The organism is Flavonifractor porci, from assembly GCF_037572415.1.
Lineage (GTDB): Bacteria > Bacillota > Clostridia > Oscillospirales > Oscillospiraceae > Flavonifractor > Flavonifractor porci.
On record NZ_JBBHLB010000002.1, the window covers coordinates 1 to 230,686 of the forward strand.

Sequence of the window (230,686 nt, forward strand, 5' to 3'; positions counted from 1 at the left end):
CACAAGCGGGTCATGAAGGACAACTGCGTCATCATCTGCTCCTCCATCTGCAACGGCTACTTCCACGACGAGCGCTGGCCCTACCTGCGGGAGCTGTATGAGATGTTCCAGCACGACTACATGAACATCCTGCCCGATATGGACCGCTACGGCGAGTACTTTGCCACCAACGAGGAGTATATCCGCAAGTACCGCTTCTGCAACGCCTTCCACCCCTTCCACGGCTTCTCCATGATGAGCTGCGGCCACATCGCCGAGATGAACACCAGCGCCATCTATATCGTGGGCGCTCAGGAGCCCGGCATTGCCCGCGGCATGGGCCTCAAGACCCGGGCCACCTTCGAGGAGGCTCTGGAGGACGCCAAGAAGAAGTTCGTGGGCGAGAATCCCAACATCCTGGCTCTGCCCCAGACCTTCAAGCTGGGCGCCGTCCATCTGTGCATGAAGGACGACGATCTGAGCAACGTATAAGGAGGGCATTGTCATGCTGAAAGGAAATATGCTCATCGCCCACGGCGGCGGCCCCACCCCGGTGATCAACAGCTCCCTGCTGGGCGCTGTCCGGGAGGCCAAGCTCCACGGCGAGATCGAGACCATCTACGGCGCCCGCTTCGGCGCTGAGGGCATTCTGGCCGGGGACCTGATCGACCTGGGCAAGTTTGCCGACGAGGATCTGGCCCTGCTGGCCAAGACCCCCGCTTCCGCCCTGGGCTCCTGCCGCCGCAAGCTCACCGACGCCGACTATCCCGCCGTGCTGGAGTGCTTCAAGAAGTTCAACATCCGTTACTTCTTCTACAACGGCGGCAACGACTCCATGGACACCTGCAACAAGATCTACAACCTGTCTGTGGAGACCGGCTATGAGCTGCGTGTCATCGGTATCCCCAAGACCATCGACAACGATCTGGACGTGACCGATCACTGCCCCGGTTTTGGCTCCGCTGCCAAGTACGCCGCTGTCTCCGCTCTGGAGCTGGCTCAGGACGTGTCCGCCCTGCCCATCCACGTGGTGGTGATGGAGATGATGGGCCGCAACGCCGGCTGGATCACCGCCGCTTCCGCCCTGTACGCCGACCTGATGCCCTGTGAGCATCTGGTGTACCTGCCCGAGGTGGCCTTCGACAAGGAGAAGTTCCTCTCCGCCGTCAAGGAGAAGTGGGCCAAGGGCCGCGGCCTGCTGGTGACCATCTCCGAGGGCATCCACTATGCCGACGGCTCCCCCGTGGCCGACTCCGGCCTGGTGGACGGCTTCGGCCACAAGGTGCCCGGCGGCGCCGCTCAGGCCCTCAGCGACATGATCATGCAGGAGACCGGCCTGAAGTCCCGGTCCGAGAAGCCCGGCCTGCTGGGCCGGGTGAGCGTGGGCCTCATGTCCGAGATCGACCAGAAGGAGGCCGAGGAGGCCGGCGCCTGCGCCGTCCGCTCCGCTGTGGAGGGCAAGACCGGCTTTATGGTGGGCTTTGAGACCACCCGGAACCCCTACTCCTCCAAGACCTGCCTGATCCCCCTGGAGCAGGTGGCCAACGCCGAGAAGAAGTTCCCCCTGGAGTGGATCGGCGAGGACGGCGCCAGCATCAAGCCCGAGTTCAAGGCCTACTGCGAGCCCCTGCTGGGCGCTTACGACAGCCGGTTCATCTCTCTGCGGTAAGCGGGCATGCAGACCCTGTTTAACTTCCTGGTAGCCATTCTGGCTACTACCATCGGAGGGATCAGCGGCGTGGGCGGCGGCGTCATCATCAAACCGGTGATGGACGCCGTGTCCGGCCTGCCGGTGGCCACCATCAGTTTCCTGTCCGGCTGTACCGTGCTGGCTATGACCATCACCTCCATGCTCCGCAGCATCGGGGGCGAGGTGAAGGTGGAGCCCCGCCGGGGCACCCTGCTGGCCATCGGCGCCGCCGTGGGCGGTATCGTGGGCAAGCAGCTCTTCGACATCGTGAAGGACGCCGGCGGCTCCGCCGTGTCGGTGGCCCAGCAGGTGCTGATGATCCTGCTCACCCTGGGCGTGCTGGCCTACACCCTGAACCGTCCCCGCATCCGCACCCTGGATGTACGAAACGGTGCGGCCTGTGTGCTCATCGGCCTGGCCCTGGGCGTGCTGTCCTCCTTCCTGGGCATCGGCGGCGGTCCCATCAACCTGGCGGTGCTCTACTACTTCTTTTCCATGGATTCCAAGACGGCGGCCCTCAACTCCCTGTACGTCATCCTGTTCTCTCAGGGAGCCAGCTTCCTCAACACCGTGATCGGTCAGAACGTGCCCGTCTTTGAGTGGCCCGTCCTCATCGCCATGGTGGTGGGCGGCGTGGTGGGCGGCACCATGGGCCGCAGCTTCAGCCGCCGTATGGATAACAAGGCTGTGGACAAGCTGTTCTTCTGGCTGCTGCTGGTCATTACCGGCATCAGTGTTTACAACCTGATCCGCTGCTTTGTGTGATTTCGCGTTCTTCTCCTCTTTTCCACGGGACCCGTTCCGGCAGTTATGCTGGGACGGGTCCTCTTTTTATGCCCTGAATGAATGGCAATATTTGGCCTGCCCCGATTCCTTGACACTGGAGCACGACATGGTATAATACCAAACCAGTATGGAATTTTTGCAGAGCAAATGCGCCATATTTTATCAATAATCGTAACTTGGAGGAATTTACCCATGCAAGCAAAGAAACCGCTGGCCCTGTTGCTGTCCCTGTCCATGGGGCTGTCCATGGGCAGCCCCGCCCTGGCTGCCGCCAGGGAGACTAGTCTGCCCGACGTGGGCCAGAGCTGGGCGGCTGACTCCATTCACCGCTGGCTGGAGGCCGGTCTGGTGGAGGGAGACGACCAGGGCCTGTTTCGGCCCGCCGCCAACCTGACCCGCGGCGAGCTGGCCACCATTTTTGTGCGGCTGCTGGGCCTGAGCGAGAAGGCGCCCAACCACTACGCCGACCTGAAGGGCGACGAGTGGTACGCCGACGCCATTCTGAAGTGCACTGCCGCAGGCATCCTGGAGGGAGACGGGGCCAACTGCAATGCCACCCACACCATCACCCGGCAGGAGACCATGGTGATGTTTGCCCGTGCCATGGGTATTCGTGAGGAGAAGGAGCCCAATCTGGGCCAGTTTGTGGACGGCGGCACCGCCGCCGGCTGGGCGGCCGGGTATCTGGCTCCTCTGGCCGAACTTGGCATCCTGTCCGGCGTGGAGGACGGCTCCCACCTGGCTCCCATGGCCAACATTGACCGGGCATCTATCATGGCGCTGATGGATAAGGCCGTCAGCGATTACATTACCGGTTCCGCCCAGGTGGAGGCGGAGGACGAGGGCCGCTTTGTGGTGGTCAACGCCGGTCAGTCCGCCGCCCGCAGCGGCGCCCAGGTGGAGGTGTCCGGTCAGGCCGCCGGTCTGGTGGTGGCTCCCGGCAGTGCCGGAGCCAAGATCACCGCTCAGGATCTGACCGCCGCCACCGTGAAGGTGGATGCTCCCGTGGAGCTGACCCTCTCCGGCAGCACCTCCGCCGGCTACATGAGCGTCAACGCCGAGGCTCAGCTGGCGGTGGAGAAGGAGGCCTCCGTAAAGGAGTTGGCCCTCAACGCCGCTGCCCAGGTGGATAACCAGGGCTCCATCGACAAGGCCTCCGTCAACGCCGACGGCGTGGTGCTGGACGGCAGGCTGCCCGGAAGCCTGGAGGTGACCGACGGCGTGGATCAGCCCACCGACAGCGAAGGTAACCAGGTGGGCGGCGACAATAACAACGGAGGCTCCGGCGGCGGTAACGGCGGTGGTTCCGGCGGCGGCAATGGCGGCGGTTCCGGCGGCGGTAACGGCGGTGGTTCCGACGGCGACGGCGACGGCGGCGACGGTGGCCAGGAGCCCGCTGATCCGGCTCCCTCCATCGCTCAGGTGAGCGAAGAGGAGGGCAAGGTGACTATCCGCTTCTCTGAGGCGCTGTACACCAAGGAGGACGGGGTGCTGACCAAGATCGGCAGCTCCTCCACCCCCGAGGGCGACGTGGTGAGCAACGAGGCTCTCCAGTCCGCGGGCTACGTCATCTCCGGCGACGTGCAGATCACCAACCTGTATGTGGACAACGAGACCGAGTTTGTCTGGACCTTTGACTTCAACAGCGCCAAGCTGGGTGATGGTATGCGCTACGGCAAGGAACTCTTTGACGAGGCGGGCAACTCTGCCGGCTACCTCACCGCCCGCCGTCATGTGGCCCTGAAGGACGACGAGGGCCGTACCCCCTACTACGTCTGGACCGTGGCCTTTGAGCAGGAGGCCGAGGCCGACGTCACCGCTCCCGTGCTGGAGAAGGAGAGCGTTACCCTGCTGGGCGACGACGACACCCTGACCCTCACCGTGCCTGTGTCCGACGATGGTGAGCTGGCTTACCTGGAGATCGACCACAGCCTGGAGGCCAGCTTCCCCGAGTTCACCGTGGAGGCCAAGAGCTATGAGTTCCTGGACGAGGAGAGCGGACTGGGTTACACCAGCGCGTACACGGACACCCAGGGCGAGCAGAAGTGGGAGATCACCCTGAACCCCGTGGCCACCGCCCTGCTGCGTCAGGCCGCCGACGGCAGTCCCATGACCTTCTACTTCTCTGTGAAGGACAAGGCGGGCAACCAGTTTGGTTCCATGTACTTTGTGGATGAGGAGATGACCGTCTCCGACGTGTCCGTGCCCCTGGACACCACCGCTCCCACCGTGGTGAGCTTTGCCATTGACGACCAGGTGGTGGAGGACGGCGCCACCGTCAACTTTGACGAGGGCCAGGAGTTCACCAGCCTCACTGTCACCCTCAGCGAGGCGGTGGTTGCCGGGGATCAGACCCAGCACATCACCATCGACGGCCACGAGTTTGGCACCTTTGTCATCGACGAGGCCGATCCCACCAAGCTCCACATCACCGTCACCAACCACAACGGCAATAAGTATGTGGAGGGTACCTTCAAGTTCGATCTGGCCGCCGGCGCCCTGAAGGACGCCTCGGACAATGAGAACGAGGAGCAGTCCTACACCATCCACTTTACCAAGAATCCCGGCGTGTAAGCGTCACAAAGCCCCCCTCTCACCGATAAACTGGTGAGAGGGGGGCTTTTGATGCAAGAGCAGGTATTACAGGAACAGATCAGGACAGCGGACCGATCCCTGTTTTTTCTCAGTATCCTGCTGGGGTCTATCTGTCTGTCCTGGCTGGCCCTGGACAAACAGCGGCGGGGATTATACTGTACGGGGAAGGCTCCCGATGTGACGGGTCTGCGGCAGGTCAGCTCTGTGTTGGTGGTGCTGGCTTTGGGGTACTTCTTCTGCCTGGGAGTGAAGGGCAGGGGAGAGCAGGGAGGACAGGTTAATTTCTGGGCCTCTCTGCTGGTGCTGCTGGCCGCCCTGCTGCGGCTGGGGGAACTGGTGGAGCAGTAAAAAGCGGGCGGCCTTCAGGGCCGCCCGTTTTTTGCCGCTCAGACAGGGTCCACCGCTTCCAATAGAAAGCTGACCGGACGGATGCCGTCGGTGCAGCACACCACTGAGGTGCCCTCTTCCTGCTGCCAGGGGGTGTAGGTGGCCCCGCAGGATAAGGCGGAGACCGAGCGGTAAATGTCGATCCAGGCCCAGGGGCAGAAGCCAGCCGGCATTTCCGCTCCGCCGGTGTAGAGGAAGGCGTCGCCTTCCTCAAAGAAACCGCAGACACAGTCCTCCGGCGGCTCGGTCAGATAGCAGAGGACAAGATCGGGATAGAGCTGCTTGCGTAAAACGGTGATTTTGACCTGTTTTATAGGGCTCCGCCTCCTTAAATAAGATAGGTTCATTATAAATAAAACAAATGTACGAGTCAAGCGGCGCGCAGGAGAGGAAAGCAAAATTTTTAAAAAAGGGGATTGACAATGGAGGTTAGTTGATGTAAACTCATACACGTTAGAGGAGGTTAGCTATAGCTAACCAAAGTTGGATTAAGATCTATTATCACGGGCGGCTTTGCCGCCGTTGGGAGGGAGGAACTATGATGCCGCTGACACTGGCGAAACAGGGAGAGCCGGTCACCATCCGGAAAATCACGGGAAAGGATGAACTGCGCCAGCACCTGGCCGAGCTGGGCTTTGTGATGGACGCCACAGTCACTGTGGTCAGCGAGATGGGCGGGAACCTGATCGTACAGGTAAAAGACAGCCGCATCGCCTTGGACCGGAACATGGCCGGACGAATCATGATTTGAGAGGAGTGGAGCAATGAGAACGCTGAAGGACGCCAAGGTGGGGGACACCGTCACGGTGGTGCGCCTCCACGGCGAGGGCGCGGTGAAGCGCCGCATTATGGATATGGGTATTACCAAAGGTGTGGCCATCCAGATCAGAAAGGTGGCTCCCCTGGGGGATCCCATGGAGCTGAACGTGCGGGGCTATGAACTGAGCGTACGTAAAGCCGACGCCGAGATGATTGAGATTGCGTAGAAATTCTATGGCGTCGGCGCTCGCCGCAGGTGCGGCGTCAAGCGTTTTGCCGGAGGCAAAACCTTGAAATCAGCCGGATTGATTTCGGCTGATTTGAGTCAAATGGGATCCCACAAAACAGTCTGTTTTGTGGGCCGACGCCGAGATGATTGAGATTGCGTAAGGGTTCTTTGGCAGCCCGTAGGGGCGCACAGTGTGCGCCCGCCTTCCCCTGGGGGAAGGCTATTTTTCAGAAGGATGGTTAGCTAATGCTAATCAAGAAGGGAGTAAGAAGATGGAGTTGAAGATCGCGCTGGCGGGCAACCCGAACTGCGGCAAAACCACCCTGTTCAATGCCCTGACCGGCTCCAGCCAATACGTGGGCAACTGGCCCGGCGTGACGGTGGAAAAGAAGGAGGGCAAGCTGAAGGGCCACAAGGATGTGATCATCCAGGACCTGCCGGGTATCTATTCCCTGTCCCCCTACACCCTGGAAGAGGTGGTGGCCCGGAACTATCTGGTGAACAAGAAGCCGGACGCCATTCTGAATATTGTGGACGGTACCAATATCGAGCGCAACCTGTACCTCACCACCCAGCTCATTGAGCTGGGCATCCCGGTGGTGGTGGCGGTGAACATGATCGACCTGGTCCGCAGGAACGGGGACGTGATCGATCTCCAGAAGCTGGGCGACGCCCTGGGCTGCCAGGTGGTGGAGATGAGCGCTCTGAAGGGCGAGGGCGGCAAAGAGGCCGCCCAGCGGGCGGTGGAGCTGGCCAAGACCAGGAAGGCCGGCGAGCTGCCCCATGTGTTCACCGGCAGCGTGGAGCACGCCATCGCCCATATCGAGGAGTCCATTGCCGGCCTGGTGGATGGGCGGTATCTTCGCTGGTACGCCATCAAGGTCTTTGAGCGGGACGAAAAGGTGCTGGAGGCGCTCAATCTCACCGGGGAGCTGAAGGAGCACCTGGAGACCCACATTGCCGACTGCGAGCGGGAGCTGGACGACGACGCCGAGAGCATCATCACCAACCAGCGCTATGCCTACATCAGCTCGGTGGTGGGCAAGGCCGTGAAAAAGAAGAAGGCCGCCCACTCCATGAGCACCTCCGACAAGATCGACCGCGTTGTCACCAACCGCATCCTGGCTCTGCCCATCTTTGTGGCGGTGATGATCCTGGTGTATGCCATCGCCATGGGCGGCAGTTCCTTCGCCATTGGCGCCCGGGCCACCGACTGGGCCAACGACGGCCTGTTCGGCGACGGCTGGTTCGTGCCATTTACCGCCGACACCGAGGCCTGGGAGGAGGACTCCGGCGCCTGGGAGGAGGCCTCCGCCATGATCGAGGGCTATGAGGCCGGCGAGAGTGAGGTCTACTTCTACGACGACGAGACCGGCGAGACCACCGTGGTGCCCGTCACCGAGGAGGCCTATCAGGAAGCCCTCAAGGTCTCTGAGCCCAATCCTGACGACTACGGCGTCTGGGTACCCGGCATCCCTGTGCTGGTGGAGAATGCCCTTACCAGCTGGAACACCCACCCCGTGGTCCAGTCCCTGGTGCTGGACGGCATCATCGGCGGCGTGGGCGCGGTACTGGGCTTTGTGCCCCAGATGCTGGTGCTTTTCCTGCTGCTGGCCCTGCTGGAGGACTGCGGCTACATGGCCCGCATCGCTTTCATTATGGACCGGATCTTCCGCCGCTTCGGCCTGTCCGGCAAGAGCTTCATCCCCATGCTGGTGGCCACCGGCTGCGGCGTACCCGGCATCATGGCCTCCCGCACCATTGAGCAGGAGCGGGACCGGCGCATGACCATCATGACCACCGGCTTCATTCCCTGCGGCGCCAAGATGCCCATCATCGCCCTGTTCGCCGGAGCCCTGTTCGGCGGCTCCGCCTGGGTGGCTACCTCCGCCTACTTCATCGGCGTGGCGGCGGTGGTGATCTCCGGCATCATTCTGAAAAAGACCCAGGGCTTTGCTGGCGATCCCGCTCCCTTCGTCATGGAGCTGCCCGCCTATCATGCCCCCGCCGCCGGCAACGTGCTGCGGGCCATGTGGGAGCGTGGCTGGTCCTTCATCAAGCGGGCCGGCACCGTCATCCTGCTTTCTTCCATCATTCTGTGGTTCCTCCAGGGCTTCGGTTTCGTGGACGGCGTGTTCCAGATGGTGGAGGACAACAACGACTCCCTGCTGGCCGCTGTGGGCCACGCCGTATCCTTTATCTTTGCGCCCCTGGGCTTCGGCTTCTGGGAGGCTACCGTGGCTGTGGTCACCGGCCTCATCGCCAAGGAGGAGGTTGTCTCCACCTTCGGCGTGCTCTACCCCGGTAACCTGACCGTGGATATGGCTGCCGCCTTCACCGCCATCTCCGCCTACTCCTTCCTGATCTTCAACCTGCTGTGCGCCCCCTGCTTTGCCGCCATGGGCGCCATCAAGCGGGAGATGAACAGCCCCAAGTGGACTCTGGCCGCCATCGGCTATATGTGCGGCTTTGCCTACGTGATCTCCCTCATCGTCTACCAGATCGGCGGCCTGATTTTGGGCCAGGTGGCCTTCGGCGCGGGCACCGTGGCCGCCCTGATCTGCCTGGCGGGGCTCATCTACCTGCTGGTGCGGAAAAACAAGTATGAGGAGTCCGGCACGAATCTGCGGGCGGTGGCCGCCGTCAAGTAAGACGCCCCGCCCATCTTATTAAGGAAAGGAGCATCTCTATGCTACCCACTATTCTCATCAGTCTGGCCATTGCGGCCCTCTGCGCGGCCATTGTGGCCCGGGGCATCCACAACCGGCGTCACGGCAAGAGCAGCTGCTCTTGCGGCGGTTCCTGCGGGAGCTGCGGATGCTCCGGTATGTGTCACCCCGGCCGGGAAGAACCCGCCAAACGCTAGGAAGGAGCATACCATGGAACTGACCAACACCAACATCCGCTATCTGCTGACCATTTACGATCTCTCCCAGGTCCGGCTGGAGGTCTCCTCCAAGGACATTGCCGCGTCGCTGGCGGTCTCCCGGGCGTCGGTCACCAGTATGATGTCCATCCTCATTGACAAAAACCTGGTGGACAAGGAGCGCTACGGCAAGATCCACCTGACCGGCCTGGGCCGGGCACTGGCCCGGGAGCTGGCCGGTCAGGCCGGACGGCTGGCCATGGATCTCCAGACCCGGATGGACCTGTCCGGGGAGGAGGCTTGGAAGGCTGCCTGTGCCGCTGTATCCGAGCTGCCCCGGCGCTGTTTCCAGCAGCCCCTGGCGGCGGTGCCCCTGCCCGCCTGAGTTGCCCCCTCTCTTTACTATTCCGTCATACCGCCCCGCCCGCCGGAGATTCCGGCGGGCGGGGCCTTTTTGTGCAAAAAGGCGGAGGCGGCAGGCTTGAAATGCCTGCGGCGGGTATGATATAGTATCAGAGTATGTATTTCAGCGGGAGACGCTTTTTCTTGTTTGACGGACTGTTATTTGATCTGGACGGCACTCTGTGGGATTCGGTGGATGCCATCTGTCTGTCCTGGAACCGGGTGTTGGAGCGCCTCGCGCCCCAGTATGCCGGGCAGATCACCCGGCCCCGGCTCATCGGCTGTATGGGGATGCTGCTGCCCGATATTGTGAAAAAGCTGCTGCCCGATCTGGATTGGAAGGAGATCCAGCCCCTGCTGGACGGGCTGCTGGAGGAGGAGAACGCCCATGTGGCCCGCCACGGCGGCATCCTCTATCCCAAGGTGCCCGAGACCCTGGAGATCCTGGCCCAGGAATACCCCCTGTTCATCGTCAGCAACTGCCAGGACGGCTACATCGAGGCCTTTTTCCAGGCCAATGGCCTGGGGAAGTATTTCACCGACTATGAAAACCCCGGCCGTACCGGCAAACCCAAGGGGGACAATATCGCCCTGGTGGTAACCCGAAACGGCCTGAAAAAGCCCCTGTACATCGGGGATACCCAGGGGGACTGCAACGCCGCCGCCCAGGCGGGGGTGCCCTTCCTTCACGCCGCCTACGGCTTTGGGCACATCGACCATGAGGTGCCCCGGGTGGACGCCTTCGCGGATATCCCGGCGGCGGTGGAGCGGCTCAGTCCGCCGTAAATACCGTCCATACGTTGTTTTTTGATATTATTACAAGGAGGAACCATACCTTGTCTCAATACGAATCTGAAATCAAGCGCCGGCGCACCTTTGCCATCATGCTCCCATAAAGCCCCTGCGGGGCCTTATGGGGTCCCAAATGATTTCACATCCTCGGGCGGAATGAATCCGCCCTGCGGCAAGGTTTTCGCCAAGGCGAAAACGCTTGGACGCGCCAAAAGGCGCGAGGGCTGATGATGGCTCCGCGCCCTGAAATCTGGAGGTTACTCAATATGTCACAATATGAATCTGAAATCAAACGGCGCAGAACCTTTGCCATCATCAGCCACCCCGACGCCGGTAAGACCACCCTGACGGAAAAGTTCCTGCTCTACGGCGGAGCCATTGCCCAGGCCGGACAGGTCAAGGGCAAGAAGAACACCCGTGCCGCCACCTCCGACTGGATGGAGATCGAGAAGCAGCGCGGTATCTCGGTCACCTCTTCCGTCATGCAGTTCCAGTACGATGGCTACTGCATCAACATTCTGGACACCCCCGGCCACCAGGACTTCTCCGAGGACACCTACCGCACCCTGATGGCGGCCGACTCCGCCGTCATGGTCATCGACGCCGCCAAGGGCGTGGAGGCCCAGACCCGGAAGCTGTTCAAGGTGTGCGCCATGCGGGACATCCCCATCTTCACCTTCATCAACAAGATGGACCGTGAGGCCCGGGACTCCTTTGAACTGCTGGAGGAGCTGGAGAAGGAGCTGGGCATCGAGACCTACCCTGTCAACTGGCCCATTGGCTGCGGCAAGGATTTCAAGGGCGTGTACGACCGGGGCAGCCGGAAGATCATCCACTTTACCTCCAACGGCGGCGCCAAAGCCGCCACCGCCACCGAGGTGGAGCTGGGCGACCCCAATCTGGACGGCCTGATCACCGAGCGGCTCCATCAGCAGCTCACCGACGAGATCGAGCTGCTGGACGGCGCTGCCGCCGAGTTTGACCTGGACCGGGTGCGCCACGGCAAGCTGTCCCCCGTGTTCTTCGGCTCCGCCCTCACCAACTTCGGCGTGGAGCCCTTCCTGGAGCACTTTCTCCAGATGACCACCGCTCCTCTGCCCCGGAAGGCGGGGGAGGAGATCATCGACTCCATGGACGACAGCTTCTCCGCCTTTGTGTTCAAGATCCAGGCCAACATGAACAAGGCTCACCGGGACCGGATCGCTTTCATGCGTATCGTTTCCGGCAAGTTCGAGGCGGACAAGGAGGTCTACCACGTTCAGGGCGGCAAGAAGATCCGCCTGTCCCGGCCCCAGCAGCTGATGGCCGCCGAGCGGGAGATCATCGAGGAGGCCTACGCCGGCGACATCATCGGTGTGTTTGATCCCGGCATCTTCTCCATTGGCGATACCCTGTGTACCGCCGCCAAGAAGTTTACCTTTGACCCCATTCCCACCTTCGCTCCCGAGCACTTCAAGCGGGTGCGCTCCCTGGACACCATGAAGCGCAAGCAGTTCCTGAAGGGCATGGAGCAGATTGCCCAGGAGGGCGCCATCCAGATTTTCAAGACCCCCTACTCCGGCATGGAGGAGGTCATTGTGGGCGTGGTGGGTACCCTGCAATTTGATGTGCTGGAGTACCGGCTGAAGAACGAGTACAACGTGGACCTCTATATGGAGGGCCTGCCCTACGAGTACCTGCGGTGGATCGAGACCGAGGATGGCCAGCCGGTGAAGGAGGAGGACCTGAACCTGGGTACCGACACCAAGCTGGTGGAGGACTACAAGGGCAACCAGCTGCTCCTCTTCGGGTCCCAGTGGGCCATTAACTGGACGGAGGAGCGCAACAAGAACCTCACCTTCCACGAGTTTGGAGGTACCAAGTTTTAACAAAAAATGCGGCCCGGAACAGGAATTGTTCCGGGCCGCATTTTTTGTTGTGTTTATTAGGCTCACCTTCCCAGGGAGGCGCTCTCCCGGTACTGGATGGCCTCGGCCAGATGCTCCACCCCGATGCGCTCGGCCCCGTCCAGGTCGGCGATGGTGCGGGCTACCCGCAGGATGCGGTCGTAGCTGCGGGCGGTCAGGCCCATCCGGTCGAAGGCCCCTTTCATAAGGGCGGTGCCTGCCTCGTCCAGCTGGCAGAACCGGGCCAGCTCCGTTTGGCCCATGTGAGAATTGCAGTCGGGCCCCTCTGGCCCGAAGCGGGCGGTCTGGATGGCCCGGGCGGCGTTCACTCTGGCCTTGATAACGGCGGATGGCTCCGCGTCGGACCGCCGGGACAGCTGGTCGAAGTCCAGAGCGGGCACCTCCACATACAGGTCGATCCGGTCCAGCAGGGGTCCCGACAGCCTGCTCAGGTACTTATCCACCGCCTGAGGGGAGCAGCGGCAACGGTCGGTACCGTACCAGCCGCATTTGCAGGGGTTCATGGCGCACACCAGCATGAACCGGGCGGGAAAGACCGCCGTGCCCGCCACCCGGCTGATCTGCACTACCCCGTCCTCCAGAGGCTGGCGCAAGGTTTCCAGTACCTCCTTGTGGAACTCGGGCAGCTCGTCCAGGAAGAGCACCCCGTTGTGGGCCAGGGAAATCTCTCCCGGCCGGGGAGTAGAGCCTCCGCCTGCCATGCCCATGGCGGAGACGGTATGGTGAGGGGCCCGGAAGGGCCGCTGGGTAAGGAGGGGACGGGTCTCGCTGGTCAGCCCCATGACCGAGTGGACCTCGGTGCACTCCAGAGCCTCCCGGCGGGTCATGTCGGGGAGGATGGAGGGCAGGCGGCGGGCCAGCATGGATTTGCCCGAGCCCGGCGGGCCCACCATCAAAAGGTTATGGCCTCCCGCGGCGGCGATCTCCAGAGCCCGCTTGCCGTTCTCCTGACCCTTCACGTCGGCAAAGTCCAGTTCCGCCTCCGGATCGGCCCCCGGTGTCCAGGGGTCGGCGGGGAGGATGGGGGTCTCCCCCCGCAGGTGGGCTACCAGCTGGGAGACGCTCTCCACCGGGTAAACATTCACACCAACCGCCAGAGTGGCCTCAGCGGCGGAGGAGGCGGGGACGTACAGATCCTTGATACCAGCCCGCCGGGCGGCCAGAGCCATGGGCAGCATTCCGGGGATGGGCCGCAGCTGCCCGGACAGGGACAGCTCTCCCACGAAGGCGCAGGGGCCGGCGGGCAGGCGGAGCTGCTCTCCAGCCGCCAGGATGCCCACCAGAATGGGCAGGTCGTACACCGTGCCCCCCTTTTTGCGGTCGGCGGGGGCCAGATTGACGGTGATGCGGGAGACAGGGAAGGAGAAGCCGCAGTTTTTGATGGCGGAGCGCACCCGGTCCCGAGCCTCCTTCACCGCCGCGTCGGGCAGGCCTACGATCTCAAAGGCGGGCAGCCCGCCGGACAGGTCGCATTCCGCCCGCACCTCATAGCCTGAGATGCCGGTGAGGCCCAGGGAACGCACTTCACACAGCATGGCCTGACACCTTCTTTCTGCTCCGAATCCGGGGGTTCGGAGGCTGATATGGATACATTATGCTTATTATAACACACAAGCCGGCCCGCCGCCAGAGCGCTGTTCCAACAGCATTGAGCGCTGTGTTGGAAAGCCAGTGTTCCAGAATGTGCGGTCTAGTACCGGCGGTTCAGCAGTAAAAAGACAGTTCTGAATTTTTTTCAAAGAAAAGAGGAAAAACCGGGTGTATTCCTAGGGATATGCGAATATGAAGAAAATTTTCATAGATAAGTAAGATTTGATTTACAAACGGTTTGGATGGTGTTACAATGAAGGCGCTCCGGGAAAGTTTCTTTCCGGTAAGCGGGGAAAAAGCCAGGGTAATGGGAATCCGGCCCGGTCTCCAGAGAGAGGCGGGGACCGATTCCCATTGCCCTGGAACAACGAACAAGGAGGAATCGTTTCAATGGCTAGAAAGCTGAAATCCATGGACGGTAACACCGCAGCTGCCCACGTGTCTTACGCCTTCACCGAAGTGGCGGGCATCTACCCCATCACTCCGTCCAGCCCCATGGCCGACAATGTGGACCAGTGGGCCGCTCAGGGCCGGAAGAACATTTTCGGCACTACCGTCAACGTGGTGGAGATGCAGTCTGAGGCCGGTGCCGCCGGTACCGTCCACGGCTCCCTGGCCGCCGGCGCCCTGACCACTACTTATACCGCTTCTCAGGGCCTGCTGCTCATGATCCCCAATATGTACAAGCTGGCCGGTGAGCTGATGCCCACCGTGTTCCATGTGTCCGCCCGTACCGTGGCCACCCACGCTCTGAACATCTTCGGCGATCACTCCGACGTTATGGCCTGCCGCCAGACCGGCTTTGCCATGCTGTGTGAGTCCAATCCCCAGGAAGTCATGGACCTGGGCGCCGTTGCCCACCTGGCCGCCATCAAGGGCCGCGTTCCCTTCATCAACTTCTTCGACGGTTTCCGTACCTCCCACGAGATCCAGAAGATCGCTATCTGGGACAACGAGGATCTGGCCGAGATGGTGGATATGGACGCCGTGGAGGCCTTCCGCAAGCGCGCTCTGAACCCCGAGCGTCCCGTGATGCGCGGCTCTCACGAGAACGGCGACATCTTCTTCCAGCACCGCGAGGCCGCCAACAAGTACTATGACGCCGTTCCCGGCATCGTGGAAGAGTACATGGGCAAGGTCAACGCCAAGCTGGGCACCAACTATCAGCTGTTCAACTACTATGGCGCTCCCGACGCTGACCGCGTCATCATCGCCATGGGTTCCATCTGCGACGTGGCTGAGGAAGTCATCGACTACCTGAACGCTCACGGCGAGAAGGTGGGCCTGGTGAAGGTCCGCCTGTACCGGCCCTTCCGCGCTGACAAGCTGCTGGAGGCCATTCCCGCCACCGCCACCAAGATCGCCGTCCTGGACCGCACCAAGGAGCCCGGCGCTCTGGGCGATCCTCTGTACCTGGACGTTGTCACCGCCTTTGCCAACGCCGGCCGTCAGGCCACCATCATCGGCGGCCGCTACGGCCTGGGTTCCAAGGACACTCCCCCCAGCAACGTGTTTGCCGTGTATGAGGAGCTGACCCACGAGAATCCCAAGCGCCAGTTCACCGTGGGCATCGTGGACGACGTGACCTTTACCTCCCTGGAGGAGAAGCCCGCTCCCAACACCGCTGCCCCCGGCACCATCGAGTGCAAGTTCTGGGGTCTGGGCGGCGACGGCACCGTGGGCGCCAACAAGAACTCCATCAAGATCATCGGCGACCACACCGACAAGTACGTTCAGGCTTACTTCCAGTACGACTCCAAGAAGACCGGCGGCGTGACCATCAGCCACCTGCGCTTCGGCGATCAGCCCATCCGCGCCCCCTACTACATCAACAAGGCCGACTTCGTGGCCTGCCACGTGCCCGCTTACATCGTTAAGGGCTTCCCCATGGTCCGCGACGTGAAGGACGGCGGCGTGTTCCTGATCAACTGCCAGTGGACCGATGAGGAGCTGGATCAGCATATGCCCGCTGTGGCCAAGCGCTACATCGCCGAGCACAACATCCAGGTCTACACCATCAACGCCATCGACCTGGCCATTGAGATCGGCATGGGCAAGCGTACCAACACCATCCTGCAGTCCGCTTTCTTTAAGCTGGCTAAAGTGATGCCCGAGGCCGAGGCCATCCAGTACATGAAGGACGCCGCCACCCACTCCTACCTGAAGAAGGGCCAGGACGTGGTTGACATGAACCACAAGGCCATCGACGCCGGCGCCACCGCCTTCCACAAGTTCGAGGTGCCCGCTTCCTGGGCTACCGCCGAGGATAAGCCCGTTGAGGAGCACCTGGAGGGCAATGCCGACACCGTGAAGATGGTGAAGGACATCATGGAGCCCGTGGGCCGCATGGACGGCGACAGCCTGCCTGTTTCCGCCTTTGTCAACGGCCACGAGGACGGCACCTTCTTCCAGGGCGCCGCTGCCTACGAGAAGCGCGGCGTGGCCGTGTCCGTGCCCGAGTGGGATGCCTCCAAGTGTATCCAGTGTAACCAGTGCTCCTACGTCTGCCCCCACGCCACCATCCGTCCCTTCGCTCTGTCCGAGGAGGAGGCCGCTGCTGCTCCCGCTCAGGCCAAGATCGTGGACATCAAGGCCGGCAAGGGCAAGGGCGTGTACAAGTTCGCCCTGGCGGTCAGCCCCCTGGACTGCATGGGCTGCACCGTCTGCGTGAGCACCTGCCCCGTGAAGGCTCTGACCATGAAGCCCCAGGAGTCCCAGGCTGCCGAGCAGGAAGTCTTCGACTACATGGTGGCCAAGGTTGCCCCCAAGGCCGACGTGGAGGATATCGCCACTGTCAAGGGCAGCCAGTTCAAGCAGCCTCTGCTTGAGTTCTCCGGCTCCTGCGCCGGCTGCGCCGAGACCGCCTATGCCCGCCTGATCACTCAGGTGTGCGGCGACCGGATGTACGTCTCCAACGCCACCGGTTGTTCCTCCATCTGGGGCGGCCCCGCTGCTACCTCTCCCTACACCGTCAACAAGGAAGGCAAGGGTCCCACCTGGGCCAACTCCCTGTTCGAGGATAACGCCGAGCACGGCCTGGGCCTGTACCTGGGTCAGAAGGCCATCCGTGACCGTCTGGCTGACCAGACCCGCAAGCTGATCGCCCTGGACTACACCGACGAGGGCATCGTGGCTGCCGGTCAGAAGTGGCTGGACACCATGGAGGACGGCGCTGCCAACGGCGAGGCCACCAAGGCTTACGTCGCTGCCATGGAGGCCGTCATCGGCCAGCGCGAGGGCTGCAACTGCGAGGCCTGCACCCTGGTCCGTGAGATCCTGAAGGAGAAGGAGTACCTGAACAAGAAGTCCGTGTGGATCTTCGGCGGCGACGGCTGGGCCTACGACATCGGTTACGGCGGCCTGGATCACGTCATCGCTTCCGGTGAGGACGTCAACATCTTCGTGTTCGACACCGAGGTGTACTCCAACACCGGCGGACAGGCTTCCAAGTCCTCCAACATCGGCCAGGTGGCTCAGTTCGCCGCTGCCGGTAAGACCCAGCCCAAGAAGAGCCTGGCCGAGATCGCCATGCAGTACGGCTACGTCTACGTGGCCCAGATCGCCATGGGCGCCAATCCCAACCAGACCCTGAAGGCCATCACCGAGGCTGAGGCCTATCATGGTCCTTCCCTGGTCATCGGCTACGCTCCCTGTGAGATGCACTCCATCAAGGGCGGCATGGCCAACTGCCAGCAGGAGATGAAGAAGGCTGTGGACTGCGGCTACTGGAACCTGTTCCGGTACAACCCCGCTCTCAAGGCCGAGGGCAAGAACCCCTTCACCCTGGACTCCAAGGCCCCCGCTGGCGGCTATCAGGAGTTCCTGATGAACGAGGCTCGTTACTCCTCCCTGACCCGTGCCTTCCCCGAGCGCGCCAAGGAGCTCTTCGCTCAGAACGAAGAAGCCGCCAAGGAGCGTTGGGAGCACCTGACCCGTCTGGTGGAGCTGTACAAGTAATTAGAACCACCAAGACCCCCGGGCAACTGCCCGGGGGTCTTTCTGTCGTCGGCATCTTCGTGGGGCCCCATCCAAGATGGGGCGGCGCATTGCGCCGTGCAAGCGTTTTGGGTCTGGCCGCCAAGGAGCGTTGGGAGCGCCTGTTGGGACCCCATGGGCAGTTGACTGTTCATGGGAGAGGAGGCACGGCAAAAGGAGAGAGCTTTGCCGTATGCGGCGAAGCGAGGGATGTGGCGCTTGTGCCGACGAGGTGGAGCTGTACAAGTAATTAGAACCACCAAGACCCCCTGATGTAGTCTATTTTCCTACATCAGGGGGTCTTTTGTCACTGTCCGTTTTTACTGGATCAGTTCAGTCACAGTAAATGCACTCTGTTTTGAGAATGGAAAAGAAATGTTCCGCCATGGCATTCTGATATGGATTACCTTTCCCTGACATGGAGGGCGTAATGCCGCATATCTGCTTTTGTGTTTATCAGCTCTGATAGATCTCCTTGGCGTATCGGACGGTGGCCATGGCGTCCTTGGCGTAGCAGTCCGCCCCGATCTGATCGGCGTAAGCGGGGGTGAGCACCGCGCCGCCCACCACGATCTTCACCTGGGGGCAGGTCTCCCGCAGCTGGCGGATGGTCTCCTCCATGCTCACCACCGTGGTGGTCATCAGGGCGCTGAGGCCCACCAGGCGCACGCCGGGCTGTCCGGCGGCCTCCACGATGCGCTCCGGGGCCACGTCACGGCCCAGGTCCATGACGGTAAAGCTGTAGTTTTCCAGCAGTACCTTGACGATGTTCTTGCCGATGTCGTGGATGTCCCCCTGGACGGTGGCCAGCACCACGGCTCCCTGGCTGGGCCGGTCCTCGCCGGACATGGCGTTCTGTACCACCTCAAAGGCGGCCTTGGCGGCCTCGGCGCTCATGAGCAGCTGGGGCAGGAAGAGGGTGCCCTTCTCAAAGCCCTGACCCACCTGATCCAGGGCGGGGATGAGCACGCTGTCTACGATGTCCAGGGGGGCCTTGCCGCCGTCCAGGGCGGCCTTGGCGGCCTGGGCCGCCCCCTCCTTGCTGCCCCGCAGGACGCAGTCGGTGAGGGAGGGGCCGTCGGTGGAAGAAACCGGGGCAGCAGGGGCTTCCTGCCCGCCGTAGGCGGCGATGTAGCGGCCGCACTGAGGGTCCAGACCCAGGAGAGCCTGATAGCTCCGCCAGGCCCCCATCATGGCGGCGTTGTTGGGGTTGAGAATGGCGCAGTCCAGCCCCTGCTGGAGGGCCATGGTGAAGAAGGCGGTGTTCACCAGCTCCCGCTTGGGGAGACCGAAGGACACATTGGACACGCCCAGAATGGTGGACACCCCCAGCTCCTTCTTGATGCGGCCTACCGCCTCCAGGGTAATTTTGGCGGCCTCCGGCTCGGAGGAGATGGTGAGGGTCAGGGGATCGATGACGATCTCCTTTTTGGAAATACCGTACTGGGCGGCGGTATCGCAAATCTTTTTGGCGATGGCCAGCCGGCCCTCCGCTGTGGCGGGGATGCCGTTCTCGTCCAGGGCAAGGCCCACCACCACGCCGCCGTACTTCTTCACCAGGGGGAAGAGGGCGGCCATGCTCTCGGCCTTGCCGGACACCGAGTTAAGCATGGGTTTGCCGTTGTAGCGGCGCATGGCCCGCTCCATGGCCTCCGGGTCGGAGGTGTCCAGCTGGAGGGGGAGGGGAAGGACGGCCTGGAGGGACTCCATCACCTCCACCAGCAGGGCGGGCTCGTCGATTTCGGGCAGGCCCACGTTCACGTCCAGCACCTGGGCCCCGGCCTCCTCCTGGGCAAAGGCTTCATTGAGGAGGTACTCAATGTTGTGGTCCCGCAGGGCCTGCTGGAACTTCTTCTTTCCGGTGGGGTTGATGCGCTCGCCGATGACCACGGGGGCGGGGCCGATCTCCACCGCCTGGGCGTAGGAGGACACCAGGGTGCGGCCGCGGTCTACGGCGGGGGTGAAGGGCTTGTCCCGGCACACCTCCACCGCGGCCTTGATGTGGTCGGGGGAGGTGCCGCAGCAGCCGCCCAGGATCTGTACCCCCAGGTCGGCAATGGCCCCCATGTGGACGGCGAACTCCGCCGGGCCCACGTCAAAGACGGTGCAGCCGTCGCAGGCGTGGGGCAGACCGGCGTTGGGGTTGACGATCAGAGGCACTGAGGCATACTCCAGCAGCTGCTTCACGATGGGCAGCATCTGAGCGGGGCCCAGGCCGCAGTTGACGCCCAGGGCGTCCACGCCCAGGCCCTCCAGCAGGGCCACGGTGGAGGCGGGGGTGCCGCCGGTGAGCAGCTTGCCGTTCTCGCCGTAGACCGTGGTGACTACTACCGGCAGGTCGCAGTTCTCCTTGGCGGCCAGCACGGCGGCCTTGGCCTCGTAGGAGTCGCTCATAGTCTCGATGAGTACCAGGTCGGCCCCGGCGGCGGCGCCCGCCCGTACCACCTGGGCATACAGGGCCACCGCGGCCTCAAAGTCCAGGTCGCCCATGGGCTTCAGGAGCTTGCCGGTGGGACCCATATCCAGAGCCACAAACACGTCGGGCCGGGGGTCGGCGTCCCTGGCCTCGCAGGCCAGACGCACACCGGCGGTCACCAGCTCCTCCAGATCAAACTCCCCTCCGGCGGGGAACTTCAGGGCGTTGGCCCCGAAGGTGTTGGTGCACAGGATGTTGCTCCCCGCCTTCAGATAGGCCTGGTGGAGGGCGGAAATGCGGTCCGGATGGAGCAGGTTCCAGGTCTCGGGCAGCTCGCCGCCCTTCAGGCCCTGGGCCTGAAGCAGGGTGCCGGTGCCGCCGTCAAAAAACAGGCGCTGGCTGTGCAGCGCGTCGATGAATTTCATGTGGTATCTCTCCTAAAGGCGCAGTTGGTTTTGGAACAGGTGGCGCAGCCTCCGGCATGGCATTTGCCGAGGGTATCGGCCACACCGATTACCGCCGTCACCGACTTGATGGGGGCCAGCAGGCAGGTGTCGGTGGCGGTGAGGCCGATCTTCCGGGGGCCGTCCAGCCGCCGCAGCAGCTCGGGCTGGGCGGTGAGAGGGAAATCTCCGTAGCCGGGGCTGAACCGGGGGCGCAGGTATTTGCCGGGGTAGCGTTCCGCCAGTTGGTCGCAGGCATCGTCACACACCGCCTCAATGAGGGCGGCTGCCACTGCCTGGTCCACGGCGGCACGGGCTACCTGGCCCGCCGCCGAGCGGGCAATGAGCCGGTCCACCCCCACGCCCAGGGTGGCTCCGAAGAGGAGAGCGGCGGTGCAGCCCTCCAGGTGGGCGCGCAGCTTTCCGCTGTGGATGGACCAGTCCCCCAGTTCCACCCCGCCGGGGCGGAGGGTGAGGGGGACCTCTACAGAAGTCCACCGGGGGTCGGCGGCCCCCTCCACCGCCTGGATGCGCTCTTTCAGCAGGGCGGCGGTGGCCCCGTCAGGCTCTGTTCCCCGGCAGCCCAGATAGCGCAGGGCCTCGGCGCGGGGGGTATGGATCATTTCAGGACCTCCGACAGGCTGGACTGGATGGAGGATGCGATCTCCGGCTTGTTCATGGAGTAGATGTGGATGTGTTCCACGCCGTTGGCGATGAGGTCGATGATCTGCTCGGCGGCGTAGGCCACGCCGGCCTGACGCATGGCGGCGGGGTTGTCCCCGAACCTGTCCACAATGGCCTTGAACCGCTCAGGCAGATAGGTGCCCGACAGCTTGCAGATGCGGGCGATCTGCTTGCCGTTGGTCACCGGCATGATACCCGCCACCACCGGCACGGTAATCCCCTTCTCCCGGATGCGGTAGAGGAAGTTGTAGAGGATGTTGTTATCAAAGAACATCTGGGTGGTGAGGAACTGGCAGCCTGCCTCCACCTTGGCTTTCAGATGGTCGATGTCGGCGTTCTTGGTGGGGGACTCGGGGTGTCCCTCGGGGTAGCAGGCCCCGCCGATGCAGAAGTCGCCGTGGGCCTTGATGTCCTTGACCAGCTGGGCGGCGTACTGATAGTCGTGGGCGGGAGCGCCCCCCTCTGGAATGTCTCCCCGGAGGGCCAGCACGTTCTGGATGCCCTTCTCCTTCAGATGCTCCAGTACCTGGGCCACGTGCTCCCGGGTGGAGGAGGCGCAGGTCAGGTGGGCCAGCACATCCACGCCGTACTGCTGCTGGATGCCGGCGGCAATGCCCACGGTGTAGTCGCTGGTGCCGCCGCCGGCGCCGTAGGTGACGCTCATAAAGTCAGGCCGCAGGGCCGCGATGTCCTGGGTGGCCTTGGCCACGGAATCATAGGTGTCGCTGGTCTTGGGGGGGAACACCTCAAAGGACAGCGTAGGGCGGTCCTGGTTTAAAATGTCAATAATTTTCATGGAAGCAACTCCTTCGCTTGGGGAATTGGGAAACATTATATCACAGATGGAGGAAAAATCCTATCGCTTATCAAAAAGAAAGGGGCGGCTGCCCAGGGTCCATTATCTGGCGGGCTTCTTCTCCCCATTGCAGACGGGGCGGCACTGTGTGTGGTCAAAGCGCTTTGGACTTGTTGATAGGGCCCCGTACAAGCCCGACGTAGTGGGTTGTGTAGGGAGAGAAAGAGCGAGGGGTATATGCAGTTTTCACTGTCAGGCGGAAACGGAGCAAAATGGACTTTGTGACGACGAGGTGGAGCTGTACCAGTAAGAGATGGCACCAAGATCCCCAGACAGCTGTCCGGGGATATTTCTATCTTCGTTGGGGCCTGCGCACAAAAAACCCGCCCGTGAGCCGCTTTAGGGCTCAGGGGCGGGTTTTCTTGCATTCATTAGACGTTGAACCGGAACAGGACGATATCGCCGTCTTTCATGACATACTCTTTACCTTCAGAACGTACAAGGCCTTTTTCCTTGGCCGCGTTCATGGAGCCGCAGGCCATCAGGTCGGTAAAGTTGACCACCTCGGCCCGAATGAAGCCCCGCTCAAAGTCGGTGTGGATCTTACCGGCAGCCTGGGGAGCCTTGGTGCCCTTCTTGATGGTCCAGGCACGGCACTCATCCTCGCCGGAGGTGAGGAAGGAGATCAGACCCAGCAGGGCGTAGCTGGCCTTGATGAGCCGGTCCAGGCCGGACTCGGCGATGCCCAGGTCGTCCAGGAACATCTTCTTCTCGTCGGCGTCCAGCTCGGCGATCTCGGCCTCCAGCTTGGCGCACACGGGGATGACCTGAGCGCCCTCCTTGGCGGCCAGATCCTCCACGATCTTGTAGTAAGCGTTGCTGTGGCAGTCGGCAAAGCCGTCCTCGTCCAGGTTGGCGGCGTAGATGATGGGCTTCAGGGAGAGCAGCTCGGCGGTGGCGATGATGGCGGCGTCGTCCTCGTCGCACTCGAAGGAGCGGGCGGAGTTGCCGTCGTTGAGCCAATCCTTCAGGGCGGTGAACACCTCCACCTCCCGCAGGTACTTCTTGTCGCCCTTGGCGGCCTTCTGGGCCTTGTCGATGCGGCGCTCCACCATCTCCACATCGGCCATGATGAGCTCAATATCAATGACGCCGATATCCCCGGCGGGGTCCACAGGCACATTGGTGCTGGTGTCGGCCACCACGTGCATGATGTTCTCGTCGTCAAAGCAGCGCACCACATGGACGATGGCGTCGCACTCCCGGATGTTGGCCAGGAACTTGTTGCCCAGACCCTGACCCTGGCTGGCGCCCTTCACCAGACCGGCGATGTCCACGAACTCCACCACGGCGGGAGTGGTCTTTTTGGGGTGGTACATCTCGGTCAGCGCGTCCAGACGGGCGTCGGGTACTGCCACCACGCCCACGTTGGGGTCAATGGTGCAGAAGGGATAGTTGGCGCTCTCGGCGCCGGCATTGGTGATGGCGTTGAAAAGGGTCGATTTGCCCACGTTGGGCAGGCCCACGATACCTAATTTCATCGGTTCAATACCCTCTTTCGGCATATTAGCCCAAGTATTATATCGTATCCCCGGCCAAATTACAAGTGCTGCGGCAGGAACTCCCGCCCTGGTTGTCTTTCCGGCCGGTTTGTGCTACCATACAGGAGAAGGAGACAGGGAAACCTGCCGGTATATTTTCGGCTTTGTATCACGGTTTACATTCTTTTTTTCTTTACCCTGTCATACTGAAGACAAGCAATGAAACTGCAAGGAGGCCATCCTGATGAAGGAATATCCTGTTCAGCGTGCCGCAGTGGGCAAGCCCAAGCCCGATCCCTCCACGCTGGTGTTCGGCAGAACCTTTACCGACCATATGTTTTTGATGGACTACACCGCCGGCCAGGGCTGGCACGACGGGCGCATCGTTCCCTACGGCCCCATCGCGCTGGACCCCTCCGCCATGGTGTTCCACTATGCGCAGGAGGTCTTTGAGGGCCTGAAGGCCTACCGCTCTCCCGACGGTACTATTCAGCTCTTCCGTCCCACCGAGAACGTCAAGCGCATCAACTCCTCCTGTGAGCGGATGTGCATCCCGCCCCTGGATGAGGAGGACGCTCTGGCTGCCATCGAGCAGCTGGTGCGGCTGGAGGCGGACTGGGTGCCCGATCAGCCCGGTACCTCCCTGTATATCCGTCCCTTCATCATTGCCACCACCCCCACCCTGGGGGTCCACGCCGCCCACGACTATATCTTTGCCATCATCACCTGCCCCGTAGGCGCCTACTACGCCGAGGGTATCAATCCGGTGAAGATCTACGTGGAGAGCGAGGATGTCCGGGCCGTCAAGGGCGGCACCGGCTACACCAAGTGCGGCGGCAACTACGCCGCCTCCATCCGGGCCGGTGAGCGGGCCGAGCAGAACGGCTACGCCCAGGTGCTGTGGCTGGACGGCGTCCACCGCAAGTACATTGAAGAAGTGGGCTCCATGAACGTCATGTTCCAGATCGAGGATACGGTGGTCACCCCCATGCTCACCGGCTCCGTGCTGCCCGGTATCACCCGCAAGTCCTGTATTGAACTGCTCAAGAGCTGGGGCCTGAAGGTGGAGGAGCGGCTCATCACCGCGGAGGAGCTCTTCGAGGCGGGGCAGAGCGGCACCCTGAAGGAGGCCTGGGGCACCGGTACCGCCGCTGTCATCTCTCCCATCGGCGAGATGGGCTGGGAGGACAAGCATGTTGTGGTCAACGGCGGCAAGATCGGCCCTCTGGCCCAGAAGCTGTATGACACCCTCACCGGCATCCAGTGGGGGACCCAGCCCGATCCCCACGGCTGGGTGGTCAAGCTGTAACTTTGCTATCTTCTATGCCTTCCTATACCTTCCCAGACAGAAGGACGGGACCATATGGTCCCGTCCTTTTGTCCAGCGTGTCGAGAAACCTCGACACGCCTCTCAAAAATGCTTGCATTTTTGAGAGGGGATGCAGCCCGCTGCGTCGCGCGTGCAAAGCGCGCACGCTTGTGGGCTGAGAAGTGTTTTTCCAAGGCTCATGTCCTTGGAAAAAACAGATGCTTACTCTATTTTGCCGCCTGCGGGCGGCAAAACTCTTCCGAGGGCTTTTCCACGGTGCAAGAACTGAGCTCTCTCTGGCATCACTTCTGCCTTTTTCGACAGTCTGAGAAGGACGGGACCATCTGATCCCGTCCTTCTGCCGTTTCTATGGAACATCTGACGTTTTCCTGTAGATTTGTTTAGCTTTCTTCCGCTGCCCGGGCTGCTGTGGTACAATCGCCCCACTACGCCGGCTCTGCCGGCGCTGACGAAAACGAGGTGTTTACCATGAGACGACCCAATCCTGTTTTGCTTTTCCTGCCCCTGCTGTTCCTGTCCGCCTGTACCAGACCGGCGGCGGACACCGCTGGTCCCAACGTCCCGGCCGAGGCGGCCCGGCTGGCCACCATTCAGCTGGGCCAGCTGGCGGACAGGCTGACCCAGATGGAGAAGGATCAGGTCCAAAACCTGCTGGAGGAACTGGTCCCCCTGCGGCAGGCCCGGGCCCAGGAGGGCCGGTGGGAGCTGTCCTCCCAGGAGGAGGAACTGGTGGACCAGCTCAACCAGCTGTATGAGGACTTCACCCAGCGCTACCTGGAGGAACCGGAGAAGGCGGAGGGGCAGGAGGAGCCTCCTGCCCTGGCCCGATATGAGATCGGGGCGGACGGCACCCTCATCCCCGACAAATCGGACAAGGCGGAGTACCGGGCCCTGTGGGACAAGGTCAATGCCCTGCTGCCTGAGGGAAGCCTGAAGCCCTTCACCCGCTTCACCATTTTCAGCGACGGGAAAGACGACATCCTGGCCTATGTGGTCCCGGCGGACGACAACGGAGTCCAGTGGGAACTGGCGGTGGACCCGGAGGACGCAGGCGATCCTGTGGAGTTCACCGAGACGGTGTATCATGAGTATGCCCACTATCTGACCCTGAATGATCGTCAGGTGACCTACGGCGCGCCCAAGCGCTACGACTGCTACGGGGAGACCGATCTGGTGAGCAACCCGGACTCCTATCTCAATGCCTTCTACCAGCGCTTTTGGAAGGACTACCTGGACGACCGGCTGGCCGACCCGGAGAGCATCAACTTCTATCTGCGGCATAAGGATGACTTCATCACCGACTACGCCGCCACCAGCCCCTCCGAGGATATCGCCGAGTGCTTCTCCTACTTTGTGCTCTACGACAAGCCCACCGGCACGTCGGTGTGGGAGCAGAAGCAGAACTTTTTTTACGACTATCCAGAGCTGGTGGCCTTTCGGGACCAGGCCCGGGCCCAACTGGGCCTGTAAGTTTTACCGGGTCAGCTTTCGGAACCCGGCGGGGGCCTCCGCCCGGAAGATACGCTCCTCTCCGGTGAAGGGGTCGGTGAGCACCAGCTCATGGGCGTGGAGGCACAGCCGCCCCAGAGGATCGGTGGCGGCTCCGTAGTCCCGGTCCCCGGCCACCGGGCAGCCCAGCTCGCTGAGGTGGGCCCGGATCTGGTTTTTCCGGCCGGTATCCAGATCGATCTCCAGAAGGGCGTATTCCTTTCCGGCGCTGAGCATGGTATAATGAGTTATTGCTTCCTTACCGCCGGAGCGCACCGAGTACACCTTGTGGGCGGCGTTCTCCCGCAGCAGGGTGCGGATGGTATCCGAGTCCTTGGGCGGCCTGCCCTCCGCCACCGCCAGATAGCCCCGGCGGCCCACCAGCTTGTCCCAGTTATCCTGGAAGGCTCGCTTGGTCTCCTCGTCCTTGGCGAAGAGGAGCACGCCGGAGGTGGCCCGGTCCAGCCGGTGGACAATGAAGATCCGGTTCCGGGGATCGGCCTTGCGGACATAGTCGGTGGCCATGTGGTAGGCGGTGCGCACCTTCTCCTTGTCGGTGGCCATGCTCAGCAGACCGGCGGGCTTTTCGATGACCAGCAGCCTGCCGTCCTCGTAGAGGATGGGGAAGGGGGCCTTTTTGTCTCCCGCGCCCTGAGGAAGCACCACCACCGTCTGCCCCGGCAAGAGGGGATGGTCGTGGCGGGTGACGGTCTTGCCGTCCACCTGGACCTGCCCGCGGGTGAGCAGGGACTTGACGCTGTTGCGGCTTTTGCCGGTCACATGGGCCAGCAGGAAGGGGAGCAGGGTGTCCTGCCCTGCTACGGAATAGCGTTTTTCTTGCATATTTTCACATCCATTCAGGAGGTTTTGTCAATGAATGACGTTTTGCATCAGCTTCGGGACCGCAAATCGGTGCGGGCCTATCTGGAAAAGCCCATCGCCCCCGACGACAAGCGGGCCATCCTGGAGGCCGCCTGCGCCGCCCCAACGGCGGGCAACCAGCAGCTGTACACCATTCTGGACATTACCGACCAGAAGCTGAAGGATACCCTGGCGGAGACCTGCGACCACCAGCCCTTTATCGCCCAGGCGCCCCTGGTGCTGATCTTCTGCGCCGACTGCCAGAAGTGGTACGACGCCTTTGATGCCGGCGGCTGCCAGCCCCGGAAGCCGGGGGTGGGGGACTTGCTGCTGGCCTGCTCCGACGCCAACATTGCCGCCCAGAACGCCGTCACCGCCGCCTGGAGCCTGGGCATCGGCTCCTGCTACATCGGGGACGTGATGGAGCAGTGCGAGAGCCACCGGCAGCTGCTCAATCTGCCGGACTATGTGTTCCCCGCGGCCATGGTGGTGTTCGGCTATCCAACCGCCCAGCAGCAGGCCAGAGAGAAGCCCCGCCGCCGGGCGCTGCCCTACATTGTTCATGAAAACGGCTATCGCCGGATGAACGCCGGGGAGCTGGAGCGGATGCTGGCCGACAACGCCGGCCAGCGGCCCTATGCCGACTGGCTCCAGGCCTTCTGTGCCCGAAAGTATAACTCAGACTTCTCCCGGGAGATGACCCGGTCGGTGGAGGAATATCTGAAGAACTTTAAGGAGTGACTTACACCAGCTGCTCCAGCACCCGCCGCAGCAGGTCCGCCGCTCCTACCTGGTAGCCGCAGCAGGCGTAGGCCGCCCGGCCCTCCTGGTCCCGTACCACCGCCAGAGGCGGCTTGTCCGGGTCCAGACCCAGGTGGCGGGCCACCGTCTCCACCTGATAGCCCCACTCGGGGTAGAACAGCTGTACCTGGGGCCATTGGTCCAGCAGCCCCGCCAGGGTGGCCTGCTGTTCCGCGCCGGGCCGCCGCAGGAAAAAGACCACGTCCCCGTCCAGCGCCTGAAAGGCAGGCAGGGCGGCGGAGAGTTCATTTAAAATATGCTCCGTGGGTTCCGCCCCCTCCTCCAGCCAGAGGAGGAGGGCGGCTTTTTCATGGGGCCCGCCCAGCTCCTCCAGAGGCAGCTCCCGGGGGGAGATGAGATCGTCCACCGAGCAGTCCCGCAGCGCCAGCGGGATTTCCCGCTCCTGCCCCGCTTCCAGGGTGAACTCCAGTCGGTTGGCAAACTGGTCCCCCGCCGGCAGCCGCAGGGCGGTGAGCACCCGGTAGCGCCCGGCGGGCAGGGTGACATTCAGCTTGTTTTTGTGCCAGGCCCGGTCGGCCAGCCTGAGGGGTTTCCACATTTCCCCCGTCCAGAGGTCCAGCGACCAGTTCTGCCGGTAGAGAAACCGCTCCACCGGCGCCTTCCGGAAGGTGACTTTTCCACATTCCTCCGGCTCCTTTGGGACAAATTTTCCATCCTGCCACATCAGTACCGCCCCGTCCAGGGGGCGCAGCAGGGCAGGCACCCCCTGCTGCCGCAGGGCAATGACCTCCCCCACCGCGCCGGGCTGGGGGACGGACCAGTCGGTGATGGGCTCAAAGGCCACTCGGGGGCAGAGCACAAACCGCCGGAACACCTCCGCCGGGTACCGGTCCGCCCAGGGCCGGGCCCGCTCCAGATGGACCTCCAGCAGGTCTGCCGTCACATCCCGCAGGTCCTTGTCGGACAGGGAGGAGAGAAGGGCGGGGCGCAGCGGGTCGTGGTCTTTGCTGAGAAAGGCGTAGATCTCCCCAAAGTTGCCCCGAGCTTTTTGAAGTAGCTCTCGCTGCCGGGGGTAGTTTTGGGCCTTCTCCTCGTCGAAATAGCCTGCCATCCGCTCCTGCCGTTTGGCGGTCCCTGCCGCCAGTACCGCGGCCCGTTCCTGCCGCTGGGCCTGGTCCAGAGGGGCGGGGTTGACGGGGGCATCCTGGGGGGCGCGGAAGTCAAAGGCTGTCCAGTCCGTGCAGGGAGATGGGAGGGTCAATTTGGCCACGTCCTGGGTCTGGCCGTGACAGAAGGCCTCCTTCTCACCAGCGGACAGGTGGAGGTCGCTGATCCCCAGTTCCACCTGGACCCTGCCGGTTTCATCGGCGGTAAGGGCGGCAATGGGGCAGAAGCGGGACTCGTTGAGGACTTCCAGCGTGATGATCTCTCCCGGCTGGGCCCGGAAGGTGTAGGACTTGGTGTGGGCATAACGGGCCGTCTGGTTGTGGTACAGGGCCTGTCCCTGTTTGCTCAGGGGAGCGCCGTGGAGGGTCAGGTCGGCCACCGGGCCGAAGGTACGGCTGTGGACCAGCATGGCCCGGGAGGCGGCGGTGTTGAACCAGCCTCGGTCCAGCACCGGTTCCGGCTCGCAGGCCCCCAGGAAGTGCCACCTGCCCTCGCACAGCACCTCCACCCAGGCGTGGTTGTCGTCGCAGTGGGACCAGCGGGGGGCGTACACCTGCCGGGCGGCCAGACCCACCGAGCGCAGGGCGGAAACCAGGAAGGCGGACTCCTCCCCGCACCGGCCGCTGCCGCAGCGGTACACCGTCAGAGGGGAGGCGGTGCGGTCGTCCTGGGCCTGATAGCTGGCCTGCTCATGGCACCAGCGGTTGACCTCCAGGGCGGCCTCCTCCTGGGACAGGTCCTTCACCCGGTCCCACAGCTGGCTGTAAAACAGGGCCCGGTGGTCGGACAGGTCCTCGTCGTTGACCCGGGGGCAGAGGACATACTGCTCGTAGGCCTCCTGGCTGAGAGAAGCGCACCAGGGGGTGTTCTGGCGCAGCATACGGCTGTGGGCGGCGAAGGCCTCAAACAGAGACTGGGGGTAGCTGTCCCAGTCCTCCGGCAGGGCCTGCCGGATAAAAGTCAGTTCCTGATCCATATGATCCACTCCTTTGGAATGGGGCTATGATATCACATTTCTTTGTGGTATCATAGCCCCAGATGAGAAAAGAAGGTGTTGCCATGATTCTGGAAGTGTGCTGCGGCTCGGCGGAGGATGTGCTCATTGCCGCACAGGCCGGTGCCAACCGGGTGGAGCTGAATTCCGCCCTCTTTCTGGGGGGGCTGACCCCCTCCATCGGGGCCATGGAGGTGGCCCGGCAGGTGTCCATCCCCATTATGGCCATGGTGCGGCCCCGGGAGGGGGGCTTCTGCTACAGTGAGACGGAGTTTGCCGCCATGCTGGCCGACGCCCGCGCCCTGCTGGCGGCAGGGGCGGACGGCATCGTGTTTGGCTGCCTCCACCCCGACGGCAGGGTGGACAGGGCCCGGTGCGCCGCCATGCTGGAGGTCATCGGGGAGAAGGAGAGTGTGTTCAGCCGGGCCATTGACGTGGTGCCCGACTGGCGGGAGGCCCTGGACGTGCTGATGGAGCTGGGCGTGACACGAGTCCTCACCAGCGGGCAGGCCAGTTCTGCCCCGGCGGGGGCGGACACCATCCGGGCCATGGAGGCGTACGCCGCCGGACGCATTCAGATCCTGCCTGGCTGCGGAGTGAAACCGGACAACGCCGCCGCCCTGCTGGCGGCCACCGGCTGCGACCAGCTTCACGGCTCCTTCAAGACCAGCCGGACCGACGTCTCTGCCACCCACAACCCGGCGGTGTCCTTTTCCGGCGGAGTGTGTCCCCCGGAGGAACAGGTGCCGGTCACCGACGCTGCCGCCGTCCGGTTGGCAGTGAGTGCCCTGAGCAAATAAAAAAGAGGCGTGCCCCATGTCTGTGGGGCACACCTCTTTTCAACTCATACGGGAAAAATGCTCGATGGCTTTGGCGAATTCCGAGATGGTGCGGTCGGCGTCGCCGTGCTCGATGCCGTCCCGGACACAGTGGTTGAGATGACCCTCCAGCACCACCTGACCCACCTTGTGCAGGGCGCTTTTGGCGGCGTTGATCTGCATGAGCATCTCCTCACAGGGTACGTCCTCATCCACCATCCGGTCAATGGCGTTGAGCTGGCCGATGATCTTCTTCAAGCGGCGGTGCAGATTGTCGGCGTCCATACACTGTCTCATGGGCGCTCCCCCTTTCTGTGATGAAAAGGGCTGCTGCGTCCGGCAGCAGCCCTTGACTGGATTCAACTACGTTCCTCAAAGCTGGCGCCGCAGTTGCGGCAGTTGACGGTGATTTTTCCTTTGCCCCGGGGCACCCGCAGATATTGCCCGCAGTTGGGGCATTTAAAGTAGCGGTGGTCTTTGTCCCGGCGGATGGTGCGCCGCATTTTGAACCAGCGGATGAACGGCCCGAACAGGGTCAGAAACCGGGCGTTTTCCGCCCGGCGGCGGTCCATGCGGCGGGAAAACATCCGAAACAGGTCCCAAAACAGCACAGCCAGTGCCAGCCAGGAGATCCATGCCATATGGGGCAGCGCCGATATGAAAATCAGCACCACATACAGGAAAAGCAGGAAAAAGGAGAGGTGATCGCTGCCATACCGTCCGTACATCAATTTTCGGAAAAAATTCATGAGCATGAAATACGGTCGTCTCCTTTGACGTAAGAATTGGATGCACTTTTGATGTCTATATGATAGCGCCTGCGGCTTTTTTCGTCAAGGATACAACCGTAAACATTTCATGAACGATGGACCGGCAGAGAAGGCGGCACTTGCGGTTTGGAGAAAAAAACGATATACTGACGGTATCAATTTAGAAGTGACACAAAGGAGGGTCCCCATGGGCCGCATTGACAAGGAAAATTACTATCTGGATATTGCCCAGACCGTGGCCGAGCGGGCCACCTGTCTGCGCCGCTGCTACGGCGCGATTCTGGTGAAAAGCGACGAGATCATCGCCACCGGCTACAACGGGGCTCCCCGGGGCCGGAAAAACTGCGTGGATCTGAACTACTGCACCCGGGAGGCCCTGAATATCCCCTCCGGGGAGCGGTATGAGCTGTGCCGCTCGGTCCATGCCGAGGCCAACGCCATCATCTCTGCCGCCCGCAGCGAGACCATCGGCGCCACCCTGTACATGGTCTGTGTGGACCCTGCCACCGGGGATCTGATCCCCAACTCCACCTCCTGTTCCATGTGCAGGCGGCTCATCATCAACGCCGGCATCCAGCGGGTGGTCATCCGCAATACCAAGACCGACTATTCGGTGGTCCATGTGGAGGACTGGGTCCGGGAGGACGACTCCCTGCCCCAGACCTGAACCGGAAGATTATACAGACAGGCAAAGGGCCTGCTGCAATGCTGCAGCAGGCCCTTTTTCGATGAAGCAGACGGTCAGCTCTCTTCCTCCGGCGGCTTCACAGTGATGTAGAAATAGGAACTGCTGTAGTCGGTGTACTCCTCCTGGCTTTCCGTATAATACCCGATGGACAGGCCCTCTTCTTCATAGTAGGACCGGCAGTTCTCATAGTAGGAATTCTCCTGGAAGAGGGCGATAAAGTCCTCTTTGAGGGTGTGCTCCTCCCCCAGGTTGGGAGACAGGAAGGGAACATCCGCGGAACGAAGGGCCTGGTTCAGACGGGCCAGATCTGCCTTTGCATGGGCAATGTTGTCCTCCTTGGAGGAATTGACGTCGATCCCCAGGGAGTAGGTCACCGCTTCCACCACGCCGTTGTTGTTGACCGTCACGGCCAGATAGGACCGGGTGTCGTTATTCTCATCTTTCAGACGGCCTGTTACCCCATAGCCGTAGTCCTTGTAACGCTCCGTGGGGTCGTCGGCAGATACGCTGTCACAGGAGTCCTCGAAAACCTGCTCCAGCTTCTCCACCACCGCCGCCGCCTGAGCGGCGGATTCATGATGCTGCTGGATGCCATCCAAATAGGAGGGGATCGTTATAGCCACCAGCAGCGCGGCAGGGACCAGAAGAATGGCCAGTACCCGAGTCTTGGCGGCGGGGAGCTTGATCCCCAGCAGCTCTGCTATGTGCTTAGCGCTTTTCCGAACTTCAAACAGTATCCCCACAATGGCGTGCATCCCCACCACGCCGCCCACAGCGGTGCTGATGTCCCCGGCGGTTTTAATCGTATCGTTGTCCGACCGGGACATCAGCCGCCCCGCCGCCACCGCAGTGTTGGCCGCCAGCAGCTGGGTGGTGCGGTCGGTGTAGGAGACGCTGGTCCTGGCCTTCTCCGCAATGGCGGCCCACTTTTTCCTCCTGACGCCCCACATGACGCTGATGGCCTGGATCAGAAACAGAGCCATACAGAGCAGCAGGAGTACAAGCGATCCGTAAAGTGCCGGACCTGTGGAGCCTTTCAGATCGAAGGCAACGCTCCCGATCATTTCCAGCAGAATCCCAAACACCATAGCCAGCAGACCGGAGCCAAACCAGGCCAGCGCGGTCACCGGTCTGGTGTAGTACCGCCGAATGGTTTTGATTTCTCGTTCCGTCATAGGGCCTCATCCTCCCATTGCCTCCTGCCTCACCCGGCAGGCGTTTTTTCCGGTTTGATCGAGCGGACGGTAAGGACCTCTCCGTCCACGGTAAACCCTACCTCCAGCCCGGCAAACGCCATGCCGTACACCCGGTGGGGGTCGTGCTGGTAGGAGGGCCGGGGGTCCCGGGACAGCACCCCCATCAGGGCCTCCCGCTTGCCCTCCGGTACCTGCTCCAATAGTTCCGTCGGGAAGGATACCTCCAGTACCTTGCCTCCCACGTTGCCGGTAAAGCCCCCCAATGCCTCCGGGTGGGCATCGGCATAGGGAAGATAGGGCTTGATGTCCAGGATGGGGGTGCCGTCCATCAGATCGGCTCCCGACACCACCAGCACGGTACCCAGCCTGGGGTCCTTCTCAATGGACTCCAGTTTCACGCAGGACAGACCGATGGCGTTGGGCCGGAAGGGAGAGCGGGTGGCGAATACCCCCATGCGGGTGTTGCCCCCCAGGCGGGGGGGCCGCACCGTGGGGGACCACTTGTCCCGCACTGCCTCAGAAAACTGCCAGATGAGCCAGATGTGGGAGAACTCCTCCAGCCCCCGCAGGGCGTCCGGATTGCGGTACTCGGGCTCAAAGACGATGGTGGCTTTCAGCTCCTCCACCAGCCCGCTCTGCCGGGGGATGCCGAACTTGGTGGGGAAGTCGCTGCGGATACGGGCGATGATGTGCATGGGGATCATTTGCTTCCCTCCTGTGCCTTTTTCAGGGCGGCGGCCACCGGCCGGGACGGGGTGGACCGGTTATTTTTCGCCAGAATGGCGGCGATCTGACCGGAAGCCTGCTCCACTTCCGCTTTAAAGGTGGTGGCGGACAGCCGCAGGGCGCCGTGGCCCAGAATGATGAGCTGTTCCGCTCCGTCGGAGGTGGCCACCCGCACCCGGTGGTGCCTGCTGATCTCGTAGGTGGCCCGCTCGATATAAGTGTCCGCCGTTTCCGCCTCTTTGGTATACACAACGTAAATATTGTGGTATTTGAATACATCCTGTACATTACGGGGCACCTTGTAGGCGTCAAAGACCAGGATGACCACGTTCTTTTTAAAGCCCTGATAGTTGCTCAGCAGGTCCATCAGCAGCTGCCGGGCGGCGTCCAGATTGGTCTGGGCCACCGCCTTCAGTTCCTCACAGGCGAAGATGATGTTATAGCCGTCCACCAGCAGGTACTCCGGTCCCCGGTTCTGGGTCTGGACGTTGTACTTCCCCTCGTCCAGGCTGGTGCGGGCAGGCTTGGGCTGGGGCCGGAAGGAGCTGCGCTCCACCTTGCCGTAGGTGCGCTCGTAGATGGCCAGCAATTCCTTGTCCTGCTCCAGGGACAGGCCGGAATTGCTGCTCCGCCGGACGGGGGCAGCGGGGGTCTCCGGCTCCGGGGGCTTGTCCAGAGACAGGCCGCTGTCCACATGGGCCATCTCCTTCACCTGGTCCCACTTCACGTTGTACCCCGCCCCGTGGGCGCAGAACACCGAGCCGGTGGGGTTGTCCACGTCCCGCTCCGGATCGTAGCCCAAAGCCTCCACCACATTTTGCTGGTCGTGGCAGGGATAGTAGCCCTTCAAGGTGCAGCTCAGCCGCCCCATACCTCTGGTGTAGGCGGCCACCTCGCTGCCGTAGTCCCGCAGGCCCGCCACCGGGGCGGAGCCGGTGAGGACGGTCAGTTCTCCCGCCGTCTCCGGGGGATTACAGTCGCCCCCCATCCGCTGGAGGTCGCTCATGGCCCGCCCCACCTGGGCGGCGGGCACCTCCAGCCGGAAGGAGTACCAGGGCTCCAGCAGGACGCTCTCCGCCTCCATCAGGCCCTGACGCACCGCCCGGTAGGTGGCCTGCCGGAAGTCGCCTCCCTCGGTGTGTTTCAAATGGGCCCGGCCTGCCAGCAGGGTAATTTTCACGTCGGTGAGGGGAGAGCCGGTAAGCACGCCGGGGTGGGCCCGTTCAGCCACATGGGTGAGGATCAGCCGCTGCCAGTTGCCGTCCAACACATCCTCCGGACAGGCGGTGGCCAGGGTCACGCCGCTCCCCCGCTCCCCCGGCTCTATCAACAGATGGACTTCGGCGTAGTGGCGGAGCGGCTCGTAGTGGCCCACGCCGATGACGGGGGCGGCGATGGTCTCCCGGTACACGATGCCTCCCTGGCCGAAGCTGACCTCCATATTGAATCGCTCGGCAATGAGCCGCTGCAAGATCTCCAGCTGGACCTGGCCCATGAGCTGGATGTGGATCTCTTTTAGCCGCTCACTCCACACCAGATGGAGCTGGGGATCCTCCTCCTCCAGCTGGCGCAGCTTCTGCATGGCGGTGACCGGGTCCTGGCCGTCAGGCAAAATCACCTGATAGTTGAGTACCGGCTCCAGGGCAGGAGGCGTACCCTCCGCCTCAAAGCCCAGGCCCTGCCCGGCGGCGGCGGAGCCCAGACCGGTGACTGCCACCACGGACCCCGCCGGAGCCGCGTCCACCGGCTGGAATTTCACGCCGGAGTATACCCGCAGCTGGTCGGCCTTGTCGCTCCAGCCGGGGCCGTCCAGCACCGTTTTTGCCTTTAAACTGCCGCCGGTGATCTTCATCCAGGCCAGCCGGTTGTTCTGATTGTCCCGGGAGATCTTGAAGATGCGGGCGCCGAATTGATCGCCGTACACCGGCCGGGAGGCGTATTGCTCCAGGCCCCGGAGGAAGTCCTCTACCCCCTCCAGCTTTAGGGCAGAGCCGAACCAGCAGGGAAACAGCTTCCGTTGGGCGATGAGGGCGGTGAGGGCAGCGTCGGCAATGGTCCCCGTCTCCAGGTAGTCCTCCAGCAGGGACTCGTCACACAGGGCGGCCTGCTCGCAGAGGGCCTCCTGATCCCCCATGTCCACGCAGCCCTCGTCCAGCTTGCTTTTCAGCTCCCCCAGCAGAGCGGCCTTGTCTGCCCCCGCCAGGTCCATCTTGTTCACAAAGAGGAAGGTGGGCACATGATAGCGCTCCAGCAGCTTCCACAGGGTATGGGTGTGGCCCTGGACCCCGTCGGCTCCGCTGACCACCAGGATGGCGCAGTCCAGCACCGACAGGGTGCGCTCCATCTCGGCGGAGAAGTCCACGTGGCCTGGAGTGTCCAGCAGGGTGATCTCCAGCTGTTCCAGAGGGAGCAACGCCTGCTTGGAGAAGATGGTGATGCCCCGCTCCTTCTCCATGGGGTCGGTGTCCAGAAAGGCGTCCCCGTGGTCCACCCGGCCCAGCTTCTTCAATTTTCCGCAGGCGTAGAGCAGTCCCTCGCTGAGGGTGGTCTTGCCTGCATCCACATGGGCCAGAATGCCCACGACCAATTTTTCCATAGCTGCCGTCCTTTGCGGTATGATAGGATAGTATATCATGTCCGGGGGAACGGGGCAAATAAAAAGGGCCCCGAAGGGCCCTTTTGGGAAGTTGGAATCAACCTTTGGCGCCGTCGCCCATATAGGAGCTGTACAGAGGAGTGGGCAGGCCGAAGCCGCCGGCCACAGGCAGGATCTCGCCGGTGATGAAAGCGGCCCGATCGCTGGCCAGGAAGGCCACGGCGTCGGCAATGTCCTCGGGACGGCCGGGACGGTTCAGGGGGACGTTTTTCAGGAACAGGTCCAGGAAGGCCTGGGACATATTGTTCAGGGCGGCGTCAGTGGCAGTGAAGCCGGGAAGCACCGCGTTGCACCGCACCCCCTGCCGGGCGTACTGCACGGCGATGTCCTTGGTGAGAAAGTGGATGGCGGCCTTGCTGACGCCGTAGGCGGTACGGCTCAGGTCGGGATAGATGCCGCCCACCGAGCCGATGTTGATGATGGAGCCGCCGCCGCTCTTGGCCATGACGGGCACCGCCGCCTTGCTGGGCAGGTACACGCTCTTCAGGTTGGTATTGACGATGTGGAAAAAGTCGTCGGTGTCGCCGGTTACCACGTCCAGGTCGGTCTTGACATCGGTGGCGCCGAAGTTGTTCACCAGAATGTCCAGCCGGCCCTCCTTCCTGGCCACCTCTTCCACCATGCCGGAGTAACTCTCCTCGTTGGCGGCGTCAAAGTAGACCACCCCGGCCCGTCCGCCGGCGGCGATGATCTCGTCAGCGATCTGCTGTCCGGCGTCCATACGGCGCACGCCCAGATAAACAGTGGCGCCCTGGGCGGCCAGAGCCTTGGCGCAGGCCAGGCCAATGCCGCGGGTGGAGGAGGAGACCAGTGCGACCTTTTGTTCCAATTCTTTCATAATAATAATTCTCCTTTTTAAACTGCTTGGTATGATTAAGATACTGTGATAATAGCACAGTCCGCCTTTGGGTGCAAGCATTATTTTTTGGAGCGGATGCAACAAAAGTGACCCCTCAGGGATGTTAGGGGCGAAAGGGGGGAGGGCAATGGCAGAGGAAGGTGGCCTGCGGCAGGTGGTGGAGACCTATGGGAACATGGTGTATCGCCTGGCGCTGGCCCAGACCCACAGCGGCCATGACGCCGACGACGTCTTTCAGGAGGTCTTTCTCCGCTATCTCCGTTCCGCGCCGGACTTTCGGGAGGAGGAGCACCGGAAGGCCTGGCTGCTGCGGGTGACAGTGAACTGCTGTAAGAAATTCCACACCTCCTTCTGGAGGCGGCATACCACAGCCCTGTCCGAGACCATCCCCGCCCGGACGGAGGAGGAGGGGGAGCTGCTCCAGATAATGGAGGGCCTGCCGGAGAAGTACCGGGCGGTGCTCCACCTCTACTACTACGAGGGCTACGCCACAGGGGAGATCGCGGCCATCCTGGGCCGCAGTCCCAACACCGTCCGCAGTCAGCTGGCCCGAGGCAGGGCCCTGCTGCACGACGCATGGAAAGGAGCGGAAGAGCTATGACGGAAGAGAACTATCGGGCGCTGTTTGACCGGGCGTCCCCCAGCCGGGATCTGGTGGAGGATACCCTGGCGGCGGCGGAACGGCCCCGGCGGAAGGGCATCCCCGCCAAGCGGCTGGCGGCGGCCCTGGTGTGTCTGGCCCTGGTGCTGGGGGTGGGCAACTACCAGGCCCTGGCGGCGGGGGTCCAGCGGATGGTGCGCTATTTTACCGGAGTTGGAGCGGCCCCGGCCCAGGCGGATTTGCTGATCCAGGGGGAGACTCTTCAGCGGGATGACGGGGAGCGGCTCTTTCTCATCGAAGGGGCCTACCAGCGGGACGGGCTGCTTACGATACCGGTGGATGTCCTGTACCGGTCGGAGCCGGCCACCCCTGAGAGCGACGAGTACCGCTATCGTCTGACGGTATATGACGGGAACGGGGAGACGCTGCCCAGTGTGTATCGCACCGGGGGCGGAGAAGTGCAGGAGATCAGCGGCGGGGCTTATTTTTCCCCCAGCAAGCTGGAGGAGTCTCTCAGCTGGCTCAGCCAGACCTACCTGCCGCAAGGCTTTGTCAGTGCCGGAAGCAACTGCTTCCTGATGAAGTTGCCCCAGGGGGAGGAGGGCCCTTATTCCTTTGCCCTGGACGCCTACACCGTCGGCGGAGGCTGGGAGGACACCGTGTGGGAAGGGGTTCTGACATTGAACACGCCGCAGGCCACGGAGACAATCCAGGTCAGCCGGGAGATCGGCGAGGGTACCGTCACCGCGTTGGTGAGACCGGATGGGCGCAGCATAGCCTTCTATGCCCAGCTGGCTCCGAAGAAGCTGGAGGCAGGTGAATCCCTGTTCCAGTTTGTAGTATACCGGGTGTGGTTTATTGATGAGGCCGGAAACCGGCTCAAAGGTTATATGCGCCGGTACGCTCTGGCCGAGGACTATCTGCCAGAAGTGCGGCTGGTGGGAGAGCCGGAGGGAGAGATTGTGGCGATCCAGGTAGATCAGGTAAAGTATAACATCATACGAACGGATCAGCCTATGAGCAGCGAGAAGCAGCAATACTTCCGCACATACAGGGACCTGAACTGGGTCATTGATCTAACATAAACCAAACGGGCCTGCTGCGGTTGCAGCAGGCCCGTTTCAGATTTTATGGGGTCCCCGGCCGGTAGGGGGTGAGCAGCCAGCCGGTCATAGGAGGCAGCGCCACCTGCCCGGCAGGCAGCTCCATGCCGGTCATCCAGTCTTTGGCAGCCCAGGGCAGAGTGATGAGCTCGGGAGCTTTGCCGATGTTGACGGCGGTGAGCACCGGCTGGCCCTCCCCCTCCCGCAGGAAGGAGAGCAGCTTGCCTTCCGCCTTCCACCAGCGGATGCTCCCCCGGCGCAGGGCAGGCAGCTCCCTCCGGGCCTTGCCCAAACTGGCATACCAGCGGCGGAGCACGTCGTCGGCCATTTCCCAGCGGTAGGTCCGGCGGTTAAAGGGGTCCTCAAAGCCCTCGATGCCCGCCTCGTCCCCGTAGTAGATCATGGGGGAGCCGGGGAAGGAAAAGAGCACCAGGGCCCCCAGCATCAGCTTGGACCGGCCCAGCAGGTACTGCTCCGGGGTGAGGAAGTAGGAGGAGCGCCAGTCCTTGTCGTGGTCCTGGCCGTCCCCGCCATAGCCCAGCAGGGTGAGGATGCGGGGGGTGTCGTGGGTGCCCAGGAAGTTCATGGCGGAGTGGAAGGCAGAGGGAGGATAATTCTCCCGGATGGCCTCCATGGTGTTCTTGAAGTGGACGGCGTCGCCCCCCATCAGGTAGCCCAGCAGACTGTTGCGGAAGGGGTAGTTCATCAGACCGTCGCAGTGGCCCCCCAGGATGTGCTTGCGGCGGACGCCGTAGGCGATCTTGGTGGAGCCGTCCTCCCACACCTCGCCGATGACCACCGCTTCAGGGTTGGTTTCCCGGGCGGCCTGGTGGATGCCGTGGACAAAGTCGTCGGGCAGCTCGTCGGCCACGTCCAGCCGCCATGCGTCCGCCCCCGCCCGCAGCCAGCGGCGGACGATGCTGTTTTCATCCCCGAAGATATAGTCCCGGTAGGAGGGCTCGGCCTCGTTGACGGCGGGCAGGGAGTAGATCCCCCACCAGGAGTCATATTGGTCCGGCCAGTGGGAGAAATTGTACCACTTGTAGTAGGGACTGTCCTGGGACTGGCAGGCCCCGTTTTCCGGGTAGGAGCCGTCCCCGTTGAAGTAGCGGCTCACATAGCCCTGGTGGTTGAACACACCGTCCAGCATGATGCGTATGCCCAGCTTGTGGGCGGCGTCGCACAGGGCACGGAAATCCTCTTCATCTCCCAGCATGGGGTCGATCTTCTCATAGTCGCCGGTGCCGTAGCGGTGGTTCTCCGGCGCCTCAAACACGGGGCAGAAGTAGATGGTCTCCACTCCCAGGTCGTGGAGGTAGGGCAGCTTTTCCATAACGCCCTTCAGATCGCCGCCGAAGAAGTCCCGGTTGCGGACTTCACCATTGGCGTCGGGCCGGTACTCCGGCTCCTCCCGCCAGCTGGTGTGGACGGTGCGGCCCCCGGGCATCCCGGTGGGGTCGGGCACCCGGGTGCGGCGGAAGCGGTCGGGGAAGATCTGGTAGGTGACACCCTCCCCAAACCAGCCGGGAACCTGGTCGGTGCCGTCGTACACCGTCAGCTGATAGGGACCCAGCTCCTCCTGGCGGCCATCCAGCCCCTCCAGACGGAAGGAGTACCAGATCAGCCCCACATGGTCCCCGGTGTCCAGGGTGACCTTGAGTACGTCCCGGTCGCCGTCAATACCATCCCAGACCATGGGCAGCTCCAGCCGCCGCTCCTGGGAGGACTCAAAGTAGGCGATAAGCACCGCCTGGGAGAAGCCCTCCGTCCGGAGGGGCCGGAGGGTGAGGGAGACCTGCGTGCCCGCGGGCACCGCGCCATAGGGCTGTTTATACCGGCTGTCCCGGCTGTCAAAGGTCATTGCGTCCAGCAAAGAAAAGACTCCCTTCAGCGAATCAAGGTATTTTCCGTCCCGATGGATTCCATGGTATGCTCGCTGCCGAAGTAATAATTGACGATCTCACCGGCGGCGCTGGCCAGGTTACCGCCGGAGGCGCCTCCCTCCACCACCATGGAGATGACGATCTCCGGATCGTCATAGGGGGCGAAGAGGACGAATACGGCGTTGGCGTTTTGGTCGGCGGACACCTGGGCGGAACCGGTCTTGGCGCCCACTTCCACCGCCAGATTGCTCAGGTACTGGTCCACGGTGCTCTTCTCATCGTTGGCCACCTCCCACATACCCTTCTTTACCGCCTCCACCCATTCCGGGTTGAGATCCAGCTGCTCCACCGGCTGAGCCTCATGCTCATACACGGTCTCGGAGAAGTCGCTGGATTTCACCGTTTTGAGCAGGTGAGTTTGGTAGCGGTTGCCCCCGTTGATCAGAGTGGCAATGTAGTTGGACAGCTGAAGCATGGTGATCTTGGTATTGTCCTGACCGATGGCGGCGGACAGCAGGTTGCCGCCATACCACTCCTGGCCCAGCATGGCGCTGGTTGCCGGGCCGGCCACATAGCCCTCCGCCTCGGCCAGCTCCAGGCCGGTTTTCTGGCCCAGGCCAAACATGGCGGCATACTCGTCGATCTTTTCAATGCCCAGCCGGTGGCCCATGGTATAAAAATAGATGTTGCAGGAATCCCGCAGGGCGTCGGCCATGTTCTCCCAGCCGTGAGTGCCCCGGTACTGGCGGTAGATCCAGCACTGAGGATGGTAGTCGCCGTAGGGATAGCGTTCCTCCTCGGGCAGCTGGAGAGAGCCGGTGTCCTGGATCTTCTCGGTGGGGGTGGTGAGCCCCTCCTCCAGGGCGGCGATGGCCACCAGAGGCTTAAAGGTGGAGCCGGGATAGTAGATCTCGCTGGTGGCCCGGTTGACAAAAGGCTTGCGGGGATCGTTGAGGGCCTGCTGATAGGCCTCGTTGCTGCTGTATACGGTGGACAGGTCGTAGGTGGGATAGGAGGCCATGGCCAGGATGCCGCCGTCGTTGACGCTCTGCACGATGATGGCGCCCTTCTCCTTGGTGTCGGCCAGACTCTCGATGGTGTTGGCCAGCACCTCCTCCACCTTCTCCTGGAGCCGCAGGTCCAGGGTGATCATCACGTGGTTGCCAGGCTCCGGTTCCATGGCCTGGCCGGTTTCGCCGTCCGCCATCCAGCTCTCACTGACCACCTTGCCGCTGGTGGAGATCTCCTGAAGCAGGGTGCCCGACCGGCCCCGCAGATAGTCCTCAAAGGTATATTCCAGGCCGTCGATGCCCACGGAGTCGTTCATATTGTAGCCCTTGGCTTTGTAAGTTTCCCAGTTTTCCGTCTGGATGGGGCCCACCCGGCCCAGCAGGTGGGCGGCGCTGGTAGTATTGTACTGCCGGACGGTGGTGGCGGAGATATTGACCCCGGTGAGGCCCCGCTCTTTCACGGCGGAGATCACATCAATGGTCACATCCTGGGCAAAGATATACTCCGTCTGCTTCACGTTCCGTCTGCGGAGGTTGAGCTCATACAGCACCCCGATGAGGGCCCGGGCGTCAGCGTCGGAGAGAGAGTCATCAATGAGGAAGTATTGCCGCAGACCGGCGATGACCTCCTCTGCCGTGGGGCCCGGCCCCAGGTCGGCCACACTGGCGGCGGCGGCCAGATCCTCGCTGCTCCACCGGTTGGGAAGGATGGTGCTGCCCAAAGGCAGCGCGTCCAGCAGGGCGCCCAGGTAGCTGAATTTGACCTTCCCCTCGCTGTTGGTATACACCAGGGCATTTTTGTCGGTGTAGGTAAAGGGGGCGTCCTTGGAGATGGGCAGAGTATCAGTCCACTCCAGACCATTCTCCCGGCAGACGGTGATGAGCTCCAGCAAATTGGCGTTGCGCTCCGCCTCCGCCCCCATGAGGGAGGAGTTGAGGGTAATCTCATAGGTGGCACGGTTGCTTACCAGAGAGCGACCGTATCGGTCCAGGATCTCCCCTCGGGCGGCCTCCACCGTCACCGTGTTGGCGATTTTCACCGTGGAAGCGGCCCGGTATTCATCGCCCTTGACGATTTGCAGATTGTAAAGGGTCATAGCAAAACCAGCCAGCAGTAGTGCCAGCACAATGGCGATCGTGAGGGTACGGATGTGAAATTGCTTGCCTTCCACGAGTTCAGATCTCCTTCCGGGTTCAGGGACTGGTGCGAACGGTGGTTTTGTGGTAGAAGTTGGCTGCCGCCCGGTTGACCCAGATGGCGGGGTCCTCCTTGAAATCGCCGTTGAAGAGCAGCTCATCCAGGTTGGCCGGCACGTCCAAAGGCTCCAGTACCACATCGGTGACGGTGGGGTCCTCCAGCAGAGGCAGACGGTCCGCCTGCTGCTGCCAGTAGTATTCCGCCGAGCCGTCGGCCAGAGCGGCGGCAGTCCGGCCGGCGGTGCTCATATCGTAGTAGTGATAGTACACAGTGGTGAAGGCCAGCAGGGCCAGCAGAACCGGCACAGCCGCCCAGGCCCGGTGCAGCAGCTTCTCCCCGCCTGCCAGCCGGGGCAGGACCGCCCGGCGGACCCAGCCCAGCCAGTACCACAGATTGGCGGTCACCAGCCAGAAGAAGGAATAAAACACGATGCTCCGCAGCCGCTCCGGTCCGGCCTCCCCCAGGGCATAGAAGTGGGGGGCGTTCTGGGCGGCAAACAGGAGAAAGGTAAAGACCGAAAAGACTACAGGCAGGGGGAAGGTGAATTTTACCTTGCCGGTGAGGGCCCACAGCAGGGGGATCATCAGCAGGAACACCAGCAGAATGGGCCAGCTGAACCACTCCAGCACATCGGCCCATGCCTGTTCAATGGAGCGGCACACCGCGTCCACCGCCCCGATGGGGGGCGCCACAGTGGCCTGCCGTACCTGGTTGCCGGGGGCGGCTACGCTGATGAGAAAACCAACCACCAGTACCGCCGTGGGGATCAGGGCGGGGAAGAATTTCTTTCGGTCCTTCCACAAAAACCACAGCAGGAACAGTCCGGCTATGAGGGTGCCCAGCAGCGCGGAGACATAGTTGCTCCCGCCTACCATCAGGGCGGCCAGCACGCCGGGAATCACCGCCCACAGGGTCTGCCGTTGGGTAGAAGCCAGCTTGATGGCCGCCAGCCGCTCGATCAGCAGCAAAAAGATGCCGTAGGTAAAGGTGTAGTATACCGCGCCGTTCCACCAGTAGAAGGTGTCCTTGGGGGAGTCCACAAACTGGATGGACAGCAGCAGAATGGGAACGGCCAGGAAAATGACCTGCCGCCAAGTGCCCCCCAGCGCCCGGCATACCAGGGTGTGAGCCAGCTTAAAGGTGCCGATGCACAGGGAGGCCAGCATGACCACCGGGGTGAGCCAGTAGAGGAAGGGGGAGAAGGTAAGAGGAGTGAGGGTCATCATGCCGATGGCGGAGAAGGTGCCCTGCCACCCCTTGTAGCAGTTTAATATATACTTCCAGCTGCCCACCAGGGGAAATTCTCCCTTGAGCAAAGACTCATGAGACAACAGAGCGTAGCTGTAGTCGTCGGCGGAGGGCCAGTCGTACCGGCCCAGCAGCAGAATGGGGATCAGGCTGACCACCAGCAGCGCCAGCAGCAGCCAGGGCCCGTATTTTTTCCAGGCCGAATGGATACCTTGCATCATTGTTCTCTCTTTTCCTATAGAACGGTTTTCTTGGGGACCCGGTGAAACACCCACAGGAAAAGGGCGTATACCGGAAATACAAATACCATGGACCAGGCGATCTCCCGCCCGGCCAGGGACAGCATGGCGGGCAGAGGGGCGGTGCCGGCCAGCAGCAGGGTGAGGATACGCACAGTGTCGATACACACCAGGGCCAGCAAGGAGCACAGCAGGCAGCCCACCAGGTTCTGCCGCAGCACATACTGGGCCAGCGCCCCCGCGCCGAAGCCCAGCAGGCACAGGCCCAAAGTCATGGCGCCGTCGGGGTTGAAATAGACCGCGTCGCACAGGATGCCTACGCCCAGGCCGAACCCGGCCCCGGCCACGGTACCCTCCAGCACCGCCACAGCGATGGCGGCCAGAGGGAGCAGCATGGGGGCCACCCCAAACAGGGGAAAGCGGTTGAGAATATAGATCTCACAAAACCACACCGGCAGCAGGGCCAGGGCATACACACCCCACTTGATGAAAAAATCCTGTCTGGTCACAGGGTACGTTCCTCCTTCAGGGTCTACTCCACAATGGTAAAGTCCTTGATGACAAAGACCTGCTGGAGGTTGCCCAGGTCGGTCTCGGGGACAATGACGGCATAGTCGGTCATGCCGGAGGCGTCGGTGCGTACCTCCTCCACATGGCCGGCCACCAGCCCGGAGGGATAGACGCCGCCCCGGCCCGAGGTAGTCACCAGGTCGCCGGACATGAGCTGGCTGTTCTCCGGCAGATAGGTCAGCTTCAGTTTGCCCTCGCCCATCAGAGTGAGGTCGCCCTCCAGAATGGCGGCGCCGCCGGTGCGTACCAGCTGACCGCCCATTTCGATATTGGCGTCAACCAGGATGCGGACGGTACACCAGTTCTCGCCTACCTCGGCCACGATGCCCACCAGGTTCCAGTATTCATCCACCACGCAGTCGTTCGCCGCAATGCCCTGGTTGGAGCCTTTGCTGAGGGTGAGGGTGGATTCCCAGTTGGAGGTGGAGCGGGCGGTGACCATGGCGGCCTCCTTGGTAAACTCTTTGCCCTTGGGGGTGAGCTCCAGCAGGTTGTACAGCCGCTGGTTTTCCTGGATGGCGGCCTCCGCCTCCCGGATCTTGGCTTCCAGTTCCGCATTCTCCTTCTTCAGATCCGCCAGCTCGGTTTTCATCTGCTCCAGCTCAAAGGCGTCGGAATAGCGCTCCTCCGCCCAGTTGGTAACGGCGCTGATGCCGTTGCGGACCGGGGTGGTGATAAAATTGACAAAGTTGGCCACCGGGTTGGCCTTGCCCCCCAGCAGCATGGAGACCACCGTCGTTACCAGCGCCAGCAGGATGGCGGCGATCAATATCAAAAGTCCGTTGCGCCGGAAAAAGTCCTTCACGCCTGCATCCAGCCTTTCTTACCGTGCTGCGGCCAGGGCCATACAGTCCATGCCCAGCTGTCCCAGGATCTGACCCAGACGGCACACCGGCAGACCCATCACATTATAATAATCGCCGCTGATGCCCTGGATAAACAGAGCCCCATAGCCCTGGATGCCGTAGGCGCCCGCTTTGTCCATGGGCTCCCCTGTGGCGATATAGGCCTCGATCTCTTCGGCGGTCAGAGAGCGGAAGGTGACGGCAGTCTCCTCCCACTGGCTGAACACCTGCTCTCCCCGCAGTACAGTGAGGCCGGTGTACACCTGGTGCCGGTTGCCCGACAGCAGAGAGAGCATCCGGAAGGCCTCCTCTTTGTCGGCGGGCTTGCCCAGCACTACCCCGTCTAGAGCCACTACCGTGTCGGCGGCAATGACCACCGTGTTGGGGTCGGCCTGGGTGGCCACTGCCTGCGCCTTTTCCAGGGAGATCTGCCGCACCAGCTCCGCCGGAGGCAGGTCCCGGTCCATATGCTCGTCAATGTCGGGGGTGACGATGCGGAAATCCCGCACCCCCATCTGCTCCAGCAGCGCCCGTCGCCGGGGGCTTTTGGAGGCCAGAATGATATCCATGCGATTTTCGTTCCTTTCCGTTTGAGCTTCCCCCCTTTGGGGGGAAGCTGTCGAGCCCGGCGAGACGGATGAGGGGGACCTTCTGATATGCGACCCCTCATCCGGCCCTGCGGGCCACCTTCCCCCCTGTGGGGGGAAGGCTTTTTCACTGCCCGGTGGACCCAAAGCCGCCGGTCCCCCGGTCGGTCTCATCCAGCTCTCCCACCCGCTCCAGCTCCGGCAGGACCACCGGGGTCACTACCAGCTGGGCGATCCGGTCGCCGGGGTGGATGGTATAGAGCTTGTCGGACAGGTTGGTCAGCCCCACCTGGATCTCACCCCGGTAGTCGCTGTCAATGACACCAACCCCGTTGGACAGGGAGATGCCGTGGCGTATGCCCAGCCCCGAGCGGGCGTACACCAGGGCCACATACTCCGGCCCCGGCAGGGCGATGGCGATGCCGGTGGGGATCTTCACCAGCTGCCGGGGGGCGATGATCATATCCTCCTCGATGCAGGCGGACAGATCCATGCCGGCGGAGCCGGCGGTGGCCCGGCTGGGCCAGGGCAGGTCCCGGCCGATCCTGGGGGACACCGCTTTGATTTTCAGCTTCATCTATGGTTACTCCACATCTCGATAATAAAGACCACGGGTATACTCATTGGGGCTCCAGCTGCCCTGCTCCAGATAGCGCCGGGTCACCTGGACGCACTCGTCAGGGGTTTCGGTGGTGAACAGCAGCCGCTGGGCCCATAGGCCGATGCGGCGGTAGTCGGCGGCCTTGTCCGCCAGGAAGAGCTTCTGGGAGTTGAGCAGCTCGTTGCGGCAGCCGGGGGCCTTCACCACCGGGAACCTGGCACCCTTCCGGTCGGTCAGAATGTTGGTGCCCTGGCAGCCCTGTTTACAGCCGTCGGTGCGGTTTTGAATGATGCAGTTCTCCATGATCATCAGGGGCAGCCGGCCGTAGGTAATCAGCTCGGTGTCCAGGCTCTTGGAGATATCCCGGATCTGGGGGAACTTCAGCTCAAAGGACAGGGTGAGGGAGGAGAAGCCCAGACGTTTATATTCTTTCACAGCCTGGGCGTTATAGACCTCCAGGCCAAAATCTCCCCGCAGGGTGAAGTCCAGTTCCTTGGCCGCCTGGATCATACCCAGGTTGCCCACCAAGGCGTCGGTCACCCCCAGGTCCTTCACCTTCTTCAGGTTCTCCACCATCTGGGGGAACTCCTGGTCCCAGGCGATACGGGGCAGGATCACCCCGATGGAGGTGCCCGCCGGGGCGTTGGCCTTCTCAGGATGGGCGGCCAGCTCATCAAGGGGGATGTAGACCATGGCGGGGCCCAGGTCCAGCAGCTCCGGAGTGACTTGCTCCGCCGTCCGCACCGAGATGGTGAGAGCGGGGGCCTCCTTCCGGTTCTCATACCAGGCGCCGGGATGGTATTCGCCGGTGCGGCGCTGAGGCAGCTGCTCCCGCTGCTTTGTCAGGCCGTCCAGAGCATCCCGCCGCAGGGAATTGAGGGTGGACAGGGGCAGGGACAGGCCATCCTCCACCAGCACCCGCATCCGGTCCGCCCGGTAGGGAGTGCCGCCGGTGCGGGCAAGCTGCTTCTCCACCGCGTCGGCCGTCAGGGGACGGGTGCGGGCCTCCTCGGGCACCGGACCTTCCACCGTGGATACCCGGCCCTCGGGGTCCTTCACGCCCACATGGGCGGGCTCGCCGGGGCGGAGCATGGCGTAGAAGGTGACGGGCACCCGCTGGGCCTCCCCGCTCTGGTAGGTGTTGCGGGCCATGGCAAAGAGTTCCTTGGGCTCGCGGGTCTCCTCCCGCACGCCGAACATATGGCTCCCCTGCTGATCCAGATAGTAGCCCTGAGTAAAGCCCTGGCGGGAGAAAGCGGCCTGAAGCTGCTCCATCTCCTGGGGGGTGGGTTCCCGATCCTCGTGGATGGCCCGGGAGAAGATGCCGGTGACCACCGCCACATATTCGGGCCGCTTCATCCGGCCCTCCAGCTTGACGCACGTTACCCCCATTTTTCGCAGCTGGCGCAGGTAGCCCGCCAGAGACAGGTCCTTCAGGGACAGGGGATAGGAGTCCGCCTTACCCTCCCAGCCGTACTTCAGCCGGCAGGGCTGGGCGCACAGGCCCCGGTTGCCGGAGCGGCCTCCGATGACGGAGGAGAGGAAGCACTGGCCCGAGTAGCACATACACAGCGCGCCGTGGGCAAATACCTCGATCTCAATGGGGGAGTGCTGGCAGATGTATTCGATCTGATCCCGGGACAGCTCCCGGGAGAGCACCGCCCGGGTCATGCCCAGGTCGGCCACCATCTTGACGCCGTCCAGGTTGTGGACGGTCATCTGAGTGGAGGCGTGGATGGGCAGGTCGGGGGCCACCTGGCGCACCATCCGAAGCACGCCCATGTCCTGCACCAGCACCGCGTCGGCACCCAGGCTGCTGGCCTCCACGGCAAAATCGGCGGCCTGAGGCAGCTCCCGGTCGGTGAGCAGGGTGTTCAGGGTCAGATAGACCTTGGTTCCCCGCACATGGCAATAAGAAACCGCCGCCGCAAATTCCTCCCGGGAGAAATTCTTCGCGTTGCGGCGGGCATTAAAATCTCCGTATCCCAAGTAGACGGCGTCCGCGCCGTTCTGTACAGCCGCCGCCACGGCCTCCATGGAGCCGGCGGGGGCGAGCAGTTCCAACATATCATCCCTCCCGGAGCAGGGGGGCGTCCGCCCCCCGTTTCCTTACTTCTTGTTTTGCAGCTTGAAGATCTCCCGCTTGGCCTCCGAGAGCTCCAGTTTCAGCTTGGTGGCTTCCTCCAGATATTCTTTCAGCTGGCGGCGCAGGTTCTCTGCCGCCTCCACCTCTTTAAAGTATTCGTCGGCAATATTCACCGCCGCCAGGACGGCACCGTCCACCAGAGAGACGCGGGCGCCCTCCATGACTTCCCGCACCTTTTCGTCCACGTGGGCTGCCACCTTCTCGGTATAGCCGGCGTCCTCGGTGCCAACCAGGGTGTACTCCTGCCCGGCGATGGTAACGGCGACGCGGTTTTTCATGCAAACCCCTCCTGACCATAGTAATTTATAGTATTATACCATATCCAGCCCCGGAAGAAAAACAAATTCTTCGTGAATTTTCGCGGGGACGCAAAAGGCCCGTAGGCGGAATGGATTCATTCCGCCTACGGGCTTCAACAGGAAGATTTTTATTCTGATGCCTGACGTATCTGCTTATTCATTGATGTCCGATTGTTTCTCCAGTGCCTCTCTGCGGCGGATGAGGCAGATCATTACGCCACGGAGCATCAGCACTGCGAAAGTAAACAAAAACGCCAACACTGCCAGCAGAGCCATGGCCCCGAAGGTGTGGACCTCTCTGACGGGCCGCCACACCACCCGAAGCGCAATTAGAAGGAGCACGGTAGTGATCACATTGGTTATATTTTGACCCATGCCGCGGACCGATCGGTCAAAGTCGCCGTCGGCCAGCCGTTCCGCCAGCCTGCGGGCCAGAACACGCCCAACCAGCAGATAGAGAAGTTCACCTGCGATTAATCCGCCCAGGCTGAGTAGAAAAGTGTTCATACCGCACTCCTCACTTTCTAAAAATCAAATTGAATACCTGTGATTATGGATGAATGGTCTTAATGGAGTGGAGATGGCTTCTTTTTATTTTATGCCCAGGTGGCATAAATGGTTGTTCGTGCGTCTTTTACTTCGCCGATTAAATTACCATTTGAATCTTTGCCCATAAAATATCTGCAGTCAATTTTTCGCACAAAAGGCATCTTGTCCGTAGAGTAATGAGTCTCTTTGCTGTACACATATTTTGAATCCTGCCACTCCATATTGTCTTTGACAAAGTCAATGATATCAGATGTAATTTGTGCGGCCACCCCTGTAAATAATTCCAAAGCTGCACTGACTAGTTCCATGAGTACGGCAACAGATACATTGACTACAGCATCGTGTAATTCAAGATCAATAGTTCTGGTTGTCTCATATACATTGAAGTCACTTTCAGTAAGCCAATCATATGGACAGGTTTCCTGGCGAATCCAGCCGCTGCGACGCTGGGGATCAAGTTTGGAAGATGTTTCTTTAATTATAACAGTTATGGCTAATTCTCCGTTTAAAAATACTTCATTTCCAATTTTTTGATTACATTGCCGTCAAATTCCCTGCGTATGACAACGCCAACGTTGGGACGATAGTATTCTTTGTAAATTCGCCCATCAAACTGATATGTTTGCAAAAGTGTGTCTTGCGAATCGTTTTCTTGATATGAAACGGCATAGGCGGGCATAAAAGTGCTTATAACTATGGAAAGCAACAAGATAGTGGAAACTAGTTACTTTTTCATATTATGCCTCCCTTTTGCAGTCAAAGTTGCTTGCATTCAACAACTTTTGCTATCACGAAGTGCCTTGAACCTACAAAGATATTTAACCCACGGGACTCACATCCTTCCTATACGAACGGTGGGCGGGCGGATCCGCCGTCCGCCTGCTTCTTAATAGTTCACAGAACCGGAAACACCGACCTTATAAGATGCGTTATTTCGGATGGCCAGCGTATAGGTACCGGCCTCCGTCATTTCAATTGTTTTGCTGATTTGTCCGCCGGTGACGGTGAAATAGTGGAAGGAGCCGTCTGAATAGATCAGTCCCACGTCCAGTTTTGCGGTAGAGGGGGTGTAGGTGGCGTTGATGGTGATGGTTTCTCCCGCAGACATGGAAAAGCTGCTGGAGGCCTTTGACAGTGTATTTGCAGAAATTCTAATATCATAGGTTTCAGTCGCTCTGGATTCAATAAGGCTGTCTATTTGATGCTCCAGAAGAGACTTTGCACCCACACCGTGCGTCATATCACATTGGACCGCAAAAGCCGGGCTTTGCATACTGAGACACCCCAGCAGGGCAACACAAGCCGTTACTGCTATTAACCTATTTTTACAATTCATTCCCATGGCACTAAATCAAACTCCTCTCCAACATTTACATTTTCTTCTACTACTAGATCGTCTGAAAACATTTTAGCATCCCCGCTTGTGCCGGCGACCCCAAAACCGACCCAAATCCCCAGGCCTAGGATACCCGCAGTGGCAAGAGACAAAACCACTGTCAGCAGAGCTGTCCGCCGCCTGTGGGGCTCCCGTACCGCCGGGCGCTCCGGCTGCGCCTCAGGCTCCGTCACCTCCTCCCGGGGCTTGGCTGCTTCAGGGCCGTATACCAACTCGTTCAGAGACAACCCGTACAACTGGCTCATCTGGATCAGGCTGTCCAGGGAGGGCGTCCCCACGCCGGTCTCCCACCGGGAGATGGCCTGCCGGGACACGTTCAGCCGCTCCGCCGCATCGGCCTGGGAAAGCCCTCTGGTCTTCCGTGCCTGGGCCAGTCTCTCTGTCAATTCCATCTTTCTTCACCTCAACAGCGTAGCTGATACCTGATTTTTTGTAAATATCATCTCCGTTGCACAGGAGCAATGAAGCGTTGCGTGCCCTTTATTTTACCTCTATTTGCCCGATCCCGCAACCTATGACCCCATCCGGCCTCCTCCGCACATGACAAAGCCCGGGGGCGGAATGAATTCATTCCGTCCCCGGGCTCTGGAAGGGAATAAGAATAGGGAAACGCATTTTGAAGCTGCGGACACGTCTGTGTCATCTCTATCCTCAAAATCAGCTTATCCAATGGAGCGTTTCTTGTAAACCACATATCTGTTGCAGAGGGGGCAACGCTCCGTTGCCCCGGGACTGCCAGACCTTTATCCTTTGAATTGCACCGCGGAGATTTGGATTTCCACCGTTCCGCCCTCGCCGCTGCCGGTGGAGATATCCACGCCAAAGCGGGGCTGGTGGTTGTTCCCGCCGCTCTCCAGCACTTCAAAGGTGCGGGTGACGGTGGCCCCGACGGGGATCTGGGTGGCAAGCATATCCCGCCCGTTTTCTTGCAGGTAACCGGCCTGGAACAGCAGGGGCTGGGTACCGTTGTTGGTGACGGTGACGCTGAGATAGCGGCCATTGGCGGCCACAAAGGGGATGTCCCGGCTGAAATTGCTGCCGGAACGATATTCGGTGTCCTCCAGCACATGGATGCCCAGTTCCTGCGTCACAGGCTCCACCTCGCCGAAGGGACCCACCTGCTCTCCTGCACGATCCAGCGGCAGCTTGTCCCAGTCCTGTTCCACTCCGCCCACCACGATCACCGAGCTGCTATGTTTGCCCTTGTCGCTGGTTATCAGGCCGCTGCCCCAAATCCCCAGGGCCAGGACCCCCGCGACCACAAGGGCCAGCACCGCCAGCAGGGCGGGCCGCCTCCTTTTAGGTGTTTGTGCCGGCTCCGGCTCTTTCGTCAGTACCTCCGATTCCGGAAGCTCTTCCGGGACCTCCGCTCCTCCCACACCGTATACCAGCTCATCCAGCGACACCTGGTACAGCTTGCCCATCTGGATCAGGTTATCCAGGGTGGGCATCCCCGTTCCGGTCTCCCACCGGGAGATGGCCTGCCGGGATACGTTCAGCCGCTCCGCCGCCTCGGCTTGGGAAAGCCCCCGGGCCTTCCGGGCCTGGGCCAGTCTCTCTGTCAAATCCATGTTTTTTCACCTCAACAGCGCAGCGTATGCAGGAGTTAGTACCTCTCATTCTACTGTTCTTTTCCCCATTCCGCAACCCGCCTGAATCTGGTAAGATTCGGGGCGTTACCCGTTGAACTGTACTGCGGAAATCTGAATCTCCACCGTTCCGCCCTCTCCGCTACCGGTGGAGATGTCTACGCCGAAGCGGGGCTGAATGGCTGCACCGCTCTCCAGCGCCTCAAAGGTGCGGGTGACGGTGGCTCCGGCGGGGATCTGGGTGGCGAGCATATCCCGTCCCGTGGCATATAGATGTCCTGCCTGGAACAGCAGGGGCTGGGTGCCGTTGTTGGTTACGGTGACGCTGAGATAGCGGCCGTTGGCGGCCACAAAGGGGATGTCCCGGCTGAAATTGCTGCCCGAGCGGAATTGGGTCTCCTCCAGCAGCATGATGCCGCCTTTCCGGGCGGCGGGCTGGACCTCGGCAAAGGGCCCTGCGGTCTTTCCCGCCTGATGCAGCGGAAGGGAATCCCATGCGGTCTCCCCGGTACCCGGTTCCACCGTAATGCCGCCCCCACCGTCCCGGCCCAGCACGACGGTCGTTTCGTCTCCGTCCCAGGTGATGGGTACGTCCAGCAGGTTGGCGATGGTCCGCAGGGGCAGGTAGGTGGTGCCGCCCCCCGCCTCGTCGGTGTAGACGATGCTGGAGGGGACGGACTGCCCGCTCTCGGTGTTCACGCTGTCGCCCGCCGCGAAGATGGCCTTACCATTCAGCTGGAGTCCCACGGGGCTGAACTGCACCAGGCCGGAGGCGGCCAGGGCGGTGGTGACGCAGCCCATGGTCAGGACCGTGGCCAGGACGCCGCTTAAAAACGGAATAACAGAACGGTTCTTTTTCATACAGTTCCCTCCTATGTTTTGTAATCAGCCCTTTCGGATTCTTTCACCGCCTCAACAGCGTAGCCCAGGACCTGTTGCTTGTAAACCATTTTCCCGTTGCTGCAGGGGGGCAACGCTCCGTTGCCTCTGCATTTTGCCGGGCTTTTTAAGGGAAACAGATTGTCTGCTGAGGAAATGCAAACAAAAATCCCATGAGCGGAATCCGCGGATTCCGCTCATGGGCTTGAACGTGCAATTATAACCGGGCCCCGCAATGGGGGCAAATGCCCTCCGCGCCCACGTCCCGCTCCCGCAGCCGCCCGCCGCAGCGGGGGCAGCGGCAGAAGCGCCAGGCGACGAGCAGCATCAGCAGGATCACCACGCCCAACAGGAGGAACACCGCCCAAAGGGGCAGCAGATCCTTCAGGAACAGGACCAGCAATCCTACCGCGGCCAGAATCCGCAGACAGGTCCAGCCCGCCCGGCAGAGGGGGGCTTTTTGTCCGGGGGAGGGCGGGGTCTCCACCGCCGGAGCGGCACGGAGGGCGCTCCACAGCAGACAGCCGTCCACTACGATCAGGCAGGCCAGCAGGATGGCGTTGGGGAGAAGGCCAGTCATCCCACCCGCCCACAAGGTTTTCCCAATTTGGTAAACGCTTCGCAGGGTGAGCAGCAGGCTGACGGCACACAGCAGCCAGAGGTAACTCCGCCGGGTCATGGCAAGGCCCCCTTTCCCAGGCTTGCAGGTGGATCTCTTCACGATCATTGTACCATTTTTTCTTTGGAATGCAATCGATTCCAAAGAAAAACACATCTCCGGAAATGTTTGCTGCGGGATTGTGCCCAACCCCCGGAATGTGGTATGATAACAGGTACGAGATCACGAGGGAAAGAGGGATGCCCTATGCCGCAGCTGCTGCTGCCGGGCAATATCATATCCATGGACGCCCGGGCAGTCGACCGGCTCACCGCCTGCGGCAACGGGGACGCCGCTCTGCTCTACCTGTGGCTGCTCCGCCACGGGGGGGTGCTGGACCCCGCCCAGGCCAGGAAGGAGCTCAAGTGGGACGGCCAGCGGCTGGAGGATGCCTCCGCCGCCCTGGTGAATCTGGGCCTGTCCGACGGCAAGACCCAGGCCGAGACCCCTCCCATCCCCGCCCCCCAGGGTCCGCCGGACTACACCGCCGCCGACATCACCCGGGAGATCGAGGACGCCACCTCTACTTTCCCCGGCCTGGTGAACGAGGTCCAGCGGCGGCTGGGCAAGGTGCTGTCCACCGCCGATCTGAAGAGCCTGTATACCCTGTACGACTACCTGGCCCTCCCCGCAGAGGTGATCTGCCTGCTGGTGAGCTGGTGCGTGGAGGAGTTTGAGCGGAAATACGGCGCGGGCCAGAAGCCCCGGATGTCCCAGGTGCTGAAGGAGGGCTTTGCCTGGAAGCGGCTGGGGGTGGACACCGCCCAGGCCGCCGACGCTCACCTGAAACGCAAGAGCCTCTACCGCACGCGGGAGGGGGCCATCCTCCAGCTGCTGGGTCTCAAGCCCCGGCCTCTGGTGGACAAGGAAAAGCGGAAGGTGGCGGCCTGGACCGACATGGGCTTTTCCGACGACGTGCTGCGGCTGGCCTACGAAAAGACGGTGTACAAGAAGCAGCAGATGGATTGGGATTACATGAACGGCATCCTGACGGGCTGGCACAAGAAGAACCTACATACCCTGGCGGAGATCGAGGCGGGGGACAAGCCCGCCCGAACGGCCCAGAGCGCCGTTTCCGCCGGCGGCAACAAACCCGCCATGCAGGATCACCCCGCCGCCCCTGGCGATGTGGACCGGCGTGTGCGGGAGGATCTGGAACGGATGCGGGAGTTTCTCCGGCAGGAGAAGGAACGGGACAAGGAGGGATAAGCCATGGGATACGAAGCCAGCGTGCTCTACCGGGCCACCAAGCGGCTGGAGGAGGGCCGCCGCCGACGGGAGGAGGCTCTTGCCCGCCGCAAGACGGAGATCTATGCCCAGCTGCCCCGGCTCCGGGAGATCGACAAGGAGTTGAAGGGGACGGTATACCAGATCATCGCCTCCTCTCTGCGGGAGGGGCGGGACCCCGGCCCATCCATCCAGGTCATCAAGGACCACAACCTGTCCCTTCAGGCTGAGCGCACCCATCTGCTCCTCCAGAACGGCTGGGGGGCCGACGCCCTGGACGAGCAGCCCGCCTGCCCCAAGTGCAACGATACCGGCTGGGTGGGAGCCCAGATGTGCACCTGTCTGAAAAAGCTGTGCGGCGAGGAGCAGATCAAGGAACTGTCCAAGCTGCTGGATTTGGGGGAGCAGTCCTTTGAGACCTTCTCCATGGACTACTACTCTCCCCTGCCCTGGCCGGGCGAGGCCCTCTCCCCCCGGGAGAACATGGAGTTCATCTTCGACCTGTGCTCCAACTACGCCCGGAAGTTTGGGCGGTTCAAGCTGCGCAACCTGTTTCTCTCGGGCGCGCCGGGTCTGGGCAAGACCTTCCTGTCCGCCTGCATTGCCCGCACCGTGTCGGAAAACGGCTTCTCCGTGGTGTACGATACGGCGGTCAACGTGTTTGCCCGGTTTGAGGAGCAGAAGTTTGCCCGGGACAAGCTGGACGCCGACGAGGCAAAAGACGAAACAAAGCGCTATCTGGGCTGCGACCTGCTGATTCTGGACGATCTGGGCAGCGAGCTCACCACGCCCTTCGTCCAGTCCGCCCTGTATACTCTGGTCAACTCCCGGCTTATGGCGGGGAAACAGACAGTGATTTCCTCCAACCTGACCATGACCCAGGTGCGCCAGCGCTACACCCCGCAAATTTCCTCCCGCTTGGAGGGGGAGTACCGGGTGCTGCCCTTCTACGGAGAGGACATCCGACTGCAAAAGAAACGGGATCTATAAACCATTGATAAAGGAGAACTACCATTGAACGAGATCATTCTGCTCAAGCTGGGGGAGTTGGTCCTGAAGGGCCTGAACCGCCGCACCTTTGAGGATAAGCTGATTGCCAACGCACGCCGCCGCCTGAAGCACCACGGCGATTTCAAGGTGTACTGCAAGCAGTCCACCATGTATGTGGAGCCCAAAAACGATGACTGTGATCTGGACGGGGCCTGGGAATCCATGACCAAGCTGTTCGGCGTGGTGGGCCTGAGCCGGGCCCGGGCCTGCGAGAAGGACAAGGACGCCATGCTCCAGACCGCCATTGAGTACCTGGAGGACAAGCTGGCCGCCGCCCATACCTTTAAGGTGGAGTCCAAGCGGGCCGACAAGAGCTTCCCCATGACCTCCATCCAGCTGTCCCAGTATGTGGGAGGCGAGCTGGACGAGAAGTACCCCAATCTGAAGGTGGACGTACACAATCCGGAGCTCACCGTCTATCTTGAAGTACGGGACTATGCCGCCTATGTCCACGCCGACCCGGAGCCGGGCGCAGGCGGTCTGCCGGTGGGCGTGGGAGGCCGGGCGGTGAGCCTGCTCTCCGGCGGCATTGACTCCCCGGTGGCCTCCTGGATGATCGCCAAGCGGGGCATCGCCCTGGAGATGGTTCATTTCTTCTCCTACCCCTACACCTCCGAGGAGGCCAAGCAGAAGGTGCTGGACCTGGCCAAGCTGCTCACCCCCTGGTGCGGACGGCTCACCGTCCATGTGGTGCCCTTCACTGCTATTCAGGAAGAACTGCGCCGCAAGTGCCCCGAGGAGCTGTTTACCGTCCTCATGCGCCGGTTCATGATGCGCATTGCCCAGGCGGTGGCCGCCCGGTGCGGCGCCGGGGCCATCGTCACCGGCGAGTGCCTGGGCCAGGTGGCCAGCCAGACCATGGAGGCCATGCGGGCCACCACCGCCGTGTGCGACCTGCCCATTCTGCGCCCCGTGGTGGGCATGGATAAGGAGGAGATCGTGCGGATTGCCCGCAAGATCAACACCTTTGAGACCTCCATCCTGCCCTATGAGGACTGCTGCACCGTGTTTACCCCCCGCCATCCCCGGCTGCGGCCGGTGCTGGGGGAGCTGGAGCACGCCGAGGAGGCCCTGGACGTGGAGGGCCTGGTGAAGGCCGCCGTGGAGGGCATCGAAAGAGTACAAGTATAAGGAATGCGGGCGACCACAAGGGTCGCCCCTACGACGCAAACAGTAGGGGCGGGGTTTATCCCCGCCCGTTCCACCATTCCAACGAAGGAAGTGTTTCCTCATGTCTCATACCGCGGAACTCATTGCCGTGGGTACGGAATTGCTGCTGGGCAACATCGCCAACACCGACGCCCAGATGCTGTCCCAGGGGCTGAGCGCCCTGGGCATCAACGTCTACTACCACACGGTGGTGGGGGACAATCCGGACCGGCTGAAAGCCGCCGTAGAGCTGGCCCGCACCCGGGCGGATATCATCATCACCACCGGCGGTCTGGGTCCCACCTGCGACGACCTGACCAAAAACGTGCTGGCCCAGTGTTTTGGCAGGCAGCTGGTGTTTCATGAGCCCTCCGCCAAGCGAATCGAGGCCTATTTCCAGCGGCTTCACCCCAACCGCCCAATGACGGACAACAATTACCAGCAGGCCATGCTGCCCCAGGGCTGCACCGTGCTGGACAACGACTGGGGCACCGCCCCCGGCGTGGCCTTTGAGGACGATGGCGTCCGGGTCATCATGCTCCCCGGCCCGCCCCGGGAGTGCAAGGCCATGTTTACTCACCGGGTGGTCCCCTATCTGAAGGACCTGGCCGATGGGGTCATCGTATCCCGCACCCTGAAGCTCTTCGGCATCGGGGAGTCCTCCATGGAGGCCCAACTGCGTGAGCGCATGAACGCCATGACCAATCCCACCCTGGCCCCCTACGCCAAGGAGGGAGAGTGCGAGCTTCGGATCACCGCCAAGGCTGCTGATGAGGAGAGCGCCCACGCCCTCATCGATCCGGTGGAGGCCGACCTGAAGGCCCACTTCGGCCCTCTGGTCTACGGGGTGGATGTTCCCTCTCTGGAGGCGGCGGTCTTTGCCCTTCTGAAGGAGAAGGGCCTTACCCTGGGTACTGCTGAGAGCTGCACCGGCGGCCTGGTGGCCAAGCGGATGACTGATCTGGCCGGGGTGTCCTCTGTGTTCCGGGGGGGCGTGGTGAGCTACGCCACCGAGGTAAAGCACACGGTGCTGGGGGTGGATCAGGACCTGCTGGACCAATACGGCGCCGTCAGTGAACCAGTGGCCCGGGCAATGGCCGAGGGAGCCCGGAAGGTACTGGGCTGCGATTTGGCCATCTCCACCACCGGCGTGGCGGGGCCTGACCCTGACGAGCGGGGCAATCCGGTGGGGCTGGTGTTCATCGGCCTGGCGACCCCTGACGGCACCTGGGTCCGTAAGGTGAATATGTCCATGGGCCGCCAGCGTATCCGCCACATTGCCGCCAGCCACGGCTTTGACCTGGCCCGGCGGTATCTGTCGGGCCTGGAACTGAAATAAACAAAACACGGTGTATTTTCCGGAAAGGAAAATACACCGTGTTTTGTTTCGAGGGTCACTCCTGCTCATCCTGAGGGTCGGATTCCTCCTCCTGGGCCTCCTCAACTGCCTGATAGGCGGCGGGGGGCTGGACGGCGGCGGGATCGGTGAACACCAGCTCGAAGGCGGCGGCGTCCATATTCTCATACTTCAGCAGGTAGTCGGCCACAAAGTCCAGCTCCTTCCGGCGGGCGGAGAGGATCTCCACGCAGCGGTTGTAGGCGCCGTCGATGAGGCTCTTGATCTCCTGGTCGATGAGGGCGGCCACCTCTTCCGAGTAGTTCTTGGTCTGGGCCATGGAGCGGCCGATGAACACCTCGTCGTGGCCGGAGTCAAAGACCACGTTGCCCACCTTGTCGCTCATGCCGTAGCGGGTGACCATATTGCGGGCGATAGCGCTGGCCTTCTGTAGGTCGTTGCCTGCCCCGGTGGAGATATCGCCCAGGGCCAGCTGTTCGGCGGCCCGGCCGCCCAGACAGACGGCAATGCGCTCGGTGAGCTGCTGCCTGGACTGGAAGGTCACGTCTTCCTGGGGCAGGGAGATGGTCATGCCGCCTGCCATGCCTCGGGGGATGATGGTGATCTGGTGGACCGGGTCCTGGGTCTTGAGATCGTGGATCACGATGGCGTGGCCTGCCTCATGGTAGGCGGTGAGCTTGCGCTCCCGCTCAATGACCACCCGGCTCTTCTTCTCGGGACCGGCAATGACCTTGATGACAGCCTCGTTCAGGTCCTTCATGCCGATGAAGCGATTGTGCCGGCGGGCGGCCAGCAGGGCGGCCTCGTTCATCAGATTCTCCAGGTCGGCGCCGGTAAAGCCGCCGGTGCCCTTGGCCAGCTCCGCCAGGGACACGTCGTCTCCCAGGGGCTTGTTGCGGGCGTGGACCTTCAGGATCGCCTCGCGGCCCTTGATGTCAGGGTAGCCCACATAGACCTGCCGGTCGAACCGGCCGGGCCGCAGCAGGGCGGGGTCCAGAATGTCCTGACGGTTGGTAGCCGCCATGACCACCACGCCTTCGTTGTTGCCGAAGCCGTCCATCTCCACCAGCAGCTGGTTGAGGGTCTGCTCGCGCTCGTCGTGACCGCCGCCCAGGCCCGCGCCCCTCTGGCGGCCCACGGCGTCGATCTCGTCGATAAACACAATGGCGGGGGCGTTCTTCTTGGCCTGGTCAAACAGGTCACGGACACGGCTGGCGCCTACGCCCACGTACAGCTCCACGAAGTCGGAGCCCGAGATGGACAGGAAGTGGACGCCGGCCTCTCCGGCCACCGCCTTGGCCAGCAGGGTTTTACCGGTGCCGGGAGGGCCCACCAGCAGTACGCCCTTGGGGATACGGGCGCCCAGATCCAGAAACCGGCGGGGGTCCTTGAGGAACTCCACGATCTCCTGCAGTTCTCCCTTTTCCTCCTCGGCGCCGGCCACGTCATCAAAGGTGACCTTCTTCTGTTCGTCGGTGCCGGTCCGGGTGCGGGCCCGGCCAAAGCGGGCGGTGCGGTCGGCTCCGGCGCCTCCTCCGCCCCCTCCGGTCTGACGGAGGAACATGAAATACCACAGCAGTCCAAAGACCACCAGCACCGCGATCCAGGGCAGGAAGCTGACCCAGAAGGGAGGCTCGAAGCCGGCGGGGTAGTCATAGTCCTGGATAATACCCAGCTGCATCTGCTTCACGATCAGGTCGTTGAAGTCGTTGTAGAACCACTGGGGATTGGCCACGTCATAGGTGACGGTGGCTTTGCCGCCCACCGCCTCCTTCAGCCAGAGGGTGACGGTTTTATTGTCCAGCTCCACGCGGGTGACCTGCTGCTGTTCCAGCAGGCGGCGGACCTGACCGTAGGTCATGTTGTCCCCGGTGTTCATGCCGCCCCGGAGGATAAAAATGGATACAATCAGCAAAATGGCAATGAGTACATAAAAGCCTACGTCCCGCAGGCTTCCGTTACGTTTCAAGGAACAGACACGTCCTTTCCGGGCAGATTTGAGGGGCCTTATTCCCCGCCGTACACGGAGGGCTTCAGCACGCCGATGTAGGGCAGGTTACGGTACCTCTCCGCGTAGTCCAGGCCGTAGCCCACCACGAAGTAGTCGGGGATGGAGAAGCCGGAATAGCTGACCTCCACATCCTTCACCCGGCGGGAGGGCTTATCCAGCAGGGTGCACAGCCGCACGGAGGCGGGCTTGCGGGCCTCAAGCAGCTGGAGCAGGTAGCTCAGGGTGTTGCCGCTGTCCAGAATATCCTCCACCACGATCAGGTCCTTGCCCTCGATCTGCTCAGACAGGTCCTTGATGATCTTGACCTGGCCGGAGCTGGAGGTGCCGGCGCCGTAGGAGGACACCGCCATAAAGTCCACGGTGCAGGGCAGGTGAATCTGCCGGACCAGATCGGCCATAAAGACGAAGGAGCCCCGCAGCACGCTGACCAGCAGGGGCTGCTTGCCCGCATAGTCCTTGTCGATCTGAGCGGCAATTTCCGCCACCCGGTTTTTCAGCTCCTCTTCGGTAAAGAGGATCCGTTCTACGTCTTTATCCAGGATGTGTTCCATATTTCTCTTACCTTTCCTTCCAAAATACCACTTCCCAGGCCGGTTGGCCGGGCGTTGCCGTACGCTCTCTATGGGGGCCGAGGCCGGCTGAAGCCAGCACGCCCCGTTCATCCGCCAGTACCGGGATGCGGTCCCGGTCCCGGCGAGGAATTTTCTCGTCGATCATCCATTTTTTCAGGGTCTTGGTGTCCCGGCCCGGCAGGGCCAGTTCATCCCCCGTTTGCCGGGGGCGCAGTACCAGGGGGCCCTGTGTCTCCTGAGACAGATACCAGGCGTTGGGCTTTTGCCGCTCTGTGGGGGGACAGATCACTGCCCGGCAGGTGCAGTGCCAGTCGGTGCCCTCCGGCGCGGTCTCCCCGTCGGTGTTCAGGGGACAGGGGGTCATCACCGGGTTGTCGCTCTGGGTGGTGATGAGCAGCTCCTTGTACACCCGCTGGGCCAGCCGCCCGTTGGGAAGAAAGGCCACCGCCGATGGATCGTCTCCCACTGCCAGGTCCACCACCGCTTTCAGATGGGCGGCGGAACAGTCAGTGTTGCCGTCCCCCGTCATTTCCAACAGGCGGCGGGCCGCCCGGGGGGCAATGGCGGCGGGCAGTTCGGCAATGTAGTGGGCCTCGATGACCAGGTCGTCCTCCGCCCAGCGGGCGTGGCTGCAAGCCATGGCGGCCTGGGCGTTGAGGTAGTCGTTGTCGGCTCGGAGATAACCCATCGTTTCCACAGAGCGCTCGGTCAGCCGGGGGTTTAGCTCCCGCAGCACCGGAATCACCTGGCGGCGCAGCTTGTTGCGGGCATAGCGCTCGTCGGTGTTGGTGCAGTCCTCCACATGGGTCAGGTGGTGCGCTTCCAGATAGGCCTCGATGTCCGCCCGTGGGGTAGTGAGCAGGGGACGCACCAGTTCTCCCCGGCGGGGCGGGATACCAGCCAGGCCGTGGAGCCCGGCCCCACGGGTCAGGTGGAGCAGCAGGGTCTCCAGATTGTCGTCGGCGTTGTGGGCGGTGGCGATGCGGTTGCAGCCCAGCTGTTCCGCCGTCCGGCGAAGGAATTCGTACCGCAGTTCCCGGCCGGTTTCCTCCACCCCCAGGCCACGGCGGGCGGCTTCACCGTACACGTCGCCCTTTTCCACCACGCAGGGGATGTTCCGCTCTTTGCAGAAGTGTTCCACAAAGGCGGCGTCGGCATCGGCAACTTCCCCCCGCATCCCGTGGTGGTAGTGGGCGGCGGCTACCTGGAAGCCGCCCTCAGCCGACAGGCTGTGGAGCAGGTGGAGCAGGCAGATGGAGTCGGCCCCGCCGGACACGGCGCATAGCACCTTGCCTCCGGAGGGGAGCATATCGTATTCGGTTGTAAGGGCCTTGACAGCTTCCAGCATAAAGGTGTTCTCCTGTGGTGTTCCTGTCGGGGGGATTCTAATACTCACTGTGCCTCCGGTCGATGGAGGAGAAGGTGGTGTACTCGGGCAGCCACTGCAGCTCCACCGTGCCGGTCTCGCCATGACGGTTCTTGGCGATGATGCACTCGGCCAGATTGTGGTTCTCACTGGTCTCATTATAGTAGTCGTCCCGGTAGAGGAACATGACGATGTCGGAGTCCTGCTCGATGGCGCCCGACTCACGCAGGTCGGACAGCATGGGCCGCTTGTTCTGGCGGCTCTCGGGACCACGGGACAGCTGGGACAGACAGACCACCGGCACATTGAGCTCCTTGGCCATGATCTTCAGGGCACGGGAGATGTCGGAGACGATCTGCTGGCGGTTGTCGCTGCTGCGGGTGGGACCGCCGGCGGAGGTCATGAGCTGGAGGTAGTCTATGACCACCAGACCCAGATTATCCACCCGGCGGCACTTGGCATTCATGTCGGCCACGGAGAGGGCGGGGTTGTCGTCAATGAGGATCTGGGTCTGGTTGAGGGCCGCCGAGGCAGCGGCGATTTTGGACCAGTCCTCTTCGCCCAGCTTGCCGGTGACCAGCTTCTTGTTGTCCACGAAGGCCTCGCCGGAGATCAGACGCATGGCCAGCTGCTCCCGGCTCATTTCCAGGGAGAAAAAGACCACCGTCTTGCCCGAGAACTTACCAGCGTGGAGCAGCATATTCAGGGCGAAGGAGGTCTTACCCATGCCGGGGCGGGCGGCCAGCAGGATCAGGTCGGACTTATTCAGGCCGGAGATGGCCATATCCACATCGGGCAGGCCGGTACTCAGGCCGGGGACGGCGGAATCACTGGCGGCCAGCTCATTGAGGCGCTCATACACATTGAGAATAACGCCGGAGATGTGGGTCAGACCCTGGGAGGCACGGCCCTGACGGATGGCATAGATCCGCTGCTCGGCGGCCTCCAGCACCTCCTGACCGGTGCCGGTGCCCTCCTGCACCAGGGCGGTGAGATCCCCCGCCGTCTCGGCGATGCGGCGGAGCAGGGCCTTGTCCTTGACGATGGCCACATACTCCTTCACGTTGGCCGCCGTGGGGGTGACCTCCATCAGCTGGAGAACATAGTTGCGGGAGGTATTCTCGTCGTATACCCCGTTCTGGCGCATATGATCCAGCACGGTCACCGGGTCAATGGTGAGGGAGAAGTTGAACATGGAGTAGATGGTCTCGTAGATCTCCCGGTTGGTCCGCAGATAGAAGTCCTCGGGCTTCAGCTCCTCGATCACATCGGGCACGCACCGGGCGTCGATGAGCATGGCGCCCAGCACACTCTGTTCGGCCTCCACGCTGTGGGGCATCTGCCGCAGCAGCAGTTCCTCTTCGGTTGCCATGTTCCTTCACCTCCCCTGGATAAGCTTCCCCCCTCAGGGGGGAAGCTGTCGAGCAAAGCGAGACTGATGAGGGGTACGCAGGAATCGGTCTCCCTCATCCGGCCTTTCAGGCCACCTTCCCCCCTAATGGGGGAAGGTTTGATTTACTGCTCAGCCACCACTACCTTCAGGGTACCGGTGACCTCGTAGCCCAGCTTCACCTTCAGCTCATAGGTGCCAAAGGCCTTGATGGGCTCATCCTGAACGATCTTGGTCTTCTGAACGGTAATGCCGTGCTGGGCGGAGAGGGCGTCGGCGATCTCCTTGGTGGTGACGGCGCCGAAGAGCCGGCCGCCGTTGCCCGCCTTGGCGGACACCTTGACGGAGAGTTCCTTCAGCTTGGCGGCGGTGGCCTCGGCCTCCGCCTTCTCGGCGGCCATCTGGGCGGCCTTGGCCTTCTCCTGCATCTTCATGGTGTTGATATTCTCCGCGGTGGCCAGAACCGCCAGCTTGCGGGGAAGAAGGAAGTTGCGGGCGTAGCCGTCGCTGGCCTCGATCATCTGGCCCTTCTTGCCCTGTCCCTTCACGTCCTGCTGCAAAATCACTTTCATGGTAATTCGTCCTTTCTGGGTTAACGATTCAATGTTGTTACGCTGCACGCCCTCCGCGACGGGCAGCTGCTTACCGCTCCGCGAAAAATGCCGCTCCGGGCTTTGCCCGTCGCCTGTTTTTTCGTCTGCGCGGTTCGCTGCTGCCCTGCTCCCGGGCGTCTCCGCGCTTCCCGATTATTCGTCTTCTAAATACTGGTCGATGGCCTGGAGGAGCAGCTTGGTCACCTCGTCCACCGTCTTGCCGGGGACCTGGGCGCCTGCGGTGGCGGCGTTGCCGCCGCCGCCCAGCTTCTCCAGCACCACCTGTACGTTCACATCCCCCATGCTCCGGGCGGAGAGAATGACCCGCCCCTCATTATCGGGGAAGAGGACGAAGGAGGTGTCGATGCCCGAGATGTTTAAGAGCTCATCGGCGGCCTGGGCGGCTGTAATGCGGCCCACGGTGTGGTCCACCCGGGCCACGGCAATGCCGTCCTTATACATCCGGGCGGTCTGGATGATGTCGTACCGGGCGATGGTACCCTCCAGGTCGTTCTGGAACAGCTTCTTTACGTCGCCGGTGTCGGCGCCGGAGCGGCGCAGGAAGGCCGCCGCCTCAAAGGTGCGGCTGCCGGTGCGCATGGTAAATTGCTTGGTGTCCAGCACCATGCCTGCCAACAGGGCCTCCGCCTCGATCTTCAGCAGATCCGCCGGCTCCAGCAGATACTGGGACAGCTCGGTGACCAGTTCACTGGCGGAGGAGGCGTAGGGCTCGTGGAAGTTGAGGGCGGCGTCGGCGATATAGGAGGAGGCCCGGCGGTGGTGGTCGATGACCGCCACCTTGTGGACCGCCTCCAGCAGGTCCTGGCTCACCACTTGCTCGGGTCGGTTGGTGTCCACCACCACCAGCAGGCAGTTGGAGTCGGCCAGCAGAATGGCGTCCTGGGGGGAGAGGAACACATCCTTGTACTCAGGGACCTGGCTCAGCCGGTCGCTCATCTCGCTGGCTGGGTTGACTCCCGGCTCCCGCACGATGTGGACCGGTGTGCCCTTCTTCCGGGCCATGGCGCACACGCCGGCGGCGGCGCCGATACAGTCCAGATCGGGGTACTTGTGGCCCATGACGAACACGGTGGAGGCGTCGGCCATCAGCTCGCCCAGGGCGTTGGCCATGACCCGGCTCTTCACCTTGGTGCGCTTCTCCAGCTCCTTGGTGCGTCCGCCGAAGAACTCGAAGTTGAACTTGTTCTTGACCACCACCTGGTCGCCGCCCCGGCTGAGGGCCATTTCCACCGACAGAGCGGCGTACTGGAACAAATCGCCCAGGTTGTCACCGTCCTTGCCAATGCCGATGGACAGGGTGGCCTGAATGCCCGAGGGGCTGGTCACCTGCCGCACGGTGTCCAGAATCGAGAACTTGCCCTCCTGGAACTGGGCCAGGAAGCGCTCCTCAAAGAGGAAGAGGTAGCGGTCCCGCTCATACCGGGTAAACACACCCTGGGCGGGGGCCACCCACTGGGCCAGCCGGTCGTCGATCTCGCTGCGCATGGCCGACTTGGCGCTGTCGTTGGCGCCTTTCATCAGCTCCTCATAGTTGTCCACCGTGAGGATGGCCACCACGGGGCGGGTGGCGTAGTACTCGTCCCGCACCAGAGCAAAATCGGTGACATCCACCCAGTAGGTGGTGGCCAGGTAGCCACGGGCGCCCTGGTCCTGAGTACGGACCAGATGGCCGAACACCAAAAACCGCCGGTCCCCGATGGGGACTTCGGTGGGGCACTCGGTCTTACCCTCCATCAGCCAGCGGGAGGAGAAGTCGGGCACCGCCGCCGTGATCTTGACGTCAAAGAGGTGCTCCCGCTCCCCGGTGATCTGGAGGAACCGGTCGTTGGACCAGATGACCTCGTCATTTTCCGGACGGAAGATGACCATGGGCAGGGGGGCGTTCACCATGGTGTCCTTGGTGGCCGAGTCCATGTTGCAGGTCACGTTTTCAATGTACTTTAAAATCTCTTTCTGCCGCAGTGCGTTGCTGCGGCGGAAGTAGAGGTAGAGCATGACCACCATCGCCAGCTCCCCCACCGCGACGGGAACGGAGAAAAAAGCGGTGATAATGGAAAATAACACCAGACAGAGGAAATACAGCCTCAGACTGGGCTCTACCAGATGAGTTAGCTTATTCTTACGCATAGGGACCTCCCAACTGCGATCAAATACAGGATGACACGTTATTATATCAAACAAGAGCAGCAAAAACAAGTGCGGCAGAACGGGTTTTCCTGTCTGCGCCCTCCTCTGGTTGCAAAAAAGTCCGGAGCGTGCTATCCTTGCGGGCAAGGAGGTGGGACCATGGAGGACCGTGAGATCCTGGCGGGCTGCGTACTCTTCCGGAGCCTGGAGCCGGAGAAGGTGATGCCGCTGCTGGGCGGGCGGCGGGAGGAGTATCCCGCCAACCGGGTGGTCATTCAGGAAGGGGAGCGGGTGGACAAGCTGGAGGTGCTGCTCTCCGGCGCCATGCGGGCAGTCCGGCTGGACGCCGACGGCTCGGAATTTCTCTATCAGCAGCTTTTTCCTGGCTATCTGGTGGCGGGAGAGGTGGCCTGCACCCCCAGGCGGACCAGCCCCTACTCGGTCTGCACCCTGGAGCACTGTACCACCTGGAGCGTTCCTGCGGACCGGCTGAGCGACCCCGCCCTGCCGGCAGAGCTGCGGCTGGCCCTGCTGGGCAATCTGCTCCACTTCGTATCCAACCAGAATATCCGAAAATATTATAAAATTGACGCTCTTTCGGTGAAAAGCGCCAGACAGCGCATTTTGAAGTACCTTACCGCCCAGGCCGGTCGGTCGGGGAGCACCACCTTTACCATCCCCTTCGACCGGGAGGCCATGGCCAACTACCTCTGCCTCAACCGCTCTGTCCTCTCCCATACCCTGAAGGAGCTGGAAGGGGAAGGGGTGCTCACCTTCCGCAAGAATCGGTTTACGCTTTTTCCAGAAAAGTTGTCCGGACAACATACCGGGTGAGGGGATTTTGGTATACTCGTGGCAAACCTTGGAGGTGTTTGTCATGAAGAAACTGGTATCCCTCACCCTGTCCGCCCTGCTGGCGCTGTCCATGCTGGCGGGCTGCTCCAACCCTGCCCCGGCGGGGACCACGCCGTCCGCCCCGGAGACGACCCCCGCCGCTGTGGAGACCACCCCGGCTGTTACTGATCTCAGCGGGCACACCCTGCTGGTCTTCTGCGGCGCGGGCATGAAGGACCCCTTTGCTGAGATCGCCCAGGCTTTCCAGGATCAGACCGGCTGCACGGTGGAGGTAACCTACGCCAATGCCGCCCAGATCCAGACCCAGATCAATACTGCCAAGGAGGGCGACTTCTTTATCGCCGGCTCCGAGCAGGAGGTGAAGCCGGTGGCTGAGCTGGTGGAGTCCTCCACCCCTCTGGTGCGTCATATCCCGGTGATCGCGGTGCAGAAGGGCAATCCTCTGAATATCACCGGTCCCGCCGACCTGGCCAAGGAGGGGGTCCGTGTGGTCATCGGCGACCCGGAGGCCACCCCCATCGGCAAGATCGCCGTAAAACTCTTTGAGGACTTGGGCATTACCGATACGGTAGATATCGTGTCCAATACCGCCACCGCTCCCGCCATGACCACCGCTCTGGCCGCCGATGAGTGCGACGCCATCATCGTGTGGAAGGAGAACGTCAACGCCGACCAGGGAGAGATCGTGGACAGTGCCGACATGGAGGGCTACATCAAGACCATCCCCGCCGCCCGGCTGACCTGCTCGGCGGACGCTGAGGCTTCCGACGCCTTCGCGGAATTTCTGAACAGCCAGACCGCCCAGGACATCTGGACCAGCTATGGCTATGAACTGGCGGGATAAATGCCCGTTAAAGCCCTTTGAGTGGTGTTTTCTGTTGCTGCTGCTGGCGGTGCTGCTCTATGTGGCGGCCAGCCTGTGGGGGGTGGTGGTCGGCGGCCTGCCCAATCTGGGCCGTGCCCTGGCCGACGGGGAGATCCGGTTTGCCGTGGGGCTGAGTCTGTGGACGACCACCGTATCCACACTGCTGTGCATCCTCATCGGTATCCCCTGCGCCTATCTGCTGGCTTTCACGCCCCTGCCCGGCAAGCGGTGGGCGGAGGCCCTGCTGGAGCTGCCTCTGGCCCTGCCCTATCTGGTGCTGGGCCTGTGCCTGCTCACCCTCTTTTCTTCCCCCTTCGGCAAGGCCCTGAAAGAGCTGGGCCTGCGGCTGGTGTTTGACCCCAAGGGCATTGTGGCGGTCCATCTGCTCATCAACCTGCCCTTTGTGATCCACCTGGCTGCCCAGGCCTTCCGGCAGATCGACCCGGAGCTCCCCCTGACCGCCCAGACCCTGGGGGCCACCCGGTTCCAGGCCTTTCGCCACATCACCCTCCCCCTGTGCCGCCCGGCCCTGCTGTCGGCCTTCCTGCTGGCCTGGAGCCGGGGCATGGGGGAGTTTGGCGCCACCCTGATGCTGGTGGGGGTCACCCGGCTGAAAACCGAGACCCTGCCCGCCAGCATCTACCTCAATATCTCTACCGGCGACAATGGCATGGCGCTGGCGGCGGCTCTGCTGCTGCTTCTGCTCTCCCTGGCGGTCCAGGGGGTGAGCCGTCTGGCCGGAGGAAAAGGAAGGGATCTGTAACATGGACCGGCATACCCTGTACGAGACCCTGCGCGCCGCCCTGGCCGCCGCCCTGGAGGAGCACGGCCTCACCGGCTCGGCGGTGACCATCAAAGCCCGTGGGCTGACGCCGGAGGAGGCCATCGGCCGTACCCAGCGCACCGACTACCCCATCCTCACTGGTAAGGAGGTCATGCTGATGGCCGACTTCCAGGGGGCAAAGGGCCAGGCCTTCACCGATGCCCCCGCCCAGTTTGAGGGGGCTTTGGACCAGGTGCTGGCTTTGGATCTGGAGGGGGACCCTCACAGCCGGGGCCTGTTTATCGCCACCCTGAACGCGGTGATGAAGTACCTGGGGCGGGCGGACAACACCGTCCACTGTAAGGACGGCGGGCCGGAGTTCTGCGCCCGCCACATGGTAGAGTGGGTGGCCGACAGCTACGGCACTCCGAAAATCGCCCTGGTGGGCTTCCAGCCCGCCCTCATCGCCGCCCTGTCCCGGTGGTTTCCCGTAAAAGTGCTGGACCTGAACCCGGACAACATCGGCAAGATGAAGGACGGCTGCCCGGTGCTGGACGGGGAGGCCGACCGTCAGGCTGTGGTGGGCTGGGCCGACCTGGTGCTGTGTACCGGCAGCACCCTGTGCAACGGCACCATTGTGGACTATCTGGATCTGGACAAAGAGGTGGTGTTCTTCGGCACCACCCTGGCAGGGGCCGCCCCCATTCTGGGGCTGAAGCGGGCCTGCTTTGCCGACCGGAGCCTGGAAGAGGCCTGACAGAGGGGAAAAACAAAACGGCCGCCGAAAGGCGGCCGTTTTTGGCGCTTTGGGGATCAGTTCAGGCGCTGGACCAGGTAGGGAATGGCACGCTCAAATTCCACGCCGTACCAGTTGGCGTCAGGAGATTCCAGGGTACAGCGGATGGACTCCACCGTATAGTCGGCGGCCAGGGCCAGGGCGTCCCCCAGGGACTGGCCCCGGGTGAGGGCGCCCACGCAGGTGGAGGCAAATACGTCGCCGGTGCCGTGGAAGCTGGCGGGCAGGTGCTGGGTGAAGTAGCTGCCGTACTGGCCGGTGACCTTGTCGTAATACATGACGCCCAGCTTGCCCGGCTCAAAGCTGACGCCGGTGAGGGCCACATACCGGGGACCCAGGGCGGCCAGAGCCTGGAGCATCTCCTTAATATAGCCCTCGTCATGCTCCGTGCGGTAGGGCAGGCCGGTGAGCAGGCTGGCCTCGGTGAGGTTGGGCAGGATCAGGTCGGCCTTGGCGCATACCCGGGCCATCTGGGCGGGGAAGTCGGGCCCGAAAGCGGGGTAAAGCTTGCCGTTGTCCGCCATCACCGGGTCCACCACAATGAGGCTGCCCTCCCGCCGGAAGGCGTCAAAGAAGGCGCACACATAGTCGATCTGCTCCGCGGAGGCCAGATAGCCGGTGTAAACGGCGTCAAAACCCAGGCCGCTCTCCTTCCAGTGGGCGGCGATGGGCTCAATCTGGTCGGTGAGATCCTTGCAGGTGAAGCCGGAGAACATGGTATGGGTGGACAGCACCGCCGTGGGGACGATGGAGCACTCCACACCCATGGCTGAGATGATGGGCAGGGCTACCGTCAGGGAGCATTTGCCCAGGCAGGAGATATCCTGAATGCTGACGATCCGTTTCAAGAACCGCACTTCCTTTCTGATTTCGTTGGGTGCAGTATAACAGAGAAACTGACCTCATTAAAGTGTCACATATTGCTTTTTTGGTAAGGTCAGATCTGGGAAAAACTGCGTGAAGTCCGGTTTCTGCGGTTGCACATTGATACACAGGCGTATATAATAAATAAGATCCGGCGAAAAAGCCGGATCTCAGCAAAAAACCTACTATTGTATCACCATTTCCCCCTCCAGCGTTGAGTTTTGCGCTGCTGGACGGGGAGAGGAAGGAAGGAAACAGAGGCATGAACAAGCCTGTTCTTGTGGTCATGGCGGCGGGCATGGGCAGCCGCTACGGCGGGCTCAAGCAGATCGACCCCGTGGGGAGCCACGGCCAGATGATCATTGACTATTCCATCTATGACGCCCGGAGGGCCGGGTTTGAGACGGTGGTGTTTGTCATCAAGCACCAGATCGAGGACACCTTCAAGGCGGCCATCGGCGACCGGCTCAGCCGTGTGATCGACGTGAAGTACGCCTATCAGGAGCTGGACGACCTGCCGGAGGGCTACGCCGTGCCGGCCGGCCGGGTGAAGCCCTGGGGCACCTGCCACGCGGTGCTGGCCGCCCGGAAAGTGGTGGACGGACCCTTCGCCGTCATCAACTCCGACGACTACTACGGCCCCCAGGCCTTCCGGGAGATCTATCAGTACCTGGAGAGCCACCCCGATCAGCCCGGTTGCTATGAGTACGCCATGGTGGGCTACCGCCTGGGCAACACCGTCACCGAGCACGGCCACGTGGCCCGGGGCGTGTGCGCCGAGGAGGGGGACCACTACCTGAAAGAGGTGGTGGAGCACACCCATATTGAGAAGGACGGGGCGGACGCCCGCAGCACCGAGGACGACGGCCAGACCTGGACCCACCTCAGCGGCGACACCATCGTGTCCATGAATCTGTGGGGCTTTACCCACAGCTTCCTCACCGAGGCTCAAGCCCGGTTCCCCGCCTTCCTGGACAAGGCCCTGGCGGAAAACCCGGAGAAGGGGGAGTACTTCCTGCCCAGCGTGGTGACCCAGCTGCTGGAGGAGGGCAAGGCCCGGGTGAAGGTGCTCCGCAGCGCCGACAAGTGGTACGGCGTTACCTACCGGGAGGACAAGCCGGTGGTGGTGGCCGCGGTGAAGGCCATGACCGAGGCAGGTCTCTATCCCGATGATCTGTGGGGTGCGGCAGGTTCCTTCGCCCAGAGCAAGTGATGACCCCTCAGGGAAAAGAATCTGCTGCCGCCGAAACCTTTTAAGGCGGCTTGGACCATAAAAAAATCACATCCGCCAAAACGAATGTGATTTTTTTATGGAGCGCTATCCGGGTTGGTTGACCACCCCGGCAAAGAGAGGCTGCCCCTGGCTGCTGGTGAGCAGGAAGAGGAAAGGCCGGTCCAGAGTGAAGTCCACCTCGTCCTCCGGCGGCATACTGCCCCCCCCCATGGCCATGACGGTGAAGGCGGCGGCGGTGAGGCCCTCCTCGTCCACCATCACCCGGGCGGCGTGGGTGGCCTGGGTGACAGAAATGTCCTCCACAGCTTCCGTCATGGGGGTGAAGTCGGACACCGCCGGGTCGAACACATCGGTGATCCCCATGGCCTGTAAGCCCTCGATCAGATCCAGCTGGCCGGATACGTCGAACTTGGGCATGGACAGGTTGACTCTGAGGTATTTCTGGTTTTCCCACTCCCCGTTGGAGAGCAGGAACTCCATGGCCTCCGGGTCGGCCAGCAGCTGGTCTACGCTCACCCCTTCGTCGGGCAGCACCATCCACAGGGTGCCGCCGTACAGCACGGATTTCCCCACAGAGGAGAACTGATCCCCCCAGTAGTAGGTATCGGAGGAGAAGCTGTGCATGAAGTCGCACTTTACGTCCCTGTCGGGAGCGTGAAACGTGTCGGGGGCGGTGTTGGCCGGGTTGAACTCCTGGGCCCACCGGCCCTGGTAGTAGACGGTGGTGGCCAGAGCCAGCACCGTGTTTGGATCCAGGCTTACCTGGCCCGCCGCCTCCTTCAAAAGACCGCCGGTCTGGTCGTTGAGCCAGGCTTGCAGGGCCTGATCCAGCTTCGCCGAGCCCATCTCCCCCTGGTAGGAGGAGGCGTAGTAGGTGTCCGCCAGGGTGTCTAGGGTGGACTGGACGAAGGGCACATCCTCATTGAGCCACAGGGAGGAGGCCAGTACGCTGGTCAGCATCCCGTCGTCGTTGTAGTTGGCGTTCCACAGGGCCTTGGCCTGAGTGCGCAGGGTGTCGATGCTGTCGTGACCCAGCAGGTCCAGGATCTGCTGGCGGCTGCTGCCGTCGGTGAGCTCGGCCAGCATCCCCAGGGCGAAGTAGATGTTCATGGGGGAGCAGACCTTGTTTTCCGTTCCGCCGTCCCCCAGGAACTGGCGCAGGGCGGCGGCATAGTATCCGTTCAGGCCGCTGCCATAGCCCTCAGGCTGATTCTGCTGGGCGTTGTGGTCTTCCCGCCAGGCGTCGTGGTCGGCGCTCCAGCGGTCAAAATCCAGGGTGCCGTCGGGGTTCAGATAGTCTGCCTCGTTGGGGTAGGGGGCCATTTCCGGATACTCCGCCACCGCCAGGGCGGAGGCATGGCCCATCAGGGGACCCCCTCCTGGCCACAGCACGATGCCGATGACGATGGCGGCGGCCGCCGCCACGGCGGTAAGCCCCATCCACAGGGGACGGCGGCGGGGTGTTTTTTGAGGCGGTTTATCTGCCCGGGCCACCAGCTCCGGGTCCACGTGCTCCAGGCTGTCCAGCAGTTCGTCCGCTTTCATACTGTAAATCCCTCCTTGATCAGGTGATCCCGCAGCCGCTGCCGGGTGCGGAACAGGGTGGTTTTGATCTTGCTCTGGCTGAGTCCGTACCGCCGGGAAATGTCGGCGACAGGGTCGAAGAACCAGTACCGCCTCAGGAAAAGGTTCCGGGGCTCCTCAGGCAGGGCCTTGAGGAAGGCGTTCAGGCTCTCCCCCAGGGCCAGAGCGTCCACCAGTGCCTGGGTGTGGTCCGGGCCGGGGAGGCAGTCCTCCAGCTCCCGGGTGAGGGCGGTGAGCCGGGCGATCTGCCTCCGGCGGCTGAGGGCCCGGCAGCGGTCCAGTACCGTGTGGCGCATGAGCCGGGCCAGGAAGGGAAAGAGATAGTCCCTGGGCTGGTGGGGCGGGATGCTGTCCCAGGCCAGCAGGTAGGTATCGTTTTCGCACTCCTCCACCGTCAACCGGTCGGGCAGCAGATGGAAGCCCAGCTGCCGCAGTCGGCTGCCGTACTTATCCGACGCCGCCCGTATGCCCCCTTCGTCACGGTCCAGAAATAAGGTCACGATCTGGGCGTCCTCCACGGTGCTCACTCCTCTCCTGTGGGCTGGTGAAAAGGCCTTTCACCCCTGTCAGCGAGTTGAGAAGGGAAAAGGTTACAGTCAGAACTAATTTTTATGGGAAAAAGGGGCCTGCCATCGGCAGGCCCCTTTTTTTAGATCTGGGGGAAAGGCTGGGGGATCAATTCCCCGGCACAGTAGCGGGCGGCGATGTTCCGGTCGTCTCCGTCGTAGAGAAACTGCTCCAGCCGCTCGAAGGGGGTGCGCTCCACCAGCGCGTCCAGGGCGGAGGGACGGAGCACCAGGGCGTCAAATGCGAAGCCGGGCAGGAAGGCGCCCACCTGACCGAAGAAGGAGCCAGCCCCCCGGGTGGCCAGGTAGAAGGCCTCTGTCAGGGAGAGGGGGGGATGGTCGGGGTGGTTCAGCCAGTTCAGCTTGGAGGCCTGCACTGTGGCGGCCACGCTGCGGCTCAGGTGGGCGGTGTGGCCGCCGGCCACGTCGCTGGCCACACAGCACCGCAGTCCCAGCCCCAGATCCTGCCGCAGAGGCATGATGCCGCTGGACAGGTTGGTGTTGGACAGGGCGCAGTGGGCCAGCATGACGCCTTTGTCCCTGAGCAGAGTCTTTTCTCCGTCGGACAGGTGGATGGCGTGGGCCATGATGGTCTTGTCCTGCCGCAGCAGGCCGAAGTGCTCATATACCTGGGTATAGGTGGGGATGTCCGGGTGGAGCTGGGCCACCCAGGCCACCTCGCTGGGGTTCTCCGACAGGTGGGACTGGATGGGCAGGTCATATTTCTCTCCCAGCTGACCCAGCCCGTCCATCAGCCTGGCTGTGGTGGAGGGGACGAACCGGGGCGTGAGGATGAAGCCGGTGTGTTTCAGTTCCGCCCGGCTGCGGCAGATCAGTTCCTCGGTGTCCGCCAGGGAGGCGTCGGTGTCCTCCTGAAGTTCCGGAGGAGAGTTGCGGTCCATGTTCACCTTACCCACGAGGCCCCGGAGGCCGGAGGCCTCGGACAGCTCCATAAGATGCCAGGCAGACTCCTTGTGGATGGTGGCAAAGGCGGCAAAGCGCAGGGTGCCCACCGCCCACAGGTGGTTGAGGAAAGCCTTCCATGCCCGGTCGGCAAAGGCTGGATCGGCAAAGCGGGCCTCCGCCGGGAAGGTATAGGTCTCCAGCCAGGGCAGCAGCTGCTTGTCGTAGCCGATGCCCCGGTTGATGATCTGGGGGGCGTGGATGTGCAAATCGGTAAAGGCGGGGATGATCAGGGCGTCCCCCCAGTCCTCCACCGGCTGACCGGCATACTCCGGGGGCAGGGTGTCGTACAGGCCCACAATGGTCCCGCCCTCAGAGACCAGGAAGACGTTTTGACGTACCTCCAGTTCCCCCAACGCGGGGGTGTGGAGGAAGGTTCCTTTCAGGATCATGTGGTACTCCTTTCGGGGGTGGGACGGCTCAGGGCGCCAGTTCTACGGTGTAGCCCTGCTCCTTCAAACCGCTGACGATTCCGTCCGGGATCAGTCCCACAAACCGGAGCGGTCCGTGGGGCGCGCATGGATCAAATCTGCCGGACGGACAAAGTTCGTCCGGCATCAAGGTTTTGCCAGAGGCAAAACGCTTGGGCCGCCTGACGACGAAGCATGGTGGACCCAATGGGATTGGTTCAAGGCACCAGCTCCACAGTATAGCCCAGCTCCTTCAAACCACTGACGATTCCGCCGGGGTCCACCATGTGGCCGGCGCCCACCGCCATAAAGTAGGTGTGGCTGCCCTCGGCCTCCAGATAGTTGGCGGCGGCCTTGATCATGCCGGGGTCCCGCTGGGTGAACAGCTTGGAGTTGAGTTCGTCGGTGCTGCTGATGATGGCGGCCTTGTCATAGACCTTGCAGAAGGCTTCCGGGTCCCGGCTCTTCCAGGCGGCAAACATAGCGGAGAGGAGTTCCTCCTGCGCCTGGAGAGCCTTGTCGATCTCAGGGGAGGCGGCGGTGCCGGACAGGGTGCGCTCAAAACCGGCCAGGGCGGAGTCCAGATAGGACTCCTGGTACTCGGGGGAGAGACCGTCAAAGATGCCTCCCTGGAAAGCGTAGGTCTCTACCGCGCCAATGGCCTTACCGGCATTGACGGCAGCGGAGTTCACATAGCTGTCAATAGCCATGGCGTTGGCGCCGGTAGTGTCGTTCTGCATGGACAGGGTGGAGAGGGTGGAGGCCAGCGCCCAGGGCTTATAGGCGTCCAGCCCGTTGGGGGCCATGCCCAGGGCGGCAGCCGCGGTCTGTACCCGCTGGTGGAGCTCGGGACTGATATGGTCGGCCAGAGTGGTGCCGTCCTGATAGGTCTGGAGGCTTTGGAGCAGGGCGATGCCCTCCTGGTCGTTCAGATCCAGCTCAAAGATAACCTCCTCGGAAGCCTGGATGGCGTTGCGCACCGACTTGTGGAGAGGGTAGACGTTGTCCCGGTCCAGATGGATGGTGCCCAGCAGGTACAGGGTGTTATTCCCGTTGGTGGCCTTCCACAGCAGCCCCTTGGAGCCAGCGTCCTGCTGGTCATAGATAGCCAGGATCAGCCGGTTGGCCATCACCATGGCTTCTTGATAGGTACAGGTGCGCTCCAGCGCCAGATTGCCGGCAGAGTCACCCTGAATCACGCCCAGCCCGGTCAGGAAGGCCTCCGCGCCGCCGTCCACACCAGAGAGGTCGTAGGTGGCTGCCTCCTGGTACAGAGCGTTCATCACGCCGCCACGGGTGGTGTCCACCACCAGACCCTCGGCGTCTGCCTTGCGGGGTTCCAGCTGCAGAAGGGCCAGCTTGTCGGCCACCACCTTGGTCATGGATTCCAGCTGCTCCATCGTTACCGGGCTCTGGATATAGGTGGTGTAGTTGTCATTCACCAGCCCCAGGGCATAGCTGTCGGCCAGCTGGCTCACCGCCCAGGGGGAGGGGTGCTGGGGCTCCGCCGCCAGCGTGGGCAGGGCCAGCAGAGCGGCGGAGAGCAGACCGGCCAGGGCTTTTTTCAGTAGGTTTCGTTTCATAGGGATGCTCCTTTCCTAATGTGGGGCGCTGTGTTTATGCCAGACTGAGGCTGGCAATGTACTGCTTGGCGGTGCGGGGTGTCCGGCCCGGATGTCTCATCTCCCAACGGTCGGCGCCGGTGCGAAGGGTCTGACGGTCCACAGTCACGCCGGACTGGGCAGCCATTTTTTCCACCAGGTCCAGGAATTCCGCCTTGTTCAGGGCCAGATAGGGGATACGCAGACCGAACCGCTCGGCCAGAGAGGTCTTTTCCTGGATGGTCTCGCTGGCGTCCACCTCGTCCCCCGCCCGGTCGGAGAAGGTCTGACGCACCAGATGGCGGCGGTTGGAGGTGGCGTAGATAGCCACGTTGGCGGGGCGGCGCTCCAGACCGCCTTCCAGGATGGTTTTCATGACGGAATAGGTGGTGTCGTCCTGATCAAAGGCCAGATCGTCGATGAACAGGATGAACTTGAGCCGACGTCCTCCCAGCTTGCGGATGAGCCGGGGCAGATCGGCCAGCCCCTCCTTCTGTACCTCGATGAGCCGCAGGTCCTCAAAGCCGGGCAGGGAGAGCAGGCTCTTCACCGTGGCAGACTTGCCGGTGCCGCTCTCTCCGAAGAGAAGCACGTTGTTTACCGGATGGCCCTCCAGCATGGCCTGGGTATTGGCAATGACCTGGTTCCGCTGGAGCTCGTAGCCCAGCATCTCGTGCGGGCCGGGACAGTCCGGCTCCTCCACCGGGAAGAGCTGGCCGTTCTCCCACAGAAAGGCGCGGCTGCGGGCGAAGAGGCCGGAGCCGTGGGCACGGTAGAAATCGGTGAGCTCCTCAAAGGTGAAGGGACAGCCGGCGGGCCAGCGGGGCAGACCTTCCAGCACGGGCAGCAGGGCAGGATCGGCCTGCCGGGCCATGGCGGAGAGGAGCTGTCCGCAGTCCAGCTGGCACAGCCGAGCAAAGATGGCCACATCCCGGCGGGCGGCTTCCTCCAGGGCGGGATCAGACCCGCCCTCCTCAGCCAGCCGGGCGTAGGGGGACTCGGTATAGCGCAGCTGGTCGTACAGCCAGTCCCCCAGACCGGGATACCGGTCCTCCCGCAGGGTATAGAAGAGACTGGCGTAGGCCTCCGCAGCTCCGGCAGTGTCGCCAAGAGCCAGCTTGTCCAGCAGGACACGGACCAGACCCAGCTGGCGGGTGTCCAGAATATGTCGGTAAGCGGCCACGCCCCCCAGGGCGAAGCGCAGGGTTTCCGTTGTCATGTCGGGCGCCTCCTTGCCTGTGTCCATTTTATGCGAGGACGGGCCTTCTGTCAATGCAAAGGCTTGACTTGCAAGCCGGTTTTCCGTATGCTTGAGGAAACGGGCATAGAGAAAGGAAGTCTTGTTTATGCTGTTACAGGAGCAGCGGGAGCAGGTGGTGGAGTACGGTAAAAAGCTGGTCACCACCGGCCTCACCGACGGAACCTTCGGCAACCTCAGCGTATTTGACCGGGAGAGCGGCCTCATGGCCATCAGCCCCTCCGGCATGGACTATTTTGCCACGACCCCGGAGGACGTGGTGGTGGCCGACCTGGAGGGCAAGGTGGTGGAGGGCAAACGCAAGCCCTCCAGCGAGCTGGACCTCCACCGGCTGTTCTACCAGCGGCGGCAGGACGTGAACGGGGTGGTCCACACCCACTCCACCTTTGCCACCGTACTCTCCTGCCTGCGCTGGAGCATTGAGCCGGTCCACTATCTGGTGGCCTACGCCGGACGGCAGGTGCCCTGTATCCCCTACTATCCCTTCGGCTCCCTGGAGCTGGCTGAGGCGGCCTGGGAGGGGATAAAGGAGGAGTACAACGCCTGCCTGCTGGGCAACCACGGCCTGCTGGCGGTGGGGGGCAGCCTGTCCTTTGCCTTTGACGCCGCTCAGCAGCTGGAGTTTCTGGCCAGGGTGTACTACTACACCAGGCAGGCCGGGGGCGGCGTGAACCTGACGCCGGAGGAGCTGGAGGCGGTGCTGGGCAAGTTCCAGAGCTACCGCCAGGCCTGAGCCTTGCATTTTAGCCCGGTTCAGGGTACAATCTGGACTGGAAACCAAGAGAGAAGGAAGTGAACCAATGGATCGGGAGGAAGCCTTTGAATTTCTGGACCGGACCGCCCGGGGGATCGCGGAGATGTTTGGCTCCACCTGCGAGACGCTGGTCCACGACATGGGGGACCCCAGGCACCCCATTTTATCCATTTATAACGGCCATGTATCCGGTCGGACGGTAGGCTCCACCATGGACATCCTGGGTACCGCCAAGGAGCTGGACCAGGACGCCCTGGTCACCGATTTCGTCAACCTCTACGCCACCACCCCCTCGGGCCAGCAGATCAAGAGCAGCACCTTCCACCTCATCGGGGAGGACTTCAACCTGGCCCTGGGCATCAACTTTGACTATAGCTCGCTGGTCTATGCCAACCGCATCCTGGTGGATCTGATGAGCGCCGAGGCCGACCTGCAAAGCGCCATGTGGCACGGCGGGGAGGGCCAGCTGACCCAGATCTTCGAGGAGTGTCTGGCGGCGGTGGGCAAGCCGGTGAATGTGCTGACCAAGCGGGACCGGATGAAGATCATCGCCCTGCTGGACCAGAAAAACGCCTTTTCCTTCCGCAAGTCGGTGCCCTTTGTGGCCAAGCGGCTCCAGGTGTCCCGGTATACGGTGTACAAATACCTGGGGGAGCTGACTGGCGCCGCCGGCGGAGAAGAAGAACCCAAGGAGGAATAAGTTCCATGTATCAGGATCAAATCAACGCCTATTTTGACGACCCGGCCCGCCGGCAGCAGCTGGTGGAGGCCATTTCCCGGCTGGTGCGCATCCGCAGCGTCCGGGAGGAGGCCCAGCCCGGGATGCCCTTTGGCCCCGGCCCCGCCGCCGCGCTGGCGGAAGGCCTACGCCTGGCGGAGGAGCTGGGCTTCTCTGTCAAGAACTACGACAACTATGTGGGCGCCGTGGACTTCAACGAGCGGGAGACCCAGCTCCACATCCTGTGCCACCTGGACGTGGTGGGGGAGGGCACCGGCTGGACGGTGACGGAACCCTATGAGCCCATCGAGGTGGAAGGGATGCTGTACGGCCGTGGCACCGACGACGACAAGGGCCCCGCCGTGGCCGCCCTGCTGGCCATGCAGGCCGTCCGGGACCTGGGCGTGCCCCTGAAGAAGAATGTCCGGCTGCTGCTGGGCACCGACGAGGAGAGCGGCTCTGAGGACATTGCCTATTATTATAGTAAGGAGCCTTACGCCCCCTGTACCTTCTCCCCCGACGGCGAGTTCCCCGTCATCAATCTGGAGAAGGGCAGCTACAAGCCGGTGTTCACCAAGACCTGGGCGGCAGAGAGCGCCACCCCCCGGGTGAAGGAACTCCACGGCGGTTTCCGCATCAACGTGCTGCCTCCTGAGGCGGAATGCGTGGTGGCCGGTCTGTCCGCCGAAGCGGCCCGGCCCTACTGCGACAAGGCTGCTGCTGAGACCGGAGTCACCTATGTGCTCACCCAGCGGGGGGATGACCTGCATATCCTGTGCAAGGGCAAGGGTGCCCATGCCTCCACCCCGGAGGAGGGCGTCAACGCCATCACCGGCCTGATCCATCTGCTGTGCGCTTTGCCCCTGGCCAAGGTGGGCTCCACCGCCGCTCTCCATGCCCTGAACGCCCTCTTCCCCCACGGGGATTGCGCCGGTAAGGCCCTGGGTATTGCCCAGGCCGACGAGATGTCCGGCCCTCTGACTCTGGCCTTCTCTCTGCTGGAGCTGAACGATACCGGCCTGTCAGGCCAGTTTGACAGCCGGGTGCCGGTGTGCGCCAACGAGGATAACTGCAAGGCTGCCGCCGAGGCTGTCTTTGCCAAGTTTGGCTTTACTGCCGAGGGCGGGATGCAGGCCCCCCATTATACCCCCGCCGACACCCCCTTGGTCAGCACCCTGCTCAAGTGCTACGAGCAGTACAGCGGCCGGAAGGGAGAGTGCCTGGCCATCGGCGGCGGCACCTACGTCCACGATATCCCGGGCGGCGTGGCCTTCGGCTGCGCCATGCCCGGCTTCAACGGCAATATGCACGGGGCCGACGAGCACACCTGCATTGCAGACCAACTCACTGCCGCCAAGATCTTCACCCAGGCCATCATTGACCTGTGCGGCTGACGGCAGCCCATTGACTGCGTAAAAAAGACCGAAATCTCCGAACAGGGGATTTCGGTCTTTTTTGTGGCTACCTGACGGCTACCCGCTGGCTACCGGTAGCCGGTCAAATAGGTAAAAAGTATTGGGGCACAGCGGATTTTTGAAAAACTCGCGAGATGTTCCCTCTTCGTGGTCAAATCAAATAAGGAGGAATTCCAAATGAGAAACCTCAAGAGGACTCTCAGCCTGGCTCTGGCCGGTGTCATGCTCATGGGCATGATGGTGATCGGCGCCGGCGCTGCGAGCAAGGATTTCACCGATGCTGGTGACATCAAGAATGTTGAGGCTGTCGACGTTATGGTCGCTCTGGGCGTGCTCGAGGGCGGCGATAAGGGCGACTTCCAGCCCAACTCCATCCTGACCCGTGAGCAGGCTGCCAAGATCATCTGCTACCTGCTGCTGGGCGAGGAGGCCGCTGAGAAGCTGGCCACCAGCGGCGCCGTGTTCTCCGACGTGGCTGCTGACCGCTGGTCCGCTCCCTACATCGGCTACTGTGTCAACCTGGGCATTCTGGCCGGTGACGGCAGCGGTCACTTCTTCCCCGAGGGCAAGCTGACCGGCGCTGCCTTTGCCAAGATGCTGCTGGTTGCTCTGGGCTATGATCCCAAGATCGAGAACTACACCGGCAGCGCCTGGACCATCAATGTGGCTGCTGACGCCATTGAGGCCGGCATCTCTCCCAAGGGCCTGGTGCTGACCAACGAGCTGTCCCGTCAGGACGCCGCTCAGATGGCTTATCAGACTCTGACCGCCACCATGGTCAAGTATGACAACAAGGGCATCGACATCGACTTCGGTACCGGCAGCGGTTCCGTCAGCGTGGGTGCTTCCACTGCCGAGCCTGTGAAGGCTACCAAGGCTGGTGGCTACCTGACTGTCGAGAAGGACAACGATGAGTACGTTCAGTTCTGTGAGAAGTATTTCTCCGACCTGACCCTCAACGCCAAGGGCGAAGACGCTTTCGGTCGTCCTGCCAACGTCTGGACCTATGAAAAGGACGAGGTTGGCACCTATGCTAAGGCTGCTGATGCTTCTTACACCGACGCTGTGAAGTCCGGCACCCTGTACACCGACCTGGGCCTGTCCAAGACCACTCCCGCTACCGTTGTCGCGGACGGCGGTAGTGATACTACTACTTTCTCCATCGAGAAGAGCAACAGCACCAAGACCGGCGGCAAGGGCGTTTTGACCGAGGCCTATGTTGATGCTGACAAGAACGTGACTCTGGTTCAGATCAACACCTATGTGGGTCAGGTCTCCAAGGTTGCCACTGCTGACGATGTGAAGAAGGACGAGAAGCCCTACATTGAGATCGACGGCCTGAGCAATGTTGTCTACGGTGGCAAGTTTGAGACCGCTGTGGAGTACGCTGAGGACGATATCGTTCTGTACACCTATGACAAGAGCGAGAAGAAGGTTATGTCCGTTGCTCTGGCCGAGAAGGTCGAGGATCTGGAGCTGACCTCCACCACCGGCAGCACCAAGTTCGTGGCCGGCGGCACCACCTATGAGTACAACGCTACTGCTGCTGTCTATGGCGGCAGACTGAAGGATAGCATCAATGTCTATCTGGACACCAACGGCTATGTTGTCTACGTGGAGAAGTACGAGGCTGGTTCCACCAACTATGCTTTCGTGCTGGATACCAAGCAGAACAACGATGGCTGGAACGGCAGCAAGAACACCTACGAGGCCAAGCTGCTGCTCACCGACGGCAGTGTGGTCGTGGTTGACACCGATAAGAAGAAAGCCACCGAGAACACCTTCGTCTCTTACACTGTGGACGACAATGACGTCTACACCCTGACCGCTAAGGATAAGACTTCTACGGCTGGCTCTAAGATCGAAGTGAGCAAGGGTACCTCTAAGTTCACTGCTGATGCTGCCTATTATGCCAACAGCAGCACCATCTTCCTGGTGCACGACAACGTGAACGACGAGTATGTTGTTTACACCGGTATCGCCAATATGCCCACCATGAACGGCGCTGCTACCGTGTATGTCAACACCAAGAACGGCGCTCCCAATAGTGTTGCTTCTATCGTCTACATCTCTGCTGCTGACACCGTGGTGTCCGACGCCAACAAGGGTCTGGTCTACATCATTGCTGGTAGCGAGTCCGACCTGATCAACGATGCCGACAAGGGTGAGTACTACACCTATAACGCAGTTGTTGATGGCGAGACTACCACCATCAATGTTGCCAAGGACGCCAAGCTGTCTGCTGATGTTCTGGCCAGCAAGCTGACCTACAACAGCAAGGATCTTGTCACCAACATCACTGCCTACAGCACCGAGGGCGACGACAAGGCCATCTCCGGCACTGGTACTCTGAAGACCACTGACGGCACCGTTGGCCTGCAGGGTGCTTACTACACCTACGCTGAGAACGTTGTTGTCTACAAGATCGAGGACAACGAGTTCAACAAGGTGAGCGTCACCTCCATCCGCGAGGATGCCGACGATACCTTCAACGCTGTGATCAAGGACGGCGAGGTTGTTGCCATCTTCATCACCGTTGTTGAGGCCTAATTGTAGGCTCCAAGGTTAAACGGACAGATAAGAGTGGTCCCCCTATTTTAGGGGGACCACTTTTTATAGTCCAATCACAAGATATGTGTAGGATTCTCCCAGTTCATTAAGTTGCCCTTCTGAACTGATACTGCCGGAGACAGAGCCACCGCTGGCCCAGCCGTCCACGTACCAACTCAGACCGTTCTGATTCCATTCCAGTACCAGTATACTGCCCATACCTGCTGTATCATTTGCTGCGCCATTGGTGTTAGGCCGCAAGAAGAGTGAAGTAGCTCGATAGCTGCCGCCGGTAATCATGACTACCTCGGGAAGAAAGGGAAAATCCAGATGATTTGGTGAGGTTTCGCCATATTTCCCCGTTCCCACATAATTGCCCACCATAACGCGGCAGTTACCTTTCTCCTCCAATGCCGTATCAATCTTCTTGAAATCCTCATTGAAGTCGGTCCGCAGGAAGGGGTCCGACGGTTCCCACTGGTGCAGCTGATAATGTTCCGTATACTTTGCCATAAAAATTCCTCCTTGTTTTGCAAGCGGCTCTTGCACCTCGTTCTTACCGGGACGGAGGTCTTTTGTTGCATGGAAAAAAGTAAGAACTGCTTTTGCTGAAAAATAAAGTGGTTTCTGCGGAAATGGGCCGCAGGTATCCAGCAGGTAACTAACATCAGAGAGAAACAGTAACAAAACCACCAGACCGGAGCGGTTGACGACTGAAACAATCCCTGACAAAATGCAAGATACGACTTTGTTCGACCAACATCTCGCGCATCGAGGAGGATCTGGAATGGCAAGAAAGACGATCAAGCAGAATCTGGCATACGACGATCAAAAGCAGCTTTACTACGTCTGCTTTAATTACGGTACCAGTGCCGACGGCCGCCGGGACCGAAGAGTACGCACCTTTACCGATCTGGCGGAAGCGGAACTGGCGCTGGAACAGTTCCAGAAAGGACAGGGTGGACGGGCGCTCTGCGATTCCAGCCGCCTGACCCTGGCAGAGTGGCTGGAGTATTGGCTGGAGGAGGTCATTGCACCCAATCGGGCCTACACCACCTATTACTGCTATCGCTCGCTCATCAAAAATCATATCGCTCCCGCTCTGGGCCATATCCGCCTGCGGCAGCTGGAGCCCTGGCATATCCAGAACTATTACGCTGAAAAAATGCGGGAGGGCCGCCTGGACTCCAACAGTGTCCATAAGCACCACATCCTGCTCCACACCGCCCTCCAACTGGCCTTCCGGCAGAAAATTTTGCGGGAAAACCCCGTGGAGCGGGTGGAGGCCCCCAGAGAACACCCCACCCGGCAGTTCTACTACACCCCGGAACAGCTGCGGGTCCTGTTCCGGGAGGTGGAAGGCTCCTGGCTGGAGCTGGTGGTCAAGCTGGGGGCCTACCTGGGCCTGCGGCGGGGGGAGATCTGTGGCTTGCGGTGGACGGATGTGGATTTTGAACACTATGTGATCCGCATCCGGGTCACCCGCACCACGGCGGGAGACCAGGTAGTGGAAAAGGAACCCAAGACCCGCAATTCCATCCGCACCCTGGGCATCGCCGGACTGGAGGACCTGACCCATCTGCTCCGCAGCATCCGCCAGGAACAGTTGGAACGGGCGGCGGCCCGGCCGGACTATGTGGACAGCGGCTATGTACTTACCGATGACAAAGGAGAACCCAGGCACCCAAACATGGTGACCTGGGCCTTCCGAACCTTTGTAAAGCGCCACGGCCTGCCGCCCATTACGGTCCACGGCCTGCGCCACACCTTCGCCAGCCTGGCCAACAGCGCCCGCATCCCCCTGGTGGACATCGGCAAAGCCCTGGGACACAAGGATGTGTCCATCACTGGACGGATCTACACCCATATTTTTGACCACACCCACCAGGAGGTGCTTAACACCGTGGCCGCCCGTATCGCCGCGGGATAAATCATGCTTGACAAATCTTTTGTATAAGCATATGATTAGAAAGAAGATAAAAGTTTAGGAGGTGCCCCATGACTCAGCGGGAACGGCAGATCCTCAAGTGGATCGAAGAAAACCCCCTGATCTCCCAGCAGGAGCTGGCGGAGAAGGCCGGTATTACCCGGTCGTCGGCGGCGGTGCATATCTCCAACCTGATGAAGCAGGGACATATCGCCGGAAAGGGCTACATCGTCCGTACCGCTCCTTACGCGGTGGTGGTGGGAGGCGTGAATCTGGACATCGGCGGCCGGTCTTTCGGCAAGCTGGTGCCGGCGGACTCCAATCCCGGACAGGTGCGGACCAGCCTGGGGGGCGTGGGCCGCAACATTGCTCACAATATGGCCTTGCTGGGGATGGATGTGCGGATGCTCACCGCCTTCGGTGACGATATGAACGCCCAGCGCATTGCCGCCAGCTGCGGGGAGCTGGGTATCGACATCAGCCAGTGCCTGACGGTGCCCGGCGGCGCCACCTCCACCTATCTCTTTATCGCCGACCACCGGGGGGATATGGCCCTGGCGGTGAGCGACATGGAGATCTATGAACACATGACCCCCGCTTTTCTGGCTGGCCGGAGCCGTCTGCTGCAAAACGCCCAGCTGGTGGTGGTGGATACCAACATTCCGGCTCAATCCATTGCCTGGCTGGCGGACAACCTGCATCTGCCCATCTTTGCCGATCCGGTATCTACCGCCAAGGCGGAGAAGCTGCGGCCGGTGCTGGGCAAGCTCCATACCCTCAAGCCCAACCGGATGGAGGCGGAGCTGCTCTCCGGGGTGGCCATCACCGACGAGAGCAGCCTGAACCGGGCGGCGGACACCCTGCTGGACACCGGCCTGCGGCGGGTATTCATCAGCCTGGGCGGGGAGGGCGTGCTGGCCGCCGACCACAACGGGCGGGTCCATGTGCCCTGCTGTTACGGCCAGATGGTGAATACCACCGGCTGCGGCGACGCGGGTATGGCTGCCATCGCCTGGGCCTACCTGGAGGGTACCGATCTGGCGGGCACCGCCAAAGCCGCCATGGCGGCGGGAGCCATTGCCATGGAGAGCGCCGAGACCATTAACCCGGCCATGAGCGCCCGACTGCTCAGAGACCGGATGGAAGCATAAGCATAACGACAACTGATTTCATATGGAGGTAACTGCAATGAATCTAAACAAGTTTCTGGATGTAGCCCCTGAAGTAGCCCAGGCCGTGGCCGAGGGCAAGCCTGTGGTGGCCCTGGAGTCCACCATCATCTCCCACGGTATGCCATACCCCCAGAATGTGGAGACCGCCCTGAAGGTGGAGCAGATCATCCGGGACAACGGCGCGGTGCCCGCCACCATCGCCATCCTGGGTGGCCGACTGAAGGCCGGTCTGAGCGCTGAGGAGATCGAGTACCTGGGCAAGCAGGGCCAGGCGGTGACCAAGGCCAGCCGCCGTGACCTGGCTGTGCTGGTGGCCCGCAAGGCCGACGGCGCTACCACCGTTACCACTACCATGATGATCGCCCACATGGCCGGCATCAAGATCTTTGCCACCGGCGGCATCGGAGGCGTCCACCGGGGTGCCGAGACCACCATGGATATCTCCGCCGACCTGGAGGAGCTGGCCTCTACCCCCGTGATGGTGGTGTGCGCCGGCGCCAAGTCCATCCTGGACCTGGGCCTGACCCTGGAGTACCTGGAGACCCACGGCGTGCCCGTCATCGGCTACGGCACCAAGGAGCTGCCCGCCTTCTACACCCGCAAGAGCGGCTTTGAGGTGGACTACCGCATGGACACCCCCGCGGAGATCGCCGCCGCTTTCCACGCTTCTCAGGAGCTGGGCCTGAAGGGCGGTATGCTGGTGACCAACCCCATCCCCGAGGAGTTTGCCATGGACCACGACGTGATCAACAAGGCCATCGACGAGGCCATTGCCCAGGCCAAGGAGCAGGGCATCCACGGCAAGGCCACCACCCCCTTCCTGCTGGCCAAGGTGAAGGAGCTTACCGGCGGCGACAGCCTGGATTCCAACATTCAGCTGGTGTTCAACAACGCCCGTCTGGCTGCCCGCACTGCTGCCGAGCTGTGCGCCATGGGTTGAGTTTTCCGTTTTTCAAGCAAAAGAGCGCCGCTTCATGCGGCGCTCTTTTGCTGTTTCGACACTGGAAATTGTAACAATATTTCTTTTTGTTTACATTCATCTGCCATGCGTTGAATCCGTCTCTGCCTGGACGTATAATAAAACAAAATGATCACACTTGGACCATATCACCGGTCCTGCACCGGTAACATACGCCCTGTATGGGAGAAAAGAGGCGATCTTGATGGCGCGGAAATCCATATTGTTCCGCAGGCTGGGCGCGGCGCTGCTGGCGCTGCTGCTTCTGCCGGCCGGAGCCTGGGCCGCGGAGCCTGCGGCTGTTCAGGCTGGTCCTGCCCTGGGAATCTACACCACAGGAGATATGGCGGGCCGGGTAGGGGAGACCGATCCTCTGACCGGGCAGCCGGAAGAGAACAGCTATTTGAAGGTGGCTTCCGCCATGGCAGCGGAACGCCAGACCATGGAGAGTACCCTGCTGTTGGACAGCGGCGACGCGGTGGCCAATACGCTGGTCAGCGGCAGCGCCGCCGATACGGCTTTGTCTTTGCGGACCATCGGCTATGACGGATTCATTCCCAGTGTGGAGGAATTCAGGCTGGGACAGGGGCATCGGGCCGCCTTTTTCCGGGATCTGACCCAGGAGAACGGCGAGGGTGCGCCGGTGGAGCTGATTTCCGCCGACTGGATGGAGGGGGACAGCGGCCAGACCGCTGCCCAGCCCTACCACATTTACACCAGGCAGCTGGGCGGTAAGGATATTCGCATCGCGGTGGTAGGGTTGGGTACCCTGGAGGTGCCTCAGTCATTGCCCTCCTACTATTACAGCGACAGCCGGTTCGGCCATGGGGACAATACCAGCCTGAGCTATGCCTGGGAGTGGAATCACTGGATCTGGCCCCAGCTGAAGCAGCAGAATTGTGACCTGGTGGTGGCGTGCTGTCATACAGACCAGGAGACGCTGCGGAAGTTTGCTGCTCAGACCACGGGAATTGATCTGTTGGTGGGCGGCCACGGCCAGGCGGATATGGGCACTGTGGAAAACCGGGAAGGCCAACCGGTGTCCTGGGTCAGCAGCGGTGGGACCGCACTGACCCGCACGGTGGTGACACTCTCTGCTGACGGCACGCCGGTGATCGGGGAGAGCCAGCTGCTGAGATTGAGCGGCTATGAGAATGATTGGGGATTGGCGAAGGCCACCGCCCGCGGGCAGCAGATCCAGCAGGTGAAAGCCGGCCAGAAAACGGGATCCTTGTCCGGCAGCTGGACAGAGAACGTTGCCAGCGCTGCCCAGCAGACACAGGTGGCTGATCTGGTGGCCCGGGCCATGCTGTGGACCTCGGGGGCGGATGTGGCTCTGGTCACAAATGGAAGCCTGGGCTATCTGCCTGAGCAGAGCAGCAGCGGAAGCGGAGCGCGTCCTTTGACCCTGAAGGACTGCGCTGCTCTGGCAAGGGGAACCAGCCCGGTGGTGATGGTGGAGCTGACCGGCGCCCAGCTGGAGGCGTGGCTGGAGGTCTGCGCCGGTCGATACCAGGTGGATGAGAGCGGCCGGGTAACCGGCGGTCAGGACGCGGATTTTCTCTATGGCATGGACTATGAGCTTTACGTGGGCGGTCAGCCCGGACAACGGGTGGTCAACCTGACCTGGCAGGGGCAGCCGGTGGAGCGGGCCCGAACTTATCGCGTGATTTTGGAGGAAGCCCACCTGCGTGACGAAGAGTTCCCGGCCTGTACGGTTGTGTGGTCCGCCGCCGCCGATATGCAGTATGCCGCCACCGGGGGGACCATGGCTTCGCTTTTGGCGGTGTTTACCTCCCGTATGGGGACCGTCATACCCCAGCGGCAGAGCACTTGGGCGGTATATGCTGGCTCTGTGGACAGCCCCATAACCCGGCTGGATTTTGTGGAGATGCTCTATGGTGTTGCGGGCCAGCCCAAGCCGGGTGCCAGTGTGGCCTTTGCAGATGTAACGGGCAGCGACGCGGTGGTTTGGGCCGCGGAGAAGCGCATTGTCAGCGGTGATGGCAAGGGCAAGTTCCTGCCCCGGATGGAAGTGACCCGGGAACAGGCGGCGGTCATGCTTTATAATTACGCCCGGGCAGAAAATCTGAACCTGACCGCCGATGGCTCGTCTGTCAACGCCCTGTCCGACCGGGCATCTGTCTCCGGCTGGGCTGTAACCCCGGTGGACTTTTGCCTCCGCAACGATCTGCTGGAGCCGGTGAACGGTCAGTTCCGGCCCTCTGCCACCATGACCCGGTCGGAGGTCCAGCGGACGATGGAAGTTTTGAACACATTGGATTGAACCTGTTTATGAAAGAAAACCGGACGCCCTGTGGGGCGTCCGGTTTTCTTTCACAAAACGGTAAGAGGACGTTTAGAAATTTTTAAGATGATCCTGATACACTATCTTCAGAAGCAAAGGAGGCATACAGATGGAGCAGATTCTGAAGGTAGAAGGACTGTGCCGGGATTATGGCAGAGGAACGGTTACCCGCGCGGTGGACCATGTGGATTTTACGGTGGAAAAGGGGGAATTTGTGGGCATTATGGGCCCGTCCGGCAGCGGAAAAACCACCCTGCTCAACTGCATTTCCACCATTGATACCCCTACGGCAGGCCACATCTGGGTAGAGGGGCAGGATATCACAGCGCTGAAGCAGAAGCAGCTCTCCCAGTTCCGCCGGGAGCGGCTGGGTTTTGTGTTCCAGGACTGCAACCTGCTGGATACGCTGACTGCTTTTGAAAACATTGCCCTGGCTCTCACCATCCGCAAGACTCCTCCTCAAAAGGTGGGGCGGCTGGTGCAGGAGACCGCTCAGCTGCTGGAGATCACCGATTGTCTGAACAAATATCCCTATCAGATGTCGGGCGGTCAGCAGCAGCGTGCCGCCGCGGCAAGGGCGATCATTACCCAGCCCGCCCTGATCCTGGCCGATGAGCCCACCGGCGCCCTGGACTCCAAGTCTGCCAGGCTGCTGCTGGAGCGGTTTGAGGTGATGAACGAGCTGCGCGAGGCCACCATTCTGATGGTGACCCACGACGCCTTTACCGCAAGTTATTGCCATCGTATCCTCTTTCTGCGGGACGGTGCGGTGTTTGCCCAGCTGGAGCGGGGCGCTCTGGATCGCAGAGACTTTTTCCGGCGAATCATCGACGTGGTGACTGAGCTGGGAGGTGACCAGAGCAATGTTCTATAAGCTGGCGGTCAAAAATGTAGGGCGCAGCTTCCGGGACTACGGGGTATACTTCCTGACCGTAGCCTTCGGCGTGTGTCTCTTCTATGTGTTCAACGCCCTGGAGACTCAGACTGTGATCCGCTATCTGGCCCAGCATCCCCGGGCCAACATCGTGGGAGCCATCCAGCAGCTCATCGGTATGCTGTCGGTTTTTGTGTGGGTGGTACTGGCCTTCCTCATCCTGTACGCCTCCGGCTTTCTGGTCCGCCGCCGGTCCCGGGAGCTGGGCACCTATCTGATGCTGGGCATGGAGCGCTGGCAGGTGGCCCGGCTGCTGCTGGCGGAGACCGCCGTCATTGCCCTGACGGCTCTGGCGGTTGGGCTGGCGCTGGGCGTGGTGCTCTCTCAGGCGCTGTCCCTCTTTACCGCCGGACTCTTTGCCGTGCCCATGACTTTTTTTGCGTTTTCCATCTCTCTCCCCGCGCTGGGTAAGACGGTGCTGGCTTTTGCGGCTATCTTCCTGCTGGTGATGTTCTGCCACGCATTTACCATATCCCGGCGGAAGCTGATCGACCTGCTGCGGGCCCGGCGGGTGAACCAGGAACTGAAGGTGCGCAGTCTGGGCGTCTCGGTGGTGCTCTTTCTCATCGGCTGTGCCCTGCTGGTTGTGGCCTACACCATGCTGCTGACCCGGGGCCTGCTGCGGGTGGACGAACTGTTCTGGGTGATGATCGGATTGGGCAGCCTGGGTACTCTGCTGTTTTTCCGGGCGCTGTCCGGCTTTCTGCTGCGTCTGTGCCAGAGCAGTAAAAAGCTCTACTATAAAAACTTAAATATGTTCATCCTGCGGCAGTTCAACGCCAACATCAATACCACCTACCGCTCCATGACGGTGATCTGTCTGATGCTGCTGCTGGCCATCGGTATTACTGCTACCTCTGTGGGACTGAACAACACTGTCTCTCAGATGGCGGACCAGACCGTGCCCCAGGATGTGGAACTGTCTGTCTGGCCGGAGGAGGATGGAGGGGCCATGGATCTGCCCGCCCTGCTGGCGGCAGAGGGCTTTGAACCGGACCAGCAGTGCAGCCGCTGGATCACCTTCCCCATGTATCGGGACGAGGATGGACACTCCTATCTGCTCCAGACGGACTACGACGCCTATGCGGCTGCCTGGGGAAGGGAGAAAGCCGATACTTTTGTGGAGGACTGGGGTATCCGGCTGGTGTCCGGCGAAACGGAAGGGCTGTCTGTGTCCCGCTGGTACTTCCTGGCCGACTATGCCGGGGGCGCTCAGGAGGCGGAGGACGCTTTTCTGGCGGCAGTGGACGATCTGAAGGATACCGGGGGCTACTCCTATACCACCAAACTGTCTGCCTGGATGGAGCTGATGGGTACCAAGGTGCTGGTGCTCTTCATCGGCCTCTATCTGGGGGTGGTGTTCCTGGTGGCCTCGGCGGCGGTGCTGGCCCTCCAGCAGCTCAGTCAGGCTGCCGACAGCGCCCAGCGCTACCGGGTGCTGTCCCGGCTGGGCGTGTCCGAGCGGATGCGGGGCCGGTCGGTGGATATCCAGGTGTTCCTGGCCTTCTTCCTTCCGCTGGCGCTGGCGCTGGTCCATGCCGTGGTGGGCATGACCGCCGCCAACGCCGTGATTGCCGAGGTGGGGAAGGTGGACGTGGCGGCCTCCAGCGCCGTTACCGCCCTGCTGCTGGTGGCGGTATACGGCGGCTACTTCCTGGCCACCTGCTGGGGCAGCCGGCGGCTGCTCAAGGGAGGCTGAACTCAGGAGGTGCCTCCCTGCGTGATAGAGCAAGGGCCTGCCGCAATCTGCGGCAGGCCCTTGTGGAGTTATGGATCGTCTGAATTGTCCCAGTCCTCTGAATCCTCCGGCTCCTTGGCAGGATCGGTTTCCTCAGTGGGGTAAAAGACCTGGAGCATGGCCCGAAGCAGGACCCAGAGTGCGGAGCAGACCACCGTCTCCACAGCCAGCAGGCCCGCGAAGCGGGCGGTGCTGCCGTCCAGGAAAAAGGATTCCACCACCGAGAAGAGGATCAGAAAGGCCAGCTGGGAAAAGAAAATGAGAAACTGCACCAGCAGAGGGGTCTTGTAGCGGGAGAGTTTGGGGCGGAACCGCTGACTCAGCCGGTCCCGCAGGAGCTTGAGGGGCGGAAAGAATGCCACCAGGAGGGGGGAGAGCACCATGGCAATGGCCGCAGGGTGGGACAGGAGCCGGGCCAGCTCGGCTTCGCCACTGCTGGATGATTCCATGCCGGGCGGGTCCAGATAAGCCAGGAAAATCGGATCCATAAACTGTGCCTCCTTTTCTTGGTTCTGCCTCTGGCTCCATGATAGGCCGGGGCTGGGAGGAAGTCAAGATACAGGGGAGGATCTTTGGAACTTCCCGTAAAAAATAATAAAACACTTGTAATCGTTCCTGTTTTGTGCTATTATCAATTTTACGTATGAGAGAAGGCGCGGGAGGACTGCGCCAAATAGAGTGCACATTGCCCCGCTGACGGGGCCGAAAGGACGATGTAGCGTGGATTACACCAAGCTGATTCTGAGCATTATCGATGTGGCGGCCTGCCTGTTCCTCATCGCCGTGGTGCTGCTCCAGTCCGGCAAGAGCGCCGGTCTATCCGGCGCCATCGCCGGTGTTGCCGACACCTTTATGGCCAAGAACAAGGCCAAGAGCTGGGACGCCAAGCTGGCCAAGATGACCAAGTGGGTGGCCATCGGCTTTATGATCATTACTTTTGTGATCTGCCTGCTCTGAGTATGCAAAAAAACGCCCTTCCGGTTCCGGAAGGGCGTTTTTTGTTGCGCCTGGGGCAAAACGGGGTATAATACAAACCAGAAATATCAGAATCAGAAAGGAACGATCTATGAAAGAGACAAAGGAATTGACCGGCATCTACCAGGCCAGCGGCCGAGGCTTCGGCTTTTTGATCCCGGAGGAGGGGGAGGACTGCTTCATTCCGCCCCGGGCCGATGGCGGCGCCTGGAATGGAGATAAAGTAACGGCCCGCATCCTTGAGGAGGACCCGCAGGAGGGCCGAAGGGTGGCCAAGGTAGTCCAGGTGCTGGAGCGGGCCAACAAAACCGTCACCGGCGTGCTGGAGCGTCAGGACCACGCTCTGTGGCTCCGCCCGGACAACGAACGCCTGCCCGGCCCCATCCAGGTGTTCACCAAGCGGAAGGGCGTGCGCCCCGGTGAGCGGGCGGCCGTGGCCATGACCAGCTTCGGCGGCAGCAGGACTGCCCCCATGGGCACCCTGCGGGAGCGGTTCGGCCCTGCCGACCGGCGGGAGAGCGCTGTGGAGGCCATCCTCTACACCCATGACATTGTGCGCACTTTCCCGCCTGCCGTGCTGGCAGAGACAGAGACCATCCCCCAGGCTGTGGAACCATCTGCCCTGGCGGGACGGCTGGACCTGCGGGGCAAGACCATCATCACCATCGACGGGGCCTCATCCAAGGACTTTGACGACGCCGTCAGTCTGGAGAAGGACGACCAGGGCCGCTGGGTTCTGGGGGTCCATATCGCCGATGTGAGCCATTATGTGCGCCCCGGCTCCCCTCTGGATCTGGAGGCCTGGGAGCGGGGCACCTCGGTGTATTTTGCCGACCAGGTGGTGCCCATGCTGCCGGTGGAGCTGTCCAACGGCATCTGCTCCCTCAATCCCCAGGTGGACCGGCTGGCTCTGTCCTGCATCCTGACCATGGACGTAAGCGGCGCGGTAGTGAGCCACACCATTGCCAAATCGGTGATCTGCTCCACCGAGCGGATGACCTACGAGGACTGCAATGTACTGCTGGCGGGAGAGGACCCCGCCCTGGCGGAGCGGTACGCTCACATCCTGCCCATGCTGCGGGACATGGCCGCTCTGGCCAGGCAGCTGGAGAAGCTGCGCCGGAACCGGGGGGCTCTGGACCTGGAGACCCGCGAGAGCTATGTGATCTGCGACAGTGAGGGCAAGCCGGTGGACGTAGCCCTGCGGCAGCAGGGGGAGAGCGAGAAGCTCATCGAGTCCTTTATGCTGGCGGCCAACGAGTGCGTGGCGGAGCACCTGAACCGCCTTCACAAGCCCTGCGTTTACCGGGTCCATGAGAAGCCCTCCGACGAGAAGGGGGAGGCCCTGCGTACCATGGTGGCCCCTCTGGGCTACGACCTGAAAGGGACCGACAGCCACTCCCTCCAAAAGCTGCTGGACTGGGCAAAGGGCAGGCCGGAAGAGGGGGCGGTGTCCATGATGGTGCTGCGCTCCCTGATGAAGGCCCGGTACGACGAGGATAACCTGGGCCACTTTGGTCTGGGAGCGGAGTATTACTGCCACTTCACCTCCCCCATCCGCCGCTATCCCGACCTGATGGTCCACCGGGTGCTGACCGCCCTGCTGGACGGGACGCTGGACAAGGGGGAGAAGAGGCTGACCACCGCTGTGCAGCGGGCCGCCGTCCAGTCCTCCCAGCGGGAACTGGCTGCCCAGGAAGCCGAGCGGGAGATCGAGAAGCGCTACCTGGCTGAGTTTATGACAGGCCATATCGGGGAGAGATTTGCCGGTGTGGTGACCGGCGTCACCCGGTTCGGCCTCTTTGTGTCGGTGGCCGGGGGCGTGGAGGGCCTGCTGCCGGTGGAGGCCCTGCCCGGCGGGCCCTGGGAGTATGACCAGGCCCATCTGCTTCTGGTGGAGCTGAACGGCAGCGGCCGGTATCCCTTCGGTATGCCCCTGGAGGTGGAGTGCGCCGCCGCCGACCCGGTGAGCGGCCAGGTGGACTTTATCCTCCCCGGCGGTACCCCTGTAGCCAAGCAGGAGCGGTGCCCGGAGAAGCCCAGGGAGGAAAAGCCTCGCCGGAAGAAGGGAGGCAACCGCCGGGCCATGCACCTGCCCAAACGGCGAAAAGGGGGTAGAAAACGATGATGAATCGTATTCTTTCCAGTGCATTATTGCTCGGCGTATTTAGTTTAACGGGGTGTGGCAGTTAAATGGCCAACCCGGAGCCTGCCCCCATCCCTGACCCGGTGGGGCAGGCTGACATTGATTCCCTCAATGCCCAGATTCAGGCCCTTGCCTGAACCGACCGTCCTCACAGCGGGGCCGTCTGTCCAAAAATCATGGACAGACGGCCCCCTTTTCGCTATAGTGGGGTTGAAAGGAGGCGGGAGCATGAAGGTAACGGTTATCATTGATCCGGAACGGGACGGGCCGGAGATCACGATCACGGCTCCTGCCCTCACTGACGAGGTGAAAGCCCTGGCGGCCCGGTTGGAGGGAGGGGGCATCCTCACCGGCTGGCGGGGGGACACCGCCGTGCCGCTGAAAGCGGACGCCATCCTCCGCTGCTACGGGGAGGAGAAGGGGGTGAAGGTTCAGACCACCCAGGGAGTATTTGACCTGCGGGAGCGGCTCTATGAGCTGGAAGCCAAGCTGGACCGGCATACCTTTGTGCGCATCTCTCACTCGGAGATCGTGAACCTGCGTAAGATCACCGCCATGGACCTGGGCCTCACCGGCACCATCCGCATCACCTTGGTAGAGGAGACGGTATGCTATGTCTCCCGGCGGTACGTGAAGAAAATCAAGGAGGCTTTGGGGCTGTGAAGGAGGGAAGGACCATGCTGTTTGACGATCGAAGACAGGCCCTGCGCCGGGCACTGGTCGGGGCGGCGGTGGGGGTGGCCATCCATCTGCTGCTGGGCTATCTGATGGGCTGTTTCAGCCTGTTCGGTCCCTCCGATTTCCGGGGCTTTTATTTTCCCAACTGCGGCGTTCCCTACCGGTGGGAGACGCTGGGGGTGACCCTGTCCTTTGTTCTCTTTGCCCTCTTTGGGGCGGAGGCAGGCATCTCTACCCTACCCTTTGCCGGGCATGGGCGGGCCCTGGCGGTACGGACCATCCTCCATTTCCTGCTGATGGAGGCCACCGTGGGGGTATGGGTGACCCTCAACTTTGGCCTGCGGGAGGTGCCCGCCTGTCTGGTGCCGCTGACTCTGGTATACTGCATGATCTGGCTGGTGCGTTGGACCATCTGGCACAGTGAGATGGAGGTCATCCGAAAAAAGCTGGGACTCATTCCAAAGCCCTCTCAGTGGAAGTGGAAGGAGACACTGCCCTCCATTCCGATGATCCTGCTCATTTGCCTGGGGCTGCCCTGGCTGCTCCGGCTGCTGGGGGGAGGCGGCATAGGCCTGCTCGGCGGCGCCATCTATGTAGAAGTGCTGCTGCCCATCGGCTGTATGGCCGCCGGTATGTTCCTGGGGGAGCGCCACGGCTTTTGCCCTCTCTATCCGGTGCTGTGCGCGGTGGGGGTGCTGCCTGCTGTCTTCCTGCTCTATAACGACACTATACTCATTCTCCTGTGCGCCATCGCCTTCGGTTCCGGCCTGCTGGGGGTGGCGGCGGGAGCCTGGCCCAGAAAAAAGAAGGAGAATTAAATGGAACGGTTCTATCTGCTGATATGGTGGGGCGCCCCTGTCCTGGGGGCGCTGCTGGGGACAATGGCTCTTACCCTGTTGGTGTACCGCCTGACCCGGCAGCGGCTCCGGCCCCTTCGGCTGCTGCCCCTGGTACTTCTGACCATTCCCTTGACCATCGCGCTGAATCTGTATCTGACGAACCATGGACCCTGGGTATTCTGGGAACTGGGCGTGCTGTACTCGGGCGCCGTGGGCGCTGCCATCCTCCTGGGCTGGCTGGCGGGATGGCGGCTCTGGCGGAGAAAGGAGCGCATTTAAGAGATGGAACTCTTTTTGATCTTCTGGGGCACGCTGGCAGGTACGCTGGCCCTCACTCTGCTCATCGGGAGGCTGACCAGGCAGCGGCTCCAGGTGCTGCGGCTGTTCCCTCTGGGCCTTCTGCTTATCCCTTTGACGGGAAGCGTGGTTGCATGGGTACGGGACCACTTTTTGTGGCAGCTGGAGGTGGCACTGTGGGCTATAATCGGCAGCGCCCTCTTCCTGGGCTGGCTGATTGGCTGGGCATTCTGCAGGGAAAGAAAGGGGATGCCATGAAACGGGAAGTAAAGCTGTACAATGTCCTGCTGCCTATCTGGATTCTGTATTTCTTCCCCCAGGTGTGGCTCATCACCCTGCCGGGGAATCTGATCATTGACTGCCTGGTGCTGCTCATCACATTGGTGCTTTTGAAGCACACCGAGAAGAAGGCGGTGCTGAAACAGCTGTGGTGGAAGTTTGGGCTGCTGGGTTTTCTGGCCGATTTTATCGGGGCTGTGTTTCTGTTTGGTTTCTGGTACCTCTCCCTGCTGCCGGACCCTGTGGGCAGCTGGGTGGACCAGGTGCTTTCCACCGCCTTCCTCAATCCCTTCCGCACCCTGCCTGGCTTCCTGTACACTCTGGCCGGGGTAGCCGTTGCCGGTGTGTGCATCTACTTCCTGGACAAAAGGGCCATGAGGTCCTGCGCCCTGCTGGACGGGCGGCAGCGGCATATCATTGCCCTGACCATGGCCACTGTCACTGCCCCCTGGACCTTTTTGATCCCCCTCTATTCTTAATGAAACAGAAAGCCGCGGCCCCGATACGTCGGGGTTGCGGCTTTTTCTGTGGGCCGGTATAATAGCAGTATCTGATATAAAGGCGGGATGGATATGGCAAGCCAAGAAGGCAGCAAGATCAGCTTTTTTGGGCTGGTGGCCATGGGCATCGGCTGTATGCTGGGTACCAGCTGGCTGTTGCTCACCGGTACCTGGCTGGACACAGCGGGCGGACCACTAAATCTGGCGGTGGCCTTTATTTTGTGCATCATCATTGAGCTGCCCTTTGCCTTCGCCTACATGGAGGCCATCCCCATGTTCCCCCTGCCGGGAGGCGAGGTGGTGTACTCCTACGCCGCCTTTGGGCCCAGAGGGGGCTTCGCCGTGGGCTGGGCGGGCATCCTCATGAACACCATCGTATTTTGTTGGGTGGATCTGGCCGCTATCTCCCTGCTGGACGAGCTGTTCCCTGTTCTGAAGGAGACTGCCGTTCTCTACCATGTGGGGGACTTCCCGGTGACCCTGCCCAACCTGGTCCTCCAGCTGCTGCTGGCGGGGGCCATCCTGTGGGTGCAGATCAAGGGGGCCAACGTGTGTGCTTCCCTGGCCAAGATCGCCACGGTGGTGCTGCTGGTCATGTGCGCCATTGGTCTGGCGGTGTGCTTTGCCTACTTCGACCCGGCGGTGTATGCCTCGGACGGAGGCATGGAGTTTGACTTTGCCGGTTCGGCCTCTCTGCTCTCCCTGCTGGTGTTCTCGGTGGCCGGATGGGAGACGGTGTCCAAGGCCGCCGCCGACGCCACCGGCCCCGCCGCCCGGAAGGCGGGGGCCGCCCTCATCACCTGTCTGATCCTGGTCACCGGCATTTTGTGCCTGGTGTCCACCGCTGTGGCGGGCTGTATGCCCTGGACTGATGCGGTGGGCCGCACCGCCCCCTTTGCCGATGTGCTGGTGTCCATCACCGGCCTGCCCTGGGTGCGGCTTCTCTTCCTGGTCACCGCCTTTGTGGGGGCGGTGGGGGTGATGAACTCCACCCTCTACTCCTCCGCCCAGATGCTCTACGGCCTGTCCCGCTTTGCCCTGGTGTCCCGGAAGTTTGCCGTCCTCCACCCCAAGTATGGCACGCCGGTGCGGTGCATCTGCTTTACCGCCGCCTTTGTGGTGCTTACCCCCTTTACCGGCAAGCTGTTCTTCATCCCCTTCATCAACGTGGCCTCCCTGACCACCATTGTCATGTGGGTCATGTCCTTCGCGGCGGTGCTGTGGCTGCGGAAAACCCGCTCCGGTCTTCGCCGGCCGGTGTCCATGCCCGGCGGGAAGGTGACGGCGGTGTTTGGTGTACTGGCCTCGGCCTTCCTGGCGGGCAACATCCTGCTGCCCATGAGTCCCGGCGCCCTCAGCGGCCTGGAGTACGGCCTGGCGGCGGCTCTGGCGGTGCTGGGCTGGGTGCTCTACCAGTTCCGGGACCGGTCCGTGGGCGCCGCGGAGCGGGAAAAGCTGATTTTCGGGGACCTTCTGGCGGGAGAATTGCCCGCAACCCCTTGCAAAATCGAAGAAAAATGATATACTCAGCTTGTTGAACATTTTTGTTCCACAAGCTGAGTGAACTGATGGAACCTTTGTAAAGGTTCCATCAGTTGTTGACTGGACGCGAAAGACAACCCTGACGGTTTTCTTTCACACTATCTTTCCCTCCGAGATCTGAGTCCGGAGGTTTTTCAGCAAGTTGGAGCAATCCCCCCACTGAGACCAATTTTTACGAATCGAGGGAAATGGAAATGGAACGCACCAAAATCGCACAGATTTTTGCGGACCAGGAGCAGTTCGGCGGCAAAGAGATCACCGTCTGCGGCTGGGCCCGTACCATTCGTGATATGAAGAGCTTCGGCTTTGTGGAGCTGAACGACGGCTCCTGCTTCAAGAATCTGCAGGTGGTCCTGGACGCCAATGTGCTGGACAACTATAAGGAGATCGCCGGTCAGAATGTGGGCGCCGCCCTCGTCGTTACCGGCACCGTGGTCCTGACCCCCGAGGCCAAGCAGCCCCTGGAGATCAAGGCTTCCAAGATCCTGGTGGAGGGCATCTCCACCCCCGACTACCCCCTGCAGAAGAAGCGCCACAGCGTGGAGTACCTGCGTACCATCCAGCACCTGCGGCCCCGCACCAACCTGTTCTCCGCCACCTTCCGGGTGCGCTCCGTGGCCGCCCACGCCATCCACTGCTTCTTCCAGGACCGGGGCTTTGTGTACGCCCAGACCCCGCTGATCACCGCCTCCGACTGTGAGGGTGCAGGCGAGATGTTCCAGGTCACCACTCTGGACCTGAACGACGTGCCCAAGACCGAGGATGGCCAGGTGGATTACTCCAAGGACTTCTTCGGCAAGAAGGCCAGCCTCACCGTGTCCGGCCAGCTCAACGCCGAGAACTTCGCCATGGCTTTCGGCAACGTGTACACCTTCGGTCCCACCTTCCGCGCCGAGAACTCCAACACCCAGCGCCACGCCGCTGAGTTCTGGATGATCGAGCCTGAGATGGCCTTTGCCGACCTGAACGACTATATGGACACTGCCGAGGCCATGATCAAGTATATCATCAACACCGTCATGGCCAAGTGCTCCGACGAGATGAACTTCTTCTCCTCCTTTGTGGACAAGGGCCTGAAGGAGCGGCTGGAGCACGTGGCCAACTCCGACTTCGGCCGCGTTACCTACACCGAGGCGGTGGAGCTGCTCAAGCAGAACAACGACAAGTTCGACTACAAGGTGGAGTGGGGCTGCGATCTCCAGACCGAGCACGAGCGCTACCTCACCGAGCAGATCTTCAAGCGCCCCGTGTTCGTCACCGACTACCCCAAGGACATCAAGGCCTTCTATATGCGCCTCAACGATGACGGCAAGACCGTGGCCGCTGCCGACTGCCTGGTGCCCGGCATCGGTGAGATCATCGGTGGTTCCCAGCGTGAGGAGCGTCTGGAGCTGCTGGAGAGCCGCATCAAGGAGTTGGGCATGAACCCCGAGGACTACTGGTGGTACCTGGACCTGCGGCGCTATGGCTCCTGCCGCCACGCCGGCTTCGGCCTGGGCTTCGAGCGGATGGTCATGTACCTCACCGGCGTGTCCAACATCCGCGACGTGGAGCTGCATCCCCGTACTGTGGGCAACGCTGATTTCTAATTGAAAAGGAAAGAGGGCCCCGATGTGGTACTGTTTTGTGCAGCTCCACGTCGGGGCCCCATTTTAAATGGGGCGGCGCTTGCGCCGTACAAGCGTTTTGCCCATGGGGCAAAACCTTGGCGCAGGGCGGATTCACTCCGCCCGCGCAGGATCAAAAGGGGTCCCCGGACACGCCGGCGTGTCCGGGGCGGAGCTGCATCCCCGTACTGTGGGCAACGCTGATTTCTAATTGAGAAGGAAAGAGAACCCCGATGGGGCGCTGCATTGAGCAGCGCCTCGTCGGGGCTCTTTTTATATACTGGGCGGGCGACCGCAAGGGTCGCCCCTACAATAGGAACTAAATTTGCGGATCAATCACCCCGTATCAGCTCTGGGTTCAGATAGGTAAAAATAGCTACACCCGGAAGAACCAAAAATTGGCTATAGTCCCCCAGAACAGGATGCAACAGAAAAGATAGGGCCAAAAAAAGTAGAACAGCCCCAATTCCAATTAAAACCCTAATCCACATTGGCCACTTCATCATGATAATTTACCATACTTAAATTCGTTATTGCGAAACATTATATCATAAGAAATGGATAAACTCCACTCATAAATTCTTTATTACGAATTATGGGTGGAGCTATGCAGAAAATTCGACCAGATCTGGATATCGGACACAATATTCAAATACTGCGGCGGGGAGCGGGCATGACTCAGGATCAGGTCGTGGCAAAGCTTCAGCTGATGGGTCTGAATATATCCAAAAGCACCTATGCCAAGCTGGAAACCAACCGTATGAATATCAAGGTAAGCGAACTGGTGGCGCTGAAAGAGATTTTTCAGGCGGAATACTGTGACTTTTTTGTGGGACTGGAACTTTGATATGAAGGAGCCTGGGCGTATTGCGCCGAGGCTCCTTTTATCCCTCCAGCAGGGGCAGCAGCTGATTGCGGTAGATCCATGCGTCATTGTACTGATTGCGCACAATGGTCTTGGCGTTCAGGCTCCGGTCCTCCCGCATCAGATTGACGATGGCCCGCCCATGCTCCTCATAGTAGGCCTGCTCGGAAGGGGAGTAGCTCTCGTGGGTGTCAAAGCCGAAGTTCCGGGCGTCCCACCGCATGAAGTAGGCCCCCAGACGCTCCCCCAGTTCCTTCAGGGCGGGGACGGCCTGGTTGAGCACCAGGAAATTGCCCCGGCTGGTGGCCTCCAGCACGGTGAGGCCAAAGGACTCGGAGTAGGAGGGGCAGATGAACAGGTTGGACAGCTGGAACAGCTCAAACACCCCCTGCCGGGGAAAGCCGTCAGGAAAGCCGATGTCCGAGGTGAAGAGCAGGTCCTCGTCCCGCAGACCGAACTTTTTGCCCTCGGTGCGGATCATGGCCTTGTAGACCCTGGGCGGGATATCGGCGCTGGGGAAGTCGCAGAAGATGACCTTGATGTCCTGCTCTGTGGCGGTGCGGATGGCGCCCGCCAGGGCGGCCACCTTCTCCAGCCGCTTGCCGGTGGTGAGCCGGGCCGGGTAGACTGCCAGCAGCTCCGGCCGGATCAGATCCATGTGCCGGGCCACCTCCTGTGCCGCCTCGCTCATGGAGGGAATGAGGGGCAAGGTGTTGTAGACCACGGCGCACCGCCCCTCCGGCACGTCGTACTGCCGGGCCAGGGCCGGGATGCCCGAGCGGGTGGGGTAGACAAATTTGGTCCGGGGCAGGTCGGTAAACCGGGCAGAGAAGGGATATTCCATCGTCTGAGGCCGGGCCGCCGGAAAGGAGTGGGTGAAGGCCAGAAAACGCAGGTGGGGCAGCTCCTGCTGGGCCTTGCGGATGGCGATGTTGTGGACCAGGTGCCAGCCCTGGTAGAGAATATCATGGAGGATGCACACATCCACATCTTTTAAATGGGTCACAAAATCACTGGCGATGTGGTCGGCCTCCTCAAAGAAGGTATCGTGAACCTGTCCGGTGGGGGAGGAGTAGTCGTGCCACTGGATGGCCCTCCCGTGGAGGGCATTTGTGATCTTGACCCACTCCAGCCGCTCATCCGCAAAAATACCGGTCCGATCCTGGTCGGGGCAGGTTTCACTGACCAGCATCTTCACGGACACCCCGGCCTCCAGCAGCATCCGGATCTGGTCCGCCGCCACATTCACCAGGGAGTAGGTGGGGGACAGGCCGGAAAACATGGTCAACAGAGCCACCTTCATACCAAATACCTCCTTGTCCGGATGGAAAACCGTGGCGCGGCAGAATCTTTTGCCGCGCCACGGTTGGGTTTAAGGCATATCGCTGTCACAGAGACAGTCGTCAAAGAGTTCCAGCTTCTGCTTCAGAATAAGTTCCAGACTGGAAACCGCGTCCACCATGGACTCCACAGACTGGTTGGCCTGCAGAATGGTGTCGGTTCTGAGATCCTCAAGAGACAGGATCTTCTGCAGTTTCTCCCCCTCCGCGTTGAGGATGTGGGACAGGGCGGCCTGCTGGAGGGCCACCGACTCAAACAGGTCGGTGATGGCCTGGCTCCGGGGCTGCGGGACCGCCGTGGTGGTGGAGGTGGTGCTGGTGGTGGAAGTGGTGGTCGTAGTGGTGGTCGTAGTGGTGGTCGTAGTGCTGGTCGTGGTACTGGTGGTGCTGCTTGTGGTGCTGGTGGTCGTGGTCGTACTGGTAGTGGTAGTCGTGGTCGTAGTTGTGGTCGTAGTTGTGGTTGTGGTGGAAGTGCTGCTGGAGGTGGTGGTGCTGGTGGTCAGCAGACAGCCGGTGGGCTCGGACAGCTCGCCCTCAAACAGCTCGTTGTGGCTTTCCGCGTTGCCGGCGTAGCTGTCAAAGATGATGTTGCCGTTGATCTGGCTGAAAGTGGTGGCCGCAGCGGCGAAGGGAGCCAGGACGGAGCCGTAGATGGCGGTGGTGCTGTTGGACCAGGTCAGGGCCTCGGGGAAGTTCCACAGGATCTTCCGGGCATTTTCCCTGGTAGCGGCGGTACCGTTGCGGAAGATCTGGTAACTGCCGTACAGAATGTTGGCCCCCTCCACGTTGATGAGGATGGTGGAATTGATGGGAGCGATGATGTTGATGCCGTTGAGCTGGTCGAGGGACAGACCGGAGCCGTACAGGTTGGCGCTGTCCAGCCGGAAGATGTTCAGGGTCTCATCGGTGCCGGTGAGGTTGAGCTGGCCGAATACAACGGTGCCGGTACCGTTGGCATCCAGACTGCTCCAGAACAGGGAAGCACATTTCAGATAGCGCTCCGCCTCGACAAAGTCAATGGGCGTGCCGGTGGTCAGAGCGCCGTTGGGATTGCCCATGGTGTAGTTGATCACCGTGCTGGTGGGGCTGATGACGGTGTTTCCGCTGGCGTTGGAGCCGCCGGACACGTTGACAGCGCCGCCCACCACAAAGGATGGATCGGTGCCAGCCGGAGGCAGGGGGGTGATGCCTGCGCCCACGCCGTAGTTGCTCAGCACGGCGTTGCCGCCCACGGCCACCCGGCCCTCCGCGTCGGTGTTGCTCAGGCTCAGATTGCCGAATACGAATACATTATAGTCATTGGCAAGGCCAAAATTGATCGCCATAGCAGGTCCTCCCGAGAAAGAATATGAGAGTATCTCATGTGTACTGCTATTCTATGCGGCGTGTCCCCGTTTGGTTCCAAAAAGGCGGGGCTCCATGGGGGAGCCCCGCCCGCGGTGATTTGCTTACTCCTGGGCAGCCTCTTCGGCGGGCTTGCACAGGCAGCCCTCGAAGGCAGACAGCTTGGAGTGGAGGATCATCTCCAGCCGGGACACAGCGTTGACCATGGACTCCACCGACTTGTTGGTGGCAAGCAGCACCTCGGGGGTAACGTCCTCCAGGGCGACCATCTTCTGGATCTTCTCACCCTCGGCATTGAGGATGTGGGACAGAGCGGTCTCCTGAAGAGCCACAGACTCGATGATATCGGTGATGGCCTGGGTGCGGGTGGTGTTGCTGGAGGTGATAACGGGCATTCCCATAATAGCGTATGCTCCTTCAAGTGTATTGAGCGTCTGCTCGCAGTATGCTATGCCCGCCGGAGAGAAAGGGTGACAAAAAGAGCGCCCTGCATCATGCAGAGCGCTCTCTGAAAAATCAAATCTTCTGTTCAATGGACTTGGAGTCCACCTCGTCCTTCAGCTTCTCCACAAAAGCGTCGAAGGCCATGACGGTCTGCTCGCCCTTGCGGTTGCGGACGGCCACCTCGCCGCTCTCCACTTCCTTGTCGCCGATGACCAGCATATAGGGAACCTTCTCCAGCTGGGCCTCCCGGATCTTCTTGCCGATCTTCTCGTTGCGCTCGTCCACCTCCACGCGGTAGCCCTGAGCGGACAGCTTGTTCTTCAGCTCATAGCTGTACTCGGCAGCGCGGTCGGTGATGGGCAGGATACGGATCTGCTCGGGGGACATCCAGGTGGGCAGGGCGCCGGCGTACTCCTCCAGCAGGTAGGCCAGGGTGCGCTCGTAGCAGCCCAGGGAGGTGCGGTGGATGATATAGGGGGTCTTTTTCTGACCGTCGGCGTCCACATACTCCATGCCGAACTGCTTGGCCAGCAGCATATCGATCTGGATGGTGACCAGAGTGTCCTCCTTGCCGAACACGTTCTTATACTGAATGTCCAGCTTGGGGCCGTAGAAGGCGGCCTCGTCGATGCCGATGGTGTACTCCACACCCAGGTCGTCCAGGATCTGGCCCATGACCTTCTGAGCGGTCTCCCACTGCTCGGCGGTACCCTCGTACTTGTTGTTGGGGTTGGCGGGGTCCCACTGGGAGAAGCGGAAGGTACACTTGTCCAGCAGGCCCACGGTGCCCAGGCAGTACTTGGCCAGGTCCAGACAGCCCTTGAACTCCTGCTCCAGCTGCTCAGGACGGAGGATCAGGTGGCCCTCGGAGATGGTGAACTGGCGGACACGGATCAGGCCGTGCATCTCGCCGGAGTCCTCGTTGCGGAAGAGGGTAGAGGTTTCGCCCAGGCGCATGGGCAGGTCCCGGTAGCTGCGGCCCCGGTTCAGGAACACCTGGTACTGGAAGGGGCAGGTCATGGGACGGAGAGCAAAGCACTCCTTCTCCTCATCCTGGGGATCGCCCAGCACGAACATACCGTCCAGATAGTGATCCCAGTGGCCGGAGATCTTGTACAGCTCCCGTTTGGCCATGTAGGGGGTCTTGGTCAGCAGATAGCCCCGCTTCTGCTCCTCGTCCTCCACCCAGCGCTGCAGGGTCTGGATGGTGCGGGCGCCCTTGGGCAGGATGATGGGCAGGCCCTGGCCGATCACGTCCACGGTGGTGAAGTAGCCCAGCTCCCGACCCAGCTTGTTGTGGTCACGCTTAAGGGCGTCCTCACGCTGCTTCAGCCAGGCGTCCAGTTCGTCCTTCTTGGGGAAGGCGATGCCGTAGATGCGCTGGAGGGTCTCCCGGTTGGAGTCGCCCCGCCAGTAGGCGGAGTTGCAGGCGGTGAGCTTGATGGCGTTGCCCTTGATGCGGCCGGTGGAGTCCAGGTGGGGGCCGGCGCACAGGTCGGTGAACTCGCCCTGCTTGTAGAAGGAGATCACCGCCTCCTCGGGCAGGTCGCGGATGAGCTCCACCTTAAAGGGCTCACCCTTCTCCTCCATCAGCTTGAGGGCCTCGGCACGGGGCAGCTCAAACCGCTCCAGCTTCAGCTTCTCCTTGCAGATCTTTCGCATCTCGCCCTCGATCTGCTCCAGATGCTCGGGGGTAAAGGAGAAGGGGGCGTCCATATCGTAGTAGAAGCCCTCCTCAATAGCGGGGCCGATGGCCAGCTTCACCTCGGGCCACAGGCGCTTGACGGCCTGAGCCATCACATGGGAGCAGGTGTGCCAGTAGGTCTGGCGGTATTCAGGGTTTTCAAAGGTAAATTCGTTCTTGACTTCTTCGGACATAAATAAGACCTCCTTGTAAATTGGGGCGGAGGGTAAAGAAAACGCCTCACCCCTGATTGGTCAGGGGTGAGGCGCAAAAACGTCCCACGGTTCCACCCTGCTTGCAAGTAGCGTTTGAGCCGTCGCGAGCAGCGCGGATGGACCGGAGCAAGGGCGAGGGGAGGGCCGTAAGGCCCGGACACCAGCCCGAGTCGGAGGGAAGCCGCGCGTCGCGAGCAGACGAAACGTGATCGCTTGCCGCTTGTGACTTTCTGTAACGGGAAAGTCCCGGCCCGGTCGTCCCGGGCGGCTCAGGAGTGGTACAGCCGCCGCGTATCGTGGTGCCCTTCCACCAAACAGGCCCCTCTCTGTCCGCCGCTGTGCGGTTTCTTCTCCATCGTTGCCATTTTAACGACAAAACTATAGCACCAAACCATACGGCTGTCAAGCCAAAAACGGGTGAGAGAACCGATGAACGGGTGAGAGAAAAACATGGGAATTGAAATTAACAGTTTATTCACAATGAATACACGATTTGGCCTTATTTACAAGGTATGATACAGACAGATTCAGAGATGAATCACAAGCGAGACCATCCTCCCAAACCAATTCCTCTCTTATCCCTCTCCAACACCTTTGCAACACACACAACACACACCCAAAAAGCCCCGGCCATATGGCCGGGGCTTTTTGGTATGATTAGAAGGCAAAGGGGCGCGCCGCACCATCTGCGGCGCGCCCAAGAGGGGGTAAACTTACTTGCCGGGGTGGGCGGCTTTCCAGTCCCGGTTGAAGCGATGCTCGTTGACCAGCAACACCAGCACCACGTTGACCAGAGCCACGCCGGCGAACACCAGGTAGGCCATCTTGATCTGGCCGCCGGTCATCAGCTGCACAGCGCCGTTGACCAGGAAGCACAGGGCGGTGATGGCGCCCTGGATGGGGAAGATCACGCTGTTGACCTTATCAAAGCCGTGGCGGCCGAAGATGGAGGCGGGCAGGGAAGTGGTGAAGTTAGCGGAACCGCCGATGCCCATGGCGATCATGAACAGGGAGACGTATACCAGGGGGGAGGAACTGTCGACAGCGCCGAAGTTGCACAGCAGGGCGATGGCGTACCAAATACCGAAGCCCACCATGGTCTTCTTGGTGCCGATCTTGTCGTCGATGATACCAATGAGCCAGGAGCCGACCACGCCGCCCAGCGCCAGGATAGTCATGATGTTCATGGCCTCCTGCTGCTGGAAGCCCAGCTGGGTGTTGCGCACTACCAGTTGGCTCATAACACCCACAGAGCAGATCTGAAAGAAGCCGGTGGTGATGGCGGCCAGCCACAGTTCCTTGGTCTTGAGCAGCTTGCCGGTGGTCCAACCGCCATCGCCTTCCACTTCGTCGGCGGTATCATACTCGGCTCTGTATACCTCGTCGGACACATTATCGGGGTTGATGCCCCGCTCCTGAGGGGTGTTGCGGATGAAGAGCATACCCAGCACGCCCAGGACGATTGCGGCGATACCGATGGGGATGATGCCGGTGGTGAAGTTGGTGCCGATGTTCTCAGTGCCGGCCACCACAGGAGCGATGAGCAGAGCCACCAGCTGCACATAAAAGGCAGAAGCGAAGTTGTGGCCCATGGTGGTGTAGCCCATGACCACACCCTTCTTCTTGGGAAACCAGGTGGCTACCAGTGTGCCGCCCGCCACATAGCCGGCGGACATGATGCTGCCGAACACAAAGCACATGGCGATGGTGTAGATCACCACGCTGGGAGCGTTGCAGGCCAGGATGTAAGCGATGCCGGAGATGATGCAGCACACGCCGGAGGTGATGCGGGCGCCGATCCTACGGTTGATCTGGCCCACCACGATGAAGAAGAATACGCCCACGATACCGGCTACGGAGTTCATAGTCATGATGGTACCAGACTCCAGCCCCAGGCGATACTCCACATTGGGGGCGGTGATGTTCGCACCGTCGTTACACATACCTACATATAGGAAAAACATCAGCAGGCAGTAAAGGATCACGACCCAGCCTGCGCCAAAGTTGACGACGGAATTCTTATTGCCGTCGCGGAGGTTTTGTTTCGCCATTCATTTTCCCTCATCTCTAAATGGTTTGGATCAGGACAAGTGCCGGCAAGTCCATTCCTTGTTGCAGCTATACTTTAACGATTTGAAAGCTTTTGTGCAATCCCCACAAGTTGGTGAGTTACTAACCAATGAGTAAATAGTGACCAAAAGGTAAGTGTCCTGTTTTGTGCATAATCAATGAAAAGATGGTTAAAAAATTGACAAAGCAATGCAAGTAAATTTTGGTTTAATATAGATACTGTTCGGTTTACACAATTTGTGAGGCGAAATTTTGTCGCACAGAAAACGCTGGGCAAGGCCTGTAAAATATTGGATCAAAAAGCAACGAAACAGCCGCGGCAGCATTGCTGCCGCGGCTGTTTCACAGGATAGAGATTATTTTAGGCTGAGGATCTCGCGGGCCTCGGCGGGCGTGGCAACCTGCTTGCCGAACTCCTCGATGACGCGGCGGGCGCGGTCCACGAACTGGACGTTGCTCTGAGCCAGCTGGCCCTTGGCGTACATGACGTTGTCCTCCATGCCCACACGGATGTGGCCGCCCAGGGCCACGGCGCCGTACAGCATGGTCATGGCGGAGTGACCCACGCCGAAGCAGCTCCAGGTGGAACCGGGGCAGAGGGACTCCATGGTCTCCTTCATGAAGATCAGGTTCTTCATGGTGCCGGGGATGCCGTTGGCGCAGCCCATGCAGAACTGGAAGTGCAGGGGCCCCTTGAGGACGCCCTTCTTCAGGTAGTACTGGGCGTTGGCAATCATGCCGGGGTCAAAGGCCTCGATCTCGGGCTTGACGCCCCACTCCTGCATGTTCTTGCCCAGTTCCTCCAGGAAGGCGGGGGGATTGAGGAAGAGGGAGGTGTGCAGCCAGTTCATGGAGCCGCAGTCGTAGGAGCCCATCTCGGGGCGCAGCTCCTTCAGGTGGATCTGGCGGGTCTCATCGGTGGCGTTCAGGTCGCCGGAGGTGGTCATGTTCAGGATGATGTCGCAGTCGGGGTGGTTGGAGCGGAGAAGTTCCACGGTCTCGCGGAACTTCTCCTTATCCATGGTGCCCTTGCCCTGGTCGTCGCGCATGTGCAGGTGGGCAACGGCAGCGCCGGCCTTCCAGCAGGCGTACACGTCCTCGGCAATCTCAGCGGGGGTCATGGGCACGTTGGGGTTGTTTTCCTTGGTGGGCCAGGCGCCGGTGGTGGCCACGGTGATGATGGTTTTATTCATATCCTGTACCTCTCTGAGTGATTATGCGTACTTCTTCAGGACGGCGGCACCCTTGGTCGTAATGGCCAGCTTGCGCTTGAAGATGCCCTTTTCCATCAGATAACCGCGGCGGGTCAGGTGAGAAGAAATGGCGGCCATGTGCATGGACTTGATGTGGTTCTTTTGCACGAATTCCGCCTGCTTTTCGGGGGAGTTCTGAACGATCTGGAGGAGCTGCAGATACATGGGGGACAGGCCGTCCTTCGCCATGTTTACCTCCTGGGAAGAGAGGGCGGGCAGGGTGGACAGACCCTTTTCGGTGATGGAGAAGGTATAGAACTTGGAGCCGCGCAGACCGGCGCGCACCAGGTAGCCGCCCTGGTCCAGCTTCTCCACAGCCTGGCCGGAAGTCTTGGAGTCCACACCCAGAGCGTCGGTCAGGTCAGCCATGTAGCAGTGGCCCACCCGCAGCATCTCCAGGATACGCAGCTCCAGCTGGCCCAGGGAAACGGTGGTGCGGTTGGAGGCGGTGGGGACCCGCTCCCAGCCCTTCTGGCCATAGTACTTGGGGGTGCCCATGAGGGAGAAGAGCACAGCGGCCACAAAGGTGACCACCAGGCCCAGGGTAGCCAGATAGACATAGCGGCCCACATCAAAGATGCCCAGCAGCTGCAGAACGGTGAACACAGCCATAGTGATCATGCCGCAGAGAGCGCCGCCCAGCGCACCCTTGGAGTTGAAGCGGGGCCAGATGGCGCCCAGACCCAGCAGAACAGCGGGGGGAACCAGCCAGCAGTTTGCAAATGCGAAGAGGTAGGTGGGGCCGCCGGGGAACTGGCAGAACACGAAGGTGACGATGCCCACCAGGAGCATGATGACCTTGGACATGGCCAGGCTCTTCTTGGCGTTGGCGTTGGGGTTGATGATGCGCTGGTAGATGTCGCGGTTGGCTACGGCGGAGGCGCCCAGAGCGGAAGTGGAGGCGGTGGAGATGGAAGCGGCCACCGCGCTGATCACCACCAGAGAGCCAAACAGGGGGATAAAGGTGGTGGCGATAAAGCCATAGGTGCCGGTGGGAGGAACGGCGCCGCCGTTCAGGGTCAGAGCGTCGGAGTGGAAGGCGCCCATGTAGCCGCCAATGAGGCACAGGGGGATCATAAACACGATCAGCAGGATAAAGGCAGCGGAGACAAAGGACTTGCGGGCCACCTTCTCACTGCGGCAGTTGGCGACCTTCATCCAGTAGTAGTTGTTGCCCCACACCAGAGCTGCGGCGAAACAGATGATAAAGTTGAACAGAGAGGGATAGGTGAAGGCCATGCCGGGCATGGAGCCGACAAAGCCGTCGTTGGCAAAGGCGCCGGGAGCCCAGTTGGCCAGAATTACATCGGTCCAGCCAAAGCGGTTGGCCAGAAGGAAGAACACGGTGGGAACAACCACAACACCGATGGTGATCTGGAACAGGTCGGTGATGGTGGTGGCCCACAGGCCGGAGATAAAGGTAAAGACAATGATGACCAGGAAGATAATGGCGGTGATGAGAGTACGGTTCCAGCCGGTGAAGGCGGCGATGTTGTCAACGCTGGAGACAACGTTGTTGGCCATGATGCCGCACATGCCGATCACGGAAGTGATGGCCACAACGGAGCGGGTGGCGCCGTCATAGCGCATTTCCAGAAACTCAGGCAGGGTCTGGGCGCCGCTGCGGCGGATAAAGTTGGAGTAGAGCAGGCCGAACAGCAGCAGGCCGCACATGGAGTATACCACGCTCCAGGCCATACCGCCGAACAGACCGTACTGGACGGTAAAGCCGGGGGCCAGCGTAACGGTGGTACCGGCAAATCCGATGGCGCACACGCCTACCGTATTGATGAGCGTGGAGATCTCACGGCCGGCCAGAACGAAGTCGTCGGACTCCTTGACCCAGCGCTTGCTGAACAGACCGGCACCGATGAGGATGCCGCAGAAAATTACAAAGATAATAATGAAAATTGCGTTAGCACTCATTGGGGTTCACCTCGCATTACGGATTCAGAATGGCCACGGCACGACACCAGCCGGCGCTGGCGCCCTTGACGTTGACAGGAAGACAGTGGACCTGGTAGCCGGTAAAGGGCAGCTGGTCCAGATTGGTCAGCTTCTCCAGGTGGCAGTATGCTTTGCGGCGGCCCACTCTATGCGCTTCCCAAATAATGGAGGTATCGCCGCTCTTGGCAAACTCCTCCGCCTCGATGGGCAGAGGCACGTCCCAGCTCCAGCCGTCAGTGCCCATGACCTTCACGCCGTGGTCGATGAGCCACTCGGTGGCCTCGGCGCTCATGCCGGCTCCGGCGGTCAGATACTTTGCAGTGCCCCAGTGCTGGTCCGCGCCGGTCTGCAGCAGGACGATGTCGCCCTCCTTGGGAGTGTAGCCTGCTTTGGAGAAGTAATCCTCCAAATCGGCCGCGGTGATCTTGTATCCGTCAGGCTTGTCCCGGAAATCCACCTTGACGCCATTGCCGATGCACCACTCCAGAGGCACTTCGTCGATGGTCCAGGCGGGCTCACCGTTGTTCATGGTGGGGTAGAAGTGGTAGGGAGCGTCCAGATGGGTGCCGGAGTGGGTGGTCAGGTGCACATTCTCAATGGCCCAGCCATTTCCTTCCGGCAGATCGTCCACGGAAATGCCGCCGTTGAAATAGGTGGTCATAATTTTTGCAGTATCCTTGTGCCGCAGAAATTCCACATGGGGCACCTGAGGCGGGGGATCACTGGGCAGCCCGTCCTCAACGGGAATGGAAAGGTCAATGATTTTCATAAATAAGGCTCCTCTCTTATTTTGAACTTTGTCGTACGCCTGATATATTAAAGCAAATGGAATGCCAACTATACGAGAGGGGCTCAAAGCCCTGAAATCTGAGAAGTTCCGGGAAAATGGCTCAAAAAAATAAACGGGGATATGTCAGGAAAAGCTGACATATCCCCGTTTGTAACGAGAACGATAAGATAAAAATACTGGAGATTCAATAGGTACAGCTTGATATGTATGGATAATCTTACATGTAAATGATACATTACATTATGGGAGAAAAAGTTTGAAAAATCATTAAAAAGTTGAAAATACAGAATGTTTATGATAAAATAGTAAATGAGGTGGAAATATGCGGGATGTTATGGATTCAAAGACCATGCGGGAATTTATTGATAGCCTGGATGGCGCGGCGGTGCTGGACGCACAGGGGACGTATACCTATGTCAGTCCCGGATGGGAGAGATTCACCGGCTTGCCTGCGGAACAGGCCCTTGGAAAAAAGGTGTGGGACCTGGTTCCTGATACCCATGCCAGAGAGGTGTTCCGGACCAAAAAGCCGGTGTTTGCAAAAGTAGTGCGGTCCCACGGTGTGCCCGCTTTTACAAGTTATTATCCCCGGCTGGCGGCGGATGGCTCTGTACAGGGGCTGTTCCTGTATATCATGTTCCAGGGCGAGGATTACGCCAGAGATCTGATGGAACGGCTGAACGCGCTGACCAGCAAGGTGGAGTTTTATAAACAGGAGCTGTCCAGGGAACGGGGGGCAAAGTATAGTCTGGACAACATCATCGGCGAGAGCGAAGCGGTCCGGAATCTGAAGGAGCAGATCATCCGGGCCTCCCGCTCATCCTCCACGGTGCTCATCGAGGGGGAGACCGGCAGCGGCAAAGAGCTGATCGCCCATGCCATACACACCCTCAGCCCCAGAAGCACCGGCAATTTTGTGCGGGTAAACTGCTCTGCCATTCCTGCGGAACTGCTGGAGTCAGAGTTTTTTGGCTATTCTGCGGGGGCCTTTACCGGCGCGTCCAAACGCGGAAAGCTGGGCCGTTTTGAACTGGCAAACGGCGGCTCCATTTTCCTGGATGAGGTCAACCTTTTGAGCACCACCATGCAGCCCAAGTTCCTTCGTGTGCTGCAGGAGCGGGAAATTGACCCTGTGGGCGGCCTGAAAAGCGTGCCCATCGACGTGCGTGTGATCGCCGCCTCCAACATCCCGCTGGAGACGCTGGTGGAGTCCGGCCAGTTCCGTCAGGATCTCTATTACCGACTGAACGTCATCTCCATCTGTGCGCCGCCCCTCCGGGAACGAATGGAGGACATCCCGCTGCTGGCAGATCATTTTATCCAGCGGTTCAACCGGGAGCTTGGTATGATGGTCCAGGGGATCGGGGCGGACGCCCTGAAGCTGCTCCAGGAATATCACTGGCCGGGAAATATCCGGGAGATGCAGAATGCCATTGAACGGGCCATGAACCTGACCAAGGGGCCGTTTTTGCGCCGGGAGGATTTTCTGCATCTGGAGCAAAGGGTCCGGGCGGAAAAGCGGCGGGAGCTGCCGGGGGATATGTCCTACCAGCTGCGCCCGGCAAAGCAGGCCTTTGAAAAAGAGTTCATACAGGCGGCGCTGGATGCGGCGGGGGGAAACCGCGCCAAAGCGGCCCGGATGCTGGGCATCTCCCGCACCGTTTTGTATGATAAACTGGCCGATTATCATCTGGATTGACAATTCGCCGGTAGTACAGGTCAAAAAAGTAAAAAATACGTGGAGCGATTCGCTCCACGTATTTTTTATCCGGTCAGATTACTTCAGGCTGAGGATCTCGCGGGCCTCGGCGGGCGTGGCAACCTGCTTGCCGAACTCCTCGATGACGCGGCGGGCGCGGTCCACGAACTGGACGTTGCTCTGAGCCAGCTGGCCCTTGGCGTACATGACGTTGTCCTCCATGCCCACACGGATGTGGCCGCCCAGGGCCACGGCGCCGTACAGCATGGTCATGGCGGAGTGACCCACGCCGAAGCAGCTCCAGGTGGAGCCGGGGCAGAGGGACTCCATGGTCTCCTTCATGAAGATCAGGTTCTTCATGGTGCCGGGGATGCCGTTGGCGCAGCCCATGCAGAACTGGAAGTGCAGGGGCCCCTTGAGGACGCCCTTCTTCAGGTAGTACTGGGCGTTGGCAATCATGCCGGGGTCAAAGGCCTCGATCTCGGGCTTGACGCCCCACTCCTGCATGTTCTTGCCCAGTTCCTCCAGGAAGGCGGGGGGATTGAGGAAGAGGGAGGTGTGCAGCCAGTTCATGGAGCCGCAGTCGTAGGAGCCCATCTCAGGGCGCAGCTCCTTCAGGTGGATCTGGCGGGTCTCGTCGGTGGCGTTCAGGTCGCCGGAGGTGGTCATGTTCAGGATGATGTCGCAGTCGGGGTGGTTGGAGCGGAGCAGTTCCACGGTCTCGCGGAACTTCTCCTTATCCATGGTGCCCTTGCCCTGGTCGTCGCGCATGTGCAGGTGAGCCACAGCAGCGCCGGCCTTCCAGCAGGCGTACACGTCCTCGGCGATCTCGGCGGGAGTCATAGGGACGTTGGGGTTGTTCTCCTTGGTGGGCCAGGCGCCGGTGGTGGCCACGGTGATAATGGTCTTATTCTTCAGATCAGCCATGATCGTTCAAAGTCCTTTCTGAATCAGGATACCGCATAAAGCGGCGGGCGACTGCCCGCCGCTTTACGTTCGGCATGGAATGGGATGGAAGGGAATTAGGAAAGTGGTTGGAACAAAGAATTACTTGTTGCGATTGAACAGCTTCTGGATGTACTCCAGACCGCTGGCGCCGTGGCCGTCCTCATCGGCATAGCCGGTGCCGCCGTACTTGTAGGTGCGGTCGGGCACGGAGGGATCGATGTTCTCCTCGTCGATGAAAGCCACGCAGCGGGACATGGCGCCGTCGCCCATGTACCAGCGCAGAGGGAAGCAGAAGAACTGAAACACGGTGCCGGGCTTGATCTTGTCCAGATCGCCGCCCAGGTTCTCAACGCCCACGATGCCGTGACCCAGCATCTCCTTGTGGCAGGGCTCCCAGGTGCCCCACACGCCCAGGTTCTCCAGCTCGCCGAACTTCTCGTCGTAAGCGGCCTGGCCGTGGATGCCGATGTACTCGAACTTATCGAACTCGGCATAGGCCTCCTCGCCGAAGAGCTCCTTGTACTCCTCAGTGATGGGCTTGCCGGTGGCGCCCAGCAGGTTCATGCGGGTCATGCCGTTGTTGCCCATGGCGGTGTGCAGGGGGTGATCCAGAGCCTGGCCGTCCATGGCCACGCACTTCACGCCGTGCTTCACGAACCACTTGCCGGCGTCAATGCCGGTGCCGATGGCGTAGTGATAGTAGGCCTTGGAGTCGTCGAACAGGCGGTGCATACCGGTGTTCAGGCACAGAACCTTGCCCTTCAGGGAAGCGGGATCCACACCCCACTTCTTGCAGGCCTCGTCCAGGTGCTTGTCGGTGATCAGGGTCCAGGGCTCCACGTCCAGCTTCAGCACAACAGCCTCGCCGGTGTAGGCGTCGATGGGCATCTCGTGGGTGTAGCGAGCGCGGCGGCCGTCGAACTCATACTCCATGACGTGACGGGGCGCGTCGCAGTGGGTGCCGGTGTGCATGGTGCAGGTGATCTTGGAAGTCAGAACGCCGCCCTTGGCCATGGTGTGAGCGTTGGTGATTTCGGGCTTGTCAAAGTAGGGCCAGCGGGGAATCTCAGCGCTGAAGGGGTGGGTCAGATCAACATAAACTTTACCCATAACAGGTGCCTCCTTGAATGTAAGTCAAAATCTTAAGACAGACCGGATGGCTTACTTGCCGTACAGCATCCGGATCAGGTACTCGTTGAGATCGGCGTTGGACTTGGCGACCTGCTCGGGGGTCCACTTCTGGAAGCCCTCGCCGGTCTTGAAGCCGATCTTGCCTTCCTCCCGCAGCTGCTTGAGCAGGGGAGAGGGCTTGTGGGAATCCTCCAGATCCTGGAGGATGTAGTTGTGAATGTTGTAGGTCAGGTCGGTGCCCACCATGTCGGCGTTCTCCATGGGGCCCAGCTGGGGCAGACGGAGGCCGAAGGAGTAGCGCACCGCCTCGTCCACGGTGGCGGCATCGGCGATGCCGTTCTCCACGATGGAAATGGCCTCACGCCACAGGGCGTGCTGCATCCGGTTGGCAATGAAGCCGGGCACGTCCTTCTTGCACAGCACGGGGCGTTTACCCACGGAGCGCAGGACCTCCATCACAGTCTGAGCAGTCTCATCGGAGGAAGCGTCAGACTTGACCACCTCCACCAGGGGGATCAGGTGGCCGGGGTTCCAGAAGTGGGTGCCCACGAAGCGCTGGCGGTGCTTGAGCTCAGCGGAGATCTCGCTGGGGCTCATCACGGAGGAGTTGGTGCAGAAGATGGTGTCCTCGGCGCAGCGCTCCTCCAGCTTGGCAAAGGTGTCCCGCTTGATCTTCATGTCCTCGAACACAGCCTCGATCACGAAGTCGGCGTTCTTGACGATGTCGCTGTCGATATCGTTGGTGAAGGAGATGCGGGAGAGCCGGTCAGAAAGTTCGGCCTCGGTGATGACGCCCTTCTCCACCAGCTGCTTGGTGTTGGTGCGGATACCGGCCTCCACATCGGTGGGGTACAGATCGTACATACCCACCTGGAAGTCGGGGTTGGAAGCGAACACGAAGCCGATGTTCTTGCCCATCATGCCCGCGCCGCAGATCAGGATATTCTTAATGTTCTTCATTGCGTTATGCCGTCCTTCCCGTCAAGCGGAAATTACACCACCAGGTAACCGCCGGAGCAGTCGCAGTTGCTGCCGGTGATGAAGTTGGAGGCGTCGGAGGACAGGAACAGAGCGTAACCAACGAAGTCGTCGGGCTCGCCCAGACGGCCGATGGGCTCGCGGTTCAGGAAGTTCTTGTACACGGCGGACTCGGGATCGAACATCCACTCGGTCAGGTCGGAACGGAACACGGTGGGGCAGATGGAGTTGACGTTGATGTGGTACTTGGCGGACAGGTCGCAGGCCAGGCAGGACACCATCAGGTCGGCGCCGCCCTTGGAGGTGCAGTAACCGGTGTAGCCGGCCATGCCGCGCTTGGAGCGCTGAGAGGTCACAATGACCATCTTGCCGCGCTTGGTGTTGTCAGCCTCGTACTGAGCCACCATCTGATGGGCAACGTACTTGGTCACGATGTACACGCTCTTGCAGTCGGCGTCCATAATGTACTGCCAGTCGGCAACGGACTGCTCCAGCACGTTCTGGGGCTTGTTGTAGCCGTGGGAGACAGCCAGGATGTCGATGCAGCCGTACTGAGCCACGCAGGCCTTCACCAGAGCGTCCACGTCCTCCTCCTTGGCGGGATCGGCCACGAAGTAGGCGCAGTCAATGCCTTCGGCCTTGAACTCCTCCTCCAGAGCCTTCAGCTTGGCGTCGTTGCGGCCGGTCATAAAGACCTTGGCGCCGGCGTAGCCGTAAGCCTTGGCCAGCACGCAGCCCAGAGCGCCGGTAGCGCCGGTGACCAGGGCAACCTTGCCCTTGACGGAGAACATATGCTCAACAAAATCCTTATTCACAGGAACCATGGTGATTTCCTCCTTATAATCTGTGGGTGAGCCGGAATCAGGCGTTGGGGTAGTTGATGATGACCAGCATACGGGCGGGCAGGTTGCTCTCGTTCATCAGGCCCCGGCCCTCGTTGGGGGGGAAGGAGATGGACTCATCCTTGTGGATGACGTACTTCTTGCCGTCCTTATCGGTAACGGTCATCTCGCCCTCCAGGACGTAGTAGACCTTCTCCAGCGGGTTGTCCTCGTAAGCCCACTCAGCGCCGCCGCCAGGCAGAAAGGTGGAAACGCCCACCCAGAACTTCTCGGCGCCAGTCTCTTCCTTGCCGTGAATGCGCATGGCCACCATGTTGAAATGACCGGCAGCCTCGTAAGACTTGAGCTCCTCAACAGTACGCTTGACCATTTGAAATCCGCTCCTTTTAGCTGTTTTAGATGTGTTTTGTGTCTTTGCCAGGCCCTTTGGCCTGGCACTTTGTCTGGTCATAGTGTAGCTATAGGGTGGCTTTTGTGCAATACGCACAATTTTGTAAGTAGGTAACTTGCTGGTTTGCACCCACCGAATGGTAAGTATGAGAAAGTCGTAAAATTGGACAAAAGAAAAGGGAATAGAATGTGCAAAAACGCTAAAATAGATGAGGGAATAGAGGGCAGTTGGCAAAGATGCACAATTTCTTTGTTAAAATTTTGGCATGGCCCACCCGGAAGTACGGACTGCTGTCTTGTGGTAAACTGGCGGCTGTGTTATCATGATACCAATGGAGCCAAAACGGCTCCCCTGCGTAAATCCGGGAAGAGAAAGAGGTAACTGCTTGTGTGGAACGATCATTTTGACACACCGACAAATCCCTACCACTATGTGCTGCACTGCATCGGCGGGAAGTGGAAGATGACCATCCTCCATGAGATCCACACCTACGGGAGCATTCGCTTCAACCAGACGCTGAAGGCTCTGCCCATTTCCGAGAAAGTGTTCAGCCAGCAGCTGAGGGAGCTGGTGGAGGCGGGACTGATCCGCCGCATCTCCTATGACACCATTCCGCCCAAGGTGGAGTATGTGCTTACCCCCAGCGGAGAGCAGCTTATCCCCGCGCTGGACGCCCTGTATATCTGGAGCATCCGGCAGATGGATGAACGGGGCATCCCCATCGATTCCGATGCCTTTGTGGTTCATACCTCCAGCAAATATGTGGAGGAACTTCAGGATATTATGGCGGCCAACGATTTTGACCCGGAGCGAAAGCGCCAGAGGCGCGACCGGAGCTGAGCAGACCAACCAGTTGATAAAAACCCTGCCGAAACCGGCCCTTTCCGGTATTTGGCAGGGTTTTGTTTCTCCTGGCCTGGGAGACGTTGCAATTGGGACTGGTTTGGGGTATCATATTTGCTAGAAAACGATCCTGAGCGAAGGAGGCGCGTAATATGCGCGATGGATTTATAAAAGTAGCCGCCGGCACCCCCAAGATCCGGGTGGCCGACTGCCGGTATAACGCGGAGCAGATCTTTACCCTCATGCGGGAGGCAGACAAGCAGGGCGTGAAGGTGCTTGCCCTGCCTGAGCTGTGCCTCACCGGCTACACCTGCGCCGACCTGTTCCTCCAGCCCACCCTGCTGAGAGGGGCGGAGGAGGGCCTGGCCACCATCCTGGAGGCCACCAAGAATTTGGATATGGTGACCGCCGTAGGCCTGCCCGTATGGAATAAATGGGACAATAAACTGTATAATTGTGCTGCTGTAATACAGAATGGAGAGATTTTGGGCCTGGTACCCAAGACCTATCTGCCCAACTACGGGGAATTTTACGAGCAGCGGTGGTTCGCCTCGGGGGCGGGGGTGGAAACCACCATCCCCCTGTGCGGACAGGAGGTTTCCTTGTCGAATACCGACCTGTTTGCATGCAATGACATGCCCAATCTGGTGATTGGTGTGGAGATCTGTGAGGATCTGTGGGCGTCCGAGCCCCCTTCCATCCGCCTGGCCCGGGCGGGGGCCACCCTCATTCTAAACCTGTCGGCCTCCAATGAGCTGGCGGGCAAGGCGGCCTACCGCCGGGGCCTGGTGTCCGGCCAGAGCGGCCGCCTGGTGTGCGGCTATGTCTATGCCAATGCCGGAGAGGGTGAGTCCACCACCGACCTGGTCTTTGCCGGTCACAACATTGTGGCGGAGAATGGCACCATCCTGGCCGAGCGCCGGTTTGCCACCGGCCTTACCATCAGCGAGATCGACGTGGACCGGCTGGTCTACGAGCGGCAGCGGATGAATACCTATCGGGCCGATCCCTCCCAGGAGTGTTGGCGGGTGGCCTTTGATCTGCCTGTGTCCGACACCCGGCTCACCCGGCCGGTGGCCCCCATGCCTTTTGTACCCCAGGACCAGAGCGACCGGGCGGAGCGGTGCAACGAGATCCTCTATACCGCCGCCCTGGGCCTGAAGAAGCGGCTGGAGCACACCCACGCCAAGACGGCGGTGGTGGGCCTGTCCGGCGGCCTGGACTCCACCCTGGCGGTGCTCATCACGGCGGTATCCATGGAGATGCTGGACCGTCCGGCCAGCGATATCATCGCGGTGACCATGCCCTGCTTCGGCACCACCGACCGCACCAAGTCCAATGCGGTGCTGTTGGCCGAGCGGCTGGGCTGCACCCTCAAGACCATCGACATCGGGGAGGCGGTGCGCCGCCACTTCAAGGACATCGGCCAGTCCATGGAGGACCACGACGTCACCTTTGAGAACGGTCAGGCCAGAGAGCGCACCCAGGTGCTCATGGACATCGCCAACCAGACCGGGGGTCTGGTCATCGGCACCGGCGACCTCTCCGAGCTGGCCCTGGGCTGGTGTACCTACAACGGCGACCACATGAGCAACTACGCCGTCAACGCGGGTATCCCCAAGACTCTGGTGCGCCATCTGGTCAGCTTCATCTCCAACGACAAGGAGGCGGAGGACCCCCAGTTGTCCACCGTGCTGGCCGATATTCTGGACACCCCCGTATCCCCCGAGCTGCTCCCCGCCATCGAGGGGCAGATCGCCCAAAAGACCGAGGACCTGGTGGGGCCCTATGAGCTCCACGATTTCTACCTCTACTACGCCGTCCGCTGGGGCTTTGGGCCCCGGAAGGTACTGCGGCTGGCGGAGCAGGCCATGGGCAAGCGGTATGACCGGGCAACCCTCCTCAAGTGGCTGAAAAACTTCTACGGCCGGTTCTTCTCCCAGCAGTTCAAGCGCTCCTGCCTGCCCGACGGTCCCAAGGTGGGCTCGGTGGCCCTGTCTCCCCGGGGCGACTGGAGGATGCCAAGCGATGCTGTGGCCTCCCTCTGGCTGGAGGAGCTGGAGGGGCTGGAGTAAGGTGGACCTCTGTTTCAAACTGTTCTGGACCTTCGCTAAAATCGGCGTCTGTACCTTTGGTGGAGGCTATGCCATGCTGCCCATCCTCCAGCGGGAGCTGGTGGAGAAGCGGGGGTGGACCACCGAGGCGGAACTGTCTGACTACTTTGCCATCGGTCAGTGTACCCCTGGCATTATCGCCGTCAATACCGCCACCTTTGTGGGCCATAAATTGAAAGGTCCGGTGGGAGGAGTGACAGCCACCCTGGGGCTGGTGTTTCCCTGCCTGGTCATCATCATGCTCATTGCGGCCTTTTTGCAAAACTTTGCCCAGCTGCCGGTGGTGATCCACGCTTTCAACGGTGTGCGGGCCTGCGTGTGTGCCCTCATCCTGTCCAGCGTGCTCAAGCTGCGCAAGAGCACCGTGGTGGATGTGCCCACCGTGATCATCTTTGTGGCGGTGGCCGTTCTGGCCGTGGTGGGCAACGTTGTGACCTTCCCTGCCGGCACTGCGCTGGCGGCGGTAATGGGCTTTGTAACCTCCCCCATCGTGCTGGTGGTACTGGCCGGAGTGGCCGGACTGTGCGTCCGCTCCGCCATGGGAGGGCGGAAAGCATGATCTACCTTCAGCTGTTTTTTGAATTTTTCAAGGCGGGCCTGTTCGCCATCGGCGGGGGCCTGGCCACCATTCCCTTCCTCACCGACATCGGTGCCCGCACAGGCTGGTTTACCGCCGGAGATCTGGCCAACATGATTGCCATTTCTGAGTCCACCCCCGGTCCCATGGGGGTGAATATGGCCACCTATGTGGGATTCCACACCGGCGGCATTCCGGGCGGCATCATCGCCACCCTTGGGCTGGTGTGTCCCTCCATCATCGTCATCCTCATCATTGCCGGATTCCTGAAAAAATTCCGGGAGAGCCGGAGGGTGGACGCGGTGTTTTACGGCATCCGCCCGGCTTCCACCGCCCTCATTACGGCGGCCCTGGTGGAGGTGTGCGCCATTGCCCTGGTGAATACCGGCGCCGCCTTCGGCACGGCGGACTTCGTCCGGTGGAAGGGGATCCTTCTGGCGGCGGCGGTCTTTGCCTGCCTCCAGGTTAAACCTCTGAAAAAGCTCCACCCCATCGTGTTTATTGCCGCCTCGGCGGTGGTGGGGGTCGTGTTCCAATTTTAACATCAAAGGAAAGCGGGGGCTGCTGCGCCCTGGTGCAGCAGCCCCCGCTTTACAGGAGAACTGATATGCGTATTGCCAATGTGGTGTCCGACTCCATTGTGGACGGTCCCGGCCTGCGGTTCACCGTCTTTACCCAGGGCTGTCCCCACAGCTGCCCCGGCTGCCACAACCCGGAGACCCATGATCCCGCCGGAGGGCGGGCGGTGGCGGTGGAGGAGCTGGCGGAACAGATGCTGTCCAACCCCCTCACCGACGGGCTCACCCTCTCCGGTGGGGAGCCCTTTGATCAGGCGGGGGAGTGCGCCGCCCTGGCCGCCCGGGCCAGAGAGCGGGGCCTCAATGTGTGGGCCTATACCGGCTATCTCTACGAAAACCTGCTGGAGAAAGAAAACCCGGATGTGCTGGCCCTGCTGGAGCAGGTGGACGTGCTGGTGGACGGGCCCTTTGTGGAAAACCTCAAGTCCTACGACGCCCTGTTCCGGGGGAGCACCAACCAGCGGCTCATCGACGTGCCCAAAAGCCGGGCGGCGGGGGCGGTGGTGCTGTGGAGCCGGCCTGATCCCCTGGCCCACTTCACCCGGCCGGAGTCATAGGGCTCCGCTCTGGCGCAGTCCGGCCCCGGTGCGTACTCCCAGCAGGAAGGCGTGGGCGGCGGCGAAAGCCACCACCGCGTCCACGTCCTTTTGGGTCTCCGCAGTCTGGTTGCTCTGGCACAGAGACTGACGGAAGACGTCCCCGTCGTCCCTGCTCTGGCGGTCCAGATAGGGCTTGATGTATCCCTCATAGAGGAACGTCAGAAAGTCGCTCATAACACCACCTCCAATGTTGTGTTTATTATACACCACATAAAATGTCATGTCAAGGGAGCAGTGCCGCTATGGAAAAAATTATGGAGGCCTTTGGAACACGGCTCAAAGAGCTGCGGAAAGAAAAGCATAAGACTCAGGTGGAAATGGCAAAGCTGCTGGAGTGTACCGACCGGCATTATCAGAGGATGGAGTACGGGTATATCAATGTGCCTTCTCTGACGCTGATCCGGTTGGCTGACTACTTTGGCGTGACCACCGACTACCTGCTGGGACGAGAGGGCTGATATGACCAAAGAGATCGAACTGGAGACCTGGGCCCGAAAGGAACACTATGCCTTTTTCGCCCCCATGTCCCACCCCTTTTACAGCCTGACCTTCCCGGTGGATGTGACGGCGCTCCGGCGGCGGTGCAAACGGGAGGGGCTGTCCTTTTATGCCGCTATGGTCTTTGGGGTGACCAAGGCCATGGAGGGGGTGGAGGCCTTCCTCTACAAAGACCGCAACGGCAGGATCGTGCGTCATGACCGGCTGGTGCCCAGCTTCACCGACCTGAAGGAGGGGAGTGACCTCTTCCACATTGTCACCCTGGAGGCGGGGGAGGATCTGACCGACTTCTGCCGCCGGGCCAAGGCGGCCTCGGCGGCCCAGACGGAATTGATCACCGCCGGGCCCTGGGAAGAGGATGAACTGATCTACTTTACCTGCCTGCCCTGGTTTCCCATTACCGCCCTGACCAACGAGCGGGATGTGGTGCCCTGGGACTCGGTGCCCCGGGTGAGCTGGGGCCGCTGGGAGGAGCGGGGGGACAGGACCGTGCTCAGCCTCAGCCTGGAGCTGAACCACCGCCTGCTGGACGGCGTCCATGTGGGACGCTTCCATCAGGCGCTCTGTGATTGGATGGAGACGCTATGACCTTATCGGATTTCCGGGCCCGCTGGGCGGGCCATGTGCCTGGGATACAGGATATCAAGCAGCAGTACGCCGTACTGGTCCCTCTGGTGGAGGGGCCGGAGGGGCCCAGCCTGCTCTTTGAAGTGCGGGCCAGTACATTGGCCCGTCAGCCCGGGGAGGTGTGTTTTCCCGGCGGCAGGGTGGAGCCGGGGGAGGAACCCCGGGACTGCGCCCTGCGGGAGACCTTTGAGGAGTTGGCGATCCCGCCCCATGAGGTGGAGGTCATTGCCCCTCTGGATCTGCTGGTGCAGCAGGGGAAGTTTGTGATGCACCCCTTTTTGGGTGTTGTGAGCCCGGTGGGAATGGCCGCCATGACCCCCAGCCCCGCCGAGGTGGAGAGCGCCTTTCTGGTGCCGGTGGCCTGGTTCCGGGACCACCCGCCCCAGGTCTACTCCTACGAGCTCAAGCCCCAGGTGGCGGCGGATTTTCCCTATGACAGCATCGGCTTTCCCCGGGGCTACCGCTGGCGCAGCGGAGAGACCACCGTGCCTGTCTACTCCTGGCCGGAGCGGCCCATCTGGGGTCTCACCGGCCGCATTGTCCGCCACCTGATGGAGGAAATGGCATGAGAGCGCCGGAGCAGCTGGGGCCTTACCGCTATGAGCAGTCGGATACCTGCTTCCCCCTGGGGCAGGACAGTCTGGCCCTGGCCGCTTTTGCTACCCTGCGGCGGGGAGATCGGGTGTGCGACCTGGGCTGCGGCGGGGGAGCCCTGCTTCTGCTGCTGGCTGGGCGGCAATCCACATTGGCCTTGTCCGGTGTGGAAATCTCCCCCGAGGACAGCGCCCTTGCCCGCAAAAATCTGGCGGAAAACGGCCTTGCGGGGGAAATCTATACCGGCGACGTCCGCCGAGTGTGCAAAACCCTGCCGGCGGGAGGTTTCTCGCTGGTGATCTCCAACCCGCCCTATTTCAAGGCAGGCAGTGGGGGAGACGGCGGAGCGGCCCGTATGGAGGAGACCACTCTGACGCAATGGTGCGCCGCCGCCGGACGGCTGGTGAAAAACGGCGGGCGGTTTGCCCTGGTCCACCGGCCGGAACGTCTGGCGGAACTCTTTGCCGCCCTACAGGGCTGCGGCCTGGAGCCCAAGCGGCTCCAGCTGATCCAGCATGACACCGATATGCCCCCCTCTGCCGTTCTGGTAGAGGCGGTGCGCCAGGGCAGACCGGGACTGGAGGTTCTGCCCACACGACTGATGAACCGGAGGTAATTCTATGACCGGCATTTTATATCTGGTACCCACCCCCATCGGCAATCTGGGGGACATTTCCCAGCGCATTGCGGACACTTTGGAGGCGGTGGACTTTATTGCTGCCGAGGATACCCGGGTGACTCTCAAGCTGCTCAACCACCTGGGGCTGAAAAAGCCTCTCATCTCCTACTACCGCCATAACACTGAGGCGGGGGGACAGGCGGTGCTGGGCCGCCTGCTGGCGGGGGAGAGCTGCGCCCTGGTTACCGACGCGGGCACCCCGGCGGTGTCTGATCCCGGCGAGGATCTGGTGCGTCTGTGTGCCCAGAGCGGGGTGGAGGTGGTGGCCATTCCCGGCCCCTGCGCCCTCATCACCGCCCTGTCGGTGTCCGGCCTGCCCACTGGTCGCTTTACCTTTGAGGGCTTTCTGGCTATGAACAAGAAAAACCGCCGCGCCCACCTGGAGGAACTCCGGCAGGAACGGCGGACCATGATCTTCTATGAGGCCCCCCACAAACTGACCGCCACCCTGGCCGACCTGGCGGAGGCCTTTGGGCCGGACCGGCGGATCTCCCTGTGCCGGGAGCTGACCAAGCTCCACGAGGAGGTGCGCCGCACCACTCTGGAGGAGGCTATGGCATGGTATGAGGAAAACCCGCCACGGGGCGAGTTTGTCCTGGTGGTGGAGGGGGCGGCGGAGAGTGCCAAAGAAACCCCCACCCTTGAGCAGGGGTTGGAGCGGGTGTCCCAGCTGCGGGCGGAGGGACTGTCCCTGAAGGATGCCGCCCGTCAGGCCGCCAAGGAGACCGGTTTGCCCAAGAACGAGCTGTACGGAAGAGCCATGAATGAAAAAACGGTGTTATGCTAATGAGGGGAATTGAATATTACAAAACGTATATTTTTGGCCTGTTCCCCAAATGTTGAAACGGCAAAAAAACAGTCGAATCACCGGGGAAAGAGGGAAAAAGATGGGAAAAAACAGCACAAAATTGCAGGATTCGTTTAACCTGTGTTAATTGCATAATTATTAGTAGTAATGGAAAAAGAAAGGGGCTCCCCGGCGAAAACGCCAGAGGAGTCCCTCTTTCTTTCAACTTGAATCACTTCAGCTGGAGCTCACGAATGCAGTTGGTACAGACGTTCTTGCCCTTGAAGTTGATGACATCCTTCGCATCGTCGCAGAAAATGCAGGCAGGCTGATACTTTTTCAGCACAATGGAAGCGCCGTCCACATAAATCTCCAGAGAGTCCTTCTCGGCGATATCCAGCGTGCGGCGAAGTTCGATGGGCAGGACGATGCGGCCCAGCTCATCTACCTTACGTACGATTCCGGTTGACTTCATAAATGCTACTTCCTTTCCCTATTAGCTTCCAATTATTCCCTTCATTAACTAGAAACTGACACAATTATAACACAACGTATTGTTCTGTCAAGCAATGTTACAAAAACTTCATATATTATCTGCCATTTTTCGCCCTGAGATTGGGTATCTTTTCCGAAGCTGGATCGTATAGATAGCCTGAGCTGGAAATTTGGACAGGGAAAGGGGCGGACGGCCATGGCAATGGCGGCAATTTGGACGGGCATGGTGGTGATCTCCATCTTGTGTGGGCTGGCCACAGGGAATGGTCCGGCGGTGGGTGCGGCGGCTCTGGAGGGAGCCGGGGCGGCGGTGGATCTCTGCCTGGCCATGGCGGGGGTGCTCTGTCTGTGGATGGGGGTCATGGAGATCATGAAGCGCTCCGGACTGTCCGCAGGACTGTCCCGGCTGCTGCGTCCTCTGCTGAGGCGGCTCTACCCGGAGTTTGCCCGGGACCGTGAGGTAATGGACTGTATTTCCGCCAATGTGTCGGCCAATCTGCTGGGGCTGGGCAATGCCGCCACCCCTTTGGGCATTCAGGCTGCCCAGAAGATGAGCCGCCGCAGGCCGGGGGTGGCCTGCGACGGGATGTGCATGCTGGTGGTGTGCAACACCGCCTCCATCCAGCTGATTCCCACTACTGTGGCGGGGGTACGGCTGGCCGCCGGGTGTGAGACCCCCTTTGATATCCTGCCGGCGGTGTGGCTGGCCTCCGCCATTTCGGTGTGCGTGGGCATCCTGGCGGCCAAGGTGCTGGCCCGGATGTGGAGGGACTGAGTATGGATACCTTTTTTACCATGCTGGTGCCCCTCATTATTGGAGTGGTGGCCCTGTGGGGCATGGCCCGGAAGGTGGACGTGTACAGTGCCCTGCTCTCGGGGGCCGGGGAGGGGCTGAGCGTGCTCATCCGTATCGTTCCGGCCCTGGTGGGGCTGTTGACGGCGGTCTATATGCTGCGGGCGTCGGGCGCTCTGGAGCTGGCCGCCGATGCTTTGGCTCCCTTGCTCACTGCCGTGGGCATTCCGCCGGAGACGGTGGGCCTGATGCTGGTGCGGCCGGTGAGCGGCTCCGCCGCGCTGGGGGTTGGAGCAGAACTCATCTCCACCTACGGGCCCGACTCGGAGATCGGCCGTACCGCCGCCGTTATGCTGGGCTCCACCGAGACCACCTTTTATACCATCGCCGTGTACTTCGGCGCGGCGGGTATTATCAAGACCCGCTATGCGGTTCCTGCCGCTCTGTGCGCCGACCTGGCAGGCTTTCTGGCCGCCGCCTGGGCGGTGCGGCTGATCTTTTGAGATATAAAGGAAACCGGGACCCGCTGCTTGAGCAGCGGGTCCCGGTCTGTTACAGGGAAAAATCTTCGTCCTTCAGTTTATCCAAATCCAGCGTTACCGGCGGAGTAGGGACCCGCTTCAGCGGATCATACCGAAAGGCCCGGCAGCTGCCGCCGGGAGAGACCACACCCTTCTTGACACAGAGGATCTGCTCCTCGTCCAGCTTGGTGCCCCGCTGACAGTAGCAGCAGCGGGGTTCGATGTCCTTTTGGAACAGCATGGAATCCCTCCTGTCCTTGTATAAATTCAGTAAGTATCATTATATCACGGGCTTGCGGCGTTTGCCAAGGCTTTTTCGTGAACCCAGGGCCGCCGCCAGCAGAAAGAACAGAAAGATCATCCAGGCGGCCAGGATAGAGGCGGTAAGGGCCCCGTGAAACTCCATACCGGCGATGCCGGCTACCTGATCGGCCAGGTAGTTGGAGACGGGAGCGCCCAGGGGGACGAAATGGACCAGTACACTGATAAACAGGGCGGACAGGCCGCCGTGGAGCAGCTTGCCTACCAGGTAGGTGCCCACCGACAGGCCGCTGCCTCCGATGAAGGAGAGCACCTGGCAGTGGACCGAGATACCTGCCCAGCCCAGCATAAAGGCGGCCATGGCCAACCGGCTGCTGAGGGCTCCTCCCTCCGACAGGGTGGACACCCCGGAGGAGATCTCCAGCGCGCCGGTAAGCAGCCGTTGGGCCCATTCCGGCGTCAGGCCGAAGGGAGCCAGCACGGTGCCCAGCGCCTGGGCCAGGCCGGGCAAAAAGCCGGAGCGGATGAGCAGCTGGATGACCACCGTAAAGAACACCACAAAGGCGCAGATATTTAAGGTAGAGAGAAAGGCGCTTTTCACCGAGCCGGTAAAGGCGGTGGAAAAGCGCTGGGCCTGAAACTGGGGCGCGGGACGGATGGATTTTCCTCTGCCGCTGTCCTCGCCGGCCTTGTAGAAACGAAAGAGCAGCCCTACACATACCGAGGCCAGGGCGTGGGCCAGGTAGAGCAGCACCCCCACCGTGCTGCTGGCAAAGATGCCCGCTCCCACAACCCCCAGGATAAAGGCGGGGCCGGAGTTGTTGCAGAAGGCCAGCAGCCGCTCTGCCTCGGTGCGGGTGCACATCCCCTTCTCATAGAGGCTGATGGCGGTCTTGGCTCCCACCGGATAGCCCCCCACAAAGCCCAGGGCGAAGGCGGAGGCACAGGCTCCGCTGACGTGGAACAGGGGGCGCATAAGCCCCTCCAGCAGCCGGCCCAGATAGCGGGCCAGGCCCAGCTCCACCACCAGGGAGGACAGCACAAAAAAGGGGAAAAGCGAGGGGATGATGACGTTGTAGCACAGCTGGAGGCCGGTCCGGGCCGCCTCCATGGAAGGCTTGGGATAGAGCATCAGCGCCAGGGTGGCGCATAAGAGAACCAGGCCCAGGATCAGGTCGCGGACTCTGGCTTTGGACAGCAGCCGGGACATGGCACACACCTCCTTCACAGATGGGTATGCGCCATAGGGCAAAAAGTTGCCTGTCCACCTCAGCCGGTGCGGAACACATGGCTGAAGAGGGTGTAATCCTGTTCCAGCCTGGACAGCAGGGGATAGGCGCCCCGGTGGAGGACCCAGTCAATGACCACGCCCCGGAAGTGACGCAGGAGAAAGTCGGCGGTCCATTCCGCCGACCAGCCGGGCAGCAGGCCTCCCTCCGCCTCCGCCTGGCCCAGACAATTTGCCATGGCCCGGAGGGTAAACCGGCTGGAGTCCATGGAGGAAGTGTCGTCGGGGGAATCCAGCCGCCGCTGATAGTAGCGGGCCACCAGTTCCCACCCCAGGTTTTCCAGAAACTCCGCATAGTTGGTCATCAGCCGCCACAGGCGCTGGGCGGGAGGGTCCTCCTCATGGCCCGCCAGACACTGTTCCAGATAGGTGTCCAGGGGGGCAAAGCCCCGGGAGAGCAGGTCCTCCTTGGCGCGGAAGTGGTGGTAGAACGCCCCGGTGGTGATCCCAGCCTGTTGGCAGATCTCCCGGATGGATACCTTGTCAAAGCTCTGTTTCCGGGACAGGTCCATGGCGGCCTGCAAAATGGCCTGCTCAGTTTGCCTGGCCTGCTCTTTTCTGCGGGTCCGATAGTCCTCCATTGGCTTCCACCTCTTGACAGCGGCGGCTCTTTGCCGCTATAATTTAGATAGTCACATAACGACGTTATGTCAGTTTCACGATACTGATTATAGGGTAGGATGATCAACTTGTCAAACGTACAGAAGATCGCGCTGCTTACCGACTCCACCGCCGATCTGTCCCCCGCCATGCGGGAGGACAAGCCCATCTATACAGTACCCCTGAAGATCGTCTGCGACGACGGAGAATACTCCGACGGGGTGGATATCTTTGCTCAGGATGTGTATGACCGCCTCCATCGGGGGGAGCTGCCCCGCACCTCTCTGCCCGACGGCGGCAGCATCAGCGACACCCTGGACCGGATCAAGGCTGACGGCTATGAAAAGGTGCTGGCCGTGATGCTCTCCTCCGGGCTGTCGGGCACCTATAATATGGTGCGCCTCCAGGCAGAGACACGAAAGGACCTGGAGATTGCCGCGTTTGACTCCAAAAGCGGCTCTCTGGGTATGGGCAGCATGGTGCTCCAGCTGTGGGAGGATATCCAGGCCGGAATGGACTGGGAAACGCTGATCGCTCGACGGGTGCCCAGGCTGATCCAAAATACCTTCCCCTTCTTCTCGGTGGATACCCTGGAATACCTGAGCAAGGGCGGGCGGATCGGGAAGGTGGCCGCCTTTGCCGGTACCCTGCTGAGCATCAAGCCGGTGATCTCCTTTGCCTCCGACGGTCAGCTTCAGAGTGTGGCCAAGGTGCGGGGCCGCCGGCAGGTTCAGGACAAGATCCTGGAGCTGATGGAACAGCATATCCGGCCCGGTGTCCGGTACAATCTGGGCATTGCCAACGGGGGCGCGCCGGCGGAGATGGCGGAGTTTGCTATCCGGATGAAGGAGCGCTTCCCTGATGCTGTGCAGATGTGGGAGGGTGAGATCGACGCCACCCTCAGCGTCTATATCGGCGACGGCGTATTGGGAGGCTGCATCCAGATACTGGAGGATTGACGGCGTATTGCGCATGAGAACAAGGGCGCAGAGGTTTTATACCTCTGCGCCCTTTTCAGCCAGAAAAAAGACCTGCCGGCAGCAGGTCTTTTTATATGTGATTCAGGCCTCGTTCGGAGGACCCAGACGCTTGCGGATGTCCCGGCGGAGCAGGGTGTAGATCACCGAGGCAATGGGTACGCTGATCAGCACACCCACCAGGCCCAGCAGGCTGCCGCCCACTGTGACGGCGGCCAGTACCCAAATACCGGGCAGCCCAAGGGAGGTGCCCACCACCCGGGGGTAGATCACGTTGCCCTCCACCTGCTGGAGAATAATGAGGAAGATCACAAAAATGAAAGCCTTCAACGGGGAGACCATCAGCAGCAGAATGGCGGATACGATGGCGCCGATATAAGCGCCCGCAACCGGGATGAGGGCGGCGGCTCCCACCGTGACGCCGATGAGGGGGGCGTAGTCCGGCTGGATAAAGAGCATCCCTATGGTACAAAGGCTGCCCAGAATGCAGGCCTCGATACACTGGCCAGTGACGAATTTGGTAAAGGTAGCGGCGGTCAGGGAAACTATCTCCGAGATGGGACCGGCCACTTTACCGGGCACATAGGCCTGCAGCAGCCGCCGGCACTGACCCAGCAGCCTGTCCCGGCCGGAGAGCATGTAGATGGAAAAGACCAGGGCCAACACGCCGGTGACCAGAATGGAGACCAGACCGGTGGTGAACTCCACCAGCTGGGGACCAAGGCTGGAGAGGAACTTCAGCGCGTTGTTGAGCAGCCCTTCCAGGGTGGTGTTCAGACTGGACAGATCCAGCTGCTGAATATCCAGGTGCAGATACTCCAACAACTTATTAATGGAGTTCTGGGCGTTGGCGATGTATCCACCCAGATTGAGCACAAAGGTCTGGATGCTCTCCACCAGCTTGGGCAGCACGAAGGAGAATACCGCCACAACCAGAAGAATGAGGGCCAGATAGGAGGTAAGCACCGCCAGCGGGCGGGCCGCTCCCTGGGCGGGCGTCTTATCCAGGCCCCGACTGTACAGCCGGAAGAAAAACTGGCAGGGGCGGTTGAGGATAAAGGCCAGACAAAAGCCGATGATCAGCGGCTTGAAGACGGCCAGCAGGGTGCCCAGCGTGCCGCCGATCACGTCCAGACGGGCCAGGACCATGACCAGCAAGACTGCATATGTAATAATAAGCAAAATGCTTCGGAACAGTTTTTTATCCATGTTTGACCTCGATTTCTTTACAGAAATGTCTGCTGAATAAACCGCAGGGCGGTTTATTTCCGCGGCAGGTGCCGCGGAATGGAAGTAAAACGGCTGAGAACAGTCGTTTTTACTTCCATTCAGCCATTGCTGCAATGCGTATTTTCCTGGGCGCGCGGTTGCGCACCCAGGAAAGGTGCAAGGTTTTGGCGCAATCGCCCAGAAACCTTGCACTTGAACAAAGCCAATGCGCCTTGAAAGCCTTGGCTTTCAAAGGCTGTGGCTTTGTTCGGTACGTATTACAGTAACTGGTGACTTCACTATAGCACCCCCGCCGCATACCGTCAACGGGAAAGCGGGATCTTTAAAAAATTTTAATTAGCAGCCGAATCAAGGACTGGCGGAAGATTTTACTTGACAAACAAAGTGAGATTTCGTATAATCTAGTAAACAGATAGGAATTAAGTGAATTCCAGAAAGGAGCCACCTATGTCTGAACGATTTGTCTATGCTGATCATGCGGCTACCACTGCCGTTACCGATACTGCTCTTTCCGCTATGCTGCCTCATTTTACCAGAGACTATGGCAATCCCTCCAGTCTGTACCGCTTTGCTCAGGAGGGCAAGACCCATTTGGAGCAGGCCCGGGCCCAGGTGGCCGCCTGCCTGAATGCCAAGCCGGAGGAACTCTATTTTACCTCCGGTGGTACCGAGGCCGACAACTGGGCCCTGCGTGGAGTGGCTGAACTGATGGCCCTCAAGGGCAAAACCACCGGCCACATCATCACCACCGCCATTGAACACCACGCCATTCTCCATACCGCCCAGTGGCTGGAGAAGCGGGGCTATGAGGTGACCTATCTGCCGGTGGACGGGGACGGTCTGGTGGACCCCGCCGCCGTGGAACAGGCCATCCGTCCGGATACCATCCTCATCTCTGTTATGGCCGCCAACAACGAGATTGGCACCATCCAGCCCATTGCGGAGATCGGCGCCATTGCCCGAGCCCACAAGGTGTTGTTCCACACCGACGCCGTTCAGGCGGTGGGTCACATCCCGGTGGACGTGGAGGCGTGGAATGTGGACCTGCTCTCCCTGTCCGGCCATAAGTTCGGCGGACCCAAGGGGATCGGGGCCCTGTATATGAAAAAGCCCCTCCGGCTGCCCGCACTCATCCAGGGCGGCGGACAGGAGAAGGGCCGCCGCTCCGGCACCGAGAATGTACCCGGCGCCGCCGGTATGGCCGCCGCTTTGAAGGAGGCGGTGGACCACCTGCCTCAGGAATCCGCCCGGCTGTCCGCCCTGCGGGACAAGCTGATCGCCGGCCTGTCCGCGCTGCCCTATTCCCGCCGCACCGGCCACCCGGTGAAGCGGCTGCCCGGCACCGCCTCCTTTGTCTTTGAAGGTGTGGAGGGTGAGGCCCTGCTGCTCCATCTGGACGCCAAGGGGATCTGTGCCTCCTCCGGTTCCGCCTGCTCCTCCGCTTCTTTGGACCCCTCCCATGTGCTGCTGTCCATCGGCCTGCCCCACGCCATTGCCCATGGGTCCCTGCGGCTCTCCCTGGGAGCTGAGAATACCGAGGAGGACGTGGACTATATCCTGAAAGAAGTGCCCGCCGTGGTGGCCTACCTGCGGGAGATGTCCCCGGTATGGGACAAGGAAGCCCAGAAACCCACCTGGGAGCTGTAATTGGAAAGGAGCAACTGCAATGCTGTATTCAGATAAAGTGATGGACCATTTTGAGCATCCCCGCAATGTGGGAGAGATCGAGGGCGCCGATGGAGTAGGCCAGGTGGGCAACCCCAAGTGCGGCGACATCATGAAGATGTACCTGAAGATCGACGGCGACGTCATCACCGACGTCAAGTTCAAGACCTTCGGCTGCGGTTCCGCCATCGCCACCTCCTCCATGGCCACCGAGATGATCAAGGGCAAGACCATCTCCGAGGCCATGACTCTCACCAACGCCGCCGTGGCTGAGGCCCTGGACGGGCTGCCTGCCCACAAGATGCACTGTTCCGTGCTGGCGGAGGAGGCCATCAAGGCTGCTCTTGCCGACTACTATAAGAAGAAAGGAGAGCCGGTGCCCGAGTCCCTGAAGCTGCCCTGTGACTGTGAGGAGGGGCACTGCTGCTCTTCCTGCGGATAACGGAAAAGTCCTGCCGTGAAAACGGCAGGACTTCTTTTATGCGGGCGGGGGAAGCTGTGGCTCCGTCTCAACCTTGGGCGGCGGAGCCAGCTGGAAGGTGACGGTGGCCTTAAACAGATCGCCGTCGATGCTCAGATCAAACTGGCCGTGCTGCAGCTCGGTGAGGCTGCGGGCGATGGACAGTCCCAGGCCGGAGCCGTCGGTGGTGCGGGAGGTATCCCCACGGACAAAGCGTTCCATCAGCTGCTCAGGGGGGATGTTGAGCTGCTGCCGGGAGATGTTTTTCACCGAGAATACGGCGGCATTGTCCCGACGGGTGATCTCCAGATAGACCCGGGTGCCCTCCAGGGCGTACTTGTTGCAGTTGGACAGGAGGTTGTCGATGACCCGCCACAGGTGGTGACCATCCGCCATGATCCACACCTCTTCCTCCGGATAGAGGGTGACCACGGCCAGATTGCTCTGGGCAAATCGCTCCTCGAATTCTCCCAGGGCCTGCCGGACCAGCTGTACCATGCCCAGCCGCTCCAGGTGGACGGGGAGGGTGCCGGTGGAGGCTTTGGAGGCCTCCACCAGATCCTCGGTCAGCTTTTTCAGCCGCTGGCTTTTCCGGGTGAGTACCTCGATGTAGGACTGGACCTGGGGATCGTCAATGGGCTGCTTCTTCAGCAGGTCCACATAGTTGATGATGGAGGTCAGGGGAGTTTTCAGATCGTGGGATACGTTTGTGATAAGCTCCGCCCGGAAACGCTCGCTGCGGATGCGCTCATCCACCGCCTGGCTGATGGTGTCGCCCAGATCGTTGAGCTGCTTGGCGTGCTGGGCCAGGTCGTGGTACAGGCCCCTGGTGTCGATCTTGAAGCTGGGATCACCGCCCAGGATATGGTCGGCGCCCTGGCGGACCCGGTGCCACTGGATGGCCCACCGGCACAGCAGCCACAATACCAGCCCCTGGTAGACCGGAATCAACACCACGGTAAGGCCGGTGAGAACGGTGCCCACCAGATAGAGCAGAAAGAGAATGATGATCCGCCCGGTGAGGGGCCAGCTGTGGGCCGCGTTGCGAAGAGCACGGCCCAGCACCTGGATCAGGCGCCAGACAAGCGTGTTGCTCCACAGGGTTTTGGTGCGGAGACGGGTCACAAAGGTAAGCAGGAAAGAGAGAAAACAAAGGCCTATTCCGCTGGAGATGAGGGCAAGTCCCACCACCACGTCGGTAGAGGGGCCGTTGGCGTTGAGGGCGACGGCCATGGGATCGCCTCCGGCCAGCAGCAGAATGATGGTCCAGATATCCAGCAGCACCAGCAGATCCATGGGGATGCGGTCGAAGCGGCTCAGGGTGACATCCTCCCTGCCCGGCCGGAGGCCCACCACCCGGCACAGAAAGACGCAGGTCAGCACGCAGGACACATCCAGCACCACAGTGAGCACCGCCAGAGCGGGCAGATACCGGGCGTACTCGCTGAAATCCTGAGAGCTGTCCCAGAATTCGTCGTGGACCGACAGGGGATAGGCCACGCCGTATTCCACAGCCAGTTCCATATAGAGCAGGCGGCTGTCCTGAGCCTGGTTATAGTCCCAGGAGTTTCCGTTGAAGGTGTAGCCGTACTGGGCGGCCGTGGCGGCGTCATTAGGGGTGAGCAGCTGCTCGGCGCCGTCGTCCAGCACCACATAGAGCAGATAGAACTGCTTTTCTCCGTTCCAGACGAAGTAGTCTTTCCGGCGCTCGCCGCCATCGTTGTAGGTCACGTCGATGGAATCCCGCAGGACGGTATGGACACTGCTCTCCACCGTTTTGCCGTCCTCCAGATTGGAGTAGACCAGTGCGCCGCTGTCGTTGCGCCGGATGGTAAAGCAGAAATTGGTGCGGCTGCTGTCCAGGGCGTAGTTCAGGTCGCCGAGGCGCTGCTGATCCAGGTAGGACAGTGGGGCCTCCCAGGCCTGATACTGGAGCAGCCGGGCCAGCTCCTCCACCTGTATCATGCGGTTGTTCATGTATTGGAAACAGGAGTTGCTGGAGTAGTAGCCCACGCCGGTCCACAGGGTATCCCACTGGGAGAGGATGAACAGGGTGGCCCAGAAGCCGCCGACGCCGGTGCCCAGGGCCAGCAGGAAGGCGATCACCTTTACCGCCAGCCGGGTTCCCAGTTTTTTCATGGTGGTTCCCCTCCTTTTGAACAGGTCAGAGCTTTTCCATCTTGTAGCCCAGGCCCCACACCACCTTAATGTATCTGGGGTTGGCCGGATCGATCTCAATTTTTTCTCTCAGGTGGCGGATGTGGACCGCCACGGTATTTTCCGAACCCAGAGAGGGGTCGTTCCACACCAGCTCGTAGATCTGGCTGGTGGAAAAGACCCGGCCTGGATTTTTCAGCAGCAAAAGGAGAATGTTATACTCCAGCGGAGTCAGGTTCACCCGTTCTCCGTCCACAGTTACCGACTTGGCATTGTCATCCAGTGCGATGCCGCCGTTGGTAAGCAGCTGGGGGTTCTCGCCTGTGCCGCTTTTGCCGCCCAGGCTGGTGTACCGGCGCAGCTGGCTCTTCACCCGGGCGATGACCTCGATGGGATTAAAGGGTTTGGTAATGTAGTCGTCGGCGCCGATATTCAGTCCCAGGACCTTGTCGGCATCCTCGCTCCTGGCCGTGAGCAGGATGATGGGGACGTTGCATTTTTCCCGCAGCTTGGCGGTGGCCCGGATACCGTCCAGACCGGGCATCATAATGTCCATCAGAATGAGATCTACCTGCTGGGCCTCCACGGCACGGATGGCCTCCAACCCGTCATAGGCCTTGACGGTGCGGTAACCCTCGCTGGTCAGATAGATATCCAGGGCGGAGACGATGTCATGGTCGTCATCACAGACGAGAATAGTATACATAAGCTCACCTCGTGTACAGTTAAAAGTAGCAGACGTCTTTTAAGAGCGGGGGCGGAAATCTCTTAAGAACCTTTTAAGAGCGTTCAAGCCAACAGGCGTGATATCTTATTGTACCTCCAACCACCGACAAAAGCAAATACAGGGGGAAAGCCGGCTCCCTTTTTAAAATGAAAAGGGAAAAATGAAAGAAATGGCATTGTGAACGAATGAGACTTGCGAATCCAAGACCCGCCGGATATAATGACAAATAAGGACACGCGGCGTCCCTGCCGTGCCGTAAAGCGACCGGTAGGGCTCGCCGTCTTTTTGCGACTGTGGAAGGAGGCGGGGAACATGAAGCTCCGGATGGAGGAAGGGGACGCATGGGCGCTGCTTGCCCGTCTGCTCCGGGAGGAGTTTGGGTGGACGGAGCTGCCCCGGGTCGCTTATATGGAGTGGGGGAAGCCTTGGTTTCCGGATATACCCGGCCTGCACTTTAACCTGAGCCACAGCGGCAGCCTGGCCCTGTGCGGCGCAGGCGCGGCTCCTCTGGGTGTGGATGTGGAGCGGGTGCGTCCTCGGCGGGCGGGACTGGCCCGTTACGTGCTCTCGGAGGAGGAATTTGCCTGGTTCCAGGGCCGGGGTGAGGACTGGGGAAGCCTGTATACCCTGTGGACCCTGAAGGAGGCCAAGGTAAAATGCCTGGGAACTGGCCTGCGGCAGCCCCCCCGCACCATTGCGGTGCCTCTGCTGGAGCCGGGCCAGACAGGGGAACAGGACGGCCTGTGCTTTGGGGCCTATGCCGGTCCGGACTGGCGGGCGGCGGTGTGTACCGCTGGAGAAGAGCCTCTGCCCCTTGAGGTCTGGGCGGAAAAGTGACAATCTGTTTCTTTTTCTTAATATCTTTTTAAGAAACAGGCTCTGATTTTCTAAAAAAACGCCCGCTATACTTGACCATGAGAAAGAGTATCGTGAGGAGGGAGCTGCGTGAATATCCTGATCGTAACGGGTAAGTTCGGTATGGGTCACTGGTCGGCCTCCATGTCCCTGCGTCAGCAGCTGCTGCGGGCTTTTCCTGAGGCACAGGTGGAGGTTATGGATCTGATTGCCTATACCAGCCACAATTCCGAGTCCATGTACAAGTGGTTCAACGTCCTGGTGACCCGGGGCAGCGGACTGTTTAACCTTTATTATAAGTTTACCCAGAATAAGGATTCCGACGAACGGCCGCTGAACGACGAGCAGTGCCCTGACCGGGTGGAGGAACTTTTCGAGCCCAAGCGACCCGATGTGATCATTGCCACCCATCCCATCTGTGCCCGTATGGTGGCCCGCTGGAAAGGGGAGACAGGGAGCGATCTGCCTCTGGTGACCTGCGTCACCGACCTGACCAGCCATTCCGAGTGGATCCACCGTGCCACCGATTGCTATCTGGTGGGTACCGAGGAGATCAGGGAGCGGCTGGTGGCCAAGGGAGTCAACCGTGATATCATCTACGTCACCGGTATCCCCGTCCGGGCGGAATTCAAGATGCCTGTTCACCGGGGGGACCGGCAGGAGCGCAATCTGCTCATTATGGGCGGCGGCCTGGGTATGATGCCCCGGAAGGATTCCTTCTATGAGGCGCTGGACACCCTGCCCGGCGTACATACCACTATCATTACCGGCCGCAACCAGAAGCTGTACGACCGGCTGGCGGGCAAGTATGAGAATATTCAGGTGATCGGCTTTACCGACCGGGTTTACGAGTATATGGCCTGGGCCGATCTGGTGCTCACCAAGCCCGGCGGCATCACCATGTTTGAGAGCATTTTCTCCGAACTGCCCATCCTGGCCTGGGAGCCCTTCCTGGAGCAGGAGAAGAACAACGCCCGTTTTCTGGTGAAGCGGGGCTTGGGCCGGGTGGCGGCCAAGGAGCCCGATGAGTGCCTGACGGCCATTCGGGAGCTGATTTATGACGACTATACACTTTCTGATATGTCGGCCAAAATGCACGCATTGAAGGAACAGCTGGAGCAGGAGAGTCTGACCCATATCCTGGCTCAGCTGACCGCGGGAAGAGGGGTGTGCGCCTGATGGACAAACGGAAGAGCTTGGTCGGTATCGGGCTGATCCTGGCCCTCATGGCCTTTACCGGCTATATGCTGCTCCGGGATATGTCCTTCTCGCGGCTGGCTGGCACCCTGCGGCAGCTCAATCCCCTGTGGCTGCTGGTGGGGCTGGGTATGATGTTCGTGTTTGTGGGCAGCGAGGCCCTGTGTTCCCGGATCATTTTGGGGCGCCTGGGCCATAAGGTGCGCTATCGCCGCTGCCTGGGCTATTCCTTCGTGGGTTTTTATGTCAGTTCCATTACCCCCTCTTCCACCGGTGGTCAGCCGGCCCAGGTCTACTATATGTCCAGGGACAGCATCCCGGCGGCCCACGGGGCGCTGAATATGATGCTGATCGCCGTGTGCTATCAGGCGGTGGTCATTGCCTACGCTTTGACGGCGGCGCTGACCCATTTTGACCTGGTCCGCAATCTGGGCGGCGGTCTGGGCTTGTTGCTGCTCTACGGCGTGGTGGTCAACGGCAGCCTGACGGTGGGGATGCTTTCCCTCATGTTCCTGCCCAACGCCGCCCGCAAGCTCACCGGCGGCGTACTCAAGCTGCTGGTCAAGGCGCGCATCATTCGCCACGAGGACAAGGCCCGCCAGCGACTGGAAAAGCAGATGGAGGAGTATCACAGGGGCGCTGAGTGTGTCAAAAAGAACCCGGGTATGATGCTGGTGCTGGTGCTGATCACCGTTGTGCAGCTCACCGCGCTCTTTTCCGTTCCGGTAGCAGTGTACTACGCCTTCGGCCTTACCGGCAGCAGTCCGCTGGAGATCATCGCCACCCAGGCGCTGGTGACCCTGGCGGTGGCCAACCTGCCGCTGCCCGGCGCCGTGGGCGCCTCTGAGGGCGGCTTCGTTACTGCCATGGCCCTCTTCTTTGGCTCCAGCCTGGTGACGCCTGCCGTGCTGGTGTCCCGGGGGATCAGCTTTTACGCATTCCTGCTGATCAGTGCCATTGTTGCGCTGACGGTCCATCTGCGGACCCGCCGTCAGCGGCGGAAGGAGGATCCCGCCATTTACCCTAAACGGGCCCGGGGGCCTATCGTGACCTGAAAAACGGCGTCCGCAGGACGCCGTTTTTTCTCTTGTGCCGCCGGGCCGAGTGCATTATAATCAGGGAGAAAAACAAAGGAGGCGGGATGATGTACTATCTGGGAATCGATCTGGGCGGCACCAATGTGGCTGCCGCTGTGGTCAATGAAAATGGTGAACTTTTGGGGAAGGTCAGTCTGCCCACCCCCCGGGGCGTGCCGGCGGAACAGGTGGCCGATCAGATGGCGGCTGCCTCCCGGGCGGCGGTGGAGCAGGTGGGCCTGTCCTTGGACGATATCGAATCGGTGGGCATCGGTTCCCCTGGTACCATTGAGCCTGATACCGGCGTGATCCGGTTCTGGTCCAATCTGGACTTTTCCAACGTGCCCCTCACCGCCCTGATGGCGGAGCGGCTGAATAAAAAGATCTATCTGGAGAACGATGCCAACGCCGCCGCTTTGGGCGAATTTGCCGCCGGGGCAGGCAAGGGCAGCCAGTCCATGATCGCCATTACTTTGGGTACCGGCGTGGGCGGCGGCGCCGTCCTCAACGGCAAGCTGTATACCGGCTTCAATTACGCCGGCATGGAAGTGGGCCACTTTGTCATCGAGCATGGCGGGCGGCTGTGTACCTGCGGCCGGAAGGGCTGCTTTGAGGCCTACTGCTCCGCCACCGCCCTCATCAAGCGTACCCGCGAGGTGATGCAGGAGTATCCCGACTCCAAGCTGTGGGAACTGGCCGGGTCCCTGGAGACAGTCAACGGCCGCACCCCCTTTGACGCCGCCGCTCTGGGCGACGCGGCGGCTGGGAAGGTCATTGACGAGTATGTGGATTACCTGGGCTGCGGCGTGGCCAGTTTGGTGAACATTTTCCAGCCCGAGGTGGTGTGCATCGGCGGCGGTCCCTCCGCTCAGGGGGAGACGCTGATGGCCCCTGTGCGCTACATCCTGAACCGGGAGGACTACGCCCGCAACAGCGTCCACCGTACCCGGCTGGTGCGGGCGGCCCTGGGCAACGATGCCGGTATCATCGGCGCGGCTCTGCTGCCCCTTTTCCGATAAACCAAAACAGGGCCCGCCATCCGGCGGGCCCTGTTCTTTTGAGGCGGCTCACTCCACCGGCTCGTAGCCGTCGCAGCAGTCGGACTCTTCCTGGCCGTCCCCGTCCTCCGGCCGGGGAAAGGCCAGCAGAGACAGGCCAAACAGCGCAGCCGCCCCCAGGGCAATGATCTGAAGCCGGTGCTCTTCCAGCCAGGGACGGTGCTCCTCCAGAGCGGGCAGCTTGAGGGCGCCCGCATACAGCAGGGCGGCTCCGCCACCGCACAGCGCCAGCCGGAGCAGGACCTGCATCTTGTCTGAAATGGGCTCCATGGGTACCCCTCCTTTGGTTCCAGTATAGCGGGAAAAGAGGGCTGCCATACCCCCGGCTTAAGAAATTGTGGAGAATTGGTTAAGATTTATTCGGCGGCCTTGTATGCACCAAAAAAATCGGCTATAATGTGACAAGATTTTGGAAATTATCCGTCCCACAGGCGGAATTTACAGGATTGAGGGCGACTACATGAAAGGCAAGCAGAAACAGCATCCATTACCCCAGGCCGGCCCCCGTCCCCGCCGGGATGTGCCCCGGGTGAGCGCTGACCCCAATCTGGGCCTGACCATGGCACAGGTGCGGGAGCGCCAGCAGAACGGCTGGGCCAACGATCCGGTGGAATCCCCCACCAAGACCGTGGGCCAGATCGTGCGGGCCAACGTCTTTACCTTTTTTAACTTTATTTTTGTGGTGCTGGCCGCTCTGCTGATCTTTGTGGGCTCGGTGGAGGACCTGCTGTTCCTGCTGATCGCCATGGCCAACACCGGCATTGGCATTTTGCAGCAGCTGCGCTCCAAGCACACCATCGACAAGCTCAACCTGCTGGCCGCCCCCAGGGCCAACGTGGTGCGGGAGGGACAGCTGGGCTCGGTGCCCGCCTCCCATCTGGTGCGGGATGATGTGGCGGAACTCTGCTCCGGTGACCAGATCCCCGCTGACGCCACGGTGCTGGCCGGTCAGGTCCAGGTCAATGAGGCCCTCATTACCGGCGAGGCCGATGCCATCATCAAGCAGCCGGGAGACGCCCTGCTCTCCGGCTCCTTTGTGGTGGCGGGACGCTGCCGGGCCCGGCTGGACCGGGTGGGAGCGGAATCCTACGCCGCCCGCCTCACCCTGGAGGCCAAAAAGGACGTCACCGTGGGCAAGAGCGAGATGATGGCCTCCCTGGACAAGCTGATCCGGGTCATTGGTATCCTACTGATCCCCATCGGCATCGCCCTCTTTGCCAAGGAATTTTTTATCGTAAACCGTACCTTCCAGGAGACGGTGGTGTCCACGGTGGCCGCCCTCATCGGCATGATCCCCGAGGGACTCTATCTGCTGACCAGCGTGGCTCTGGCAGTAAGTATGATCCGGCTGGCCCAGGGCAAGGTGCTGGCCCAGGATATGAACTGCATCGAGACGCTGGCACGGGTGGACGTGCTGTGCGTGGACAAAACGGGCACCATCACCGAACCCCGGATGGAGGTGGGCGAGGTGGTGTACCTGGACCCGGAGAAGTATGCCGAGACCGAGGTCACCGAGATCCTCAACGCATTCTATCAGGTTTCCGAGGCGGATAACGATACCGCCCGGGCCATGCAGAAGAAGTTCCACGGCACGTCTGCCTGGCGCGCAGAAAAAATCATTCCCTTTACATCCGCTACCAAATGGAGCGCCGCCGTCTTTCCCGGCCACGGCGCCTATCTGGTGGGCGCCCCCGAGTTTATCATGGGACCCCGGTACGGGGATCTGAAAGAGCAGGTGGACCCCTGGTCTGCCAAGGGCTACCGGGTTCTGCTGGCCGCCGAATACCAGGGGATGCCCGACCAGAAGGGGCTGGATCCCCGGCAGGTGTGCCCCATGGCTCTGGTGCTGCTGTCCAACCGGGTGCGGGAATCGGCACCCAAGACCTTCCAGTTCTTTGCCGAGCAGAAGGTGGCCGTTAAGGTCATTTCCGGCGATAACCCGGTGACGGTGGCTGAGGTGGCCCGTCAGGCGGGCATCCAGGGGGCGGACCGCTATGTGGACGCCGCCACCCTTCAGAGTGACGCCGATATGGACCGGGCGGTGCGGGAATACACCGTGTTCGGCCGTGTTACCCCTGACCAGAAGCGCAAGCTGGTCCGGGCCCTCCAGCGGGCGGGTCACACCGTGGCCATGACGGGCGACGGTGTTAACGACGTACTGGCCCTGAAGGATGCCGATTGCGGCATTGCTATGGCCTCCGGAGCGGAAGCCGCCTGCCATGCCGCCCAGCTGGTGCTTCTCAACTCCGACTTTGCCGCTATGCCCAAGGTGGTGGCCGAGGGGCGGCGGGTCATCAACAACATCCAGCGGGCCGCCGCCCTCTATCTGGTGAAAAATATCTTCTCCTTCTTCCTGTCCATCATCTCTCTGTTTGCCACCTTCCCCTACCCGGTAACACCGCTGCAGATCTCCTTCCTCAGTGCCGTTACCATCGGCGTACCCTCTCTCTTCCTGGCTCTGGAGCCTAACCACGCGCTGGTGAAGGGAAAATTTTTGACCAATGTGTTCCGGGCGGCTCTGCCCGGCGGCCTTACCGACCTGCTCATCGTGCTGGGGCTGGAGGCTTTCTATCTGGCCTTCGGCTTTACCACCGCCGAGCTGTCTACCATGTCCACCATTCTGCTGGTGGTCATCGGCCTGCTGGTGCTCTATCAGGTGTGTAAGCCCTTCGATTGGAAGCGGCGGGTGCTGATGATCGCCATGTCTGCCTCCTCCGCGGTGGCTATTATCTGGTTCGGAGCCAGCTTCGGCCTGAGCCAGCTGACCATTCAGTCCTTCCTGGTACTGGTGGTGTTCCTGGGTCTGTCCTACCCGGTGATGAACGTGCTGCTGAAGGTATGTCAGTACGGCGCCCTGCTGTGGGATAAGGCCAGACACATGAGGGACCGCACATGAGTCTGACAATACGGTCCTACCGTCCGTCAGACTGCCCCATTCTGGCAGAGCTCTTCTACCAGACGGTCCATGGGGTATGCGGGCGGGACTATACGCCGGAGCAACTGGATGCCTGGGCCGACGGACAGGTGGATCTGGCGGCCTGGGACGCCTCCTTTCAGGCCCACACCACTCTGGTGGCGGAGTGGGACGGGAGGATTGCCGGCTTTGCCGACCTGACCGGCGATGGCTATCTGGACCGGCTCTATGTCCATAAGGATCTCCAGGGCCGGGGAGTCGCCACCGCCCTGTGCGACAGCCTGCCCGGCGCCCGGCTGACCCACGCCTCCCTCACTGCCCGGCCCTTTTTTGAACGCCGGGGCTGGGAGGTGGAGCGGGAGCAGCAGGTAGAACGCCATGGGATCAAATTGACCAATTTCGTTATGGTGCGGCAGCCGCCTTGTGAGTCCGTTTGACAAGAAATTACCTTTACTTTTCCCTCGCGCCCTGCTATAATGAGCGGAGAATTGAAGCGTATCCGCAGTTGCGGCAGTGCCGCCAAGGGGGAAGCCGGTGGAAATCCGGCGCAGTCTTACCTCTACTGTAAGCGTGGACGAAGGCGCAGAGACCATTGGCCGATGGGGCTGAGAAGGTGCGCCGGAGGAGGAAGCGCAAGCCAGGAAACCCGCTGCAGGGATACCGTATTGCGTAGCTCTGAGGTGGAGAGGTGCGGCATTTTTTGGATTGAAAAGCCCTCCCCGACATGGGGAGGGCTTTTTTGACGCAGAGGAGGCGGTTTGGTGCTGGAAGTGTATATCCCGGTGGGGAACAAGAGGCTGCGCTGCGGCTATACCACCGGTACCTGTGCCGCCGCCGCTACAGCCGGGGCGGTCCGGCTGCTGCTCACCGGGCAGAGTCTGCCCGCTGTCCGTATTGAGACCCCGGCAGGGATTCCAGTAGAGGTCGAGCTGCTGGAGCACGCCGCCGGAACCGGCTGGGCCAGCTGCGCAGTCCGGAAGGACGGCGGGGACGACCCGGATGTGACAAACGGCACCCGGATCTTTGCCCGGGCGGAAAAGACCAACACCCCGGGCGTCACCATCGACGGCGGTACCGGCGTGGGCCGGGTGACCCGGCCCGGACTGGACCAGCCGGTAGGCGCGGCCGCTATCAACTCCACCCCCCGGCGGATGATCCGGCAGCAGGCGGAGGAGGAGATGGCCAGGGCCGGCTATGCCGGCGGGCTGGCCATCTCCATCTCAGTGCCGGAGGGGGAGGCCCTGGCGGGGCGCACCTTCAACCCGCGGCTGGGCATTGAGGGGGGCATCTCCATCCTGGGTACCAGCGGCATCGTCCGCCCCATGAGCGAGGCCGCCCTCATCGACTCCCTCTATCTGGAGCAGGATATGGCCCGCGTCGCCGGAGTGACCGATTTGCTGGTCACCCCCGGCAACTACGGGGATACCTTTGCGGAACAGACTTTGAGGTTGGACCTGACCCATCGCTGCACCTGCAGCAACTACCTGGGCCACGCCATCGACTACGCCGCCGGGCTGGGCTTCCGGTCCTTCCTGCTGGTGGGCCACCTGGGCAAGCTGATCAAGGTGGCGGCGGGAAGCATGAACACCCACTCCAAGGTGGCCGACGGCCGGCGGGAGACCCTCACCGCCCACGCCGCTCTGGCGGGCGGAAGCCCGGCGCTGCTGAAAGCCCTCTTTGCCTGCCCTACTACCGATGCGGGGGTGGAGCTGCTGAAGGAGGTCGGGCTGCTGGAGCCGGTGATGGCCTCCATTGCCCAGGCCCTGGAGGAGGTATTGCACCACCGGGCCGGGCCCGACCTGGCCATTGAGGCGGTGTTCTTCTCCAACCAGTATGGACTGCTGGGACAGACAGCGGGAGCTGATAAACTGCTTGCCCTGCATCAACATCAATCGTAGGGGCGACCTTTATGGTCGTCCGCCGATACAGATAGGAGTTTCGATTATGGTACATTTCATCGGCGCGGGCCCCGGCGGGGCCGATCTCATCACCGTGCGGGGAGCCAAGCTGCTGGGGGAGGCGGATGTCATCATCTACGCCGGTTCCCTGGTAAACCCCGCTCTGCTGGATTATAAAAAGGAAGGCTGCCAGGTCTACGACAGCGCCAAGATGACCCTGGAAGAGGTTATCGAGGTGATACGGCAGACCGAGGCCAGGGGGGGCACCACCGTCCGGCTCCATACCGGCGACCCCTCCCTGTACGGCGCTCACCGGGAACAGATGGATGAGCTGGACAAACTGGGCATTGCCTACGATGTGACTCCCGGCGTGTCCTCCTTCTCCGGAGCCGCCGCAGCCCTCTGCGCGGAGTATACTCTGCCTGATGTATCACAGTCGGTTATCATCACCCGCATGGCGGGCCGCACTCCGGTGCCCGAGGGAGAGCAGCTGCGCAAGATGGCCTCCCACGGCTGCACCATGGTGCTCTTCCTGTCCACCGGCCTGCTGGAGCAGGTGGAGGAGGAGCTGATGGCGGGAGGCTATTCTCCCGACACCCCGGCGGCTATCGTGTACAAGGCCACCTGGCCGGAGGAGAAGGTGTACCGCTGCACCGTGTCCACCCTGGCCAAAACCGCCAGGGAGAATAAGGTGACCAAGACGGCTCTCATTACCATCGGTTATTTTTTGGGGAACGATTACCAGCGGTCCAAGCTGTACGACCCCACCTTTACCCATGAATTCCGGGAGGCCAGCCAGTGACGGCGGCCATCATCGCCTTTACCAGGCGGGGGGCGGACTTGGGGCGTACCCTGGCCGATACGCTGGGGGCCACCCTCCATGTGCCCGCCCGCTTCGCCCCTGAGGTGGGAGCGGAGGCCTACGACAGTCTGGAGGGCTGGACCGCCAAAGCCTGGACCGAGGCGGACGCCCTCATCTTTGTGGGGGCGGCGGGCATCGCTGTCCGGGCCATCGCCCCCCATGTGAAGGATAAATTCACCGATCCCGCCGTGGTGAGTGTGGACGAGGCGGGACGGTTCGTCATCCCCCTGCTGTCCGGCCATGTGGGCGGGGCCAATGAACTGGCCCTGAAGGTGGCCGCCCTCACCGGTGGTCAGGCGGCGGTGTCCACCGCCACCGACGTCAACGGCCTGTTTGCCGTGGACGTGTGGGCCAGGGAGCGGGGCATGGTCATCACTGACCGGGTGCTGGCCAAGGAGATCTCCGCCGCCCTGCTGGAGGGGAAGCGCGTGGGCTTTGCCAGCGACTTCGGCCACCCCTGCCCGACGGGACTGACAGAGGCCCCGGCGGAGCTGGGCGTGTGGGTCACCTGGAAAACAGGGGCCGGCCCCTTCCCCCGCACCCTGCGGCTGGCCCCCCGGGGGCTGATCCTGGGCATCGGCTGCCGGAGAGGAACTCCCATGGAGACCATCCGGGGGGCGGTGGAGGAGGCCCTGTCCGGCTATGAAGCCCAGGCGGTAGCCCAGGTGGCCACCATTGATTTGAAAGAAAATGAGCCCGGCCTGCTGGCCTTCTGTGCCGCCCAAAACCTGCCCCTGGCCGTCTTTTCGGCGGCGGAGCTGGAACAGGCGGAGGGAACCTTCACCCCGTCCGCCTTTGTGGCCCATATCACCGGGGTGGATAACGTGTGCGAGCGGGCGGCAGTGTGTGCCGGCGGTACCATTCTGGTACCCAAGCAGGCAAAAAACGGCGTCACCGTGGCGGTGGCAGGAAGGAAGATCCTATGAAAGTAACAGTTATCGGACTGGGCCCCGGCGGCGGCGCCGACCTCACCGGTCGTGCCCGGGCCGCTTTGGAAGGGTGCGACCTGATCGTGGGCTATACCGCCTATATTGAGCTGGTACGCCCTGATTTCCCTGAAAAAGAGGTGCTGTCCACCGGGATGCGCCGGGAGGTGGACCGCTGCCGGGCTGCCGTGGAGGCCGCCCTCACCGGCAAGGACGTGGCGGTGGTATGCTCCGGCGACTCCGGCGTGTACGGCATGGCGGGACTGATCTATGAGGTGGCTCAGGAGTATGACCCCATTGAGATCGAAGTGGTGCCCGGCATTACCGCCGCCTGCGGCGGCGCCGCCGTGCTGGGCGCCCCTCTGACCCACGACTTTGCGGTGATCTCCCTGTCCGATCTGCTCACCCCCTGGGAGAAGATCGAGAGGCGGCTCACCGCCGCCGCCCAGGCGGATTTCGTGATCTGCCTCTACAACCCCGCCAGCAAAAACCGGCCCGACTATTTGCAGCGGGCTTGCGACATCCTGCTGCGGGACAAGGACCCGGAGACCGTGTGCGGCACCGTCCGCAACATCGGCCGGGAGGGGGAGGAGGGTAAGCTCCTCACCCTGGCCCAGCTGCGGGACACCCAGGTGGATATGTTCACCACCGTGTTCATCGGCAACAGCCAGACCAAGGTGCTGGGCGGCAAGATGGTCACCCCCCGTGGCTACCTCCAGCGGGGGGAATAAGATGAACATCCTGCTCTTCGGCGGCACCGGCGAGGGGAGAGAACTGGCTCAGTGGCTGCTGGATCAGAAGATCCCTACTCTGGTGTGCGTGGCCACCGAGTATGGCGAGACCCTCCTGCCCTCTGAGACGGAGGCCCACGTGGGCCGGATGGACCGGGAGGAAATGGAGAAGCTGATGGCCTCCCGCCCCTTCACCCACGTGGTGGACGCCACCCACCCCTACGCCGTGGAGGTGACCGCCAACATCAAGGCCGCGGCGGAAGGGGCCGGTCTGCCTCTCCTGCGGCTGGTGCGCCAGTCCGATGGGGAGGACCTGTGCCACAAGGCGGGAGACATGGCCGGGGCGGCGTATATGCTGGAGCGGCTGCCGGGCAACGTGCTGCTCACCACCGGCAGCAAGGAACTGGACGCCTTTGCAAAGCCCGGCCTGGTGGAGCGGTGCTATCCCCGGGTGCTGCCCATGGCGGATTCTCTGGACCGCTGCCTGAAGCTGGGCTTTCCGCCCAAGAACATCATCTGTATGCAGGGCCCCTTCTCCAAGGAACTGAATGTGGCCCTGCTGAAGCAATGTCACATCAAGACCCTAGTAACCAAGGACACCGGAGGCTACGGCGGGTTCCGGGAGAAGGCGGAGGCCGCCCGTGAGGCGGGGTGCGCGCTGCTGGTGGTGGAGCGGCCCCAGACCGAGACCGGCCTGACCCTGGAAGAATGTAAGGAGAAACTGCTGCGGGAGGGAGAAGCATGAAAGTCTATCTCATCGGCATGGGCATGGGCGCCCCGGAGACCATGACGGTGTGGGCGCTGGAGGCCGTCAAGGCGTGCCCCACCCTGGTGGGCGCTCCCCGGCTGCTGGAGCCCTTCCAGGAGAGCCACACCTGCGTTCCCCTCATCGCCGGGAGCGATATCGCCGAATACATCGAAAAGCAGCAGGAGGGCCCCGTCGGGGTGCTCCTGTCCGGGGACACTGGCTTTTACAGCGGAGCCAAAAAGCTGTGGACCCTGCTGGGCAACCATGAGGTGGTCACCATCCCCGGCATCTCCTCTCTCAGCTATTTCTGCGCCAAGCTGCACACCAGCTGGCAGGATGTGAAGATCGTCAGCGCACACGGCCGCAGCCACAACGTGGTGGGGGAGATCCAGCGCAACAGCCGCACCTTTGCCCTCACCGGCGGGGTTACCCGTGCGGAGGATATCTGCAAGGAGCTGACCCGCCGGGGCCTGGGCGGGGTCACTATCTCGGTGGGAGAGCGGCTGAGTTACCCCGACGAGCGGGTGGTCACCGGCACCGCGGCGGAGCTGGCGGAGCAGTCCTTTGCCGACCTGTCGGTGGTGCTGGCCGAGAATCCCGACCCGGTGGTGCGGCCCTTCAACTCCCCCGGCCTGCCCGACGGGGCCTTCCTGCGGGGGGACGTGCCCATGACCAAGGAGGAGGTGCGCACCCTGGCCATCTCCAAGCTGCGGCTGGAGGAGCACCATGTGGTGTGGGACGTGGGCGCCGGTACCGGCTCGGTGTCGGTGGAGTGCGCCCTGGCCTGTCCTGCCGGACAGGTGTATGCCGTGGAGAAGAAGGAAGAGGCCGTGGCCCTGCTGGAAGAGAACAAGGCCCGGTTCCACACCGGCAATCTGGTGGTGGTGCCCGGCACCGCCCCAGCGGCGTTGGAGGACCTGCCTGCACCCGACCGGGTCTTTCTGGGGGGCACCTCCGGTGAGCTGGAGGAGATTTTAAATATCATCTTCCGGAAAAATCCCGCCGCCCGGGTGGTATGTACCGCCGTCACCCTGGAGACGGTGGCCGAGGCCGCCCGGCTTTTCGCCCCCCTGGAGGGGGCGGATATGGTGCAGGTGTCTGCCACCCGCACCCGGCAGGCGGGCCGGTATCACCTGATGGACGCCCAGAATCCGGTGTGGATCTTCTCCGGGGAGGGACGAATATGAGTACCCCACGGCTGCTGCTGTGCGCCCCCGCCAGCGGAGGGGGCAAGACCACCGTCACCTGCGCTCTTTTGCAGGCCCTGATGGACCGAAAGGTCAATCCTGTGGCCTTTAAGTGCGGCCCCGACTACATCGACCCCATGTTCCACAGCAAGGTCATCGGGGCCAAGAGCCGCAACCTGGACCTGTTCTTCCTGGGGGAGGACCGTACCCGGTCCCTGCTGGAGCAAAACAGCATTGGGTCCGGCCTGGCCCTCATCGAGGGGGTCATGGGCTACTATGACGGCATCGCCATGAGCCATGAGGCCAGCGCCTACCACCTGGCCAAAGCCACCCGTACCCCAGCGGTGCTGGTGGTGGACGGCCGGGGAAGCGCTCTCACCCTGTCCGCTGTAGTCCACGGCCTGAAAACCTTCCGACCGGACAGTGGTATCCAGGGTGTGATCCTCAACCGGGTGTCCCCCATGCTCTACCCCCGGCTGAAGGAGTGCATTGAGGGGGAGACCGGAGTCACGGTGTATGGCTTCCTGCCCAGTCTGCCCGACTGTGCCCTGGAGAGCCGCCATCTGGGCCTGGTCACCGCCGACGAGGTGGCGGGCCTGAAAGACAAGCTGAAGAAGCTGGCCGCCCAGGCGGAGCAGACCATAGACCTAGATGGTCTGCTGGCTCTGGCGGCTTCCGCCTCCGACCTGAACGCCGGACCTCTGGACCTGCCGGAGCCGGTGGAGGGAGCGCCGGTGATTGCCGTGGCCCGGGACAAGGCATTCTGCTTCTACTACGCTGACGGCCTGGAGTTGCTGGAGAAGCTGGGGGCCAGGCTGGTGGAGTTCTCCCCCCTGGAGGACCAGGCTTTGCCGGAGGGTACCTGCGGCCTCTACTTGGGGGGCGGCTACCCGGAGCTGCTGGCGGAGAAGCTCAGTCAAAACACCGCTATGTTGTCCGCCATCCGGGACGCGGTGGCGGGTGGCCTGCCCACCGTGGCCGAGTGCGGCGGATTTCTTTACCTCCACGAGATGCTGGAGGATGTGGGCGGAAGAGACTGGCCCATGGCGGGGGTGATCCCCAGCCGGGCCTGGAATACCGGCAAGCTGGGCCGGTTTGGCTATGTGACCCTCACCGCCCGGACCGACGGTCTGCTGTGTCAGGCGGGAGAAGAGCTGCCCGCCCATGAGTTCCACTACTGGGACAGCCAGCAGCCCGGCGACAGCTTCCGGGCCCAGAAGCCTTTGAGTAACCGTGGCTGGGACTGCGGTGTTCATACGCCTACACTGTACGCCGGTTTTCCACACTTTCATTTTTGGGCCAAGCCCGAGATGGCCCGCAATTTCGTGGCGGCGGCCCGCCGCCGACAGGAGGCATTGCTATGACACTGGAAGAAGTGGTCCGTTCCATCACCCCCGCCGATCAAAACGCTGCGGCCCAGGCCAAGGCCCGCTGGGACGCCATCGCCAAGCCTCTGGGCAGCCTGGGCGCTCTGGAGAGCGCGGTGATCCGCATGGCGGCCATCACCGGCACCCCCAACGTGGACATCTCCAAGCGGGCGGTGGTGGTGATGTGCGCCGACAACGGCGTGGTGGCCGACGGAGTCACCCAGACCGGGCAGGAGGTCACCGCCATTGTGGCGGAGAATATGTCCAGCGGTGACACCAGTGTGTGTGCCATGGGCCGGGCCGCCGGGGTGGAGATCGTGCCGGTGGACATCGGTGTGGCCACCCCTCTCCACGGGGAGCGGATCTTGCAGAAAAACATCCGCCGGGGCACCGCCAACCTGTCCCAGGGTCCCGCCATGACCCGGGAGGAGGCCGAGCGAGCCGTGCTGACCGGTGTGGAGATTGCCCGGAATCTGTGCGCCAATGGTGTCAAGCTGCTGGGTACCGGCGAGATGGGCATCGGCAACACCACCACCTCCTCCGCCGTGGCCGCCGTGCTGCTGGGCAAGGAGCCCGAGGTCATGACCGGCCGGGGCGCCGGTCTGTCCAGCGAGGGCCTGGTGCGGAAGATCCACGCCATTGAGCAGGGCATCGCAATTAACCAGCCCGACCCCAGCGATCCCATGGACGTGCTCCACAAGGTGGGCGGCCTGGATCTGGCGGGCCTGGCGGGCGTGTTCCTGGGCGGCGCTCTGTGCCATATACCGGTGCTGGTGGACGGCTTCATCTCCTCGGTGGCCGCCCTCATTGCCGCCCGCATTTGCCCCAACTGTAAGGATTATATGCTGGGTTCCCACGCCTCCGACGAGCCGGCCAGCAAGCTGGTGCTGGGCGAGCTGGGTCTGGAGCCCTTCCTCTACGCCGGTATGCGGCTGGGCGAGGGCACCGGCGCGGTGGCGGTGATGCCCCTGCTGGATATGGGCCTGGCGGTGTACCGGGAGATGACTACCTTTGAAGCCGCGGATATTGAGGCCTATCAACCGTTAACGTGACGCGGGCCGATGTGGGCATCGGCTCCTACGGGGGTTGATTGTAGGGGCGGGTGCCCACACCCGCCCGTTTGAAGGGAGGAATCACCATGTTAATCCTGGTTTCCGGCGGCTCGGCCAGCGGGAAGTCGGAATTTGCCGAGGGTCTGGTGACCTCCTCCGGCCTGGAAAAGCGGATCTATCTGGCCACCATGCAGGTGTGGGACGCCGAGAGCATCCGCCGGGTGGAGCGTCACCGGCAGATGCGCGCCGGCAAGGGCTTTGAGACGGTGGAGTGTCCCACCGGCCTGGCGGACGCCATTCTCCCTGCCGGCTGCGCCGTGCTGCTGGAGGACCTGTCCAACCTGTGCGCCAACGAGTATTTTTCCCCCGACGGGAAGGACGGTGCTCTGGACCGGGTGCTCTCTGGCATCTGTAAGGCGGCAGAGCAGGCGGAGCTGCTGGTGGTGGTCACCAACGAGCTTTTCTCCGATGGCATGGATTACGACCCCGTCACCCTGGACTATCTGTCGGTACTGGGGGAGCTGAATCGCCGGGTGGCCGCCCTGGCGGGGCAGGTCTACGAAGTGGTGTGCGGCATCCCCGTGGCGTGGAAAGGAGAACGTGCGTGAAAAGTCTTATCATTGCCTTTGCCATGTACTCCAAGGTCCCCATGCCAAGGGTGGACTGGGAGAAGCGCGCCCTGTCCTGGGCCCTGTGCTGGTTCCCTCTGGTGGGAGCGGTTATCGGCGCGGTGCTGTACGGCTGGATGATCCTGGCCCGGTATCTGGGCTTTGGGCCTCTCTTCTTTGCCGCCTTTGCCCTGCTCATCCCCATTGCCCTCAGCGGCGGCATCCATCTGGACGGCTTCTGCGACACCTGCGACGCCCTGTCTTCCCACCAGACCAGGGAGCGTAAGCTGGAGATTTTGAAGGACTCCCACACCGGGGCCTTCGCCATCATCTGCTGCGGGCTCTACCTGCTGGTGTTCTTTGCCTGCTGGAGTGAGGTGGCGGCATCGGGGCGGGCCGCTCTGGTGCTGGCGTTGGGGCCGGTGCTCTCCCGCAGCCTGTCCGGCCTCTTTGCACTTTCCCTGCCCAACGCCCGGGGCACCGGCCTGCTGGCCACCTTCACCGGGCCTATGGACACCGTCAAGGCCCGTGGCGTCATGGTGATCTGGGTGGCAGTCTGCGTGGCCGCCATGCTGTGGCTGGACCTGTGGACCGGGGGCGCCGCCCTGCTGGGGGCTGGGCTGGCCTGCCTCTACTACCGGGTCATGAGCGCCCGGCAGTTTGGAGGGGTCACCGGCGATCTGGCTGGATTCTTCCTCCAGATCTGCGAGCTGGGCATGGTGCTGATGGTGGCCGTGGTCCAGAAAATCGAGGTGTTGGTATGATACTCATCATTGGCGGTGCGGGTCAGGGTAAGCTGGACTATGTGCTGCAAAAAACCGGATATACCTCCGACCAGGTGGCCCATACCCCGGAGGAGGCCAGGCAGAAGCCGGTCTTTGACGGCCTGGAACAGTGGCCCCACCTGGATGAGGAAGCGTTGCTGACCGCCAATCCCAAAGTCATCCTGATCTGCGCCGAGGTGGGCTGCGGCGTAGTACCCATCGACCCGGACCAGCGGGCCTGGCGGGAGGACGTGGGGCGGCTGTGCTGCCGTCTGGCCAAGCGGGCGGAGCGGGTGGAGCGCATTTTCTGTGGCCTGCCCATGACCCTGAAAGGAGACAAACCATGGAACTGATCCTCATCCGTCACGGAACCACCCAGGGCAACCTGGAAAAGCGGTTCATCGGTATGCTGGATGTGCCGCTGGCCCCCCAGGGGGAGGAACTGGCCCGAAAGGTGGGGCCCATCCTGCCCCATGTGGAGCACATCTACCGCTCCCCCCTGATACGGTGCCGCCAGACGGCGGAGCTGCTGTGGCCGGGGGTGGAGACCACCGTGATCGAAGAGCTGCGGGAGACCGACTTCGGCCCCTTTGAGGGGAAAAACCACCAGGAACTGAAGGACGACCCCCTGTATCAGGCCTGGATCGGCCAGGGCGACCGGCTGAACTTTGCCGCCATGCCGGTGGGCGAGACCGCCGAGCAGGTGGTGGAGCGGGTGTCCATCGGCCTTGAGAAGCTGGCCAAGGATGCCGCCGCCCACGGCTTTGAGCGGGTGGGCATGGTGTCCCACGGCGGAGCGCTGATGGGTCTGCTGTCCAAGTATGGCCGCCCGGAGAGGGCGTATTACGACTGGATGTGCCCCAACTGCGGCGGCTTCCGTATGGCGCTGGACCTGGACACCCTGGAACTGACGGTGCTGGAGGAGTATAAGGGATGAGTTGGTGGATCAGTCATCTGACGGCGCTGCTCATTGGCTTCTGCCTGGACCTGCTGCTGGGAGACCCTCACTGGGCTCCCCACCCGGTGCGGGCCATCGGCGCCCTGATTTCCGGTCTGGAAAAGGTGTTGCGGAAGATCTTCCCCAAGTCCCGAGGCGGTGAGCTGGCAGGGGGCGTGGTACTGGTGCTCCTCACCCTGGCGATCCCCACCGGCCTGACGGTATTGTTGCTGTGGGCCTGCTGGCTGGTCAGCCCCTGGCTGTCCCTGGCGGTGGAGAGCGTGGTGAGCTACCAGTTGCTGGCCACCAAGTCTCTGGCCGCCGAGAGCCGTAAAGTGTACGATGCCCTCAAGACTGGGGATCTGGAGAAAGCCCGGTATGCCGTCTCTATGATCGTGGGCCGGGACACCGACCGGCTGGACGAGGCCGGGGTGACCAAAGCGGCCGTGGAGACGGTGGCGGAGAACGCCTCCGATGGCGTCATCGCCCCCCTCATCTTCCTGGCCATCGGCGGTGCGCCCCTGGGTATGTTCTATAAAGCAGCCAACACTATGGACTCCATGGTGGGCTATAAAAATGACAAATACCTCTACTTTGGCCGGGCGGCGGCCAAGTGGGATGACGTGCTCAACTTCCTGCCCGCCCGCATTTCCGGCGTGCTCATGTGCCTGGGGGCTGTGGCAGCGGGGTACGACGGGAAGAACGCCTGGCGCATTTTCCTGCGGGATCGGAAAAAGCACAAGTCTCCCAACTCTGCCCACACTGAGGCGGCCTGCGCGGGCGCGCTCCAGCTTCAGCTGGCGGGTCCCAACTGGTACTTCGGCAAGCTGGTGGAGAAGCCCACCATCGGGGACGACCAGCGGCCCCCCGAGCCTCTGGACATCCTGCGGTCGGGCCGGATTTTATACGCCACCGCCTTTTTCGCCCTGCTGCTCTTCTGCGGGGTGCCCCTGCTGATTTTATTGTTCCCATGAGGGCGGATGCCCACTTTGTCCACGAAAAGGAGCGTTGTTATGCCAGTCTACACCCACGGCGGGGATATCCTCACCGCCCAGGCCGCCTACGGCGGGGAGGTCCTGGACTTTTCCGCCAACCTGAACCCCCTGGGGATGCCTGCCCTGGTGGCGGAGGCGGTCCGGCAGGCGGCGGACCAGTCCGCCCGCTACCCGGACCCTCTGTGCCGGGACCTGCGGCGGGCCATCGCCGCCCACGACGGGGTGGGGGAGGAGCAGGTGGTGTGCGGCAACGGAGCCGCCGACCTGATCTTCCGGCTGGCCTTCGCATTGAAGCCTGGAAAAGCTCTGGTTACCGCTCCCAGCTTCTCCGAGTATGAGGAGGCCGTGACCTGCGTGGGCTGCGAGGTGGCCCGGTACACCCTGGACCAGAGCAGGAACTTCGATCTGGACGCTGGCTTCGTGGACGCCATCGGTCCGGACATTGACCTGGTGTTCCTGTGTACCCCCAACAACCCCACCGGGCGGCTGATTGATGAGGATCTGCTGGAAGAAGTGGTGAAGCGGTGCGGCGCTGTGGGGGCGGTGCTGGCGGTGGACGAATGCTTTCTGCCGCTGGCCACCGGCGGGCCGGGGCTGGCCCCATGGCTGGAGAACCACCCCCATCTGGTGCTGCTGCGGGCCTTCACCAAGAGCTACGCCATGGCGGGGCTGCGGCTGGGCTACTGCCTGACGGCCAACGAGGGACTGCGGGAGGAGCTGGGCAAGTTCGCCCAGCCCTGGAGCGTGTCCACCCCCGCCCAGGCGGCAGGCGTGGCGGCCCTCACCGGCTGTCCCCACTGGCTGGCGGAGGGCAGGCGCTTTGTGGAGGAGGCCCGGCCCGGTCTGGCCGCCGGTCTGACGGCAGCAGGCTGTACCGTGATCCCCGGGCAGGCAAACTATCTCCTGTTCCGGTTGCCCGGTGTGGCCGATCTGAAAGAAAAACTGCTGGAGCGTGGTGTGCTCATCCGCTCCTGCGCCAACTACCACGGTCTGGGCCCCGACTGGTACCGGGTGTGCGTCCGGGGCGAAGAAGAAAACCGGCGGCTGCTGGCCGCCCTCAGCGAGGTGCAGTGATGGCAAAGGCAATTATGATCCAGGGCACCGCCTCCAACGCCGGCAAGTCTCTGCTGGCGGCAGGGCTGTGCCGCATCTTCAAGCAGGACGGCTACAAGGTGGCCCCCTTCAAGTCCCAGAACATGGCCCTCAACTCCGCCATCACCCCCGACGGGCTGGAGATGGGCCGTGCCCAGGTCATGCAGGCCGAGGCGGCGGGGGTGGCCCCCGACGTGCGGATGAACCCCATTCTCCTGAAGCCCACCAGCGACGTGGGCTCCCAGGTCATCGTCAACGGTATTCCACGGGGTACTATGAAGGCGGGAGATTACTTTCAGTATAAGAAAAATCTCATTCCCGATGTGATGGAGGCCTATTCCTCCCTGGCCGAGGAGTATGATATCATCGTCATTGAGGGGGCGGGCAGCCCGGCGGAAATCAACCTGAAAGAGGACGATCTGGTCAATATGGGCATGGCCCGGATGGCCAAGGCCCCGGTGCTGCTGTGCGGCGACATTGACCGGGGGGGTGTGTTCGCCTCCCTCTACGGCACGGTGAAGCTGCTGGACCCGGACGAGCAGGACCTGATAAAGGGCCTCATCATCAACAAGTTCCGAGGGGACGTGGAGATTCTCCGCCCCGGCCTGACCCAGTTGGAGGAGCTGGCGGGCAAGCCGGTGCTGGGCGTGGTGCCCATGCTGGAGGTGGACGTGGACGATGAAGACTCCCTGTCCGCCCGTCTGTCCAAATCCGGTAAAGTGGGCCTGGTGGACATGGCGGTGATCCGCCTGCCCCGGCTTTCCAACTTCACTGACTTTAACCCCCTGGAGCGGATGGAGGAGGTCTCCCTCCGCTATGTGGGGAGCGTGGGGGAGCTGGGCCACCCCGACCTCATCATTCTGCCCGGCACCAAGAACACCATGGACGACCTGCGGTGGCTGCGGCAGAGCGGCCTGGAGGGCGCCATTCTGAAGCACGCCGCCAGGGGCGGCGCGGTCATTGGCATCTGCGGCGGCTATCAGATGCTGGGCAACACCGTCTCCGACCCCGACGGGGTGGAGGGCGGCGGCACCCTGGCGGGGCTGGGCCTGCTGCCCTCGGAAACCGTGTTCCAGGGGGAGAAGACCCGCACCCGGGTGACCGGTACCTTTGCCCAGGCCGAGGGCATCTTTGCCCCTCTGGCCGGTGTGGCTTTTGAGGGCTATGAGATCCACATGGGCAAGACGGAGAGCGCTGCCGCCCCCCTGGTGAAGTTTGTCACCCAGACCGGGGAGGAACACACCGACGGCCTGAGTAACGGCAACGTGTGGGGCTGCTACGTCCACGGCATCTTTGACAAGGCCGGGGCGGCCTCCGCTCTGGTGAACTGCCTGCTGAAGGCCAAGGGCCTGGAGGGACAGGCCGCCAGCGTGGACTGGCAGGAGTACGCCCAGCGGCAATACGACAAGCTGGCGGACGGTCTGCGGGCCAGTCTGGATATGGAGCGGATCTACCGCATCCTGAACGGGGAGGAATGATCCATGAAAAAGATAGAGTTGCAGCGGGTGGCCCCCGCTGAGATCGAGGCCAGAAGTATGGAGATCATTGGCCAGGAGCTGGGTGAGCGGGTATTTCCCGCCGACCAGCTGCCGGTGATCAAGCGGGCCATCCACACCAGCGCCGACTTCGACTATGCCGACAATCTGGTGTTCTCTCCTGACGCGGTGGCGGCGGGTATTGCCGCCATCAAGGGGGGCTGCACCATCGTCACCGATACCCAGATGGCCTTCTCCGGGGTCAACAAGAAGGTGCTGGAGAAGTTCGGCGGCAAGGCCGTATGCTTCATGTCCGACCCGGATGTGGCTGCCGAGGCCAAGGCTCGTGGGGAGACCCGGGCCACTGTGTCCATGGAGCGGGCCGCTCAGCTGGAGGGCCCTCTGGTGCTGGCCATCGGCAACGCCCCCACTGCTCTGGTGCGGATTTGCGAATTGATCGAAGAGGGGAAGATGGCCCCCGCCCTGGTGATCGGCGTGCCGGTGGGCTTTGTCAACGTGGTGGAGAGCAAGGAGCTGCTCCTCACCATGGATATCCCCCACATCGTGGCCCGGGGCCGCAAGGGAGGCAGCAATGTGGCCGCCGCCATCTGCAACGCCCTGCTCTACCAGGCCAGCAACAACGTACGGGAGTGAAGGATATGAATAGACAAGCCCTTCTGGCGGTGTCCTTCGGCACCAGCCACCGGGACACCCTGGAAAAGACCATCGCCGCCATTGAGAAGGCCCTGGCCGCCGCCTTTCCGGAGCGCACCCTGCGCCGGGCCTTCACCAGCGGTATGATTTTAAGAAAGCTGGAGCGGGAGGGTACCCACATCGACGACGTGCCCGCCGCCCTGGAGAAGCTGGCGGCGGAGGGATACACCGACGTGCTGGTCCAGCCCACCCACATCATGAACGGCGATGAGTACGACAAGATGATGGACCTGGCCACCCCTTTTGAAGACCGGTTTGAGAAGCTGACCTTTGGCCGCCCCTTGCTCACCGAGACCGGGGACTACCTGGACGCGGTGCAGGCTCTGCTCCATAATCTGCCGGAGGCGGAGGAGGGCAAGGCCATCCTCTACATGGGCCACGGCACCGAGCACTTTGCCAACTCCTGTTACGCCCTGCTGGAGTATGTGTTCCGGGATATGGGCCGGAAGGATGTGGTCATCGGCACGGTGGAAGGCTACCCCGGGTTCGGGGAGGCGGCGCGCCGTATCCAAGAACTGGGCGCCACAAAGGTGGAGCTGCGCCCCCTGATGATCGTGGCGGGCGACCACGCCAAAAACGATCTGGCGGGGGAGGAGGAGGATTCCTGGAAGTCCCTGCTGGAGCAGAAGGGCTACGCCGTCAACTGTGTGCTCCAGGGCCTGGGGGAGTTTCCCAGCATCCAGGCCCTCTTTGTCAAGCACGCCGGAGAGGCCAAACAACTCCAGGCGTAAGCCTGTTTTGCATAGAGGGCCGGGAAAAGGGAAGCCGGGTGGAAATCCCGCGCAGTCCCGCTGCCGTAAGAGAAGAGCCGCCGGGCACCATGTCACTGGGGAAACCTGGGAAGACGCACGGCGGCAGAGAGGCTCAAGCCGGAAAACCTTGCCCGGCCCGGCAATCCAAACGCCTACGAGTGATAGGAAAGGATGAAACGACTATGAGAACTCTGACTGCCAACAAAACCGTCCGCGCCGCGGCGGTGCTGGTGGGGCTGCTGGGTCTGATGACCATGAGCGCCTCCGCCATGCACATTGCCGAAGGTATGCTGCCCGTGCCCTGGGCCATCGGCTGGGGCGCGGTGTGTGTGCCCTTCCTGGTGGCCGGCTTCTTCTCCATCAAGAAGAAGATCGACCAGGCCCCCCGGGCCAAGATCCTGCTGGCCATGTGCGGCGCCTTCGCCTTCGTGCTGTCCGCCCTGAAGATCCCCTCGGTGTCCGGCTCCTGCTCCCACCCCACCGGTGTGGGCCTGGGCGCCATCCTGTTCGGGCCCCTGGTCATGACGGTGCTGGGACTGATCGTGCTTCTCTTCCAGGCCCTGCTGCTGGCCCACGGCGGCCTCACCACCCTGGGCGCCAACGTATTCTCCATGGCCATTGCCGGGCCCATCGTGTCCTGGCTGGTCTATAAGCTGCTGCGGAAGGTCAAGGCTCCCGCCGCTGTGGCGGTGTTTGCCGCCGCCGCCCTGGGCGACCTCTTCACCTATGTGGTCACCTCGGTACAGCTGGGGGTCATCAACGGCGGCATGGTGAAGTTCCTTACCATCTTCGCCGTCACCCAGGTACCGCTGGCCATTGCCGAGGGCCTGCTCACCGTGGTGATCTTCAACGTGCTGGAGAAGTACAGCAAGACCGAGCTCCATGAGCTGCAGGTGCTGTAAGGAGGGGATGGATATGAAAGTTTGGCAGAAAAATTTGATTTTGATCCTGTTGGTGGTGGTCATCGCCGCCGTGCCCCTGTGGCTGCTGCCCAACGCCGAGTTCGGCGGAGCCGACGGCCAGGCTGAGGAGGCCATTATGGAGCTCAACCCCGACTATGAGCCCTGGTTTGAGCCCATTCTGGAGCCCGCCAGCGGCGAGGTGGAGTCCATGCTCTTCGCTCTCCAGGCCGCCATCGGCGCCGGTGTGGTGGGCTTTATTCTGGGCCGCATCACCAAGAAGCCGGACGGGAAAGAGAAAGGAACGAACTGACCATGGGCACCGACCGCTACGCCTATCAGTCCCGCCTGCGGCGGGTGTCCCCCATGCCCAAGCTGCTGCTGACGGTGGTCGCCCTGGTGATTTGCCTGTGCTGCGACAGCGTGGCGGTGGGCCTGTTTACCCTGGTTCTGATGGGGGTGCTTATTACCGCCCTGGGGGGACTGCCCCCCAGGGTGTACCTCCATTTTCTCAAGGTGCCGCTGATCTTCCTGGTCATCGGCTGCCTTACCATCGTGGCGGGGGCCTATCCTGCCGGGACAGAGATGGTGGCCGCCATTCCGGTGGGCGACAGCTTGTGGGGCTTTACCATGGATGGCCTTTGGCTGGGCGGGCGCATTTTCTGCAAGGCCCTGGGGGCGGTGGGATGTATGTACTTTCTCTCTCTCAATACCCCCGTTACCGACCTGACCATGGCCCTGGAGAAGCTCCATGTGCCAAAGCTGCTGGTGGAGCTGATGGAGCTCATCTACCGCTTCATCTTCGTGCTGGCTGAGACGGCTTCCAACATCCGCACCGCCCAGGATTCCCGGCTGGGCTACCGGGGATTTCGCCGGTCGGTGTCCTCCTTGGGGATGCTCTCCTCCATGGTGTTTCTGCGGGCATGGCGGAAGGCCGACCGTATCTATACCGCCCTGGAGTCCCGGGGCTATACCGGCAGCCTCACCACCCTGAACGACGCCTACCGTCCGGGGTGGGGGCTGCTCCCCCTCACCGCCCTGGCGGCGGCGGGGCAGATCGCCATTTGGCTTGTGGAAGGGAGGCTGCTGGGATGAAGGCCATCCAGGCAGAAGATCTGTGTTATACCTATGAGGACGGCACCATAGCCCTGGACCATATTACCTTTGCCGCGGAAAAGGGCAAGGTCACCGGTATTCTGGGGGCCAACGGGGCGGGCAAATCCACCCTGTTTCTCAGCCTCAACGGGGTGCTCACCCCCAAGAGCGGCAAGGTGGTGCTTGGGGGCCAGCCGGTGCGCTACGATAAAAAGGGCCTGCTGGAGCTGCGCCGCCGGGTGGGCATTGTGTTTCAGGACCCGGACGACCAGCTGTTCTCCGCCGACGTGTACCGGGACGTGTCCTTCGGCGGGGTAAATCTGGGCCTGCCGGCGGAGGAGGTCCGCCGCCGGGTGGAAGCCGCCCTGGAACGTACCGGCGTGTCCCACCTGCGGGACAAACCCACCCATGCCCTGTCCTACGGACAGAAGAAGCGGGTGGCTATCGCCGGGGTGCTGGTGATGGAGCCGGAGGTGCTCATCCTGGACGAGCCCACCGCCGGCCTGGACCCCCAGGGGGTGAGCGACATCATGAAGCTGCTCACCCGCCTGCGGGACGAGCTGGGTATGACGGTGCTCATCGCCACCCATGACATGGACATCGTGCCCCTGTACTGCGACTATGCCTACCTGCTGGGAGGGGGCAAGGTTCTGCTGGAGGGCACGCCGGAGCAGCTCTTTGCCGATCCGGCGGCCCTGCGTGCCAATCATCTGCGTCTGCCCCGCATCGCCCATCTGATGGAGGTGCTGCGGGAGGTGGACGGTCTGGATGCCGACCGGTCCGCCGCCACCATTGGGGCGGCCCGGCGGGAGATCCTGCGAATGCTCAAGGAGGAAAACCAATGAGAGGAATGTTGTACGGTGTGGGGGTTGGCCCCGGCGATCCCGAACTGATCACCAAGAAGGCGGAGCGCATCATCCGCCAGGCGGCGGTGCTGGCCGTGCCCGACGCGGGCCGGGGGGAGAAGACCGCCCTCAATATCGTGGGGGAGCTGGCTGACGGCAAGGAGTTGCTCAACTGCGCTGCCCCTATGGTGCGGGATCACGCCGCTCTGGACGCGGCCTATGAGCGCAACGCCGACCTGGTGTGCGCCGCCCTGGACGGGGGCAAGGACGTGGCCTTCATCACCCTGGGGGACCCCACGGTGTACTCTACTTACCTCTACCTCCACAAAAAAGTGGTGGCCCGGGGGTACGACGCCCAGATCATCCCCGGCGTGCCCTCCTTCTGCGCCGTGGCCGCCAAGCTGAACATGGCCCTGTGCGAGAAGAGCGAGCGGCTGCTCATCGTCCCCGCCTCCCACAAGGATGTGTCCGACTGCCTGGACCTGGATGCCAACCTGGTGTTCATGAAGGCGGGCAAGGAGATCGGCGCCCTGAAAAACACGCTGGAGGAGCACGGCTTGCTGGGACGTGCCTCCCTGGTGGCCAACTGCGGCATGGAAGGGGAACTGGTGTGTCCCCGCTTTGCCGACCTGGAGGAGGGCAGCGGCTACTTCTCGGTGGTGCTGGTGAAAAAGGGGGAAGAGGCGTGAAGCTCATCATGACCGGCCTGGACTGGCATAAAGCCCCCATCGACCTGCGGGAACAGCTGTCCTTTACCCGCAATCAGGTGCTGGAGCTGGATCGCCGCCTGTCCCGCCGGGCAGGGGTGGAGGGCTGCGTGCTGCTGTCCACCTGCAACCGAACTGAGCTCTACCTGTCCTGCGGGGAGGGCCCCATGCCTGACCCGGGACGGCTGCTGTGCGATGAGGCGGGGGTGGAATATGCCCCCTTTGCGGCCGCCTTTGTGACCCGGACGGGGGAGGAGGCGGCCCGCCACCTGATGGAGGTGGCCGGCGGCCTGCGCTCCCAGATCTGGGGGGAAGATCAGATCGTCACCCAGGTGAAGGGCGCCGTTCAGGCTGCCCGGGAGGCAGGCACGGCGGACGGGGTGCTGGAGACGCTGTTCCGCAACGCCGCTGCCGCCGGTAAAGAGATCAAGACCAAAGTCCGTTTCATTGGGGTGCCCCGTTCGGCGGCCCGGTCGGCCGTGGACCGGCTGGAAGCCCATCTGGGGAGCCTGAAGGGCCGGAAGGCCCTGGTCATCGGCAACGGGGAGATGGGGCGGCTGTCTGCCTCCCTCCTCTACGAGGCGGGGTGTGCCGTCACCGTGACCCTGCGCAGCTATCACCACGGGGAGACCGTGGTGCCCGCCGGGTGCGCCGTTACTCCCTATGAGGAGCGATATCAGGCCATGGAGGGCATGGATCTGGTACTCTCCGCCACCACCAGCCCCCACTATACCGTGACGGCCTGGGAGCTGGCGGAGCTGTCCAATCCGCCCAGGGTGCTGGCCGACCTGGCCATCCCCCGGGACATCGAGCCCCAGGTGGCCACCCTGCCCGGCTTCACCCTCTACAATGTGGACGACCTGGGGGTGGATGCCAGCCGGGAACTTCCACCGGAGGCGGCGGCCATTGTGGAAAAGTATCTGGACCGGCTGAGCCAGTGGGAGAACTACAAGAATTGCCTGCCCGGCCTGGAGCGGGTCAAGCAGGCGGTGGCCGCCCGTGTGCTGTCCACCGATCTGGAGGGCCCGGAGGCCCGGGAACTGGTGGAACTGGCGGTGAGCCGGGCGGTGGATCTGCTGTCCGGCGGGTTGAAGGATAACCTGACCCCGGAGGATCTGGAGCGGTGCGCCGCCAAGATCGAGGTACATACCGCCGCCAAGCCCCGGTGGACCTTACCGCCGGAAAAGCACTTCCGTTTTCCACTGTTCATCGACCTGGTGGGGAAAACTGCGGTGGTCATCGGCGGCGGTGTGGTAGCCTGCCGCCGGGCGGAGGTATTGGCCCGTTTCGGCGCGGAGGTCAGAGTCATTGCCCCCAGGTGTAAAGCCCTGGACGGGCGCATACAGTGGGAGGGACGGTCCTATGCCCCCGGCGATCTGGCGGGAGCCGCCATTGCGGTGGCCGCCACTGACAATCGCGCTGTCAACCGCGCCGTGGGAGAGGAGGCCCGGGCCCTGGGTATCCCGGTGAGCGTGGCCGATGCCCCGGAGGAGTGTACCTTCTTTTTCCCCGCCATCTGCACCGGGGACAACATTGTGGCCGGAGTGGCCGGGCGGGGAGACGACCACGCCCGCACCGCCCGGGCCGCCAAGGCCATCCGGGCCGTACTGGAGGGATTGGAATGAAGACCATACGGGTAGGCAGCCGGGAGAGCAAGCTGGCTGTCATCCAGTCGGAGCTGGTGATGGAGGGCATCCAGACCCATCACCCGGATATTGCGTTGGAGCTGGTGACCATGAAGACCACCGGCGACAAGATCCTGGACCGCACCCTGGACAAGATTGGCGGCAAGGGCCTCTTTGTGAAGGAGCTGGACGCTGCCCTGCTGGACGGTCGGGTGGATCTGACGGTACACAGCTGCAAGGATCTGCCCATGGAGGAGGACCCGGCCATTCCCCTGGCGGGCTTCTCCAAGCGGGAGGACCCCCGGGATGTGCTGGTGCTCCCCGAGGGGGTCACCGAGCTGGACCCCGCCAAGCCCATCGGCTGCGCCTCCGCCCGGCGGACGGTGCAGCTGAAAAAGCTGTTCCCCCATATGGAGGTGGCTCCGGTGCGTGGCAATGTGCTCACCCGGCTGCGCAAGCTGGACGAGGGCCAGTATTCCGCCCTGGTGCTGGCCGCCGCCGGCCTGAAACGGCTGGGACTGGAAGGGCGCATTACCCGGTATTTTACCGTGGAGGAGATGATCCCGGCGGCGGGCCAGGGTATTATGGCCCTTCAGACCCGGGCCGGGGAGGACCTGAGCTATCTCAGCGGTGTGGTGGATGAAGCGGGTACCCTGTGCGCCCGGGCCGAGCGGGCTTTTGTCCGCAGGCTGGACGGGGGCTGCTCCTCTCCCATTGCCGCCCACGCTGTGCTGGAGGGAGAAATCATCACCCTCACCGGCCTCTATGTGGACGAGGCCGGGCAGGTGTTCCGGGAGAAAATTTCCGGACCGAAGGAAGAGGGGGCCGTGCTGGCGGAGGCGCTGGCAGACCGCATGAAGGAGGGAAACCCATGCCTGGTAAAGTGACATTGGTGGGGGCGGGGCCGGGAGATCCCGGCCTGCTGACCCGGAAGGGGCTGGAGGCCCTCCAGAAGGCGGAGGTGGTGGTGTATGACCGGCTGGTCAGCCCCGCCATCCTGGCCATGATGCCCGAGAAGGCCGAGCACATCGACGTGGGCAAGCAGGCCTCCCGCCACCCGGTGCCCCAGGACCAGATCAACCAGATTTTGTTGGACAAGGCCCTGGAGGGCAAGAATGTGGTGCGCCTCAAGGGGGGCGATCCCTTCCTCTTTGGCCGGGGCGGCGAGGAGCTGGAGCTGCTGGCCCAGCACGGCGTATCCTTTGAGGAGGTACCCGGCATCACCTCCGCCATTTCCGCCCCCGCCTACGGGGGTATCCCGGTAACCCACCGGGACTGCTGCTCCTCCCTCCACATCGTTACCGGCCATCAGCGGGCGGGGAAGGAGCTGGACATCGACTTTGAGGCCCTGGTGCGCACAAAGGGCACCCTGGTCTTTTTGATGGGCGTGTCCGCCCTGCCCCAGATCTGCAAGGGTCTGCTGGACGCGGGCATGGAGCCCGATATGCCCGCCGCCGTGGTGGAGCGGGGCACCACCCCCGCCCAGCGGCGCATTTCCGCCACCCTGGGCACCCTGCCCGCCGTGGCAGAGGAGGCCAGGGTGGAGAGCCCCGCCGTCATCGTGGTGGGCAAGGTGTGCGCCCTGGCCGAGGATTTTGACTGGTTTGACAAGCTGCCCCTGAAGGGGAAGCGGGTGGTGGTCACAAGGCCCCGGGAGCGCTCGGGCACCCTGTCCGCACGGCTGCGGGATCTGGGGGCCGATGTGTGGGAGTACCCCTGTATCGCCACTCTCCTCCTGGACCCCTGTCCCGGGGTGGATGAGGCTATGGAGCGGCTTTGTGACTATGAGTGGCTGGCCCTCACCAGCCCCGCCGGGGTGGAGGCCCTGTGGCGGTGGCTGGAGGGCCACGGCAAGGACGCCCGTGCCCTGGGTGCTGTGAAACTGGCCGCCATCGGTCCCGGTACCGCCCGTGCCCTGGCGGCCCACGGCCTGAAAGCCGACTATGTGCCGGAGGTATACGACGCCGCCCACCTGGGAGCGGGCCTGCCCGCCATGGGCAAGGTGCTGGCGCTTCGGGCGGAGGAGGGCTCCCCCGCCTTGACAGAGGGGCTGGCAAGGCGTAACATTGCCTGTGACGACGTAGCCAGCTACCGCACGGTGTACGAAAACCCCCGCTCTCAGGAGCTGCGGGAGGCGGTGGAGGGGACGGAGGGCCTGCTGGTGACCTTCACCTCCGCTTCCACCGTGAAGGGCTTCGTCTCCTCCGTGGGGGAGGACGCAAACTTCTCCCGTATGGTGGGTATGTGCATCGGGGCCCAGACCGCCGCCGAAGCACAGAAGTACGGTATCCCGGTGCGGGTGGCCCGTGAGGCCACCATGGACGCACTGGTGGAAACCATTTTGGAAGGTGTTTGATATGGAACTGATCCAACGGCCCCGCCGCCTGCGGGGCAACGACGCGGTGCGCCGCCTGTGCCGGGAGACCCGGATGTCCCCCGACAGCCTGATCTATCCCATCTTTGTGGACGAGACCCTCCAGGGGGTGCGGCCCATTGAGGCCCTGCCCGGCCAGAATCACTATGGCATCGACAGTGTGTGCCAGGCGGTGGAGGAGTGCCTGGAGGCCGGGGTGAATCACTGCATCCTCTTCGGCCTGCCCGCCCATAAAGACGCCATCGGCTCCTCCGCCTGGGATGAGCACGGCGTGGTCCAGGAGGCTATCCGGGCCATCAAGCGGGAGTATCCCGACTTCTATGTCATCACCGACGTGTGTATGTGCGAGTACACCGACCACGGCCACTGCGGCATCCTCTGCGGCCATGAGGTGGACAACGACCAGACCCTGGAGGTACTGGCCAAGACTGCCCTCAGCCATGTGCAGGCCGGGGCCGACATGGTGGCTCCCTCCGACATGATGGACGGCCGGGTGGCCGCCATCCGGGCCATCCTGGACGAGCACGGCTACACCTCCACCCCCATTATGGCCTACTCCGCCAAGTACGCCTCCGCCTTCTACGGACCCTTCCGCTCGGCGGCAGGCTCCGCTCCCTCCTTTGGGGACCGGAAGGGCTACCAGATGGACCCCCACAACCGGAAGGAGGCCCTGAAGGAGTGCGCTCTGGACATTGAGGAGGGAGCCGACATCATCATGGTCAAGCCCGCCCTCAGCTACCTGGATGTGATCCGGGAGTGCTCCGACGCCTACGACCTGCCCATGTGCGCCTACTCCGTGTCCGGTGAGTACGCCATGATCAAGGCTGCCGCCGCTGCCGGCCTTATCGATGAGTACCGCATCATGTGCGAGTCCGCCCTGTCCGTGTTCCGGGCGGGAGCCAATATGCTCATTACCTACTACGCCAAAGAACTGGCTCAGGCCATCCAGAAGGGGGACATCGGCTGATGGGACGCTCGGAAGAACTGTTTGAGCAGGCGGTCAAGGTCCTGCCCGGCGGAGTCAACTCCCCGGTGCGCGCTTACCGGGCGGTGGGTATGGCCCCCCGCTTCATTACCCGTGCCGACGGCCCTTTCATCTGGGACGAGGACGGCCGGAAGTATATCGACTATGTGTGCTCCTGGGGCCCCATGATCCTGGGCCATAACCACCCGGTGATCCGGGAGGCGGTGGAGAAGGCCGTGAAGGACGGACTGTCCTTCGGCGCTCCCACCCGCCGGGAGGTGGAGATCGCCCAGTTGATGATCGACCTGGTGCCCAACATTGAGATGGTGCGCATGGTCAACTCGGGCACTGAGGCGGTCATGTCTGCCGTCCGGCTGGCCCGTGGCGCCACCGGCCGGGACAAGATCATCAAGTTTGAGGGCTGTTACCACGGCCACTCCGACTGCCTGCTGGTGAACGCCGGCTCCTCCGCCCTGGCGGGAGGCCATCCCTCCTCCGCCGGCGTGCCCGAGGACATCGTAAAGCACACCCTCACCGCCCAGTTCAATGACCTCTCCTCCGTGGAGGCCCTGCTGGACGCTTACCCCGGCCAGATCGCCTGCATCATCGTGGAGCCGGTGGCCGCCAACATGGGTGTGGTCAATCCTGCTTCCGGCTTTCTGGAGGGGCTGCGGGCCCTGTGCGACAAGAGCGGAGCCCTCTTGATCTTTGACGAGGTTATCACCGGCTTCCGGCTGGCCCTGGGCGGCGCCCAGGAGTATTTCGGCGTGAAGGCCGACCTCATTACCTTCGGCAAGATCATCGGCGGCGGTATGCCGGTGGGCGCCTACTGCGGCAGCCGTGCCCTTATGGAGCAGGTAGCTCCCTGCGGTCCGGTGTACCAGGCGGGCACCCTCAGCGGCAACCCGGTAGCCATGGCTGCCGGTCTGGCCCAGTTGAACTACCTGAAGGACCACCCGGAGGTCTATACCCACATCGCCGCCAAGGGCGAGAAGCTGGCGGCAGGCCTGCGGGAAACCATCGCCAAGACCGGTGCGCCGGTGGTGGTCAATCAGATCGGCTCCCTGCTGGCCCCCTTCTTCACTCCCACCGCCGTGTCCACCTTCGTAGACGCCAAGGGCAGCGACGTGGGCAAGTACGCCCGGTACTTCCAGGGGATGCTGGAGCGGGGCGTGGCTCTGGCCCCCGCCCAGTTCGAGGCTATGTTTGTCTCCGCCGCCCATGGGGAGGAGGAACTCCAGGCCACTCTGGCCGCTGCGGAAGAAGTATTCGCCGCACTGTAACCACAAAGCCGCTGCCGAAGGCAGCGGCTTTGTTTTTTGTGAGTTCTTGACATATACCGGGAATCTGCTACACTGAGAGCAGGAACAGGAGGGAGCGCCCATGGCTAGACCGAAGAAATGCCGCCGCATCTGTGCCCTGCCCCGGCACGACACCTTTGGACCGCTGACAGGGGGCGGGGACGGGACGGTGGAGATGGCGGTGGAGGAATATGAGGCCATCCGCCTGATGGATCTGCTGGGCTGTACCCAGGAGGAGTGCGCCGCCCAGATGGGAGTGGCCCGCTCCACGGTGCAGCAGGTGTACGATACGGCCCGCAAGAAGCTGGCTCTGGCCCTGGTGGAGGGGCGGCGGCTGACCATTACCGGCGGCGATTATGCCCTGTGTCCACAGGGGGAGGTCTGTCCGGGCCGAAACTGTGCGCGGCGGGACTGCGGCGGAGGCCGCTGTGGCTGCGGTGTGTGTTCCCACCCGGAGGGTCCGGAATGTGATGGGCAAAATTCACAAAAATTTTTGAAATAAGTTGTGACAATCTGCGTACGACGTGGTATAATCAAAGCAGGGAACCGGTCCTGACCGGCGACCCAATCCCTCCTCGGAGGGTGGAAGGAGTTGAAAACGATGAAGTTCGTGTTTACTGACAAGAAGATCAATCTGCCCAACAAGGTCCATGCCTATGCCGAGAAAAAGGTGGGCAAGTTAGACCGTTACTTTAAGGCGGATACGGAGGCCGCCATCGTCTTCAGCGTGGAGAAGGACCGCAATAACGTGGAGCTGACCATCCGCTCCGGCGGTACCATTATCCGTGTAGCCGAGAGCACCTCCGATATGTTTGCCACCATCGACGCGGCGGTCTCCTCCGTGGAGCGCCAGCTGCGTAAAAATAAGAGCCGCCTGGAGAAGCGCCTGCGTCAGGACGCATTCTCCCGCAGTGTGGACGCCGAGGAGATCTCCTCCTTCGCCCCCGAGAGTGATGAGGAGGAGTTCAAGATCGTCCGCACCAAGCGCTTCCCCATCAAGCCCATGACGGTGGACGAGGCGGTGCTCCAGATGAATCTGGTGGACCACACCTTCTTCGCCTTCAAGGACGTGGATCAGGGCGGGCGCTTTGCCGTGGTCTATAAGCGCAATGACGGCGGCTACGGCCTCATCGTGGACGAGGAATAATCATTCAGACATGAAAAAGGGAGCGGCGTAAGCCGCTCCCTTTTTGATTATCCCAGAGGTGAAAATTCACCGGTGACCGCGTTGACGTAGTAGGTACCGGTGTCGGTGACAAACCGCCATACCGGGGTCAGCTGGACCTGCCGGGTGGTGTTGCTGGAGAGCAGGTAGCCACCATCCATAGCGTCGATGCGGCTGCACACATAGCCTCCCTCATTGATCCCGGCCAGAAAACGGACCAGAATGGTGGGGGTGGAGAGGAGGGACTTGGTGACCGAAGCGGAAGTGCTGCCGTCCAGCCGCTGTCCCTCCACCTGGATCAGGTCGTTTCCCTGCCAGTGGAGGCGGATGGTGCAGGAAAAGAGGGGGGAACCCTCCCAGCTTTGGCAGTAGGTCAGCACGGTTTGGGTGCCGGTCTGCTCTGTGTCGGACAGGGTGCCGGTAAAGCCCATGGCCTCCAGGCAGGCCTGACCGGATGTCTCGTAGTCCTGCCCCTCCCCAAGGCTCCAGATCCCGGGGGTGAGGGTGATGGTAAAGCTGCCGTTCATGGAAAATTCTGCGGTACCACCGGGGCCGGAGTAGCGGGGACGCACCTCGCTTTCCCCCTCCAGGGTGACCTCCCCCAACAGAGCGGCGGCCATATTGGCCTCGCCGGTCCGGTCACGGGTGACGGTGGTCACCGGCAAAGCCAAATCGGTGGGGAATTTATCCAGGGTAAAGTCAATACCGCCCTGCTCCAGAACAGCCTGGGCGGCCTGCTTGGTCTCCGCCTGATAGCGTTTGTCCTGGCTGGCCTGACTTCCTACCAGCAGGAGCAGGATGATATTGACGCACAGCAGCATCAGCAGCATCACATTTTTTAGTTTAGACCACTCCATAGGAACCTCGCTCTCATGTCCGGAGAATGGCGGCTGGGGCTATTTTGCGACCCAGCCGGCCTGGACGGTTTCGCCACCACTGTCACTGTAGCACAGGACCAGCTCCCGGCCCTCCGGGTCCAGGGCCTCCAAAGCCGCGGCAGCCATCTGTTCGTTTAAAATCAGGCTGGTCTGACCTGTATCTTCATACCGCCGGAACCGAAGCGTAAAGGAGGCGATCTGACCGTCCTGAATGGTAAAAAGTGCGGCGCTGTCACCGCCGGACAGACTGACCTCTGTGCCGTTCAGGCTGTAACCATACCGGACGGACAGCCCATCTTCGGTCTCAACTACCTCCATCAGATAGATGCGTGCGGCGCCGCAGTAGCGGCCCACCGTATCGGCGGCCATCCGCCGGGTGGTTTCCACTACCTCCGTAATGTCATAGCCGAATTCATTTCCTACCGGATAGCGGGAGGCGGTGCCTTCGGCCGTGGTATAGGAGACGGTGCCGGTACTGCTGATCTCCAGAGTCTCCTGCCCCTCCCGGATACGGATGCCGTTAGGAATGGCGTAGTAGGAGGTCTGAAAAGAGAGGGCCTGCTGCAAGCTGTTGATCAGGTTTTCATCCAGGTTGGCCAGGGGATTGGAGGAGCGGTAGACGGCAGGGGTGGGGGCGGACGCGGAGATGAGCACATAGGGGTCCAGCCCGGCGTAGCCGCTGTCCGTGCCCAACTCAAAGGCAAAGGGGACGCCGTTGCCCCCGTAACCGGCAATGAGTTCGTCCATGTGGCCCTGGTAGGTCACCGCGGTTTTGCAGGTATAGTACAGGCCGTCGTTTTCATTATGATAGTACAGCCGCACACCGTCGTCTGCCAGGGCCACGGCGATTCGCCGGGCGGAGCCGGTGAGTGCGGCATTGATGCGCCCTTCTCCGGTCCAGGCACTGAGGGTTTCCAGCGGGATCTTGCCCAGAAAATCGAACCAGACGCCGGGGGAGCCCAAAGCTGCCTGCCATATCTGCTCGGTGACGACCGTGGGTGATTCTGCGCTGGACAGCGCCTCGCCCAACAGGATACCCACGCTGTCGTACAGTTTGTCGGTCTGGGTGGTGTTGTACTGGACGGCGTAGCGGTTGACTCCATCGCACACCGCGATGCGGACCGGTCGGGCGGCGGCGGTCAGCTGCACGGCGCTGCCGGGATCGGAGGTCTCCACAGTGCTCTGAGGGTGGAAGAGGGAGACCAGGCTGCCCAGCAACCCCTGGGAGCCGGAGGCCGCCCGGTTCTGCACCAGGGTCAGCCCAGTGAGGTAGAGGGCGGACAGGGTGAGCAGCGCGATGAGCAGGGTCTTGAGCCGCTCCAGGCCCCGGTTCCTGCGGCGTCTCGGCTTATTCCTTTCCATGGCGGGGGCCCTCCGTCAGCAGGGTGACGCGCACCGTCAGGCCGGGACCGGGCCGGTCCAGCAGTTCGATGGTGCCCTCATGCCGGTCGATGATCTCCTTGGCGATGGAGAGGCCCAGTCCGGTGCCTCCGGACTCCCGGGAGCGGGCCTTGTCCACCCGATAGAAACGTTCAAAGATGCGGCCCCGGTCAGCTTCGGGAATGCCGATGCCGTTGTCGGCCACCTCCATCCACACCTTGCCCGGCCACTGGCCGGCGGAGATGCGGATGTGGCCGCCGTCGGGGGTGTATTTGATGGAGTTGGAGACGATGTTCATCATGACCTGAAGGATGCGTTCCCGGTCGCCCACGATATCGGGCAGGGTGGGGGGGAGCTTCAGCTCCACCTGATGGCCGTGGCGCTGGGCCTCCATCAGGATGGCATTATACACGTCCTGTACCGCCTGACCAAAGGGGAAGGGGGCCAGCTTCAGCTCCGACCGGCCGGAGTCGAACCGGGAGAGGGTGAGTAGGTCCTGCACGATGTGGGTCATCCGGTCAGACTCGTTGAGAATGACCCCCAGGAAGTTTTTCTCTGTGTTGGCAGGCAGCTCCCCGGCATTATCCACCAGAGTTTCAGCGTAAGAGCGGATGTTGGTCAGGGGGGTGCGCAGCTCGTGGGACACATTGGCCACGAACTCCCGGCGCATCTCCTCGGTCTTGTGCTGCTCGGTGACGTCATGGATCACCACCAGCACGCCGCCCAGCCGCTCCTGGTCAAAGGGGGTGAGCAGCAGCTCCAGGCTTTTGCCGCCTACAGTGCGCTTTCCGTCCAGATAGCCGGGGGATTGGACTGCCAGCACCCCCTGGAGGGGGGCAATGTCGGAGAACAGGGTATCATAGTTGACGCTGCCGCCAATGGGGATGGCCGTCCCCAGCAGCTCCTCAGCGGCGGGGTTGGACTGGATCACCGCGCCGTCCCGGGCAAAGGCCACCACGCCGTCGGTCATGTGGAGAAACAGAGTACCCAGCTTGTTGCGCTCGTTCTCCACCTCTTCCAGCGTATGGTGGAGCTGCTGCGCCATGTCGTTGAAGGTGCCGGTGAGGATGCCGATCTCGTCCCTAGAGGCCACCTCCAGCTTCTGGGAGAAATCGCCGTCGGCCACCCGTTCCGCGCCCTCGGTAAGCCGCTCAATGGGGGTGATGAGGGTTTTGGACAGCAGGAAGGAGAGCAGGACTGAGATCACCAGACCAAAGACCAGGGCCTCCACGATGAGGGTGATGAGTTCGCTGTTCAGGGCGGCGGCATTGGTGCCATCATCCCGGACATAGATGATATAGCGCTGGTCTCCCCGCTGGACGGCCACCGCCACATCCATGTAGGAGGCGGAAGGAGTGCTGTCGTCGCTCTGTTCCTCTCCGGCCAGCACCCGCATCAGGTTGCGGGAATCCATATCCAGAGGCTGGTCGGCGTCCTGTTCGTCAGAGCCCGCCAGCCAGTGGCCGTCTTTACCGTCCAGCACATAGTATTTCCGGCTGCGGTTGTCCACGCCCAGAGTACCGTTATAGGCGTTGAGGATCTCGGCAATGCTGGCCGCGCCGTCCTGCTCGCCGGGGGTGGGGGTGTTCAGGTCGGCCCAGAATACCTCGTCGGCAAAGGCCTGGGACATCTGGGTGTAAAAGTCCTGGGTGTAAAAATTGGCCACAGAGTTGATGAGGAATGCGCCCACAACGGTCATCAGCAGAATGATGAGCAGCGTCATGATGAGCATGAGCTTCATGTGCAGGCTGCGGAACATACTGTGGACCACTCCTCTCTTGTCAGAATAAAATCAGGCGGGCAGGGACCGCTGCCCCGGCCCGCCGAAGAAGCATCAGGCGTTAAAATAGTATCCCAGTCCTCTCCGGGTCACCACAAATTGAGGCGATGCCGGATCGTCCGATTCCCGGCGGCAGAGCCGCCGGGAGCCCTGGAGATCATTGCATCTGGCCGGGAAAAATGAATTTCCCCGGCCATCAAGGATTTGCCCGCTGGGCAAATCGCTTGTACGGCGCAGGCGCCGCCCCGCTGTGCGGGGTCCCGTGGAGGACGATCCGGACAGTTGGCGCAGGGTTAAGCGTTAAAATAGTATCCCAGTCCTCTCCGGGTCACCACAAATTGAGGCGATGCCGGATCGTCCTCCACTTTTTCCCGGAGGCGGCGGACGGCCACGTCCACAGCCCGCACATCACCCACATAGCCCTCATAGTTCCAGACGTGCTCCATGAGCGCCTCCCGGGAGAACACCTTGCCGGGCTGGGCAGCCAGGAATTTGATCAGCTCGTACTCCCGCTGGGTCAGCTCCAGGGGCCGTCCATCCTTGCAGACCACCATCTGGTCAGGATCGATGGAGATACGGCCCAGCTCCATCCGGCTGCCGGAGGGGGCGGAGGCGGGAGCGCCGGCCACCATCTCGTTGCGGCGGATGTTGGCCTTCACCCGGGCCAGCAGTTCCCGCATGGAGAAGGGTTTGGTGATATAGTCATCGGCGCCCAGCTCCAGGCCCAGCACCTTATCGGTCTCCTCCTCCCGGGCGGTGAGCATGATGACCGGGGTGGAGCGGTTCTCCTTGCGGAGGCTGCGGCACACGTCGAAACCGTCCATTTTGGGCAGCATCAGGTCCAGCAGGATCAGGTCGGGATTCTGCTCCAGCGCCAACTGGAGTCCTGCCTGACCGTCGTAGGCCTCCAGCGTCTCGTAGCCTTCGCGGGTCAGGTTGAAGCTGAGGATGTCCACAATGTTCTTCTCATCCTCCACGATCAAAATGCGCTTGCTCATGCCAACCTCCTGTCTTTACAGACCCAGCAGCTGCTTGACCTTCAGCACCAGGGCCACCGTCTTGGCGTCCACGATCTCCCCGTCCATGACCTGCTGGGCCAGCTGGGCAAAGGGCACCCGCTCCACCTCCAGGAATTCGTCGTCGTCCGGGTGGCAGGCGCCCTGCTTCAGATCCTGAGCCAGATACATATGGAGCACCTCGGAAGAGAAGCCGGGGGAGAGGTACAGGCAGCCCAGATAGGTCAGCTTGCCGCAGGTGACGCCCACCTCTTCTTCCAGCTCACGCAGAGCGGCGGGTCGATGGTCCTCTCCCTTCTCCAGCTTGCCGGCGGGCAGCTCGGTGACCACGGTCTGGAAGGGATAGCGGAACTGCCGCACAATGCTGACGGTACCGTCGTCAAACAGGGGCAGCACAGCCACCCCGCCGGGGTGCTCCACCACTTCCCGCCGGGCGATCCGGCCGTTGACCAGCTGGGCCTTGTCCAGCTTCAGGGTGACGATCTTACCTTCAAAGAGCGTTTCGCTCTCTACAGTCTTTTCCCACAGTTCCATCCGGCATATCCCCTTTTCTTACATCGGTTAGGTGCATTATATCATATTTCCAGGTTCCGTGCCACCCTCAGCTTTTCCAATCAAGCCAATCATTACAGCTGTACGGCGGGAGCCGGAACCGGTATAATCGTTCCTGCATTTGAGAGGAGGCAGACTATGACCATCCAGCCCATCGGCAGCGCCAGCGTTGCCCTGTACATCACCCCCGCCGACCTGAAGGAGCACGGTCTGACGCCGGCGGGACTTACTCTGGAGCAGGCCCTGGAGCTGACCCGTACCGCCTTCCGGCAGGCGGGTATGGATCTGGAGGGCTCCATCGAGATCGAGGCCTACCCGGAGTCCTGCGGCGTGCTGGTGTTTGCCCATGTGCGCTCACCGGAGCAGCGCTGGTTTTCCTTTGCCAGCCTGGAGGACCTGGCCGCCGCTGCCCGGGCCTTGGACCAGCCCAGGCCGGACGCCGCCCTGCTGTGGTGGAAGGAGCGGTGGTGGCTCTCCCTTCCCGCAGGGGCGGAGCAGACCGCCGTACGGCTTTCCGAGTTTGGACGCAGCGAGGCCGGGCGGCCCCATCTGGAAGCCAGTCTGGCAGAGCATGGCCGTATGGTTTTTCCTGCCGACGCTCTGGCCGGGGTGCTGACCTACTTTCCCGTCTGAGCTATTGACAGCTGTGGTATAATAACCGCAAGGCAAACAGCGGGGCTGTTTGGGGCCGCCTTCAGGCGGCCGGGCGCGGCGAAATGCCGCGCACTGCGGTTGTTACATCATGGCCGAAATCGGCTGCGCCGATTTTCCGCCGCTATGCGGCGCACAAGCCTGGACGGCTTGTAGCCATGATATAATAGACGCTCAAGAGATCTGTCCCGGTTGGGAGGTGGCGGAATGGAGAGCAAGGGCATCAAGGTGGTCGCCAAAAACAGCAAGGCCTACCACGACTATTTTATCGAGGATAAGTACGAGGCGGGTATCGAGCTGGCCGGCACTGAGGTCAAGTCCATCCGTCAGGGCCACGTCAACCTGAAGGACTCCTTCTGCATCGTCAAGGACGGCGAGATGAACGTCCACGGGATGCACATCAGCCCCTATGAGAAGGGCAATATTTTCAACAAGGACCCCCTGCGGCCCCGCCGGCTGCTGATGCACAAGCGGGAGATCCTGAAGCTTTTTGCCAAGGTCAAGCAGGACGGGTACGCACTGGTTCCTCTGTCCATCTACTTCCGTGGCCCCCGGGTCAAACTGGAGGTGGGCCTGGCCAAGGGTAAGAAGCTCTATGACAAGCGGGATTCTGCCGCTGCCCGGGACGCCAAGCGTGAGATGGACCGTACTATGAAATCACACCGCCGAGGCGGTTATTGACAAGGGGGGCACAGCCCCCGAAGAAAGGAAGGAAAGCAAATGGCTCAAAATCCCATTGTGACCTTTGAGATGGAAAACGGCGGCAAGATGGTGGCCGAGCTCTACCCCGAGGTGGCCCCCAACTCCGTCAACAACTTTATCAGCCTGGTGAAGTCCGGCTTCTATAACGGCCTGATCTTCCACCGTGTGATCCCCGGCTTCATGATCCAGGGCGGCTGCCCCCAGGGCACCGGCATGGGCGGCCCCGGCTACTCCATCAAGGGTGAGTTCGCCCACAACGGCGTGAAGAACGACCTGAAGCATGACCGGGGCGTGCTGTCCATGGCCCGTGCCATGCATCCCAATTCCGCCGGCAGCCAGTTCTTCATCATGGTGGAGAAGGCTCCCCACCTGGACGGCGAGTACGCCGCCTTCGGTAAGGTGATCGAGGGCATGGACGTGGCCGACGCCATTGTCAATGCGAAGCGGGACCGGATGGACCGCCCTTACGAGGATCAGCGAATGAAGTCTGTCACCGTGGAGACCTTCGGTGTGGACTATCCCGCGCCTGAGAAGTGCTGAGGCAGTTCGGCTGAACAATATTGTTACCTGTCGCGGCGCGGCTTGGCCGCGCCGCTCCACGGGGGCGTACTGGTTTCGACGGGGACGTGGGGGCAGGAATAGCGGGCGGATGTGCCTGACATCCTTAAAACGGGCAACTTATAAATTAAAGAACAACGATAACGTCGTTCTCGCCGCTGCTTAATTAGCGGCCGTCCCGCCCGGAAGGACCACGGTCCGGGATGGGGCGTCGTTGAGTGGTGCACGTGTGTGCGCAAAGCTTTGAGCGCACCATGAACAATGAAGCTACCAAGTCCTGTAGTTTGACGGCCTACGCCAGGACGAGGGAATGGAAATGACCGTCTGCGCCCGGAGAAGTTCCTGAGGAAGCGTTTTCGGACGGGGGTTCGACTCCCCCCGCCTCCACCAGAAACAGGCCTGAAATCCTAGGATTTCAGGCCTGTTTTGCTATCCTTATATTACACTATTTCGCAGATTTGGATTTGGCAGATATTCTGGTAGCTATGCGACAAAGGCGCTGTTCAACTCTGGTATGCTCCATGCGCATCTGCCTTCTTTCGGTTCAGGCCATAACTTGTACTCGGCCATGGGATTCCGGTGGTCATCTTTTAGTAGAGCATACCCGGAGTTTGAAAATTCGCATCCGTTATACATCTATACTGCTCAAATGCCCAGTCAAAGTTCTCGCTGTCGATAAAGGTATTAAATGCGCTCAAGCGCTTGGGCTTGTCGGGGGAAAGTCCCTTTTCCGCGTGAAAATGTCATGGAGGAAAAATGCTTCTCCATTCTCAGAACAGCGTGGAGTTACCGATACAAGTCCGCGGCATTCTCGGAAACCAGCGAGATCGTAGACTGATACATCCGCTTTTATGACTCAAAGCGCATCCGCTGAAAAACAGGAGAGGCGCTGCTCGTGCAACGCCTCTCCGCCTGAATGACAAGATTTCCTGCCAGGGGTTCTTTTTTGTATTGTCCGCACAAACAGGGACAGTTCATTTGCTGTTATCCTCGGGTTCGTTCCCAGTAGGCCGCCATGCTCTCGCTGAGCTGTCCGGTGACCTCTTGGGTGAGATAGGCTTTCAGATCCTCGGGCGGCGTCCAGGCCAGGGCGGAGGCCTCATCGGGAAACTCCACTTCGGCATAGAAGAAGCCGGTCTCCAGGCTGGGATCCACCGAGTTGACCTCCAGGGTGAGGCCGCTGGGGAGGGGATAACGGCGCTGCTCCTTCCAGATCATGGGCTTGCCCAGCATGGCCTTCAGACGCTGGTAGCGTTCCTGATCTACCGCCACCTCGATCTCCTCCCGCACCAGCCCGGCGCCTCCTTTGAAGCAGAGCACATAGGCGGTTGCGCCCCCATGAAGGGCCTCCTCCCGGATACGGATGGCCGGATGGATGGAAAAATAGCCTTGCTCCATATGGAATGTGGCGGTGGGGGACAGGTCGGGCCAGTTTTCCACCAGCCAGCGGCGTTCAATCTCCATGTGTTAGCGCCTCCTTAAACAGGCAGAGCAATGATAGCGGGTACCAGAATGGGTACTGTCAGGGAGAGTACCACGCCGGAGGTGAAAGAATAGATGGTGATGCGCTCATGGGTAGCGCCCACCACCACCGGCAGCACAGTGTCCATGGCGGCGGCGCCAGGGAGGGCGGCACACTCCACATAGCCCACATAGCGGGCCACAAAAGGAATGGCCAAAATGGAGAAGATCTCCCGCATCACGTTGGACAGAAAGGCCACTGCCGATACCGACAGGGAATAGGGAGCCAGCAGGGTGGGGGCCAGGGAGTACCAGCCCATACCGGCGGAGGCGGCAATGGAATCCTTGATTCCCATGGGCAGGAAAATGCCCGCCAGAGCGGCAAAGACCAGGGTGCCCAGGCATACAGCCACAGGCACCAGCAGCACCTGGAAGCCGGCGGTTTTAATATCGCTGACAAAGGTGCCCTGCTTGCCCATATCCATACCTACCATAAACAAAAGCAGGTAGAGGCCAAAGTTGATGACGGTGCCGCAGTGGGCGGTGACTACAGGGGGGAGGATAAAACGGCCCGCCAGCATTCCCAGCACCACCGCGACAACGATCCACTTTGTCAGGGAGTTGTCTGCCTTGCCGGCGGAGTGTGTGGTATCTTCACTGGTCTGGCTGCTGCCTCGGGGCAGGCCCACATGGTCCAACTTCAGGACAAACCGGCGGAGCAGGGTGAGGAAGAGAATGGAGCCCAACATGGCCAGTACCGTGATGAGCAGAGCCGCCAGGCCGATCTGTCCCAGGGAGGCGATGACCTCATCGTTGGCGCCCAGATTGATGCCAAGGGTGACGATCAGAATCATCAGAGCCACAAACTGTAGTTTGCCCACCCACACCAGAGGGCGGCTGCGAACGCCGGGTCGGGAGCCAATCAGCGCGCCCACAATGACCAGAGCGATATAGATGGCCAGATTGCTCAGAGTGCTGAGGGTGGTATCCATATCCATCGATCCTTTCCAATAGAAACTCTCAAAATCCCGCGAAAGCGCGGCAGAGCCATTCTAGCATATCTGTTTTGGAAAGTCCACCCCGGAAAGACAGTGTGCAAATCAGGGAAAGAAAGTTAGAGATAGTAAAACTTATTGGTTTAATATGGATACTAAAATTTTGTTTTTTGTTCTTTTGTTCCGGAAAAAATTTTCCAAATTGCACAAAAACAGAGAGTGAATTTTGGGCCCTGTACTTCAATTTCCACTTGCATCTCAAGTTTAAATAAGGTATAGTTTGGATGAGCAAAAAAACTATTTGGGCAAAAAAATTTTTGTGAGGTGATTGGAATGGGTACACCAAAAACAAAGAACTCTGATACCGTATTTCAATGGAACGGTATCCCCCAGCCGGGTCAGCTGATCCCTCTGGGTCTCCAGCATGTGGTGGCTGCGGTAGTGGGTATCATTACGCCTGCTATTCTGGTTGCCAACACCTGTGGCCTGAGCGAGGCGGAGAAGACCCTGATGATTCAGGTCTCTCTGATCCTGACCGCCCTTGCCACGCTGCTCCAGCTTTTCCCTATTTTCCGGCGCATCGGCTCCGGTCTGCCCGTTATCATGGGTATCAGTTTTGCGTACATCCCCACTCTGCAGGCGATCGGCGCGCAGTTTGACATCGCAACGATCCTGGGCGCTGAGATCATCGGCGGTATCGTAGCCATTGTTTTCGGCGTGTTTGTTAAGTGGATCCGTCCTTTGTTCCCGCCTCTGGTCACCGGTACCGTTATCTTTACCATCGGCCTGTCCCTCTATCCCACCGCCGTCAAGTATATGGCCGGTGGCGTTGGCAGCCCCTGGTTCGGTAATGTGAAGAGTTGGGGGGTGGCCCTCATCACGCTGGTGGTGGTAGTCATCCTGTCCAACTTCACCAAGGGTATCTTCAAACTGGGCGCCATCCTCATTGGCATGATCGTGGGCTATATTGTAGCCTACTTTGTCGGTATGGTGGATTTTGCCAGCGTAGGCACCTCCCAGTGGTTTGCGCTGCCTGAGGTCATGCCCTTTGAGATCAAATTTGTTCCCTCTGCCTGCGTCTCCCTGGCCATCGTGTATGTGGTCAATGCGGTGCAGACCATCGGCGACCTGTCCTCCACCACCATGGGCGGCATGGACCGTATGCCTACCGATCGTGAGTTGTCCGGCGGCATTATCGGCCAGGGCATCATGAGCATCGTGGGTGCCTTCTTCGGCGGTCTGCCCACCGCCTCTTACAGCCAGAACGTGGGTATCGTCACCGTTAACAAGGTTATCAACCGGGCTGTCTTTACCTTGGCCGCCGGTATCCTCCTGGTAGCTGGCCTGATGCCCAAGTTTGCCTCCCTGCTTACTACCATCCCCCAGTGCGTCATCGGCGGCGCCACCATCTCCGTGTTTGCCACCATCACCATGACAGGCATCCGGATGATTACCGAGGGCGGCTTTACTCCCCGTAAGAGCTCCGTGGTTGGTCTGTCTGTGGCCCTCGGCGTTGGTATCACCCAGGTGTCCGGCTGCCTGGCCGGCGAGGGTTTCCCTGAGTGGGTCAACACCGTGTTCGGTTCTTCTTCTGTGGTGGTTGCCACCATCGTGGCCATCATCCTTAACCTGACTCTCCCCAAGGAAAACAAGAGCAAATAAGAAAAATGAGAGACCCGGCTCCCAACGGGAGCCGGGTCCTCACTTATCCGGATATTATGGAAAGAGCGGGCCGTGTTTCACGCGGTCCGCTCCTGTTGGGAAGTTACTCTTTGGCTTCATCAATGTAGCTGTACAGCGTATACTTGGAAATACCGAAAAACTTGCATACCTTGTCGCCGCTTTTGGTAATGAGGAAGGCGCCGGTGTCGTTGAGGAACTGCACCGCCTTGACCTTGTCCTCCTTGTTCATCAGGGCCACGGGCTTGCCCACGATCTTCACGCTCTGCTCCATCAGCTCGTCCAGCAGATCGGATACGTTGCGGGAGATAGCTTCTGGTTCCTTCTCGTCCTTTTCGGTGGCGGTGAACTGCTTGATGGCAGTCTCCATGGCCAGCATCAGGGTGATATCATAGTTGATACCAAAGATCCCGATGGGCGTCCCGTCGTCGTCCCGGATATAAATAGTAGTGGACTTGAGGATCTTGCCGTCCTTGGTGCGGGTCAGGTAGCTCAGATGATCCTGCAGCTGGTCCTGATTGCCCCGCAGGGCCTCCAGGACCACGTGAGACGGTCCGTCTCCCACCTTTCGTCCCGTGACCTGCCCGTTTTCAATGGCGACGATGGAGCTTTCCGGATCATTGGTGGCCAGGTCATGGACCACCACTTCGCAGTTGGGACCAAACTGACTGGCAATTCCTTTGGCCAGTTTGAAGAGAAATTGCAGGGTAGATGCTTCTGGCACGTAGATTCCCTCCTTTCAGAGTCTGCGCGGAGTGATGGGCACCACCGGAGGAATGGGTGCCAAAAGTCACCGATCCGGCGGCAGACGGTAAAATGTATCTCTACTATTGTACCACATTTTGGCGCAGATTCAACTCATTTTGCAGACCTAAAAATTTTTTTGTTTTTCTAACAAAAGTGTTGCATATCCGTGCGAAATGTGGTAACATAGAAACAACGAGAGAGCGAAACTATGCAAGATGCACAAATTTCCATATAAAAAGTTGTAGCTGCAACGGAGTGCTTTCGCGCACGGGCTGGATGGACATGGAATTCGGCTGGGTTGCGGACGCAACCCAGAAACTGACGAATTGTACTGTCCATTCCACCGGGAATGGGCAATTTTTTTACGGAGAAAAGAATGAAATCAAAAGGAGGAACTTACTATGCTGCTGATCGGTAATGGCAGACTTATCACCCGGAGCGAAGAGCTCCCCTATCTGGAAGACGGCGCCGTCGTCCTGGACGGCGAGGTAGTCAAGGAAGTCGGTTCCCTGGCCGACATGAAGGCCAAGTATCCCGACGCTGAGTTTGTGGACGCAAAGGGCGGCGTCATCATGCCCGGCCTCATCAATGTCCATACTCACATCTATTCCGGTCTGGCCCGTGGTTTGGCCATCAACGGCTTTAACCCCACCAACTTCTTTGAGGTGCTGGACGGCCAGTGGTGGTACATTGACCGCCACCTGACCCTGGACGGTACCCGGGCCTGCGCCTACGCCACCGTGCTGGACTGCATCCGGGATGGCGTGACCACCATCTTCGATCATCACGCCTCCTTCTGTGAGATCCCCGGCTCCCTCTTTGCCATCAAGGACGTGTGCAAGGAGCTGGGTATGCGCGCCAACCTCTGCTACGAGGTGTCCGAGCGTGACGGTCAGGAGAAGTGCGATCAGTCCATTCAGGAGAACGCCGATTTTGCCAAGTGGTGTAAGGAGCAGGACGACGACATGATCCGCGCCATGTTCGGCGGCCACGCCCTGTTTACCATCTCCGACAAGACCTTTGAGAAGATGGTCAAGGCCAACGACGGCATGACCGGCTTCCACATCCACGTGGCCGAGGGCATGAACGACGTGTACGACTCCCTGCAGAACTACGGCTGCCGGCCCATCAACCGCCTGCTGTACAACGGCATTCTGGGCGAAAAGACCATGCTGGGCCACTGCATCCACGTTTCTCCCGCCGAGATGGACATCATCAAGGAGACCAACACCATGGTCTGCCACAACCCCGAGTCCAACATGGGCAACGCCGTGGGCTGCTCCCCCGTGCTGCAGCTGTACAACCGGGGCATCCTGATCGGCCTGGGCACCGATGCCTATACCCACGATATGCTGGAGAGCCTGAAGGTCCTGCTGCCCATGCAGCGTCATAATGTGGCTCAGCCCAACGTGGGCTGGTGCGAGGCCACCGGGATGCTCTTCCAGAACAACGCCAAGATCTGCTCCCGTTACTTCAAGAAGCCTCTGGGCGTGCTGAAGCCCGGCGCTGCTGCCGACGTGATCGTGATGGACTACAAGCCCTTCACTCCCTTCTCCGATGCCAACATCGACGGCCACATGCTGTTCGGCATGATGGGCAAGAACTGCCGCACCACCATCATCAACGGCAAGGTGCTGTACAAGGACCGCGAGTTCGTGGGCATTGACGAGGACAAGATCAACGCCTGGTGCATGGAGCAGTCCAAGAAGCTGTGGGGCGAGCTGAATCACTGCACTTACTGAGGACAATGCAGGTTGAGCTTGTCCGCACCAAGCGTTTTGCCGCAGGCAAAACCTTGATGCCGGGGCGATTTATTCGCCCCGAGCAGACAAAAGGGATCGGGGACCCCGCCCGGCAGGGCCGGGTGGGGACAAGATCAACGCCTGGTGCATGGAGCAGTCCAAGAAGCTGTGGGGCGAGCTGAATCACTGCACTTACTAAAAAGCCTTCCCCCGGGGGGAAGGTGGCACGGCGTAAGCCGTGACGGATGAGGGGAACAGCGGCGTGGAAAGGATGCCGCGCCCTACAAAATTCCCCAAAAAGCGAAAACGAAATGTAATTCCGAGTTATAATGATAACTGGAGGTTTTGATTATGAGCGATATTATGCGTCCCATGCCCTTTGCCCACCTGATGAACTGGATCCTCAGCGAGTATAAGAGCCAGGGTTCCATCTTCGGCGTGTCCAAGCTGGTCAAGCATGAAAACGGCAAGGCCCTGCCCATCTTTGAGGAGAAGATTGAGTCTCCCTACGGCCCCGCCGCCGGCCCCCACACCCAGCTGGCCCAGAACATCATCGCCGCCTACGCCGCCGGCAGCCGCTTCTTTGAGGTCAAGACCGTTCAGGTCATGGACGGAGACGAGCTGAGCAAGTGCGTCAACAAGCCCTGCATCACCGCCGCCGACGAGTGCTACAACTGCGAGTGGTCCACCGAGCTGTACGTGCCCCAGGCTTTTGCCGAGTACGTCAAGGCCTGGTTCGCCTGCAAGCTGCTGGCCCGTGAGCTGGAGCTGGGCGATCCCAATGGCTTTGTGTTCAACATGAGCGTGGGTTATGACCTGGCCGGCATCAAGAGCGAGAAGGTGGACAAGTATATCAACGGCATGATGGACGCCTCCGGTTCTGAGGTGTGGCAGGAGTGCATGGACTGGGCTTTGGCCAACCTGGACAAGTTCCAGAACGTGGATGAGGCCTATGTACGCGCCATCTCCCCCAAGGTGTCCGACTCCATCACCGAGTCCACCCTCCACGGCTGTCCTCCCGATGAGATCGAGCGCATTGCCACCTACCTCATTACCGAGAAGAACCTGAACACCTATATTAAGTGCAACCCCACCCTGCTGGGTTACGAGTTTGCCCGCAAGACCCTGGACGGCCTGGGCTTTGACTACATCGCCTTTGACGACCACCACTTCCTGGAGGACCTGCAGTGGGAGGACGCCATCCCCATGTTCCACCGCCTGATGAAGCTCACCGGCGAGCGGGGCCTGGAGTTCGGCGTGAAGATCACCAACACCTTCCCTGTGGACGTGAAGGCCGGCGAGCTGCCCAGCGAGGAGATGTATATGTCCGGCCGCTCCCTGTACCCCCTGTCCCTGTCCCTGGCCGGGATGCTGTCCAAGGAGTTCAAGGGCAAGCTGCGTATCTCCTACTCCGGCGGCGCCGATATCCACTCCATCAAGAAGCTGTTTGAGGCAGGTATCTGGCCCATTACCATGGCTACCACCGTCCTCAAGCCCGGCGGCTATCAGCGTTTCAGCCAGATCGGCAAGGAGCTGATGGACATCAGCTATGAGCCCTGGACCGGCGTGGACGTGGCCAAGGCCGACGCTCTGGTGAAGGAGTTCGTTACCGACGTTCACTACCAGAAGCCCATGAAGCCCATCCCCAGCCGCAAGATGGATAAGAAGGTGCCTCTCATCGACTGCTTCGAGGCTCCCTGCCGCAATGGCTGCCCCATCGAGCAGGACATCCCCGCTTACCTGATGAAGGTCAACGAGGGCAAGTACGAGGAGGCCCTCCAGATCATCACCCACCGCAACGCCCTGCCCTTCATCACCGGCACCATCTGCTCCCACCGCTGCCAGGACAAGTGTATGCGCAATGCCTATGACGAGAGCGTGTACATCCGTACCCAGAAGCTGAAGGCTGCCGAGGGCGGCTTTGAGTCCCTGCTGCCCAAGCTGAAGAGTGCTGCTCCTGTGGCCGGCAAGAAGGTTGCCGTCATCGGCGGCGGCCCCGCCGGTATGTCCGCCGCCTACTTCCTGGGCCGCTCCGGTGTGGACGTGACCGTCTTTGAGCGTAAGGACTCCCTGGGCGGCATCGTCCGCCATGTGATCCCCGCCTTCCGCATCAGCGACGAGGCCATCGACAACGACGTCAAGCTGATGAACGCCATGGGCGTGAAGGTGGAGCTGAATTGCGAGGTCAAGAGCGTGCAGGACCTCTTCGGTAAGGGCTACACCCACGTCATCCTGGCCACCGGTGCCTGGCACAAGGGCAGCGCCGGCATGGAGTACGGCGAGGAAATGAACGTCATCGAGTTCCTGGAGAAGGCCAAGAAGGCCCCCGAGAGCCTGGATCTGGGCAAGAACGTGGTGGTCATCGGCGGCGGCAACACCGCCATGGACGCCGCCCGGGCCGCCAAGCGCATCCCCGGCGTGGAGAAGGTCTCCCTGGTCTACCGCCGCACCAAGCGCTATATGCCCGCCGATCAGGAGGAGCTGGAGCTGGCTCTGGAGGACGGCGTGGAGTTCTGCGAGCTGCTGGCTCCTGTGGGTGTACGGAACGGCGTGCTCACCTGCCACCAGATGGAGCTGGGTGCTCCCGACGCCTCCGGCCGCCGTTCCCCCGTGGACACCGGCAAGGTGGTTGAGGTCCCCGCCGACATCGTCATCACCGCCGTGGGCGAGAAGGTGGACACCGAGCTGTACACCGCCAACGGTCTGGAAGTGGATAACCGCGGCAAGGCTGTGGTGAATGCCGACACTCTGGAGTCCTCCGTGAAGAACGTCTACGTTATCGGCGACGGCCAGAAGGGCCCCGGCACCGTGGTGGAGGCCATTGCCGGCGCTACCAAGGCTGCCCGCGCCATTCAGGACTTCGACGTGGATACCTATGTGGAGAAGAACGTCAACGCCGACTACCAGAAGCCTCTGGCCAAGCGGGGCGACGTCTGCACCGACTGCAGCAGCTGCGATGAGATCCGCTGCCTGGGCTGCGCCACCGTGTGCGAGACCTGCACCGAGGTGTGCCCCAACCGTGCCAACGTGGCCATTGCCGTGCCCGGTATGCGGATGCGCCAGATCATCCACGTGGACGGTATGTGCAACGAGTGCGGCAACTGCGGCACCTTCTGTCCCTACGACAGCCGTCCCTACAAGGATAAGTTCACCCTGTTCTGGAGCGAGGAGGACTTCGTCAACAGCGAGAACGAGGGCTTCCTGAAGCTGGAGGGCACCAAGACCAGGGTCCGCCTGGGCGGCGAGGTCAAGGAGTACGATGTGGCCGATGCCGGCTGCGGCCTGTACGATCCTCTGCGCAAACTGATCTGCGCAGTGTACGACAATTATAACTATCTGCTGCCGTAACCAGCCGTGCGCGGAGCCTCAGCCGGAAAGGCTGAGGCTTTCCGCGCATGGATAAGCCAATCTATATGGAAATGAGGAACCCAAGATGAGCGAGTGCTATACCTTTGTCGTAAACGGCGAAACCTGTACCACCGAGCAGGAAAAGCCTCTGCTGCGCTATCTTCGTGAAGATCTGCACCTCTATTCCGTCAAGGACGGATGCAGCGAAGGCGCCTGCGGCACCTGCACCATCGTAGTGGATGGCAAGGCGGTGAAGTCCTGTGTGCTCTCCACCAAAAAAGCGGTGGGTAAGACCATCCTCACCGTGGAGGGCCTGTCCCATGACGAGCAGGAGGCTTTTGTATATGCCTTCGGTAAGGTGGGAGCGGTCCAGTGTGGCTTCTGCATCCCCGGCATGGTGATGGCTGGCAAGGCCCTCATCGACCAGAACCCCACCCCCTCTGAGGAGGATATCAAAAAGGCCATCCGGGGCAACATCTGTCGTTGTACCGGCTACAAAAAGATCATTGAGGGTATTTCCCTGGCAGCCGCCATCCTTCGGGGAGAGGAGAAGATCGATCCTGAGCTGGAGAAGGGGGATATCTATGGCGTAGGCGACCGGGCCTTCCGCAGCGATGTGCGGGAGAAGGTCCTGGGGACCGGCGCCTACTGTGACGACATTGAGATGGAGGGCATGGTCCATGCCTCCGCTGTCCGTTCCCAGTATCCCAGAGCCCGTGTGCTGGATATCGACGCCTCCGCCGCTCTGGCGCTGCCCGGCGTGCTGGCCGTCCTCACCGCTGAGGATGTGCCCAACAACAAGGTGGGACACCTGCAGCAGGACTGGGACGTGATGATCGCCAAGGGCGACATCACCCGCTGCGTGGGCGACGCCATCTGCCTGGTGGTGGCAGAGACGGAGGACGTGCTGAAAGAGGCCAAGAAGCTGATCAAGGTAGACTATGAGCCTCTGGAGCCGGTGCGCTCCATTCAGGAGGCCATGGCCGAAAACGCGCCTCTGGTCCACTCCAAGGGCAATCTGTGCCAGCAGCGCCATGTGACCCGGGGCGACGCCAAGACCGCCCTGGCCAACTCCAAGTATGTGGTGACCCAGAGCTACAAGACCCCCTTCACCGAGCACGCCTTCCTGGAGCCCGAGTGCGCTGTGGCCTTCCCGTACAAGGACGGCGTGAAGGTGTACACCTCCGACCAGGGCGTGTACGACACCCGCAAAGAGATCTCCATCATGCTGGGCTGGGAGCCTGAGCGCATCGTGGTGGAGAACAAGTACGTGGGCGGCGGCTTCGGCGGCAAGGAGGACGTGTCCGTGCAGCACCTGGCTGTGCTGGCCACCCTGAAGGTGAACCGGCCTGTGAAGGCCAAGCTCACCCGTCAGGAGTCCATCAACTTCCACCCCAAGCGCCACTACATGGAGGGTACCTTCACCCTGGGCTGCGACGAGAACGGAATCTTCACCGGCCTGGACTGTGAGATCTACTTTGATACCGGCGCCTACGCCTCCCTGTGCGGCCCCGTGCTGGAGCGTGCCTGTACCCACTCCGTGGGCCCCTACTGCTACCAGAACACCGATATCCGCGGCTTCGGCTACTACACCAACAATCCTCCCGCCGGCGCCTTCCGCGGCTTCGGCGTGTGCCAGAGCGAGTTCGCCCTGGAGTCCAACATCAACCTGCTGGCCGAGAAGGTGGGCATCTCTCCCTGGGAGATCCGCTACCGCAATGCCATCGAGCCGGGCAAGGTGCTGCCCAACGGTCAGATCGCCGACTGCTCCACCGCTCTGAAGGAGACCCTGCTGGCGGTGAAGGACGTGTACGAGGCCAATATGGATCACGCGGGCATCGCCTGCGCCATGAAGAACGCCGGCGTGGGCGTGGGCCTGCCCGATAAGGGCCGCTGCAAGCTGGCGGTGCGGGACGGCATGGTGGAGCTTTACGCTGCCGCCTCCGACATCGGTCAGGGCTGCGCCACCGTGTTCCTCCAGGTCCTCTCCCAGACCACCGGTCTGCCCCGGCTGCTGCTGCGGAATATGGGCGCCAACTCCGAGGTGGCCCCCGACTCCGGCACGACCTCCGGCTCCCGCCAGACCCTCATCACCGGCGAAGCTGTACGGATGGCCGCCGCCGACCTGAAAAAGGATATGGACGAGGTAAATGGCGATTTGAGCAAGCTGGAAGGGAAGGAGTACTTTGCCGAGTTCTTCGATCCTACCGACAAGCTGGGCTCCGACAAGCCCAACCCCAAGAGCCATGTGGCCTATGGCTTTGCCACCCACGTGGTCATCCTGGATGATGACGGCAAGGTCAAGGAGGTCTACGCGGCCCACGATTCCGGCAAGGTGGTCAACCCCACCTCCATTCAGGGCCAGATCGAAGGCGGCGTGCTCATGGGTCTGGGCTACGCCCTCACCGAGGACTTCCCCCTGAAGGACTGCGTGCCCCAGGCCAAATACGGTACCCTGGGTCTGATGCGGTCCAACCAGATCCCCGATATCCACGCCATCTATGTGGAGAAGGAGGAGCTTCTGCCCTTCGCCTACGGCGCCAAGGGCATCGGTGAGATCGCCACCATCCCCACCGCCCCCGCCGCCCAGGGCGCCTACTACGCCAAGGATCACATCCTGCGTACCAGCCTTCCCATGCAAAACACCTTCTACAAAAAGTAAGCAGCGATCATACCCAGTTACCCAGTCACGGAGGCCGCCCAATGACCTTCCAGGGGGCCTCAGATCAGCGGTGAAAGCCGCCGCGCTGAGGCCCCTTTTTTGCTTTAGCTGGGCAGTGGAAGGAGTGGAAAAACCTACTGAAATAAGGGGGGTTAAAGTGCTACCAAAAAAATTTTTAGCTTCTCAATAATTTTTTCTGATTTCCTCTTGACAACTGGAAAACAAGTGGTATGATGGATTCATAAAACAAAAGAAAGTTTGCCAGTGCGCAAAGAAATTTTGGAGGCGAATGTTCGATGAAAGACCAGCTCAAATGGGTCCTCAATAAAATGCCGAAGAGCGACGACAAGCAGCTGGACGTCATGTCCTTGTCCAACGTAGCCAAGGCCCGCTTCTTCCACAGTTCCTTCCCCCAGTACTCCATCACCCCCCTGGCTCAGCTGGAGGGTATGGCCAAGTACCTGGGCCTGGGCGGCGTGTATGTAAAGGACGAGTCCTACCGTTTCGGCCTCAACGCCTTTAAGGTGCTGGGCGGCTCCTTCGCCATGGCCAAGTACATTGCCAGCGAGATGAACCGGGACGTGTCCGAGATGACCTACGACTACCTGACCAGCGAGGCCTTCCGCAAGGACTTCGGTCAGGCCACCTTCTTCACCGCCACCGACGGCAACCATGGCCGCGGCGTGGCCTGGGCTGCCAACAAGCTGGGCCAGAAGGCTGTGGTACATATGCCCAAGGGCAGCGCCAAGTCCCGCTTTGACAACATTGCCAAGGAGGGCGCCAAGGTTACCATCGAGGAAGTCAACTACGACGACTGTGTGCGTATGGCCGCTGCTGAGGCTGAGCAGACCGAGCACGGTGTTATCGTGCAGGATACCGCCTGGGACGGCTACGAGGAGATCCCCTCCTGGATCATGCAGGGCTACGGCACCATGGCCAACGAGGCCGCCGATCAGCTCCGTCAGTGCGGCGTGAACCGCCCCACTCATGTGTTCGTGCAGGCCGGCGTGGGCTCTCTGGCCGGTGCTGTGGTGGGTTATTTCACCAACCTGTTCCCCAATGATCCTCCCAAGTTCGTGGTGATGGAGGCCCGCGCTGCCGACTGCCTCTATCAGGGTGCTCTGGCCAACGACGGCAAGCCCCGCATCGTCACCGGCGACCTCCAGACCATTATGGCCGGTTTGGCCTGCGGCGAGCCCAATACCATCTCCTGGGATATCCTCCGCAACCATGTTTCCGCCTTCATTTCCTGCCCCGACTGGGCCAGCGCCAAGGGTATGCGTATGCTGGGCGTGCCTGTGAAGGGCGATCCCACCGTGATCTCCGGCGAGTCCGGCGCTGTGGGCATGGGCGTGCTGGACGCCATCATGTGCGACGACACCTACAAGGAGCTGCGTGACGCTCTGGAGCTCAACCGCTTCAGCCAGGTGCTCATGTTCTCCACCGAGGGCAACACCGATCCCCTGAAGTTCCGTCGGGTGATCTGGGACGGCGAGTATCCCACCATCGACACCCCCCAGAAGCCTTACTGAGTTTGTGCTGACCGGGAAATGTCCCGATGAAACTGTGAAATAAATTGAAAATGGAGGTCATTACCATGGATTTTGAGAAGATCAAAGCTGCTGCCGAAGGTTATAAGGCCGACATGACCCGCTTCCTGCGGGACATGATCCGCATCCCCAGCGAGAGCTGCGAGGAGAAGGGCGTTTGCGAGTGCATCAAGGCTGAGATGGAGAAGCTGGGCTTTGACAAGGCCGAGTTCGACGGCCTGGGCAACGTCATCGGCTGGATGGGCGAGGGCGACAAGATCATCGCCATCGACTCCCACATCGACACCGTGGGCATCGGCAACATCAACAACTGGACCCACGACCCCTACGAGGGCTATGAGGACGACGAGGTCATCTACGGCCGCGGCGGTTCCGACCAGGAGGGCGGCATGGCTTCCGCCGTGTACGGCGCCAAGATCATGAAGGATCTGGGCCTGATCCCCGCCGGCTACAAGATCATGGTGGTCGGCTCCGTGCAGGAAGAGGACTGCGACGGTATGTGCTGGCAGTACATCGTCAACAAGTTCTTCCCCGCCATCGGCGTGAAGAAGGAGCAGGTCGAGTTCGTCATCTCCACCGAGCCCACCGACGGCGGCATCTACCGTGGTCACCGCGGCCGTATGGAGATCCGCGTGGACGTGAAGGGCGTTTCCTGCCACGGCTCCGCTCCCGAGCGCGGCGACAACGCCATCTACAAGATGGCCGACATTCTCCAGGACGTGCGCGCCCTCAACGAGAACGACGACGCCGACTCCACCGAGATCAAGGGCCTCGTGAAGATGCTCAACCCCAAGTACAACCCCGATCACTACGAGGATGCCCGCTTCCTGGGCCGCGGCACCTGCACCACTTCCCAGATCTTCTACACCTCTCCCAGCCGCTGCGCTGTGGCTGACTCCTGCTCCATCTCCATCGACCGCCGCATGACTGCCGGCGAGACCTGGGATTCCTGCCTGGAGGAGATCCGCAACCTGCCCAATGTGAAGAAGTACGGCGACGACGTGAAGGTTTCCATGTACATGTACGACCGTCCCTCCTGGACCGGCGAGGTGTACGAGACCGAGGCTTACTTCCCCACCTGGATCAACAAGGAGAACGCCGCTCACGTTCAGGCTCTGGTGGACGCCCACCACGCTCTGTTCGGCGACAAGCGCATCGGGCCCGACGGTGCCATGCACCTGCGCAACCGTCCTCTGACCGACAAGTGGACCTTCTCCACCAACGGCGTTGCCATCCAGGGCCGCTACGGCATTCCCTGCGTGGGCTTCGGCCCCGGCGCTGAGAGCCAGGCTCACGCCCCCAACGAGATCACCTGGAAGCAGGATCTGGTGACCTGCGCCGCCCTGTACGCCGCCGTGCCCGGCCTGTACAAGGAGGAGAACAAGACCGACGACGTGTCCCAGTTCCGCGCCGGCAAGACCAACAACAATATCCAGTAAGAAGCGCTGAGGCGCCGAGCAGGGGAGCCTGGACCGGAGCGAGGGCGAGCGGAGGGCCGCGGGGCGGCCCGCAGATCAGCCCGAGACGGAGGGAAGGCGACCCGACCGCGAGGCAGAGGAAGCGTGACAGCAGAAAGCGATGAAGTCCCATAAGGGGCGGCGTAAGCCGCCCCCGCGGATAGGAAACTCATATCCATCCACCAACCGACTAAATTATGAAAAAGGAGATCGATTGCAATGGACAAGACTCTGCAGATGTATATTGACAAGCTGAATGCCCTGAACTTCAAGGAGATGTACGAGGGTGACTTCTTCCTGACCTGGGAGAAGACCGACGACGAGCTGGAAGCCATCTTCACCGTGGCCGACGCCCTGCGCTATATGCGTGAGAACAACATCTCCACCAAGATCTTTGAGTCCGGCCTGGGCATCTCCCTGTTCCGCGACAACTCCACCCGTACCCGTTTCTCCTTCGCTTCCGCTTGTAACCTGCTGGGCCTGGAGGTTCAGGATCTGGACGAGGGCAAGAGCCAGATCGCTCACGGCGAGACCGTCCGCGAGACTGCCAACATGGTCTCCTTCATGGCCGACGTCATCGGCATCCGCGATGATATGTACATCGGCAAGGGCAACACCTACATGCACGAGTTCATGGACGCTGTGACCCAGGGCAACAAGGACGGCGTTCTGGAGCAGAAGCCCACTCTGGTCAACCTGCAGTGCGACATCGACCACCCCACCCAGGCCATGGCCGACATGCTGCACATCATCCACGAGTTCGGCGGTGTGGAGAACCTGAAGGGCAAGAAGATCGCCATGACCTGGGCCTACAGCCCCTCTTACGGCAAGCCCCTCTCCGTGCCCCAGGGCATCATCGGCCTGATGAGCCGCTTCGGTATGGACGTGGTCCTGGCTCACCCCGAGGGATACGAGGTTATGCCCGAGGTCGAGGAGGTCGCCAAGAAGAACGCCGAGAAGTCCGGCGGTACCTTCACCAAGACCCACAGCATGGCTGAGGCCTTCAAGGATGCCGACATCGTGTATCCCAAGAGCTGGGCTCCCTTCGCCGCCATGGAGAAGCGCACCAACCTGTACGCCGAGGGCGACACCGACGGCATCAAGGCTCTGGAGAAGGAGCTGCTGGCTCAGAACGCCAACCACAAGGATTGGTGCTGCACCGAGGAGCTGATGGCCACCACCAAGAACGGAAAGGCTCTGTACATGCACTGCCTGCCCGCCGACATCAACGACGTGTCCTGCAAGGACGGCGAGGTCGAGGCTTCCGTGTTCGATCGCTATCGTGATCCTCTGTACAAGGAGGCTTCCTTCAAGCCCTACATCATTGCCGCTATGATCTTCCTGGCTAAGGTCAAGGATCCCCAGGCCACTCTGAAGGCTCTGGAGGAGCGCGGCATGGCCCGTTGGTTCCAGAAGTAAGATCTGAGATCCATTTCTGACTTCCATTTTTCCTTCCCCTTCCTTTTAGAGGCCCGTCCGCATAGGTCAACCTGCCTGTATCTGTGCGGACGGGCCCCACTATTTTACGAATATTGAGGTGTTTAACATGGGCAAGCGTATCGTGATCGCCCTGGGCGGCAATGCTCTGGGCAACAATCTCCCTGAGCAGATGATCGCCGTGAAGCAGACCGCCAAGGCTATTGTGGACCTGATCGAAGAGGGACATGAAGTCATTGTGGCCCACGGCAACGGCCCCCAGGTGGGCATGATCCAGAAGGCTATGGCCGAGCTGACCCGCTCTGAGCCTGAGAAGTACATCCCCTGCCCCCTGTCCGTGTGCGTGGCCATGAGCCAGGGCTACATCGGCTACGATCTGCAGAACGCTCTGCGTGAGGAGTTGCTGGACCGCGGCATCAACAAGGGCGTGGCTACCGTGCTCACCCAGGTTGAGGTGGACCCCGAGGATAAGGCCTTCCAGAACCCCACCAAGCCCATTGGCGCCTTCATGACCAAGGAAGAGGCCGACAAGATGGTGGCTGAGCGCGGCTACAACGTCATCGAGGACGCCGGCCGTGGCTACCGCCGTGTGGTGGCTTCTCCCAAGCCCCAGTCCATCATTGAGATCCAGTCCATCCGTGACATGGTGTCCGCCGGCCTGGTGGTGGTGGCCTGCGGCGGCGGCGGTATCCCCGTTTACAAGACCGAGGGTCATCACCTGAAGGGCGCTGCTGCCGTCATCGACAAGGACTTCGCCTCCTGCGTGCTGGCTCAGCAGGTGGAGGCCGATACCCTCATCATCCTCACCGCCGTGGAGAAGGTGGCCATCAACTTCGGCAAGCCCGAGGAGAAGTGGCTGGACTCCCTCACTCCCGACGAGGCCCGCAAGTACATCGCTGAGGGCCACTTTGCTCCCGGCTCCATGCTGCCCAAGGTGCAGGCCGCTGTGGAGTTCGCCGAGAGCGCTCCCGGCCGCTCCGCCCTCATCACTCTGCTGGAGAAGGCCAAGGACGGCGTTGCCGGCAAGACTGGCACTGCCATCCATCAGTAATCCATACCATAAAAGCACGTCCTGGAATGTGATCCGGGACGTGCTTTTTGTTATAACAAATCCCCTGCCGGCAGGGGATTTGCTTTAGTTATTGGGAATGGGAAGGATCACAGTGAAGGTAGAACCTTTGCCTACCTGGCTCTCCAGGCTGACAGCCCCACCGTAGAGCTGGGTGATATGCTTGACGATGGCCAGCCCCAAGCCGGTGCCGCCGTTCTTGCGGGCCCGGCCCTTTTCCACTCGGTAGAACCGCTCGAATACCCGGCTCTGATCCTCCTCGGGAATGCCGATACCGTGGTCCTGTACCGAGATCACAGCCTTGCCGTCCTGTACATGGATGTGGGTAGTTACCACACCGCCATTTTCGCTGTACTTGATGCCGTTGCCCATCAGATTGAAGAGCAGTTCTTTCAAACGGCTCATGGGGACGCCTACGGTGACGGGCTCACCCTCCACAGCCAGAGTCACACCGGCGGCCTTGGCGGAGGGCTCCAGCAGGGAGGCGGTATCATGGGCCGCGTCCAGCACCGCGGAGCGCTCCTCGGTCTGGTCGATGGCCACCGACTCCAACTCAGACAGCTTGAGGATGTCGTTGATGAGATCGATCAGCCGGTCCACCTCAACGCCGATCATGGTAATAAAACGTTTTTGGTCGGCAGGGGAGGCTACCATGCCGCTGGACAGCATATCGGTAAAGCCCTTGATGCTGGTCAGGGGCGTCTTCAATTCATGGGACACGTTGGCGGTAAACTCACTGCGGATACCTTCCGCCTTTTTCAGCTCGGTGACATCGGAAACCAGAATAGAGGTGCCCACGGGCTGACCTTCGTACTGCCGGCCGGAGACAGGGGATACGAACATCCGCAGGGAACGGGCGTCCTCGGTAAGAGCATCCACATCCAGCATAATAGAGGCGTGCTTCTCCTGACATTCGTGAATGGCCTCCCGGAGCCGGCGGCTGCGGGTGAGCAGCAGAGCGCCGTCCTCCTGCTCCCCCTCGGGGAAGCCGAACAAAGTGCGGGCGGCCCGGTTGATGGCCAGCACTCTGCCTTCTTCGTCCAGCAGGATCAGGCCCTCGTCCATGCAGTCCAGGATCAGGCCTACCTTGTCCCGCTCGGCGGTGATAGACTGAATATAGCCGCCCAACTGTTCCATCAGCTTGTCGATGTAGCGCAGGATAGGACGCAGCTCGTCGTCGGCCTGAAGTCCTTCCAGGCCGGCAGCCTTTTTTCCGTCCAACACCCCCTGAAGGGCGCCGCCCACCGAGTTGAGGGGGGCTACGATACGGTTGGCGGTGCGGCGGGACAGCAGGAAGGCCAGCAGCAGAGCGGCAATGGAGGCGATCAGGAAGCCCCAGACGCCGCTCATCGCCAGAGAGTTGATGGAGGACAGGGGCATGGCGGCCCGGCCGATCATGCCATCGGCAAAGCGTTTGGCCACATAGAACATGGAAGTGCCCATGGTATCGGAACGGCGTACCGCCTCCCCCCAGCCGGAGCGCTCGGCGTCGATCACCTCGGGACGGCTGTTGTGATCCTCCAGCTGGGAGGCGTCCGCGTTGGTATCCGTCAATACGGTACCGTCAGTGTCGATGATGGTAAGCCGCTTGTCGGGGGCGGCGGCATGGAACTGCGCCATCAGAGCCTCCGGCTCGGTAATAGCGCTCTGGGCATCCATCAGCTCCAGCAGCTCCTGCAGGGTGGAACGAGCGGCATCCATCTCCCGGCTGCGGAACATGAGTATGCCCACCACATTGGAGATCAGCAGGGCGAACACCACGGTGAGCAGCGTTGCGCCGATGATTCGTTTCTTCATAATATGCTCCTCTCGCAGATCATAGGGAAAGGGCTGTCAGGACATCTTGTACCCGACGCCCCGGACCGTGGTGACCACGTCGTCACCCAGCTTCTGGCGCAGGGCTTTGACGTGCATATCCACAGTGCGGGTCTCGCCGGTATAGTCGTAATCCCATACCGTCTGGAGGATCTCATCCCGGGTGAGGGCCACGCCCCGGCGGGTGCACAGCAGCTTGAGCAGCTCGAACTCCTTAAAGGTAAGGTCTACCAGCTTGCCGCCCTTACGGACCTCACGGGCGGCGGAATCGATCTCCAGATCGCCACAGGTCAGCACCTGATCCCCGCGGTGCTCAGTGCGGCGGAGCACCGCTTTGACCCGGGCCTGAAGCTCCATGATGCCGAAAGGCTTGACTACATAGTCGTCAGCGCCGGTTTCCAGGCCGGCCACCCGGTCCATCTCGGCGCTGCGGGCGGTGAGCATGATGACCGGCACCTCGGCGGAGTTCCGGCTCTCCCGCAGGCGGCGGAGGATCTCCAGACCGTCCATGCCGGGCAGCATGATGTCCAGAATGAACAGCACGGGAAGGCTATGCGCCATCTCACCCTCAAACATGGCCTCGCCGGATTCATAGGGGCGAACGGCATAGCCTACGGATTGAAAATAGTACCGGAGCATCTCGCGGATGCTCTCGTCGTCCTCCACCACCACGATGGCTCTGGACATGGGATCACCTTCCATTTCGTATTGGGGGCTCAGGCCTGGAGCTGGATCTCTCCGGTGACGCAGAAAATGGCCCACTGGGCGATATTTACTGCGTGGTCCGCGATGCGTTCCAGGTACTTGGCAATGATGATGAGGTCGATGGCCTGGTCGGCCTCCTCCCGGTTCTCCACGATGAGCTCCACCAGTTCGCTCTTGATGGTGCGGAAAAGCTGGTCGATCTCATCGTCCAGGCTGATCACGGCGTTGGCCGCATCGGTATCCCGGTTGACGTAGGCGAAAATGGCCCGCTTCACCATGACGCCGGCCTTCTGGCTCATGGTGCGGATGTCCGCCAGGGTCTGGGTCTGCTGCTGCTCCTTCAGCAGCAGGGAGATCTCGGCGATGTTGGAGCACTGGTCGCCGATGCGCTGCAGGTCGGTGACCATCTTCAGGGCGGCGGAGATGGTGCGCAGATCCCGGGCCACGGGCTGCTGCTGGAGGAGAAGGCGCAGGCAACGGTTTTCGATGTCCCGCTCCATCTCGTCCATGTGCTTGGTCATTTCCACCGCGGATTTGGCGGCGGCATCGTCGCTGGAGGCCAGAGACTCCACCACCACATCGATGGCGTCCTCGGCGGCGGCCGCCATGTCGATCATTTCATAATTGAGCTCCTGGAGCTCGGCGTCAAAGGTTTTTCTCATGAGAGCCTCCTGTTAACCGAAGCGGCCGGTGATGTAGTCCTCGGTACGCTTATCCTTGGGCACGGAGAAGAGCTGGGTTGTATCCCCGAACTCGATGAGCTGGCCCAGCAGGAAGAAGGCGCATTTGTCGGACACACGGGTGGCCTGCTGCATATTGTGGGTGACGATGACGATGGTGTAGTCCTTCTTCAGATCGGCGATCAGGTCCTCGATCTTGGAGGTGGAGATGGGGTCCAGAGCGGAGGTGGCCTCGTCCATCAGCAGGATGTCGGGCTCCACAGCCAGAGCGCGGGCGATGCAGATACGCTGCTGCTGGCCGCCGGACAGGCCCAGAGCCGACTTTTTCAGGCGGTCCTTTACCTCGTCCCAGATGGCGGCGCCCTGGAGGGACTTCTCCACGATGTCGTCCAGACGGCTCTTGTTCTTGATGCCGTGGGTGCGGGGACCGTAGGCGATGTTGTCGTAGATGGACATGGGGAAGGGGTTGGGTTTCTGGAACACCATGCCGATCTGCTTGCGCAGCCAGGTTACGTCCACTTTGGAGTCGTAGATCTCCTGGCCCCGGTACTGTACGCTGCCGGTGATCTTGATGCCGGGTACCAGGTCGTTCATCCGGTCCAGGGTCTTGAGGAAGGTGGACTTGCCGCAGCCGGAGGGACCAATGAGGGCGGTGACCTGCTTTTCGGGAATATCCACGCTGACATCCTTCAGGGCCTGGGTCTGGCCGTACCAGAGGTCCAGCCCTTTTACAGACAGAATCGTATTTTCATCCATGGTTGGAACTCCTTATTTCTTCTTTAATTTCTTGCCCACCAGCTTGGCGGTCAGGTTGATGACCAGGGTGAGCAGCATCAGGATGGCGGCGATGGCAAAGGCCACGTCAAACTCGGCTCGCTCCTTGGCGTACACATACAGAGCCACGGTGAGGGAGGCGCCGGAGGAGTGGATAAACTGGTCAAAAGAGCCGAAGAAGTTGTTGAGCGCCATGCCCATGCCGGCGGTAAAGAGCAGGGCGGCGGACTCGCCCACGATGCGGCCGATGGACAGAATACAACCGGTGACGATGCCGTCCACCGAGGAGGGGAGCACTACCGTGCGGATCATCCGCCACTTGCCGGCGCCCAGGCCCAGGGCGGCCTCCCGGTAGGACTGGGGCACGGTCTTGAGGGCCTCCTGAGTGGTGCGTACGATGGTGGGCAGGGTCATGATGACAAGGGTGAGGGAGCCGGCCAGCAGAGAGGCCTTCAGGCCCAGGAACTGACAGAAGAACAGCATACCCACCAGACCGAAGATGATGGAGGGAATGCCGGTGAGAGTCTCGGTGGCGAACTCCAGGATGCCCACCAGCCGGCGGTTGCGGGCGTACTCGGTGAGGTAAATGGCGGCACCCACGCCCAGGGGCAGGATAAAGATCAAAGTCACAACGACAATATACACGGTGTTTAAAATATTGGGAAGAATACCAATCGTATCTTTGATATAGCTGCTCTCGGTGGTCAGAAAGTCCCAGGAGATGTGGGGCAGACCGTTAATGAAGATATAGCCGATGACGAACACCAGCAGCGCACAAGTCAGGATCGCGCAGAAGTAGAGCAGGAAGCGGAGGATACGGTCATAGGCCGTCCGCTTTCCAGAAAGCGGTTTCATTTCGATCACAGTATATCACCCCTTCTTCCGTTTGAGAAGCGTGTTAAGGACCACATTGATGAGCATGATAAAGAGAAAGAGCACCAGCGCGATGGAGAACAGGGCCTGACGCTGGAGGCCGGAGGCGTAGGACATCTCGCTGGCCACGGCGGTGGTCAGGAAGCGGACGGAGGAGAAGAGGGAGGGCATATTGGCCACGTTGCCCGCCACCATGATAACGGCCATGGCCTCACCGATGGCGCGGCCGATGCCCAGGACGATAGAAGCGGCAATGCCGCTGGAAGCGGCGGGTACGCTCACCCGGAACACCGTCTCGATGTGGGTGGCCCCCAGAGCCAGGGAGGCCTCCTCATACTCCTTGGGGACCGCCTTCAGGGCGGTCTCGGACACCGAGATGATGGAGGGCAGGATCATGACGGCCAGCACGATGATGGCGCAGAACAGGCTGGCGCCGTCGGGCAGGTTGAACAGCTCCCGGACGGTGGGGACCAGCACCATCATGCCGATGAGGCCGTAGACCACCGAGGGGATGCCTGCCAGCAGGTCCACCGCGGTACGCACAGCGGAGGCCAACTTGGGCGGGGCGATCTTGGCCAGGAACACCGCCGTCATAAAGCCGATGGGTACGCCCAGCACAATGGCGCCGGCGGTGCCGTAGATGGAGGTCAGAATGAAGGGGAGGATACCGAAGGAGGGCTCTGCTGCAGTGGAGGCCCACTTGGTCCCGAAGAGAAATTCCACCAGCCCGATCTCCTTGATGGCGGGCAGGCCGGAGATGATCAGGTAGATGCTGATAAACAGGACGAAGACGACCGCAATGAAACCGCAGAGGAAGAACAACAGGTTCATGGCCACTTCCAACGGTCGGAGCTTTTGTTTCATGGTTGATGACCGGCCTTTCGTAAAGAGTGTAATCATGGAGATTGCCCCCTCGTGACCGAGGGGGCAATCAGAACGGCGGATAGAGTTACTCGGCCACAGGCACCGCGCCGGCGCCGGCGATCAGATCGGCGGCATCAGCGGAGGTAGCCCAGTCGATGAAGGCCTGAGCCGCGTCGGAGAGCTCGGCGCTGTCGCTGACGATGAAGTTGAAGTTACGCTGAATGGCGTAGGTGCCGTCCAGAACGGTCTCCTCGGTGGGAGCCACACCGCCCACGGTGATGGCCTTCACGGTGTTATCCACAGCGGACAGGGAGGCGTAGCCGATGGCGTTGGGGTTGGAAGCCACGTTGGCGATCACCTCGCCGGTGGAGGTCAGCTCGTTCTGGTACTTGCAGGCGTCCTCAGTGCCGGTGATGGACTCGAAGCCGTCGCGGGTGCCGGAACCGGCCTCACGGCCGATGAACACCACCTGAGCGTCGCTGCCGCCCACCTCGGACCAGTTGGTGATCTGGCCGGTGGCCAGCTGCGCGATCTGCTCCACGCTCAGGTCAGCCACGGGGTTCTGGGGGTTGATGATGATGGCGATGCCGTCCTTGGCCACAGTGATATTCTTGACGCCGGTCTCGGTGTCCTTCAGGTCGCGGCTGGCCAGACCGATATCGGCGGTGCCGTCCTGAGCGGAGGTGATGCCGGCACCGGAGCCGGAACCGGTGTACTGAACCTGGACGCCGGGCTGGACCTCACGGAAGGCCTCGATCAGGGAGCCCATCACGCTCTCCATGGAGGTGGAGCCGTTGGTGACCACGGTGCCGGACAGATCAGTGGTGTTGTCGGGAGTTTCGGACTCGGTCACAGCGGGGCTGTTGGAATTGCCGGCGGGGGTGTTGGCGCTGCCGGTATCGCCGCCGCCGCAGCCGGCCAGCATACCCACGCACAGAGCGGCGGAAAGCATCAGCGCAAGCGTTCTCTTTTTCATGGTGTTCAATCTCCAATCATGCAATGTATTCTTGATGTCTCGGAACAAGCTACAGTATAACGACCGATTGTAAAGTTGTCCTTCAATGAATTGTAAAGAATGGGTAAAGTCGTTCTCTCACAACTGTTTGCCGACTTTACATTGTAGGATGTCCCATTTTGCAAAAGGAATACCGAGATGGTTGGAACATACTGTGAGGCATACAAAGCGTGGAAAAATGAAAGGGACAATATATTGTATTCTTTTTGAAGAAAAGCTATAATAATGATTACTGAAACAGTTCTGCGGCCTTTCTGACCGGGAGCTCCGGGCGGATGGCAGCAGACCATAAAATAAAAGGAGATACAGCGATGTCTAATATTTGGCATGATATCAGCCCCAGCCGCATCCAGCCTGAGGACTTTGTGGCGGTCATTGAGATCCCCAAGGGCAGCAAGAAGAAGTATGAGCTGGACAAGGAGACCGGTCTCATCATTCTGGACCGGGTGCTCCACACCTCCACCCACTATCCCGCCAACTACGGTTTCATTCCCCGGACCTACGGCGATGACGGCGACCCCCTGGACGTGCTGGTGCTCTGCTCCGAGGCCATGGACCCCCTGACTCTGGTGCGCTGCTATCCGGTGGGCTTCATCTCCATGCTGGACGGCGGCAAGAACGACGAAAAGATCATCGCCATTCCCTTCTCTGATCCCACCTATAATACCTACCAGGATCTGATGGATCTGCCCGGCCATATCTTTGACGAGATGGCCCACTTCTTTACGGTCTACAAGGCTCTGGAGGGCAAGGAGGCTGTGGCCGGCGATGTGAACGACCGGCAGGCCGCCATCCAGGTCATTCAGCACGCCATGGACCACTACGCCGAGTGCTTCCTGGGCGGGGCGACTCGCCGGGTGGATCACCGGCCCTCGGACCGATAACACCGTTAAGGAAAACTTAATGGATTCTTTTTCCCAATTTCGCTGATTCTGTGTTAAAATAGATCCGTTGTATGCCTGGGCTGGGCATATGGCTGCGTTTAATCGCTGCGATCATTCCAATAAGAGAGGACGGATACCATGGGTCATCCATTTGACTGCCTGGTCATCGGCGCCGGTATGGCGGGTGCCATCTGCGCCCGGGAGCTGGCCGAGCGGGGCGGGAAAAAGGTGCTGGTGCTGGAGCGCCGGGACCATGTGGGCGGCAATGCCTACGACTGCTTTGACCAGGCCGGTGTGCTCATCCACCGGTACGGTCCCCATATTTTTCACACCAATAACAAGCGGGTCTTTGACTACCTGTCCCGCTTCACCCCCTGGCTGAACTATCAGCATCAGGTGGTGGCCAACATTCCGGCGGAAGATGGCCGGATGGAAATGCCGGTGCCCTTCAACCTGGTGTCCATGCGGTCGGCCTTTGGAGAGGAGAAGGCTGACAGCCTGGCCAAACGGCTCATTGCCGCCTATGGCGCGGAGAAGAAGGTCACCATTCTGGAGCTGCGGCAGAATCCCGATCCTGAGATCGCCGCTCTGGCCGACTATGTGTATGAGCACGTCTTTGTCCACTACACCATGAAGCAATGGGGACAGCGCCCGGAGGACATTGACCCCAACACCACCGCCCGGGTGCCGGTGTTCCTGTCTGAGGACTGCCGCTACTTTCAGGACACCCATCAGGGGATGCCCATGGAGGGCTACACCCCCATGTTTGAGCGGATGCTGGACCATCCGGACATCACCGTGGAGCTGAACGCCGACGCCGGGGAACGCCTGACCCTGGCCGACGGAGCGGTGTTGCTGGACGGGACGCCCTTTGACGGTATGGTGATCTATACCGGCGCGGCGGACGAGCTGTTTGGCTGCAAATACGGTCGGCTGCCCTACCGTACCCTGACCTTCCGGTTTGAGACCCACCCGGTGGATTACTGGCAGAGCCACGGCACGGTGAACTACACCGTGGACCAGGACTATACCCGCATCACCGAGTTCAAGTATCTCACCGGCCAGGAGCTGCCCGGAGTGACCACCATCATGAAGGAGTACTCCAGTGCCTACACTGGGGCAGAGGGAGAGATCCCCTACTACGCCATTATCAATGAGGACAACAACGCCCTCTACGCCAAATACAAGGCGGAGGCCGACCGCTTCCCCCGGTTCCACCTGCTGGGCCGGCTGGCGGAGTACAAGTATTACAACATGGACGCCATCGCCGCCCGGGCGCTGGCGCTGTGTGACGATCTGTTGAAGTGAGGAAAGGTACATATGTCAAAGCTCATTACTTTCGCGGTGCCCTGCTACAACTCCGCGGCCTACATGGAGCACTGTGTGGAGACCCTGCTCACCGGCGGGGAGGACGTTGAGATCATCCTGGTGGACGATGGCTCCACCAAGGACGATACCCCTGCCATCTGCGACCGCTACGCCGCCCAGTATCCTAACATCGTCAAGGCCATCCATCAGGAGAACGGCGGCCACGGCGAGGGCGTCAACCAGGGCATCCGCAACGCCACCGGCTTTTATTTCAAGGTGGTGGATTCCGACGACTGGCTGAATGAGGAGGCCCTCCAGAAGGCCCTGGAGAAGCTGCGGAAGTTTGCCAAAATGGAGAAGCCGGTGGATATGTTCGTGGCCAACTACGTCTACGAGCATGTGGAGGACAACACCCAGAAGGTGGTCCGCTATACCAACGTATTCCCCCAGAACAAGATCTTCTCCTGGAGCAAGGTGGGTCGGTTCCGCCCCTCCCAGTTCCTGCTGATGCACAGCGTGATCTACCGTACCCAGCTGCTGCGGGACTGCGGGCTGGAGCTGCCCAAGCACACCTTCTATGTGGACAACATCTTTGTCTACCAGCCCCTGCCCTATGTAAAGCGCATTTATTACATGGATATCGACCTGTACCGCTACTTCATCGGCCGGGCCGATCAGAGCGTCAATGAGTCGGTGATGGTGGGCCGGGTGGACCAGCAGCTGCGGGTCAACAAGATCATGATCGACAGCCATGATCTCCGCAAGCTTCATGCCGAACTGCCCAGGCTGGCCCGGTATATGAGCAGCTACCTGTCCATGATGATGACCATCTCCTCCATCTTCCTCATCCTGGACGGCTCCCCGGAGGCTCTGGGCAAAAAGACCGAGCTGTGGGAGTACCTGCGGCATAAGGATGTGGGGCTGTACCACAAGTACAAGTACCGCTCCCTGTCCTTCGTGGGCAATATCCCCGGCTATCAGGGCCGGAAGCTGTCTGTAAAGCTGTACCGGCTGGCCCGGAAGATCTACAAGTTCAACTGAGCATAGTTCAGAACGCGTTTTCCGCCTGGCAACAGAGAAATATGTTCAGAGATAAAAGATATAAATTGAGCAAAAATATAACACCAGAAGCAAAAGAGTGCTGATATGGAATATCAGCACTCTTTTTTCTTCCGGCCATTACAAGAGAATCTGTGGCGGCCGGAAAGGATGCACGGGAGAAAGCTGCCTGGGACCAGAAAACGCAAGCAGGTGCCTGGCGGCTGCTGATCTTCTTCCATTGAGGTTCCACTCCGCAACATCAGTACTCCCATTGTTGTATATAATCTGCTTGCTTGAAAATCTGCCAATATTGGTATACAATGTATTTAAAAAGACGTATGCACTCCTAAATATTGACAATCAGTATCCTTTTGCCGTGATTGCAGCACGAACCTAGCAGATTTTCTTGAAAGGCGGTACGGAAGTGAACGGTTACCTTTCCGTCAAAGAGGCTGCCTGTAAATGGGGCATATCCGAACGACGGGTCAATCAATATTGCGCGGAAGGCCGTATTCCCGGTGTGGAACGGTTTGGAGGATCCTGGGCGATCCCCGAAGACGCGGAAAAACCAAGTGATCCCCGCAAACAAAAGAAACAGTCCACAGCGCCCCAAACACAGCAGAACCAAGAGCTTTTCCCGGGCTTTATGCCTTTGATGAACACAGCCTTTGAGCCGGGGCACTGCCTGGAAACCATCGATCAAATGGAAGCGGGGACAAAAAAGAATATTGCCCTGGCGGAGTATCACTATTTCAGCGGACAGGCGGAAAAGGCCATGCAGGAGACCGAACCCTACCTCAATGCTGAGGATGGGGCGACCAAGTTGTCTGCCTGCTGGATTTTTGCCTATGCCTGTCTGTCCATGGGTCGGATCGATCATGCCCGATACGCTCTGAATGAAATCAAAAGCACACTGGCTGCCGGTGGAGAAAATGCCCCGCCCGTCCGCGCCATGGAAGTCTTTGTGGCGTTTGGGGCGGCGGTGCTGCTGCACCTGCCTGTGCCGGCGGAAATGCCGTCTACGAAGGAATTTCTGCCGCTGCTGCCCCCGGGCCTGCGGGCATTTGCGCTGTATGTGCAGGCCCATTACCTCTATCTAAAAGAGGAATACGGGCGCAGCGCCGGGGTGGTAGAAGCCACCCTTGCCATGGGGGCAAATGCCTACCCGATCTCCGCTATTTATCTGCATCTGGTGGCGGTGATGGACTACATGAGCATGAAGCAGCCGGATCGTGCCCAGACGCATCTTCTGGCGGCATGGGAGATCGCCCGCCCGGATGATCTGATTGAGGGCTTCGGCGAGCACCACGGGCTTTTGGGCGCGATGCTGGAAGCGACCATCAAACCAAAGTGGCCGGAAGATTTCAAGCGGATCATTGACATTACCTATCGGTTCTCTTCCGGCTGGCGTAGAGTTCATAACCCCATCACCGGGCATGACGTGGCAGACGACCTGACCACCACCGAATTTGCCATGGCCATGCTGGCCGCACGCGGCTGGACCAATCAGGAAATTGCGGAATACCTGAATATTTCGGTAAATACCGTCAAGAGCCACATTTCTGAGGCAATGAAAAAGCTCCATGTGGAGAATCGAAAAGACTTGAAGCAGTATATGCTTCGGTAGGGAAACGACAGAGAATACGCCCATGCGCCTCACCCGTTTTAGGGGGCAAAACGGGTAATAGTAACTCCGCGGTCTTTCCGCTATAATGTGAATACGCTATTTTGCTAATGCGTAGAGACACGGCGGTGCTTACCGGAATGAGAGAGAGGCGATGGGGTGAAGAGTTACGGCAAATATCTTGACAAATGGATGACCACTTCCATGGCCAGACAGACGGGGCAGGTCTGCCCCTTTATGAAATTCCAAATTTTAGATTTTTTCAAAGAGTGCGTTTCGCCTGCGGTTTTCCGTGGCGTAACGCGCCCTTTTTGTGCCATCAAAAGCCCGCCATTTTGGGAAAGGAGGATGACGAGCGACTCAGACGGTCAACGTTGATCCGGTAAATGCACTCCGGTACGGAAACTTCTACCCCTTCGGAAGCAAAGGAGGAAAGCAAATGAAAAAACGAATCCTTGCGGTTTTTGTCAGCCTGTGTCTGCTGGTATCCCTGATGCCCGGCATGGCGCTGCCTGCCGCGGCGGCGGGTTCGTCCCAGTTCGACAGCATCCTGAACATGGGACAGCCGTCGGAGTTTGACCCCAACAGCACTGAAAACCCCTACGGCTATGCTGTGGACCAGCCCTTCCTGATGAACGAGATGTCCGAGCTGGGCATCTACGGCATCACCAACAACGGTACCAACAGGACATTCCTGTGGTACGACAACTGGGACGGCGAAAAGGACTCCATCCCCAGCAGCTTCGGCGAGGGTGGGGTAAACGGCAGCTTTGCCGACTACGGCAGCTATCAAAACATCCATGATAAGCCGTACGCCCCCAAGCCGCTGTCCTTTGTGGAGGCTGTGGCCTTCGACCCCACCGGATCGGGGCGGAAGGATCACATCGCCTACATCGGCTTTGAACCGAATGATGAAAAAATCGTCCTCTACGTCCAGGACGCGGTCACCGGAGAGAACTGGCAGGACTTCTGGTTCCCAACCGATGCATCCTGGATCAAGAAGAGCAACCCGGAAAACTGGCGGGCGGGCAACTATTTTGCCATCACCGCCGGCGACTATGACGGCGACGGCAAGGAGACCCTGGTGGCCTATGTCACCGCCGACAATGCGAGTGATTACGGCCTCTATGAGGTCAGCTGCAATGTGAGCGGAAACAGCCTGAATCTTTCGCGGAAAAGTTTCGGCCAAAACCTGCTCCACCGGCGCTATGTCAACGAAATCCACGGCAAAAATATGGCCAATACGGACTGGTTTGGCAACAAACTCAGCTGCGACCTGGCCACCGGCGACTTCAACGGCGACGGCAAGGACGATCTGGTGGCGGTCTCCTATCTCATGGATGCAGGCGGTGACAAACAACACTTCGATTGCGAATACTACCTCCCCATGATGGCCGTGTCCTACGGGGGCAGCGCTTCCAGCCCTGTGGCAGACGGCGGCCGCCAGGTCGTTTTTCTGGCGATGGATAACGGCATCAGCGGCGGAAGGAAAAGCTATCAGACCATGACCGCCGTGGGACTGGACACCGGCGATGTGGACGGCGACGGCACCGACGAGATCGTGGTGGGTGGCACCAAGAACACCGTCACCTCCAAACCCAACTCCGCCGACTGCGAAACTGCCTACGCCCTGGACGGAAATATCTGGAATGTTGCCGTCCTCAACGCCCGCTCTGACGGCAGCTTTGCTAATCCCGGCACGGACGACAGCGTAACCCGCTTCCACTCCATCTCCTCCACTAAATGGTTTGCCGACGGTGCCGGCATCGCATTCAGCCGCTCGCCTCTGAGCCTGGCCTGCGTGGCCTTCAACGGCCCCATCAAAGCGGAATACGTCTTCGTGAGCGGCAAGATCATCGACTTCTCCACCGGCGGGGCAAATGAGCTCTATACCGTATCCTTCATCACGAAGAATGACGATACCGTCCAAGGCAAGATGTGTGACCGAAACTTCATTCCCTCCGTTTCCGTGGGCAATTTTGACGGCAACGACTACGGTTATGAGCAGATCTTCTTTACTTATAGTAATAAGGAGCGCACCGAGGATGACTATTTCTACCGTCTGGGCGTCGTGGGCGGCAAGAACTATGACGGCAACGGCGGCGGCGTGGGCAGTGCCGGCGGCACCGACACCAGTCTATTCTACGAAAAGAACAGCGGCTTCTTCATAGGCGGCCAAAGAAGCGGTCAGGGCGGCGCCGGCGCCGAGGGCCACTGGGAGTATAACACTAACTTCGTACTGGTTCCCCTGGACCGGGATGACGACGGCGTGCTGGCCCGCTACAAGGGCAAGGACTGGACCTACACCGACCCCCAGGTGTCTGCTGTGCTCCAGATGGCGCCCTATTTTGACGGCATCGACCTGGGCAGTGACTCCGGCGAGACCACCTATTCTTTCACCCAGAGCTATGAGTACACCAAGGGAAGCGGCGACGAGACCTCCTTCGGTGTGGGCTTTGCCGGAGAGGTAGAGTCCAACGTTGTCACAGTGGAACTGCAAGCCGGTTCCTCCAACACATGGACGGAGACCTTTGAGGAGACCCTGACCACCTCCACCACCGACAACTTTGCCACCAAAGCCTACGACAGTGTGGTGCTCCAGCGCACCCCGGTCATCACCTACACCTATGAGATCTATGACAAGAACAAGGGTGGATGGTCGTGGGACAACCTGGAGTCTACGGAGGATGGCACAGGTTTTGCCATCACCGTGCCCAAGACCCCGGCCTATGTGCAGATGTCCGTGGTAGACTACAACACCTTTGTGGACGAGTACAACGCCCTGATGGAAGAAGAGGCCCAGGGGGAGAAATTCACCCCTATGGTGAAGATCGACGGCCAGAAGAGTTATCTGGGCCAGGAGGGCAACCCCTGGGGCTATGCCAGCACTCTGGATCAGATCAGCTCCTCCAACTATCAGCTGGGCTACAACGGCGGCGAGACCCAGAGTACCAAAGCCGACGGCAGCGCCACCACAGAAGGCATTGAGAATCAGCACGGCTTCTCCTTTGAACTGGCTGTCAAGTTCGGCTTCGAGATTTTCGACACTGGTGCCAAGGCCGGTGCCTATGCCAGCCTGGAGTATATGCATTCCAACAGCACCTCCACCACCAAAGCCAGTGAGACCGAGACCAGCGGCGCGGTGCAGAATCTGGACTGGCAGTATCTGCTGGAGGAATACGGTATCCCGGAAAATGTTACCAAGTCCTACGGCTTTACCTGGAACCTGGCCAAAGACACCATTGATCTGGGCGTCGCGGGCAAAGATGCTCTCATCATTGCCTACAATGTATCCAACATTTCCGCACCTGCGCCGGCAGTGAACGATCTGGCGGCAGAGCTGCAGGGCCTGGATTCCGTCCACCTCACCTGGAGTGATCCGAGCGTCCCGGGACGTCTGGCTGTGCTGGGCTATAATGTCTATGCCAAGAGCGAGGACGACAACACGTTCCAGAAACTCAACGATGAACCTCTTGCAAGCACCGTGTTCGAATATACTGCCACGGGGTTGAACAGCAACACGGAGTATACTTTCGTGGTCACCACCACCAGCGAGCGGGGTGAGAGCGTCTGGTCCAACGAGGCCGTCATTACCACACCCAAGGCCTATGTACCGCTGACCATGGACTACAACGAGAATGAGGTCAGCCTCAAAGCCGTCCATCTGGGCAATGTGGAGATCCACAGCGGCGACATGGTGGAAGAGGAGACCATTGTCTACGTGGATGTGGCGCCCAAGCCCGGCTATGCCATTACAGAAGTGACCCTAACCACAGAGAAGGGCACCGAGACCGTTACCCCGGTGGACGGCCAGTTCAACTTTGCCATTCAGGAGGCCACCACCATCACCGTGACCGCCGCTGTGGCGGCAGAGAAGAGCATGGTCAGCTATACCGCGGACGATGACCACGGTACTGTGAGCGCCACTGTGAATGGGGAGCCATTCCCCTCCACCGGCGCCGCCTTCGACAGCGACGATGAGATCATCTTTACCGCCGCTCCCGCTGACGGCTATGCCCTCAAGGAGTGGAAGGTCACCGACGGAAGCGGCACAGACAAGACCTACGCCGCCGCCGGCAATACCTTCACCTTCCACGCCTATGCCGCGGAGCACCATGTGTCCGCTGTGTTCGTGCCGATGGCGGAGGTTGCCAAGACCGTCACGCTGAACGTCACCGCCGGCGGCTCCATCATCGTCAAAGACGGCGACACGGTTCTGACTCCGGATGAGGACGGCAAGATCAGCGTCCCCAAGGGCACCACTCTGACCTTTGAGGCGGAGGCCGATCGGTATTACACCTTCGAGAACTGGACGGACGCGTTTGCAGACTACAAGAACGACGTTACTTCCATCAGCCTGAAGATCGACAATGATGTGACCGTAGGCGCGGTCTTTGAGTCCTTCCTGGCCTATACCCTCACCTACGGTACCCAGAGTGTGGATGGCGGCAGCGGCACCCTGACGGCCGAGGCCAACGGCATTGCCGTTCAGTCCGGCGCTACCCTGACCCCGGGGACCACCGTCGATTTTGATGCGGCGGCAGGAAACGACAGCCGTATCCAGAAATGGGCCGTTACCGAAAACGGCGTTACCAGCTTTAGGGAACTGGATTCCCTGGGCATCGTCACGGAGGATGCATATCAGCTGATCCTCCAGGCCAGCAGCAATGTGGAGGCCGCCTTCAAGACCATCGAGAAATACGACCTGACCGGTTCGGCCTTTGGCGGGAATGGCACCGTCACCGTCCAGCGCGGCAGCGGCACCGTCAACAGCGGTACCGACGTCCTGCGTTACTATGACGACCTCACCATCACTCTGGTCCCCAACAAGGGCTATGTGATCACGCAGTACCCCGATCTGGATGGCACCGACACCTATTCTTATACCGTCAGCGATGTCACCGCCGATGTTGACGTCAACTACACCTGGACGGCGCTGAATCAGTATTCAGTCACCTACTCCGTGGTGGATACCGTAGGCGACGGCAGCGGCACCCACGGCACCGTCTCCGCTGCGGCGGAGCGCAAGGGCATGGAGCTGTATGATGACAGCAAGCCCAGCGTGGTCTATGAGGGCGGCACCATCACCTTTACCGCCGCGCCTGATACGGGCTACCGGGTGAAGGAGTGGGTCGTCAACGGTGTGGTACAGCCGGAAACCGGCAATACCCTCACCCTTACGCCCATGGAGGACCTGAATGTGACGGTTCAGTACACCTCCGGCCTGCCCAAGGTGAGCTTTGCCAATCCTGCCCACGGTACACTGACCGCCAAGATGGGCGATTACTCCATCGAGAGCGGCGCGGCCGTGTCCGGACCTGTTACCTTTACCGTGGCTCCTGACGAGCACTACGAAGTGAAGTGCTGGACAGTGAACGGCGTGGAGCAGCCCGGCGAGACCGGCAACACCTTTACCTATGCGGCCGACGACGACTGCACCGTGGCTGTGGAGCTGTGGGGCGTGGAGCAGCAGGTGACCCTGGAGACCGCTACCGGCGGCACCGCCTCGGCCACCGATCCCGCCCGCTATGGCGAGACCATCACCATTACCGCCACCCCGGATGATGGATATGTGGTGGATACCATCGCCGTCAGCGGCGCGGACGATGTTCTCTATGAAAATACCGGCAAGGCCAACGGCGTTCAGACCGCCCAATATGCAATTACTGCTGATACCACCTTTGAGATCACCTTTGCCAAAAAGCCGGTGGTGACCTTCTCCGCCGCCAACGGCAGCCTGACTGCCAGCGGCACCGCAGACGGCGCAGCTGCCGAGCTGGAGAGCGGCGATTATGTGGATTTCGGTTCCGCCGTTACCTTTACTGCTGCTGCCGACAGCGGTTATGGCCTTGAGGGCTGGTATGTGGACGGCTCAAAGATCGAGCATACCGAGCTCACCTACACCACTGACGCCCTTTCCGGTGATGTAAATGTGGAGGTCCGCTTTGCCGCCATTGCCGGCATTGCCGTGAACTACGGGGTGAATGATACTGCTATGGGTACCATCACCGCCACCGCAGGCGGCGGAGGCTTCCAGTCTGGCGACCAGCTCTCCGGCGGCCAGAAGGTCGTCTTTACCGTAAGCCCGGCGGAGGGCTTCCGGGTGAAGGACTGGACCGGCCTGCCGGCTGACGCGGAGATCAGTGCAGACAAGACCACCGCTACTGTGCCCGTTCTGACCGCGGGTACATGGAATGTGACGGCAAATCTGGAGGCAATTCCTCAGTATACCGTTACCATTGAAGAGACCACCCACGGCAGCATTGCCGCCGCTGTGGACGGTCAACCCCTCAACTCCGGCGACACCGTGCCCGACGGCACCCAGGTGACCTTTACCGCCACGGCGGACGACTACTGGATGCTCAAGGAGTGGACGGGCGACGCTTCCGGCAGCGATAAGACCATCACCCTGACGGTGAGCAGCGATATCACCGTGGGCGCAACCTTCACCGAGGCGCTTTTGTATGAGGTGAAGTATTCCGTGGTTGGCGGGAACGGCACGGCCTCCGGTATGTGTGAGGATACCCCCATTGCTGCCGATACCGCGGTGCAGTTTGCCGGCGGCAGCGAGATCCAGTTCACCGCTGCCCCGGATTCTGGCTACATGGTAAAGGCGTGGACCATCAACGGCGAAGTGGTGGAAGGAAACTTCACCAATACCCTGACCATCGACACCCTTGGCGAAAACACCACTGTTACCGTGGAGTTTGAGGCGTACCAGGGCTTTGTGGTTCCCGCAGGCGGCGAAGGCTACACCGTTACCATCGATCAGCGCAACCCTGCGGATCCCTATCCCGGCGCGCCGGAAAATGAGATCCGCCGGGGCGGCGACGTGACCTTCACTGTGGCGCCTGCTGCGGACAGCGCCATCAAGACCGTGACTGTGGCCCGGGAGGATGCGACCATCACACCCAACGGCGACGGCACTGTGACCGTGTTTATTCCCAATGTGCAGGAGGATATCGGCCTGACGGTGGATATTCTGGCTGGCATTCCTCTGACCATCGAAACCGCTGAAAACGGCACTGTAACTGTCACCCGTGACGGCGTTGCTCTGAAGAGCGGCGTGAAGGTGGTTGCCGGCGACGAGCTGGTGATCACCGGACAGCCCGACAGCGGCTATCGCCTGAACACCCTCACGGTGAACGGTGAGAGCTTTACCAGCGGTGATACCTATACTGTCGCGGAAACCGATACCGCTTTGACCGTTGCGGCTACCTTTGAAGTGTGGTCCAGCGGCGGCGGCGGGGGCGGCGGCGGAGGCGGCGGCATCTCCAGCCACAAGATCACCGTGGAGTCCAGCGATCACGGAACCGTCATCGCGGACCGGAACAGCGCCAGCGCCGGTACGACGGTCACTCTGACCGCTGCCCCGGATGACGGCTATCAGCTTGACAGCCTTACCGTAACGCAGCAGGATGGAAAAACCATCACGCTGGATGAGAAGAAGGATGGTACATACACCTTTACCATGCCGGACAGTGCCGTTACGGTGAAAGCCACCTTTACTGAGATGACTCAGATTGACCTGCCCTTCGTGGATGTGCCCGCGGATATCTGGTATGAGGACGGCGTGTATTACGTCTATAGACACGGCCTGATGGACGGCACCAGCAGCATCACCTTCAGCCCGGATATGACCACTACCCGAAGCATGGTTGCCACCATTCTGTGGCGGCTGGAGGGCAGCCCTGTGGTGGATTACGCCGTGCCGTTCGATGATGTGGATCTGGATTCCTGGTACGGCGAGGCAGTCCGGTGGGCCGCCAGTGAAGGCATTATTACCGGATACGGAAACAACAAATTTGGGCCTGACGATCTCATCACCCGGGAGCAGATGGCTACCATGCTCTACCGCTATGCGCGGTATAAGAACTACGATGTGAGCATAGGAGAGAACACCAACATTCTCTCCTACACGGACGCTGCCGATGTGGGCGAATATGCCATTCCCGCCATGCAGTGGGCTGTGGGCGCTGAAATCATCAAGGGTACCAGTGACCATGCCCTCAGCCCTGAAGGGGATGCGACCCGTGCCGAGGTTGCTGTACTCCTGATGCGGTTTTGCGAAGGGCTTGTTGATGAATAAGGTTTCATCCGTTCCTGTTTGGTAAAAAATGAGAGGGGCTTCCCAAGCGGTGGTTTTCGCTGGGAAGCCCCTTTTCCTATCCAAATATTCGGTCTGTCGAGCGGCGGAAACGGCAAAATCTTTGATGAAGTTAAGTGGGTAAGACAAAGGCAGACACATGGGCGACTACCATGTGTCTGCCTTTTCATGCCGCTCAGCCCAGCATTGTCATCAGCCAGTCCCGGGTGGGAATGTAAGCCAGGGGCAGGAAGATGGCGGGCAGCATATTGCCCACCCGCAGCTTCTCCTTGGGCAGGCCCAGCATATTGATGCCGATGCCTACGATGATGGTTCCGCCCACGGCGCTCATTTCATTGACGATGGCTGGGTCGATCTGCTGGCCCACCAGACCGAAAATCAAAGTCATGCCGCCCTCATACACCAGAATAGGCAGGGCGGAGAAGGCCACGCCGATGCCCATGGCCGCCGAGAAGGTGATGGCGGTGACGCCGTCCATCACAGATTTGGAGATCAGGATATCATAGTTGCCGTTCATGCCCGCCTCCATGGCGCCGTTGATGGCCATGGCGCCCACGCAGAAGAGGACGGAGGCGGTGACGAAGCCCTCCACAAAACGGCTGTTTTCATCCTTGCGGAGCAGCTTGCGGTGGAGCAGCTCTCCCACGCCGTCCATCCGGCCCTCAATGTTGATGGCCTCTCCGATCAGGGTGCCGATCACCATGCACACAATGACGCACAGGGTATCCATTGTGCCGATCATGCCGGTGATGCCGATGCCCATGGTGCACAGACCCAGAGCAAAGGTGATGCCCGAGGCAAACCGGGGGCTGATATGATTTTTGAACAAGAGGCCCAAGATGCTGCCCAGCAGAATCAGGACCACATTGATGACGGTGGCGATCATAGGGATTCCTCACTTTTATACTGCAATTCACTAAAATATACGGTTCTATGATAAAACCTTTGCCGTCATTTGTCAAAAGGTTTCTGGATGTATGCCGGACAACCATGCGGAATAGAGTGGAAGTGGACCATTGAAAGGGGGAGGGCCCATTGAAGCTCGACCGGACATCCATGCTCTACGGCACTCTGCTGCTCACCGGCACCGGCATTGCCGGGCAGTTTTTGGGCTTTGTCTACCGGATCTTACTCTCCCGCCTCATCGGGGCGGAGATCATGGGCCTCTACCAGCTCATTATGCCGGTTTATTCTGTGCTGCTCTCTCTGACGGCGGTGGGGCTGACGGCGGCGGTATCCAACCTGTCCGCCGGATACTACGCACGGGGACAGCGGGGGGCGGCGGCCCAGGTGCTCCGCCGGTGCCTGCTGTGCTTTCTGGGACTGTTTGGCGTGCTGGCCACGGTCACCGCCCTGCTGTATGATCCCATTTCGGTGTACCTGCTGGGGGATGCCCGCACCCAGATGGGGCTTTTGCTGCTGCTGCCCTGTATTCTCCTCACTGGTGTGGAGAACCTGCACAAGCACTTCTTCTACGGTACCGGCGCCATCCGGCCCCCGGCGGCGGTGGAGCTGTGCGAGCAGGTCATCCGGGCGGCGGCGGTGCTGGGGCTGCTGGTCCTCTTCCTGCCCCAGAATCCGGAGCGGACCGTAGCCATTATTGTGGTGGGCATGATTGTGTGCGAACTCTTTTCCTCCATCACGCTGATGCTGCTGGCCCGCCGCAGGCTGGCGGGGGAGAAGCTGGGGGAGCCGGGGGCCTCCCGGCGGATGAACCGGCAGATCCTGGCCATCGCTCTGCCGGTGGGGTTTACCAGCCTGTTGGGCAATCTGATGGGCTCGGCCAACGCGGTGCTCATCCCCCAGCGGCTGGTGGCCGCCGGGGCGGAGGTGAGCCGGGCCATGGAGGAGTTCGGCGTGCTGTGCGGTATGACCATGCCCATGCTCTGCCTGCCCACCGCCTTCATCGGCGCTCTGGGACTGGTGCTCATGCCCAAGCTGGCCCAGGGGGCTGCTCTGGGCAATACCCCGCTGATCCGGCGGCGGATCGACCGGTCCATGCTGGCTACCTCGGTGCTTATGTTTCCCGCCATGGCCCTGCTGGTGGTGGTAGGCCCCACCCTGGGCCAGCTGCTCTTTCGGGAGGAGGGAGTGGGCCGGTATCTGCTGCCCCTGTCGGTGGGGGTGCTGCTGTCCTGCTGGCAGGCGGTGCTGGGGTGCGCTCTCAACGGCCTGGGCAGACAAAAAGCTGCAGCCCGCAGTTCCATTCTGTCCGGCGGGCTGCAGCTGGGCTGCACCTATCTGTTATTGGGTCTTCCCGGAGTGGGGATCGGCGGCTACTGGGTGGGGGTGGTGGCCTCCTCCGCCCTGGGAGCGCTCCTGAATTGGTTCCAGGTGCGGCGGGTCACCGGACTGAAGCTGCGGCTCTTTGACTGGGGGGTGGCCCCCGGCCTGGCGGCCCTGCTGACAGGCCTCACCGGCAACCTGCTCTTTCAGGTGTTGCTGGACAGCGGGGTAGGAGAGTGGACGGCGGTGGGGGGCTGCACCCTCTTCGGCGTGGTGCTCTACCTGGCGGCGCTCCAGGCTCAGGGGGTGCAGCTGCATCGGCTTTTCCGCTTGAGGTAGGGTTACAGAACATAGCTGGCCATCAGGATGAGTGCCAGCAGACAGAAGGCAATGACGCCGGGATTTTCAAAGAAGAGCCGCCATTTTATGCCCTCCGAGAAGGGGACCAGGCCCGGCTCCAGTCTGATATCCCGCCAGCTGGTGACCAGAAAGGTCATGCCCACCACAATGGACCCCAGCACCAGCAGAGAGGTCAGCTGCTCTCCAGTCTGGCCCAGCAGCTCCAGCAGGGGCACCAGACCCACCGAGGTAAAGTTGATCAGGGCGTGGAGCAGGATGGACTGCCACAGGCAACCGGTCCGGAGCACCACATAGGCGAAGAGGGTCCCCACGGCAAAGGCGTAGAACAGCTGATTCAGATTGCCGTGAAACAGTCCGAAGCACAGGGCGGAGGCCAGGATGGCAAATTTGTCCCCGTAAGGACGCAGGCGGTTCAGCAGCAGATAGCGGAAGAGATATTCCTCCGACAAAGGTGCGATGACGCAGCCCAGCAGGAGGTTGAGCACTGCCGGGTAGCCGGACAGACTTTCCACCGGGTTGGTGACTGCCTGGCCCCGCAGGAGCCCGATCAGCTGGGTGAGGAACAGGGTGAGCAGGTTGGACAAATAGACCAGACCAAGGGTGGTCACCAGTGCCTTGCCCAGGTTCAGCGGCCCCATGGGGCGGCGTGTGGAGGGACCCGGGGCAGGGATGCCCCGCAGCACCAGGCAGAAGGCGGGCACACCAACACCGTAGGCGGAGCCCACGGAGAGACACCAGCGGGAGACTGAGTGCCCCATTACATTGGGGAAAATGCCGGCTACCAGCAGCTGGACCGCCAGCATGGCGGCCATCTGGGCAAACAGGGCCCACCCCAGCCGGGAGAACCATTGACAGTGGGGGCGCAGCGGCTGGGCCCAGTCCGGTCGGTCGCGATACATTCCGTCACCTCGCACAAAAATTTCTGGTTTTTTACCGCCTGGAGCAGGCCGGAACAGTCAGCCTGCTTCGGGCACAAGGGTTTCAGGCAGTATTATAACAGGAACAGGGAGGAAGGGCAAGAAAGAGACAGTATATTGACATGGGCGTTTTTCATGATACAATATCTTGTGCTTACACATGATATTAACTCAGAGGAGAGATTCGATATGCCCATTTCTGAAAACGCCAAGGCCGTGCTGGAGCGGCGCTACCTGGCCCGTGATGAGCAGGGGAACCCTACCGAGACTGTGGACGGGCTGTTCCGCCGAGTGGCCAACGCGGTGGCCGAGGGCGACCGCCACTTTGATCCCAAGGCCGATGTGGTGGCCACAGCGGCGGAATTCTATGAGATGATGACCAACCTGGACTTTTTGCCCAACTCCCCCACCCTGATGAATGCCGGCCGCCCTCTGGGGCAGCTGTCCGCCTGCTTTGTGCTGCCGGTGGCCGACTCTATGGAGGACATCTTTGATGCCATCAAGAACGCTGCCCTCATCCACAAGAGCGGCGGCGGCACCGGGTTCTCCTTCTCCCGGCTGCGTCCCAAGGGCTCTACCGTCAACTCCACCGGCGGTGTGGCCAGCGGCCCCATCTCCTTTATGAAGGTGTTTAACGCCGCCACCGAGGCGGTGAAGCAAGGCGGTACCCGCCGGGGCGCCAACATGGGCATCCTCCGGGTGGATCACCCCGACATTATGGACTTTATTACCTGTAAGAACGATACCTCCGAGATCACCAACTTCAACATCTCCGTGGGCATTACCGAGGCCTTTATGGAGGCGGTGAGCGCCGACGGGATGTATGATCTGGTGGACCCGGCCACCGGTCGGGTGGTGGGCCAGCTGAAGGCCCGGGAGGTCTTTGATACCATCGTCACCTCCGCCTGGCAGACCGGTGAGCCCGGCATCATCTTCCTGGACCGGCTCAACCGGGACAACGCGGTGCCCAGCCAGGGCCAGATCGAGTCCACCAACCCCTGCGGCGAGCAGCCCCTGCTGCCCTATGAGAGCTGCAATCTGGGCTCCATCAACCTGGTCAACCACATCACCAGGACGGTGGCGGGCTGGGTGCTGGATCGGGCCAAGCTGGAAAAGACCATCCGCACCGCCGTCCACTTCCTGGACAACGTCATTGAGGTCAATCAGTATCCTCTGCCTGAGATTGACAAGATGACCCGCTCCACCCGCAAGATCGGCCTGGGCGTGATGGGCTTTGCCGATATGCTCCTCTACATGGGCGTGCCCTACAATAGCGAGGAGGGCGTGGCTCTGGCCCAGGAGATCATGGACACCATCAATACCATCGGCCACCAGGAGAGCGAGAAGCTGGCCGAGAGCCGGGGCGCCTTCCCTCTCTTTGAGCAGAGCATCTATAAGAATGGCAAGCCCATCCGCAATGCTACGGTCACTACCATTGCGCCTACCGGCACTCTGTCCATCATCGCCGGCGTGTCCTCCGGTGTGGAGCCGGTGTTTGCCTATGCCTATATCCGCAACGTCATGGACAACACCCACCTCATCGAGACCAACCAGATCCTGAAGGACAAGCTGGTGGAGGCGGGGATCTACTCCGAGGAGCTGATGCGCGAGATCGTGGAGCAGGGCTCCCTGGCCCATGTGGACGGCATCCCCGAGGAGATCAAGCGGGTCTTTGTGTGCGCACACGACGTTTCCCCCATTTGGCACGTAAAGATGCAGGCTGCCTTCCAGCAGTACACCGACAACGCCGTCAGCAAGACGGTGAACTTCCCTAACTCCGCCACCAAGGCTGAGGTGGCCGAGGTCTACCGCCTGGCCTACACCCTGGGCTGTAAGGGCACCACCATCTACCGGGACGGCAGCCGCAACGAGCAGGTGCTCAACATCGGTAAGGTCAACGATGGTAAGCAGGCCGCTCCCGCCCCCACCGGCCGGGTGTGTGAGGAGTGCCAGGTGCCTCAGGAGGCCTATGGTCACATCCAGCCCAGGCCCCGTCCGGCTGTGACCACCGGCTTCACCGAGAAGGTGCGCATCGGCTGCGGTAACCTCTATATTACGGTCAATTATGACGAGAACGGCATTTGCGAGGTGTTTACCAACACCGGTCGGGCCGGCGGCTGCCCCAGCCAGTCTGAGGCCACCGCGCGGCTGGTCAGCGTGGGCATCCGTTCCGGTATGGACCCCAAGGAGATCATCCAGCAGCTCAAGGGCATTCGCTGCCCCTCCTGCCTGCGGCAGGCCGGTGTGCCGGTGACCTCCTGTCCCGACGCCATTGCCAAGGCTCTGGAGAAGGTGCTCAAGGTGTCCAAGGGCAACCTTGAGCCCGCTCCCGCCCCCATCAGCGCGGCGACCAAGGCTGCGGCTCCCATTCCCCGGCCAGGCATGACTCCTGCCGAGGCCAAATTGGCCAAGTTCTGCCCTGAGTGCGGGGCGAAGCTGGAGCACGAAGGCGGCTGCGTCACCTGCCGTGACTGCGGCTACTCCAAGTGCGGCTAAAATAGGCAAGGGCCTGTCGCGGTTCCCCGCGGCAGGCCCTTTTTCCAACCGCGTTGGGATAGCCTGCGGCGGGAACAGTCACACTAAAGAAAACGCCGGCAGGCGTTCCATTTGAATATTAGGAGGCGTCAGCCATGTGTACCAGTCTGACCTTTACCACAGACCATACCTATTTCGGGCGAAATCTGGATCTGGAATATCAGTTTGGCCAGCAGGTGGTCATTACCCCCCGCAATTACCCGTTTTCCTTTCGAGCCATGCCAGCCCTGGAGAAACACCATGCCATCATCGGCATGGCCACAGTGGCGGAGGGATATCCCCTCTATGCAGAGGGTGTCAACGAGAAGGGCCTCTATATGGCGGGACTTAACTTTCCCGGAAATGCCTGCTATCCCTGCGGCCCGGAAAACGGCACTCCCGCTGCCCCCTATGAGCTGATCCCCTGGCTGCTGGGCAGCTGCGACAGCGTGGATCAGGCAGAGGAAAAGCTGCGCTCCGCCCGTATTATGGATACGCCCTTTGCACCGCAGATGCCCAATGCACCCCTCCACTGGCACCTGGCCGACGGAAAGCGGGCCCTGGTGATAGAACCCATGGCCGACGGCTTAAAGCTGTTTGAGGACCCGGTGGGGGTGCTCACAAACAATCCCACCTTCGATTTCCATCTGACCAATCTGAACCAGTATATGGGCCTGTCCGCAGCTCAGCCTGAGAATCGCTTCGGAGGTGTGGAGCTGCATCCCTTTGGCCAGGGTATGGGCACGTTGGGACTGCCAGGCGACTGGTCGCCCGCCTCCCGTTTCATTCGTGCGGCCTTCCTCAAGTGGAACAGCGACTGTAAGCGGGACGAGGTCTCCAGCGTCAGCCAGGTCTTTCACATTCTGGACGCCGTGGCCATGCCCCGGGGGGCGGTGCGGACGCCGGAGGGGAAGTGGGACATCACCGACTACTCCTGCTGCATCGACGGCCGGACAGGCACCTATTACTACAAAACCTATGATAATAGTCAGATCACCGCGGTGTCCATGGATGAGGAGAAGCGGGAGGAAGAAAAACTGATCTGCCATCCTCTGGTGACGGAACAGCAGTTCCGCTTCATACCGTGAGCCCGGCCGGGGCTTCTGCCCCGGCGCTTGTACACATTGCCTAAATGCTGTGTTCTCTCTCAAGGGGAAAAAGAGGGGAAACAAGGCTGAAAACCATTCGGTTTGCCAAATCGGCTGAGAGTTAAGGCGGCTTTCTAAAAAATGATTGTGCATATTGGCTATAATCATTGATAAAAAAATAACGAAATTCTCTTGCATTTTACTTGCCTGTTGGGCGGCAGTGCGTTATACTTATTAGGTGAGAACTTGTTAAAAATATAACAATTCTAGATAGGTACAGGACAAGGAGGCAGAACAAATGGGTTTTGTGAAGCTGGAAAAGCAGGGCCACGTTGGCGTGGTGACCATTGACCGGCAGGAGGCGCTGAACGCGCTGAACAGCCAGGTTCTGAGCGATCTGGACGCGGTCATCGATCAGGTGGCTGCCGACGACGAGATCTATGTGATGATCCTCACCGGCGCGGGCCGTTCCTTTGTGGCGGGCGCTGACATCGGCGAGATGAAGAACTTCTCTTCCATCGACGGCAAGAAGTTCGGCGTGCACGGCGGCGGTGTGTTCCTGAAGCTGGAGAATATGGCCAAGCCGGTCATTGCCGCCATCAACGGTTTTGCTCTGGGCGGCGGCTGTGAGCTGAGCATGGCCTGCGATATCCGTCTGGCCAGTGAGAAGGCCAAGTTTGGTCAGCCCGAGGTGGGCCTGGGTATCACCCCTGGCTTTGCCGGTACTCAGCGGCTGCCCCGCATCGTGGGCATCTCCAAGGCCATGGAGCTGATCCTGACCGCCAAGGTCATCAAGGCCGACGAGGCCAAGGCCATCGGCCTGGTCAGCGAGGTCTATCCCGCCGAGGAGCTGATGGATAAGGCCATGGAGCTGGCCAACGCCATCTGCGCCAACGCTCAGATCGCCGTGCAGGAGTCCAAGCGCTGCATCCGCATGGGTATGCAGACCGACATCGCCACCGGCTCCGCCTTCGAGGCCGAGGCTTTCGGCGTCTGCTGCGGCACCGCCGACAAGGACGAAGGCATGGGCGCTTTCCTGGAGAAGCGCGCTGAGAAGCACTTCCAGAATAAGTAGGCTATCCGGAAGTGAGTACTTACCCGGCCCATGGCTGAGTCCCCGGCGCTTGCGCCGTCAAGCGTTTTGGCCTGTGGCCAAAACCTTGAAATCGACGGAATTCACTTTCGGCGATTTGAGTGAGATCATGGGGTCCCCGCGCGGTGCGCAGCACCGGGTGGGGGGATGGCATGGGCGCTTTCCTGGAGAAGCGCGCTGAGAAGCACTTCCAGAACAAGTAAGCTGACCGGAAGTGAGTACTTACCCGGCCCATGGCTGAGTCCCCGGCGCTTGCGCCGTCAAGCGTTTTGGCCTGTGGCCAAAACCTTGAAATCGACGGAATTCACTTCCGGCGATTTGAGTGAGATCATGGGGTCCCCGCGCGGTGCGCAGCACCGGGTGGGGGGATGGCATGGGCGCTTTCCTGGAGAAGCGCGCTGAGAAGCATTTCCAGAACAAGTAAGCTGACCGGAAAATTTTCCGGCACCGTACATGAGTTATGGCACCAGTAATTGCAAATCCGTCTGACCAGATTTGGAATATCTTCATCAAAAAGATTGAAAAGAGGTTTTCTGCTATGAAGAAGATTGTTGTAATCGGCAGTGGTACCATGGGCCTGGATATCGCCCAGGCCTTTGCCAAGAAGAACTTTGACGTTGTGGTGCGCGACATCAATGACGACATCATCAAGGCCTCCGAGGCCCGCCTGAACAAGGGCCTGGACAAGCTGGTGTCCAAGGGCAAGATGGACGAGGCCGGCAAGGCCGAGCTGCTGAGCCACATGACCTTTACCACCGATATGGGCCTGGCCGCCGACGCCGACCTGGTGGTGGAAGCCGCTGTGGAGAACCTGGACATTAAGAAGAGCATCTTTGCCGAGCTGGACAGCATCTGCAAGCCTGAGACCATTCTGGCCTCCAATACCTCTTCCATCTCCATCACCGCCATTGCCGCCGCTACCAAGCGCCCCGACAAGTTCATCGGTATGCACTTCTTTAACCCCGCCACCGTGATGAAGCTGGTGGAGGTCATCCGGGGTGCCCACACCTCCGATGAGACCTATCAGGCCGTACACGATATCTCCGTGGCCATCGGTAAGGAGCCTGTTGAGGTGAACGAGGCCCCCGGCTTCGTGGTCAACAAGATCCTGATCCCCATGATCAACGAGGGCATCGATCTGCTGTACACCGGCGTGGCTACCGCCGAGGGCATTGACACCGCCATGAAGCTGGGCTGCAACCATCCCATGGGCCCCCTGGCTCTGGGCGATCTGATCGGCCTGGACGTGTGCCTGGCCATCATGGACACCCTGTACAACGAGACTCACGATCCCAAGTACCGCGCCTCTCTGCTGCTGCGGAAGATGGTGCGCGCCGGCAAGCTGGGCCGCAAGACCGGCATCGGCTTCTACGACTACACCAAGAAGTAAGAAGCTCATCCATACTGCGCAAAACGACGGGCGGGAGCCCAAAAACTCCCGCCCGCCCGTTGTGAAATACATATCTAGGAGGAAGGCAACAAATGGATCTGCACCTTTCCAAAGAGCAGGAAATGCTCCGCAAGATGTACCGTGACTTTGCCGAAAACGAAGTCAAGCCCCTGGCTGAGTGGGTGGACGAGAACGAGGCGTTCCCCGAGGAGACCGTCAAAAAGATGGCCAAGCTGGGCATGATGGGCATCTATTTCCCCAAGGAGTACGGCGGCGCCGGCGCGGATGTTCTGTCCTACGTCATGGCCGTTGAGGAGATGAGCAAGGTCTGTGGTACCACCGGCGTTATCATCTCCGCTCACACCTCCCTGTGCTGCGCTCCCATCTATGAGAACGGCACCGAGGAGCAGAAGATGAAGTATCTGCCCAAGCTGTGCTCCGGCGAGTGGATCGGCGCCTTCGGTCTGACCGAGCCCGGCGCCGGCACCGACGCCCAGGGTCAGCAGACCACCGCCGTGAAGGATGAGAACGGCAACTGGGTGCTCAACGGCTCCAAGATCTTCATCACCAACGCCGGCTATGCCAATGTGTTCGTGATCTTCGCCATCACCGGCGTGTCCACCGACAAGCGCGGCCGCAAGAAGAAGGAGATCTCCGCCTTCATCGTGGAGCGCACCGATCCCGGCTTCTCCGTGGGCAAGCACGAGAAGAAGATGGGCATCAAGGGTTCCTCCACCTGTGAACTGATCATGGAGGACTGCGTCATCCCCGCTGACCGTCTGCTGGGCAAGCAGGGTAAGGGCTTCGGCATCGCCATGAAGACCCTGGACGGCGGCCGTATCGGCATCGCCTCTCAGGCTCTGGGCCTGGCTGAGGGCGCCATCGAGGAGACCATCAAGTACACCAAGGAGCGTGTTCAGTTCGGCCGCCGCATTTCCCAGTTCCAGAACACCCAGTTCCAGCTGGCCGATATGCATGCCCGGACCGAGGCCGCCAAGTGGCTGGTCTACTCCGCCGCTATGAAGAAGCAGAACCAC

Annotated in this window: 204 protein-coding genes, 1 other RNA gene, 1 pseudogene and 2 riboswitches (1 of these 208 cut by a window edge); of the genes and pseudogenes, 123 read left to right on the forward strand and 83 right to left on the reverse strand. The window is 61.3% G+C overall.

The window, feature by feature from the left end; genetic code table 11:
* The 5 genes and pseudogenes from WHJ28_RS02265 to WHJ28_RS02285 all read left to right on the forward strand — a co-directional run.
* A pseudogene (locus WHJ28_RS02265) lies at positions 1–471 on the forward strand (lactate racemase domain-containing protein); the annotation flags it as partial.
* A gap of 13 nt (positions 472–484) precedes the next feature.
* Positions 485–1,648: a 6-phosphofructokinase gene (locus tag WHJ28_RS02270; RefSeq protein WP_340039487.1), complete on the forward strand. Its 1,164-nt coding sequence runs from the start codon at positions 485–487 to the stop codon at positions 1,646–1,648.
* 6 nt (positions 1,649–1,654) lie between these two features.
* Positions 1,655–2,434, forward strand: a complete 780-nt coding sequence (locus WHJ28_RS02275; RefSeq protein ID WP_340039488.1) for a sulfite exporter TauE/SafE family protein — start codon at positions 1,655–1,657, stop codon at positions 2,432–2,434.
* 213 nt (positions 2,435–2,647) lie between these two features.
* A complete protein-coding gene (locus WHJ28_RS02280) occupies positions 2,648–5,029 on the forward strand; it encodes an S-layer homology domain-containing protein (RefSeq protein ID WP_340039490.1) in 2,382 nt (793 codons plus the stop codon).
* 51 nt (positions 5,030–5,080) lie between these two features.
* Positions 5,081–5,398, forward strand: coding sequence for a hypothetical protein (locus WHJ28_RS02285; RefSeq protein ID WP_340039491.1), 318 nt, complete (start codon positions 5,081–5,083; stop codon positions 5,396–5,398).
* Between the two features lie 38 nt (positions 5,399–5,436).
* On the opposite strand, the gene WHJ28_RS02290 is transcribed toward WHJ28_RS02285, so the two are convergent.
* The gene (locus tag WHJ28_RS02290; RefSeq protein ID WP_425461093.1) at positions 5,437–5,784 is read right to left on the reverse strand and encodes a TIGR04076 family protein; all 348 of its coding nucleotides are present in this window, start codon (positions 5,782–5,784) and stop codon (positions 5,437–5,439) included.
* Positions 5,785–5,975: 191 nt separating this feature from the next.
* Here WHJ28_RS02290 and WHJ28_RS02295 point away from each other — a divergent pair, with 191 nt between their 5' ends.
* The 7 genes from WHJ28_RS02295 (at position 5,976) to WHJ28_RS02325 (ending at position 12,353) form a co-directional block, all read left to right on the forward strand.
* Positions 5,976–6,188, forward strand: coding sequence for a FeoA family protein (locus WHJ28_RS02295; protein WP_340039492.1), 213 nt, complete (start codon positions 5,976–5,978; stop codon positions 6,186–6,188).
* A 13-nt stretch (positions 6,189–6,201) separates the two neighbouring features.
* Entirely contained in the window at positions 6,202–6,423 is a 222-nt protein-coding gene (locus WHJ28_RS02300; RefSeq protein ID WP_087188430.1) for a FeoA family protein, read from the forward strand.
* Positions 6,424–6,697: 274 nt separating this feature from the next.
* A complete protein-coding gene (gene feoB / locus WHJ28_RS02305; RefSeq protein WP_340039494.1) occupies positions 6,698–9,076 on the forward strand; it encodes a ferrous iron transporter B in 2,379 nt (792 codons plus the stop codon).
* 38 nt (positions 9,077–9,114) lie between these two features.
* Positions 9,115–9,291, forward strand: a complete 177-nt coding sequence (locus WHJ28_RS02310; protein ID WP_340039495.1) for a FeoB-associated Cys-rich membrane protein — start codon at positions 9,115–9,117, stop codon at positions 9,289–9,291.
* A 13-nt stretch (positions 9,292–9,304) separates the two neighbouring features.
* Positions 9,305–9,676 carry a metal-dependent transcriptional regulator gene (locus WHJ28_RS02315; RefSeq protein ID WP_340039496.1) on the forward strand — a complete coding sequence of 124 codons (372 nt, stop codon included), beginning with the start codon at positions 9,305–9,307 and terminating at the stop codon, positions 9,674–9,676.
* 161 nt (positions 9,677–9,837) lie between these two features.
* Positions 9,838–10,479 carry an HAD family hydrolase gene (locus tag WHJ28_RS02320; protein ID WP_340039497.1) on the forward strand — a complete coding sequence of 214 codons (642 nt, stop codon included), beginning with the start codon at positions 9,838–9,840 and terminating at the stop codon, positions 10,477–10,479.
* 272 nt (positions 10,480–10,751) lie between these two features.
* The gene (locus WHJ28_RS02325; protein ID WP_340039498.1) at positions 10,752–12,353 is read left to right on the forward strand and encodes a peptide chain release factor 3; all 1,602 of its coding nucleotides are present in this window, start codon (positions 10,752–10,754) and stop codon (positions 12,351–12,353) included.
* 62 nt (positions 12,354–12,415) lie between these two features.
* On the opposite strand, the gene WHJ28_RS02330 is transcribed toward WHJ28_RS02325, so the two are convergent.
* Positions 12,416–13,927 carry a YifB family Mg chelatase-like AAA ATPase gene (locus tag WHJ28_RS02330; RefSeq protein WP_340039500.1) on the reverse strand — a complete coding sequence of 504 codons (1,512 nt, stop codon included), beginning with the start codon at positions 13,925–13,927 and terminating at the stop codon, positions 12,416–12,418.
* A 445-nt stretch (positions 13,928–14,372) separates the two neighbouring features.
* Between WHJ28_RS02330 and nifJ the strand changes: the two genes are divergently transcribed.
* Positions 14,373–17,939, forward strand: a complete 3,567-nt coding sequence (nifJ, locus tag WHJ28_RS02335) for a pyruvate:ferredoxin (flavodoxin) oxidoreductase (protein WP_340039501.1) — start codon at positions 14,373–14,375, stop codon at positions 17,937–17,939.
* A 474-nt stretch (positions 17,940–18,413) separates the two neighbouring features.
* Here the strand turns inward: nifJ and WHJ28_RS02340 are convergent, their stop codons facing one another.
* The 4 genes from WHJ28_RS02340 to ychF form a co-directional block, all read right to left on the reverse strand.
* Positions 18,414–20,798, reverse strand: coding sequence for a homocysteine S-methyltransferase family protein (locus tag WHJ28_RS02340; RefSeq protein WP_340039502.1), 2,385 nt, complete (start codon positions 20,796–20,798; stop codon positions 18,414–18,416).
* The gene (locus WHJ28_RS02345) at positions 20,795–21,439 is read right to left on the reverse strand and encodes a hypothetical protein (RefSeq protein ID WP_340039504.1); all 645 of its coding nucleotides are present in this window, start codon (positions 21,437–21,439) and stop codon (positions 20,795–20,797) included. The genes WHJ28_RS02340 and WHJ28_RS02345 overlap by 4 nt, the downstream gene beginning before the upstream one ends.
* On the reverse strand, positions 21,436–22,296 hold the full coding sequence (metF, locus tag WHJ28_RS02350) for a methylenetetrahydrofolate reductase [NAD(P)H] (protein WP_340039505.1): 861 nt from the start codon (positions 22,294–22,296) through the stop codon (positions 21,436–21,438). The genes WHJ28_RS02345 and metF overlap by 4 nt, the downstream gene beginning before the upstream one ends.
* Before the next feature lie 431 nt (positions 22,297–22,727).
* On the reverse strand, positions 22,728–23,837 hold the full coding sequence (gene ychF / locus WHJ28_RS02355) for a redox-regulated ATPase YchF (protein WP_340039506.1): 1,110 nt from the start codon (positions 23,835–23,837) through the stop codon (positions 22,728–22,730).
* Positions 23,838–24,081: 244 nt separating this feature from the next.
* Between ychF and WHJ28_RS02360 the strand changes: the two genes are divergently transcribed.
* Positions 24,082–25,146 carry a branched-chain amino acid aminotransferase gene (locus WHJ28_RS02360; protein ID WP_340039507.1) on the forward strand — a complete coding sequence of 355 codons (1,065 nt, stop codon included), beginning with the start codon at positions 24,082–24,084 and terminating at the stop codon, positions 25,144–25,146.
* Positions 25,147–25,635: 489 nt separating this feature from the next.
* Positions 25,636–26,637 (forward strand): zinc-binding metallopeptidase, encoded by a 1,002-nt coding sequence (locus WHJ28_RS02365; protein ID WP_340039508.1) that lies wholly within the window; start codon positions 25,636–25,638, stop codon positions 26,635–26,637.
* A gap of 3 nt (positions 26,638–26,640) precedes the next feature.
* Here the strand turns inward: WHJ28_RS02365 and WHJ28_RS02370 are convergent, their stop codons facing one another.
* The gene (locus tag WHJ28_RS02370) at positions 26,641–27,498 is read right to left on the reverse strand and encodes an RluA family pseudouridine synthase (RefSeq protein ID WP_340039509.1); all 858 of its coding nucleotides are present in this window, start codon (positions 27,496–27,498) and stop codon (positions 26,641–26,643) included.
* Between the two features lie 30 nt (positions 27,499–27,528).
* Here WHJ28_RS02370 and WHJ28_RS02375 point away from each other — a divergent pair, with 30 nt between their 5' ends.
* Positions 27,529–28,257 (forward strand): nitroreductase family protein, encoded by a 729-nt coding sequence (locus WHJ28_RS02375; RefSeq protein ID WP_340039510.1) that lies wholly within the window; start codon positions 27,529–27,531, stop codon positions 28,255–28,257.
* A 1-nt stretch (position 28,258) separates the two neighbouring features.
* On the opposite strand, the gene WHJ28_RS02380 is transcribed toward WHJ28_RS02375, so the two are convergent.
* Complete coding sequence (locus WHJ28_RS02380) at positions 28,259–30,421, reverse strand: transglutaminase-like domain-containing protein (protein ID WP_340039511.1); 2,163 nt, start codon at positions 30,419–30,421, stop codon at positions 28,259–28,261.
* An 83-nt stretch (positions 30,422–30,504) separates the two neighbouring features.
* Between WHJ28_RS02380 and WHJ28_RS02385 the strand changes: the two genes are divergently transcribed.
* Positions 30,505–31,239 carry a copper homeostasis protein CutC gene (locus tag WHJ28_RS02385; protein ID WP_340039512.1) on the forward strand — a complete coding sequence of 245 codons (735 nt, stop codon included), beginning with the start codon at positions 30,505–30,507 and terminating at the stop codon, positions 31,237–31,239.
* 39 nt (positions 31,240–31,278) lie between these two features.
* Here WHJ28_RS02385 and WHJ28_RS02390 read toward each other — a convergent pair whose 3' ends face one another.
* Both WHJ28_RS02390 and WHJ28_RS02395 read right to left on the reverse strand, forming a co-directional pair.
* Positions 31,279–31,554 carry a metal-sensing transcriptional repressor gene (locus WHJ28_RS02390; RefSeq protein WP_087188414.1) on the reverse strand — a complete coding sequence of 92 codons (276 nt, stop codon included), beginning with the start codon at positions 31,552–31,554 and terminating at the stop codon, positions 31,279–31,281.
* 62 nt (positions 31,555–31,616) lie between these two features.
* Positions 31,617–32,012 carry a hypothetical protein gene (locus WHJ28_RS02395; protein WP_340039513.1) on the reverse strand — a complete coding sequence of 132 codons (396 nt, stop codon included), beginning with the start codon at positions 32,010–32,012 and terminating at the stop codon, positions 31,617–31,619.
* A 202-nt stretch (positions 32,013–32,214) separates the two neighbouring features.
* Here WHJ28_RS02395 and WHJ28_RS02400 point away from each other — a divergent pair, with 202 nt between their 5' ends.
* Positions 32,215–32,694 (forward strand): deoxycytidylate deaminase, encoded by a 480-nt coding sequence (locus tag WHJ28_RS02400; protein ID WP_340039515.1) that lies wholly within the window; start codon positions 32,215–32,217, stop codon positions 32,692–32,694.
* A 74-nt stretch (positions 32,695–32,768) separates the two neighbouring features.
* Here the strand turns inward: WHJ28_RS02400 and WHJ28_RS02405 are convergent, their stop codons facing one another.
* The 4 genes from WHJ28_RS02405 to hdhA all read right to left on the reverse strand — a co-directional run bounded on the left by WHJ28_RS02405 (position 32,769) and on the right by hdhA (position 38,131).
* Entirely contained in the window at positions 32,769–33,890 is a 1,122-nt protein-coding gene (locus WHJ28_RS02405) for a hypothetical protein (RefSeq protein ID WP_340039516.1), read from the reverse strand.
* A gap of 29 nt (positions 33,891–33,919) precedes the next feature.
* Positions 33,920–34,615, reverse strand: coding sequence for a tRNA (N6-threonylcarbamoyladenosine(37)-N6)-methyltransferase TrmO (gene tsaA / locus WHJ28_RS02410; RefSeq protein WP_340039519.1), 696 nt, complete (start codon positions 34,613–34,615; stop codon positions 33,920–33,922).
* Positions 34,612–37,233 (reverse strand): NYN domain-containing protein, encoded by a 2,622-nt coding sequence (locus WHJ28_RS02415; protein ID WP_340039521.1) that lies wholly within the window; start codon positions 37,231–37,233, stop codon positions 34,612–34,614. Before WHJ28_RS02415 ends, tsaA begins: the two co-directional genes overlap by 4 nt.
* Positions 37,234–37,330: 97 nt before the next feature.
* Entirely contained in the window at positions 37,331–38,131 is an 801-nt protein-coding gene (gene hdhA / locus WHJ28_RS02420; protein WP_340039523.1) for a 7alpha-hydroxysteroid dehydrogenase, read from the reverse strand.
* Between the two features lie 148 nt (positions 38,132–38,279).
* Between hdhA and WHJ28_RS02425 the strand changes: the two genes are divergently transcribed.
* Together WHJ28_RS02425 and WHJ28_RS02430 are read left to right on the forward strand one after the other, a co-directional pair.
* Positions 38,280–38,753, forward strand: coding sequence for an RNA polymerase sigma factor (locus WHJ28_RS02425; RefSeq protein WP_340039524.1), 474 nt, complete (start codon positions 38,280–38,282; stop codon positions 38,751–38,753).
* Positions 38,750–39,838 (forward strand): RNA polymerase subunit sigma-70, encoded by a 1,089-nt coding sequence (locus tag WHJ28_RS02430; RefSeq protein ID WP_340039525.1) that lies wholly within the window; start codon positions 38,750–38,752, stop codon positions 39,836–39,838. Before WHJ28_RS02425 ends, WHJ28_RS02430 begins: the two co-directional genes overlap by 4 nt.
* 43 nt (positions 39,839–39,881) lie before the next feature.
* On the opposite strand, the gene WHJ28_RS02435 is transcribed toward WHJ28_RS02430, so the two are convergent.
* From WHJ28_RS02435 to WHJ28_RS02510, 16 genes are all read right to left on the reverse strand, one after another.
* Positions 39,882–41,729, reverse strand: a complete 1,848-nt coding sequence (locus WHJ28_RS02435) for a glycoside hydrolase family 13 protein (protein ID WP_340039527.1) — start codon at positions 41,727–41,729, stop codon at positions 39,882–39,884.
* A gap of 14 nt (positions 41,730–41,743) precedes the next feature.
* Positions 41,744–43,921, reverse strand: coding sequence for a penicillin-binding transpeptidase domain-containing protein (locus tag WHJ28_RS02440; protein ID WP_340039528.1), 2,178 nt, complete (start codon positions 43,919–43,921; stop codon positions 41,744–41,746).
* Between the two features lie 22 nt (positions 43,922–43,943).
* On the reverse strand, positions 43,944–45,416 hold the full coding sequence (locus tag WHJ28_RS02445; protein WP_340039530.1) for a DUF6056 family protein: 1,473 nt from the start codon (positions 45,414–45,416) through the stop codon (positions 43,944–43,946).
* Positions 45,417–45,430: 14 nt separating this feature from the next.
* Positions 45,431–45,943 (reverse strand): rod shape-determining protein MreD, encoded by a 513-nt coding sequence (mreD, locus tag WHJ28_RS02450; RefSeq protein WP_340039531.1) that lies wholly within the window; start codon positions 45,941–45,943, stop codon positions 45,431–45,433.
* 23 nt (positions 45,944–45,966) lie between these two features.
* Entirely contained in the window at positions 45,967–46,809 is an 843-nt protein-coding gene (gene mreC / locus WHJ28_RS02455; protein ID WP_340039533.1) for a rod shape-determining protein MreC, read from the reverse strand.
* An 18-nt stretch (positions 46,810–46,827) separates the two neighbouring features.
* On the reverse strand, positions 46,828–47,418 hold the full coding sequence (locus tag WHJ28_RS02460; RefSeq protein WP_340039534.1) for a Maf family protein: 591 nt from the start codon (positions 47,416–47,418) through the stop codon (positions 46,828–46,830).
* Between the two features lie 145 nt (positions 47,419–47,563).
* Positions 47,564–48,013 carry a dUTP diphosphatase gene (gene dut / locus WHJ28_RS02465; protein ID WP_340039535.1) on the reverse strand — a complete coding sequence of 150 codons (450 nt, stop codon included), beginning with the start codon at positions 48,011–48,013 and terminating at the stop codon, positions 47,564–47,566.
* Between the two features lie 6 nt (positions 48,014–48,019).
* Positions 48,020–50,104 (reverse strand): U32 family peptidase, encoded by a 2,085-nt coding sequence (locus tag WHJ28_RS02470; protein ID WP_340039536.1) that lies wholly within the window; start codon positions 50,102–50,104, stop codon positions 48,020–48,022.
* Between the two features lie 42 nt (positions 50,105–50,146).
* The gene (locus WHJ28_RS02475; RefSeq protein ID WP_340039537.1) at positions 50,147–50,461 is read right to left on the reverse strand and encodes a cell division protein ZapA; all 315 of its coding nucleotides are present in this window, start codon (positions 50,459–50,461) and stop codon (positions 50,147–50,149) included.
* 174 nt (positions 50,462–50,635) lie between these two features.
* Positions 50,636–50,989, reverse strand: coding sequence for a hypothetical protein (locus tag WHJ28_RS02480; protein WP_340039538.1), 354 nt, complete (start codon positions 50,987–50,989; stop codon positions 50,636–50,638).
* An 89-nt stretch (positions 50,990–51,078) separates the two neighbouring features.
* Positions 51,079–51,339: a hypothetical protein gene (locus WHJ28_RS02485; RefSeq protein WP_340039539.1), complete on the reverse strand. Its 261-nt coding sequence runs from the start codon at positions 51,337–51,339 to the stop codon at positions 51,079–51,081.
* 578 nt (positions 51,340–51,917) lie between these two features.
* Positions 51,918–52,139: a hypothetical protein gene (locus WHJ28_RS02490; protein WP_087390333.1), complete on the reverse strand. Its 222-nt coding sequence runs from the start codon at positions 52,137–52,139 to the stop codon at positions 51,918–51,920.
* Between the two features lie 224 nt (positions 52,140–52,363).
* Complete coding sequence (locus tag WHJ28_RS02495) at positions 52,364–52,819, reverse strand: helix-turn-helix domain-containing protein (RefSeq protein WP_340039540.1); 456 nt, start codon at positions 52,817–52,819, stop codon at positions 52,364–52,366.
* 351 nt (positions 52,820–53,170) lie between these two features.
* The gene (locus WHJ28_RS02500) at positions 53,171–53,998 is read right to left on the reverse strand and encodes a helix-turn-helix domain-containing protein (protein WP_340039541.1); all 828 of its coding nucleotides are present in this window, start codon (positions 53,996–53,998) and stop codon (positions 53,171–53,173) included.
* A gap of 105 nt (positions 53,999–54,103) precedes the next feature.
* On the reverse strand, positions 54,104–54,877 hold the full coding sequence (locus WHJ28_RS02505) for a stalk domain-containing protein (protein WP_340039542.1): 774 nt from the start codon (positions 54,875–54,877) through the stop codon (positions 54,104–54,106).
* A 235-nt stretch (positions 54,878–55,112) separates the two neighbouring features.
* On the reverse strand, positions 55,113–55,574 hold the full coding sequence (locus WHJ28_RS02510; protein WP_340039543.1) for a hypothetical protein: 462 nt from the start codon (positions 55,572–55,574) through the stop codon (positions 55,113–55,115).
* 186 nt (positions 55,575–55,760) lie between these two features.
* On the opposite strand from WHJ28_RS02510, the gene WHJ28_RS02515 reads away from it, so the two are divergent.
* The 4 genes from WHJ28_RS02515 (at position 55,761) to WHJ28_RS02530 (ending at position 60,318) form a co-directional block, all read left to right on the forward strand.
* The gene (locus WHJ28_RS02515; RefSeq protein WP_340039544.1) at positions 55,761–56,762 is read left to right on the forward strand and encodes a DnaD domain protein; all 1,002 of its coding nucleotides are present in this window, start codon (positions 55,761–55,763) and stop codon (positions 56,760–56,762) included.
* Positions 56,763–56,765: 3 nt separating this feature from the next.
* On the forward strand, positions 56,766–57,770 hold the full coding sequence (locus WHJ28_RS02520) for an ATP-binding protein (RefSeq protein ID WP_340039545.1): 1,005 nt from the start codon (positions 56,766–56,768) through the stop codon (positions 57,768–57,770).
* 24 nt (positions 57,771–57,794) lie between these two features.
* On the forward strand, positions 57,795–58,961 hold the full coding sequence (thiI, locus tag WHJ28_RS02525; RefSeq protein ID WP_340039546.1) for a tRNA uracil 4-sulfurtransferase ThiI: 1,167 nt from the start codon (positions 57,795–57,797) through the stop codon (positions 58,959–58,961).
* 100 nt (positions 58,962–59,061) lie between these two features.
* Positions 59,062–60,318: a competence/damage-inducible protein A gene (locus WHJ28_RS02530; RefSeq protein WP_340039547.1), complete on the forward strand. Its 1,257-nt coding sequence runs from the start codon at positions 59,062–59,064 to the stop codon at positions 60,316–60,318.
* A 55-nt stretch (positions 60,319–60,373) separates the two neighbouring features.
* Here the strand turns inward: WHJ28_RS02530 and ftsH are convergent, their stop codons facing one another.
* From ftsH to WHJ28_RS02560, 6 genes are all read right to left on the reverse strand, one after another.
* Complete coding sequence (gene ftsH / locus WHJ28_RS02535; protein WP_340039548.1) at positions 60,374–62,305, reverse strand: ATP-dependent zinc metalloprotease FtsH; 1,932 nt, start codon at positions 62,303–62,305, stop codon at positions 60,374–60,376.
* A 38-nt stretch (positions 62,306–62,343) separates the two neighbouring features.
* Positions 62,344–62,898: a hypoxanthine phosphoribosyltransferase gene (gene hpt / locus WHJ28_RS02540; protein WP_340039549.1), complete on the reverse strand. Its 555-nt coding sequence runs from the start codon at positions 62,896–62,898 to the stop codon at positions 62,344–62,346.
* A 7-nt stretch (positions 62,899–62,905) separates the two neighbouring features.
* Entirely contained in the window at positions 62,906–64,267 is a 1,362-nt protein-coding gene (gene tilS / locus WHJ28_RS02545; protein ID WP_340039550.1) for a tRNA lysidine(34) synthetase TilS, read from the reverse strand.
* Between the two features lie 37 nt (positions 64,268–64,304).
* Positions 64,305–65,657 carry a replicative DNA helicase gene (dnaB, locus tag WHJ28_RS02550; RefSeq protein ID WP_340039551.1) on the reverse strand — a complete coding sequence of 451 codons (1,353 nt, stop codon included), beginning with the start codon at positions 65,655–65,657 and terminating at the stop codon, positions 64,305–64,307.
* Positions 65,658–65,800: 143 nt separating this feature from the next.
* On the reverse strand, positions 65,801–66,247 hold the full coding sequence (gene rplI / locus WHJ28_RS02555) for a 50S ribosomal protein L9 (protein WP_340039552.1): 447 nt from the start codon (positions 66,245–66,247) through the stop codon (positions 65,801–65,803).
* 174 nt (positions 66,248–66,421) lie between these two features.
* Positions 66,422–68,416 (reverse strand): DHH family phosphoesterase, encoded by a 1,995-nt coding sequence (locus tag WHJ28_RS02560; protein WP_340039554.1) that lies wholly within the window; start codon positions 68,414–68,416, stop codon positions 66,422–66,424.
* 159 nt (positions 68,417–68,575) lie between these two features.
* Here WHJ28_RS02560 and WHJ28_RS02565 point away from each other — a divergent pair, with 159 nt between their 5' ends.
* Genes WHJ28_RS02565 through WHJ28_RS02580 form a run of 4 tightly spaced genes read left to right on the forward strand, consistent with a single transcriptional unit; the run spans position 68,576 to position 71,656 of the window.
* Positions 68,576–69,250: a Crp/Fnr family transcriptional regulator gene (locus WHJ28_RS02565; protein ID WP_340039555.1), complete on the forward strand. Its 675-nt coding sequence runs from the start codon at positions 68,576–68,578 to the stop codon at positions 69,248–69,250.
* A gap of 43 nt (positions 69,251–69,293) precedes the next feature.
* Positions 69,294–70,115 (forward strand): molybdate ABC transporter substrate-binding protein, encoded by an 822-nt coding sequence (gene modA / locus WHJ28_RS02570; protein WP_340039557.1) that lies wholly within the window; start codon positions 69,294–69,296, stop codon positions 70,113–70,115.
* The gene (locus WHJ28_RS02575; protein WP_340039558.1) at positions 70,093–70,899 is read left to right on the forward strand and encodes an ABC transporter permease; all 807 of its coding nucleotides are present in this window, start codon (positions 70,093–70,095) and stop codon (positions 70,897–70,899) included. The genes modA and WHJ28_RS02575 overlap by 23 nt, the downstream gene beginning before the upstream one ends.
* A 1-nt stretch (position 70,900) precedes the next feature.
* A complete protein-coding gene (locus tag WHJ28_RS02580; RefSeq protein ID WP_340039559.1) occupies positions 70,901–71,656 on the forward strand; it encodes a Rossmann-like domain-containing protein in 756 nt (251 codons plus the stop codon).
* 56 nt (positions 71,657–71,712) lie between these two features.
* Here the strand turns inward: WHJ28_RS02580 and WHJ28_RS02585 are convergent, their stop codons facing one another.
* The gene (locus WHJ28_RS02585) at positions 71,713–72,552 is read right to left on the reverse strand and encodes a pyridoxamine kinase (protein WP_425461094.1); all 840 of its coding nucleotides are present in this window, start codon (positions 72,550–72,552) and stop codon (positions 71,713–71,715) included.
* 269 nt (positions 72,553–72,821) lie between these two features.
* Here WHJ28_RS02585 and WHJ28_RS02590 point away from each other — a divergent pair, with 269 nt between their 5' ends.
* Positions 72,822–73,772, forward strand: coding sequence for a nucleotidyltransferase family protein (locus WHJ28_RS02590; protein WP_340039561.1), 951 nt, complete (start codon positions 72,822–72,824; stop codon positions 73,770–73,772).
* Between the two features lie 105 nt (positions 73,773–73,877).
* Here the strand turns inward: WHJ28_RS02590 and WHJ28_RS02595 are convergent, their stop codons facing one another.
* From WHJ28_RS02595 to WHJ28_RS02615, 5 genes are all read right to left on the reverse strand, one after another.
* Positions 73,878–75,338: a serpin family protein gene (locus WHJ28_RS02595; RefSeq protein WP_340039562.1), complete on the reverse strand. Its 1,461-nt coding sequence runs from the start codon at positions 75,336–75,338 to the stop codon at positions 73,878–73,880.
* The gene (locus WHJ28_RS02600; protein WP_340039563.1) at positions 75,335–75,904 is read right to left on the reverse strand and encodes an RNA polymerase sigma factor; all 570 of its coding nucleotides are present in this window, start codon (positions 75,902–75,904) and stop codon (positions 75,335–75,337) included. The genes WHJ28_RS02595 and WHJ28_RS02600 overlap by 4 nt, the downstream gene beginning before the upstream one ends.
* Before the next feature lie 122 nt (positions 75,905–76,026).
* Entirely contained in the window at positions 76,027–77,298 is a 1,272-nt protein-coding gene (locus tag WHJ28_RS02605; RefSeq protein ID WP_340039564.1) for an amidohydrolase family protein, read from the reverse strand.
* A gap of 236 nt (positions 77,299–77,534) precedes the next feature.
* Positions 77,535–78,899 carry a TraB/GumN family protein gene (locus tag WHJ28_RS02610; protein ID WP_340039565.1) on the reverse strand — a complete coding sequence of 455 codons (1,365 nt, stop codon included), beginning with the start codon at positions 78,897–78,899 and terminating at the stop codon, positions 77,535–77,537.
* A gap of 34 nt (positions 78,900–78,933) precedes the next feature.
* Entirely contained in the window at positions 78,934–80,136 is a 1,203-nt protein-coding gene (locus WHJ28_RS02615; RefSeq protein WP_340039567.1) for an ATP-binding protein, read from the reverse strand.
* Between the two features lie 127 nt (positions 80,137–80,263).
* On the opposite strand from WHJ28_RS02615, the gene WHJ28_RS02620 reads away from it, so the two are divergent.
* The 4 genes from WHJ28_RS02620 to WHJ28_RS02635 all read left to right on the forward strand — a co-directional run bounded on the left by WHJ28_RS02620 (position 80,264) and on the right by WHJ28_RS02635 (position 85,612).
* Positions 80,264–80,908, forward strand: coding sequence for an L-fuculose-phosphate aldolase (locus WHJ28_RS02620; RefSeq protein ID WP_340039568.1), 645 nt, complete (start codon positions 80,264–80,266; stop codon positions 80,906–80,908).
* Positions 80,909–80,975: 67 nt separating this feature from the next.
* Positions 80,976–81,629, forward strand: coding sequence for a helix-turn-helix transcriptional regulator (locus WHJ28_RS02625; protein WP_191433178.1), 654 nt, complete (start codon positions 80,976–80,978; stop codon positions 81,627–81,629).
* 5 nt (positions 81,630–81,634) lie between these two features.
* The gene (locus WHJ28_RS02630) at positions 81,635–83,041 is read left to right on the forward strand and encodes a Sapep family Mn(2+)-dependent dipeptidase (protein WP_340039570.1); all 1,407 of its coding nucleotides are present in this window, start codon (positions 81,635–81,637) and stop codon (positions 83,039–83,041) included.
* A gap of 198 nt (positions 83,042–83,239) precedes the next feature.
* A complete protein-coding gene (locus tag WHJ28_RS02635; RefSeq protein WP_340039571.1) occupies positions 83,240–85,612 on the forward strand; it encodes an S-layer homology domain-containing protein in 2,373 nt (790 codons plus the stop codon).
* A 63-nt stretch (positions 85,613–85,675) separates the two neighbouring features.
* Here the strand turns inward: WHJ28_RS02635 and WHJ28_RS02640 are convergent, their stop codons facing one another.
* Positions 85,676–86,344, reverse strand: coding sequence for a hypothetical protein (locus WHJ28_RS02640; RefSeq protein ID WP_340039572.1), 669 nt, complete (start codon positions 86,342–86,344; stop codon positions 85,676–85,678).
* A 55-nt stretch (positions 86,345–86,399) separates the two neighbouring features.
* Here WHJ28_RS02640 and WHJ28_RS02645 point away from each other — a divergent pair, with 55 nt between their 5' ends.
* The 6 genes from WHJ28_RS02645 to WHJ28_RS02670 all read left to right on the forward strand — a co-directional run bounded on the left by WHJ28_RS02645 (position 86,400) and on the right by WHJ28_RS02670 (position 94,610).
* On the forward strand, positions 86,400–87,542 hold the full coding sequence (locus WHJ28_RS02645; protein ID WP_340039573.1) for a tyrosine-type recombinase/integrase: 1,143 nt from the start codon (positions 86,400–86,402) through the stop codon (positions 87,540–87,542).
* A 68-nt stretch (positions 87,543–87,610) separates the two neighbouring features.
* Positions 87,611–88,690, forward strand: coding sequence for a PfkB family carbohydrate kinase (locus WHJ28_RS02650; RefSeq protein ID WP_340039574.1), 1,080 nt, complete (start codon positions 87,611–87,613; stop codon positions 88,688–88,690).
* A gap of 37 nt (positions 88,691–88,727) precedes the next feature.
* Entirely contained in the window at positions 88,728–89,651 is a 924-nt protein-coding gene (locus tag WHJ28_RS02655; protein WP_340039575.1) for a pseudouridine-5'-phosphate glycosidase, read from the forward strand.
* Between the two features lie 223 nt (positions 89,652–89,874).
* On the forward strand, positions 89,875–91,956 hold the full coding sequence (locus WHJ28_RS02660) for a 5'-nucleotidase C-terminal domain-containing protein (protein ID WP_340039576.1): 2,082 nt from the start codon (positions 89,875–89,877) through the stop codon (positions 91,954–91,956).
* Positions 91,957–92,086: 130 nt separating this feature from the next.
* Positions 92,087–92,851 (forward strand): ABC transporter ATP-binding protein, encoded by a 765-nt coding sequence (locus WHJ28_RS02665; RefSeq protein WP_340039577.1) that lies wholly within the window; start codon positions 92,087–92,089, stop codon positions 92,849–92,851.
* Positions 92,841–94,610, forward strand: coding sequence for an ABC transporter permease (locus WHJ28_RS02670; protein ID WP_340039578.1), 1,770 nt, complete (start codon positions 92,841–92,843; stop codon positions 94,608–94,610). The genes WHJ28_RS02665 and WHJ28_RS02670 overlap by 11 nt, the downstream gene beginning before the upstream one ends.
* Before the next feature lie 68 nt (positions 94,611–94,678).
* On the opposite strand, the gene WHJ28_RS02675 is transcribed toward WHJ28_RS02670, so the two are convergent.
* On the reverse strand, positions 94,679–95,137 hold the full coding sequence (locus tag WHJ28_RS02675) for a hypothetical protein (protein ID WP_340039579.1): 459 nt from the start codon (positions 95,135–95,137) through the stop codon (positions 94,679–94,681).
* Between the two features lie 232 nt (positions 95,138–95,369).
* On the opposite strand from WHJ28_RS02675, the gene secG reads away from it, so the two are divergent.
* The 10 genes from secG to WHJ28_RS02725 all read left to right on the forward strand — a co-directional run bounded on the left by secG (position 95,370) and on the right by WHJ28_RS02725 (position 104,359).
* The gene (gene secG, locus WHJ28_RS02680; protein ID WP_204707323.1) at positions 95,370–95,606 is read left to right on the forward strand and encodes a preprotein translocase subunit SecG; all 237 of its coding nucleotides are present in this window, start codon (positions 95,370–95,372) and stop codon (positions 95,604–95,606) included.
* 91 nt (positions 95,607–95,697) lie between these two features.
* Entirely contained in the window at positions 95,698–97,752 is a 2,055-nt protein-coding gene (rnr, locus tag WHJ28_RS02685) for a ribonuclease R (protein ID WP_340039802.1), read from the forward strand.
* 246 nt (positions 97,753–97,998) lie between these two features.
* The gene (locus WHJ28_RS02690; RefSeq protein WP_340039580.1) at positions 97,999–98,433 is read left to right on the forward strand and encodes a LytTR family DNA-binding domain-containing protein; all 435 of its coding nucleotides are present in this window, start codon (positions 97,999–98,001) and stop codon (positions 98,431–98,433) included.
* A 14-nt stretch (positions 98,434–98,447) separates the two neighbouring features.
* Positions 98,448–99,266: a DUF3021 family protein gene (locus WHJ28_RS02695; protein ID WP_340039581.1), complete on the forward strand. Its 819-nt coding sequence runs from the start codon at positions 98,448–98,450 to the stop codon at positions 99,264–99,266.
* Positions 99,267–99,566 (forward strand): hypothetical protein, encoded by a 300-nt coding sequence (locus tag WHJ28_RS02700; protein ID WP_340039582.1) that lies wholly within the window; start codon positions 99,267–99,269, stop codon positions 99,564–99,566.
* A gap of 3 nt (positions 99,567–99,569) precedes the next feature.
* Entirely contained in the window at positions 99,570–99,842 is a 273-nt protein-coding gene (locus WHJ28_RS02705; protein ID WP_340039584.1) for a hypothetical protein, read from the forward strand.
* Positions 99,839–100,342 (forward strand): hypothetical protein, encoded by a 504-nt coding sequence (locus tag WHJ28_RS02710; protein ID WP_340039585.1) that lies wholly within the window; start codon positions 99,839–99,841, stop codon positions 100,340–100,342. Before WHJ28_RS02705 ends, WHJ28_RS02710 begins: the two co-directional genes overlap by 4 nt.
* A gap of 93 nt (positions 100,343–100,435) precedes the next feature.
* Positions 100,436–101,884, forward strand: coding sequence for an APC family permease (locus WHJ28_RS02715; protein WP_340039586.1), 1,449 nt, complete (start codon positions 100,436–100,438; stop codon positions 101,882–101,884).
* Between the two features lie 215 nt (positions 101,885–102,099).
* The gene (gene asnS / locus WHJ28_RS02720; RefSeq protein WP_340039587.1) at positions 102,100–103,494 is read left to right on the forward strand and encodes an asparagine--tRNA ligase; all 1,395 of its coding nucleotides are present in this window, start codon (positions 102,100–102,102) and stop codon (positions 103,492–103,494) included.
* Positions 103,495–104,119: 625 nt separating this feature from the next.
* Entirely contained in the window at positions 104,120–104,359 is a 240-nt protein-coding gene (locus WHJ28_RS02725; RefSeq protein WP_340039588.1) for a helix-turn-helix domain-containing protein, read from the forward strand.
* A 37-nt stretch (positions 104,360–104,396) separates the two neighbouring features.
* On the opposite strand, the gene WHJ28_RS02730 is transcribed toward WHJ28_RS02725, so the two are convergent.
* The 8 genes from WHJ28_RS02730 to WHJ28_RS02765 form a co-directional block, all read right to left on the reverse strand.
* Positions 104,397–105,680, reverse strand: coding sequence for a glycosyltransferase (locus tag WHJ28_RS02730; RefSeq protein WP_340039589.1), 1,284 nt, complete (start codon positions 105,678–105,680; stop codon positions 104,397–104,399).
* 69 nt (positions 105,681–105,749) lie between these two features.
* Positions 105,750–107,042: a choice-of-anchor A family protein gene (locus WHJ28_RS02735; protein ID WP_340039590.1), complete on the reverse strand. Its 1,293-nt coding sequence runs from the start codon at positions 107,040–107,042 to the stop codon at positions 105,750–105,752.
* 123 nt (positions 107,043–107,165) lie between these two features.
* The gene (locus WHJ28_RS02740; RefSeq protein WP_340039591.1) at positions 107,166–107,462 is read right to left on the reverse strand and encodes an alpha-helical endospore appendage domain-containing protein; all 297 of its coding nucleotides are present in this window, start codon (positions 107,460–107,462) and stop codon (positions 107,166–107,168) included.
* A 115-nt stretch (positions 107,463–107,577) separates the two neighbouring features.
* Positions 107,578–109,383, reverse strand: coding sequence for a threonine--tRNA ligase (gene thrS, locus WHJ28_RS02745; RefSeq protein ID WP_340039592.1), 1,806 nt, complete (start codon positions 109,381–109,383; stop codon positions 107,578–107,580).
* A 734-nt stretch (positions 109,384–110,117) separates the two neighbouring features.
* Positions 110,118–111,455 carry an MFS transporter gene (locus WHJ28_RS02750; protein WP_340039593.1) on the reverse strand — a complete coding sequence of 446 codons (1,338 nt, stop codon included), beginning with the start codon at positions 111,453–111,455 and terminating at the stop codon, positions 110,118–110,120.
* Between the two features lie 375 nt (positions 111,456–111,830).
* Entirely contained in the window at positions 111,831–112,667 is an 837-nt protein-coding gene (locus WHJ28_RS02755) for a beta-keto acid cleavage family enzyme (protein ID WP_340039595.1), read from the reverse strand.
* 21 nt (positions 112,668–112,688) lie between these two features.
* Positions 112,689–114,653, reverse strand: a complete 1,965-nt coding sequence (locus WHJ28_RS02760; RefSeq protein ID WP_340039596.1) for a sodium:solute symporter family protein — start codon at positions 114,651–114,653, stop codon at positions 112,689–112,691.
* Positions 114,654–114,669: 16 nt separating this feature from the next.
* Positions 114,670–115,443 (reverse strand): cyclase family protein, encoded by a 774-nt coding sequence (locus WHJ28_RS02765; protein ID WP_340039598.1) that lies wholly within the window; start codon positions 115,441–115,443, stop codon positions 114,670–114,672.
* A 343-nt stretch (positions 115,444–115,786) separates the two neighbouring features.
* Between WHJ28_RS02765 and WHJ28_RS02770 the strand changes: the two genes are divergently transcribed.
* Positions 115,787–117,163 (forward strand): sigma-54 interaction domain-containing protein, encoded by a 1,377-nt coding sequence (locus WHJ28_RS02770; RefSeq protein WP_340039600.1) that lies wholly within the window; start codon positions 115,787–115,789, stop codon positions 117,161–117,163.
* Between the two features lie 78 nt (positions 117,164–117,241).
* Here WHJ28_RS02770 and WHJ28_RS02775 read toward each other — a convergent pair whose 3' ends face one another.
* The 5 genes from WHJ28_RS02775 to WHJ28_RS02795 all read right to left on the reverse strand — a co-directional run bounded on the left by WHJ28_RS02775 (position 117,242) and on the right by WHJ28_RS02795 (position 121,432).
* Positions 117,242–118,090, reverse strand: coding sequence for a beta-keto acid cleavage family enzyme (locus tag WHJ28_RS02775; RefSeq protein WP_340039602.1), 849 nt, complete (start codon positions 118,088–118,090; stop codon positions 117,242–117,244).
* Between the two features lie 120 nt (positions 118,091–118,210).
* Positions 118,211–119,221, reverse strand: coding sequence for a cyclase family protein (locus WHJ28_RS02780; protein WP_340039603.1), 1,011 nt, complete (start codon positions 119,219–119,221; stop codon positions 118,211–118,213).
* Between the two features lie 51 nt (positions 119,222–119,272).
* Positions 119,273–120,202, reverse strand: a complete 930-nt coding sequence (locus WHJ28_RS02785; protein ID WP_340039604.1) for a 3-hydroxyacyl-CoA dehydrogenase family protein — start codon at positions 120,200–120,202, stop codon at positions 119,273–119,275.
* A 32-nt stretch (positions 120,203–120,234) separates the two neighbouring features.
* A complete protein-coding gene (locus tag WHJ28_RS02790; RefSeq protein WP_340039605.1) occupies positions 120,235–121,044 on the reverse strand; it encodes an SDR family NAD(P)-dependent oxidoreductase in 810 nt (269 codons plus the stop codon).
* Positions 121,045–121,081: 37 nt separating this feature from the next.
* The gene (locus WHJ28_RS02795; RefSeq protein ID WP_340039606.1) at positions 121,082–121,432 is read right to left on the reverse strand and encodes a cupin domain-containing protein; all 351 of its coding nucleotides are present in this window, start codon (positions 121,430–121,432) and stop codon (positions 121,082–121,084) included.
* Positions 121,433–121,840: 408 nt separating this feature from the next.
* Between WHJ28_RS02795 and WHJ28_RS02800 the strand changes: the two genes are divergently transcribed.
* From WHJ28_RS02800 to nrdG, 5 genes are all read left to right on the forward strand, one after another.
* A complete protein-coding gene (locus WHJ28_RS02800; protein ID WP_340039607.1) occupies positions 121,841–122,293 on the forward strand; it encodes a winged helix-turn-helix transcriptional regulator in 453 nt (150 codons plus the stop codon).
* A 155-nt stretch (positions 122,294–122,448) separates the two neighbouring features.
* Positions 122,449–124,371, forward strand: coding sequence for an NAD(+) synthase (locus tag WHJ28_RS02805; protein ID WP_340039608.1), 1,923 nt, complete (start codon positions 122,449–122,451; stop codon positions 124,369–124,371).
* Between the two features lies 1 nt (position 124,372).
* Positions 124,373–124,969 (forward strand): chromate transporter, encoded by a 597-nt coding sequence (locus WHJ28_RS02810; protein ID WP_340039609.1) that lies wholly within the window; start codon positions 124,373–124,375, stop codon positions 124,967–124,969.
* The gene (locus WHJ28_RS02815) at positions 124,966–125,529 is read left to right on the forward strand and encodes a chromate transporter (RefSeq protein WP_340039610.1); all 564 of its coding nucleotides are present in this window, start codon (positions 124,966–124,968) and stop codon (positions 125,527–125,529) included. The genes WHJ28_RS02810 and WHJ28_RS02815 overlap by 4 nt, the downstream gene beginning before the upstream one ends.
* Before the next feature lie 65 nt (positions 125,530–125,594).
* Positions 125,595–126,122, forward strand: a complete 528-nt coding sequence (nrdG, locus tag WHJ28_RS02820; RefSeq protein WP_340039611.1) for an anaerobic ribonucleoside-triphosphate reductase activating protein — start codon at positions 125,595–125,597, stop codon at positions 126,120–126,122.
* Here the strand turns inward: nrdG and WHJ28_RS02825 are convergent.
* On the reverse strand, positions 126,117–126,338 hold the full coding sequence (locus WHJ28_RS02825; RefSeq protein ID WP_340039612.1) for a hypothetical protein: 222 nt from the start codon (positions 126,336–126,338) through the stop codon (positions 126,117–126,119). The two genes, nrdG and WHJ28_RS02825, sit on opposite strands and share 6 nt — an antisense overlap.
* 68 nt (positions 126,339–126,406) lie before the next feature.
* Here WHJ28_RS02825 and WHJ28_RS02830 point away from each other — a divergent pair, with 68 nt between their 5' ends.
* Genes WHJ28_RS02830 through rsmI form a run of 5 tightly spaced genes read left to right on the forward strand, consistent with a single transcriptional unit; the run spans position 126,407 to position 129,349 of the window.
* Entirely contained in the window at positions 126,407–126,622 is a 216-nt protein-coding gene (locus WHJ28_RS02830; RefSeq protein WP_340039613.1) for a helix-turn-helix domain-containing protein, read from the forward strand.
* A 1-nt stretch (position 126,623) separates the two neighbouring features.
* Positions 126,624–127,250: a CatA-like O-acetyltransferase gene (locus WHJ28_RS02835; RefSeq protein ID WP_340039614.1), complete on the forward strand. Its 627-nt coding sequence runs from the start codon at positions 126,624–126,626 to the stop codon at positions 127,248–127,250.
* Positions 127,247–127,858: an NUDIX hydrolase gene (locus WHJ28_RS02840; protein ID WP_340039615.1), complete on the forward strand. Its 612-nt coding sequence runs from the start codon at positions 127,247–127,249 to the stop codon at positions 127,856–127,858. Before WHJ28_RS02835 ends, WHJ28_RS02840 begins: the two co-directional genes overlap by 4 nt.
* Positions 127,855–128,499, forward strand: coding sequence for a tRNA1(Val) (adenine(37)-N6)-methyltransferase (locus WHJ28_RS02845; protein WP_340039616.1), 645 nt, complete (start codon positions 127,855–127,857; stop codon positions 128,497–128,499). The genes WHJ28_RS02840 and WHJ28_RS02845 overlap by 4 nt, the downstream gene beginning before the upstream one ends.
* Positions 128,500–128,503: 4 nt before the next feature.
* Positions 128,504–129,349, forward strand: coding sequence for a 16S rRNA (cytidine(1402)-2'-O)-methyltransferase (gene rsmI, locus WHJ28_RS02850; protein WP_340039617.1), 846 nt, complete (start codon positions 128,504–128,506; stop codon positions 129,347–129,349).
* Positions 129,350–129,581: 232 nt separating this feature from the next.
* Here rsmI and WHJ28_RS02855 read toward each other — a convergent pair whose 3' ends face one another.
* Positions 129,582–129,824 (reverse strand): AbrB/MazE/SpoVT family DNA-binding domain-containing protein, encoded by a 243-nt coding sequence (locus WHJ28_RS02855; RefSeq protein WP_087187593.1) that lies wholly within the window; start codon positions 129,822–129,824, stop codon positions 129,582–129,584.
* 216 nt (positions 129,825–130,040) lie between these two features.
* Between WHJ28_RS02855 and WHJ28_RS02860 the strand changes: the two genes are divergently transcribed.
* On the forward strand, positions 130,041–130,619 hold the full coding sequence (locus tag WHJ28_RS02860) for a spore maturation protein A (protein ID WP_340039618.1): 579 nt from the start codon (positions 130,041–130,043) through the stop codon (positions 130,617–130,619).
* A gap of 2 nt (positions 130,620–130,621) precedes the next feature.
* Positions 130,622–131,140 carry a spore maturation protein gene (locus WHJ28_RS02865; RefSeq protein WP_340039619.1) on the forward strand — a complete coding sequence of 173 codons (519 nt, stop codon included), beginning with the start codon at positions 130,622–130,624 and terminating at the stop codon, positions 131,138–131,140.
* Positions 131,141–131,189: 49 nt separating this feature from the next.
* On the opposite strand, the gene WHJ28_RS02870 is transcribed toward WHJ28_RS02865, so the two are convergent.
* The 3 genes from WHJ28_RS02870 to WHJ28_RS02880 are packed head-to-tail and all read right to left on the reverse strand — an operon-like array spanning position 131,190 to position 133,288.
* Complete coding sequence (locus WHJ28_RS02870) at positions 131,190–131,399, reverse strand: hypothetical protein (RefSeq protein WP_340039620.1); 210 nt, start codon at positions 131,397–131,399, stop codon at positions 131,190–131,192.
* 39 nt (positions 131,400–131,438) lie between these two features.
* Positions 131,439–132,629, reverse strand: coding sequence for a nucleoside recognition domain-containing protein (locus tag WHJ28_RS02875; protein WP_340039621.1), 1,191 nt, complete (start codon positions 132,627–132,629; stop codon positions 131,439–131,441).
* A 59-nt stretch (positions 132,630–132,688) separates the two neighbouring features.
* Entirely contained in the window at positions 132,689–133,288 is a 600-nt protein-coding gene (locus tag WHJ28_RS02880; protein WP_340039622.1) for a TetR/AcrR family transcriptional regulator, read from the reverse strand.
* Between the two features lie 99 nt (positions 133,289–133,387).
* Here WHJ28_RS02880 and WHJ28_RS02885 point away from each other — a divergent pair, with 99 nt between their 5' ends.
* Positions 133,388–134,266 carry a DegV family protein gene (locus tag WHJ28_RS02885; RefSeq protein ID WP_340039623.1) on the forward strand — a complete coding sequence of 293 codons (879 nt, stop codon included), beginning with the start codon at positions 133,388–133,390 and terminating at the stop codon, positions 134,264–134,266.
* Between the two features lie 102 nt (positions 134,267–134,368).
* On the opposite strand, the gene WHJ28_RS02890 is transcribed toward WHJ28_RS02885, so the two are convergent.
* Positions 134,369–135,493 carry an AI-2E family transporter gene (locus WHJ28_RS02890; protein ID WP_340039624.1) on the reverse strand — a complete coding sequence of 375 codons (1,125 nt, stop codon included), beginning with the start codon at positions 135,491–135,493 and terminating at the stop codon, positions 134,369–134,371.
* A 468-nt stretch (positions 135,494–135,961) separates the two neighbouring features.
* On the opposite strand from WHJ28_RS02890, the gene nifS reads away from it, so the two are divergent.
* Both nifS and nifU read left to right on the forward strand, forming a co-directional pair.
* Positions 135,962–137,161, forward strand: coding sequence for a cysteine desulfurase NifS (nifS, locus tag WHJ28_RS02895; RefSeq protein WP_340039625.1), 1,200 nt, complete (start codon positions 135,962–135,964; stop codon positions 137,159–137,161).
* 19 nt (positions 137,162–137,180) lie between these two features.
* Positions 137,181–137,621: a Fe-S cluster assembly scaffold protein NifU gene (nifU, locus tag WHJ28_RS02900; RefSeq protein ID WP_340039626.1), complete on the forward strand. Its 441-nt coding sequence runs from the start codon at positions 137,181–137,183 to the stop codon at positions 137,619–137,621.
* Between the two features lie 36 nt (positions 137,622–137,657).
* Here nifU and WHJ28_RS02905 read toward each other — a convergent pair whose 3' ends face one another.
* Positions 137,658–139,778, reverse strand: a complete 2,121-nt coding sequence (locus tag WHJ28_RS02905; protein WP_340039628.1) for a sensor histidine kinase — start codon at positions 139,776–139,778, stop codon at positions 137,658–137,660.
* Between the two features lie 25 nt (positions 139,779–139,803).
* On the reverse strand, positions 139,804–140,502 hold the full coding sequence (locus WHJ28_RS02910; RefSeq protein ID WP_340039629.1) for a response regulator transcription factor: 699 nt from the start codon (positions 140,500–140,502) through the stop codon (positions 139,804–139,806).
* Positions 140,503–140,835: 333 nt separating this feature from the next.
* Here WHJ28_RS02910 and WHJ28_RS02915 point away from each other — a divergent pair, with 333 nt between their 5' ends.
* From WHJ28_RS02915 to WHJ28_RS02930, 4 genes are all read left to right on the forward strand, one after another.
* Positions 140,836–141,360 carry a 4'-phosphopantetheinyl transferase family protein gene (locus WHJ28_RS02915; RefSeq protein WP_340039631.1) on the forward strand — a complete coding sequence of 175 codons (525 nt, stop codon included), beginning with the start codon at positions 140,836–140,838 and terminating at the stop codon, positions 141,358–141,360.
* Positions 141,361–141,468: 108 nt separating this feature from the next.
* A complete protein-coding gene (locus WHJ28_RS02920; protein ID WP_340039632.1) occupies positions 141,469–142,557 on the forward strand; it encodes an MGDG synthase family glycosyltransferase in 1,089 nt (362 codons plus the stop codon).
* Entirely contained in the window at positions 142,557–143,630 is a 1,074-nt protein-coding gene (locus WHJ28_RS02925; protein ID WP_340039634.1) for a lysylphosphatidylglycerol synthase transmembrane domain-containing protein, read from the forward strand. The genes WHJ28_RS02920 and WHJ28_RS02925 overlap by 1 nt, the downstream gene beginning before the upstream one ends.
* 89 nt (positions 143,631–143,719) lie before the next feature.
* The gene (locus WHJ28_RS02930; RefSeq protein WP_340039635.1) at positions 143,720–144,670 is read left to right on the forward strand and encodes an ROK family protein; all 951 of its coding nucleotides are present in this window, start codon (positions 143,720–143,722) and stop codon (positions 144,668–144,670) included.
* Positions 144,671–144,718: 48 nt separating this feature from the next.
* Here the strand turns inward: WHJ28_RS02930 and WHJ28_RS02935 are convergent, their stop codons facing one another.
* On the reverse strand, positions 144,719–144,979 hold the full coding sequence (locus WHJ28_RS02935) for a hypothetical protein (protein ID WP_340039636.1): 261 nt from the start codon (positions 144,977–144,979) through the stop codon (positions 144,719–144,721).
* A 190-nt stretch (positions 144,980–145,169) separates the two neighbouring features.
* Here WHJ28_RS02935 and WHJ28_RS02940 point away from each other — a divergent pair, with 190 nt between their 5' ends.
* The 31 genes from WHJ28_RS02940 (at position 145,170) to hpf (ending at position 174,688) form a co-directional block, all read left to right on the forward strand.
* On the forward strand, positions 145,170–147,605 hold the full coding sequence (locus WHJ28_RS02940; RefSeq protein WP_340039638.1) for a cation-translocating P-type ATPase: 2,436 nt from the start codon (positions 145,170–145,172) through the stop codon (positions 147,603–147,605).
* A gap of 2 nt (positions 147,606–147,607) precedes the next feature.
* Positions 147,608–148,060: a GNAT family N-acetyltransferase gene (locus WHJ28_RS02945; protein ID WP_340039803.1), complete on the forward strand. Its 453-nt coding sequence runs from the start codon at positions 147,608–147,610 to the stop codon at positions 148,058–148,060.
* A 48-nt stretch (positions 148,061–148,108) separates the two neighbouring features.
* Positions 148,109–148,291, forward strand: a riboswitch (cobalamin riboswitch).
* Positions 148,292–148,384: 93 nt separating this feature from the next.
* Positions 148,385–149,521 (forward strand): cobalt-precorrin-5B (C(1))-methyltransferase CbiD, encoded by a 1,137-nt coding sequence (cbiD, locus tag WHJ28_RS02950; RefSeq protein ID WP_340039639.1) that lies wholly within the window; start codon positions 148,385–148,387, stop codon positions 149,519–149,521.
* A 46-nt stretch (positions 149,522–149,567) separates the two neighbouring features.
* On the forward strand, positions 149,568–150,323 hold the full coding sequence (gene cobM / locus WHJ28_RS02955) for a precorrin-4 C(11)-methyltransferase (protein WP_340039640.1): 756 nt from the start codon (positions 149,568–149,570) through the stop codon (positions 150,321–150,323).
* On the forward strand, positions 150,320–151,309 hold the full coding sequence (locus WHJ28_RS02960) for a cobalt-precorrin 5A hydrolase (protein ID WP_340039641.1): 990 nt from the start codon (positions 150,320–150,322) through the stop codon (positions 151,307–151,309). The genes cobM and WHJ28_RS02960 overlap by 4 nt, the downstream gene beginning before the upstream one ends.
* Positions 151,306–152,040 carry a precorrin-3B C(17)-methyltransferase gene (gene cobJ, locus WHJ28_RS02965; RefSeq protein ID WP_340039642.1) on the forward strand — a complete coding sequence of 245 codons (735 nt, stop codon included), beginning with the start codon at positions 151,306–151,308 and terminating at the stop codon, positions 152,038–152,040. The genes WHJ28_RS02960 and cobJ overlap by 4 nt, the downstream gene beginning before the upstream one ends.
* A 1-nt stretch (position 152,041) precedes the next feature.
* Entirely contained in the window at positions 152,042–152,785 is a 744-nt protein-coding gene (gene cobK / locus WHJ28_RS02970) for a precorrin-6A reductase (RefSeq protein WP_340039643.1), read from the forward strand.
* A complete protein-coding gene (gene cbiE, locus WHJ28_RS02975) occupies positions 152,782–153,975 on the forward strand; it encodes a precorrin-6y C5,15-methyltransferase (decarboxylating) subunit CbiE (RefSeq protein ID WP_340039644.1) in 1,194 nt (397 codons plus the stop codon). Before cobK ends, cbiE begins: the two co-directional genes overlap by 4 nt.
* Positions 153,972–155,339 (forward strand): cobyrinic acid a,c-diamide synthase CobB, encoded by a 1,368-nt coding sequence (locus tag WHJ28_RS02980; RefSeq protein ID WP_340039646.1) that lies wholly within the window; start codon positions 153,972–153,974, stop codon positions 155,337–155,339. The genes cbiE and WHJ28_RS02980 overlap by 4 nt, the downstream gene beginning before the upstream one ends.
* The gene (gene cobT / locus WHJ28_RS02985) at positions 155,336–156,394 is read left to right on the forward strand and encodes a nicotinate-nucleotide--dimethylbenzimidazole phosphoribosyltransferase (protein ID WP_340039647.1); all 1,059 of its coding nucleotides are present in this window, start codon (positions 155,336–155,338) and stop codon (positions 156,392–156,394) included. The genes WHJ28_RS02980 and cobT overlap by 4 nt, the downstream gene beginning before the upstream one ends.
* 86 nt (positions 156,395–156,480) lie before the next feature.
* Positions 156,481–157,002, forward strand: coding sequence for a bifunctional adenosylcobinamide kinase/adenosylcobinamide-phosphate guanylyltransferase (locus tag WHJ28_RS02990; RefSeq protein ID WP_340039649.1), 522 nt, complete (start codon positions 156,481–156,483; stop codon positions 157,000–157,002).
* On the forward strand, positions 156,999–157,766 hold the full coding sequence (locus WHJ28_RS02995) for an adenosylcobinamide-GDP ribazoletransferase (RefSeq protein ID WP_340039650.1): 768 nt from the start codon (positions 156,999–157,001) through the stop codon (positions 157,764–157,766). The genes WHJ28_RS02990 and WHJ28_RS02995 overlap by 4 nt, the downstream gene beginning before the upstream one ends.
* On the forward strand, positions 157,763–158,119 hold the full coding sequence (locus WHJ28_RS03000; protein WP_340039651.1) for a bifunctional adenosylcobinamide kinase/adenosylcobinamide-phosphate guanylyltransferase: 357 nt from the start codon (positions 157,763–157,765) through the stop codon (positions 158,117–158,119). Before WHJ28_RS02995 ends, WHJ28_RS03000 begins: the two co-directional genes overlap by 4 nt.
* Positions 158,110–158,703: a histidine phosphatase family protein gene (locus tag WHJ28_RS03005; RefSeq protein ID WP_340039653.1), complete on the forward strand. Its 594-nt coding sequence runs from the start codon at positions 158,110–158,112 to the stop codon at positions 158,701–158,703. The genes WHJ28_RS03000 and WHJ28_RS03005 overlap by 10 nt, the downstream gene beginning before the upstream one ends.
* Complete coding sequence (gene cbiB, locus WHJ28_RS03010; RefSeq protein WP_340039654.1) at positions 158,700–159,677, forward strand: adenosylcobinamide-phosphate synthase CbiB; 978 nt, start codon at positions 158,700–158,702, stop codon at positions 159,675–159,677. Before WHJ28_RS03005 ends, cbiB begins: the two co-directional genes overlap by 4 nt.
* 39 nt (positions 159,678–159,716) lie before the next feature.
* Positions 159,717–160,772, forward strand: a complete 1,056-nt coding sequence (gene cobD, locus WHJ28_RS03015) for a threonine-phosphate decarboxylase CobD (RefSeq protein ID WP_340039655.1) — start codon at positions 159,717–159,719, stop codon at positions 160,770–160,772.
* Entirely contained in the window at positions 160,772–162,268 is a 1,497-nt protein-coding gene (locus tag WHJ28_RS03020) for a cobyric acid synthase (protein WP_340039656.1), read from the forward strand. The genes cobD and WHJ28_RS03020 overlap by 1 nt, the downstream gene beginning before the upstream one ends.
* A gap of 3 nt (positions 162,269–162,271) precedes the next feature.
* On the forward strand, positions 162,272–162,919 hold the full coding sequence (locus WHJ28_RS03025) for a precorrin-8X methylmutase (RefSeq protein ID WP_340039657.1): 648 nt from the start codon (positions 162,272–162,274) through the stop codon (positions 162,917–162,919).
* 5 nt (positions 162,920–162,924) lie between these two features.
* On the forward strand, positions 162,925–163,710 hold the full coding sequence (locus WHJ28_RS03030; RefSeq protein WP_340039658.1) for a sirohydrochlorin cobaltochelatase: 786 nt from the start codon (positions 162,925–162,927) through the stop codon (positions 163,708–163,710).
* Positions 163,691–163,880: riboswitch (cobalamin riboswitch) on the forward strand. Its footprint overlaps the gene before it by 20 nt.
* Positions 163,881–163,913: 33 nt before the next feature.
* Positions 163,914–164,633, forward strand: a complete 720-nt coding sequence (locus tag WHJ28_RS03035) for an energy-coupling factor ABC transporter permease (RefSeq protein WP_340039659.1) — start codon at positions 163,914–163,916, stop codon at positions 164,631–164,633.
* Positions 164,634–164,646: 13 nt separating this feature from the next.
* Positions 164,647–164,943: an energy-coupling factor ABC transporter substrate-binding protein gene (locus WHJ28_RS03040; protein WP_087270639.1), complete on the forward strand. Its 297-nt coding sequence runs from the start codon at positions 164,647–164,649 to the stop codon at positions 164,941–164,943.
* Positions 164,944–164,945: 2 nt separating this feature from the next.
* Entirely contained in the window at positions 164,946–165,725 is a 780-nt protein-coding gene (gene cbiQ / locus WHJ28_RS03045) for a cobalt ECF transporter T component CbiQ (RefSeq protein ID WP_340039661.1), read from the forward strand.
* A complete protein-coding gene (locus tag WHJ28_RS03050) occupies positions 165,722–166,570 on the forward strand; it encodes an ATP-binding cassette domain-containing protein (RefSeq protein WP_340039662.1) in 849 nt (282 codons plus the stop codon). Before cbiQ ends, WHJ28_RS03050 begins: the two co-directional genes overlap by 4 nt.
* On the forward strand, positions 166,567–167,259 hold the full coding sequence (gene cobI / locus WHJ28_RS03055; RefSeq protein ID WP_340039663.1) for a precorrin-2 C(20)-methyltransferase: 693 nt from the start codon (positions 166,567–166,569) through the stop codon (positions 167,257–167,259). Before WHJ28_RS03050 ends, cobI begins: the two co-directional genes overlap by 4 nt.
* Positions 167,256–168,902, forward strand: a complete 1,647-nt coding sequence (locus WHJ28_RS03060; protein WP_340039664.1) for an NAD(P)-dependent oxidoreductase — start codon at positions 167,256–167,258, stop codon at positions 168,900–168,902. The genes cobI and WHJ28_RS03060 overlap by 4 nt, the downstream gene beginning before the upstream one ends.
* Positions 168,899–169,789, forward strand: coding sequence for a hydroxymethylbilane synthase (gene hemC, locus WHJ28_RS03065; protein ID WP_340039665.1), 891 nt, complete (start codon positions 168,899–168,901; stop codon positions 169,787–169,789). The genes WHJ28_RS03060 and hemC overlap by 4 nt, the downstream gene beginning before the upstream one ends.
* Entirely contained in the window at positions 169,774–171,258 is a 1,485-nt protein-coding gene (cobA, locus tag WHJ28_RS03070) for a uroporphyrinogen-III C-methyltransferase (protein WP_340039666.1), read from the forward strand. The genes hemC and cobA overlap by 16 nt, the downstream gene beginning before the upstream one ends.
* Before the next feature lies 1 nt (position 171,259).
* Positions 171,260–172,243 carry a porphobilinogen synthase gene (hemB, locus tag WHJ28_RS03075; protein ID WP_340039667.1) on the forward strand — a complete coding sequence of 328 codons (984 nt, stop codon included), beginning with the start codon at positions 171,260–171,262 and terminating at the stop codon, positions 172,241–172,243.
* A complete protein-coding gene (gene hemL / locus WHJ28_RS03080) occupies positions 172,243–173,523 on the forward strand; it encodes a glutamate-1-semialdehyde 2,1-aminomutase (RefSeq protein ID WP_340039668.1) in 1,281 nt (426 codons plus the stop codon). The genes hemB and hemL overlap by 1 nt, the downstream gene beginning before the upstream one ends.
* 100 nt (positions 173,524–173,623) lie before the next feature.
* Positions 173,624–174,043 (forward strand): DUF134 domain-containing protein, encoded by a 420-nt coding sequence (locus WHJ28_RS03085; protein ID WP_340039670.1) that lies wholly within the window; start codon positions 173,624–173,626, stop codon positions 174,041–174,043.
* Positions 174,044–174,142: 99 nt separating this feature from the next.
* Positions 174,143–174,688, forward strand: coding sequence for a ribosome hibernation-promoting factor, HPF/YfiA family (gene hpf, locus WHJ28_RS03090; RefSeq protein ID WP_340039671.1), 546 nt, complete (start codon positions 174,143–174,145; stop codon positions 174,686–174,688).
* A gap of 47 nt (positions 174,689–174,735) precedes the next feature.
* Here the strand turns inward: hpf and WHJ28_RS03095 are convergent, their stop codons facing one another.
* The 5 genes from WHJ28_RS03095 to WHJ28_RS03115 form a co-directional block, all read right to left on the reverse strand.
* Entirely contained in the window at positions 174,736–175,563 is an 828-nt protein-coding gene (locus WHJ28_RS03095; protein WP_340039672.1) for a two-component system regulatory protein YycI, read from the reverse strand.
* Positions 175,564–175,602: 39 nt separating this feature from the next.
* The gene (locus tag WHJ28_RS03100; RefSeq protein WP_340039673.1) at positions 175,603–176,946 is read right to left on the reverse strand and encodes a hypothetical protein; all 1,344 of its coding nucleotides are present in this window, start codon (positions 176,944–176,946) and stop codon (positions 175,603–175,605) included.
* Complete coding sequence (locus WHJ28_RS03105) at positions 176,933–178,723, reverse strand: ATP-binding protein (RefSeq protein WP_340039674.1); 1,791 nt, start codon at positions 178,721–178,723, stop codon at positions 176,933–176,935. Before WHJ28_RS03105 ends, WHJ28_RS03100 begins: the two co-directional genes overlap by 14 nt.
* Before the next feature lie 314 nt (positions 178,724–179,037).
* Complete coding sequence (locus WHJ28_RS03110; RefSeq protein WP_340039676.1) at positions 179,038–179,742, reverse strand: response regulator; 705 nt, start codon at positions 179,740–179,742, stop codon at positions 179,038–179,040.
* A gap of 15 nt (positions 179,743–179,757) precedes the next feature.
* A complete protein-coding gene (locus WHJ28_RS03115) occupies positions 179,758–180,294 on the reverse strand; it encodes an NUDIX hydrolase (RefSeq protein WP_340039677.1) in 537 nt (178 codons plus the stop codon).
* 156 nt (positions 180,295–180,450) lie between these two features.
* Here WHJ28_RS03115 and WHJ28_RS03120 point away from each other — a divergent pair, with 156 nt between their 5' ends.
* The 4 genes from WHJ28_RS03120 (at position 180,451) to ssrA (ending at position 182,613) form a co-directional block, all read left to right on the forward strand.
* Positions 180,451–180,945, forward strand: a complete 495-nt coding sequence (locus WHJ28_RS03120; protein ID WP_340039678.1) for an adaptor protein MecA — start codon at positions 180,451–180,453, stop codon at positions 180,943–180,945.
* A gap of 225 nt (positions 180,946–181,170) precedes the next feature.
* Positions 181,171–181,644: an SsrA-binding protein SmpB gene (gene smpB, locus WHJ28_RS03125; RefSeq protein ID WP_340039679.1), complete on the forward strand. Its 474-nt coding sequence runs from the start codon at positions 181,171–181,173 to the stop codon at positions 181,642–181,644.
* 39 nt (positions 181,645–181,683) lie between these two features.
* Positions 181,684–182,205 (forward strand): peptidylprolyl isomerase, encoded by a 522-nt coding sequence (locus WHJ28_RS03130; RefSeq protein WP_340039680.1) that lies wholly within the window; start codon positions 181,684–181,686, stop codon positions 182,203–182,205.
* Positions 182,206–182,265: 60 nt separating this feature from the next.
* Positions 182,266–182,613: a transfer-messenger RNA gene (gene ssrA, locus WHJ28_RS03135) on the forward strand.
* A 594-nt stretch (positions 182,614–183,207) separates the two neighbouring features.
* On the opposite strand, the gene WHJ28_RS03140 is transcribed toward ssrA, so the two are convergent.
* Together WHJ28_RS03140 and WHJ28_RS03145 are read right to left on the reverse strand one after the other, a co-directional pair.
* A complete protein-coding gene (locus tag WHJ28_RS03140; protein WP_340039681.1) occupies positions 183,208–183,687 on the reverse strand; it encodes a CYTH domain-containing protein in 480 nt (159 codons plus the stop codon).
* A gap of 14 nt (positions 183,688–183,701) precedes the next feature.
* Positions 183,702–184,676 carry a LysO family transporter gene (locus WHJ28_RS03145; protein WP_340039682.1) on the reverse strand — a complete coding sequence of 325 codons (975 nt, stop codon included), beginning with the start codon at positions 184,674–184,676 and terminating at the stop codon, positions 183,702–183,704.
* 336 nt (positions 184,677–185,012) lie between these two features.
* Here WHJ28_RS03145 and WHJ28_RS03150 point away from each other — a divergent pair, with 336 nt between their 5' ends.
* Positions 185,013–186,341 carry a uracil-xanthine permease family protein gene (locus tag WHJ28_RS03150; protein WP_340039683.1) on the forward strand — a complete coding sequence of 443 codons (1,329 nt, stop codon included), beginning with the start codon at positions 185,013–185,015 and terminating at the stop codon, positions 186,339–186,341.
* A gap of 103 nt (positions 186,342–186,444) precedes the next feature.
* On the opposite strand, the gene WHJ28_RS03155 is transcribed toward WHJ28_RS03150, so the two are convergent.
* A complete protein-coding gene (locus WHJ28_RS03155; protein ID WP_340039684.1) occupies positions 186,445–187,083 on the reverse strand; it encodes a helix-turn-helix transcriptional regulator in 639 nt (212 codons plus the stop codon).
* A 424-nt stretch (positions 187,084–187,507) separates the two neighbouring features.
* Between WHJ28_RS03155 and ssnA the strand changes: the two genes are divergently transcribed.
* From ssnA to arcC, 7 genes are all read left to right on the forward strand, one after another.
* Positions 187,508–188,848 carry a putative aminohydrolase SsnA gene (ssnA, locus tag WHJ28_RS03160; RefSeq protein ID WP_340039686.1) on the forward strand — a complete coding sequence of 447 codons (1,341 nt, stop codon included), beginning with the start codon at positions 187,508–187,510 and terminating at the stop codon, positions 188,846–188,848.
* A gap of 351 nt (positions 188,849–189,199) precedes the next feature.
* Positions 189,200–192,196 (forward strand): putative selenate reductase subunit YgfK, encoded by a 2,997-nt coding sequence (gene ygfK, locus WHJ28_RS03165; protein WP_340039687.1) that lies wholly within the window; start codon positions 189,200–189,202, stop codon positions 192,194–192,196.
* Positions 192,197–192,281: 85 nt separating this feature from the next.
* Positions 192,282–194,858, forward strand: a complete 2,577-nt coding sequence (gene xdh / locus WHJ28_RS03170) for a selenium-dependent xanthine dehydrogenase (protein ID WP_340039688.1) — start codon at positions 192,282–192,284, stop codon at positions 194,856–194,858.
* A gap of 296 nt (positions 194,859–195,154) precedes the next feature.
* Positions 195,155–196,390 carry a diaminopropionate ammonia-lyase gene (dpaL, locus tag WHJ28_RS03175; RefSeq protein ID WP_340039689.1) on the forward strand — a complete coding sequence of 412 codons (1,236 nt, stop codon included), beginning with the start codon at positions 195,155–195,157 and terminating at the stop codon, positions 196,388–196,390.
* A 65-nt stretch (positions 196,391–196,455) separates the two neighbouring features.
* On the forward strand, positions 196,456–197,847 hold the full coding sequence (locus WHJ28_RS03180; protein WP_340039690.1) for a YgeY family selenium metabolism-linked hydrolase: 1,392 nt from the start codon (positions 196,456–196,458) through the stop codon (positions 197,845–197,847).
* A gap of 237 nt (positions 197,848–198,084) precedes the next feature.
* Positions 198,085–199,284 carry a knotted carbamoyltransferase YgeW gene (gene ygeW, locus WHJ28_RS03185; protein ID WP_340039691.1) on the forward strand — a complete coding sequence of 400 codons (1,200 nt, stop codon included), beginning with the start codon at positions 198,085–198,087 and terminating at the stop codon, positions 199,282–199,284.
* A gap of 127 nt (positions 199,285–199,411) precedes the next feature.
* The gene (arcC, locus tag WHJ28_RS03190; RefSeq protein WP_340039693.1) at positions 199,412–200,353 is read left to right on the forward strand and encodes a carbamate kinase; all 942 of its coding nucleotides are present in this window, start codon (positions 199,412–199,414) and stop codon (positions 200,351–200,353) included.
* 84 nt (positions 200,354–200,437) lie between these two features.
* Here arcC and WHJ28_RS03195 read toward each other — a convergent pair whose 3' ends face one another.
* The 7 genes from WHJ28_RS03195 to WHJ28_RS03225 all read right to left on the reverse strand — a co-directional run bounded on the left by WHJ28_RS03195 (position 200,438) and on the right by WHJ28_RS03225 (position 207,058).
* Positions 200,438–202,168: a sensor histidine kinase gene (locus WHJ28_RS03195; RefSeq protein WP_340039694.1), complete on the reverse strand. Its 1,731-nt coding sequence runs from the start codon at positions 202,166–202,168 to the stop codon at positions 200,438–200,440.
* Positions 202,169–202,204: 36 nt separating this feature from the next.
* Positions 202,205–202,873, reverse strand: a complete 669-nt coding sequence (locus tag WHJ28_RS03200) for a response regulator transcription factor (RefSeq protein WP_340039695.1) — start codon at positions 202,871–202,873, stop codon at positions 202,205–202,207.
* 29 nt (positions 202,874–202,902) lie between these two features.
* Positions 202,903–203,553 (reverse strand): phosphate signaling complex protein PhoU, encoded by a 651-nt coding sequence (gene phoU, locus WHJ28_RS03205; protein WP_340039696.1) that lies wholly within the window; start codon positions 203,551–203,553, stop codon positions 202,903–202,905.
* Positions 203,554–203,565: 12 nt separating this feature from the next.
* Positions 203,566–204,327, reverse strand: coding sequence for a phosphate ABC transporter ATP-binding protein PstB (pstB, locus tag WHJ28_RS03210; protein WP_340039697.1), 762 nt, complete (start codon positions 204,325–204,327; stop codon positions 203,566–203,568).
* A 12-nt stretch (positions 204,328–204,339) separates the two neighbouring features.
* Positions 204,340–205,206 carry a phosphate ABC transporter permease PstA gene (gene pstA, locus WHJ28_RS03215; protein WP_425461095.1) on the reverse strand — a complete coding sequence of 289 codons (867 nt, stop codon included), beginning with the start codon at positions 205,204–205,206 and terminating at the stop codon, positions 204,340–204,342.
* A gap of 9 nt (positions 205,207–205,215) precedes the next feature.
* Positions 205,216–206,082 (reverse strand): phosphate ABC transporter permease subunit PstC, encoded by an 867-nt coding sequence (gene pstC / locus WHJ28_RS03220; RefSeq protein ID WP_340039699.1) that lies wholly within the window; start codon positions 206,080–206,082, stop codon positions 205,216–205,218.
* 85 nt (positions 206,083–206,167) lie between these two features.
* A complete protein-coding gene (locus WHJ28_RS03225) occupies positions 206,168–207,058 on the reverse strand; it encodes a phosphate ABC transporter substrate-binding protein (RefSeq protein WP_340039700.1) in 891 nt (296 codons plus the stop codon).
* 350 nt (positions 207,059–207,408) lie between these two features.
* Between WHJ28_RS03225 and WHJ28_RS03230 the strand changes: the two genes are divergently transcribed.
* From WHJ28_RS03230 to WHJ28_RS03250, 5 genes are all read left to right on the forward strand, one after another.
* On the forward strand, positions 207,409–207,981 hold the full coding sequence (locus WHJ28_RS03230) for an inorganic diphosphatase (RefSeq protein WP_340039701.1): 573 nt from the start codon (positions 207,409–207,411) through the stop codon (positions 207,979–207,981).
* A gap of 138 nt (positions 207,982–208,119) precedes the next feature.
* Positions 208,120–209,289, forward strand: a complete 1,170-nt coding sequence (glf, locus tag WHJ28_RS03235; RefSeq protein WP_340039702.1) for a UDP-galactopyranose mutase — start codon at positions 208,120–208,122, stop codon at positions 209,287–209,289.
* A gap of 12 nt (positions 209,290–209,301) precedes the next feature.
* Positions 209,302–210,330: a glycosyltransferase family 2 protein gene (locus tag WHJ28_RS03240; protein ID WP_340039703.1), complete on the forward strand. Its 1,029-nt coding sequence runs from the start codon at positions 209,302–209,304 to the stop codon at positions 210,328–210,330.
* A 424-nt stretch (positions 210,331–210,754) separates the two neighbouring features.
* A complete protein-coding gene (locus WHJ28_RS03245; protein WP_340039704.1) occupies positions 210,755–211,957 on the forward strand; it encodes a LuxR C-terminal-related transcriptional regulator in 1,203 nt (400 codons plus the stop codon).
* 436 nt (positions 211,958–212,393) lie between these two features.
* Complete coding sequence (locus tag WHJ28_RS03250; protein WP_340039705.1) at positions 212,394–220,043, forward strand: InlB B-repeat-containing protein; 7,650 nt, start codon at positions 212,394–212,396, stop codon at positions 220,041–220,043.
* A gap of 193 nt (positions 220,044–220,236) precedes the next feature.
* Here WHJ28_RS03250 and WHJ28_RS03255 read toward each other — a convergent pair whose 3' ends face one another.
* Complete coding sequence (locus WHJ28_RS03255) at positions 220,237–220,947, reverse strand: DUF554 domain-containing protein (RefSeq protein WP_340039706.1); 711 nt, start codon at positions 220,945–220,947, stop codon at positions 220,237–220,239.
* A gap of 149 nt (positions 220,948–221,096) precedes the next feature.
* On the opposite strand from WHJ28_RS03255, the gene WHJ28_RS03260 reads away from it, so the two are divergent.
* Positions 221,097–222,626 (forward strand): putative polysaccharide biosynthesis protein, encoded by a 1,530-nt coding sequence (locus WHJ28_RS03260; RefSeq protein WP_340039707.1) that lies wholly within the window; start codon positions 221,097–221,099, stop codon positions 222,624–222,626.
* Between the two features lie 2 nt (positions 222,627–222,628).
* Here WHJ28_RS03260 and WHJ28_RS03265 read toward each other — a convergent pair whose 3' ends face one another.
* Positions 222,629–223,546 (reverse strand): CPBP family intramembrane glutamic endopeptidase, encoded by a 918-nt coding sequence (locus WHJ28_RS03265; RefSeq protein ID WP_340039709.1) that lies wholly within the window; start codon positions 223,544–223,546, stop codon positions 222,629–222,631.
* Between the two features lie 207 nt (positions 223,547–223,753).
* Here WHJ28_RS03265 and WHJ28_RS03270 point away from each other — a divergent pair, with 207 nt between their 5' ends.
* The 5 genes from WHJ28_RS03270 to WHJ28_RS03290 form a co-directional block, all read left to right on the forward strand.
* The gene (locus WHJ28_RS03270; protein WP_340039710.1) at positions 223,754–226,060 is read left to right on the forward strand and encodes a vitamin B12-dependent ribonucleotide reductase; all 2,307 of its coding nucleotides are present in this window, start codon (positions 223,754–223,756) and stop codon (positions 226,058–226,060) included.
* 134 nt (positions 226,061–226,194) lie between these two features.
* On the forward strand, positions 226,195–227,166 hold the full coding sequence (bsh, locus tag WHJ28_RS03275; RefSeq protein ID WP_340039711.1) for a choloylglycine hydrolase: 972 nt from the start codon (positions 226,195–226,197) through the stop codon (positions 227,164–227,166).
* A 298-nt stretch (positions 227,167–227,464) separates the two neighbouring features.
* Entirely contained in the window at positions 227,465–228,241 is a 777-nt protein-coding gene (locus WHJ28_RS03280) for an enoyl-CoA hydratase-related protein (RefSeq protein WP_204706022.1), read from the forward strand.
* 556 nt (positions 228,242–228,797) lie between these two features.
* Positions 228,798–229,649, forward strand: coding sequence for a 3-hydroxybutyryl-CoA dehydrogenase (locus WHJ28_RS03285; protein WP_340039712.1), 852 nt, complete (start codon positions 228,798–228,800; stop codon positions 229,647–229,649).
* A 92-nt stretch (positions 229,650–229,741) separates the two neighbouring features.
* Positions 229,742–230,686: the 5' portion of an acyl-CoA dehydrogenase gene (locus WHJ28_RS03290; RefSeq protein WP_340039713.1), read on the forward strand. 216 nt of this gene lie beyond the right edge of the window; only the first 945 of its 1,161 coding nucleotides appear in the window; the start codon lies at positions 229,742–229,744; its stop codon lies beyond the right edge, outside the window.

Coding starts and splice junctions, on each gene's coding strand:
- WHJ28_RS02285 (WP_340039491.1), top strand. CDS start 5,081: ATGCAAGAGCAGGTATTACAGGAACAGATCAGGACAGCGGACCGATCC.
- WHJ28_RS02750 (WP_340039593.1), bottom strand. CDS start 111,455: ATGGCGAAACAAAACCTCCGCGACGGCAATAAGAATTCCGTCGTCAAC.
- WHJ28_RS02280 (WP_340039490.1), top strand. CDS start 2,648: ATGCAAGCAAAGAAACCGCTGGCCCTGTTGCTGTCCCTGTCCATGGGG.
- nrdG (WP_340039611.1), top strand. CDS start 125,595: ATGCGTATTGCCAATGTGGTGTCCGACTCCATTGTGGACGGTCCCGGC.
- cbiE (WP_340039644.1), top strand. CDS start 152,782: ATGAAAGTCTATCTCATCGGCATGGGCATGGGCGCCCCGGAGACCATG.
- bsh (WP_340039711.1), top strand. CDS start 226,195: ATGTGTACCAGTCTGACCTTTACCACAGACCATACCTATTTCGGGCGA.
- WHJ28_RS02905 (WP_340039628.1), bottom strand. CDS start 139,778: ATGAAAAAACTGGGAACCCGGCTGGCGGTAAAGGTGATCGCCTTCCTG.
- hemL (WP_340039668.1), top strand. CDS start 172,243: ATGGGACGCTCGGAAGAACTGTTTGAGCAGGCGGTCAAGGTCCTGCCC.
- WHJ28_RS02380 (WP_340039511.1), bottom strand. CDS start 30,421: ATGGATCAGGAACTGACTTTTATCCGGCAGGCCCTGCCGGAGGACTGG.
- WHJ28_RS02795 (WP_340039606.1), bottom strand. CDS start 121,432: ATGGTCAAGCGTACTGTTGAGGAGCTCAAGTCTTACGAGGCTGCCGGT.
- WHJ28_RS02650 (WP_340039574.1), top strand. CDS start 87,611: ATGACTCAGCGGGAACGGCAGATCCTCAAGTGGATCGAAGAAAACCCC.
- WHJ28_RS03020 (WP_340039656.1), top strand. CDS start 160,772: ATGGCAAAGGCAATTATGATCCAGGGCACCGCCTCCAACGCCGGCAAG.
- WHJ28_RS02390 (WP_087188414.1), bottom strand. CDS start 31,554: ATGAGACAGTGTATGGACGCCGACAATCTGCACCGCCGCTTGAAGAAG.
- WHJ28_RS02520 (WP_340039545.1), top strand. CDS start 56,766: ATGGGATACGAAGCCAGCGTGCTCTACCGGGCCACCAAGCGGCTGGAG.
- WHJ28_RS02360 (WP_340039507.1), top strand. CDS start 24,082: ATGAAGGAATATCCTGTTCAGCGTGCCGCAGTGGGCAAGCCCAAGCCC.
- WHJ28_RS02530 (WP_340039547.1), top strand. CDS start 59,062: ATGTCTCATACCGCGGAACTCATTGCCGTGGGTACGGAATTGCTGCTG.
- WHJ28_RS02710 (WP_340039585.1), top strand. CDS start 99,839: ATGAAACGGGAAGTAAAGCTGTACAATGTCCTGCTGCCTATCTGGATT.
- WHJ28_RS02395 (WP_340039513.1), bottom strand. CDS start 32,012: ATGCTCATGAATTTTTTCCGAAAATTGATGTACGGACGGTATGGCAGC.
- hemC (WP_340039665.1), top strand. CDS start 168,899: ATGAAGACCATACGGGTAGGCAGCCGGGAGAGCAAGCTGGCTGTCATC.
- WHJ28_RS03085 (WP_340039670.1), top strand. CDS start 173,624: ATGGCTAGACCGAAGAAATGCCGCCGCATCTGTGCCCTGCCCCGGCAC.
- WHJ28_RS02345 (WP_340039504.1), bottom strand. CDS start 21,439: ATGATCCATACCCCCCGCGCCGAGGCCCTGCGCTATCTGGGCTGCCGG.
- WHJ28_RS02645 (WP_340039573.1), top strand. CDS start 86,400: ATGGCAAGAAAGACGATCAAGCAGAATCTGGCATACGACGATCAAAAG.
- WHJ28_RS02445 (WP_340039530.1), bottom strand. CDS start 45,416: ATGATGCAAGGTATCCATTCGGCCTGGAAAAAATACGGGCCCTGGCTG.
- WHJ28_RS02275 (WP_340039488.1), top strand. CDS start 1,655: ATGCAGACCCTGTTTAACTTCCTGGTAGCCATTCTGGCTACTACCATC.
- WHJ28_RS02620 (WP_340039568.1), top strand. CDS start 80,264: ATGCTGTTACAGGAGCAGCGGGAGCAGGTGGTGGAGTACGGTAAAAAG.
- WHJ28_RS02495 (WP_340039540.1), bottom strand. CDS start 52,819: ATGGAATTGACAGAGAGACTGGCCCAGGCACGGAAGACCAGAGGGCTT.
- WHJ28_RS02915 (WP_340039631.1), top strand. CDS start 140,836: ATGAAGCTCCGGATGGAGGAAGGGGACGCATGGGCGCTGCTTGCCCGT.
- WHJ28_RS02865 (WP_340039619.1), top strand. CDS start 130,622: ATGGATACCTTTTTTACCATGCTGGTGCCCCTCATTATTGGAGTGGTG.
- WHJ28_RS02560 (WP_340039554.1), bottom strand. CDS start 68,416: ATGCGTAAGAATAAGCTAACTCATCTGGTAGAGCCCAGTCTGAGGCTG.
- dnaB (WP_340039551.1), bottom strand. CDS start 65,657: ATGGCAACCGAAGAGGAACTGCTGCTGCGGCAGATGCCCCACAGCGTG.
- WHJ28_RS03285 (WP_340039712.1), top strand. CDS start 228,798: ATGAAGAAGATTGTTGTAATCGGCAGTGGTACCATGGGCCTGGATATC.
- WHJ28_RS02635 (WP_340039571.1), top strand. CDS start 83,240: ATGAGAAACCTCAAGAGGACTCTCAGCCTGGCTCTGGCCGGTGTCATG.
- asnS (WP_340039587.1), top strand. CDS start 102,100: ATGGAACGCACCAAAATCGCACAGATTTTTGCGGACCAGGAGCAGTTC.
- WHJ28_RS02625 (WP_191433178.1), top strand. CDS start 80,976: ATGGATCGGGAGGAAGCCTTTGAATTTCTGGACCGGACCGCCCGGGGG.
- ygeW (WP_340039691.1), top strand. CDS start 198,085: ATGGACAAGACTCTGCAGATGTATATTGACAAGCTGAATGCCCTGAAC.
- nifS (WP_340039625.1), top strand. CDS start 135,962: ATGTCTGAACGATTTGTCTATGCTGATCATGCGGCTACCACTGCCGTT.
- WHJ28_RS02315 (WP_340039496.1), top strand. CDS start 9,305: ATGGAACTGACCAACACCAACATCCGCTATCTGCTGACCATTTACGAT.
- WHJ28_RS02630 (WP_340039570.1), top strand. CDS start 81,635: ATGTATCAGGATCAAATCAACGCCTATTTTGACGACCCGGCCCGCCGG.
- WHJ28_RS02930 (WP_340039635.1), top strand. CDS start 143,720: ATGTACTATCTGGGAATCGATCTGGGCGGCACCAATGTGGCTGCCGCT.
- WHJ28_RS02300 (WP_087188430.1), top strand. CDS start 6,202: ATGAGAACGCTGAAGGACGCCAAGGTGGGGGACACCGTCACGGTGGTG.
- WHJ28_RS02925 (WP_340039634.1), top strand. CDS start 142,557: ATGGACAAACGGAAGAGCTTGGTCGGTATCGGGCTGATCCTGGCCCTC.
- rplI (WP_340039552.1), bottom strand. CDS start 66,247: ATGAAAGTGATTTTGCAGCAGGACGTGAAGGGACAGGGCAAGAAGGGC.
- WHJ28_RS03140 (WP_340039681.1), bottom strand. CDS start 183,687: ATGGAGATTGAACGCCGCTGGCTGGTGGAAAACTGGCCCGACCTGTCC.
- WHJ28_RS02835 (WP_340039614.1), top strand. CDS start 126,624: ATGACCAAAGAGATCGAACTGGAGACCTGGGCCCGAAAGGAACACTAT.
- WHJ28_RS02575 (WP_340039558.1), top strand. CDS start 70,093: ATGGCTATGAACTGGCGGGATAAATGCCCGTTAAAGCCCTTTGAGTGG.
- phoU (WP_340039696.1), bottom strand. CDS start 203,553: ATGAGAAAAACCTTTGACGCCGAGCTCCAGGAGCTCAATTATGAAATG.
- WHJ28_RS02775 (WP_340039602.1), bottom strand. CDS start 118,090: ATGGCTGATCTGAAGAATAAGACCATTATCACCGTGGCCACCACCGGC.
- WHJ28_RS03030 (WP_340039658.1), top strand. CDS start 162,925: ATGAATAGACAAGCCCTTCTGGCGGTGTCCTTCGGCACCAGCCACCGG.
- WHJ28_RS02855 (WP_087187593.1), bottom strand. CDS start 129,824: ATGAAGTCAACCGGAATCGTACGTAAGGTAGATGAGCTGGGCCGCATC.
- WHJ28_RS02765 (WP_340039598.1), bottom strand. CDS start 115,443: ATGAAAATCATTGACCTTTCCATTCCCGTTGAGGACGGGCTGCCCAGT.
- WHJ28_RS03100 (WP_340039673.1), bottom strand. CDS start 176,946: ATGGAAAGGAATAAGCCGAGACGCCGCAGGAACCGGGGCCTGGAGCGG.
- WHJ28_RS02400 (WP_340039515.1), top strand. CDS start 32,215: ATGGGCCGCATTGACAAGGAAAATTACTATCTGGATATTGCCCAGACC.
- WHJ28_RS02470 (WP_340039536.1), bottom strand. CDS start 50,104: ATGTTGGAACTGCTCGCCCCCGCCGGCTCCATGGAGGCCGTGGCGGCG.
- WHJ28_RS02510 (WP_340039543.1), bottom strand. CDS start 55,574: ATGACCCGGCGGAGTTACCTCTGGCTGCTGTGTGCCGTCAGCCTGCTG.
- arcC (WP_340039693.1), top strand. CDS start 199,412: ATGGGCAAGCGTATCGTGATCGCCCTGGGCGGCAATGCTCTGGGCAAC.
- WHJ28_RS03110 (WP_340039676.1), bottom strand. CDS start 179,742: ATGAGCAAGCGCATTTTGATCGTGGAGGATGAGAAGAACATTGTGGAC.
- WHJ28_RS03200 (WP_340039695.1), bottom strand. CDS start 202,873: ATGTCCAGAGCCATCGTGGTGGTGGAGGACGACGAGAGCATCCGCGAG.
- hemB (WP_340039667.1), top strand. CDS start 171,260: ATGGAACTGATCCAACGGCCCCGCCGCCTGCGGGGCAACGACGCGGTG.
- WHJ28_RS02705 (WP_340039584.1), top strand. CDS start 99,570: ATGGAACTCTTTTTGATCTTCTGGGGCACGCTGGCAGGTACGCTGGCC.
- WHJ28_RS03265 (WP_340039709.1), bottom strand. CDS start 223,546: ATGTATCGCGACCGACCGGACTGGGCCCAGCCGCTGCGCCCCCACTGT.
- WHJ28_RS03120 (WP_340039678.1), top strand. CDS start 180,451: ATGACCATCCAGCCCATCGGCAGCGCCAGCGTTGCCCTGTACATCACC.
- WHJ28_RS02910 (WP_340039629.1), bottom strand. CDS start 140,502: ATGTATACTATTCTCGTCTGTGATGACGACCATGACATCGTCTCCGCC.
- modA (WP_340039557.1), top strand. CDS start 69,294: ATGAAGAAACTGGTATCCCTCACCCTGTCCGCCCTGCTGGCGCTGTCC.
- tsaA (WP_340039519.1), bottom strand. CDS start 34,615: ATGATCCCCATGCACATCATCGCCCGTATCCGCAGCGACTTCCCCACC.
- WHJ28_RS03005 (WP_340039653.1), top strand. CDS start 158,110: ATGGAACTGATCCTCATCCGTCACGGAACCACCCAGGGCAACCTGGAA.
- cobA (WP_340039666.1), top strand. CDS start 169,774: ATGCCTGGTAAAGTGACATTGGTGGGGGCGGGGCCGGGAGATCCCGGC.
- WHJ28_RS02890 (WP_340039624.1), bottom strand. CDS start 135,493: ATGGATAAAAAACTGTTCCGAAGCATTTTGCTTATTATTACATATGCA.
- WHJ28_RS02415 (WP_340039521.1), bottom strand. CDS start 37,233: ATGGAAAAATTGGTCGTGGGCATTCTGGCCCATGTGGATGCAGGCAAG.
- WHJ28_RS02940 (WP_340039638.1), top strand. CDS start 145,170: ATGAAAGGCAAGCAGAAACAGCATCCATTACCCCAGGCCGGCCCCCGT.
- WHJ28_RS03025 (WP_340039657.1), top strand. CDS start 162,272: ATGAAAAAGATAGAGTTGCAGCGGGTGGCCCCCGCTGAGATCGAGGCC.
- WHJ28_RS02735 (WP_340039590.1), bottom strand. CDS start 107,042: ATGGCGATCAATTTTGGCCTTGCCAATGACTATAATGTATTCGTATTC.
- WHJ28_RS03150 (WP_340039683.1), top strand. CDS start 185,013: ATGGGTACACCAAAAACAAAGAACTCTGATACCGTATTTCAATGGAAC.
- WHJ28_RS02880 (WP_340039622.1), bottom strand. CDS start 133,288: ATGGAGGACTATCGGACCCGCAGAAAAGAGCAGGCCAGGCAAACTGAG.
- WHJ28_RS03000 (WP_340039651.1), top strand. CDS start 157,763: ATGATACTCATCATTGGCGGTGCGGGTCAGGGTAAGCTGGACTATGTG.
- WHJ28_RS02270 (WP_340039487.1), top strand. CDS start 485: ATGCTGAAAGGAAATATGCTCATCGCCCACGGCGGCGGCCCCACCCCG.
- WHJ28_RS03255 (WP_340039706.1), bottom strand. CDS start 220,947: ATGATCGCCACCGTCATCAATGTGGTCCTGATTCTGCTGGGCAGCATC.
- WHJ28_RS02430 (WP_340039525.1), top strand. CDS start 38,750: ATGACGGAAGAGAACTATCGGGCGCTGTTTGACCGGGCGTCCCCCAGC.
- cobD (WP_340039655.1), top strand. CDS start 159,717: ATGCCAGTCTACACCCACGGCGGGGATATCCTCACCGCCCAGGCCGCC.
- WHJ28_RS02475 (WP_340039537.1), bottom strand. CDS start 50,461: ATGAAAAACCGCGTCGCCGTTACCATCGCCGGGCAGGAGTACACCCTG.
- hpt (WP_340039549.1), bottom strand. CDS start 62,898: ATGGAACACATCCTGGATAAAGACGTAGAACGGATCCTCTTTACCGAA.
- hdhA (WP_340039523.1), bottom strand. CDS start 38,131: ATGAAAGAATTGGAACAAAAGGTCGCACTGGTCTCCTCCTCCACCCGC.
- WHJ28_RS02460 (WP_340039534.1), bottom strand. CDS start 47,418: ATGGATATCATTCTGGCCTCCAAAAGCCCCCGGCGACGGGCGCTGCTG.
- WHJ28_RS02725 (WP_340039588.1), top strand. CDS start 104,120: ATGCAGAAAATTCGACCAGATCTGGATATCGGACACAATATTCAAATA.
- ssnA (WP_340039686.1), top strand. CDS start 187,508: ATGCTGCTGATCGGTAATGGCAGACTTATCACCCGGAGCGAAGAGCTC.
- ychF (WP_340039506.1), bottom strand. CDS start 23,837: ATGAAATTAGGTATCGTGGGCCTGCCCAACGTGGGCAAATCGACCCTT.
- nifU (WP_340039626.1), top strand. CDS start 137,181: ATGCTGTATTCAGATAAAGTGATGGACCATTTTGAGCATCCCCGCAAT.
- WHJ28_RS02340 (WP_340039502.1), bottom strand. CDS start 20,798: ATGAAATTCATCGACGCGCTGCACAGCCAGCGCCTGTTTTTTGACGGC.
- WHJ28_RS02370 (WP_340039509.1), bottom strand. CDS start 27,498: ATGCAAGAAAAACGCTATTCCGTAGCAGGGCAGGACACCCTGCTCCCC.
- WHJ28_RS02310 (WP_340039495.1), top strand. CDS start 9,115: ATGCTACCCACTATTCTCATCAGTCTGGCCATTGCGGCCCTCTGCGCG.
- WHJ28_RS02615 (WP_340039567.1), bottom strand. CDS start 80,136: ATGACAACGGAAACCCTGCGCTTCGCCCTGGGGGGCGTGGCCGCTTAC.
- ygfK (WP_340039687.1), top strand. CDS start 189,200: ATGAGCGATATTATGCGTCCCATGCCCTTTGCCCACCTGATGAACTGG.
- WHJ28_RS03225 (WP_340039700.1), bottom strand. CDS start 207,058: ATGAAAAAGAGAACGCTTGCGCTGATGCTTTCCGCCGCTCTGTGCGTG.
- rsmI (WP_340039617.1), top strand. CDS start 128,504: ATGACCGGCATTTTATATCTGGTACCCACCCCCATCGGCAATCTGGGG.
- WHJ28_RS02825 (WP_340039612.1), bottom strand. CDS start 126,338: ATGAGCGACTTTCTGACGTTCCTCTATGAGGGATACATCAAGCCCTAT.
- WHJ28_RS02490 (WP_087390333.1), bottom strand. CDS start 52,139: ATGTCTGCGGGAGAAACCATCACCATCAACGCCACCTACACCCCCTCT.
- cobJ (WP_340039642.1), top strand. CDS start 151,306: ATGAAAGTAACAGTTATCGGACTGGGCCCCGGCGGCGGCGCCGACCTC.
- WHJ28_RS02590 (WP_340039561.1), top strand. CDS start 72,822: ATGAACAAGCCTGTTCTTGTGGTCATGGCGGCGGGCATGGGCAGCCGC.
- cbiQ (WP_340039661.1), top strand. CDS start 164,946: ATGGGCACCGACCGCTACGCCTATCAGTCCCGCCTGCGGCGGGTGTCC.
- WHJ28_RS02485 (WP_340039539.1), bottom strand. CDS start 51,339: ATGGAACTAGTCAGTGCAGCTTTGGAATTATTTACAGGGGTGGCCGCA.
- dpaL (WP_340039689.1), top strand. CDS start 195,155: ATGAAAGACCAGCTCAAATGGGTCCTCAATAAAATGCCGAAGAGCGAC.
- WHJ28_RS02660 (WP_340039576.1), top strand. CDS start 89,875: ATGGCGCGGAAATCCATATTGTTCCGCAGGCTGGGCGCGGCGCTGCTG.
- WHJ28_RS02480 (WP_340039538.1), bottom strand. CDS start 50,989: ATGAACACTTTTCTACTCAGCCTGGGCGGATTAATCGCAGGTGAACTT.
- WHJ28_RS03250 (WP_340039705.1), top strand. CDS start 212,394: ATGAAAAAACGAATCCTTGCGGTTTTTGTCAGCCTGTGTCTGCTGGTA.
- feoB (WP_340039494.1), top strand. CDS start 6,698: ATGGAGTTGAAGATCGCGCTGGCGGGCAACCCGAACTGCGGCAAAACC.
- WHJ28_RS03270 (WP_340039710.1), top strand. CDS start 223,754: ATGCCCATTTCTGAAAACGCCAAGGCCGTGCTGGAGCGGCGCTACCTG.
- WHJ28_RS03050 (WP_340039662.1), top strand. CDS start 165,722: ATGAAGGCCATCCAGGCAGAAGATCTGTGTTATACCTATGAGGACGGC.
- glf (WP_340039702.1), top strand. CDS start 208,120: ATGGGTCATCCATTTGACTGCCTGGTCATCGGCGCCGGTATGGCGGGT.
- WHJ28_RS02840 (WP_340039615.1), top strand. CDS start 127,247: ATGACCTTATCGGATTTCCGGGCCCGCTGGGCGGGCCATGTGCCTGGG.
- WHJ28_RS02870 (WP_340039620.1), bottom strand. CDS start 131,399: ATGCTGTTCCAAAAGGACATCGAACCCCGCTGCTGCTACTGTCAGCGG.
- WHJ28_RS03040 (WP_087270639.1), top strand. CDS start 164,647: ATGAAAGTTTGGCAGAAAAATTTGATTTTGATCCTGTTGGTGGTGGTC.
- WHJ28_RS02605 (WP_340039564.1), bottom strand. CDS start 77,298: ATGATCCTGAAAGGAACCTTCCTCCACACCCCCGCGTTGGGGGAACTG.
- WHJ28_RS02770 (WP_340039600.1), top strand. CDS start 115,787: ATGCGGGATGTTATGGATTCAAAGACCATGCGGGAATTTATTGATAGC.
- WHJ28_RS02565 (WP_340039555.1), top strand. CDS start 68,576: ATGGAGGACCGTGAGATCCTGGCGGGCTGCGTACTCTTCCGGAGCCTG.
- WHJ28_RS02505 (WP_340039542.1), bottom strand. CDS start 54,877: ATGAAAAAGAACCGTTCTGTTATTCCGTTTTTAAGCGGCGTCCTGGCC.
- WHJ28_RS02695 (WP_340039581.1), top strand. CDS start 98,448: ATGCTGTTTGACGATCGAAGACAGGCCCTGCGCCGGGCACTGGTCGGG.
- WHJ28_RS02325 (WP_340039498.1), top strand. CDS start 10,752: ATGTCACAATATGAATCTGAAATCAAACGGCGCAGAACCTTTGCCATC.
- WHJ28_RS03195 (WP_340039694.1), bottom strand. CDS start 202,168: ATGAAGAAACGAATCATCGGCGCAACGCTGCTCACCGTGGTGTTCGCC.
- WHJ28_RS02815 (WP_340039610.1), top strand. CDS start 124,966: ATGATCTACCTTCAGCTGTTTTTTGAATTTTTCAAGGCGGGCCTGTTC.
- WHJ28_RS03240 (WP_340039703.1), top strand. CDS start 209,302: ATGTCAAAGCTCATTACTTTCGCGGTGCCCTGCTACAACTCCGCGGCC.
- WHJ28_RS02425 (WP_340039524.1), top strand. CDS start 38,280: ATGGCAGAGGAAGGTGGCCTGCGGCAGGTGGTGGAGACCTATGGGAAC.
- thrS (WP_340039592.1), bottom strand. CDS start 109,383: ATGTCCGAAGAAGTCAAGAACGAATTTACCTTTGAAAACCCTGAATAC.
- WHJ28_RS02990 (WP_340039649.1), top strand. CDS start 156,481: ATGTTAATCCTGGTTTCCGGCGGCTCGGCCAGCGGGAAGTCGGAATTT.
- pstB (WP_340039697.1), bottom strand. CDS start 204,327: ATGGATGAAAATACGATTCTGTCTGTAAAAGGGCTGGACCTCTGGTAC.
- WHJ28_RS02860 (WP_340039618.1), top strand. CDS start 130,041: ATGGCAATGGCGGCAATTTGGACGGGCATGGTGGTGATCTCCATCTTG.
- WHJ28_RS02785 (WP_340039604.1), bottom strand. CDS start 120,202: ATGAAGAACATTAAGAATATCCTGATCTGCGGCGCGGGCATGATGGGC.
- WHJ28_RS02715 (WP_340039586.1), top strand. CDS start 100,436: ATGGCAAGCCAAGAAGGCAGCAAGATCAGCTTTTTTGGGCTGGTGGCC.
- cbiB (WP_340039654.1), top strand. CDS start 158,700: ATGAGTTGGTGGATCAGTCATCTGACGGCGCTGCTCATTGGCTTCTGC.
- WHJ28_RS02595 (WP_340039562.1), bottom strand. CDS start 75,338: ATGAAAGCGGACGAACTGCTGGACAGCCTGGAGCACGTGGACCCGGAG.
- WHJ28_RS03115 (WP_340039677.1), bottom strand. CDS start 180,294: ATGGAACTGTGGGAAAAGACTGTAGAGAGCGAAACGCTCTTTGAAGGT.
- WHJ28_RS02365 (WP_340039508.1), top strand. CDS start 25,636: ATGAGACGACCCAATCCTGTTTTGCTTTTCCTGCCCCTGCTGTTCCTG.
- WHJ28_RS02755 (WP_340039595.1), bottom strand. CDS start 112,667: ATGAATAAAACCATCATCACCGTGGCCACCACCGGCGCCTGGCCCACC.
- WHJ28_RS03280 (WP_204706022.1), top strand. CDS start 227,465: ATGGGTTTTGTGAAGCTGGAAAAGCAGGGCCACGTTGGCGTGGTGACC.
- WHJ28_RS02330 (WP_340039500.1), bottom strand. CDS start 13,927: ATGCTGTGTGAAGTGCGTTCCCTGGGCCTCACCGGCATCTCAGGCTAT.
- cobM (WP_340039640.1), top strand. CDS start 149,568: ATGGTACATTTCATCGGCGCGGGCCCCGGCGGGGCCGATCTCATCACC.
- WHJ28_RS02760 (WP_340039596.1), bottom strand. CDS start 114,653: ATGAGTGCTAACGCAATTTTCATTATTATCTTTGTAATTTTCTGCGGC.
- WHJ28_RS03095 (WP_340039672.1), bottom strand. CDS start 175,563: ATGGAGTGGTCTAAACTAAAAAATGTGATGCTGCTGATGCTGCTGTGC.
- cobK (WP_340039643.1), top strand. CDS start 152,042: ATGAACATCCTGCTCTTCGGCGGCACCGGCGAGGGGAGAGAACTGGCT.
- WHJ28_RS02580 (WP_340039559.1), top strand. CDS start 70,901: ATGGACCGGCATACCCTGTACGAGACCCTGCGCGCCGCCCTGGCCGCC.
- WHJ28_RS02405 (WP_340039516.1), bottom strand. CDS start 33,890: ATGACGGAACGAGAAATCAAAACCATTCGGCGGTACTACACCAGACCG.
- WHJ28_RS03130 (WP_340039680.1), top strand. CDS start 181,684: ATGGCTCAAAATCCCATTGTGACCTTTGAGATGGAAAACGGCGGCAAG.
- cobT (WP_340039647.1), top strand. CDS start 155,336: ATGACACTGGAAGAAGTGGTCCGTTCCATCACCCCCGCCGATCAAAAC.
- WHJ28_RS03230 (WP_340039701.1), top strand. CDS start 207,409: ATGTCTAATATTTGGCATGATATCAGCCCCAGCCGCATCCAGCCTGAG.
- WHJ28_RS02780 (WP_340039603.1), bottom strand. CDS start 119,221: ATGGGTAAAGTTTATGTTGATCTGACCCACCCCTTCAGCGCTGAGATT.
- WHJ28_RS02845 (WP_340039616.1), top strand. CDS start 127,855: ATGAGAGCGCCGGAGCAGCTGGGGCCTTACCGCTATGAGCAGTCGGAT.
- WHJ28_RS03180 (WP_340039690.1), top strand. CDS start 196,456: ATGGATTTTGAGAAGATCAAAGCTGCTGCCGAAGGTTATAAGGCCGAC.
- WHJ28_RS02700 (WP_340039582.1), top strand. CDS start 99,267: ATGGAACGGTTCTATCTGCTGATATGGTGGGGCGCCCCTGTCCTGGGG.
- WHJ28_RS02790 (WP_340039605.1), bottom strand. CDS start 121,044: ATGGTTCCTGTGAATAAGGATTTTGTTGAGCATATGTTCTCCGTCAAG.
- WHJ28_RS02885 (WP_340039623.1), top strand. CDS start 133,388: ATGATCAACTTGTCAAACGTACAGAAGATCGCGCTGCTTACCGACTCC.
- hpf (WP_340039671.1), top strand. CDS start 174,143: ATGAAGTTCGTGTTTACTGACAAGAAGATCAATCTGCCCAACAAGGTC.
- WHJ28_RS02515 (WP_340039544.1), top strand. CDS start 55,761: ATGCCGCAGCTGCTGCTGCCGGGCAATATCATATCCATGGACGCCCGG.
- WHJ28_RS02730 (WP_340039589.1), bottom strand. CDS start 105,680: ATGAAGGTGGCTCTGTTGACCATGTTTTCCGGCCTGTCCCCCACCTAC.
- nifJ (WP_340039501.1), top strand. CDS start 14,373: ATGGCTAGAAAGCTGAAATCCATGGACGGTAACACCGCAGCTGCCCAC.
- tilS (WP_340039550.1), bottom strand. CDS start 64,267: ATGCTGGAAGCTGTCAAGGCCCTTACAACCGAATACGATATGCTCCCC.
- dut (WP_340039535.1), bottom strand. CDS start 48,013: ATGAAGCTGAAAATCAAAGCGGTGTCCCCCAGGATCGGCCGGGACCTG.
- WHJ28_RS03145 (WP_340039682.1), bottom strand. CDS start 184,676: ATGGATACCACCCTCAGCACTCTGAGCAATCTGGCCATCTATATCGCT.
- WHJ28_RS02375 (WP_340039510.1), top strand. CDS start 27,529: ATGAATGACGTTTTGCATCAGCTTCGGGACCGCAAATCGGTGCGGGCC.
- pstC (WP_340039699.1), bottom strand. CDS start 206,082: ATGAAACAAAAGCTCCGACCGTTGGAAGTGGCCATGAACCTGTTGTTC.
- WHJ28_RS02295 (WP_340039492.1), top strand. CDS start 5,976: ATGATGCCGCTGACACTGGCGAAACAGGGAGAGCCGGTCACCATCCGG.
- WHJ28_RS03105 (WP_340039674.1), bottom strand. CDS start 178,723: ATGTTCCGCAGCCTGCACATGAAGCTCATGCTCATCATGACGCTGCTC.
- WHJ28_RS02500 (WP_340039541.1), bottom strand. CDS start 53,998: ATGGATTTGACAGAGAGACTGGCCCAGGCCCGGAAGGCCCGGGGGCTT.
- WHJ28_RS02690 (WP_340039580.1), top strand. CDS start 97,999: ATGAAGGTAACGGTTATCATTGATCCGGAACGGGACGGGCCGGAGATC.
- WHJ28_RS02980 (WP_340039646.1), top strand. CDS start 153,972: ATGAGTACCCCACGGCTGCTGCTGTGCGCCCCCGCCAGCGGAGGGGGC.
- WHJ28_RS02610 (WP_340039565.1), bottom strand. CDS start 78,899: ATGAAACGAAACCTACTGAAAAAAGCCCTGGCCGGTCTGCTCTCCGCC.
- WHJ28_RS02385 (WP_340039512.1), top strand. CDS start 30,505: ATGATTCTGGAAGTGTGCTGCGGCTCGGCGGAGGATGTGCTCATTGCC.
- WHJ28_RS02875 (WP_340039621.1), bottom strand. CDS start 132,629: ATGTCCCGGCTGCTGTCCAAAGCCAGAGTCCGCGACCTGATCCTGGGC.
- WHJ28_RS02805 (WP_340039608.1), top strand. CDS start 122,449: ATGCGCGATGGATTTATAAAAGTAGCCGCCGGCACCCCCAAGATCCGG.
- xdh (WP_340039688.1), top strand. CDS start 192,282: ATGAGCGAGTGCTATACCTTTGTCGTAAACGGCGAAACCTGTACCACC.
- smpB (WP_340039679.1), top strand. CDS start 181,171: ATGGAGAGCAAGGGCATCAAGGTGGTCGCCAAAAACAGCAAGGCCTAC.
- WHJ28_RS02675 (WP_340039579.1), bottom strand. CDS start 95,137: ATGGATCCGATTTTCCTGGCTTATCTGGACCCGCCCGGCATGGAATCA.
- cobI (WP_340039663.1), top strand. CDS start 166,567: ATGAGAGGAATGTTGTACGGTGTGGGGGTTGGCCCCGGCGATCCCGAA.
- WHJ28_RS02935 (WP_340039636.1), bottom strand. CDS start 144,979: ATGGAGCCCATTTCAGACAAGATGCAGGTCCTGCTCCGGCTGGCGCTG.
- WHJ28_RS02740 (WP_340039591.1), bottom strand. CDS start 107,462: ATGGGAATGCCCGTTATCACCTCCAGCAACACCACCCGCACCCAGGCC.
- metF (WP_340039505.1), bottom strand. CDS start 22,296: ATGAAAATTATTGACATTTTAAACCAGGACCGCCCTACGCTGTCCTTT.
- WHJ28_RS02670 (WP_340039578.1), top strand. CDS start 92,841: ATGTTCTATAAGCTGGCGGTCAAAAATGTAGGGCGCAGCTTCCGGGAC.
- WHJ28_RS02830 (WP_340039613.1), top strand. CDS start 126,407: ATGGAAAAAATTATGGAGGCCTTTGGAACACGGCTCAAAGAGCTGCGG.
- WHJ28_RS02290 (WP_425461093.1), bottom strand. CDS start 5,784: ATGAACCTATCTTATTTAAGGAGGCGGAGCCCTATAAAACAGGTCAAA.
- WHJ28_RS02655 (WP_340039575.1), top strand. CDS start 88,728: ATGAATCTAAACAAGTTTCTGGATGTAGCCCCTGAAGTAGCCCAGGCC.
- WHJ28_RS03035 (WP_340039659.1), top strand. CDS start 163,914: ATGAGAACTCTGACTGCCAACAAAACCGTCCGCGCCGCGGCGGTGCTG.
- WHJ28_RS02665 (WP_340039577.1), top strand. CDS start 92,087: ATGGAGCAGATTCTGAAGGTAGAAGGACTGTGCCGGGATTATGGCAGA.